Genomic DNA, 230,686 nt, shown 5'->3' with positions numbered 1-230,686 from the left:
TCTGCGCCAATAATTATCTGGGACTCGCGAATCATCCGGCCATTGTCCAGGCTACGAAGACAGGGCTGGACACACACGGCTATGGCATGGCCTCGGTGCGGTTTATTTGCGGCACGCAAGATCTGCACCAACAACTGGAACAAGCTATCAGTACATTTCTCGGTACCGAGGACACAATCCTCTACAGCTCCTGCTTTGATGCAAACGGAGGACTGTTTGAAGTGTTGCTGGATGAGCGCGATGCCGTCATCAGCGATGCGTTGAACCATGCGAGTCTGATCGACGGCATCCGGCTCTGCAAAGCCAAACGATTTCGGTACGCCCATTCCGACATGACGGATCTCGAGGCGCGGCTGCAGGAAGCTGCTGGGTGTCGTCTCCGATTAATTGTCACGGACGGTGTCTTCTCGATGGATGGTGACCTGGCCAAGCTTGATCGAATTACCGGACTGGCGGAACGATACGACGCGGCCGTCATTGTCGATGACAGCCATGCCACCGGGGTGCTTGGTCCGCAGGGGAGGGGCACCCCGGCTCACTTTGGTGTGGCCGACCGCATCGAGATCGTGACGAGTACCCTGGGAAAGACACTCGGGGGTGCGACGGGTGGATTCACATCTGGCAGGACGGAGATTGTCGAGTTGCTGCGCCAACGGTCGCGGCCCTATCTGTTTTCCAACTCCCTTCCTCCGCCGATTGCGGCCGGGGCATTCTGTGCACTCGGTCTCGTGGCGCAGGGCGATCATCTTCGGCAACAGCTTCGTGCCAATGCTGCCTTCTTCAGAGATGAGCTGATGAAGCTTGGGTTTCGGCTCGTTCCGGGCGAGCATCCCATCATTCCGGTGATGTTGGGTGACGCCGCCCTCGCCACTTCGATGGCGGAGGCTTTACTCAAAGAAGGAGTCTACGTCGTCGGATTCAGCTATCCAGTCGTTCCGCAGGGGCAGGCAAGGATTCGGACCCAAATGTCGGCGGCCCATACCCCTGCTCAGTTACAACGGGCTGTGACGGCGTTTGCCAAGGTGGGTCGCGCTCTCGGGGTCATTCCATAGGCGTCCTCACTCGTATCCATCCGAATTGACATTTCGCAGCCAGCTCAGTATTCTCTGGGACTTTATTATGTGAAGGAGTAGGGCTATGAAAGTTATTCTTCAAGAAACCCTGGAAGGGGTAGGTCATCTCGGCGATCTCATCAACGTTGCCGATGGATTTGCGAGAAACTACTTGCTGCCTCGGCGGAAGGCCGTCGAAGCCGACAGTCGGAGCATCAAGGCTTTCGAGCATGCCAAACGAGTAGCGGCTGAGAAGGCCAAGAAAGAAAAGCTGGAAATCGAGGTCCATGCCAAGAAAGTCTCGGCGGTGTCGCTGACGATCGAGATGCAGGCGGGCAAGGACGATAAGCTGTTCGGCTCCGTCACCACGAAAGACATCGCAGAAGGCTTGGCGGCGCAGGGTGTCACGGTGGATCGGCGAAAGATTCAATTGGCACAGCCGATCAAAGAACTCGGTACGGTGGTTGTTCCGATCAAGATGCCGAGGGATGTGGTGGCCACGGTGAAAGTTCATGTGGTGAAGAAGCAAGACGCACAAGAAGCTGAAGCGCCGACCACATCAGCATAGGGATTCGACGATGGATACGATGAACAGCTATGCACTCGGTTCCTGGGATGCCCTGAAGTCAGCAGATCCTGAGGTTTGTTCGGCGATTGAGGCTGAGGAAATTCGGCAACGCGAAAAGTTGTTGCTGATTGCTTCGGAGAACTTCGCCAGTCCTGCGGTCTTGGCGGCGCAAGGCTCGTTGCTCACCAACAAGTATGCCGAAGGCTATCCTGGGAAGCGGTACTACGGTGGGTGTCAGCATGCGGATGAAGTTGAGGATTTGGCCATCCAGCGCTGTAAGCAAATCTTTGGGGCTGAGCATGTCAATGTACAGCCGCACTCCGGCTCGCAGGCCAACATGGCGGCGTATCTGTCCGTCCTTAAAGCAGGCGATACGATTTTGGGGATGGATCTTGCTCAGGGTGGCCACCTCACGCACGGAAGCAAAGTCAATTTCTCCGGAATTCTCTTCCGTGTCTTTTCCTATGGAGTCGATCGCCAGACCGAGACCATTGATTACGATGCCGTTCAGAAGGTTGCGGAAGAGTGCCGTCCACGTATGATCGTGGTCGGAGCCAGTGCCTATGCCAGGATCTTGGATTTCCCTCGCTTCCAGCAGATCGCCAAATCCGTCGGGGCCTATTTGTTGGTGGATATCGCCCACATTGCCGGGCTCATTGCTGCGGGACTTCATCCGAACCCGGTTCCCTATGCAGACTTCGTGACGACGACGACTCATAAGACGCTGCGTGGGCCTCGTGGCGGGGTGACGATGTGTCGAGCAGAATATGCCAAGGCCGTCGACAAATTGGTGTTTCCGGGGCTGCAGGGTGGCCCGTTGATGCATGTCATCGCGGCCAAGGCTGTGGCCTTCAAGGAGGCCTTGTCCCCGGGGTTCAAGCGTTATCAACAACAAGTTTTAGCCAATGCGAAAGTGTTGGCACAGGGATTCGTAGATCGCGGCTATAAGATCGTTTCGGGTGGCACCGATACCCATCTCATGCTGCTGAATCTCTCGAACAAGGAGATTACCGGGAAAGAGGCGGACGCGGCGCTCGATGCTGCAGGAATTATCGTCAACAAGAATGCCGTGCCGTACGATGAAAAACCGCCGGCGGTGGCGAGCGGTATCCGCTTAGGGTCGCCCATCGTATCGACACGCGGGATGCGTGAGCCGGAGATGAAACAGATTGTCGGCTTAGTCGACCGTGTCCTCCAGCACCGACAGGACCAGACGATCTTGGAAGAGGTTCGTGAGCAGGCCAAAGTTTTGTGCGGCCGGTTCCCAATCTTTCATCCCTACTAGTCAGCCGATAGCCAGAGAGCAGGTCGCCCGCAGTGAAATGTCCCTTCTGCGATGAACTTGAAGACAAGGTAGTCGATTCCCGCATGGCCAAAGAAGGCGAGGTCATCCGTCGCCGTCGCGAATGCCTTGGGTGTAAACGCCGCTATACGACCTACGAGCGTGTCGAAGAGATTCTCCCGGTTGTCGTGAAAAAGGACGGCCGGCGTGAATCGTTCGATCGCAATAAGATTCTCGTGGGCTTAAAAAAAGCCTGCGAAAAACGGCCGATCAGTATCAGCACTATTGAGGCTGTGACCGACCGCATTGAAAAACATATTCAAGAGATGGGCGAGACGGAGATCGAAAGCCGGATCGTGGGGGAAGAAGTGATGAAGGAACTGCATCAACTGGACCAGGTCGCCTATGTCCGATTTGCGTCGGTGTATCGGGAATTCAAGGACATTGACCAATTCATGGACGAGTTGAAGACCTTGGCGCAGGAACGTAGCGAGCCTTGACCCTCGATCACTGTTGCCCCATCTCTCCTCTCAACATGGTTCTGTCTAGGGTATTCATATCCTGCATGGTGGTCAGGCCAGCGATTTGAGTATGAGCAGGATAGTGAGCATGTCCTCCCGAATTGTTCAGGCCACCCTTTTAGAATCTCCATGCCGATGATCAAGCCGCTGTCTCAGCGTGGGAAGCGAAACCAATCGACCTCTGCGGCAACCAGCGTCGCTATCATTGGTGCCGGTCGCGGCGGCACCGCACTGATTGAGATCTTTGCGAACGACCCGTTGGTGCAGATCGTCGGCGTCGCGGAGATCAATCCTGAGGCACCGGGACTTGCATTGGCCAAACAATTGAAAATCCCGGTGACCCAAGACTATCAGCACTTACTCACGATGGAGCGTGTCGACCTGATCATTGATGTGTCGGGGGACCCAGATGTGTGGCAATTTCTCCAAGATTTTCACCGGATGGGTGTGACTGTCATTGGAGGAGTCAGTGCAAAATTCATGTGGGAGCTGATCGAAGCCAGAATTCGGGCGACGGCGGAGATCGAGAAAACCCTGAACAAGTATCAATCCCTCTATCGATTGTATGTGAAGGAAACCGGTGCAGCGGTGACGGATGAACGGACCAGAATTGCCTGCGAGATTCATGATGGATTCGTGCAGATCTTGGCAGGGGTCAACTTCAAGCTCGATCTATGCCAGCAGCTGCTTCGAAAGAATCCACGCGCAAGTTTGGCTACCCTCAAGGAGAGCAAGGCTCAGCTGAAACTGGCGATTCAGGAGGCCCGTCAGGTCATCTTCAATTTGCGTCCCCTGCACTATGACAAGATGGAATTGATTCCGGCGCTGACCAACTATTTCAAGTCCTATCAAACTCAGACGCATATCACCACCAAGTTTGCCTTCTCCGGGGACGAGCAAATTCTGTTTCCTCGGACGAAGATGTTTCTCTTTCGCATCATCCAAGAAGCGTTGGGCAATGTTGAAAAACATGCCAAGGCAGACCGTGTGACGATCAAGTTGGATATCGACATCGATCTCTTGCGGGTGACGATCACCGATAACGGAATTGGATTCGATATGGACACCGTATTGCGGGACCCTGAAAAGTGGGACCATTTTGGGATTAAGGGGATTTTGGAACGATCGCGATTGGTCGGAGGGGAGGGGCGAGTCGAATCCAAACCGGGGAAAGGCACACGTATCGTCGTTGAAGTGCCGTTGGGTCAGAAGGAGGAACGACAGCATGGAAAAGATTAAGGTCCTCATCGCCGACGATCATCGGGTCGTCCGAGAAGGGTTGGCTGCCATCCTGAAAACGAAGGAAGACATTCATGTTATCGGGGAGGCGCAGGATGGGATGGAAGCGGTGGAGAAAGCTCGAGCATTGCTTCCGGACGTCATCCTGATGGACGTGAGTATGCCGCGGATGGGTGGCGTCGAGGCGACCAGACAGATCAAGCGCGAGTTCCCGCACATCGGTGTCGTTGCGTTGACCATGTATGAGGAGCAGCAATACATCTTTGATCTGGTCCGCGCAGGTGCGACGGGATACTTGCTGAAAGATTCCGAATCGTCGCAGATTGTGGCGGCCATTCGTGCGATCTATCGCGGAGAATCGTTGATCCACCCGTCGGTCGCCAGCAAGATTCTGGCGGAGTTTTCGCTCATGGCCCAGAAAAAGGGGAAAAAGCCGGCATGGGCCGAACATGATTTAACGGAACGAGAGATTACCGTGTTGCGGTTGGTTGCCGATGGAAAGACCAATAAGGAAATCGCCAACAGCCTGGATTTGAGTGAAAAGACGGTAAAGAATCATGTCCGGAACATCTTTCACAAACTGCAAGTCTATGACCGTACACAGGCGGCCATTCTCGCCATCCGCAAAGGTCTGATCGAGCTGGATCCGAAGCGGTAGATTTCGGCGGATACGGCTCGCTTGCCTGTCACCAGAGGCGTGTGTGCTTCCGTTGAGAGGTGGGAGCAGGGGTGAGTCGCAAGCGAGACCGGAGATAGGCTCCAAGTCCTGAGTGAGGAAGGGGCTAGAAACGTCTTGAGCGAGATGACCTGCTAGAACAGCCCTCGAACTACGGTAATTGTGTACGTGGAGCTGTTGACTCCATCCTCTGCCCTCACATCAATGTTGACGGGTGTCCCGATCCCAAACCCCGGTGTGACAGTCACCTGGCCGGTTGGGGTACCGGGTGAGGCGATCACCGAACCGAGCGCAGACATTGTGGCGTTTGGATCGGATTTTGTCGCCGTGAGGGTGACGCTGCCGATGAGGAGTCCGACCTTCACTTCATAGTTCTTCCTGTCCGGAGTAAAGATCGGTGGATCGAAGGATCCGGCATTTGTCGTCAAGGCGGCCAGACTCGCATTGTTTGAAGGGAGTGGTCGTTTGACGATGAGACGGTATTCTCGTGGAACGACACTAGGGTCCGGCGCGGCGACGGTAATGGCCAGAGGTAGCTCTGATCCTGGTGCCCCTAACTGGAAAGTCCCGGTACCAGTCTCGAGCCCCGCACCAGCTGTTATGTTCCCAGACATTGCTGCAAGCCGATCAGACTTGGTGGCCGTGACGGTCACCTGTTCAGCCGTGGTCGGTGCTGTCACGGTGTAGGCTGTGGTTGCTGGATCAAACGGACGATCGAAGGTGCCTGGTATGACGGACAACTCCCTTAGCGTATTGTTGCCAGATAGTCGGGTGACGGTGATCTGGTAAGTTTTCTTGCTGCCGTTTGGTGCGGTCAGCTCGAGCGACACGAGGGTGGACGTTCCTGGCCCACCAAGTGTGATCGGCAATTGTCCTGGATTGATCCCTGGTCCGATGGTCACGGAGCTCAGCCCTGAACTCATCAGCATCGTAGCATTCTGGTCGGATTTGGTTGCCTCGACTGTGACCTGCTCAATGGTGTTGGAAACATTGGCTGTGTAGTCAAGGGTATTCGCATCAATTCCCGGTGCCAACGGTTGAGCGACGTTGTTGGCTGTTACCTTCAAGGCCGATACGCTATTGTCGTTCGATAGTCGTGTGACCGCGACACGGTACTTGCTTTCGATCCCATTTTGCGAGGAAGCGACTACCTCGATGGGTGTGGTCGACCCTGGCTGGCCAAGTGACACAGGGTGACCTTGTCCTGCAGGGGTACTCGTTCCGTTAATGAGGATCGTTGTTGTGGTGTCTTTGGGACTGGCCGTCACTGTAATACTGGTCACAACGGTGGGCACGATGGCGGTATAGCTCGTGATATTGCTGGAAAACGCCGGTTGGAGCGTACCGGGAGGGGTGATCACCAAGCTAGAAAGAGGAACTTCTACTGTGTTCTCTGAAGTCGATACGCTGTCTCTGCAACCAGAAGCGCTAAGGCAGAGGGTAACGAGAAAGACAGCAGTGATCTGGTAGCGTGCGGAAACGAGCAGGTTTCTCATGGACACATGGTCACTTTCTCAGCACCCGAGAAGATGGTCTGTCTGATTTTGACGAATAGAGCAAGTGTATAGAGATGCTATGGGCTGATTGAGGATCTGCATGCCATTACCAAGCATGCGTGCCAATATATGACACCTATAGCGAATCTACGTGGTCGGGTCAATCGAGAGGGCCGACGAATTTCACGTTTTCATCATAGAGGCCGGCTTCTAAAAGAGTCCTCGGATCGCAGTAATCGAATAGGTCGTTGTGTTGATTCCGTCCTGCGCGATCACAGTCATGTCTACTTTTGTGCCAACCCCAAATCCCGGAGAGACCGTCACCTGACCGGTTGGGGTACCGGGTGAGGCGATCACCGAGCCAAGCGCAGACATCGTGGCACTTGGATCAGTCTTGGTCGCTGTGATGGTGACGCTGCCGACGAGAAGGCCGACCGTCACGGTATAGGTCAGGCTGTTGGAGACGAAGGGAGGATCCAATGAGCCGGCACTCGCGTTTAAGGCCGACAGACTACTGTCGTTCGAGGGGCGTCGGTTGACAGTGATGGAATAGGTTTTGGAAGTGCCACTGGGCGCAGTGACGGTAAGTGACACCTGTGTCGGAGACCCTGGGCTACTGAGTGAAATGGGTGCATGTCCTGTGGCAACACCCGTTCCGGTTGATACCGAACCAGACATCACGGCATCCGGGTCGGCTTTGGTCGCAGAGACGTCGACACTGGTGACATGGGTCGCCACATCGACGGTATAGGTCAACTGTTCGGAGGTGAAGGCGGGATTCAGAGTACCGGGTGCCACGCCGAGAGCTGACAAGTTGTTGTTGCTTGAAGGGGCGGCTCGTTTGACCGTGATGGTGTAAGTTTTTACGCTGCCATCTTGAGCCGCCACATGAATGGAGACATCTTTTTGTGTTCCCTGTCCATCCAGTTGGATGGTAGCCCGTCCTTCATTGGGAACGTCACCCGAAATCACGGCGTTCGAATCCGCCTTGGTTGCCACGATGGCGACATTGGTCACCTTGGTACCCACCTCCACCTTGTAGGCCAACGTCCCTGCAGCAAAGGAGGGACTCAAGGAGCCTGGCGTCACGCTCAAGGCCGACAAACTGTTGTTGCTCGATGCCGCGCGGTTGATGGTAATGCGGTAGGTCTTGTTGGTTTGATTTGGAGCCGTCACGGTGATGGCAATAGTCTTACTGGTTCCAGGTCCATCGAGTTGGATGGTGGCCGTTCCCTCGTTGGTCAGATTGCCTGAGATTACGGCCTCAGGATCAGACTTGTTTGCGGTAACAGTGACACTGGTTACAGTGGTGGCCACATCGACGGTATAGGTCGAATGGTCTGACTTGAAGGCTGGGCTCAGTGGGCCTGGCGTGACGGTCAATGTCTTGAGGTTGTGATCACTTGAGAGCAGTCGTGTCACATGGACTGCATAGGTACTCTCCGAGCCGGTCTGTGTTGTCAAAACGATGGGGATCGTTTTAGTCGACCCAGGCTGATCGAGGGCAATGGAACGCTGTGTGGTGACGGCCCCATCGATTGATACCGTCACTGTGCTGTCCGCTGGAGTAGCTGTGACCATGATGCTGGTAGCGGCTGTTGGGGCCTCAGCCGTGTAGTTCGTGGTATCGCTTGAAAACGCTGGCTGGAGGGTTGCAGGCGTGATGCTGAGACTGGCGAGTGGGACAGCGGGTTTATCCGAAACCGACGACGAGTCTTTACAACCGTAAGGAGTCAAACAGAGCCCAATGAGGTAAAGGGCAATCCAATCGGCTCTCGCTATAGTCAAAATGTCTTTCATGTTGGTTCCAGAGATGGTCTGTTGCTGCACGAAGTAATGGATTCATCTGTTCTGGTCAGCGCAGACCGTCAGAGGCGAAACATACCGAAGAGTTCAGCCTGGTTCTCACGATTTTTGCAACTCGAACAGCGAATGATAGTTGATATAGCGGATCTGACTGGTCGGGTCAATGGACTGACTAGGAGGGAGGAGTGGCTTGGTGTGTACGAACCTCAGCTCAGTGATTCAGACGCATCGTTGCATATAAGCCGGCTATGGACGATGGGCTCCGTGCCAGCTTCCACTGTCTATCTGCGAGACCTGATGACGGTGATGGTGTAGGACTGTGTTGTCATACCATCCTGTGCGGTGACGGTCAGGTCCACCTCAGTACGTCTTGCAGTTAGTGGGATAGAGATGTGTCCCGTCGGGGTCCCTGTCGCCGCGATCACGGAGCCAAGAGCGGACATCATAGCATTGGGATCGGATTTTGTCGCAGAGATGGTCACGCTGTCCACGTCATTAGGTACGGTTACTCGGTAGCTCAGGATGTTCAAAGCGAAATCAGGATCCAAGGAGCCAGGACTGACCGTCAAGGCAGAGAGAGTATCATCACTGGACGTCAGGGCTCGGTTGACGGTGACAGTGTAGGTTTTTGAGATTCCATTCGATGCCGTGACGACAATCGAGACAATCTTGGTTGTTCCTGGCCCGTCTAGTTTGATCGTTGCGTGCCCTTCGTTCGGCACATCACCCGAGATCACGGCATTGGGATCAGACTTGGTTGCCGAGACAGTGACTTCGGCGGTAGTGCCGGCCACGTTTACCGTGTAGGCTTGAGTGCCTGCAGAAAAGGTAGGAGATAAGGTTCCTGGTGACAGGGTCAAACTCTTGAGGCTGTTGTCTCCACCGCGGGTGCTTATCCTGAGGGTAATGGTGTAGATCTTGGCTCGTCCATCGGAGGACGTGACGGTCAAGGAGACGTCTTTGCTTGATCCGGGACTGGGGGCTTGAATCGTGGTTTGGCCAGTGGCTTGCCCTGCCGGGGCAGTGATGGCACCGGACAACACATCCTTCGGTTCAGACTTGGTTGCCAAGATGGTGACGTCAGGCTGGTCGCTGGGAAGATCGACGCTGTAGCCGGTTGTTTCGCTTGCGAACGGAGGTTGAAGTGATGCGCCGGAAACGGAGAGGCTGGCCAGCTCGGGCCCCGGATCAATCCCCCCTGTGTCTTTGCAGCCGTAGACACCGAATCCGATGGCGCCTAAGAGAAGAGTGAGAACAAGATATTGTGCTGGGCCGGTGAAGCGATGTTTCATAATAGACCCACAGTATTTGCCGTGATTCGCCGTGCTGGAAATTCTGTTGGGCTCAGCTACCCATGTGAATCAAGATGGGAGGTGCAGATATTACGGAAGGGTTTCCTGGACGGTCTATCCCTACTTGTGTATGGACAAACAGGGTACGTGAAGAGGCGTCCCGAACTGGTGGGGCAACGCTTCAAGCAGGAGCATGCTGATAGGGGATGCCTGTAATTATGGCCAAGCGGATAATCATTGATAGGCCTTCACGAGCTGATTGATTGACGTGGTTTCCTGATATTCCAGGCGTTGCTTGAGCACGGCGAAGTCGTGCTCGAGGGAGTTGAGGTCTGGGGAATACGGTGGCAACAACAGCGTGGCCCCGGTGTGCTGGATGAGCTCCGCCGTTTCCGGGGGTTTGTGAAAGGCCGCGTAGTCCCTGATGACCAGGTGCACGCAGGTCAGACGTGGGCACAGCCGTACCTTGAGCCAGGCGTTGAACATCTCGGCATCGCACGTGCCGTCGAAGAGGACCGGTTCTGCAAGCTCTGGCCCGATGCGCGCGGCAATGAGCGAGGTGCGAGGTCTTCTAGGCCCGGACGTCAGGCCGTACACGCGGTGTCCCTTGTGGGCATACCCCTAGCGGCGTGTGACGGAAGGCGCGAAGCCGCACTCATCGACAGGCACGAGCTGCAGGCCGCGACGTCGGTCCCGCTCCCGAAGACGCAGCAACGTTCTTCGTTGCAGCGGGCTGCGCTCTGTGTAGCCGGTCGGTTTTCCCCGGGTCCCCCCATCTTGTGGAGGGCGGTCCAGATGCAATGGCGTGAGCCCCCGACATGCCGAGCCGCTTGCGCCTGTGTCAGGTCGGCATGCGTGGTGACATGACGCCGCAAGGCCTCCCCATCCAGTGCGTGAGCGGTTTTAGGCCCAGGGCGCTGGTGTGTCAGCCCACCGTGGTTGAGCCACCGGCACACGCTGGCCTCGCCCACTTTGAACCGCCGAGCCGCCTCCACCTTGCTGTCACCACTCCGGACAACATCCACCACTCGTTGGCGCAAATCTCCTGAGCATCTCATGCGCACTCTATGTCTATCAGTACCTGTGGGCTTCGCTATAAACTGGAAGAAAAACATCTGGACCGGGCTGATGGGTTTACCTTCTTTCAACTCGTTCGGACCGTTCTCAGCGAGCCGACGTGCGGCCTCAGGTGAAGAAAGTCCGGAGACTGTGGAGCCGAGTTGGGCCAATATGTCCTCAGCCGATCGGCTATGCCAGGCGTTGCCTTTCGGTTGTTCAACAGTGGAAGGTGTTGTGGTCATCAATGGGGGCTTCTTTCGAATCGTGTCATTGTCAGCAGATACCACGGAATCGTTGCCTTATTGCATCGCGTGTGTTCCTATGCTGGCGCCCGATGAGACGATGGTTATCTGAGTTCAGCCCGACTAGCGCAGCCTTATGCTTCCTTCTTTTCAGGTCTTTCGGCTGAAATCTTCGCTGCTGCCTGCGCGCTGCTGAACCGTGTCTGAAACTGGGTCCGGCCCATGCGAGAAGCGGGCTGGTTGCCCTTCCGCCGAACCTCAGCTAGAAAGCATCGTGTTTCCCATCATGGAATGACTGGTTTCTGTTCTCGATGTAGCTTGGCGAGAGTCTCCGCTTCTTCGGCGGCTTTCATGTAATAGTGCATAAAGTCGCGGCAATGAGCGATCAGATCTACTCTGGTTTCTTTTGGAGTAAGATGTGGAGCAGAAAATGCGGCATACCGGTCAATCATCTGTTGCATCTCCTCTGCTTTCCCTTTCAGACGTAGACTCTCCTGCTCATACCACGCCGCCAATCCACTGTGATCGTTGCGGTCAATCAGTTCGCGGGGTGGAGCAGTCGAACAGGCGGTGAAGACCACGCTGAACAACAATACGATCCATGCCAAGTGCCGTGAGATCTTCATGGATTTCTCCTTCTTCTTAATGTTGGATGTTCGCGCGCACGAGACGTCAATGAGTGTTGCAGATGATGGTCATCTTTCAGAAATTCGCGTTCGCAGGGTAACTGTTCCCTACATTTCTTGCCCGGTCTTCCTCGCATATCCGTTCCTGCTCTCGCTCCACCACCGCCACATGACATAGACCGGAGGAATCACGAACAGCGTCAGAATCATGGCCGAGAAGACGCCGCCGACTTGTGGCGCGGCAATCCGCTTCATCACATCTGCTCCGGTCCCCGTGGCCCACATGACCGGGATCAACCCGATGACGTCGACCAAGCCGATCATCGCCATGGGCCTGATACGTTCGACCGCCCCAAGCTGGACGGTGTCGATCAGATCTTGTAACGTCGTGAGGCCGCCGACCGCTTTGCGTCTGGCACAGGCCTCATCCAAATAGGCCAGCATGACTGCGCTGGTTTCCGCCGCGGTCCCCACGACGGTGATCAGTCCCATCCACACGGCAATACTCATGTTGTAGTCGAGGATCGACAGGTACCAGACAGCCCCGACCAACGAGAGCGGCACCCCGACCATCACCATGAAGGTCTTCGCCACCGACTCGAATGAGAAGTAGAATGTGACGAAGATGATCACGAGCGTCAGCGGGAGAACCAACTTCAGCCGTTCCTTGACCCGCTGCATGAACTCATACTGACCGGACCAGACGATGGTATAACCGGACGGCAACTGGATCTTGTCCGCCACGGCCTTCTTAAGTTCCTCCACATAGCTCCCGACATCACGGCCCGTCATATCAAGGAAGACGTAGCCGGCGAGCAGGCCGTTTTCATCACGGATCATGGGAGGGCCGTTGACGAATCGCAGCGTCGCGAGTTGGGCCAGCGGTACTTGGGCGCCCGTCGGTGTGTCCACGATGACTCGTTGGAGCTTCTGAGGATCGTCCCGCAATTCCCGAAGATAGCGCACGTTGATCGGATAGCGCTCACGCCCTTCGATCGTCGTCGCGATGTTTTCACCACCGATGGCCGATTCGATGATCCGGCCAACATCCATGAGTTTGAGTCCGTAGCGGGCGATCTCCTCACGGTTGATTTCGAAATCGAGGAAATAGCCGCCGGATACCCGTTCCGCATAGGCGCTCCTGGTGCCGGGAACATCTTTCAAGACCATCTCCAAATGTTTCCCGATCTCCTCGATCTGCTTCAGGTCCGGCCCGAAGATTTTGATCCCCACGGGAGTGCGGACGCCGGTCGTGAGCATATCGATCCGCGATTTGATCGGCATGGTCCAGGCATTTGTCACTCCGGGGAATTGCATGGCCCGGTCCATTTCATCCACCAAGCTTTCATAACTGAGCCTCGGCCGCCATCGGTCTTTCGGTTTCAGTTCGACGACGACTTCCATCATGCTGAAGGGCGCGGGATCGGTGGAGGTTTCTGCTCGTCCGGCTTTACCGAACACATGGTCCACTTCGGGGAAGGAACGGAGTTTCTGGTCCATGATCTGCAACATGCGCCCGGCTTCCGTGATGGAGAGGCCCGGCAAGGTCGTCGGCATGTAGAGAATCGTCCCTTCGTAGAGCGGCGGCATGAATTCCGAGCCCATCTTCTGATACAGCGGGACGATGCTGCCCATCAGCGCGAGCGCTCCGATGACGACGGTCTTCCGGTAACAGAGGGCCAGGCGTAGGACGGGTGCGTAGAGCCATTGCAGAGAACGACTGACGGGATGTTTCTGTTCCGGAAAGATCTTGCCGCGAATAAAGGTCGGCAGACAGGCCGGGACCAATGTGATGGCCAAGACCGCGCACATAGCGATGGCCAGGTTATTGGTCCAGGCCAGCGGTTTGAACATCCGGCCTTCTTGCGCTTCCAGCACGAAGACCGGAATGAAGGAGATGGCAATGACCAACACCGACGCGAAAATCGGCGGCCCCACCTCCTTGGCCGAATCGATGAGGATTTGAAGCCGCTCACTGACTCGTCCGTCCCGCTCCCACTCCTCCAGGCGCTTATGGGCATTATCGACCATGACAATCGCCGCATCCACCATGTCGCCGATGGCAACGATGATGCCGCCGAGCGACATGATGTTGATGCCGATTTCCATGAGATACATAGGGATGAAGGCCAACAGCACGGCGATGGGTAGAGTAAGGATGGGGACGACAGCGGAGCGGACATGAAGTAAGAACGCAATAATCAACACCCCGGTCACGAGCAATTCTTCCAGGAGACTTTCGTTAGCCGTGGCGATAGATTCGTGGATCAAGTCGCTGCGATCATAGACAGGGACGATCTTGACGCCTTTCGGCAGAGAGGGCTCGAGTTCCTTGAGCTTGGCTTTCACCCGCTCGATGACCGTGAGCGCGTTCTCTCCGAAGCGCATGATCACGATGCCACCTGCCACTTCACCTTGGCCGTTCAATTCCACGAGGCCTCGCCGCATATCAGGCCCCAGCCGGACGGTCGCGACATCGCGCAAGAGAATCGGCGTCCCGTTTTCGTTGACGCCGACTGCGATCTTTTCGATGTCTTCCGCCTTCTTGAGATAGCCACGTCCTCGGATGACATATTCGATGCCGGAAAATTCCACGATGCGCCCACCGACATCGTTGTTGCTTTCGCGAATCGTTTCGACGATGGAAGGAAGGGACAACCGATAGGCCAGGACTTTGGTCGGATCGAGATTGACCTGGTATTGCCGGACAAAGCCTCCGATGCTTGCCACTTCGGCGACACCTTCGACGGATCGTAACCAATACTGAAGATACCAGTCCTGGAAGCTGCGCAGCGAGGCGAGGTCTTGCTGCCCTGATTCATCAACCAAGGCATATTGAAAGATCCAGCCTACGCCGGTCGCGTCCGGGCCGAGTTGCGGTGCCACACCCTCGGGCATCCGCCCCGACAGTTGATTAAGACGCTCGAGAACCCGCGAGCGCGCCCAATAGATGTCCGTGCCGTCCTTGAACAAAATGTAGACATAGGAATAGCCGAAGTCCGAGAAGCCACGGACGACTGTGACGTTGGGAGCCGACAGGAGCGCTGTGACAATCGGATAGGTAATTTGGTCTTCGACGAGATCAGGCGAACGGCCTTGCCAGGTCGTATAGACGATGACTTGTGTGTCGGAGATATCGGGCAGTGCGTCGATCGGCGTCTGCCACATGGCCCAGAGCCCCACGGCGGACAGCGAGAAGACTAAGAGGAAGACGATGAAGCGGTTTCTTGCACTGTAGTCGATAATCCGTTCAACCATGATCGGTCACTCGCTCATCTTCATGCCCGGCATTCCGCCCATGCCCTCGATGACCGATTTCAGACGGCTTTCGCTGTCGATCAGGAAGTTGGCCGAGGTGACGATGTGCTCGCCTTCGTTCAGGCCCGTCAGCACTTCAGACCACTCGCCGGTCTTCACTCCGGTTTTGATCAGGCGCGGCTCGAGCTTCCCGCCGCCCAGATGGAGAAAGACGACTTGCTTTTGGCCGGATTCGATGATGGCTTCTTGCGGGATCGCCAGACGAGTGCCCAAATTCACCCGCAACTCCACGTTGGCATACATGTCCGGTTTGAGTTTCTCCTTCGGATTGGCTAATTCGAACCGCACCTTGGCCGTGCGGGTCTTCGGGTCCAATGTCGGATAAATGAAACCCAACTGTCCGGTCAGGACCGTGCTCGGATCATAGGAGAGAGTGACGGCGGCTTTTTGCCCGGCCTTCACGAAGGAGAGTTCGTATTCATAGATGTCCGCGAGGATCCAGATGCGGGACAGATCGACGATGGTGTACAGTTCTTGGCCCGGTTCAACATGGGTGCCTTGCACGACTTCCTTACGAATGACGGTCCCGGCAATCGGTGAATGAATCGGTAAGGTCTTCCTCACCTGCTTCGTCCGTTCCAAGTCGCGGATGTGTTCCTCGGAAATATCCCAGAGGTGCAAGCGATGCCGCGTGGCTTCCAGCAGTTCTTGGGAGCTGCCGGCCACTTCCGGGAATTCGCTCTCGCCGAGCTGCTTCCGGCTTTGAAGCGCCAGTAAATATTCTTCCTGGGTTGCGACTAAATCGGGGCTGTAGATCGTAAACAGCCTCTGTCCCTTCTTCACATGGTCCCCGAGCGCGCTGACGAACAGCTCCTCGATCCACCCGTGAAACTTGATGGTGACCTTGGCAAGCCGGCGCTCATCCACGGCCACGCGTCCCACGGTTCGGATCGTTTTCTCTAAGGGACGGCGGGTTACTTGCCCGTACTTCACGCCGATCGTTTGCAGCCGTTCCGGCGGAATGGTGATCGTACCAGCTTCGGGCGTGAGGCGTGAGGCGTCAGGGGTACGGGACTGTTCCATCCCCGGCATGTCCATCCCAGCCATCTCGTCTTGTTTGGATTCCGCCGGTAGGAGCATCGCGGGGTGTGATATCGGCCATGCCAAACCGACTATCGTGAGGATCAGGAGTGAACCCTTTCCGATATGCCGACGGCGACTCATGATTTCGGTTTCCTTTCCGATCCATCCAACGGTCCGCCGGTGACGGCTTCAAGGCGGGCCAGCGCTTTTTCGTGATTGACCATCTCGCTGTGCAATTCGAGCTGGCTGTCCTGCAACGTCAAGAGACTGTTGAGCAGCGTGAGAAAGTCCACTTTGCCCACGGCATAGCCCGCTTGAGCCGCCTGCAAGCCCAGCGTGGCCTGGGGAATAATGGCATCGCGCAGAATCGTGATCAGCCGTTCAGCTCGCTGCGCTTGGACGAAGCCGTCCTTGACTTGAAACAACAGATCCTGTCTGGCGGCGGCAAAGTCTTCGCGGGCACTTTCGAGATTCGCGACGGCCTCGCGCACGCCTTGCTTCTGTTTCGTTCCATAAAACAGGGGGATCTTGATGCCCACCATGATCTGATACCCGTTGTCATTGATCTTGTCGTTGCGGATACCGAGCGCCGTCACGTCAAAATCAGGGTAGAACTGTCGCCTCGCCAGCGAGACAGCCTGTTCAGAACGATCAATGCCTTTTGCCGTCGCGAGCAGGGCAGGTGAGAATTCATTCGCCCGCCTGTTGAGTTCTTGGAGCGGGAGTGTCAGCAGGGTACTGTGTACTTCTTCCGGAGTGCCCAGAGGGCCGTCCGGTGGACGATTCAGGAGCCGATTGATCGCTGCATGAAGGCTCTCCTTCTGCTGATCGAGGACGGCCAGCCGATCCAGGACGCGTGAAATTTCGACCTGGGCTCGGAACACATCCTGTTGGGCGGCTTGTCCTACGCTGTATCGAGCCTTCGCCGTCTTCTCAAATTGCGTCAGCAGCGCCTTGTTTCTTTCCACGATATCGATGCTTTTATGGATGAAGTGCAGGTCGTAATAGACTTGCTTGAGCGCGGCAACGAGCCTCAGGCGGGTCGCGTTGTATTCCTGCTCCAACCGTTCGGCGTCACGTTGCGCCACTTCACCCTTCAGCTTGAGTTTGCCTGGGAAAGGGATCTCTTGACCGACCCCATACATCACTCCTTCCACCACGGGAGGTACCATCGGCATGCGTTGATAGCCGAGTTGGAGACGAGGATCCGGTAAGGTCTGTACTTGCGGCACGACCGCCTGGCCTGCTTCCCAGCGCTCTTGCGCCGCCTTGAGCTCCGGACTGTGGGCAGCTAGCTCCTCGATAAGGACAGAGAGGGAGAGTTGGCTTTCGTCTGCCAGAGCGGAGCCCGTGGCGCTCAGCAGAAGGGAAGCAAGGCTCAAAAACGAAGCAGTCAGGATACGGCGCAGCCTTTCAGAAAATTGGCGGAATGATGGGTTCACGATGACACCTCCAGATGATGTCGAATGAATGGATCACTGCCGCCTCCGCACACATGCGGAGTGGCAGTGAACGAACTGGAGGCGTAAAATTAAATTCGACGAACCGACGAGGAGGCTATGGAGATGGGGACAATGGAAGAAGCACTGCTCCAAGACCACGGCCTCGAGATGGAGACAGCGATGACAACTGCTGTAGAGCCGATCGATACCAGTGTCTGGTCCGGGTCGCTGGTTGCCGCATGTTTGAGTTGTCGTGCCGGCGACGAGCTAGCGGATGGTGGACACATGATCGTGCCGTCCATCGGGCAGGTCATGTGACTCATCTCTTCAGCCAGCTTCGCGACGTCGTCCGCCAGCGTCAGATCCGGCACCGCACACATGGTTCCGATGACCTGGCAGAACGCAAAGAACAGCAGGAGAGCTATTCCACGCACTCTAGTCTGGTGCATCATAACAAGTGCTCGCTGGCGTTGACTTTGTCGTATCCGTGGGGCGTTAGTCAAGCTCTTTGATCTCACTACAACAGAAAGCATTTACCATACCAAATAAACAGTACTGCAAATTCAGTGATATACGTAATCCTTCACATCTTGTGGGAGCATGTAACGACCGGTGTCGCTCTTCTTCCGATTACAGCACAATTGGAGGTCAGGGAGTGCTCACGGTTCGAGCAACCGTTGGACGCACAGTCAGGCCGAATATCGCCAGCCCACAGAAAACCGCGCCGGCGTAGAAGGTGACCGACGCCCCCAGTCGATCCCACAGAAGCCCCGCCAGAATGCTGGCGACGAGCATAGCAAGTCCGCTCGCGAGGTTGAACAATCCGTATGCAGTTCCACGCAGATCAACCGGAGCTGTGTCGGCGATCATCGTGGAGAGTAAGCCCTGTGTGATACCCATGTGCAGGCCCCACAGGCATACACCCAGCAGAACGACACCCCAATGATCGGGCATGGCCAACACCAGGTCAGCCCCGATCAAGACGATCAGCCCAAGCACGAGCAATTTCTTGTGGCACATGCGGTCAGCAAGTTTGCCGAATGGGTAGGCCGCGCCGGCATAGATGATATTCATCGCGACCATGATGAGCGGGGTCAATGCGAGGGGGATACCTACCTGGTGGGCACGAAGTACAAGAAAGGCTTCACTGAATCGGGCAAGGGTGAAGACGGTTCCAATCCCAACCACCCACCAATAGGCAGCTCCTAAGCGGGATAGATTCTCCCATCGGATTGGATTCACGCGGTTGTGATCCTGTTGAGTTGTGGGCTCCTGAACACCGTAGAGCAAGAGCGCGACCGACAAGAGACCGGGAAGTATTGCAACCCAGAAGACCGCCCGAAAGTCATCAATCCAGAGCACCATCAACCCGGCGGCCAATAGTGGGCCAAGGAAGGCTCCGACCGTGTCCAGCGCTTGTCGCAGACCAAAGGCCGCACCGCGAAGATGAAGAGGCGTAATATCGGTGAGCAACGCGTCTCGTGGCGCGCCACGGACACCCTTACCGATCCGGTCTAGGAGACGGGCTGTCAGGACGAGGTCAAGGCTGGAGGCCAGGGCAAACAGCGGCTTCGTCATGGCTCCTAAGGCATAGCCAAAGACGGCCAGTACCTTTCTTTTTCCGAGATAGTCACTGAGGGTGCCGGAAAAGACTTTCACGATCAGCGCCAGGGACTCGGCCGAGCCTTCGACGATGCCCACGGCGGTGGCACTTGTCCCGAGGACTGTGACCATGAACAGAGGGAGCAGGCTATGGATCATCTCTGACGAGACGTCCATCAAGAGACTGACGAATCCGAGGACCCAGATTTCAGTCGGGAGGTGTTGGTTGGTTCGGTCCGGCGACAGAGGAGGAGGCATGCGGTTTCTCCTAAAAGGGTAGCTGGAGACATTACCTCGAATGTGTCGGACAAGCAAAAGCTCCTCAATTGATGGTCACGGACAACTGTGCTAGCCTTAATAGAGAATGAAATCGAATAGTCCATTACTCAGTGGTTTTCGCAAAGCCGTCCTGATCTGGGTGTCCCTGTGGATGCTGGTGGTTCCCTTGTTCCATGTGCATCCAGACGCCGACCATCTTCATGGACAAGCTGGTCATCTCCATGGCGGCACAGTGCATACGGTCATGTCGCCAGATCTCGAGTGCGAGACCGAGAGGCATTCATCGTTTGCAACCGATTCGCACGATGCCGGCGAGGCTGTGGCCGGATTGGGTCATCGGCATATCGAGATCGATTTCTCACTGCTGACTGATTCAGATCGTAAGTCGTTCAATCCTTTCTTGAGCCAGACCCATACTCTCGTGTCTGCCGTGACATTGACTCTTGAGCCCGGCGTTTTGCAAGAGTCAGAGGCCGTCGCTCTGTTTTCTCCTGCACAGTTACTTCACGATCATTCCTTCCGTGGTCCGCCTCCTCTTTCCGTGTAGCGCTCCGGTCCGTTCATATTACCTTGCGATAGTTTCGAGCGCCCCTTGGACAACACGTCATCGGCGACAGGAGAATGGTTATGATCTCTTCCTGGAAGTCTCTCACACCAGGATATACAGCACGTCTCGTCGTATCTTTTGCGGCGGTTCTCTCGGCTGTGTCCTGTCAACCATCACAAGATGAGGCACAGAAACGACCTCCTCACGCAACACAGTCAGCAGCTCAAGCCGGTATGATCGAGTTGCCGGATGGGAGTTCAATGCTCTCACAGATTCAGACGGAGCGGGTGGGGTACCGTTCCATGCGAATGTCGCTGAAGGCGCAGGGAGGAAAGATTTTGCCCAATGAGAACCGGCTGGCCCATCTGGGCCCACGAGTGCCGGGGCGCATCGTGGCTGTCTATGCCAATCTTGGCGATCGAGTGGAATCTAGTCAGCGGCTACTGTTGCTCGATAGTCCGGCGTTTGGTGAGGCTCAGCTGGAGTATCGCAAGAGACGCACGGCCATGAGGGTGTCGGAAAAGGCTTTTGAACGGGCCAAGGCGCTTTCCGCCGAAGGTGCGATCGGGATCAGCGAATATCAGCGTCGTGAAGCCGAGTATGAAAATGCCAAGGCCGAACTCTACGAAGCGGAAGAGAAGCTCCATCTACTCGGGATGGCGGAACGGGAAATTCAGCGGCTGTCTACCGAACAGTTGCCGCATGCCGAGGTGGCCCAGGTGTTTTTGCGAGCTCCCTTTTCCGGAGAAATCATCGAGAGGAATGCGACGGTCGGCGAAGTCGTTGACTCAAGTAAGACGCTCTTCACCGTGGCGGATCTCTCCACTGTATGGGTCAGGGCGGACTTTCCGGAACAGCAAATCGGGATGCTGAAAACAGGCCTGGTCGTGGAGGTGCGGGTCTCGGCCTATCCGGAGACGGTATTTCAGGGCACCATTACCTATATCGGTGCCATGATCGATCCGGCCACCAGGACGATTACGGCCCGATCGCAGATTCCCAACTCAGATCGACGGTTACGCCCAGAAATGTTCGCCGAGGTGACGGTACGGACTCAGGAACAATCGCTCTTGGCCGTACCGCGTGCCGCCCTGCAGCAGGTCGGCAACCGCACCATGGTATTCGTCACACGAGGCTTGCGACGGTTTGAATGGCTCGAAGTAACAACCGGGGAGTCGTCGAACGAATACGTCCAGATCAAGGCCGGGTTGAAGGAAGGCGAAGAGATCGTCACGGAAGGTAGTTACGCACTGAAGTCCGAAGCGCTTCGCGGGCAGATGTCGATGGGAGGTCCGCTGTGATCGAATGGCTGATCCGCACATCGCTGGAGCAGCGGGTCATCGTGCTGCTGGTGACGCTCGGACTGAGTATCGGCGGAGTGGTCGCGTTCCGTTATGTGCCGATCGATGCCTTCCCAGATGTGACGCCGGTTCAAGTTCAAGTGATTACTCGTGCGCCTGCTCTGGCGCCTCCGGAAATTGAGCGTCTCGTGACGTTTCCGCTTGAGATTGAGTTGATCAACTTGCCTGGAAAAACGGAACTACGATCGGTCTCGCGGTTCGGGATTTCAGTGATTACCGTGGTATTTGAGGATACGGTCGATAACTATTTCGCACGGCAGCTGGTTTTAGAGCGGCTGGTTCAGGTCCGCTCACAGTTGCCGTCGGGGGCCGAGCCGGTCCTCGGGCCTGTGAGCACGGGACTCAGCGAGGTCTTCATGTATCTTGTGGACGGTCCATCACAAAGTCTTCATGAGCTCCGGACGCTCCATGATTGGGTGATTCGTCCGATGCTGCGGGCCGTACCAGGGCTGGCGGATGTCGATACCTTGGGGGGATTGTCGAAGCAGTACCATGTGCTTGTAGACCCCAATCGATTGACCAGCTTGGGTCTCACCCTGCGGCAAGTTCAATCGGCAGTGACGGAGAATAATCAGAATGCCGGCGGCAGTTACATCGAACGAGGCGGCGATAAGTTGGTGATCTATGGCCAGGGTTTGGCCCGTTCCGCCGAAGATTTGGCCCGCATTGTCGTGACGGCACGTCAAGGAACACCGATCTATCTACGGGATGTGGCGGAGGTGCGGCAGGGGCATGCCGTTCGATTGGGAGGCGTCACACGGGATGGAACCGGCGAAGTCATGGAAGGCATTGCCGTCATGCTCCGTGGTGGGAACAGCCGACAGATTGTTTCCGCCGTGAAGGAGAAAGTGGGCGTGATTAATCGGCTGTTGCCGGATGGCGTCACAATCACGGCGTTCTATGACCGGATTGAACTCGTGACCAGGGCGCTTGAAACCGTTGAGCGGGCCTTGCTGGAGGGCGCCGTCGTTGTGGTTCTCGTGCTCTATCTGTTCCTGAGAAATCTACGCGGTGCCTTGGTCGTCGCCCTGACGTTACCGCTCGCCACGCTGACCACATTTTTGATCATGCAGCGGGTCGGGCTCTCGGCGAATCTCATGTCGTTGGGAGGATTGGCCATTTCTCTAGGAATGATCGTCGACGCCGCAATCGTGCAGGTGGAAAATGTCGAGCGGCATTTGAGCGAACGGTTCGAAGGCGGGACCTCCTCCACCACTGTATCGGAGCGGCTTCCTCTGGTTCTTCGTGCCGTATTGGAGGTCAGACGGCCGAGCCTGTTCGGAGAGTTGATCATCGCACTCACCTTCGTTCCCTTGCTCACGCTTCAAGGGATCGAAGGGAAGATGTTTATCCCGCTGGCCCTGACGGTGGTGATTGTCCTCCTCAGCTCACTGGCGCTCTCAATGACGGTCATCCCGGTGTTGGCGGTCTTACTCATGAAGCCTCGATCCTCAGGGGAAGAAGGAACGGCCTTGGCGACAGGGCGGAGGCTGTATCGGCAACTTCTGGAGAGGAGCATTCGTCGGACGTCCGTGGTGGTGACGGCGGCGGCGATGGTGTTGGTCGGAGGCATCGCGCTCGTTCCTTTGATCGGACGGGAGTTCGTGCCGATCATGGACGAAGGATCGATTGTGGTGAATTTGGTGCGGCTGCCGAGCATTGGTCTCACTGAATCACTCAAGATCTCCGGACAGGTCGAACGACTGTTGTTGGAGCTCCCGGATGTGCGTTCGGTGGTGACCCGCACCGGTGCCAATGAGTTAGGGACGGATCCGATGGGAATGGAACTCAGCGACATGTATGTCTTGCTCAAGCCAGAATCCGAGTGGAAGGCACATAGCAAACATGAAATTGAAGAGCAGGTCCGTCAGCGATTGAGGCAGGTGCCAGGCATTGCCTTCGGGTTATCGCAGCCGATCGCGATGCGTGTGGATGAGCTGGTATCTGGAGTCCGTTCACAGGTGGCGGTCAAGCTTTTCGGAGACGACCTCGACATCTTGCGGACAAAGGCAGAGGAGATCGCACGTCTGCTGCAACAGGTGAAGGGTATTTCTGATCTTCGCGTCGAGCAAGTCTCGGGGTTGTATTACTTGAAACTTGATGTCGATCGATCCAAGGTGGCACGTCATGGAATCAATGTGTCCAACATCACGGAAGTGATCGAGGCCGTCGGTGCCGGGATTCGTGCAGGGGACGTCTTTGAAGGGCAACGGCGATTTCCGATCGTGGTGCGGTTTCCGGACGACCGACGGGGCGATATCGAGTCGATCAAGGCCCTTTGGGTGACAGCGCAGGACGGCGCTCGCATTCCTCTGCGGGAACTTGCTGATATCCAAATCGTGGAAGGTCCGGCACAGATCAGTCGGGAACAGGCCAGCCGGCGAGTGGTCATCGAGGCGAACGTGGTTGGGAGAGATCTGGTCGGGGCCGTGGAGGAGGCTCAGGGGGCCGTGGCCGGTCTGGTGCGATTGCCGCCTGGCTATTATGTCACCTGGGGAGGGCAATTCGAAAATCAGCAACGGGCGATGGCTCGCCTGGCAATCGTGGTTCCGGTGGTCATCGGCCTAATTTTTCTGCTCTTGTTCCTGACATTCGGGAATCTCAGGCAGGCGACGTTGATTCTCTTGGCAATCCCCTTTGCGATGGTCGGGGGTCTTGTCGCGTTGTTGATCGGGGGGCTCTATCTGTCAGTGCCGGCCTCTGTCGGGTTCATTGCACTGTTCGGTGTCGCGGTACTCAACGGAGTGGTGAAGATCGCCTATATCAACCAATTGCGACAGCAGGGTCAGCCTTTGGATGAGGCGGTGGTGACCGGAATGGTCTTACGGCTTCGTCCGATCTTGATGACGGCCCTGGTGGCGGCGCTGGGGCTGATGCCACTGTTGTTGGCAAGCGGGCCTGGATCGGAAATTCAACGACCGCTGGCGACGGTGGTGATCGGCGGATTGATTTCATCGACCCTGTTGACGTTGATTGTCTTGCCGGTGTTGTATCGGTGGATCGAGGAACGTGTCGAGAAAAAGGTTCGAGGTGCCACCCCTTCATGATGCCCGACAGGGCTTGTTTGTGGATATAAACACTGATGGCGAAGGAGATAGCTGTGTCTCTTCCTATGTCACTCGGGCTTTTTGTCCTTGCTGGTTTGTGTGAAATCGGGGGCGGGTATTTGATATGGCTTGCGATCAGAGAGCACCGGCACTGGATGTATGGGCTTGTGGGCGCGATGCTGCTGATTGGCTACGGACTGATTCCAACCTTACAGCCGGCTCACTTTGGTCGTGTCTATGCGGCATACGGCGGCATGTTTATCCTGTTGTCCTTACTCTGGGGATGGGGCATCGACGGAGTTCGACCGGACCGCTACGACCTAGTAGGCGCCGGGTTTTGTTTAGTTGGAATGCTTATCATTATGTATGCTCCTCGCGCATGAAGTCACTCAGGGCATTGTAGACACCATATCGAATTGTGAATGCTTGTGCCCATCGTGCGTGATAAGCTGGCGCTCGATATTTTGACGACAGTAGAACACTGGACTGCATAGAAGGCCTATCGGTGAAAAGAAGCCTGAGAAGTGTCGTGCATGGCGTAGTGTACGGAATCCTTGTCGGTCTGGCGGTTCCGGGTTTGGGACAGGCTGGGACGCAACAGATCCCTGCAACGAGCGGTCACGACCTACAAGGGCAAGTCAAGGCGACCGCGAATAAGGTGATCCCCGCCGTAGTCAGCATTGCCTCCACCGTCATGGTGCGTGATCAGTCGTTCAGCGACGAGGCGCTACCGTTCGGTCTCTTCAAGGAGCCCACGGCACGCCGGCAGTACGGGCAAGGGTCGGGCGTGATCGTGTCGCCGGATGGCTACATTGTGACGAACAACCACGTCGTGGCCGACGCCGTCGATGTCGAAGTGATTTTAGCGGATCGTCGCCAATACAAGGGGAAGGTCGTTGCAACGGACCCGAAGACCGACGTGGCGGTGGTGAAGATCCATGCGTCGAATCTGCCGACTGCAGCATGGGGAGATTCGAGCCAACTGGCCGTCGGCGACTTTGTGCTTGCGATCGGGAATCCATTGGGATTGAGCCGTACCGTTACCTTTGGCATTGTGAGTGCGGTCGGGCGGGCCGACGTCGGTGTGGCGGATTTTGAGGACTTTATCCAGACGGATGCGCCGATCAACCCGGGCAATTCAGGCGGAGCTCTGGTCAATACGCATGGTGAGCTTGTCGGTATCAATACGGCGATTGCGAGTCCTACCGGCGGCAGCGTCGGCGTCGGGTTTGCGATCCCCAGCAACATGGCTCGTGCTGCCATGCAGAGCCTCATCAAAACGGGCCGCGTGGTGCGAGGGTTTCTGGGCGCGTCGACACAGGATGTGAGCTCTCCGTTAGGAAAGATCTTTCGCCTCCCGGACGTCAAGGGAGCGATCGTGACGGATGTGCAAGCCAAGGGATCTGCCGAACGAGCCGGTTTGAAACGCGGCGATGTCGTGGTGCGTTTTGACGGACGAGAAGTTATGGATAGCGGCCAGTTACGGAACCTGGTGGCGCAGGCGCCGATCGGGAGCAAGCATCGATTAGATCTCATTCGGGAAGGAAAGCAGTATCAAGCTGATTTAGTCATTCAGGAAGCCCCACGTGAACGGCCAAAGAAGAGTCAGACAGCGTCCGCCACAGCTTCGACCGTGCACCCGCTTGCTGGGGTGGTCTTTGATGATGTGACGCCGCCCCTGGCACGCCAAATGGATTTGCCGGTAAACAATGGCGTCGTTGTGACAGACATCGAAGAAGGGAGCCTCGCCGAAGCCTCAGGTCTACAACCCGGTGACGTGGTGGTGGAGCTAAACCGACAGCATGTCACTACTTTTTCGGCACTGCAACGATTTGCTGAGCCCTTAAAGCCCACCGACTTGGCGCTCCTCCTCGTCAACCGCCAGGGCAATGTGATGTACGTCCCGATTCAGGGAGAGTAGGGGAAGACCATCCGGTTCGTACCTTCCGGGTTTCAGCCAAGCATTTCATTCTGTGGAGAGGAGCTGATGAGCATGAGGCAGCCGTCGTCGGAAGACGTGTCGGATGTTCCGTGCCGGCCTCAGTGCGATGATCGTCTCCCGCAGCCAACTCCTGGCCGCTGCAGAACCACCCGCCTTCCAAAACATAGAGCCCTTCCGGTCCGGCGTGTCGATGGGGAGCATAGATCAAACCCGGGACCATCCGCACGAGTGCCGTGCTCGGCGAGAAACAGGGGCAAAGTGCAAAATCTTAGCCGTCACGCTGCCGCCAGACCTGGACGTAGATGCCCAGCGTCACTTCTTCCGCTGCTTCGCGATTTCTCAGAATCTTAACGATGAGGCCGTACACCCGTTGGGCTTGGGCAGTCATAGAGCGTGGCGAGGGAGAATCAGGGGAACCTGAACCGACTGCCGGGAGAACGGAGGTCGCGAGACTTGAATCCTCTACAGACTTGGAGAAATCCTTTAAAGACTGCCTGCCCAGCTGTTCCTGAGAAGTGCGAGTCGTCAGTGATCCACTGCTGCAAGGCATTGGAATCTTAATTGAAGGCAGCGGATGTTACGAGTAATGATCAATCGCATACGTGGCAAGCACCGACAAAGTTGTGCGGTCATCCGACGGAGTGATGCACTCTAGCGCCTGAAGTCCGGCTGACAGGTAGCGGTTCTGAGTGACCTTGATACGGTCCCAAATACCCTCTGCCTTTAGTAAGGCGGCCAATTGTCCCAGCCTACCGGCGTCTGTTCGTAGAATCCGACGATATTCCAAACGAGCGGTCAGGGAGCCGTACTGCTCAAGGTAAATCAAGGGCAAGAGGAGTTGCTTCCGGATTAACCCCGACTAAAGCCTCATCACCGTTCGAAGGCGCTCGTTGTCGCTTGTGCTCATGGTTGGGCGACCGCCGCTCTGAGGATCGTGCGTAACTGGTGCCGGGCTCGATGCGCGCGTACTTTGACGTTGATCACACTCCACCCCAACAACCCTGCCGCTTCGCGGACAGAATAGCCGTCGAGATGCACCAAGGTCACGACCATGCGATTTTCCGGTGTGAGTTGGGCCAACGCCAACTGTAAGACCTCCCTGGCTTCCTCCTGGCGAGCTCGTTCGGCAAAACCCTCGTATGACTGAGCCGCCCGTACCTGGTCGATCCAGCGTTGATGCTCGGTCGTAAGCGCGCTCACCGGTACGTCCGCTGCCCGCTGTGCCCGCCAAAAGTCATAGCAGGTGCGGACGGCGATCGTGGTCAGCCAGTGAGAAAAGGGTTCTTCAAACCGATACGTTCCGAGTCCGGTATAGGCCTTCACAAAGATCTCGTGCGTAAGCTCCGCTACTTTCTCGGGCGGGACATGCCCACACACAATTCGGCAGACATGATCCCGATGGCGGAGCATCAAGTTTTCGAAGCATTCGGTTTCACCTGCGACGACGCGTTTGACTAGGTCTGCATCCTCGCCGTCAGATTGAGCCCATACATCTCTTGGCCATACCCCAATAACCCTGCCTCGCGCGGGGGAGAGGTGAGTGGCCGTTTGCGCCACCAAATTGAGTGTCATTCTTGCCGCAACAGCCATGTCGTGCTTCCCTTCTTTTCACTGTTACCGGCTCGTCGCTTCACTGCGCGACTGTTCCAAATATATCGATGATCAAGAAGACCTGATATGACGTAAGGTCGGCACATCGTACTACCGCCTTATCCATTACAGCCTTCGGAGAACGGATGATGATCACCGGCTCCCGATGACAGGTGTCGGACCGTAGCGGTGTCGCTCATCCATGAACCGGGGCACCGCTGTATCCAACTCCACATATTGTGCAGGCCGTGTACCACGTCCATGATGCAGAGCAGATTCTCCGCAGGAGGGGCACGTGGTGGTCAGTTATGAGCAGAGAAGGAGAATCGCTGGTATTGCCCCTCTATCTCTGTCTGGATATGGAACATCGCGACAATTCAGCTCGAATCGAGGTGGAGACATGGGACCAGCTGGGCTGGAGCAGGAGAGACGAGGAATACTTTCCTGAGCCAGGTTCTATACCGAGGGCAGTTCTGAGAAGAATACCGTGGAAGATGTATGGTGTAATCGTGTGAAATCGCACGGCATCACCGTGCGAAACCGTGATCATTTCTTGCATCCCGTTCGAGTGCGGTCAGCTGTGCTTCTTTCACGCGGATCATTCCAACTGAGGCTGACGGCTGATGTCTCGACAGGCGATGAATCTCTTGCATCACGCTCTTGGCCCACCCCACGTCCCACAGCGGCGCACGTCGAACCCGGTGGGCCTCAAGAAGAGCTTGTTCCAATTTCCGGAGATGCTCATCGCCCGAGGTACTCATCGTGTCGGTACTTCCTCCATCAGGATTGTGCGCAGGAGCTCCGGGGGCCGATGCGCATGCACTCTGACGCTGATGACACTTCCGCGAGTGGGGAGGCTCTGTCCATGTCTTAAGACGGGGGTGCTGGTTGAAAGGTTACAGGTCTTTCTTCAGGAACATCAGACTTTTCCCGATGACCTCCATCAGCGAAGACCCGTGGTTGTAACCTTTTTATCGTCCACGCCGTCATATTATATGAGGTAGAGCAAAAGAGAGGCGTCGATGAGTAGAGAACACAAGGACGCTGGCTCTATCGCCGAGAAGGAGTGGGGTTGGAGGCCGGGATTTCACTCCGTACTGTCAAGATATTTGGCTGACCGTTGACCGGGAGGGAATCTTACGGACATGGATGAAGCAACGTGAGAGCGCACGGAGGGTGCCTTTGAACAGGACGGTATTATTGGGTGGATGGATCACAGCAGTCGGCGCTGCTCTTGGATGATGACCGAATGGGGACGACAGGATATGACGTAACAGCCGACTAGATCGGATTACGTTGAGGGTCATGGCCTGAGCCTTGAACCTTCCGGCTCGGACCAGAGGGTGGGGTACCCTCCTATCACCTCCACCCCGCCATCCCATTGCGGTCCTTCGTAGTGTGGCTGACGAAGGGAGAGCAGGATGACGGTACATCGCACATGTGTGTTAGTCGTCGATGATGAGGAGACGGTGCGCCGTCTCATTGGTGAGTATCTTGAACAGCACGCGATTACCGTGGTGGCAGTGGAGGATGGATTGCAAGCCTTGAGGGTACTCCACGAACGTTCGTTCGATGCCGTGATTACAGATCTCTATGTGCCGTACCTTGATGGCTTTGATCTCCTCTGCCAATGTCGTCTTGTATGGCCTCAACTGCCCGTCATTCTTATGCTCGGTAGCCTCGTCGATGAGATCGTTCAGCTGGCGCTGATTGAAGGAGCTGCCGCCTGTCTACCTAAACCAATCAACACGAGGAAGCTGATCGAGGTCCTGCGTGAGGTTATCATGCGCCCCGGCTCTCTCGTGGAGACGACAAGGATGATCTGATCGTTAGATGAACGGTCTCGAACTACGATCGCCTCCAAGACCTCTCTCCCATCTCTTGGAGAAAGGAGCGTTACCCATGCGTATCACTGAATTGATCGTGCTAGGTGTGTGGTTGGGGGCATGCTCAGCCACCCCGATGTTTCCTCCCGCGGTGACGAAAGACGTCGAAGCCAATACGTTTGACGCCAAGGCTTGGGAGCAAGAGGCCTATCAGCTCTCGCGCACTACCTTTGTCCCGCACAAGGTGGAGTTGGCCGGTGAGATCATACGAGTCATACATCAATCGGAGCGTCTGGTCATTCTGGCCGAAGAGAGACCTCTGGATACTCGACTTGCGTCGAGCCCAACGAGCGACCAACAGGACGGCGCACCCTGGTTCGCCGTCACCTTCCAGGGGCCTGTGGAGCCAAGAATGTTGCAGGCAGGGAATCGGCTCTTTGTGATCGGCACCACGTACCAAGCCGGCCCAGAAATGTTCGGCGGCGCGCCACGGATGTTGCCCCATCTGAGAGCGCAATGCCTTCACATTTGGGATACTGAAGGAGTGAAGAACAAGTATTGGATTTCCAGTTCAGGCTCGGTCCAATACCCTCCGGAAGAACGCACCATCTGTCTTGAGGCCAAGCCGTCCGGGTCATCGCCCGTGGGGAGTGACGATGAGAAGACGGTCTCTGGTGGCTCGTAGCAAAGGCTGGTTTTGATGCGACAACTGGAAGGCATATACGCAACTAGGAGAACGTATGCACAGGGGCTCACCGCGTTGCAGCAACAGGGAATGCGATATCGTCTGGACGAGATAGAGCGGCTCTGTCCGGATCCGACGTGCACTCAGGTACTTCTCGCAGTCGATTACCTTGTCCGAAGTGATCAGGCATGTCTGACGTTGGATTCCAACAGGACGTACTGGGTAAACGTGTAGCCCTGAGGGGGGGGGTATAGTTATTTTGTCGGCTGATGTGCAGAGTCAGGAGCGAGCAACGTGACTTCCACCGGTTCCCCGGTTACGATTTAGGAAATGAGACAGTAACGAGTCTTGCCGGATGATGTCATGCAGAATACACCCATCGGGAAGGACACCTATGGGGCCATCGCCGGTTCTTCCGCGATGGGTGAATTTCCTAACCCATCGTCTGCATCGTCCCATGACGGTCTCTCGGTGACGACGGAGGTGACGTTATGAGGCACCCAGCATTCCGTTCCCTCATGCTTCTCGTCATCCTTCCCCTTCTGCTGAGTTGCACTGGCGCACCCATGGTTCCGTTGGAGATGACGACGCTCAATCCAGGTGACGATCACGAGACGATTGCGCACCACTACCGCCATGAGGCGGTGCGTGCACGTCAGCAAGCCGACGAACTGGCCAATCAGGCCGTGGTGTATGAACAACTGTTTGGACCAGAGTCCGATTGGGTATCGGGCGCCAGACTCTTAGTCAAGTTTTATGAAGAAGTTGCACGAGAACAAGCTCGACTCGCCGAGCAACACCTCAAGCTCGGCAGAGGGCGTTCTTCAGAGCAACCTGCACCATCGCGAGATCACTAACCCGCCACAGCTGGCGTGGTTGCATCAGGAGGCACCTATGATACGGATCACCATGAGGAGTTTCGCCGTCGCACTATTGTTGCTGACGACGGCCTGCGGAACCACCATCCAGCCTGGCCAACGGGGACTGTTCTGGCATCCACTCACCCAAGGGCTTTCCCAAGAGCCTCTGAAAGACGGCTATTACTGGCGTGCACCATGGAATGACGTGTTTGTCTATGACGTTCGATGGCAAAGCCACACCGAGGAGATCGATGCCTTGAGCGCGGATGATCTGCAGGTGCTCATCAAGGCGGCGATCATTCTTCGGCCCATCGCGGACGAGCTGTATTTTCTCAACCAAGAAGTGGGTGCTGATTACTATGTCCGTGTTGTGAGACCGCAGTTCATGGCCGCCGTGAGGAGCGTTGTTTCCGGCTATAACATGGTATCGGTACCGGAAAAGAGCACGGAGATCGCCGGCAAAGTTCGAGCGGTCGTGGTGGAAAACCTCAAAGGTCGGCACTTAGAAGTTCAGAACATTGCCTTGTCCGATGTCGATTTTCCACAACTCGTGTTGCGGGCCATTGAGCAGAAACAAGCGAAGGAACAGGAGAAAGAACAAAAAGAGTTTGAGCTCACCATCGCTGCGAAGGATGCCGAGATCGCGCGTACCAGAGCGAAAGGTGAGGGGGATGCGATCCGGATCCGAGCCGACGGTGAGGCCGAGGGACTCCGAATTCGGGCTGTGGGCCAGGCTCAGGCGCAGGAGACCATTACTAAAACCCTGACGCCGGCCTATCTCCAGTACAAATTGTATGACAGCTCGAATGCCAAGGTCATCATCTTGCCGGAGCATATGAAGACGCCGCTGATCATCAATCCGGGAGAGGCCACGATGTCGGGGAGATGAGTTCTTGCTGTTGGGCGTATGCTGGAAGTCTTTAGTTTGGAGCGGCATTTCTAAGCACGAGGGGTATGCCGATCATAGTAATAACTGCGAAGTGGATCTGCAGAGGGCCTTGTGGGATGGAGAAGGCGGAAAGGCCGCATCTGGCTTATCCGTTGAACCAGCTTCCTACGCGGTATTCCCCGACCCCAATCTGTATTAACTGAGGGGATATGTCCAAGGACAAGCCACGTGTCGTAATTCTCGGGGGAGGGTTTGGTGGGATGTATGCCGCGTTGGAATTGGAACAAGCGCTGGATCGAGGATCCAACTTGGATGTGACTCTCGTCAACCACGACAACTTTTTTCTCTTCACCCCGATGCTCCATGAGGTTGCAGCAAGTGACCTCGATATCACCAACATCGTGAGCCCGATCCGCAAGTTGCTGCGGAGGGTCACATTCTTTCATGGCGAGGTCGAAGCCATCGACCTCGTGCAGCAACGAGTGGGAGTGTCGCATGGACATGAGAGCCATTGCCATGTACTGCCTTACGATCACCTGGTATTGGCACTTGGGTCCACGACGAACTTCTTTGAGATCCCCGGCTTAGCCGAGCGTGCCTTCACCATGAAGTCACTGAGTGACGCAATCGTGTTGCGTAACCATCTCATTGCGAACCTGGAAGAAGCCGATTTTGAGTGCGGGGCCTCCCTCAGGGCAGGCCTCCTGAATTTCGTGGTGGCCGGCAGCGGCTTTGCGGGAGTCGAAACCGTTGCGGCCATGAACGACTTTCTCCGGGAGGCGATCCGTTTCTTTCCTCATCTGCGGGAAGACATGCTGCGCATCATTCTGGTCAGTTCGGGGCGGATCATTTTGCCAGAACTGGGAGAGAAGCTTGGGACCTATGCCCAGCGCAAACTGATCGAGCAGCGGGTCGAAATCCACACCAACTGTAAAGTCACGGCGGTGACGGATCACGACATTACCCTCAGCGATGGGACGACGGTGACGACTAATACACTGGTCTGGACTGCTGGTATCAAGCCGCATACCCTCTTGAACACCCTACCTTGTCAACGGGAGAAAGGCCGAGTGCTCGTGAACGAATATCTGGAAGTTCCCGGGTGGCCGGGTGTCTGGGCCTTGGGCGATTGTGCTCTTGTACCGGATCGTCGGACCGGCGCATTCCATCCTTCGACTGCGCAACACGCGCTGCGTGAAGGACGGATCGCGGCGCAGAATATTCTCGCCACTGTGCGAAAGGGGTGGAAGAAGCCGTTTGTCTACTCCACGATCGGGCTCTTGGCCCCGATTGGGAAACGCACCGGCGTCGCGAACATCCTCGGCGTGAACTTTTCCGGTTTCATCGCTTGGTGGCTCTGGCGCACGATCTACTTGCTGAAACTCCCTCGTTTCGAGAAGAAAGTCCTTGTTGCCCTGGACTGGACCCTTGATGTCCTCTTTTCCAAAGATCTGGTTCACTTCAGAACGACTCGCCCCTTATCACCACGATCGGCAGCAGACGTGAAGAAACCGGCATGAATTCTGCGCCACTCGCTGAGAGTGAACTGTCGTTCTAAAGTCTCCACGAGACTCTCTATGAATCGCTCAACATGCTGGGCAGTATTTATGGTAGTCAGGTGCAATGCTGCTAGAGAGGAAACAACTGAATGTCGAAGGCCCGCGCGGTGAACCAGACGAGGGCGATAGCGATTACCGCGAGCGAGCCGCCGGTGAGGACCAGTCGAGGATAGGACCAGGAATGGCGGATCAGATAGGCCAAGGGTAAGAACGCCGCGACGATGGCGAGTTGACCGACTTCCACGCCGACGTTAAAGCTCACTAGACTGAGTAACAATGAATCCTGAGGTAATCCGAGATCAGTGAGCACTGCCGCAAACCCGAATCCGTGGATCAGCCCAAAGCCGAAGGCAATCATCCAGCGGCGAGTCGTCATCGCAGGATATAAGTTGCCAAGTCCTGCGAGCACAACCGAGGCGGCGATTGTTGATTCTACCAGACGTGACGGCAACCGGACGACGTCAAGCGCGGCTAGGCTCAACGTCAGAGAATGGGCTAGGGTGAATGCGGTGACGATACTCGCGACGTTCCAGCAGACTGATGGGAAATTACCTGCTGCTTGCCAGCGGCTGTTGGCTCGAACCATGACTGCGGGAAGCAAGAGGGCAAGCAAGAAGAGGACATGGTCAAACCCCATCCAGATATGCCAGATGCCTTCGCGAATGAACTGAACACCGTCGTTCCAATGTGAGCGCTCGGCCACAGAGAATTCTTGAGAAGGGGATTCACGGCTGAAAATGGCGCTGCTGGTCTGTCCGCCTTGGGTCAGACGTAAGAGTCCCCTGTGTTGAGCGTCGATATCGAACAGGAGTTGGTAATCCACCGCAAGCCGTTCGATCGGTTCGCTGCAATCGGAACGGAAACGCAGAACTGCGTAGGCTCCATCCGTGTGATGGTCGATCAGGTGTTCCAGCTCTTGCGTCGAACAGGCGTGCTTGCCCGCTGATAGGGCAAGACGAGCAAGTGCGTAGGCTCTGATCTCGTCATGCTTGGTACGAACTTCTCCCCAGGTCAGTTGACCATCCCCATCACGGTCCAATCCAATCGCATTGTCGAGATCACGCAAGGCGATATCCCACTGGCCTACAACGTGATGGTTCCGGACAATCAGTGAAAGATAGCTGTCGCTGGGCTTGTGGGCCCAGGCAGGGAGACTGAACAACAGACAGGAGATGATGACGAGGATATGCACTAGAAGGTCGCCTCCTGTATCTGCTTTGCGAGTTGCCGGAGACGGAAATCCTCCACATGGTTTGTTTGTAACCAATCAAGCACCGGTTGGGCAGCGCGACGGTTCCCGGCGGCGAGCGCGCTGTTAAGGAGAATCCTGGCATCAGCCGGTTCCCGTTGGACGGTCCAATTTGCGAGAGCCAATGACAGAGCCCGTTGAGCATCGTGTTGCAACGTGAGTGTGAACCGCGCTTCTTCTCTAATATGAACGATCGTTCCTCGTTCCCGAGCTGCATGAAAGCGGGCTGCGAGCTCGGCCGCATGGCTTTGGAAGGTGGGCAGCTTCAACACCTGTTCCGCGAGGGCCAAGCGCAATAGCAGTCCATCGGCTCTGGTCTCCGATCGAAGCAGAGAAACGACGTCAGATGCACGGTCTTGATCCAATAGAAAATCTGCATAGGCACCGAGCACGTAGTGATCTTTGATGCCGACCTTGACGGCTTCAGCGAAAGATTTTTCTGCCTCTTGAATGGCTTCCGTGCGGGAGGCCGTTTCAGCCAGGATGGTCGCAATCCAAATCCGCTCACGACCTGAGAGGGCAGAATCCGAAAGGGCTTGCCGGAGTACCTCTTTGCTCTTGGCCGATTGTCCGGTCATGCCGGCGATATCGCTCAAACATCCAACGAGCACGTGGGAAGCCACCAGCCGGGCAAGTTTCTGACAGGCTCGTCGTGCCTCGTCATAGCGAGCCTGTACTTGGAGAATTGAGGCCTTGGTGAGCCAGGCCTGAGCATTGGTCGGGTCGACTTCCAGTACGTGCTCCAGGTCAGCGAGGGCCTCGTTGAACTCATGGGCGCTCTGGCGGATGGTGGCACGCAGGAGGAGTGTGGCTGGTGGAGGTGTCGGCCCAGTCCACCACGGAGTCAGGATCGCTTGCGCCTGTCCCAAGAAACGGGGATCACCTTCCGATCGCCCCTGTTCAATATACCGAGTTGCCAGCTTCACGGCCGTTCCAAGATTCCGGGGATTGTGCTGAAGATCGTCGCGCAAGCTTCGAATTTCTCGTGCTCCGGGATCGGACGATTTAAAACTGAGCCGTTCAAGTACCTGACTGTCGTCGGTGGGGCGGTGAGGCTCGGCCGAGGCAAATGTGCACAAAGAGATGGCAAGCCAGTACCCTATCAGTGCCAATGTGAGTCGTGTCTTATCCATCGTTAATCTCGCGAATAGGAAATAGGGATGCGCATGATGATTTGTTGACGATTCAACGTACGATCGAACTGCATCGGGAAGGCCCGTTGGACAAGGGCCCTCGCCTCTTGATCAATGCGGTCGAGACCAGAGCTCTTCACCACTACGGAGTCCAATAACGCCCCTTCCTTTGATACTACGGCTTTGACCACGACCTTGAAGGGTTGTGATTGATCCAGGAACGGGCGGGATGACAGCTTGAGTTCTTCCAGCCGCTGGAAAATTGCATGCTGAAGCCAGCCGTAATCGGGATTGCTTGTTGAGGCGGAGGATTCGGTTGGCATGGCTAGAGGTGTCGTATTAGATGCCGCAGTGTGCTCGTGATCAGTGGCAACGTTGGCCGCTGTTTCTGACGGTGGCGGCGCTGTGGTGGCTGATCCCGTCAATTCCTCTATCTGGTGCATCGGGGGAGTTTCTACCTGTGCAGGGTTAGCTGTCGACTTTTCAACAACCGACGCTGTGGATGACTCTCTTGATGAGAAAGTGGATGGCGTAGTGCTTGGTTGAGGTGTTGGCATAACTGGTTCTGCAGTCTGCGGTTTGATTGGTACGATAGGGTCAGCCGATGAAACGGCACGATGGATGGGGCGACCTGCGCGAGCTTGTCGAGGCGTTCGCTCTGTTGGCCTCGATATGGTCGGTTCGGGAGCGCTGGAGTTTTGAGCCGGCTTGTCGGCAAGGGGGGTCGACTGCACGAGTGCGATGTCCCAGTGAAACAGTTTCTTGGGTACGGCTAGCGGTGAGAGGCGAAAGAGTGGGAATACTGCGAGAAGCAAGAGACTGTGGAGAACGAGAGAGCTGAACCACCCGTGTAGCTGTTGTCTCCTCAACTCAGATGTCATCGACTCCTGATACACAACCTTGTCTCCGATGATGCGGGTGCCGCATAGGCTGCGGCACCCGATTATGATGATTAGAATGCTTCTTTTGAGTCGATATGCCGACGATCTCGGCCATCATGTGGGGTCGGAAGAAATGGAAATTCCATCGCAATCCCGTTGGGCGTCTTCTGATTGCCGACCGCTCCCACGTTGAAGTTGACGCCGTCTCCAAGATTCGGCACCGCTGGGTTGGTGAGTATGCCTGCTACAACGCGGAGCGCCACATCGGTGACATCGTCGTTCGGTCTCCGGCCGTTCGGCCAGCCCGCTTTGTCCGGTGTGGCGTTACCGCTCACGTCATGCGCGAGTGGGCCCAGTCGTCGCTGTCCACCGGCTGGAGTTGGTGGGATATCCAAATCGACTCGTAAGAGGTCGGCAAGCGCTTCGGTAGTTTTGTTGGCTCCACATACAGATGGCCCTTTGCTATAGCGAAGCAAGGCATTCACAAGATCCTCGCGAGTTGTTGTCGGGAAACTGGTCCCAAAGACCGTGTTGAGTGCCGTTGCCAGGGCGGAGTTGCAGTAGAACAGGACGAACTCATTTTCGTCCTCCGCATCCGTGGCATTCCACTTGTCCTTCATGTTCGTCGCAATGATCAACTCATTCACGAGGGGATTGCCCATACGTGCCACTTGAACGAAACGGGTGCTGTTGTCGCGATCTCCATTCTTCTTGATGACCGTGACTTTGGGCCGGCTTGTGCTGGCATAGGCGCCGAGCATTTTGTTGCCGTTCGGTCCGATCAGTTCACTGACCGGAATCTCCAACGCGATGGTGTTGACGTTAAAACCACTGAACGTATCGGCGTTCCCGGCTCCCGGCGCACCAATGATGATTCCATCATTGGCATCATCGGCATCGGAGAGGATCGGCGAAATGTGCAGATTCAGCGTGTCGAACGTTCCTCCTAGGTCGATATAGAAGGTCTCGTCTCGTTGGCCAGCGAAGACCCTCCCGCCATTTTTCAGTGGATAGATACCCTTCTCCGCGAGGTCTTCATAGTTCGGCATTGTGCGAGGGCCGACATTCGAGGGAACGGCGTACATGACGCCAGTTCCCAGGTCTCGCGGCCGCTGACCATAGCGAACTTCCGTTACCGTATAGCTCTGTCGAAGTAGGAGTCCTTCCGACCCGTTCCCTGAGAGAGCTGTGACCGGTGGCAGGGCCACATAAGACAAAGGAAAGACATTGCCGGGTTGTCGGATCTCTGTTTTAAATCTGATCTGGTAGACGATATTTGCGGCAATATTGTTTTTATTGTTGTCGATGTGGATTTCATACAGCACATCATCGGCAAAGTTGAAGTAATTGGGCCCGGAGCCCGGCTCCTGACTCGGGATGACATTCATGATGAGGACGGCATTGTCGGGATTCTGCCAACTCCGGAAAAAATAGAAATCCGTGATGTCAGCCGTCGGGTCATTGGCAATCAACGGAGCTTCACGATGGCTGGCTGCCAGAACTGGGGTCGTCATGAGTATTATGAAAGCCATAGTCATAAGTGGTCGAAGTCGAGCCAACATAGATTCCTCCTTAATAAACGGGTCCGCCTTGTGGCGGGTTGGATTACAGGTCCGGCAGTACAGCCCGGACTGGTTCTGATTCCGCTTGGCTGATCAGTGCGGCCTCTTCCGATGTCAGGGCTTCTGATCGAGGAACGTGCTGTTCCTCCGCGGCGGCGGTTGGCCCGCTTGGCGTGATGATGGGGACGCTGTCGTTTCCGCTGCAGCCGGACAAGAATCCGACCGTACATGCGACCCCTAGGGCCCAAAGCTTGGGTTGTTTCATGTTCCTCTCTCCTCTCCATAGTGGAATGCTGTGATGAATCTGTCTTGCCCCTTTGAACCTGCCGGCGGTCTGTTCTTCACTACGAGAAGATTCGGCGATTGGATTTCTGACGGGAAGAGTTGCTTGTTGGGGTAGTTGCCTGATGTTATAGTCCCTCACCATCGAAGGTGCAGATGGAGCTACCAATCAGCAATCCGATCTTCCCTATCGGCTCGTATAGTTTCAAGGGGAAGACTGTATGTCGATCATGACCACGGAACCGACCAAGCTCGCCCAAGACCGAGAGTGGGCCCAACTCATTGCGCTCGCCGCCCAGGGAGATCAGGGTGCTCTCGCCAGGTTCTATGATCGTACGAGTCCTCAGGTCTACGGCCTGATTTTCAAGATCCTCGGGAATCGAGAAGCTGCGGAAGAAGTGACGTTGGACGTGTACACGCAGGTGTGGCGCCAAGCCCATACATACGACCACATCCGAGGTGCCCCCGGTGCATGGTTGATGACGTTGGCTAGAACAAGGGCAATCGATCGGTTCCGTGCCGGGGCGGCTGAATATGGGCGTCTCGAATCACTAGATACCATCGATCTCTTTGCCAGCAAGGACGATACGCCGGAACAAGATGTGGAGAGCCAAGAGCGACGACGATATGTCCAAGAAGCCTTGGCGGAGCTGACGGCGGAGCAGCGGCAAGCGATCGCGTTGGCGTATTTCTATGGTTTGAGCCAGAGCGAGATTGCCGAAAAGCTACAGGTGCCACTTGGTACGGTAAAGACTCGAATGAGATTGGGCATGATCAAATTGAGGGAAGCCCTCGCACCTTATGAAGAGGGGTTACACCCGTGACCGAAACGAATTTGCCCGATGAATTTGAAGAACAGGCGTTGTTCTATGCTCTGGGAATCTTGAGTCCGGAGGGGCAGCAGGCCTTTATGCGCGGTCTTCAGGGAGAATCTGTGCTCTTGCAGCAGACCGTGAATGCCTATTGCGCAATCACTGGCACGCTGACCGATACCGTGACTCCTGTGGCGCCTCCGGTGGCCTTGCGCCAACGGTTGGTCGACGCCATTGCGTTGGAAGCAAGTCGTGAAGCCGAACAGTTTGAGCGTATTGTGAATACACTGGCCATAGACTCTGTCCCGGTGAAGCCTCGAGATTCGGTGCGGGAGCGGCTTCTCTCACGAGTCGATGGGCATTCGAATGTTCACATTGATGTGGAAGCTCCGACGACTACTTTCAGCGACCTCCCCACAAGAGTGTCCGGGAGTGAAGGTCTAGAGCAGAGGAATCGTCTTTCTCCGCAGACAGGCGAGCAGTCTGGTTGGTTGGAATCTTGCTGGAAGGCCGTTTCGACCTTTCTACGAACGCTTCTGATTCGCTCCATAATCCCTCGGCCGTCTTCGAATGGGCTCACATTCGTGAAGGCATCGGAGGGAACCTGGCGGAGAATCGCACAGGGCGTGCAGGCCAAATTGCTCTCCTTTGATCCGATCTCACGACGGACTACCACGCTTCTCCGTTTTGCACCCGGCACCAGGTATGCTCCGCATCGTCATGCTGCCGTAGAAGAGCTCTATGTCCTTGAGGGTGGGTGCTTTATCGCTGGCCGTGAGATGACGATCGGTGATTATCACCGTGCCGAAGCGGGAACGGTGCACCATGACACGTCGACCGACGAGGGGTGTCTCCTTCTCGCGATCTCCTCTCCCCAAAACGAGATGGTGTAGTAACCTACTTGCTGACACTGCGTCAGTCATTCTATGAATCCAAACAACCTGGTCATCACGTAAAGCCGGTAGGGAACGAATATTTCGGTTGAGATCGTTGTCTTAGTCGTGCTACGAAAATAAAGTTCGTGCTACTGCTGGGAGGGAGAGGTATGGATGATGTCATTCGGTTCGGTGTGTCATTGGATCGACGATTGCTTGCTGAGTTCGATCGTCATATTCGACGACGGCGGTACACGAATAGGTCCGAGGCGCTTCGTGATCTAATTCGTGACAACTTGGTAGGAGAGGAATGGGACGAAAATAAGGAAACGGTCGGGACGATCACGTTTGTGTATGACCACCACGTACGCGATCTCACCGGCAAGTTGACAGATATTCAGCATGATCACCATGGGCAAATCCTTTCCAGCATGCATGTGCATCTGGATCACAATCATTGTCTTGAAGTGTTGGTAGTAAAGGGGAAAGGGGCGGACATCAAGAAGCTGGCTGATGTATTAGTTTCGGTCAAAGGTGTAAAGCACGGTAAGTTGACCATGACGACAACGGGGAAATCCATCCGCTAGCTGCTCGCCTTATGAGACTTCTTCTGAATACACGTTCAGCTTTCGTTGCACAGTGGGTGTGTCTTGTCATGACGCTCTGTTGGAGTAGCGTGGTATTGGGGCATGATCCGGATGAACCGGAATTGGAAGTGCCGGAAATTGCCGTCGTCGGGGAAAAACCGGTAGCGGCTTCTTCTCAGCAGTTCATCCCAGATAAAGAAATTGTGCTTCAACCTCAAGGCCGTCCGGCTCAAGTGTTACGTCTGATTCCAGGGTTTGTCGCAGTGGAACATTCAGGGGGGGCGGGAAAGGCAGATCAATATTTTCTGCGCGGATTTGATGCCGATCATGGAACGGATATCGCGTTCTTTACGGATGGTATGCCGATCAATCTCCGAACACATGCGCATGGGCAGGGGTATGCCGATCTCAATTTCATCATTCCCGAGACGATCGAAGGCATCGATGTCTCGAAGGGGGCGTATCTCCCGGAAATCGGGGATTTTGGGACAGCGGGGGCGATTAATTTCAAGACGAGGCAACTGGTGCAAGAAGGCATCGCGCAGGTCACTGGCGGCCAGTTCGATACGCAGCGGTATCTGCTCATGTTTTCGCCGACAAAGGAGAAAGTTCGCACGCTGTTCGCCTTTGAAAATTACTACACGAACGGGCCCTTCGAAAACGACAATCGGTATCTGCGTACCAATGTGCTTGGGAAACTGACCACCAGCTTCGTCGGCAGAGACGAATTCAGCCTCAAAGGAACCTTTCAGAAATCCAAATGGAATGCTTCGGGGGAAATTCCCTTGCGGGCCGTGGATGCCGGCATGCTTGATCGTTTTGGGGCGATCGATCCGACGGAGGGCGGATCGACACTCAGGGCGACCGGTGTGATGAACTACCACTATGATACGACGACCGAGGGCCAGTTCTTTGCCAATGCCTACGGCCAGTATTATCGACTGGATCTATATACGAACTTCACCTTTGCATTGAACGATCCCGTGAATGGCGATGGGATTCAGCAAGCGGATCGACGCGTCATGTATGGGGGGGATATCGGGTACAAGCAACGCTGGGACTTGTGGGGAATCCCGACCAGCGGGACGATCGGTGTTCAAGCGAGAGTGGATGATATTCGTCCTAGGCTGGGCACACAAACGAAACGAGCATCGACTAGTACGACGACGTACAGCGACGTGCTTTCTGCTTCGTATGCCCCGTTCATCAAGGGAGAGATTCAACCGGCGTCGTGGGGGCGCTTGGTAGGAGGGCTGCGCTGGGAAACGCTGACCTTCGATGTGCATAATCTGTGTGCGACCTGTACGTTGCGACCGGATGGACGCACCGGTTCAGGGGTCCTCTTACCCAAGATGAGCATGATCCTGGGCCCTTGGGGCAATACAGAGTTTTTTGTCAATTATGGAGAGGGTTTCCATAGCAACGATGCGAGATCGACGGTGCAGGTAGGAAGTGCTCCACTTGCTCGGTCCAGGAACTATGAGGTCGGTTTTCGGTCAAGACCCTGGGGAACGGAGGGGCTCGAGTTGACCGTTACGGCGTGGAGAATCGATCTTCAGTCGGAGCTTGTCTTTGTGGGGGACGAAGGAACGACGGAGATTCGCGGGCCGAGCAGGCGACAGGGATTTGAAGTCGCTGCCCGGGGTCAGCTCTGGGGACCGCTGTATGTGAACGGAAGCTTTACATGGGCGCAGGCCAAATTTCGCAGCGGCGATGCGATCCCATTAGCGCCTGAATTCACCGCCTATGGTGCGGCCATCTTGAAGTGGCCGGAAGGGCTGACTTCTCAACTGCAGGCGACGTATCTTGGGGTCAGGCCTCTGATCGAGGATCGGAGCATCAAGTCTCCTTCGTGGATCGTCTTCGACTGGTCTCAGCGCTATCACGTGCCGATCAAGTTGCCGCATGGTCGCCTGGAAGCGTTCTATTTTGTTCAGAATCTGTTCAATACGGACTGGGAGCAAGCAATCTTTGCGTTCGGGTCGAGGCTGCAGACCGAATCGGTCGGGGTCAATGGCATTCATTTCGTGCCCGGAAACCCACGCACATTCATGGGAGGAGTGGCGTGGCATTTTTAGCTGCTTCGGCGGCTGGGGGATGACGAGTGTTGAACGAAGAATTGGAAGATCCGGCCACCCGAACTTAACATTCATACGCCATCTCATCGTATGCCACTGATTCTTACGCCAGACTACTTCAATCGTCCAACCTTGACGGTTGCTCGTTCTCTCATTGGAAAGCATTTGGTCCGTGAGATGAAACAGGGAGCGGTCGTTGGAAAAATCATCGAAGTAGAGGCCTATGTCGGTACGGAAGACAAGGCCTGTCATGCATCGAAGGGGCGGACGGCAAGGACAGAGATCCTCTTCGGTCCCCCGGGGATATCGTATGTCTATTTGATCTACGGTATGTATCACATGCTGAATGTTGTGACGGAACAGGTAGACTTTCCCGCCGCTGTGCTGATCCGAGCGATTGAGGTCGACGGGAAATTGATCGATGGTCCCGGCAAGCTCTGCCGCGAGTTGGGCATTGACCGGTCATTGCATCAGATCGATATGACAGAGGGACGATCCATCTGGTTTGAAGATCGAGGATCAAGGGTCACCAGCAAGAAGATCGGAACGTTTCCACGAATCGGTGTGGACTATGCAGGAGTGTGGGCGAAAAAACCTTGGCGGTTCCGATTAATCGAGGATGGTCGTGTGACAAATCGTTGCGGTAGAAAAGACAAAGAAGAGGGGAAGTCCCTCCAAAGGACTTCCCCCAGCTCTATCTCATCTTCGAACACTGGTTAATCGATTTTTCGATCGCCGGTGATCTTGGTCGCGGAGGTTACCGGTGGGGCAATCGTGATTTGCGGTCCCTCCACATGTGGAAGTCTGCCGGCTCCCTGTCCCTCGGTGATTCGCGCATTGTCGGTTTTTGTCAATTTCTGCTCAGCGTTCTTTACTGAGTCCGCGGACTTCAACAGTGTGGAGGACCCATGTGCATCCAACTGCCCGGGATCGTTGGCCGTCGGCTGGCCGTTCACGGGACTTCCCGAGTTTTTCATCGGATAGCCTTCATGTTTGGGGAGCAGCGCTGGGTTGGCTGAAGCCATGGAAAGACCGAACAGGACTGCGGAGGCTGTGGCAACTACAGCAGTGACAAGTTTCATACCCGTTCTCCCTTTAAGATAGAAGAGTGAATGACGTTCACAACCTGACTGAGTCTCATCGAACGCAACGATACCGGTTGAATCATAGCGATGGTTGGCTAATTCTGTCAAACACACCAAGTCTGTTCAAACCGTCCGTTTCGCATCGTCGGGGTATCAAGAGCCGCTCAAGGGTGAATCGGGGTGAATGGTACGGGTCAACCTGGACGGCGGGGAGGCCGCCGACCTCGTCCACGGTGGCGGAATGCTGGACCACGACTGACACCAGGAAGGCGGATCGTGACGGTGGTGCCTTCACCGGGAGCACTCCCGATCGCAATCGTTCCATGGTGTTCCTCGATGATTTTCTTGACGCTGGGCAATCCTAATCCGATGCCAGAACGTTTGGTCGTAAAAAATGGTTCGAAGACTTTATCCACGATTTCAGCCGGGATTGGTACCCCGTTATTCTTGATCAGAATCTGCACCTCGAATCCTCGCCCGGCCCGATGTTGTGTGACGGCAATGGTGAGGTGGCCACCCGGAGACATGGCCTCACAGGCGTTGCGGAAAATGCTCAAGAAGGCTTGCTGGAGCTTCGCTTCATCTCCACGCACTGGGGCGATGACATTGGCGTACTCTTTCGCCACTTGAATGCGGGTCGCTTCAAGGTCGGTGCCGACCACCACCAACGCGCTCTCGAGCACTTCCGGAATTCGGCAGAGATGTCGATTCAGCTCGAGCGGCTTGGCAAAGTCCAGAATCTCGTTGAGGATCGCTTCGATCCGAATCAAGTCGCGCATGGCGTTTTCCACCCGCGTTTGGGGATCGAAATCGAGGATCCCTTCGCCGGTCACTTCTTCCAATTGCGAGCGAATAGACGCCAAGGGTTCTCGGATCTCCGTCGCCAAGAACGCGCTGAACTCCCCGATTGCCGATTGGCGTTCTTGCTTTCTGATACTCGGCTCCGACGGTACCGACGAAACTAGTTGAGGACTTGGCTCCCCAACCTCAGCGGGCGGCATCGGGGCAGGAGCTTGAGGTGTCGGTGTCTGCAAGAGGTCAGCAAGTTTGACGATCGTGGGCTCCAGCGTGCGGGCATCCGTCGTTTGATAGCGTTCGGATTCCTTGGCCCCCAGTGTTAATGTGCCACCGACTTGTCCCTTGACGAAAAATGGAATGACGAGGGAGGACTGAAATCGGTCCTTATAGAGGTGTTTATGATCAAGAAAACGACCTTGGGTGGAAGCCAGATCATGATCCACACGGGGTTTCCGATGGCGTACGGCCCATCCGGCTGCAGAGCTGTCCAGTGTCAGGCGTTGGCCGGGCTTGAGATCTTTCTTCGTGTCGCGTTGATCAGGTTTTCCATCACTGACGACGCCCAAGACCTCCACATTCCCGGCCAGCGGGTCGTAGTAGCAGGCCCAAGCCCGGTCGTAGGCCACGGATTGGTTGGCTTCCACGAGGATGGCCTCAACCTTGGCTTGGAGCTCAGGCGAGAAGTGTTTAATCAGGGGCGGAAACAAGTCGCCTCCGGTCGGTTGGGGAGGAGCTGCTTCCTGTGTCACGTAGGGACGGCTGAGGACCACGGCGGTGTTGAACAGTCCTTCGCGATCCAAGGCCTTGGTCATCCCCTCACACATCTGTTCCAACTGCGCTCGGTCTTTTTTGGAAAAGGCAGCCCCTTCTTTCCTGCCGATCACGAGACACCCGTAGACACGATTGAGATGGCGCAGCGAAATGACGAGCAAGGACTTGGCGCCGGGGGTAATCAGCCGCAGGCGAACGGTGCGTCCACTGTCGGGCTCGGCTGTGTTTGGGGTCAGGGCTGCGACACGTTGTGTAGACAGTGTACGAAGAATGGCCTGAACATCCCGAGGTGTAAATCCACGTGAGGCATGCTCGACGAGCGGGCCGTTTTCCTGATGGAAGATCGCCGCCAGGACAGAGTCTGTGCCAAGCTCATTCAGCGCGGCATTCAGCGTCCGTTGAAGAAGCGTTTCCGGTGCTGGTTTCGGTTGAGGAGTCGCCGTGGTCATACGTCCTAGTGTAAGCGAGGGCATTGTAGCCGGATCGGAGGCGAATAGCTACTCTCCGTCATGATCTTGGGCAGTTGTGACACGTGAGGTCTTGTGTGGGCATAGGCACAAAGCAACACCCCAACTGTAAGAGGAGAAATATCAGGGGGACGGTTACATCGGGAGGGGTGCTTCTGTACATCAATCTTCGATAAGGAACACATGATTCGCGGTGATCGGTTTCTCCTTCCGGCAACCTTCCATTGATCGTCTCCATAGTACCTTAAGCGTTCTAACCAAGAAAGAAGTGCTCCAGGTTGGAGGAGTGCTCTTAATGGGAGTTCTCTTCGGCATGTTCATTTTTCTTTCAGAGCGACTGTTATATAGGTCTATGACAAACTGTTCGTACTTTCTGTCGTCAAAGCGACTATGATATTTGGCTAATTCAGGCAGTGCATCCAGTCGATAAATTCCCTCCAAGTCAATCAGGCTCGGCTGGTTTTTGTACCGCATCACATGGTAAGGGCTGAATTGGTAAGTGAAATATCCAGTCTTTAGGCTTTTCCCCTGAATTAAACTGTAGAAGCGATGCTCCCATGGTCTTCTCCAGTAGCGAGTACAATGACTTGTCGCATAACCGCGACATATTCCTTTATGAAAAATGAGCCCAGTTAAGGCTGGAGTAGTTTGCTCATCATAAAATCCGACGTCAAGTCCTGTCAGAATATTGTCTCTCCTGATGTAGGTCGTATTCCACACTTTCAAGTACATTGACCCGGATGTGGAGCCAATCGATTTTGCCGGAGTCTTTAGTACCCATCGGCAATGATCTTGTCCATCCAGCCATAAGATCGTCTCTTTCACTACCTCAAGACTTCTTATGTCAAAATCGGTCAGCTGAAGAACCTTGCAGTTCATTAGTGTCCAGCATGGGTAGTGCCAAACCGTGCGTCTAACCTGAAAATTATACGACGGGTTATGAATTCTGAAGCCGTTCTCTTCAGTGCAAGCAGACGAGATGTAAAGGGGGGAGCGCTACTCTCAACTGGTGATAGAAACTTAATTGACTGCACCGTACAACTTCCGGCTCGGAGCATGTGCTTCGACACGCTGGTCATATCCACAGTGGCAATTGGGACAATTTAAGGCAAAGGCGTCTCGAGCTGCACGATGATGCTCAGGTGTAAACAGCAACTCAGCGAGCCGTTTCTCATGGAGATTGCCGAGTCTAAACGTCACATAGCACATTTGCACGGTTCCATCAGCCCCTATCCATATGAGCCGATATTTCGTGCAGGGCACTTTCATCTCTGATTTCTTGAGCAGCCAATCCGGAATCGAACGAAGCGCCAAAACAGACTGAATAATCATCTCGGGCCGAACGCACTTAAGTCGCACAAGTTCCTGGGTGATTGTTTCAATTTCGGACCGGTTCGCGCTATCAAACTGGAGTTCGCAATTTGGTCCCTCATTGAAATAAGGGAGCGAGTAGTGAATCAAGTTGACCCCGATCGGCGTGATATGGCGTTCCGCAAATTTCCAAACCTCTTCTAATGCTGCAAGATTGCAAGTTGGTCTCATCAATAACCAACTAGTGGCCAAGTTGAGGCTCATGCCATAGCGGTCGCGGGCATAGGTCACACCAGCTTCTACCTGCATGAAACTACCTTTTCTTTGGACATAGGCGTCGTAATGTTTCCCTGCCCCATAGAACCCCAAGCTCATATCCCTCAACCCTGCAGCATACAATTCATCTATATGCTTTTTGAGTAAAAGGCCGTTCGTTGTCACCCAAGGTTTCAGTCCCAACTTCAACGAGTACTCGACGATGCGAGGGAGATCTGGATGGAGGAGTGGTTCGCCGCCATAGAGCCTTATGCTCCAGATTCCCAGTTTTTTTGCATCATCCAAAAGATTCTTTACGATTGGCCATGATAGGCTTTGTCCACGCATGAAATCGCGGCCATAATTGCACCCGGTACATCGCAGATTGCACCCTGCAGTTAATGTGACAAATATCGACTGTGGATCAGCTCGAATAATGTGCGGTACCACTTGTGCGACCGAATGGCGCAACTGATCAGCCTTTTTGTCGGTATCAAGGAGCCATGCACGCATTTGGGGAGAATGTTTGAAGATTGGGGCAGCTAAGTTTCTGAGGTGGCTCCTGAACGTCATTCAATGCCTCAGCACAATAATCTGCGGCTGCCGGGAAAATTGATTCACTCTAGCGTAGGTTTCTGAGCTTCCTCGATCATTGTCATTTTCCAGATTCGGTGGACTGTGCTGCAATCAGCGTATGAAGTGGATCGCATTCGGTAGCTCCCCACCGTCCGTTACATGGTGAAGAATCTATATCTGGCCGAAGTGAGAGCTGAGGATTGCTCGTGAGAAGATGAGCCATCAACTCAACAGCGAGACGGATACTTATGCGGATCAATATACTCTTATGCTGGAGCATGGTACAACACAGTGCGAGAGGGGGCGCGACGATCGCGGCGGACTGAGCCGCCGCTCTTTTCGACTAGGGATCGGTTTCTGTGCTCTAGAAAAGGTCTGACCAATCTTAGATCGTGATTAAGCAGTGTACAAGACCATGAAGATTGTGACGGGTCTCAAATTGATGTGCTGAAGTATCTAGCCCTTGCCGACCTGCATGAGTGTTCCGTAATAAAAATGATAAACCCCAGCGATGGCATTTCGGCCGAGCCGATCTCATCAGTTGCCAACGCCTTCGGCTCAGTCCCGTGGCATTTTGTCGGGGTCGAGCTCAACCAACCGTAAGCGGCCGTTGCCGATATGGTCGGTCTTATAAATACGCGAACCGATCTGGATGGTCCCAATCAGAAGATTGCCGGTGATCACAAATGTAAAGTCGCCGTGTACGGGCGGTCTGAAGGTTCCACGGATAACAGAGGTGTCGTTGATCCGAGAGACCGTGGAGGAGACGTCAAGCTCGGGGCTTGCATTGTCAAAGAGTTCAATGGTGATTCGGGGAAGGGGTCTGGCTCCTGCATCTTTGAGAATTTTGAGGAGAGAAAGGTCGAGCTCAATTTCTCGATCGCGGAGCATCCACGGCTTTCTCGATATCGGAGGCTGGGCAATAGGGGGAGGATTCAGAGCCGTGTGCCACAAGCCCTTTGGGCCGGACTGCTCACCGGCCCATACCATCTGGCCGACCAGGCAACTCAACGCGACGGCAAGGGGAAGAAGTCGGAATCCTCGAACCGCTGAACGTTTTCTCGAGTCATGCATTGTGAGGCTTTACCTCAGGATCAATCGATGATGTCAGTTGGCATCAAGACAGAGAGGACCAGTGTTTGATCCTCCCTGTCTCCTATTCAATTATGGAGTCGGTACACGAAGTTTTCCACGAGATTTTCCCTGAGAGTCTTTTTTGGGTTTGTCTCGCGAATCGTCATCCTCATCCGAGTCAGCGTCTGCATCGTCATCGAGGTCATCTTGAAAATCAGGGCGAGCATCTCCCGATCCACTCGGTAATGTGGTGGAGGAGGTTGTGGTGCCTGTGCGCCATGCTGCAACGACGTTACGGACCTCGTTCATGGAGCGAGCATTGTCCGCGGAATTTGTTGGGTTGACTGCATAATCAATTCCAGCTGGCCGGCCGTTGATCGAGATTTTCGGGTTTGAAAAATACTTCACGCGAGGGCACGATACCGTCGGACAAGGATAGGCCATGATGGTCCGGAATTTTCCAATTGGGTCTCGATAGCCATATGAATAGGGAAAAACACCGGTGCCGCCGCTCGCACGATCATGTGCGTCGCCCATGTTATGTCCCATTTCGTGGGTCAGGGTACTATTCGATACGCAATCGCGATCGGTCACGCTGAATGCGTACGGGGCAAAACTCGCCCGTGGGCCGTTGGCCATGACATAGGCGATTCCGCAGTAACTGCCTCCGTTGTCCACGATCAGTGCGACGAGATCGGCTTTATATTGGTTCCGCAATGTGTGGGCCTGATCCATGAATCCATCATTTGTCCTCTGTAAACGCGAGAGGTCGGTGCCGATGTTGCCCGTTTCCGTATAGGCGATCTCGGCAGCGCGGACCAGCCGGAGTCGCATGGCAATTTTGCTGTTCGCATAGGCCTGATTGGCCAAATCGACGCCCATCGCAATCAGCGCATTCATGGCGGCTTGCCCACCCTGCTTGGCTCGTGCCGTTGAGGTATATACCACTAATAAGTCGACGATCGTGTTCGTGGTTGCAGCTGCCGTAGTCACACTGCCTGTTGCCGCTGCCGTACCGGGCTGCTGGAGCTCAGGCTCGGGAGCAGGAGGATCTGCAGGGGTTCCATCATCGGGGACCACAAGCGGATGATGGTCTGGTGGCATGCTGTCCTCATCGACTTCAACGAGGCGATGACGGTTGTCCTCGGTCGGCTCAATTTTGTAGAGCCGTTGCCCAGAGACAATCGTCCCAGCCATTTTGTTTCCGCGTACGGCCAAGGTGACATCACTGTCCTGGTCACCTCGCACCCGTCCACGCCAGACCCTCGCCTTGTTGCCGTGGACTTCCGGCTCGTCGAGCTCCAACGTTCGTGTGCCGGTATCGAACAGGTCGAGTGAGACATCTTGTTTCGATTCTTTGCGGGCGAGCTTCATGGCTTCCAACGCAACCGGATTGAGCCCCATCGTCCGGTGCCGGCGCACCCATCGCTTCGAGAGCTGAGGTGACGGGAATGCCTGATCGATCGCCGCAGGGATATCGCTCGGAGTTTCAAGAAAGAGTGGGACCGGCGAGGCTGGTGTTGCGCAGAGTCCAGCGGTGGGGATGCTGAGGGTTGCGGCAAAGAGACCGAGGACCATCGTACGTGGAGCCCAAGACAATCGGCGAAACGGTCGAAGGTCTCTCGATGATGGTTGTTGCACTGTCAGAATCCACCCCATGTAACCTCCCATGTGTGTAAGTGGGTTTAGTTATGGGCCTTGTGGAGCAAGGCGCATGCCGATTTGCGAGATCACGGGCCTGAAACGTGTGCGAGTGCGGAACTTCTTCAGTATTAAGAAAGTTCCGTGCTGATAGGGAGAGAGTTCGTTGCAAAGGTGGAGCGACAAAATATTGCGGAGGCTGTAAGAGGCGCAGGGTGTCACCTACATGATGATCAACATTGTTATGGGAGAACTGTTTCACTTTGAAACAGAAAGTTCTTGTTATGTTGCTGAAGACGAGAGAAGAGTCAGAGCTGGTTTTTCACGTGCAGGGAGAATAGGGTTATCCGGTTGAGCAAGATCCGCCGGACATGTTTTTGTCGTCGGCCTGTCTGAAGGTCGCATCGGGTATGAGGACGATGATGTGGGGCTCAACATTTTCGATTTGTGCCATTTATACAATCCACTGAATGTGACCTTGTCTATGTTGGGTTGGGCATTGAGCTGATCGGGGTACTATGGTCCATTCCGTTCTGCCTGCCATTAGGACACCTTCCAAATATCTTCGTATCGAAATAGATACAGCTTTCTGTATCCATCAGATTCACTCAGTGACCCCTTCAGCGCTGTAGCAAGACTCAGGCACATTTCTGATCGGTGGTTTTCATCTTTTTTAATCGTTTAGGGGCGGCGGACAACCATAATTGGCGAGAGAGTCTCCGGCACACATGTTGCCGTATGACAAGAAGTAGGAGTCATAAGATCAGAGGCGCCTCCGGCTCTTAAATATAGAGACAAACAATTCTAGCCATAAGGCGGAAAGGAAAGGGACGCTATGTTTAGGGATGTCGCGTTGATAACAATCGTAGTCTCGATCGATATGGCAATCATGATGCTGGGGCTGTTCGTATATTACATCGGCAGATCGGGGCAGGCTAGGAAGTACTGAGTGCACGCCGCGTATAAGCATAAAAGAGAATGAAGTGCTGATCTGCACGAGAGTGTAAGCAAACTGATCACTCGTTCTTTTCTCAAGGGTGCGGCGCGCCGACGATGTGTCTCAGTGTGCCGTCATGCTTCTACGGCTGGTTGCAGGAGAAGCGAAGCCTCATTCAATCCTAGAGGGTTTCCCTCCGCGAAGAGACGGTGTCTGTCACCCGGCCTGTCGGTGAGCCTGGTCACTGATCAGCTCTTCGCAGTTTTCCCGCCGTACGTTTCTTCTGGTCAGAAGTTGTGAGGGCTCAATCTGGATTGATGATCTTGGGTGGTCGACGTGGTTCTTCGTACGGATCAGCAGGGAGTCGGCGATCGACGGTCCAGCTATTGAGTACGGTCGTCACGAGGCTGATCACCAGCGAGCCGCCGACTGACGGCCAAAACCCAGAAACCGTAAACCCCTTTACGAGATATGCCGTCAGGTCGAGCAACAGCGCGTTTAACACCACCAGAAAGAGTCCGAGCGTAAAAACGATCAGCGGCAATGTGAGGAGAAACAGGATGGGGCGAAGGATGAGGTTCAAGAAGGTCAAGACCAGCACGGCTGCCAGACCGGCACCGAAACTGCTGGTTTCCAACCCCGGAACAATGGCAATAGCCAGAAATACGGCGATGCCGGTGATGAATACCCGCATAAAGGCCTGGCGTAGGCCTCCATGGAAGGGTGATTCATGGACCGCTCTTGCAAAACGAATGGTCGGCATTGCTTATCGTGGAGGTGGAGAAATGTTCCCCGGTGAATAATGTACGACCGTTGCTGTGACTTTCTTGCTCTTTTCATCCCGTGACGCTTCAATGATGACGCGATCTCCGACGGCGGGCGGGTCGAGCGATTTTGGGTTGTTCTTGTTCTTGTATTTCACCTGCTTGGTCAGCAGGACTGATACGACCTGGCCTTTCACTGTCTTCACGTCAACGTGCTTCTCATCGATGGAGGTTACGATACCAAGCACGTGCAGCAGTTCAGGCACGGGAGCTGAGGCCATCAGGCAGAGCGACAAGATCGTAAGTGCCACGATCTTGTTTGCGGGAGAACGATCGGAGCGTAGTGCCATGGCATGAGAGAAAACGGTAGACCTATGCTGTGGTTGGGTTGGGTTGCTTGGGTGCGAGTAGCTGCCCGTATTCATGTTCAATGGTCCTTCTTGGCGCAAGGGTCGTCTGACTATACAAATTCTTTGGAGTGAATGTCACCTTACTCTTGGATGTGGTGGACTTGTCGGCGAGCAAAAAGGCGAGTGACCAAGATAGCAAGGACTGGGAGATGCATCAGCAAGCCACTCATGCCCATGAATGTTTCGCCGATCCAAAACGTCATGCCGAGGTTGAAGGCTAAGACTCCGTAATATAAGCCGATTCCGAGCAGGAGCCGTTGAGTGATCGATGGGAGTGGCACGAGTGAAGGGAGTCTCCGGTCCAGTGGAAAATACATGGCCAGAGAAATCAACCCGACGACCGCCCAGCCGACGTAGTTCGCAAATGGGACACCGAAGTGCCAGCCTGGATCAGGGTAGTAGTAGATTTTCCCCAAGAACCAACGGTCACCACGCAGGGCCACCGGATCGATCACCATATCGATAAAGGCAAATAGAAAGGCGGTTAGGCCACAGACCGCCCAGCTTGTGCGGCTCTTCACGTCGAAACGTAACGGTTGCAGTGGCGAGTGCGTCAGAATTGGAGACGGATCAACGGGCAACAGGAGGCCGAGCGCGACACCGTAAGCAGCGAAGAGGAGAAAACTAAATGAAAGAGAATCCATGAATGGTACATCGAAAAAATAGAGTTCCTGCCCAACCGTTGAACCATTATAGAAGTACCAGCCGAAGGGAATGCCGGTTCTGGTCGACGAGAATTCACAGACAAAGGCAGTGGCCCAGCTAATCAGCCAAAACCGCCAGGTTCGTGACCAGCCGATCAGCTTGATGGCGGAAACGAGAAAGGCGGCAAGAAAAAGAAAGACATAAGGCCGGAGGACGATCGTCTTGAAAAGGAGGACGGCGGGTTCCATTCAATAGGAGTTCGAGGCGGCTGTCATGCGTATCCGTGGGATTTGAACCACCGGACGGCTTTGCCCAACGCAACCTCTGGTGGATGCTGCGGCAGCCCCAGTTCTCGGATGGCCTTGCTGCAATCATAGTGCATTTTGTACTTGGCCATCTTCACACCTTCCAACGGAATGCGTGGAGGGAGGCCGGTTACATTGGCAAACCAGTGATTGAGGTAGGCGAGCGGAAGCACGGCACCCCGTGGGAGTTTCAGGGCCGGGGCCTTGAGACCGGTCAACCGGCTGAGGATTTCAAACACTTCGCGCAGTAATAGATTGGTAGAGCCGAGAATATATCGTTCACCCTGGCGGCCTTTCTCCATGGCGAGCAGATGGCCGGTTGCGACATCATCGACATCGATGATGTTCATCCCGGTTTCGATATAGGCCGGCATTCGCCCCTTCATGAAATCGACAATGATCTGGCCTGTGGGCGTCGGTTTGACGTCGCCCTCTCCGACCGGGGCGCTGGGATTGACGATGACAACCGGCAATCCTTCCTTGGCCAGCTTGTGCACCTCTTGCTCCGCCAGGTACTTCGACCGTTTATAGTGGCCAGCCATTTGCTCGAGGGAGACCGGCGTCTCTTCCGTTCCGAGCCCCCCACCAGGTGGCAAGCCGATGGCGCCGATGGTGCTGCAATAGACCGTCCGTTCCACGCCTGCCTCGCGTGCGGCCTCCAACAGATTTCTGGTGCCGGCCACGTTGACGTCATAAAAGATGGAAGGGTTCTTGGCCCAGAGGGCGTAGTGTGCTGCAACATGGTAAAGGTGGCGACAGTTGCTGAGCGCGACACGAAGTGATGAGGGATCGCGCAAATCCCCTGCGACTCGTTCAACCGGAAGGCCGTTTAGGTTTGTGAGATCGGCGTCAGGGCGAGCCAAGACACGAACGTCGATTCCGGTTCGTACAAGGGCCCGCGCGACCGCTGCTCCGACAAACCCGGTTGCACCTGTGACGAGAGCTTTCATGATGAAGACGTGAAGCGCGAAACGTGAAACGTGACGTGCGTGAAACGAGGATGACTGCTCAACTGTGCGCTTGTGGATTTCACGAAATACGCTTCACGAACGACGTCAGTTCTTGCGCGCGGTGATATATCGCGCGATCTCGCGCAGGGGATCGGCGGAGGGGCCGAAGGACGATAAGCGGTTGATAGCACGGGTGACACAATCGTCGGCCAGTTTCTTTGCTCCATCAACCCCGTAGAACGTTGGATAGGTTTTCTTCCCACGTTCTGCATCGGTGTTAGGATTCTTCCCAAGTTCTTCACGTGTGCCGGTGACGTTCAATACGTCATCGGCGATCTGAAATGCCAGGCCGATGTCTTCGGCATAGCCGGTCATATCATCGAGTTGGCGGTCGTTGGCTCCAGCGGCAATGGCCCCCATGCGGACCGCAGCGCGCATCAGCATACCGGTCTTGTGCTTGTGAATGTTCTGAAGGGTTGGGAGGTCGATGTCCTTATTTTCGGCTTGGATGTCGAATACCTGGCCGCCCACCATCCCCACGTTCCCGGAGCCAACAGCCAACTCTTGAATGATGCGGACTTGCCGTATCGGATCGCAGCCCTTCATCAGATCAGGTCTGCTGATCACGTCAAACGCCATCGTGAGCAGCGCATCGCCCGCGAGAATGGCCATGGCCTCGCCATAGACCTTGTGGTTCGTCGGTTTCCCGCGGCGAAAGTCGTCGTTGTCCATCGACGGCAGGTCGTCGTGGATCAGCGAATAGGTATGGATCAGTTCCAACGAGCAGGCCACGGCCATGAGGCCTGGTGGTGTTTGGCCCAGCGCTTCCGCAGCCGCGATCGTCAAAATCGGCCGGACTCGTTTCCCGCCTGCCATCAGGCTGTAGCGAAGACTCTCATGCAACGTCGTCGGAGGGGTCACGGACGGAGGCGCAATCAGATCAAGGTATTGATCCACGTCGACCCGCTTCCGTTCAAGATAGTCGGCGATGTTCATGATGTTCGTCTTTCTAGCTGATCGGCCAATTCGCGCGGAGAGTAGCAAACGATCTGAAGGGTGTCAAACCTATGAGGGTGGGTCCCTGGCTTGACCGAGAACGGGCTGTGCATCATCATCGTCTGGCAGAAGGTTAATTGTTCCGCATATCGAAGTTCCTACCGACGGTGGCATGGTCCAGCTTCTTGCCATGTCCAGGCGTGGCGACCGCCTCATCTTTGCGTCGTTTGAGGCTGGGCAAGTCGGCATGCTGGATATCAGTGATGTCGAGCATTTTACCAAAAAATCAGTCGTGACCCTTGGTAGGAATACGGGTCCTCACAGCGTTCATCTCACTCAGGATGACTCTCGTCTGGTCGTCACCGACTATTTTCTCAATGAAGATGGTTTCGGCAAAATCCATTTTGAGGGGGATCATAAGGTCCATGTGATGAAGGTCACCTCTGAGACTCTGACACTCGACACCCGTTTTAATTTGGACTTCAATACGGCGTTTGCATTCCTTGCGAGACCGCATGGGGTGGCGATGAAGTAGGTCGGTCTAAAATGAGAGCCGTTACCCTTGTGACCGTTTTTCAACCATTCATGAGGTGTCAGCGATGCAGATGTACCCTCGCTACCGTGCGCTTACGATAGTAGCCATAGTCTCCACGCTTGCCTCTTTGCCCGCCAGTAATAGCCTCGCGGATGATACGATTCAACAGGGTCAGTGGCGAACCAAAGAAGAAGTCCTAGAGATGGTCAACCCTCTGCTCGCCCCTGAAATGGTCGAGAAGCGTAAGTCGACTCCCATGACCGTAGAGTTTTGCGTGAGATCCAATAGTCTTGAGACTTTATTGGGCGTCGGCAAAGATAAGCATGGGCTGTGCGAAGGCCCCATCGACATTGGCATGGGGAAAATCTCGATCCAAAGAACGTGCGCGACGGGCCTCGGCAAGAGTATCCAGAAAATTGATGGGACCTATACCTCAACGAGAATAGAGAGGATTCGAGATGATACGACGGACACCCCAAAGGGGAAAATTCATATGAAAACCAAAGCGGTGATCGAACGGATCGGCGGCGAGTGTAAGCCCTAGCCAAAACTCTCTCTGGGCGCTTCTCCTGCAACCGCTGAGCTGTCTCCACCGCAGGCATGGCCACGTTAAAGCCGTCGGTCAAGAACTCCTCTACCGCGGCGGGGCCAAATGTTTCGGTACGAACAAGCGGGGTTTAGCTGGTTGGCTCGCCCGGTACGACCTCACCAGAGTGTTTCAAGTAAACTGCAATCTCTCAAGACTCCATGTTCCTATCTCGCAACGCGACTTCGCAAGGTCGTGACAAACGGCCAGGGGTGATGTGAGCTGTGGCGTCCCTCCAGAAAAGCTGTCTTCTCGAGGCTCGTTCTGCTGAATCGAAATGGATACACATGGAGGATCTCTTTCGATCCACCCCGTGGTGGTCTTCAGGGATGGTATGATACGTATCGTTCGGTATGTCGAACCTATCTTGTTGATAGTACGTATAATCGTACTGTAACCTTAGATCTTCAGCCTTTTGTGTCAGGATGGCATGGTGTTTGCTGATTGTACGGATGTGGTTCTGGTACAGAGTATGTGGTCAGGAGTAAGGTTGTGGCCTTGTCTGCTGACTTAGTAATTCAGGAGTGACCGCTCCTTATCCGGCGTGCGGGAGACAGATTGTCGGCACGGGCAGGAGATGAAAGGAGGACGTGTGTCGAGGAGTGCAGTGAACGCAGGAGCAAACAGTGAACGGGTTCTTCTCATTATGAGGGCGGATGAGACAGACGTCCGGGCTGTCCCCCCCTTCCCTCTAACTGGCCTGAATGAAGCAGGCAGGTGAGATTCACACAACAACTAAACGAAGGAGATGGATATGGCCATCAAGAACGGCACACCGGGGAACGACATCATTATCGGCACCCCGTTCGACGATACGCTCAATGGACGGGCGGGGAACGATTTCTTACTCGGGTTGGGGGGCAATGACATTCTCAATGGCGACGACCCGAGCGGGCCGTATGGAAGGGACCAGCTGTACGGCGGGGCCGGGAATGATACGCTCAACGGCCGCGGCGGCGATGATTGGCTCATCGGTGGCCTGGGCAATGACATACTGAACGGTGGGGCAGGGACCGACACCGCCGATTATAGCAGCCGGAGCATTCAAGGGATCGGCTACGTCGGGGCGAACGCCGCTGTCCACGTCGACCTCAATATCGGGGGCCAGCAGAATACAGGCGGCGGTGGCTTCGACACCCTGTCCAGCATTGAGAATGTCAGCGGGACGGCCCTCAACGACACGCTCATCGGCAACGGTGCCAACAACGTGCTCGCGGGCTTAGTCGGCAACGATTTCATCGACGGGAGAGGCGGCAACGATCGGCTAGAGGGCTATGAGGGAAACGACACCATCTATGGCGGTGATGGCAATGACGCTGTCAACGGTGGCCTTGGCAACGACACCCTCTACGGTGGCAATGGCAACGACAGAATGGTTGGCGGGTCCGGCGCCGATACGCTGACTAGCGGATTGGGTCAGAACGTTTTCGTTTATAATGCCGTCAGTGACAGCCCAGCCGGTGGTGGGAGGGATACGATCACAGATTTTGCTAGTTTTTACGACGATATCGATTTAAGAGGAGTCGATGCTGATGCCACTCAGGCAGGGAACCAAGCGTTCACGTTCATTGGCAGCCTGCCATTCATCTCTTTCAGTCCCGGAGAGCTCCGGTATTCTGGTGGAGTCCTGCAGGGCAATACCGATAACGACGCAGCAGCGGAGTTCGAGGTTGTGCTCAACGGTGCTCCGAGTCTGTCTGTCACCGACCTCTTGCTATAAACCTCACGGCCTCGTGCGGGGCCTCTAGACAAGGGGCCCCGCTTCAGTTCGGCAAGTTCGTCGCTCTCCCTCTTGTGGAACCACCAGGTGATAAACTCGGTGGCCTCCCTCAGGAGGACGTGTCTTCCCAAGACTCATGCTGCTGAATCGAATTGGATACAGTGAATCTATTTGGATCCACCTCGTGCTGTCCTTCATAGATGGTGAGATACCTACCGTTTGGTATCGCTGGCTCATCCTGTTGACCATACGTACAGTTACAAGACTTCCTCAGGTATTCGGCTATTGATATCGGAACGGCACGGCGTTTGCTGAGTATACAGAGGTCGCTTGAGCACCGGGTGCATGGACAAGACCGGCGCGATGCCCTGACGTGATCGATGGAGCAAGATGGGGGCTGGAACGGTTTGCGTATGGGCTGTCTTCGTCATTCTACTGAACCAGGACGAGCCAGATTGGTGAGACTTACCAACAAAGGAGCTACGCATGGCGATTATTAATGGCACAGCTGGGAATGACATCCGTGTGGGCACGGCCGGCGCGGATACGATCAATGGGTTAGGTGGAAATGATACCTTGAATGGGTTAGCGGGGAATGACACTCTCAACGGCGATGCCGTGACGGGGCCACAGGGAAATGACGTGCTCATCGGGGGCTTTGGGAATGACACGCTTAAGGGTCGGGGTGGAAACGATTGGCTCGTCGGCGGCACAGGCAATGATTTCCTAAATGGAGGGGCGGGGATCGACACCGCTGATTACAGCAGCAGGAGCATCAACGGGCAGAGTTACCTCGGGGCGACAGCCGACGTGACGGTGAATCTCAATCTCGTGGGTGCACAGAACACTGGAGGTGCAGGCACCGATACCCTTGTCAGCATTGAGAACGTCACCGGCACCAACTTCAGCGATACCCTTATCGGCAATGGGACCAGTAACGTGCTTGCGGGGCTAGGTGGAAACGACCGGCTTATCGGCGGGGCCGGCAACGACACGCTCAGAGGAGGAATTGGCAATGATACGCTAAATGGTGGTAGTGGAAACGACTTGCTGGATGGAGGGGTGGGAATCGACACGGCTTCCTACAGCACAGCGTCCGCTGGCGTCGATGTCAGCCTTGATACGACCGACTCACAGAATACGGGGGGAGCGGGCCTCGACACTCTGGTGAGCATCGAGAACCTGATCGGCTCGAATTTCGACGACATACTGGGAGCTTTGGACTGGAGTGACACCAGGCTTGACGGTGGGGCTGGCAACGACGCACTCTATGCCGGTAGAGGGGGCTACAACGAGCTGAATGGCGGGACCGGCAACGACCTTCTCAATTGCGGTATTCTAAGCACGGATGTGCTGAATGGAGGAGCTGGTGCCGACTTTATAAATATCATAGCTCATGCGGGCGAGGTTCGCATTGATTACAATTCCGTCAGCGACAGCCCTGCCGGTGATGGCCTCAGGGATGTCATCAGCGGCTTTGTCAGTGATTTTGGTCATCAGATTGATCTCCGCGATATCGATGCCAATGCCTTAGTGAGCGGCAATCAGGCCTTCATCTGGGGCGGTTCTTTTACGGCAGGCCATCTGCGGTATGTCGGCGGAGTGCTGCAAGGTAACACCGATGGGGATGCGGCAGCGGAGTTTGAGATTCAGCTCGTCGGCGCGCCGACGCTGACGGTCGGAGGAGCCGGCACCGACATCCTGCTGTAAACCGTATGCCATGGTACTTCTTTCCGGGAAGGCTGCGCCCCGGCTTGCTGATCCGAGAGGTGGTCAGATGCCGCAGCGAGGAACACTCAAGACGCAAGTAAGAATATGAGTCTGGCTCGCGACAGAGGAAAGCCGTCATGAGAGCGTGACGGCCCATCATCTGCTGGCTGGAATGATCCAGTGAGCGGATAACCGACAACCTTACGGAGGAGGCGGCGATGGCCACCATTTTTGGGGATAACACGAATAACGTCCGCGTGGGGACGAGCAGTGCGGACACGATCGTTGGGCGGGCGGGCAACGATCAATTATCGGGCCTAGGGGACAACGACCGGCTGAACGGGGGGCTCGGCAACGACGTGCTGAACGGGGGCGTGGGGGTGGGCGACATTGCGGACTACAGCAACGGCAGTATCAATGGGCAGAGCTACATCGGGGCGACGGCGGGGGTGACGGTCAACCTGAATCTCACGGGGGCGCAGAATACAGGAGGGGCCGGGGTTGATACGCTGGTAGGAATGGAACACGTGATTGGTACGGCCTTCAACGATGTGCTTACGGGAAATAGTGTGCGGAATGCCCTCTGGGGCTTGGCTGGCCACGATGTGCTCAATGGTGGATTGGGCGATGACGTGTTGAACGGCGGCTTGGGCAACGACGTGCTGAATGGGGGAGCGGGCAACGACACTGCAGACTATAGTTCCCTCGTTATCCCGGGGCTCACGGCCACGGGGGCGACAGGGGGCGTGACCGTCAACTTGAATCTCACGGGTGCACAGAACACGGGCGGGGCCGGGCGCGACACCCTGGTGGGGATTGAGCAGGTGATTGGCACGGACTTCAATGACAATCTGACCGGCAATAGCGGCAATAACCTGCTGTCGGGCCGAGGGGGCAACGATACGGTGAATGGCGGGAGTGGCGACGATCAGCTCAGTGGGGGGCTTGGCGCTGATGTGCTCAATGGGGGCATTGGCAACGATATGCTCAATGGCTTCAGCGGAAACGATGTGCTGAATGGAGGGGATGGGGTTGATACGGCCTCGTACCTTGGGGAGACAGCCGGGGTCACAGCCGATCTGAATAAGACCGGGCCGCAGAACACGGGAGGCAGCGGCTTCGACACCCTCGTGAGCATTGAACACGTCATTGGCTCGAATTTCAGCGACACGCTGACGGGGGCTGATGGCGATTTTGTAAGCGGAATCTTTGCCGGCAATATACTCGATGGCGGGCTCGGTAACGACATCCTCTACGCTGGTGAGTACAACGACAATGTGCTGAATGGGGGCGCCGGTAACGACACGCTCTATAGCGGTGATTATGGCAGCAGTGTGCTGAATGGGGGGACCGGTGACGACAAGCTCTACGGCGGTGACGGCGGCGATACCCTCAACGGTGGTGATGGCAACGACATCCTCTCCAGCGGCGGGTATGGTGGCACCGCGATGAACGGTGGGGCTGGCAACGACATGCTTTACTGTAGCGAGGGCGGCCTCAATCGGGTGAATGGAGGGACTGGTGCCGATACTCTGTATGCCAACATCGCGGGTGGGAGTGATGATATTTTCGATTACAATTCCGTTAGTGACAGCCCATCCGGTACTGGAAGAGATGTCATTCATAATTTTAATGCAGAAGACGATGTTGGACACGACCAGATCGACCTGAGGGACATCGATGCCAATAGCCTCGTGAACGGCAATCAGGCTTTCATCTGGGGCGGCTCGTTTACGGCCGGCCATCTCCGGTATGTCGGTGGGCTGCTACAAGGCAACACCGATGGCGATGCGGCGGCGGAGTTTGAGATCCAGTTAGTCGGCGCGCCGACGCTGACGGTCGGAGGAGCCGGGACCGACATCCTTTTATAAGGTGCATCTCCAGGCATGGCGCCGCAATCCAATGGCGCCATGCCTGGAGGATTACAGGATAGTGAAGGTCCCCTTGGTGGTGGCTGAGGTTATTTCATAACTTGTTCTGTGTATGGGAGGAAGCGAGGGCTGAAACAAAGGGTCTGCTTCGTGGGTCTCGGAAGCCTTCCGTGTCTACTCTTGGTGCCTTTCTCTTGCTTGTTTTTCAGCCGGTTGCCCCGCTATACTGCCGCCCCATGAGTATTCGAAAGGCTGGCGGTGACTGGGAGCCCATGACGCTTCCCGTTCAGGCACGTCTGTGCCGAGTGTGCCGAGAAGATCTCTATCGAGACAAGACCATGCTTCGAGGAGGGTGGTCTCGGTGTACGGTTTGTGACGAATTCGTCCATTACAGTTGTCTTGCCAGTGGGAAAGTCTCTTTTTTGAAAGCACGGCCACGGGTGTGCAAGACCTGTCGCTCGGTTCAGGAGGGGAGTGCCGTTCCTTCTCCGAATAAAGACGGGTCGCCTGCGGCAGCCATGCCCTGAGTGCTGGGTCTCTTCAGCTCTTGTTCGATTTTCATATGCAGCTAAACATTGGTGATGAGGCGCGCTGTTGCCTCGCTGTTGATTGAGAGCATCATGGCCCAGGTCATTCACAGTGGCGCATTTCTTCAGCAGTGCTGGTCGGTACATCCTCTCTGTGTGACGGTGAAGCGAATGACAGAGGAGAACGTAGTGGTGCTCCTCTGCAGCTCCTGCAAGTCTGCCCATCATCTGAGTATTGCGACAGTCACATCAATCACCTCATCGGTACAGCAGGTGGCTGGAGAAGCCGCTCTCCGCGATGAACCGCCTGGGGAATATCTCAAGGCTTGTGCTGCCGCTCACGCGGTTTCGCTGACCCTTCGGGAGATGGATGTGTTTCAGGATCTGGTACGACTGCGTTGTGCCGACTGCCGGCGTCTGTACGAACTGACGGTCTCGGCGTTTGAAACCAGGTACAAATAGCGCACGATTTCCGGCACGACCCAAGCCTTTTTATCCGAAAACTGTCATGACCCAGCCTGTTGCGTTCACAGACGTTGAGACCTCGTTACTGGCCGATGCGCAGTTGTTTCGCAAAAAAGCTGCGATTACGGCGAAGATCCGATGCTTGCTCGAAGAGACCCACCGGGCGTTGCAAGCGGACCTCGATGCCGTCACGCTCCTCACACCTGCCGATTTCAACTCGAAGATCCATCAGTTGGTGAAGGGCGAGCATCTGGAAGATTTCCCCTATCAGTATCTCGACTATCCTAAACACTTCCAGGGCGGGAATACGTTTACGTTCCGAACGTTGGTCTGGTGGGGGCATTATGTAGTATGCGCGATGCTGTTGGAAGGCGTGGAACTTCGACGCTATAAGCAGCAGCTTCTTGGACGGTTTCACCAGGTGGCGGGAACGGGGTTGGAATTGTCGTTGGCCCCCTCGCTCTGGGAATGGAAACGCGGAGAGGGTTATACTTTTCCGATCACCCATGACCGCAAGGCTCAGATTGCCGCCATTGTGGCCGAGCGATCACTGATCAAGGTGTTACGGTGTTTTTCTTTTAAGGACGTGAACGTTCAAAACGGGCAACTACCTCACATCGCCTGCGAAGCCTTTCGAGCGATGTTCCCCATCATCACGCCGTAACCATGTAATCCTAATTGTCTCCGCGGCCCAACTTGGGTAGACTGTGCCCACTACTATGTCCCAACTTTGACAGGGAGGCGCCTGTGAAGCCATCGTCGTTGCGAGTTCTGGGCTGTGCCATCATGGTGGCGACTATGTTGGCCGGTTGTCGGGGAACGGGAGAGGTGCGGACTCTCGACTTACGTGAGAAGCTGCCAATGGTGCAGGTGTCCGACATCGAACCCGTCAAGATCGTCATTGAACCCTTTGAGGATCGACGGACGGACAAAAGCCGTGTCGGGACACGCACACATCTTTGGGGTGGAACGACGTTTTTCAATGTGCCGGGTGATCGGCTTGCCGAGATGATCACACAGCGGCTTGCCGACCGATTGAAAACCCGAGGGTGGAACGATCGTGTCTGGAACGTACGTGTCGCTCCGGCCGGTGCGGTACCTGATGCGGACATCGTCATCACCGGACAGGTTCAAGATTTCTCGGCGAGCGCCAAGAGCCGTGTCTTTTCGACAGTCATTGAAACCAGCAGTCGCTTCCATGTGCAGGCACAAAATCAGTCGGATCACAGCACGACGATCCGAAGGGTGGAAGGGGCCCGTACGCGAACCGTCTTTTGGTTCAACAATGACGATGTGCAGGAGCAACTCTCCGCCACCTTGCGGGATGGAATTGAACGGCTCTTGGGGGATACGATGATCGAGCGCAAGGCGTTGAGGTCGATCCGACAGAAATGAGCGGGTGGGGCTTCCCTCGAATTCGAGTAAGGACATGCGCGGCTTGATGTGCTTCTCGTCCTGCTTCTGATCTCGGGGCGAGATAAAGGAAGTGATCCGTGCGAGAGCGGCGGTGGGAAACGACGACGCCATTGGATTTTCAGCAAGCTCTCGCGGTCGGGGAACGGCTGGCGACCCTGGGGGTGAAACCGGTCTCGCCCGCTCAGGATGTCATCTGCTACGTTGAGGAATGGGCGGTTCCTGCTCTCGACGCCTTCGATCAACTTGATCCGTGGGCGACTGAAGACGCGACGTTGATTCATGTGCGGGAGGGGTGGCGCGGCGATTTCTTTCTCCTCTCCGGTGCCTATCATACGGTCTACCAGCGGCATCAGGACATCGGGACCTATTGTTCCATTAGCCATCCTTGGCGCATCCGGGAACGCCTGCGATTGCACGACCAGCGCGCGATGTGCTGGATCGGATTTCGGCATGCCCATTCGTTCATTCGAGTCCGGCTTCAAACGAACCACGTTATTGCTCCAGGGGAAACGCGGGGTGATGCGGATCGGCTACGATGGCTGGATGAGCGACGTGCAGCCTTTCTGGAAGCGATCGCCGTTTTGGACCTTCCGATTGAAACCTGCGTGGAGAAAGAGGCGGTGGTCTTGCGGCCCGTTGACACTTCGCTCCCGTTCTTTTGTTCCTGGCCTGATGCGTTTGGTCCCTGCCAATTCGAGTACAACACCTCCGATGCGTTTGAGTTTCTTGTTCCGTCCAGTAAGCTCACAGAGACGTTTCATCCTGAGCCGGCAGGGGTTCGCGCCTATCTGACTGGGTTTTCTGAAGCAGCGTTGGCGGAATTTCACGCCATTGAGCCGAGCCCGCGACTCACCTATCGATGCTCGGTCCACTGCCCACTGGATGATCTCCCTGAGGTGCTGACCGCAATCCGGCCAGATGGGGTTCTCTACGCCACGCTCTGTGAGTTTCAAACACAGACGCTTCTGCCTGGCCGTGACGATGCCGCCGCAATCATCGGTATTGTTGGGGGGCATGGACACTTTAAGATCGAAGCGCGTCTCAATCAGGCACCTCTTCCAGAGGATGAGATGGCGTCATGGTTGGAACGATTAATTGGGCACCAGGTTGCGTATGCCCCGCTGCCTGCCTTTGTGTGACAGGATGCTGAAAAGGGCCTTCAACTTAGTTCTTGCCTCGAAAACAATCTTCAATATACATCGGAGAGTACGCCTCCGGTATTTTTCTCGTCTGCGGCCTTGCCTGGTGCAAGGCGCGTTTCGGCGCGCTGGGGTTGAGTGGGTGGGATGATGACCGTTTTGAGCATCCTGAGAGGATGCCTCTGAGACGATGTGGGTTGCCACGCGAATCGGTATTTGCCGTGAAGAATCGGACGAGAGTTGCACCGTAACGCATGAGTCCTCTTAGCAAGATCCAGTCTCTTTTAACCAAACCGTTCATGCCGGCCGTATTTTTTCTATCCGGGGTGATCTACGACACCATCACGCTTACGCGGATCGACCGGCTTCAGGATAACTTGATCCTCCTGCTGTATCTCGCCCTCCTCGGGGCATTGATCGTCCTGACAGGACGGGTTGGGATGGCGTCTCCACCGGATCCGGAACAACTTGCCGCATCCTCTCCCTTCATGCGTTGGGTATTGGAGCGCCGTCCGTATTATCCCATGGCGAGCCAGTTTCTATTGGGTAGCCTCTTCAGTGCTTATACAATCTTCTACTCGCGAAGCGCCACGTTCTCCGGTACCGCGGTATTCTTTGCCCTGCTGATCATGCTCTTGGTGGCCAATGAGTTTTTGCGTGACCGGCTTTCAAATATTCGATTGCTGATCTGCCTCTATGCGGTTGTCTGCTTTGCGTTCTTCACCTTCTTCTTGCCCGTGATCACGGGCTACATGAATGCGGCAATCTTTACGGTCGGGGCGATTCTGAGCGTCGTGGTGATTTTGCGTGTGGCCCAGTTGATCTATCGGGACCATCCGGACCGCTCACGGGAGGAAGGAATCGGCGTGACCGTTCCTGCCGCGGCACTGATCGGGATTCTGGTCGGGTTCTATTTTCTGAATTGGATCCCACCCGTGCCGCTCTCGCTGAAGTTTGGTGGGATCTATCACGATGTGAAGCGACCCGGAGATCAGTTCGAATTGGCGTTTGAAAAGCGGTGGTATGAGTTCTGGAAACGCTCAGATACGATGTTTCCCTCCAATACGCCGATCTATTGCTTCACCGCCGTGTTTGCCCCGGTCGATCTCAACACCACGATCTATCATCACTGGTACTATCGCGCCAATAGTAGCCGGTCCTTTACACACGCAGACAGGATTCCACTCAAGATTTCCGGTGGTCGCGAGGGGGGCTATCGGGCCTATAGCTTTAAGCAACGCCTTGATCCGGGTGACTGGCGAGTGGATGTCGAGGCGGGAGACGGGCGCATTCTTGGGCGGGTATCCGTCTCGGTGCTGGAACAGGGGGAGACGCAACCGACGCTGACGACTGTGTCCTACTGAGGCTGTGTCCTGAAACGACTCGGCGGTCCGAAGTTGCTCGAAGAGCGAGAAGGGGAGGGGCGAGAGGCCCAACGAGGTGACCACGTCATCTATGACGCTCGTACTGTTCTGAATCAAGGCGAGGAGGCAGGATGCAGGAGGCGCAGATCAGGTATCTGCCGGAGGAAATGATTCGAGTCGTCGACAACGCCACTTTGGTTGACCACACAACCAGGCTCAGTAGCCGCCAGATGGTGGTTGACGTGGAACATGCGCTGATGGGTATGAAAGTCGGCGGCTACTGGAAGATTCGCATCAGCCCGCATCTAGCCTATCGGAACAAAGGCGTTCCTGGGTCTATTTCGGCTGATGCATCCATGGTGGTCGAAGTCTGGTTGCGAGCAATAGTGGGAGAGGGTAAAGTGGCACCTCTATGAGCCAACGAACCTTATCGGCTTGCCCCTCCAGCCCCAATTGTGTCTCGACCCAGGCGAGTGATGAGAGCCATGCGATTGCGCCATTTCTGTATAAGAAGTCTCGTGCTGAAGCCAAGGAAGCGTTGAAGGCGATTGTTGCGAGCTTGCCTCGTGCCAAACTCATTGAGGAAGATGAGTCGTACCTCCATTATGAGTTCACCAGTCTTCTGCTTCGGTTTATCGACGACGTGGAGTTTGTTCTCGATGAGACGGCCAAGACTGTTCATTTCCGTTCGGCGTCCCGGACCGGGTATAGCGATCTTGGGGTCAACCGTCGACGTATGGAGCAGGTACGGACATTGGTGTCGGGAAAACTATAGGAATTTCAAGAATTCCTTGGACTGGTGTCGTGCTCTTGTTATGGTGACGGAACAGGAGGCGCTGTCATGGGATTTAAGCGCAAGTCGTCACGTGTTGATGTTGGCCGGAGCGGGCGGTTACGACGTGGGGGGCTTACGGCACCATGTACGGTGCTGGATGTGAGTGAGTCCGGCGTTCGCGTGGAGAGCCGCCTTTATGCGAAGAGCGGTGACGCGCTGCAACTCACAATGGAGTTGCAGCCAGGGAAATCCGTAACCTGTGAGCTGGAAGTTGTTCATGTCCGCTCACCGAAACTGGGTGCAAAGATTGTTTCTATGAGCCCTGAGGATCGGGAGCAGTTGGCCCACGCGCTTGATGACCAGGTCCAACGTAACTTTTCTCGCCATTAACCTTTCACACCCTCCCTTGCGAACCTGGGGCTCGAGAGTTGTTCCACTGATCCAATTGGCTCTGCTAACGGTCTACTAACAAAGGCCATCAGCGCTGTTCTCGCATCGCTCAGAGGCCCAACGTACACCACTCTGTACGCCTTGATGGACGGCCTTTTTGATCAGTCCCCAGGCTGATCTGGATCGGGGCCTTCTCTCTACGCATCTGGAATCCGGGCTTGGATAGCGTTCTCACCATTGAGTAACAGGGCTGGCCGGCTCTAGCGAGAGTTCGGCATGATGGGCTTCAAGCGGATTTGGATTGTCCGGAGCGAGTCTGCATGACAGGCAGTTATCAGCCGGGAGACGAAGCAAGCAGGGTTCTGTGAGTGAATGCCGGTGGTGACTTCGGTGACGCAGTAAAGTGGGAGCGGTAGACATTAAAGCTGAAAATGACAAGTAAAGTCATATGGTTACGACTTCGGTGCCAATCGTCGTGTGTGCTGAAAAATGCACTTGGGACAGGTGTAATGGATGAACTGCTTTCCCCCAACCAGTCGCTTGGTCATGGGCACCTTGCACCACGTGCAGAGGCGATCGGGCAACTCGATTCGAGGTACGTCTGAAGTAGAGACCATGATGCCTATTCTTCCTGAGCGATGAGACCTTGTCAACTCATCGATGACGACCTTCTTGCCGGGGCCAAAATATTCTTGATCATCCCATACGATCGAAAAAAAACATGGTATAGTTCACGCATGACAGGTCCTGTCTCTTCAACCTTCTTACAGAAAGGGAACCCCCCTCTATGAGTACCTCGGCTAGTTCCGAGTCCACGATCTTACCATCCACTGCCCCTGAGGCTGCTGCCCGTCCTATCCAGGATATGGTGGGAAGCGGCAAGGCTTGGGGACTCTGCACCGCTGTTGACCTCCACGATTGCAATCCTGAACTTATTCGAGATGCTGAATATATCAAGCGCTATGTAGTCGAGCTCTGCGAGCTCATCGAAATGAAACGCTTCGGCGAATGTCAGGTCGTCGATTTCGGCGACGGACCTGTGGCTGGGTATTCGATGGTACAGCTGATTTCCACGTCCTTAATCAGCGGTCATTTTGCCAATGCCACCAACCATGCCTACCTCGACATTTTCAGCTGCAAAGGGTATGATCCGGCAGTTGTCGAGTCGTTTTCAAAGGAATTTTTCGGTGCCCGTCGTAGCGTTGCGACGGCCACGCTTCGCTACTAGACTCTTCATCTACGGTGATGATCGCCTCGGGGGCGCACAGTTGGCGCCCCCGACGTGTTTTATGAATCTTCTCATCATGAGTGATATTCAGCTATGAAGGTCACGACCATCCAAGAGGTGCTCCGTTCCTTGCCCGCCAAGTTTGATAGGGAGGCGGCAGAAAATCTCGATGCGGTCTATCAGTTCGATCTCCAGGGAGATCAAGGCGGACAGTATCATTTGGTGGTACAGAATGGGACCTGTGTGGTGAAAGACGGGGCTCATGCTGATCCTCACGTGACATTGTCTATGACCGGGGAAGACTGCATCAAGGTCTTGAACGGACAAGTGAGCGGGATGATGATGGCCATGTCAGGACGGTTACAGGTCACCGGGGATATTGGACTGGCCATGCAGCTGAAGTCCTTGTTTCCCAATATCACCGCAGAGTGATGCCCCTACTCGGCAGCCGCAACGGTATTGGGCGCCGCTGGTGTGGAATGGTGTCGCTCTTCCTCCAGATTTCTTGGGATCCATCCTTCTAAGATCATATACATCGTTGGGATGAGAAACACAGTGAGTAGGGTAGAGACACTCAGGCCTCCCACCACGGCTCGTGCAAGTGGCGCATTCGTTTCTCCACCTGTCCCCAGTCCGATTGCCATGGGCAGGAGCCCAAAGATCGTTGCCAGTGAGGTCATAAGAATTGGCCGCAGCCTGATGCGTGCAGCGGTGATCACAGCACTCTGAAGGGGGGTGCCTCGGCGTCGCAAGACGTTGGTGTAATCGACCAGCAAAACCCCGTTCGAAACCACTATCCCAAACATCATGATGATGCCCATCAGCGACGCGGTCGATAGGGTCGTATTTGTGAGGAACAGGATCAGGACAACACCGGGGAAGCCCATCGGCACCGAAAACATGATGATGAACGGATCGATGAGCGATTTGAACTGGGCAGCCATTACCATATAGACTAGTAAAAGCGCCAATATAATTGCGAACTGCATCCCATGAAAGGTTTCCCGCTGTTGCTGAATTTGCCCGGCGAGTTTGATGCTGAATCCTGCCGGCAGCTGAAGTGCGGCAAAGGCTGACTCCAGATCGTCAGCAATCTCGCCGAGTGTGCGAGTGGTGGGATTGGCAGTCAGGTGAATCACGCGCTGGAAATATTTCCGATCGATTTTGACCGGGCCCGCATTCAGTTTGAGCGACGCCACATTCTTCAGTAAGACCGGCTCACCGGTCTTGGTCGTGAGGAGGATATTGTCCAGATCGGTGAGAGCGTCTCGATGTTCCTCAGCTAGCCAGGCGCTGATGAAGTACTCGTTCCCGTTGTGCGGGTCGGTGTAGATGATGGGGTCGGTTTGGCCGTTTCCGTTTAATGAGAAGAGGACGGTATTGGCGACATCCGCTTCGCTGATACCAAGCAGTGCGGCTTTTTCTCGATCGACCGTGATATTGATTTCCGGGTAGTTTTCTTCCCGACTGGGCTCGATGTCGGCCAGACCGGGAGTCTGCTCCATGATCTCCCTGACCTGTGCGATAACCTCCCGTGCCTTGTCAAAATCGTAACCATAAATTTCGACATCGACGGCCTTTTGTGACCCGAAGCTGGTGACGCGTTTGACGATCCCTCCAGGGTCGAAATACATCGAGACACCGGGGAACAGCCTCAAGATCCTCGGACGGACATCGTTCATGATGTCGACTTGGTTCCTGGTCCGTTTCTCTGGTGAGACCAGATACACTTGAATCGATGAGGTATGCGGGCCGGTATTGGGGTTGAACAGTGATGCCCGGCCTTGGGACAGGATGCCCGTGCTGGAGACAATGGTTTCCAGTTCATTCGCAGGGATCACCGTACGAAGAACACGCTCGACTTCGATAACTTGTTGTTCGGTCTTTTCAACTCGTTGGCCGACTGGGGCCCTGAGGACAATGCGAAACTGACTCTCATCGGACACAGGCAGGAATTCTGTTCCAATTCGAGGGATCAAGGTGAGTGATCCCAGGAAGATCAGCAGGACCGCACTGATGAAGAGACGACGATGACAAAGAACCCACCGTAAGGAATCTTCATAACTCCTATCGAGCGAGTCATAGCGGCGGCGACTCCATTCCATGAGTGTGGCCAGCCAGCGTGGCATTGCCCGATGGGCTTCTTGTTCAGGTCGGAGGAATTTGTAACAGAGGGCAGGTGTGACAGTGCGAGAGACCAAGAAGGATGTAAAGAGCGCGATCGCGATGGTGACTGTCAACGGAATCAGCAACAAGCGCGCGATACCAACGACAAAAAACATGGGTAGGAAGACCACCACCGTCGTCACGGTCGATGCCAAAATCGGCATGGCTACTTCTCGGGCGGCATTGAGGATGCTGTCCCAACGGCTCGGATTGGTATTGAGGTGCCGTTGGATGTTTTCTAATTCCACGATGGAATCATCAACCAGCCGACCGATGCCGAGTGCCAGCCCTCCAAGCGTGAAGACGTTCAGGGTTTGCCCGGTGAAATAGAGGACGACAAAGGTGACGAGCATGGAGAGCGGAATAGCAACGGAGACGATCACGGTGCTCGTCAGGTTACGCAGGAAAATGAAAATCACTGCTGCGGCCAGTAACGAGCCGTGAAGGGCCTGTTCGACGAGATTTTGGATGGATTGGCGTATGTAGAGCGATTGGTCGAACGAAATACTGAGACTCACTCCTTCAGGAACGCCAAGCATTTTGGGGATGGCTGCACGGAGGGCATCCACGACCTCGACTGTGTTGGCGATGGGTTGTTTGTTCACGCGAAGGAACACGGATCTGGCGCCGTCGGCATGGACGATATTAGTTTGGATGTCTGATGAATCGGTCACGGTTCCCACGTCGCGCACGCGGACCGGGTTGCCTTGCGGATTTACCTTGATGATGACGTCCTGAATCGGCTCAACGGTGCGAAATTGATTGTTGGTAAACACGTTGTAGTCGAGGTTGCCAGCTTTCACGTCACCGGAGGGGAGAATGACGTTGGCGGCCTTGACGGAGTTCACGACATCAAGAATGGAAAGCCCGCGTGCACTCAGCAGCGCTGGGTCGAGATTAATATTGATTTGGCGGATTTTTCCGCCTTCGACCGTGGCTGCCGCGACATTTGCGATCTGCTCGATCTGTGGGGCAATGGTGTTGTACGCCAGATCATACAGGGCTCGTTCGTCCAGCTCGTCACTTGAAACCGACACGATGGAGACGGGGATATTGGATACGTCAAATTTAACGATAAAGGGTTGCAGAATGCCTGGCGGGAGACTATTCAAAATTTGGGTAATGCGCTGCATCACCTCCATCTGGCCAACGTTGATATCGGCTCCCCAGTTGAACCAGATTTGCACCGCTCCAAGACCCTGCTTGCTGAATGATTCCACGTGATCAACGTTGGACGCAGAGCTGACCGCTTTCTCAATCGGGTACACCACGCTTTGTTCAATGTCGAGCGGAGGGGCCCCTTTATAGATGACACCGACAAAGGCAACAGGGACCTGGATTTGCGGAAAAAGGTCCACGGGCAAGCGTTGGAGGGCTGTGAGCCCCAGCACGACCATCGCAAGCGAGAGCATGAGGATTCCGATGCGATTGCGCAATGCAATGAGGGTCAGCCACATATAAGTTGGTGAAAGGTGAGGGGTAAAAGGTGAAAGGTGAAGCGGAAACCATTCGTGAGGGCGTCGTCAAGGGGCCATAGAAATCGTGTCGCTCCTTTGTGTTTCATGTCTTACGTCTCATGTTTCACAGCATTGAGCGGCTGAGTTTGGATCGGTCTCCCGTCGTGGACTAGGTCTTTCCCGGATACGATGACCGATTCATCACCTCTCAGTCCCTTGATGACCTCAATGCGGTTGTTGCTACGAGCTCCGACCTCAACCTCGACGCGTCGGGCTTTCCCGTCTCGAGCAACATAGACATACTGAGTGTCTTCCAGTCGGCTCACGGCATCGATCGGGATCTGTAGGGCTTGGTGATGCGTTCCCACCAGGACTTCGACTCTTGCGAACATTCCTCCCTTGAGCCGGCGGTCACTGTTTGGGAGGTCGACCTCTACCGTCATAGTACGGGTTGCGCGATTCAAGGCTTGAACGATGCGTGTGACTGTTCCTTCGAATATGTGGTCGGGGTACGCTTCGGCACGAAGCTCTGCCTTTTGTCCTACCGTTACGAGGGGAATATCCCGCTCAACGACTTCGAACAATACGCGAACGGTATTGATGTCATGGAGACTCATGATGCCCCGCGACATGGTTGATGTGCTCGCAGTGGCACTGCTGACATATGCGCCGGTATCGAGGTTCCGCTCCGCGATGTAGCCTGCAAACGGAGCGCGGATATATGAGTAGGCCAAGTTCGTCTGCGACTGGGCCAGTGCCACCTCCATCTGTTTGACTTGGGCTTGGAGAGAATCCTGTGCCGCTCTGGCGGCATCAAGGTTGACCTGAGCATTATCCAGATCCTGCTGAGACACGAATTGATCTTTGATGAGGGTCTGCATACGATCGAACGTCAGTGTGGCGTTACGAACGACGGCATCCTGTTGGGCGACTTTTGCCTTGGCTGCCGAAAGGTTGGCTTTTGCTTGATTTACGGCATGAAGATAGTCCGTATGGTCGATTTCAACGAGTAACTGGTTGGGTTTTACAAAATCGCCCTTATCGACGTGAAGCTTGGCGATGTACCCATCGACACGGGAGAAAATGTTGACGACTTGGTAAGGGGAGATATCGGCCGTATAACCTAAGCGAATGTCAAGATCTTGCCGGATCGGTGACGCAATCCCTACCGTGATCACGCGTGTCTTCACGGAGTCTGTTTTGGCACCGGTGCTTAGACGAAAGGCCACAAGCCCGATGACCACAAGAAAAACAATCATTCCAACGACGAGGATTGGATGGCGAGTAAGCCGGCTCATATCAATAGTGGATGAGAGTGTGAGTCATTGCCGAATGAGTCCATTGAGGAACAATGCAACATATTCCTCTACGGTAGCTTCGTGAGTTCGGTGCATGGGTAAGCCCAGGATGTCATGAAGTAACCGATGGTGGAGGATGATGCCGAAGAAGGCTCTCGCTGCCAACAATGGATCCAGAGGACGATAGGCCCCATCATCAATGCGTTGTCTGATATAGCCGGCAAGGAGATCATGAAACACCCGATATTGCTGGCGAAAAAACATATCGGACATCTCATGGCCTTCTAGTGCGCTGAATAGGAGTAGACGAAATAATAGTGGGTCTGCTCCTTTTCTGATTCGGTAGCTGGCCAGTAACATGAAGAGCTGCTTATCCTCTCGCTTCACTACGGCCTCTTCAACCGCTTCCTGGAGTCCAGAGTAATCAGCCTTCTCAGATAGGATGGCTGTGTACAGGGCTCGCTTGGTCGGGAAGTGCTTGAAAAGCAGCGCTTCACTGACACCTGCGGCCAATGCAATTTGTTTCGTTGTGGTCCCTCGAAAACCGTTCGTTGCGAACAGGGTTGCCGCTGCGCTGATCAGGCTCGCTTGCCGTTGGTGACGTGACGCCCTGGTTAGCCGCTGGCTAGGCTGTTTTGCTCTCTTGTTCATGGAAGGTGAGTGAGCACTCACCAAGGTAGCATGGCCTTTGATTGAAAGACAAGATTGCATCAGTTCTTGGCATTCCAAGGGTACAAAGGGCAGCGATCTACAGGCAATCAAACTAGTCGTGATACGATGCGACCGTTGGCAGGTGAATGAGAGAGAAATGAAAAACATATCTATCCACAATGCCCATCCCGTTAACGGGATGGGCATTGCAGGTGGCTGAAGGCAATGTGGAGTAAAGGAACGACTACGCTTGGCCGACTGATTGAGTGTGAAGAAATGATCGCAGCCTCTCTCCGTCAGGGAGGCTAAGGTCCCTGAACGTCACACCAAATAGAGAACCGGCGCTCCAAACGACCGTCGACTCCAGAATGGATAAGGGCTCATCCCGGTCTGGCAGATATAAGAACAAGGTTAATTCCATGCCAATCTGGACAGGAATATCCCCTCGAAGACCTAGGCCACCTTCGGAAAGGTCTACAACTGTAGCGTCCCCTATCAGAACATCCTCACCGGATATCCCCGAGTACATGAGTCCGAAAGAAACACTCGTTCTTGGTAATCTGCGGCGCTCAATCGAACGATGGGATTGATGTGGCTCCAGTCGAACCGTTCCCCTTGTCTGTCTCATGGATGTCCCTCCTGCTTGATTCAATAACTCAGGTCCATAAGGTTGCTCAGCTTCTTGCGAGGCTTCTCTTCGATCCTGTTCCTCCTTTCTCTGCGTGCAATCCAGGGTTCCTTCAAGTCGTCCTCTTGGCTTTCAGATGGAATGTTCCCAAGCACATTGTCATTTAGAAGACATCATCTGTGTGAAGGCTAGCGCGGTAGGGCGTTTTTGCCCTTCTTCTTATGTGGGGGAATAAACTATCCAGAGGTTGGGGGGATCAGGGATGTGACAACTGGTGAGGTGTATCAATTGGTTACAGGGTGGACCGGGCGTGGAACGATCTTAGTTGAGGGCAGACTGAAGGGAACGTCACCCGAATCGAAGGAATACGACGCGAGGGAAATAGTTGGCTACAGCAGTCAGGGGAGATTAGACCAGCCGGAAGCGCGTCCGTTGGTCGCTCACAGTATTGTGGGAAATGCTCTTCCAGATAAAGGCTTGAATCCGCTTTCGATGATCGTGGCTGAGATCCAGAAACCGAACTGAAAACTGGTTGCCAGATGCCCAGACAACGAGCGCGGATTCTAATGATAATTGAGGCAATCCGTCTGGAAGTGCAATGGTAAGCGTCAGGAGTGTTCCTCGCGTGGCGGGGCGATCACTGATGACGTGGCAGCCGGAGACCGAGATGTTTTTTGTAAGCCCTTCCCCTTGATGAGGCTGAGTCGGGACCTCACCTTTATAGCGTACGCGACAGGTAATGGCGACACGCTCGGAGCATCGCTTGTCGAGAGGGCTGTACTGCTTTCGGCCATTCATGATTGATTCGGCGATCATAACGTCAATGAGGTGGTTTGCAAAATGAATTCAAGAATAGTGGAATAGCTTAAAGGGCAAGACAGCCCAGGAGAGCTGGTAGACGGATAGGCAGTCATGTGTGGGAGAATCTGAATGGTTGGGGGGATTGTTCTGATGAGGCGTACACTGTTTCCGTTGGAGCTCGACTCAGATTTTTCATAAGGTTCGTCAACGGTGAAATTGCTAGAAGGCCGTGGATGAGGTCTCATCTTTCAATTTTTCAGGAAGGGTTCGGCTCTCAAAAAATATAATGCCGCGTTCGAGCCCGCTTTCGAATCGCAATGTCACTTCCGTGTACATCCCGTGCCAGGTGTACACCTTGATTGGGCCGGCGGCAATTTGACCTGGGGTACGATCAAGGGGGCCGTACAGGGACTCGAGATAGGTCAGGATTTTGGCGTGGCTCGCATGACCGGTATATCGTACTGTTACTCGACCGAACTTCTTCTCAAAAGTTGTAAACCTGAGGGAGTCTACTGGGATGGCTCCGAGCAAGGGAGGTTGGCCAGTCAATTCGTAGGTTTGCAGGCGGCCTGCCTCATCGATTTTTGTGAAAGCTCCCATTTCCGTCAGAATTGATCCCCACGGAATAGACTCAAACCCATTGGGGTCATGTGCGATAGGGATCGCTGACGACAAACGGATCGGTACCAACAAGGCCAGCATCGATACCGTCACAAGGAGAGCCGATCGCTCGAACGGATACGTTGCCATAGCCTACTCTGCAGAGTCAGTGATGTAGTCGTTGAATCGTGGGGCAAGGGTTCGGTTATCGAAGAAAATGTAGCCTCGTTCTGTTCCGGCTTGGTAGGTCAGGTTGATCTCCGTATCGGATCCGCGCCAGGTGTATTGCTGTGTGAGGCCTCGTGCCATTTGCCCTGGCACGCGATCTAATCGGCCGAAACGGGTTTCGAGGAAGTTCAGGACCTGTTTGTGGACGTGACTGCCTTGGTAGCGGATCGTCACTCGTGCAAACTGGTCATCGACGGAGAGATAGAGAATACTGGTCATCTCAGTATCCGCAAACGAGAGCGGATCGATCTTGGGGAGGTATTCAACAATGTGTGCGCTGGCGCGAATCATTTCCATGTCTTGGCGGGAGGACAGCGTCGTTCCCCAGGGAAGATCTTGAAATCCCCTTGGATCGTCTGTCATGGACACGGCCCATGCGGCATCGAGGCCAATCATCATGAGGAGCATGAGTGCAGTGCTCCAGGTACGAGGCGCCAGAAAGGGGATTGGGGTCATCGTTCTCAGTGGAGTCGAGTGTATGGACGAGTTTCTCACGCTATCATGGCAGTGCGGTGAACACAACTGCGCAATCTTTCTTGAGAACCCGCAAGGGGCTATCTTATAATGCGCCCGCTTTGATGCGCGCTCATGAATAATGCAGGCTTAGGAGTGCAGGAAGTTTCTTGTGATTGACAGCGACGTGTTTGTTCAGTCTCTGCAGGATTTGGGGGTGAATTTTTTCACCGGGGTTCCAGATTCCATCCTTGGTGGCATTATCGCCGAACTCATGATTCGGGGGATCTACATCCCGGCCGTTCGCGAGGACGAAGCGGTTAGTATGGCGGCAGGCGCATACATGGCGGGAAGAATCCCCGCCGTTCTGATGCAGAATTCTGGCCTCGGGATTTGTTTGAATACGCTCATGTCCCTCAATCTGATCTATCGCCAGCCGTGCTTGTTGATTGTGTCATGGCGGGGGCAAGGCGGCAGTGATGCACCGGAGCATCGTGTGATGGGTGAAGTCATGCCGCAACTGCTTGATGTGGCGAGGATCCCCCATCGGACATTGACCGAAAAAACAGCCGTCGCAGATTGTCGATGGGTCGTCGAGACCTTGATGAACAGGCAAATCCCCGTTGTGCTGAGCCTCACGAAAGGCGTGGTAAAGGGATTACACCCATGAGGCCCGAAGAGGGGACCCTGATCAGCCGTGCCCAGGCGATCGTGACCTTGTTGGAATTATTGACCGATCAACCCGTCGTGATCTGTAATGGCTTTCCCTCGCGGGAGGTGTACAAGATTGCCGATCGGCCCACACATTTCTACATGATCGGATCGATGGGGAATGCTGCTGCGATTGCACTTGGCGTCGCGTTGACAAAGCCGAACAAACAGGTGGTGACGTTCGATGGGGACGGGAACGTGCTCATGGGAATGGGAACGCTTGCAACGGTCGGCGCGTTACGACCGAAGAATTTTATTCATGTGGTCTTTGACAATGAAGTGTATGGGACGACTGGGAATCAGCCGACGATTTCCAATGTGGTGCCGCTGGACAAGGTGGCCAAATCGGCGGGCTACGTCAATGTGGAGCGTGTGCTCGATCGTGAGGATTTAGTCTACGAGTTCAAGGATATGCTGAAGAAGGATGGTCCCAGTCTGTTACTCATCAAGATCAATGAGTTCGTGGAAGATGCCGGACGCATCGGGCCTGATCCCCCAGTCCTCACTCAGCGGTTCATGAAAGCGATCGAGGGATAGCTGGGGGTAAGTCCGCCCTTGTGCAGGACCCTCAATCATCATAGCTGAAGGAGAAAAACATGGTTCTCCTGAATCCAGGTCCCGTCAACGTTTCAGAGCGTGTCCGCCAAGCGCTTGTGAAACCAGATATCTGTCACCGGGAAGACGAGTTCGCTGAACTGCTCCATCGTATTCAAGCGAAACTGCTAAAGGCATTTGTGCCGGGTGCCGAGTCTGACTACGTCGCCGTCGTCATGACAGGCTCAGGAACCGCAGCCGTCGAGGCCGCCTTGATGTCGTCGCTTCCTCACGGCAAGCGCATGCTCATCCTCAACAACGGGGTCTATGGTGAGCGGATGTCTCAGATCATCGGGCTGCATCGCCTGGGAGTGAGCGAGCTGAAGTATGAGTGGACAGTTCGCCCCGACCCTGAGCGGCTGCTCCTTGCCCTGCGGCAGCATCAGGAAGTGCATGTCGTCGGTATGGTGCATCATGAGACGACGACCGGGCTTCTCAATCCTGTCCATGAAATTGCCGAGATCGTCGATGATCAGAATCGCGTGTTTGTGCTCGATGCCGTCAGCGCATTGGCTGGAGAGATGCTCGATATCGCGAAGTCGCACATCTACATGGTGGCCGGCACGGCAGGGAAGTGTATTCAGGGATTTCCCGGGGTCTCGTTTGTACTGGTTCGAAAAGGATTTGTTGAAAAGATGCGCGCATACCCAAAGCGCTCATGGTATCTCCATCTGACCCATTACATCGACAATGAAGGGCGCGGTATGATTCCGTTCACGCCGGCCGTGCAAGTCTACTACGCGTTCGATGAGGCGCTGAACGAGCTGCTCGAAGAAGGGGTGTCGAATCGCATTCAACGGTACAAGAAGATGGCGACGATGATCCGTGAGCGAATGGCCAAGTTCGGAGTGAAAGCGCTTCTCCCGGTGGAGCGGCAATCGAATACCATCACGGCATATCATCTGCCGGAAGGTGTGTCCTACCAGATGTTGCATGACCGCCTGAAACAGCAGGGTTATGTGATCTATGCGGGGCAAGGCAACTTGGAAAACAAGATTTTCCGTGTTGCCAATATGGGGGCCTTGTCCGAGGCACAGTTCGGTGGATTTCTCGATGCTTTCGAACAAGCGTGTCGTCCTACATGAAGGCGATCATTCTCGCAGCGGGAGTCGGGAAACGGCTCTGGGACATCACGCAACATCGTCCCAAGTGCTTGATCGAGATTGGGGGGCGATCGCTCTTGCACCGTTACTTAGAGTCATTGGCTGCGGTCGGGATTCGCCGAGCAGATATCGTCGTGGGGTATAAGCAGGAGATGATTCGGGCGGCCGTGGCAGCGGAGTCCTGTGGTGTCGGTGTCACGTTTCTAGTGAATGAGGAGTTTCATCGGGGCAGTATTTCCTCCCTGTGGATCGCACGCTCTGCTTTTGATGACGACACCATTGTGATGGATGCCGATGTGCTCTTTCATAGAGAGATCCTGGGGCGACTCGTCTCGTCGCCCTTTGAGAACGCGTTGTTGATGGATGAAACCGTCAAGCAAACCGGTGAAGAATGTATGGTAGTCGTAGCCGGGGGCAGGGTGATCGCCCTCACGAAGAAGATGCCGGACCACTATGACTATGCCGGTGAAGGGGTAGGGTTTCTTCGGGTACGGCACGCCGACACACCTCGGGTCGTCTCGTCCCTTCGCGGATACATCGAGAAAAACATGTGGCATATGGAATATGAGGATGCGCTGTTCGAATATTTCCATGATGTGCGGGTGGGACATGAGAAGATCGGAGGATTGCCCTGGACCGAGATCGACTTTGTCGAAGATATAAAAAAAGCTGAATTGGAAGTTTTGCCGAGATTGTGAGAAAGTGACTCATGTGACCGGGATTCCGATACAGCACTGCCAGTGAGACCATGAGTAAGAGTACCCTTCAAAAAAGAGTCGAGATCCAGGGATTGGCGACGGCGATTTTGCTCCCGTCGGTCGGCGTCTTTGGAGGGCCAATCGGGACAGAGGTTGGCGAGCTGGGGCCTCTCACCAGTGTCGTGGGGATCGGTCTTTTCCAACGTACCGTCCTCACGTTGCAGCGGGCTGGGATTCGGCAATTAATTGTTCTCTCTGGACCTGATGAGGAGCAGCTCAAGCATTCTCTGGCAAAAGGGCCGCGGGTTACCATTCCTGTTCGTTGGATGCCGGTCCGAGAATTTCCCCTTGATGATCCTCGGACATGGGAGGCCTTAGCGGCAGAGGTCCGTGGATTTGCACTTATTGCGAGCGTCAACAGTGTGTTCTCGCGTGGGTTGATCGAGCAGTTACGCCAAGATGTGCGCGATGGTCAAGCCATCGTGGTGGCCCAGTCGAGGCCACAGCAGGGCGAGCGACCTACGAATACAAGCGTGCGGGTGACGATCCCAGCTCCTGGTCGGGCGACCATGGCCTCTGCTCGTTTCGATGAGTCTACGCTGCAGGCTGCCGAGCTGCTTGTTATTCCAGCTAGCCTCATGAACACTGTAAACATAAGCGCACAAGATAGAGGCAGCACACCGGTCCGTCAGTGGATCGAGCAGGTGGCCGGTGATGGCCGATTGCAGGTGGTGACGGCTGAGGAAAAGAGGGGTCTGTGGTATCAGCCGGTACGGACGCCGGATGACGTAGAGAGGGCTGAAAAGAAGTTGTTCAACTCTCTCAAGGGAGAGTTTGAAGGGTTCGTCGATCGATATTTCAATCGTAAAGTCTCTCGTGGGTTCACACGCTTATTCCTTGAGCTCGGTCTCTCCCCTAATTCCATCACGATCTTAGCTGGGCTCATCGGGCTGGTGGCGGCAGCCGGGTTTAGCCTGGGAACATACAGCGCCGGTATTGTGGCCGCACTGCTGTTTCAGCTGGCCGCGGTGATTGATTGCTGCGACGGAGAAGTCGCTCGATTGACCTTCACCGAATCGCCGTTAGGGGCCTGGCTTGATATCGCTCTGGACAATCTCGTGCACATGGCAATTTTCGCAGGGATCGCCGTCGGGCTCTATTCAACGCAGATGGGGCAGGAAGATGCCTGGGTATCGCTCACACTCGGTGGGGCAGCCGTGCTGGGGAACGGCCTCTCGTTCCTGCTCGTCGACAAGGCTCAAAAAATCAAAACGGCCGTCGGATGGAAGACCCCGGCCCACGCGGCCTGGGCCAATGTCATGTTAAAAAACGTTGCCAGCCGTGATTTTTCGGTCTCTTTGATCGGGTTCGCCATCTTTGACCAACTCTTTTGGTTTCTTCTTTTTGCGGCGATCGGGTCTCTTCTGTTCGCCGGTGCTATGGTCTGGGTGATCAGGCCGTCTGCAGTTGCATTACCTCGGCCATAACTACCACGTTCGCCATCCGATTCACGTGTTGCGTTATATCCTACTTGCCGTTGGCCTTATTTTTCTGAGTCTGCTGGTCTGGAATATCGGACCTCGCAATGTCTATGAGGCGGCGTCTACGCTCGGGCCCGCCGCGCTGCTTGCTGTGTTGATTCCCTCCGTCATCATGTATGTGATCGAGGCGTATGGGTGGAAGCTGGTGCTGGGGCCATCGGCAAGCGCCGTACCGTTCTGGCGCCTCCTGACAATCCGTACGGCCGGCGAAGTGGTGAACATGACCACTCCCACGGCCTATTTGGGTGGTGAACCACTGAAGGCGTACCTGTTGAAGCAACACCATGTTCCGATTACGGAGGGAGCCGCGTCCGTGATAATTGCTAAGACAACCCTGACGATTGCTGAAGTCTTCTATATCCTCATCGGGATTGCCGTTGGGTTTTTGATCTTGGGTACCGGCGGTTCGGTGGGACAGACCATTACTGCTGCAGTCGTCAGTGTGACGGTATTGGTTTGTTCGATTGCTGGGTTTGTCTTTATCCAGCAACGCGGGCTCTTTGCTTCGATGTTGTCGATAGTCAAGAAGCTGGGATTACGGGTTCAGGTGCTTGAGACGCAAGAGGAACACTTGCGTTCGATCGACCAGACGATTCTGAGTTTCTATCGACACCACCGTGAGGCGTTCGCGCTGTCGACCGGAGTCTGCTTGTTCGGCTGGTTGGCCGAGTCGCTCGAGGTTTTTGTCATCATCTCTTGCCTCGGTGATACCGCCAGCCTGGGGTCCGTCATCTCAATCGGTGCCTTGGCTGCCCTGATTAAAGGCGGGACCTGTTTTATCCCGGGTAGTCTTGGGGCGCAGGATGCCGGTAACCTTCTCTTATTACAGGCCTTCGGCTACAGCGATGTGACGGGTATGACCTTCGCGCTGTTACGACGTTTCCGTGAAGTTGTCTGGATCGGTATTGGGTTGGTGTGTCTTGCCCTGGTGGGGAAACGGAGACCGAGCGAAGATCACCGAGCCGAGAGCCCATCCTGAACGATTGTCTGAAATCGCTCAATCATGCGATCCCATACGAAGCCGTGAAGCCGAAAGTCTGCGGCACGGTCAACTCTGTGGAACTGAATTCCCATGCGATTCCCCTGGACCCACCGAACCTCCGCCTCCTCCACCGGTAACGACTGCGCCTGGTCTGGGAGGATTAATCGCATCCGCAGCGTGGTTCCCTGTTGCAGAGCATCTATGGATTCAATGGTGCAGCCGAATACCGTGAGGTTCATGACTTTCCCTTCGGCAATCGTGTCGGTCGCAGAAAACATCACGGGGTATTGCACGACAAGGGGGACGCGATAGTGCTGGCGTGAATAGGTGCGGGTGAATTCCACGGTAAGGCAGTCTAGTCGACCGTTCCGCACAAGGGAATCCCTCATTGGTGGGGACAAGGCGCGGATATTCAACGGAGTCTTGAATGTGCGGGTAGGTCGTTTCTGCCAGGTGTCAGGCGGAATAGTGCTTGCTGAGATGTTCGCGTTGCAGATGGAGAATCGTTCTGACCAAGAATTCGCGTTCTTGTGCACTCATCCGGATGAAACGACCATGAAGACGAAACGTGTGTTGCGGGTTGTGAATGGGATCAACCCGCAGCACTTCCACGTAGGCTTTAAAAGGTGCCTGGTCAGCCAGTAACAAGGTGCATAAGAGAATGTCGCTCGCTTGAAAGGCTGTGTTAATCGTCACACCGATTCCTCCTGCACTGAGATTCACAGATATCTGTGAAAATGGGCCTTCGGAAGTGTCTGCCTCAGCCTGAAGGCGAATGGAGAGAGTGCTGGTAATACGGTAAAACTCACGGCGATCTCTCGGAGAAGATTGCGGGGGAGACGAATCTGATGCCATGGTAATCGGAAGTATATCCAAAACCGGGGCGCCGATCCATCAATCGGGTATTGGTGCGAGCGTTGAGTGGAGGGCACAATGCTCAAAACGAACGATTGGCTGGCCGAATCCAGAGGGTATGCTAAGCGATGCAAAGACGTCGAAGCGAACGCATGTTCGGGCGCCTCGGCTTCATGTTCAATGGTCAGATGTGCTGTGGCATCGAGAAGGACCGCCTCATGGTTCGCGTCCTGCCGGATCGTTACGACGCGCTCCTCAAAAAACCGCGCGCCTGCGAGATGGATTGCACCGGCAAGTCACTCAAGGAATGTTTATGGATGGCAACTCGCCCTCCCCTAAACTTTTTCCGACATCAGTGGGTTAGAATAGGAAAGTGTGGTTGAGGGTGAGCTATTTTCGTTTCCCGTTGCTCTTGCCGAATCCTGTGAAATCTTGAGATTCTATGAGAATCTCATCACTCTTTTCTCCTAATCAGGTTAGGTGGCATCAGTCCAGTTATTGCGGGGGGATCTTATGGCTTACTTGGATACGAACAGATTTGACTCGTTGGTTCTCGATTCCTCCAACTCGTGCCTCTGGGACGAGTCTTTTGGGTGGATGGATCCCTCGCGAGCTGTTGATCTATTCAATCTGTACTTCCCTGCAATACTTCCAGCGTCGTGCTCAATCATCAATCGCTCTATCGGTTTGAACGCAAATAGGGGGTCCCTCTTGATTTACAAGCGTCTGGCAGGTTGTTAGGATGCGCCGCATGAAAGTGGCTCTGACGTTGCTTTGGCTGTTGCTCTCCATCCTCGGCGCGTTGGCTCTGGCCCACGTGGTCGGTGTCGTCAATCCCAATGAAAAGGTAAATGGCCTCTGGCTGGTTGTGGCGGCGGCCTGCATCTATGTGCTGGCCTATCGATTCTATGGCCGCTGGTTGGCTAGGCAGGTTGTTGGACTGAACAATCAGCACGTCACGCCGGCGGTGCGGCTCAACGACGGCGTGAATTTTCACCCGACCAACAAGGTCGTGCTATTTGGCCATCACTTTGCGGCCATTGCGGGGGCTGGGCCATTGCTCGGGCCAGTACTGGCGGCACAGTTTGGATTCATGCCGGGGTTTCTCTGGCTGGTGATTGGCGCCGTGCTCGGCGGCGCGGTGCAGGACTTCATCATCCTGGTTGCTTCGATGCGACGCAACGGGCGTTCGCTGCCTGAGATTGCCCACGATGAACTTGGTTCTATCACCGGGACAGCGACAGCAGTCGCCGTGCTCTTTATTGTGGTGGTCGCGCTGGCGGGATTAGGATTTGCTGTGGTCAATGCGCTCTACCACAATGCCTGGGGGACGTTCACGATTGCGATGACGATCCCCATCGGCCTGATTATGGGCTTCTATCTTCAGAAGTTTCGCGCTGGCGCAGTGGCTGAAGTGTCGATCCTCGGTATCGTCTTACTGATCACTGCAGTACTGTTTGGTCGTGTGGTCGCACAGTCGTCTTATGCATGGTTCTTTGAGTTCGATAAACCAGCGCTGGTCTGGCTGCTGGCCGGCTACGGCTTTCTCGCCTCGGTGTTGCCGGGTTGGATGTTGCTGGTGCCTCGTGGGTATCTCTCAACCTTCATGAAGCTCGGCGTGGTCTTTCTGCTCGGGTTCGGCGTCATTCTGATGGCGCCGACGATCGAGATGCCGCGAGTTACGTCATTTGCTTCCGGTGGCGGGCCAATTATCCCCGGCACCCTCTTTCCGTTTCTCTTCATCACGATTGCTTGCGGGGCAATCTCAGGCTTTCACTCGTTGGTTTCGTCCGGAACCACGCCGAAGATGATCGAGCAGGAGTCTCAGGCGGTGGTAGGCTATGCGGCCATGTTGTTGGAAAGTTTCGTCGGTGTCATGGCGCTGATCGCAGCATCGGTATTGATTCCTGGCGACTATCTGGCGATCAATACGACGCTGGGTGCGGATGCTCTCACTGCCATGGGTTTTGCCCCGTCGCGAATTGCTGAACTGTCTCAGATGGTTGAAGTGGACGTGGCTGGACGTCCTGGCGGCGCTGTGTCCCTCGCGGTCGGTATGGCGTCGATCTTCTCGGCTTTACCTGGGATGTCGGGTCTGATGGCGTATTGGTATCAATTCGCACTGGTATTTGAAGCACTCTTCATCCTGACCACGATCGACACGGGCACGCGCGTGGCGCGGTACCTCATCCAGGAAATGGCCGGGCGAGTTTACGCCCCCTTTCGTCAGATGAACTGGCTTCCCGGTGTGATGCTTAGCAGCGCGTTGGTAGTGGGAGCCTGGGCCTATTTGATTGGAACTGGTAGCATTTCCACGATTTGGCCGATGTTCGGCGCGGCGAATCAGTTGCTGGGAACGCTGGCGCTTTGCATAGGGACGACGGTGTTGATCAAAATGTGGAAGTCGCCTTATCTCTGGGTGACGGCGCTTCCAATGCTCTTCGTCGGCGCAATTACGCTGACTGGGTCGTATGAGATGTTTTGGATGTTCCTGAAGAAAGCTGGAACATTGGCCGCTGGCCAGGCGTTTGCTCTCTATCTCGATGCGGTGTTGGTGGCGCTGGTCGCTGTGCTCGGTTTGATTGTCTTGAGCGACAGCCTGCGGCAGTGGTATGGCTATGTTGTTTTGAAGAAGCCGTTTACGTCGAGCGAAGTTGTGGTGATGGCGGGTGGAGGGTCGGCAGGGCGGATACAAACGGCGATTCATTGTGATGATGAGAAGAGGTTTAGGCTGCCGCATGGGACTGGGTGCTGTTAAAGGCAGCATGACTAATCTTTCCTGCTCGTGTTGTCTCGCGCACACCCAATCTTTCGCATGACAAAGTTATGGGTGTGTTCGGTGCATGTGCGCAGTGAAAGATCAACCATGCCGCCCTTCCTAGATTAGTGAAAAGAAGGAGGAGATTGTGGCTGATCAGTTTTCATTCGATGTGGTATCGGAAGTGAATATGCAGGAGCTGAAGAATGCGCTGGATCAGGCGACGAAGGAGATTAAGCAGCGATTCGACTTCAAGGACTCAAAGACGGAGATCACGCTGAAGGAAAAGGAGAAGGAGCTGGTCGTCGTGTCGGATGATGACTACAAGCTCAAGGCTGTACAGGAGATCGTCAAGGCCAAGTGTGTGAAGCGAGGGGTGTCGCTGAAAGCATTTGATTACGGGACAGTTGAACCCGCCCTCAGTGGGACTGTCCGGCAAGTAGCGAAGATTCAAAGTGGTTTGGCGTCAGACAAGGCGAAAGAGATCACGAAGGCAATCAAAGACTCGAAATTGAAAGTCCAAGGGCAGATTCAAGGTGAACAGGTTCGGGTGTTGAGTAAGAGTAAGGATGAACTCCAATCGGCCATCGCCTTTTTGAAGGGCAAAGATTTTGGAATCGATTTGCAGTTTACAAACTATAGGTAAACGGTGTGGCGCTTGTGTCAACCTCATGAACATTCTGCTCGCTTTCCTTTTTCTTGCGACCTCTCTCGCAGGCTGCAATCGTAGCGATCCCATCGTTCTCATCCAGCTCCATCCGAAGAACCCTGACATCATTTATGTCGCGACCAATGATTACATCTATAAGACTCGTGACGGTGGTCAGGCTTGGTCAAACCTCTCACAAGGGATGAGTCACTCGCGAGTGATCGCCATGGCAGTTGATCCCGCATATCCTGCAACGGTCTATGCGGGCACAAAGGGTGATGCGGTTTATAAGAGTCACGATGGGGGGCAACGGTGGGCCTCGATGCGTGCAGGGCTTGATGATGCGACGATCAGCTCTGTCGTGAATCAGTTTCTCTTTGACCCCATTGACGCGCAGCATATCTTCATTGCCACTACAATGGGTGTGTTCGAAACAAAAAATGGTGGTGAGCAGTGGGTCAAAAAAATGGAGGGGATGAAAGAAGTGTTGATGGTGGTGACACTCGGGATGGATCCCACTCGTCCGTCGATTCTCTACGCAGGAACAAGTGGTGGTGTCTATAAGTCCATTGATCAAGCCGGCCATTGGGAAAAGGTGAACAATGGGCTTGTTCCACTGGACATGGTAAAAACGTCACGGGCCTTGAATGTGACGTCGATACTCGTCGATCCCTATGAACCTGATACTGTGTATGCGGCCACCTTGGCAGGGATGTATAAGACCACGGATGGAGCCCAGTCCTGGAGGCGGATCGGGGAATCACTAGCGGATCAAATGATTGTGGGGATGGTGCTGGATCGAACGCGCCGAGGTGTGCTCTATATCACAGGGCGTGATGGGGTGCATCGAAGTGATGATGGTGGGGCAACCTGGGAGGCAATGAACAGGGGATTTTCTACCACCAATGTCAGGGCCATTGCTCAAAGCGATGTCAATCCGAAGGTGTTCTATGCCGGCACCAACGGAAGCGGCCTCTATCGGAGTCAGGATGCAGGTGAGACGTGGGAGTCCATGCCGCGGGTAGGGGGTGGGTAATGGGAGACCGATTATCGGCGTTGGCTGTTTAAATCGGAATCGCCGATTGCGGCTCCGACTCCCCGTCGAGGAAGGGTCGAAGATCCTTCACGATTTTGTGAACGATCAACTTCAAAGCCTGTGCTGCTCGACATGGTGGTATCGTGGATATCTGTTCCCGGTCGATAGGGGAGCTGGCTGTCATGGACAGTATCCCCTCTCCGAGGGTGGAGGGATTCGTTGACATTACTGTAAGGAGAAACCGAGGCACCGATGTCTGCTCCGAAGTTGGCGTTTAATCTGGTGTCTTCAATATCTCCGCCGATTCGTGAACGCAAGGTTGTGTCCTGAATATTCATTCCTGTTGGTGCGGAGGAAGGTGGCTTTTTAGTCTGGAACTCCCTCTTGATCGCTTCCTCCTCATCCTGAACCCGTAATCTGGCGCGCCCGCTGTTTTCATAGTTAACTTCTTCGAGGTTCCGTTGAGCTTCGTTCAACCTCTCCAGGCGATCATAGAGACGAAGAAGGTCCTCACGGGCACGCGCGACAGTTCCAACGATTTCGCTGAGAGTGAATTGCCGCGCAAACGTCCCAAGTTTTGGGGCAACCCCTGGTCCCCCGCCTAGGCCGCCATTTCCCGTACCATTTCCAGCGTCTGCGGCGGTGGCTCCCTGTCCTTTCCCAAATCCGGCTGAATTGTAGATACCTTTTTGCTGGACTGCTTTGAGGATGTGGGCAGCCTCATCAATGAGGTCCACAATGTTTGCGGGTGCATCATCATCGGTGAGACAGCATGATACAAACGTTCGATAACGATCGGAAAATTTTGAAGCAGCATTTTGTAAGTCAACGATTTTGATCGGGTCACGGTCTGGGATGTCAAACCCTCGTTTTCTCGCCGACTCTTGGAATGATTCAACGGCTTGCTGGTCGTAGAGGGGTTTGCAGCCGGGGCTCTTGCCGGTCGAAATCTGTTGATCAGGTGTCTTGTCCGGACACCAAGAAACCGGCGCCGGTTGATTGAGTGGGTTGTCCGGGTTGAAGTCTTTCGCCATAGTGTGCGCCACGATGAGAAATATGGTGACGATCAAGGGGGAAAGACCTGTAAGGAAATAATTTCGGGTAGTTTTCCTCATGAATGCATTCTCTAATTCAAGCTTGCAGAAGTCAATGAAACTCAAAAAGTTGGATGATTTGGGCAGGCGGGGTGAATTAGAAAAAGGCAAATGATATGGCCACTTAGACCTAGAAGAGCAGAAGAATTAGCCTCTCATGGCGAGTGCCACCTTGTACGTTATCTACAGGTACAACAAGCTGTAAGTAGCTGAAATGCAGTTGACAACCAGAAATGCGAGAGTATACTCCCTCGAGTGGTGGGTGAAAGTGGTGGTTAGTGGGTGAAAAAGATCGTTGGCCAATTCGCAGCACATATCAGTGTTTGGAAAGGAGGTCTGCGAATGGCTCGTTTCCCATCAGCCAATCACCATTTTGGATTGTACGGTGGGATACGGTGGGCATGCCGAACTGCTCTTGGAGGCTGGGCAACCCGGAACGAAGGTTGTCGGGTTAGATTGCGATCCTGAAGCGATTGAGTTCTGTCGACAGCGGTTAAGTCGATTTGGAGATCACATTGTGTTGTGCCAGGGGAATCATAGAGATTTAAAACGGCATCTCGCAGACGTGGGTATCTCGACAGTGGGGGGGGTACTCTTTGATTTTGGGGTTTCCTCTCCTCAACTCGATAATGCTGCAAGAGGCTTCAGCTTTCTACAGAATGGCCCTCTTGATATGCGTATGGATCAGTCGATCGGTCCTACTGCCACTGATGTGGTGAATGCCAGTTCAGAGTCTATGCTTGCGGACATCATTTATCAGTTTGGAGAAGAGCGGTATGCACGGCGGATTGCACGGGCCATTGTGCGCGAACGGCAGAGCGGTCGGATTGAGACAACCGGAGCGTTAGCTACAATTATCGCTCGTGCAGTACCGGCGTCCTATCGACACGGACGGATTCATTATGCGACACGGACGTTTCAGGCGATTCGCATTGCTGTGAACCAAGAGCTTGAGAGCATTGCATCTGCACTTCGAGATGCGACGGAAGTTCTATCGGAGGGGGGAAGAATTTGCGCAATCTCGTTTCATTCCCTTGAAGACCGCATCGTCAAACATACGTTTCGGTCTCTCTTGCAGGAGCCTCATGCACAACTTTCATTGTGCACGAAGAAGCCTGTCGTTCCATCCAGAGAAGAGTGTGAGGTGAACCCACGGTCACGAAGCGCCAAATTACGTGTTGCAGAGCGTCAACCGAAGTAGGAGCTGTCATGAAAATCTTGGCTGTTCTTCTTGGGCTGTGTCTGGTGTTTGTATTCGTGTGGGAGCGAGTCGATATGGTTCGGGTTGGCTATCAGATCGAACGGCTCAAGCGTGATAAGACCGCCTTGGAACGGCAACGTGATGAATTGAGGGTGCAGTTTTCGACACTGAGTGCGTCCGGTCGGATCGCTCGGGTGGCGACCAAAGAGTTAGGAATGAATCTGCCTCAGCAAGGGCAGGTCATCTTAGTTCAATTCGGACCGGGTAGTATTCAGCCTGTGGCAGTTGCGGATGCTGCGCCAGTAGACGTTCGAGTCGCGAAGCATGATCTTCTGGCCAGGAGGTACTAGTGGCCGGTTTTGTACCAAATGGTCGGCAGTATGTCCTGTTACTCCTCTTGCTGTGCGGATTTGGAGTGGTTCTGTTCCGCCTGGTGACGCTGCAAGTCTGGCAAGCCGCTGAACTGTCAGTCAAAGCAGATCGACAACATCGGAAGACGGTCTCGCTAGAGGGAGCACGCGGTACGATAGTCGATAGGCACGGTAAGGTTCTGGCAATGAATGTCGAAGTGCCGTCTGCTTTTGGGGTTCCGACTACCTTAGATAGTCCGACGAAAACTGCTCGGATGCTTGCTCCCGTCTTACATGTTCGGAGCGAGGAGTTAGAGCGTAAGCTTCGACAGGAGCGGAGTTTTGTGTGGTTGGCTCGAAAGTTAGATCCTGAACAGGGGCGACGCCTGGAACGATTGTCCATTGACGGAGTAGGAGTTGTGATGGAGGGGCGTCGGTTTTATCCAAAGGGTCCATTTCTATCACATGTCTTGGGCTTTGCTGGAATGGATGGTGAAGGGCTGGAGGGTATTGAACATCGGTATGAATCGTACTTGCGTGGCGAAAAGCGGATGATGGTTCTCCAACGTGATGCTCTGGGGCGTTCGGTGTTCCCAACCGATCTGACGGAACGAAGTCCCACGCCTGGGCATAACCTGGCGCTCACGATTGATGAGGTTATTCAGTACATCACGGAAAGGGAGCTTGAGGATGCCGTGACTCGCGCTCAGGCAAAGTCAGGTACGATGATCGTATTGGATCCACGGACGGGAGCGGTGTTGGCCATGGCGGTTAGCCCACGCTTTGATCCAAATGTCGTTTCTAATTTGAGTCCTGATCGATGGCGAAACAAGGCTCTCACGGATGCGTATGAGCCGGGATCAACGCTAAAGGCTGTGATGGCGGCCGCCGCCATTGAAGAGCGGGTGGTGAAGCCGAATACGATGGTCTTTGGAGAACTTGGTCGTATGACCATTGCTAACACGGTAATTCATGATCATGAAAAGTTGGGCTGGGTCTCCTTTGCACAGGTCATACAGAAGTCCAGCAATATTGGTGCGGCGAAGATCGGCATGGCATTGGGAGAGCAGCGGCTTCATCGATATCTTCAGGCGTTCGGATTTGGGCAGAAGACGGAGATCGATCTTCCTGGAGAAGGAGCAGGATTGGTCAAGAGTTTGAAGGATTGGGGGCGACGTTCGGTTGCCTCGATTTCAATGGGACAGGAAATAGGCGTGACGCCGATTCAGATGGTCTCCGCGATAGCGGCCTTGGCAAACGAAGGGGTATTGATGAAGCCGTACGTGGTTTCAGAGATTCAAAGCTCCGAAGGACAGCTTTTGAAGAGAGTGTCTCCCCAGGTGAGGCGACGGGCCGTTTCTCCTGAGACTGCCCATGCGATGACGAAAGTTTTAGAAGGAGTCGTCACGGACGGGACGGGAGCTAAGGCAGCCATTCCGGGGTTTCGTGTGGCGGGAAAAACGGGCACGGCCCAGAAGATTGATCCTCGAACGGGTAGTTACTCCGCTTCTCGATTTGTGACATCGTTCGCGGGGTATGTCCCTGCGGAAAACCCACGGCTGGCCATGATCGTGGTGATCGATGAACCTCAGGGCGATGCGTGGGGTGGGACGGTGGCGGCTCCCGTGTTTAGCCGTGTTGGTGAGCAGGTGTTGAGCTACTTAGGTGTGGGATCTCAGGAACCTGTTACGCTGGCAATGGCACTGTAGTAATCCTGATTATACTAGGAAACGTCGATGACCTTTGTCACCATGCTTCAGGCACTTGAGGGGCGTGTGCCAATTCTTGAGCGCCGTGGTGATCTTAATGTTGCTGTGAAGGGAATCACTGACGACTCCCGTGCGGTATCAGCCGGGAGCCTCTTTGTGGCGGTGAAAGGTGAGCGGGTGGATGGGCATCAATTTATCCCAACGGCGGTGAGCGGGGGCGCCGGGGGCGTGGTTGGGCAACAACCAATGAAGACAGGAACGGTTCCCTTTGTCTGTGTTGAGGACTCCCGAAAAGCGCTGGGTCTTCTGGGGAGCCATTTCTACGGAAATCCATCATCACGGTTGCGGATGGTTGGTGTGACCGGAACGAACGGGAAGACCACGACGACGTACGTGTGTAAAGCGTTCCTAGAAGCTGTGGGTGCGCGAGTGGGGGTGATCGGTACGGTTGCCTATCAAGTTGGGGATACCATGCTTCCTGCGGCTCATACCACTCCTGGAGCGCTTGCACTCCAGCAGTTGCTCACCACGATGGTGAACCACGGGTGCACAACGGCGGTTATGGAAGTTTCCTCACATGCCCTGAGCCAGGATCGTACCAGTGGGTGTGAATATGATGTGGCAGTTTTTTCGAATCTGACACAGGATCATCTCGATTTTCACGGGACGATGGAGGCCTACTTTCAGGCAAAGTTGCGGCTCTTTACCGGATTAGCTGGAGGAGCTAAGCCGAATAAACGGGCGATCGTCAACGTTGATGATCCCTATGGGCTACGCATCGTCGAACGATGTCCTGTGCCAGTGTGGACCTATGCGGTCAAGGCCAAGGCCGATCTCCGAGCCGAAGATGTGAGGCTTTCTCTTCAGGGAACGGTCTTTACCGCTGCGACCCCGCTAGGGAATTTTCGGATCGAGAGCCATCTTGTGGGCGAACACAATGTCTACAATCTGTTAGCGGCCATTGGGGTTGCGCTCCATGAAGGGGCAACGCCCGATCAGATTCATCACGCCGTCACTCGGGTCACGAATGTGCCGGGGCGGTTCGAACGAGTGATGGCAGGCCAGCCCTTCACGGTTGTCATCGACTACGCTCACACCGAGGATGCCTTGAATCGGCTGCTGATGGCGGCCGCGGTAGTGAAGACGGGGCGGATCATCACGGTATTTGGCTGTGGGGGCGATCGTGATCGAGGGAAGCGGCCAAAGATGGGGGAAGCAGCCGTGCGTTCTAGCGATGTGGTGATCCTCACCTCGGACAATCCAAGAACGGAAGATCCGCATGCGATTCTGGATCAAGTGGAACAGGGTGTGGTGAGAGCATTGCGGCAACGGCCTCACGTGCAATATCACAAGATAGCTGATCGGCGGGAAGCGATTGAAACTGCCATACGAGAAGCTCAAGAAGCGGATATCGTGTTGATCGCCGGGAAGGGGCACGAGGATTATCAGATTATCGGGACAACGAAACATCACTTCGACGATCGCGAAGTGGCCCACAAAGCGATTGAAAGACTGCGGTTCCACGCCTAGCGCAGGGCGGTAGACATTGGTTGGTGCAGGGACGTACGGCCATGACACTCTTTTCCGTCGAAGAGGTGCGGGAGGTGATCGGTGGTCGAGTCTTAAGTGGAGACAGGGCTGACTGGATCAAACAACGTGTCCGCCGCATCTGTCTCGATACTCGGTCCCTCTACCCAGGGGATCTCTTTGTCGCAATACGAGGCGAACGATTCGATGGACATGATTTTGTCAAAACGGCGCTTGTGCAGGGTGCCGTTGGGGCGATTGTGCTCGATTCATATGACGTCTCATTGTGTGCTGGAAAGCTTCTCTCCAAACGAATTAGGCCGGTGATTCTCGGTGTTCCTGATCCCCTCTATGCCTATCAACAGCTGGCCGCGTATTTTCGACGTCGCTTCACCGTTCCAGTGGTCGCGGTTACGGGCAGTAATGGGAAGACGACGACGAAGGAAATGGTGGCGAGTGTCATGGCGCATCGTTGGAAGATCCTCAAGACCGAGGGGAATCTCAATAATCAATTAGGGGTTCCCCAAACCCTGTTCCGCCTCCAGGGACGACATCAAGGGGCGGTCATCGAGATGGGAGTCGATAATATCGGACAGACGACCAGGTTATGTGAGATAGCCGCCCCTACGATTGGCATTATTACGAACATCGGATCGGATCATCTGGAGTTTTTTGGATCCATGGACGTCTCTGCTCAAGCGAAAGCGGAATTGCTTGATTGTCTCCCGGATAATGGAACGGCGATCCTCAATGCCGATGATTCCTACTATGACTATCTTTCAGGGCGAGCCCGATGTCGCGTGGTCTCCTTTGGGCTGTCAGCGAAGGCCGATGTCCGTGCAACGAATGTCACATCGGACGAACGCAATGGAACCCTCTTTCACCTGCAGCTCCCAGGAAGCGTGCGCCGGACCACAGTTCGCATTCGAGTCCAAGGGGAACACAATGTCTCCAATGCATTAGCGGCGGCAGCGGTCGGTACGGTCCTTGGACTCTCGGGGTCGGCAATCGCTCAGGGACTCTCGACATTTCGACCGGCTGCCATGAGATCGCAGGTTTTGGTATGTCATGGTCTCAAGCTGATTATCGACTGCTACAATGCCAATCCGGCGTCGATGACGGCGGCAGTGCAGCTTTTATCCCAGGTCAAGGCTAAGGGAAAGAAGATTGCGGTGTTGGGAGATATGTTGGAACTCGGGTCGAGCGCCGTTCAGATGCATGAGGAGGTGGGTGCTTTTGTCGCACGGCAAGGGATTGATCGACTGGTCGCCTGTGGACCGTTGGGGCGAAGCTTTGCCGACGGTGCAAGGGAGGCCGGACAAGATCCGACGCATATTGTTGAAGCCAAGGATGCTCACACGGCAGCCGAGGCGGCGAAAGTTATTACCAAACCTGGTGATGTAGTGTTGATCAAAGCATCACGCGGTATGAAACTAGAACTTGTGGCTGATGCACTTCGGAAACTCAAGAGTGCGCAGAGGAAGGTCTCATAGGTTTCGTCTCCACCATGCTGTATATCTGGCTCTACCCATTTCACACACAATTCTCCTTTCTGAACGTCTTTCGCTACCAGAGTTTTCGTATCATTTATGCGGCGGTCACGGCTTTCCTGATCGCCTTTGTACTAGCCCCATGGGTGATCAGAAAACTCCAAGAAATCAAGTTGGGTCAACAGGTGCGGGATGATGGACCGAAACGGCATCTTGCCAAAAGCGGGACCCCGACCATGGGCGGCATCTTGATCATCTTTGCGGTGACGCTATCTACGTTGCTGTGGGCGGACATCTCACGCCCACACATCTGGTTGGTGCTTGGCGCAACCCTCGGGTTTTGTGCCATTGGGTTTGCCGACGATTATCTCAAATTTATCAAAGCGCGATCGAAGGGACTCTCGGCATCGCAAAAGTTTACCGCGCAAATTGCGGTGGCGCTTATCGTTGCGGTGGTACTCTATTGCTTGCCAGAGTACAACACGAAGCTGAGTGTGCCGTTCTTTAAAAGTTTCACGCCGGACTTAGGCTGGTTTTATATCGTATTTGCCATCATCGTCATCGTCGGCAGTTCCAATGCTGTGAATCTTACGGACGGTCTCGATGGATTGGCCATTGGGCCGATTATGATCACGGCATTGGCCTACACTGTCGTAGCGTATGTGACTGGCCACCGGTTGATGTCGGAGTATCTTCTGATTCCTCATATCGAAGGGGCTGGAGAGTTGGCAGTGTTCACTGCGTCGATCTTAGGGTCGAGCCTGGGTTTTCTTTGGTTCAATACCTACCCTGCTTCAGTATTTATGGGAGACGTTGGGTCTCTTCCGCTTGGGGCGGCACTTGGCACGGTAGCGGTGATCAGTAAGCATGAGTTGCTCCTCCTAATGGTCGGTGGGGTCTTTGTCATTGAGGCGGTGTCGGTCATTTTTCAAGTCCTCTCGTTCAAGTCTCGAGGCAAGCGAATCTTCCTCATGGCACCAATTCACCATCACTTTGAGATGAAAGGCTGGGAAGAACCCAAGGTGGTTGTCCGTCTATGGATTATCGCGATCTTGCTGGCACTGTTGAGCCTGAGCACGCTCAAGTTAAGGTAGTTCGACATGACAGTACTGGACACGAAACAGCTTGAAGGGAAGCGGGTGACCGTCGTCGGACTGGCACGGAGCGGGGTGGCTGCTGTTCATCTCCTGCAGGCAGCCGGCGCGCTCGTGACTGTGGCCGATCGGAAAGAGCGAGGGGAGCTACTTGAGGTACTGAATTCCGTTGAGGAATCGGCAATCGATGTAGTGTTGGGAAATGGCTATGAAACGACCCTGACGACGGCCGAGCTGGTAGTTATTAGTCCGGGAGTACCCTATCGAATGGAAGCGTTGGAACGTGTCCGTCGTCGCGGCGTGAAGGTGATCAGCGAGCTCGATCTTGCGTCAAGATTCATACCCGCTCCGATTCTGGCGCTGACCGGCACCAATGGGAAAAGCACGACGGTCACGTTGATTGGGAAAATGTTACAGGCCAGCGGGAAGCAGGTGTTTATCGGCGGCAATCTCGGGACTGCCTTCAGTGAAGCGGCTATCCAGTCGTTACGGGCGATGCAGGAAGGACGGTCCTGTCCGTACGATGCGGCGGTGGTGGAGGTCTCCAGCTTTCAACTCGAGACGATAGAACAGTTTCATCCTTGGATGGCAGCCATCCTCAATGTGACGGTGGATCATCAGGATCGATATGAGTCCATTGCAGAATACATCGACGCCAAGAAGAGGATTTTTGAGAATCAAACATCATCGGATATGGCTCTGTTTAATCTCGATGATCCACAAGTCGGTGCGCTACGACATAGTGTGAAAGCCAGAACCTTTGGATTTACGAGGCAGCCACCATTGCCATCGGATCTGGCAGGAGGCACCTACCTTGAGCATGGTCGTATCATGATCGCCTTTGCTGGCCAGACGCAGGAGATCTGTCGTCGTCATGAACTCAAGATCATTGGAGATCATAATGTTGAGAATGCCATGGCTGCGGCCACCTATGCGATCTTGAGTGGGTGTCCTCTGGAAGCGGTGCGTCGAGTTCTCAGGGAATTCCCAGGTCTGGAGCATGCCCTGGAGGTTGTCCGTGACCGCCGCGGGGTGCGTTTTATCAACGACTCGAAAGGCACCAACGTCGACGCAACACTGAAGGCCCTAAACAGTATTGATCAGCCGATTTGGCTGATCGCCGGTGGACGGGACAAAGGTGGAGATTTCTCGCGGTTGGCTCCTACGATCCATCAGCGAGTGAAGCGGCTCATTGTCATCGGAGAAGCCGCGCCGTTGATCGTTGATGCGATGCAGAACTATCGAGCCATTGAACGGGTTGCGAGCTTGCGGGAGGCAGTGGAGTTGGCGGCGTCAGGAGCGTGTGCGGGTGACGTCGTGCTGATGTCACCGGCCTGCGCGAGTTTCGATATGTTTGCTGACTACCAAGACCGTGGGAGACAATTTAAGCGTGTGGTGCACTCTTTGCCGGCCTGACGGTCGACAATACAGAGGAGCATTGATACTGAACGATGTCGCAGAAAGTGGCTGGGACCTTGGCACTACCTTGGGGGACGAAAGGCTCGCGGGTTCCGCCGCAGGTCGGAATGGATCAGGTCTTGTTGTGGGTGACGGTGATGCTGACAGTCGTCGGCCTGGTCATGGTCTTCAGTGCGAGTGCGGTCCTGGCCGGGAATCGCTATCACGATTCCTGGTACTACCTCAAGCGACAATGTGTCTGGTTGGTGGTAGGGCTGAGCCTTCTGCATATGTTGTCCCGTATGGACTATGTCTGGTGGAAACGGTTATCCCTCCCGTTGCTCGGAGGCATGGCGACGCTCTTGGTCATGGTCCTGATTCCCTCTCTGGGTACAGCGGCCAATGGAGCCAGACGGTGGTTGGGGGTTGGGCCGGTGTCGATTCAGCCGGCCGAGATGTTGAAGCTGGGGGTAGTGATTTACCTCGCTGCATATCTGACAAGGAAGGAAGACCAAATCCAAGAGTTTCGGGCGGGGCTTCTTCCTGTGTTGCTCGTCGTTGGCCTCCTCAGCGGATTAGTTCTGATGGAGCCGGATTTGGGGACGGTTGTGGTGTTGGCGTTGGTCACGGGCAGTCTTCTGTTTGTGGGGGGGGCGCGCCTACCTCATCTGTCAACGCTGGTGCTCTGTGCGGTGCCGATTGGGCTGGCACTTGTTTTGTCTACCGAGTATCGTCGCCAACGGCTCATGGCATTCTTGGAGCCATGGAGCGATGCGTCCGATACAGGATTTCAGATTACCCAATCATTTCTGGCGTTCGGCAGCGGCGGCCTCTTTGGCATAGGGTTGGGAGAAGGAAAGCAGAAATTGTTTTTCCTTCCCGAGGCACACACGGATTTTGTCCTGGCGCTCATCGGCGAAGAGCTGGGATTCGTCGGTACTGGTGTTATCATTCTGTTGTTTGTGGTGTTCATGATCCGTGGATTTCAGATTTCGACTCGTGCACGAGTTCCATTTGGGCGGTATCTGGGAATCGGTATCACGACACTGATTGGGGTTCAGGCGCTAGTCAACGCCTGCGTCGTGACCGGGCTCGTGCCGACAAAAGGGCTCACGTTACCGTTTGTCAGTTATGGAGGATCCTCTCTCGTCGTCAGCTTAGCAGGAGTGGGAATGTTGTTGAGTATTTCTCGAGATCGCCATGCCGGACGAGAGGAGTTGAAACATCAGAGTGGGCAGGGGTGGGCAAAACCACGATGACGATTGTTGTCGCCGCAGGAGGTACGGGAGGCCATCTCTATCCGGCCATCGCCTTGGTGCGAGAGTTTTTAAGCCGAGACCCTTCAACGAAGATCCTCTTTGTTGGGACGACGCGAGGTATTGAATCTCGTGTGCTTGGACATGAAGGATTCGAGCTGGTCCTGATCGCTGCCAGGCCGGTAATGGGGAAGGGATTGCTGGATGTTCTTCGGGCTGTATTGTCGGTTCCAGTCGGAATCTGGGAGTCCTGGCGGCTCCTGGAACAGAGGCAGGCTGATCTCGTGATTGGGGTTGGTGGGTATACGAGCCCAGCGGTGTTGGTAGCAGCGGCATTGCGGGGGATTCCGCGAGTGATTTTGGAGCCAAATGCATACCCAGGCTTGGCCAACAAAGTGGTGGGTCCGCTGGCGCAACGGATCTTTCTGGCGTTTGAATCGGCGTCAATGTTCTTTGAGAGACAGAAGGTGCAAGTTGTTGGAATGCCTATCCGGCAGGAGTTCCTGGAGCAGGAACAAGGGAGCCAGAAGCCGATCAAGCGAAATGGGCGACACCTGCTGGTCTTTGGTGGAAGTCAAGGAGCCAAGGCGATCAATAGCGCAGTGTTGGAGGGCTTGCCGTTGCTCAATTCACGTGTGCCCACCCTGACGATCACACACCAAACGGGTGAGGGGGATTATGAGCGGGTCAGGGAGGGTTACAGGGCTTCGGGGATTGCAGCCACCGTTGTTCCGTTTCTGTACGACATGCCGGCTGTGTTACGGACGGCGGATGTGGTGGTGGCCCGTGCCGGAGCCATGACGATCGCTGAGCTGACAGCTTGTGGAAAACCTGCAATCCTGATCCCGTTACCTACAGCCATTTATGATCATCAGATGAAGAATGCTCGAGCTATGGAAGCGGCGGGTGGTGCCGTGGTGTTACCGCAGGCAGATCTGACAGGGGTAACATTGAGCGAGAGGGTGGACGCGATCGTGTCGGACCCGCAACGATGGGAGAGGATGCACCAAGGGAGTTTGGCGATGCGCCGAATTGACGCTGGCGAGCGTATCGTCGGTGAATGTTACGCGATGATGGGAGTGACACATGACACCAACCAATCTTTTAGAAAGGCCGGAGGGTAGGACGCTTGGAGGAGGAGCACTCGGGACGAGTGCTCCTACCGGACGGCAACGGGTGAGTCGTATGGGAATGTTTCGCAAGATCGAACAAATTCATCTTGTTGGAATCGGCGGTGCCGGTATGAGCGGTATCGCAGAGGTACTGCTCACGATGGGCTATACCGTGACCGGCTCTGATCTACACGCTTCGGAGACCACAAGGCGTCTGGAAGAGCTTGGCGGGAGAATCTTCATCGGCCATCAGGAGTCGAATGTGGGTGCGGCACAAGTCGTGGTTATTTCATCAGCTGTGGCCGGAAGTAATCCTGAGGTGGTCAAAGCAAAAGCGATGCAGATACCCGTGATCCCACGGGCAGAAATGCTGGCAGAGCTTATGCGACTAAAGTTCGGAGTGGCCATTGCCGGAGCTCACGGTAAGACAACTACGACGTCGATGGTCGCGACGGTACTCGCACAGGGTGGTCTTGATCCAACGATGGTAATCGGCGGCAAGGTGAACGCGCTGGGAAGTCATGCTCGGCTTGGCCGCGGCGATCTCCTTGTGGCGGAGGCGGATGAAAGTGACGGGTCTTTTCTGCGTCTTCCTCCCACCATCGTCGCAGTGACGAATTTGGACCGTGAGCATCTGGATCATTATGGATCGATGGAACGAATCAACGAAAGTTTCCTTGAATTTATCAATAAGATTCCCTTCTATGGGTTGGCGGTGTTATGTGCAGATGACGACCGCCTTGCCGCGCTCTTTCCTCGCCTCGTCAAACGCTACCATACGTATGGGCTTCGCGAACGGGAGGGTATGGCGCCGGACTTTCTCGCGACGGATATCAGTCTCAAACAATGGGGTGCTGACTTCCGTGTACACTTTCGAGGGAAGAACCTCGGCCCGTTCCGGCTGACCGTGCCAGGGATTCACAATGTCTCGAACGCACTCGTCGCGATTGCGATCGGGATGGAGCTGGATGTTCCGGCGGATTTGATTCGTAAAGGATTAGCGGCGTTTACGGGTGTTGAACGGCGGTTCCATTTACGAGGCGAGGCTGGTGGAATCATGGTGGTCGATGACTATGGTCATCATCCTACAGAGGTCAAAGCCACGCTGGCTGCGGCTAAACAGGGCTGGGATCGTCGGCTGGTCGTCCTCTTTCAACCCCATCGCTATAGCCGAACGCGTGATTGTCTCGGAGAGTTTGCCCACGCGTTTGATCACGCCGATGTCCTGTTTATGACCGATATTTATCCGGCCGGCGAGCAGCCTATCCCGGGCGTGACGGGGGCCGCGCTTGCTGAGACAGTGAGGGAGGCAGGCCATCCTGCTGTGACGTTCATTGAGCACAAGGAGACCATTCCAGATCAGGTTTTGTCTCAGCTTCAGGCAGGGGATCTCGTCTTGACCTTGGGCGCAGGCGACATTTGGAAGGCAGGGACCGGAATTCTTGCGCGACTTGAGTCCGCGTGATGACCCATGAAACGTACATCTCACAGGCGTGGAGCGATCGCATCACACACGAGGATGCAGCGAAGGGTCCAGTCCGCGGTGGCTGGTATTCAGGGGAGGGTTCGCTTCAACGCACCGTTGAGCGAGTACACCTCTTTTCGGATCGGCGGTCCGGCCGATGTGTTGGTGGAACCGGCCGATGTGGAGGATGTCATTCGTTTGGTCAAACAAACGCATGAACAGAGACTCCCAATCTTTGTATTGGGAGGGACCAATCTTCTGGTTCGAGACAAAGGTATTCGAGGTGTCGTGGTCAGTCTGGCGAAGCTACGTGCGATCCAAGAGGAAGCTGGGTCGGTGCTCTACGCCGAGGGAGGGGTTGGCATGCCGACATTGATCGGCTATGCCGTCCGCCGCTCGTTGGCAGGATTGGAATGGGCGGCCGGGATTCCTGGGACGGTGGCAGGGTGTGTCGTGATGAATGCTGGCACGAAGCTTGGCGAAATGAAAGATACCGTCAAAGCCGTTCGAGTTGTACGAGCACACGGCGAAGTTCTGGACTGTCCAGCGGAATCCATCACATTCGAGTATCGGCGAGCGTCATTGCCGTCGGGAATCGTCGTCGGAGTATGGCTTCAACTGAAGCCGGGAGTTCGGTCCGTCGTTGAGAAGGTCGTGAAGGACTATCTGCGCTATCGGCGAGAGACTCAACCCCTGACGCTTCCCAGCGCCGGGTGTGTGTTCAAGAATCCCGCTAATGATTCCGCGGGACGAGTCGTGGAGGCGGCAGGACTCAAGGGGGTCTCAGTCGGCGATGCCTGTGTTTCGACAAAACATGCCAACTTTATCGTGAATCAGGGGCGGGCCAGTGCTGCCGATGTGCTTGCTCTTATCAAAAAAGTTCGAGCCCAGGTCATTCGGAAGACCGGGGTAAAATTAGCGCTGGAGTTGAAATTGGTGGGCCAGGCGTAACCAGGAGACATATTAGTATCCATGGGGAGAATAACGGATAGACGCATCGCCGTACTGATGGGAGGGTGGTCCTCGGAACGGGAGATTTCTCTGAAGACCGGCCAAGCGGTTCATCAAGCACTGCTCCGTCGTGGGTATGATGCGGTGGCCATCGATGTCGGGGATCAGTTGTATCAAGACTTGAAAGAACAGGAAGTCGCCATTGCGTTTCTTTCGCTTCATGGGCCTGGAGGGGAAGACGGGTTGATCCAGGGATTTCTTGAGACTTTGGGGATTCCATACACGGGGTCCGGCGTTCGGGCTAGTGCTGTGGGTATGCACAAGGTGATGACGAAGACACTATTGGCTGCGCATGGCGTCCCGGTTCCTCCAGGAACGGTTATCAGGCGGGGGGATCGGCCATCGCTGGCAAAGATTCTGAAAGAGTGCAAGCTTCAGTTGCCGATTGTCGTCAAGCCGGTCTCGCAGGGTTCTACGATCGGGGTCACGGTTGTGCGCCGCGCTGCCCAGTGGAAGGAGGCACTGGCGTTGGCTCATCGCTATGATCCGGAAGCGATGGTGGAGGGGTATATTCCCGGGCACGAAGCGACCGTCTCGATCCTTGGGACGGCTATGAATGGGGCGAAGGTCCTTCCGGCCATAGAAATTGTGGCTCCGGAAGGGTTCTATGATTTCTCGGCGAAATACCAGAAGGGGAAGACACAATATCTCTGTCCGGCTCCTCTTCCGACGAAAGTACTGCAGAGAATAGGGGACTTGGCCTACCGTAGCTACGATGTACTTGGTTGTGAGGGGGCCGTACGCGTGGATTTTCGCATCACACCACGAGGGCAACCCTATGTGTTGGAAATCAATACGGTCCCTGGCATGACAGCCACGAGCCTGCTGCCCATGGCTGCAGCACAGGTCGGTCTCGGGTACGATGACTTGGTCGAGCGGATCTTGCAGTCGGCCTTGGATCGTGCAGCCCGCTGTGCTCAGCATGCCAAGGTGGAGTCTGTGTGATGCGATTCTCGCTCAGAACACGTCGAACTGAGCCTACTGCCCCACGCATGAACCGATGGAAAGATCCACAAGGGGAACGGGCGGTGAAGCAAGCTGGGCGGACGCGGACAACCAGGCGAAAGGTCGTGGGTCGCCTCGCTGTAGTCTTAACCGCCGTGACGATTTTAGGATGGCTGATCACGATAACCGTCACGTACTCCAGTCGCATGGTTCGTGAGTTGCTGGAGATCCATACGATCACGGTTGAAGGTGTCCATCATCTTGATAAGCAGAAGGTGATTGAGCTGGCGCAGGTCAAACAAGGGATGCCGCTCCATCAGGTCGTTCCCGCTACCGTCGAAGAGCAGATCGAATCTCACCCATGGATCAAGGAGGCTCAAGTCTCGCGAGTCCCCTTCCATGAGTTGAGGATAGCTGTGGTTGAACGAAAGCCTGCCGCCATCGTCCGGGCGGCGTCGCAGAACTTTCTGAGTGATGAAGAAGGACATGTCCTGAGTAAGCTTGGGCAGGCTGATGATGACACATTTCCGCTTGTAACAGGCATTGACCTCGATGGATTGCTGAAGGGGACTGATGTGGTACGCCGGTCAATTATGTCTGGCATCGAACTCGCAAGAGTCATTGGGCAAACCTTCGAGGGGCGGTTGCGAGTGCAGGCTGAAAACCAGACAAATCTTGTGGCGTTCATCCAGGGCGTTCGATTTCGATTTGGGGAGGAGTCGGTTGAGGAACAGTGGGAGCGGTTCCAACGCGTCAAACCGACGTTGAAATCACTGAATTTTGACGGAGCAGGGCGCGGTGTCAGTGAAGTGGATCTCCGGTACGATAATCGAATCATCGTACGGGAAGGGGGAGGGTGATTGCGGTGCCGAAGCGAGATCAAATCCTAGTCGGGCTCGACATCGGGACCACGAAGATCTGCGCGATCGTTGCAGAGATGACTGATACAGGCGGTCTCAACATCATTGGCGTCGGCATGAGTCCCTCCCGTGGTTTGCGTAAAGGGGTCGTGGTGGATATTGAGAGCACCGTTGAATCCATCAAAAAGGCGGTCGAAGAAGCAGAGCTGATGGCGGCGGTCCAGATCAATTCCGTCTACACTGGCATTGCCGGGAGCCATATCGCGGCCGAAAACTGCAAAGGTGTCGTGGCGCTAAAACGAGCGGAGGTCACTCGAGAGGATATCCACCGAGCCATTGAAAGTGCGCGCACGCTCGCAGTAATCCCCCAAGAGCGGAGGATCCTCCACGTATTACCTCGGGAATTCATGGTGGATGGTCAGGAGGGAGTGCGGGAACCGTTGGGTCTGTCCGGGAATCGCTTGGAAGTCAACGTGCACGTCATTACTGGAGCCGTGACGTCGGCGCAAAATATCGTGAAGAGTGTGAATCGGGCTGGACTGGATGTGGTCGACATCATTCTTCAACCGCTTGCATCCAGTGAGGCGGTCTTGAGCCAAGAAGAGCGTGAACTCGGTGTCGTGATGGTGGATTTGGGGGGGGGAACCACCGATCTTGCCATTTTTTTAGACGGGAGTATCCGTCACTCAGCGGTTCTTCCGATCGGGGGACAGAATTTGACCAAGGACCTGGCCATTGGTCTCTTGACGTCGCAAACCGAGGCTGAGAGGATCAAAACCCAACATGGCATTGCGAGAACGGAGTTAGTGATTGGTCATCAAGTGGTCCAAGTGCCTTCGGTGGGGGACCGTCCACCTCGAACCTTTTCCAGGCGAGATATCGCGGAGATCTTGGAGCCGCGCGTCGACGAGATGTTCGAACTGGTTCGGAGAGAAATTACACGTGCCGGATACGAGGGCATGTTGGGGGCTGGTGTCGTGATCACCGGAGGCACCTCGCTGCTGGACGGGATGCCGGATGCGGCTGAGAAAGTCTTGAACCTGCCGGCCCGTCGGGGGGTGCCATCAGGGGTGGGCGGCCTTCGAGATATCGTTGGCCATCCGAGTCATTCAACGGGTGTTGGTCTCTTGCTGCATGCCCGGCGACATGTCGATGAATTGGAGACAACGGGGCTTCGAAACGGTGGAACCTGGGCCAAAATGTTTAGTTGGACGAAACGGGTGTTGGAGGTCTTTTAACCTTTTAAAACCCTTGCGGGCGGCAGGCGCTCGATGCGCGGGTGATGCGAGGAGGTGCTCTCATGTTTTCATTTCAGGAGGATATGTTGTCACCGGTCCGGATTAAAGTGATCGGCATCGGCGGAGCCGGGTGCAATGCGATCAACACGATGATCACCTCTGGACTCGCTCGTGTCGACTTTATCGCCAGCAACACCGACCTTCAAGCACTGGATCGATCCCTGGCCCCTTACAAAATCCAACTTGGCCCCGAACGGACCCGCGGCTTAGGTGCCGGCGCGAAGCCAGAAATCGGACGAGATGCCGCGCTTGAAAGTAAAGAGCATATCCGTGAATGCCTGGAAGGAGCGGATATGGTGTTTGTCACGGCCGGTATGGGGGGAGGAACTGGGACCGGAGCCGCTCCCATTGTTGCCAGCATCGCACGAGAAATGGGGATATTGACGGTGGGCGTGGTGACGAAACCATTTCAGTATGAAGGTCAACGGAGAAACAAGCATGCCGAAGAGGGGATCCGCGATATGCGGCGTCATGTCGATACGTTGCTCGTTATCCCCAATCAGCGGCTTTTGGGAATCGTCGATAAATCAACCCCACTATTAGAGGCCTTCAAGGTAGCCGATGACGTACTGCGGCAGGCCATCCAAGGCATTGCCGATGTGATCACAACGACAGGACATGTGAATGTCGATTTTGCCGACGTCCGCACGGTGATGTCCCATACCGGTCGTGCCGTCATGGGAATGGGCGTCTCACGCGGTCCAAACCGGGCGATTGAAGCTGCTCAGAAAGCGATGTGTAGCCCACTTCTTGAGGAGGGAAGTGTGGAAGGGGCACGAGGAGTTCTTCTCAATATCACTGGGGGCCCCAGTTTATCACTGCATGAAGTTGAGGAGGCGGCCAGCATTATCCAGCAGACGGCGGATTCGGAGGCCAACATCATTGTTGGGCAAGTTATCAATCCTGATATGGGTGAAGATCTCATTATCACGGTGATCGCAACTGGGTTTGAGCGAGAAGAAGATCAGACGACGGCGTCCCTGGCCGGTGAGCGAGGAGTGAACCGTCCTACGAAGCCGATTCAACCGCTTCTGGCAGGGATGGTTGCCTCCCTTGCCGCGGATCGACCAGTGAAAGATCTGGATCGGCCAACATTTTTGCGGCGTATGACGGACATGCGTGATTCAACGGATCGTGCGGCGATGGCGGCTGAGGACGAATGGGATGTCCCAACCTTTCTTCGCAAGCAAGCGGATTAGCCCGGGATCCTTCAGCGTAGGAGATCAGGTAAGCATTGAGATGGCAAAAGTATCGGTGATAACGGTCCCGGCATTTGCGGATACCAGGGGTTCGGTGCATCACTTCTTTGGAACCCGACAACACACGATGGCGCATGACCTGGGAATCGGCATTCCTTCGCGAGGTATTCAAGGGGCCGCACCCTCAGCATGGACGTTGTCCGTCAAGCAAGTCCATGGGACCGAGGCTCTGGTGGTGGATCGTCCGCTCTCATCAGCGGACCGCTTTATGGGCGGTTGGGACGCTTTGGTGACCAATCAGCCCGGGGTTATGGTGGCAGTAAGGACCGCCGATTGTGTTCCGATTCTCATGCATGACCCTGTCCAGGGAGTTGTGGCAGCGATCCATGCAGGATGGCGAGGAGCTGTCGGAGCAATCGTGCCAAAGACACTTGCATTGTTGGCAGAGCGGTTTGGTTCTCATCCAAAACAGATACGGTTCAGTATTGGTCCATCTGCCGGTGATTGCTGTTACGAAGTGGATGAGCCGGTCCTTGAACGTGTTCGTCAGGGGGTGCCAAGTTGGGAGAAGGTCGTTCGAATAGGGAATGGGGGAAAAGCCAAGCTGAATTTGAAGGGACTCATTCAAGAACAGGCCTTAGCCTATGGAGCGACATCGCAGGCCATCACGATTGTCAACCTGTGTACGATTTGCCATGAGGATCTATTTTTCTCCTATCGGCGAGAAGGAAAAGTCAACGGGACCATGATCAGTGCCATTGGGTTACCACTAAAGCGACGATAAACCAGTCCCTGCCAATTCTCAGTCTAATCCGATAGAATGTGGGCGGCGTGCCGAATGGTGCGCTATGACTCGTGAGTATGTATATGGAATCGCTCGTCCAAGACACAATTGCAATCCGGGTCCAATCAGTGCTCGCAAAGATTCGATCGGCTGCAGAAAAGACCGGTCGTCCAGCCCACAGTATTCGTCTTGTGGCAGCGACCAAGACTGTTTCGATCCAGCAGATCGAAGAAGGGGTGCAGGCGGGTCTGTCGATCTTGGGAGAAAATCGAGTTCAAGAGGCGCTGACTAAGATTCCAGCCTTCAATCATAGTTCGGTTCACTGGCATTTTATCGGTAATTTGCAGCGAAGGAAGGTACGATCCGTGATCGGTCTGTTCGATCTGATCCATTCGGTCGATAGCCTGGAGCTAGTGAAAGAGATCGATCGGCGTGGAGGAGAGGCGGGCTGCAAGCAAGATGTCTTGCTGGAGGTTAACATCGGCAACGAGCCAACAAAAGCAGGGTTTCGTCCAGATGACATGCGACAGATCGTGTCAGACATGGCCTGTCTCTCCCATGTCTGTATCAAAGGATTGATGGCTATTCCGCCGCCCACTGTTGATCCTGAGTCGGCCCGGCCCTATTTTAGAAAACTCAACGAGTTAGCGAAGATGATTGATGCCCAACATTTCTCATCGGTGAGGATGGACGAGCTTTCTATGGGAATGTCGAATGATTATGAAGTTGCCATAGAGGAAGGGGCGACGCTCGTTCGCGTTGGCAGTGCCATTTTTGGAGCACGGCATGTTTAAGCCCTCTCCGATAAGCACCATTGGGTTTGTCGGTGGTGGGCGTATGGCCGAAGCTCTGATCAGTGGTGTGCTCGCTGCCAAGCAGTATGGGCCTGACAAGATTCGAGTGGCTGATCCGGATGGCACAAGACAGGGTTACCTGAAACAACAATACGGGATTCAGGTTTGTCCCACGAATGATGAGGTGGTCAGCGCCAGCGAGGTCGTCGTGCTGGCCGTTAAGCCTCAGATCATCGCCGAAGTGCTGAAAGGAGTGAGGGAGGTTATCAGCGATCGGCTTGTCGTTTCAGTGGCGGCAGGATTCCCAATTCGTCGGATCCAGGAACTCCTTGATGGTCCGGCAGCGATTGTGCGTGCGATGCCGAACACACCAGCGATGGTTGGTGCGGGGATGACGGCCTTAGCGGTCGGTCCAGGTGTTGGACCTGAAGGGGTTGCCTGCGTGCGGCAGATGTTTGAATCGGTGGGCAAGGTTGTCCAGGTTGACGAGCGTCTCATGGATGCCGTGACCGGCTTGAGCGGAAGCGGCCCTGCATATATTTTCCTAGCCATTGAGGCGATGGCAGATGGTGGGGTAAAAATGGGTTTACCTCGAGAGACAGCGAATGTGTTGTCTGCACAGACCGTTCTGGGCGCGGCCCGGATGGTCCTAGAGTCTGGCCAGCATCCTGCACGGCTTAAGGACCAAGTTGCTTCTCCGGGAGGAACAACGATTGCGGGTTTACATCGGTTGGAGCAAGGTGGCCTGCGGGCTGTCTTGATGGATGCAGTTGAGGCTGCAACAAAACGATCCCAGGAGCTTGGAAACTAATGTTTGTGGTTGGAAATACCTTGTTAGGGGTGGCAACGGTGCTAGACTATCTCTTGTCCTTTTATAGTTGGATCATCATTGCCCGGGCGCTTATTTCGTGGGTTAACCCTGATCCGTGGAATCCGATCGTGCAATTTCTCACCCGCGCAACGGAGCCAATATTAGCTCCGATTCGGCGGAGGGTTGGCTTGGGGATGGGCATAGACCTTTCTCCGTTGATTGTCATTGCGGCGATTTGGTTTTTGCAAATCGCGGTTGTCCAGTCAATCAAGGACATGGCAGTACGGATGAATTGACTCAACCAAATGGGGGATGGCATGAAGATCACGCCGATTGACATTCAACAGATGGTGTTTCAAGTCAAACTTCGTGGCTATGATCGCGAAGAGGTCAACCGCTTTTTGGAGGAGATCGCACAGACGGTGGAGTACCTGAATCGAGACAATACCACCTTGCGCGAGCGAATCTACTCCCTTGAACAACAGGTAACGGACTTGAAACGGACCGAGACGACCTTGTCCAATACCCTTGTGTCGGCGCAGTCGTTGGCGGAGGATGTCAAGCGTAGCGCACAGCGGGATGCTGAGCTGATTGTGAAGGAAGCAGAATTGAAGGCCAGCGAACTCTTTCGGCAAGCCAGGGTTGAGTTGGGGAATACCCAGCGAGATTTGTCTGTGCTGAAGAAACAGCGGCTACTGATGGTGGAGCGTATGCGAGCCACACTCAGCACCTTCGAACGAATGCTGGATGTTGAGGCCAGCGAAGTCTATCAAGACCATAGCATTGTGCCGGACGAAAAAATGGAAGGAGAGTCTAGCCCTACGCGATGAGCGGCTGAATCTCCTCGCCTATCCGAAGGCCTATCTGGTACGCGGTTCCCGTTTTTTACCTCAATTTCTCACCATGTCCGAACCCTCTGCTATTCAGGCCGCACTTGATCGAGCGGTTGCGAATGGCGTCTTCCCAGGAGCCGTATTAGCCGTGCGGTGCGGGGACAGGCCGATCACTCGTTTTTACGCCGGACAGCTGTCTACGGACCCGCTAGGGGCTTCTGTTCTTGCGTCCACCATCTATGACCTGGCTTCCTTAACGAAACCCCTAGCAACCGTGACGTCTCTCGTCCTGCTGATCCAGGACGGCAAGTGTCGGTTTGATGCTGACCTTGCTGAGTATCTTGAGGAATATACTGAGAGTCCAATTGGGTCTGCGACCCTTAGAGATTTGTTGACCCATCAATCGGGATTGCCTGGATGGCGAGGCTATTATGAACGGCTCAGCCCGGATGGAGTCATTCCTTCATCGAGGGAAGATCGATTGAGGGCAAAGCAAAAGCTGTTGAACCTTATCCGATCAGAAGGCATGGTCTATGAGCGAGGTGCTCGCAGCCTTTATAGTGATCTAGGGTTTATGCTATTAGGACTCGTCGTCGAACGAATCAGCGGGCGACCACTCAATGAGTTTTTCTCTGATTGCATTGTGCGTCGGTTGGGGAAACCCCGAATTCAATTTGTCCTCTCTGAGGAGCTCCACACATTTCTTGACAGCGTGCGTGAAGTGAATGGCGGGGTCGCTCCGACTGAGGTTGATCCCTGGCGGGGCCGGCTGCTATGCGGAGAAGTGCATGATCAAAATGCCGGTGCAATGGGTGGCGAGGCCGGTCATGCTGGGCTATTTGGGAATGTTGATGCCGTCATGGCAATTACAGATGAGTGGCTGCGGACGTACCACGGACAATCAGCGATGCTTGATCGTGATCTTGTTCGGGAATTTACCAGGCGGCAAGCAAAAGGGGGGGCATCCAGTTGGGCACTAGGATGGGATACCCCCTCGAATCCGTCATCGGCTGGACGGCACTTTTCAGCCCAGTCTTTTGGTCATCTTGGCTATACCGGGACTTCAATTTGGGTAGACCCTGTACCACGGCTGGAAGTCGTGTTGCTTTCCAATCGCGTCCATCCCTCAAGTCGGAATGAAGCCATTCGGGAGTTCCGTCCCATGATCCACGACCTTGTCTATGAGGAATTTCTCAGCTAACGTCAAGAACGGTCTGGATAATCGACCCAGGTTTCCTTTTCCGCGAGATAGCGGTTACCCTTAAAATTGGGGCGAGTTCTCAGGCGAGTGAACCCGAAGTCCTGGAGCTTTTCAATCAATTCCTTTACAGCAGCGAGAATGGTCGAGTGTGAGCGGCTCTCAACGATCAACGCTTCATACATTACTTTTGTCGCGTAGCCTGCCGAGGTTCTATTGACAAGGATGGCTCGATTAAAATAGCGGTCGCTCGGATCCACTCCCTCGACTTGATGTTTTTCAACCAATCCTTCTTTCTTGAATAGTAGCGGTAACGTGCTCATACTTGCCATTCCCTTCGCCGTCAGTTGAGATAGAAGACCTCTTTTTTGATTATAGGAGGTGTCCCCCCATGCCTGCAACTCGTTGACAAGCTGACCGTCCGTTACTATGATGCCTCCCCTCGTTCAATCTCAGAGGCGTATCCAAGCTCCATTCCATGAATATCCCCAATAGTCTCACCATTCTTCGTATCCTTTTAATCCCTGTATTCATTGGGTTCATGACCTATGGTTCTTATGGACTTGCCCTGCTGACGCTGCTCCTTGCCGGGCTCACGGATGCGGTTGATGGCCACCTGGCACGCAAACTCAATCAACGGACACGATTAGGGACGTTACTCGATCCGTTGGCAGACAAACTTCTGTTGACATCAAGCTTTATCGCGCTTGCAACGCTCCATCTTGTCCCCTCGTGGCTTGTCATTCTGGTTGTGAGTCGGGATCTGATGCTCTTACTTGGGACTGTGGTTGCCCATGTGACCAGCACGCCGATTGATGTGACGCCGACGTTCCTGGGAAAGGGAACCACGTTTTTTCAGTTGAGCTATGTTCTGTTGACGGTGTTTCTGACATGGCGCGGCATCGACCGCTCAGCGATCACCCCGCTTGTTGTCCTCTTGGTTGGTTTTACCCTTGCCTCAGGATTCCACTATCTGTATCGAGGGTACCGAAATGCAAATGCGATCCCCCCACTGACCTAAGGAAAGTCTGCCTTATTCTATTTTTCATCATCCAACTCTCGGACTGGGGATTTGACTGATTTCTATCCAAAACCGAGAATTAACCAGACCTTCCAGAATCCCCATTATTCGATCTGACGCTCGCCGGACTATTCAGGCAAATAATGTAATTGTTTTTGACAGGGGTTGGAGTCACCAGTAGACTCGCTTCGTAGTCCTCATATTGTCTATATAGCCGGCTGTGAGAGCCGTAACAGATCGAGACCCTATGGCCACATTTGCTTATGTCGGGCGCAGTAAATCCGGAGCAGTGAAAAAGGGCGAGCTCGTTGCCAAGTCGCGAGATGAGGCCGTCGAGCAGTTGCGCCGGCAACACCTTGTCGTCACGAGCCTTGAAGAAAAATCGGCCAAAGAGGGGTTCAGGTTTAAGTTGGGCAGCGGGGTAAAGGAGAAAGACTTAGTCGTGTTTACGAGACAATTCGGGACGATGATTAATGCGGGATTGCCCTTGATTCAATGTCTCGAAATCTTATCAACCCAGTCGGAGAATGCGGCATTGAGGAAGGCTGTCGGTGAGATCAAGGGACAGGTCGAAGGAGGATCGACGTTTTCGGACGCACTCCGCAGGCACCACAAAATTTTCGATGATCTGTACGTCAATATGGTCCATGCTGGAGAAGTCGGGGGATTGCTCGATACCATTCTTGGACGGCTATCGAAACATATCGAAAAGGCAATGAAGCTCAAAGGGCAGATCAAGAGCGCCATGGTCTATCCCGCCGCTATTCTTGGCATCGCGGCGATCGTGATTACGGTCTTAATGATTTGGGTCATCCCGGTGTTCGAGAAAATGTTCCAGGAAATGTCCGGTGGGAAAATGGGACTTCCAGCACCGACCCAGCTCGTGATCGACATGAGTAATTTCGCGCAAGGGAACTGGTATATCATTCTGGGTGTGATCGTCGGGGCCGTGACGGGCATCAAAAAGTACTATGCAACGACACAGGGGAGGTTGGCCATCGACAAGTTCCTGCTGAAGCTGCCCGTGTTTGGGGATTTGATTCGAAAGGCTTCGGTGGCCAAGTTTACCAGGACATTGGGGACATTGTTGGCCAGTGGCGTGCCATTACTGGAGGCGTTAACAATTTGTGCCAAGACGGCTGGTAACAAGGTTGTCGAAGGGGCACTGCTTGATGCAAAGGTCAGTATCAGCGGAGGTAAGACGATTTCGGAACCGCTTGCAAAAAGCGGCACCTTCCCGAAGATGGTCACGCACATGATTTCGGTCGGAGAGTCAACCGGTGCGCTGGACACTATGCTCGGGAAGATCGCCGATTTCTATGAAGACGAAGTGGATGAGGCCGTCGGGAATCTCACGGCACTCTTGGAACCGATGATGATGGTGTTTCTGGGAACTACAGTCGGCTTCATCGTCGTCGCGATGTACCTGCCGATCTTCACAATGGCGTCTGCGATCGGGTAACGAGTACGTTGAGGTGGAGCTTCTTCCGTCACCCATTGAGAATCAAGCTAGTCGGACGTTCGTCCATCCCTATTGTGGCAAGCGCTAGCGGTATTCTTCTCGCCTACAGGTCTCTCAGCTGATCGGTCCGTAGCAGTCGATCAGCCCTCCCGACGGAGCGCAATGGCTTGACAATGAGGTGAGCACTGCGTGGACGAAATCAAAACCAGAATCTATTGGCTGATGGGGTGGCGGGTTGTTCTCGTCACGTTGCTGTTGGGATTGTCCCTTGCCTTCCAGGTGACGAAAGGCGAGCGCGTCGAAACGTTCTATGCCTTGATCATATTCACCTATGCAGCCACGATTCTCTACGCCATCATCCTTCAACACCTTGATCGTCCCGAAGTCCTGGTGTCGTTTGCATGGGGTCAGATCGCTGTCGATTTTGTCGTTGAGTCTGTGCTGATTGCACGAACCGGCGGGATTGAAAGTCCCTTTGCCGTTCTGTACGTCATCAGCGTGACGGTAGCAAGCCTGGTTCCACGTCGCCGGGTCGGCTTATTGACCGCCAGTATCTGCATCATTCTGTTCGGACTCCTGACCAATTTGCAGTTGTATGGTCTCGCGGGGACATGGGGCTGGCTCCCACATACTCGGTTGACTGCCGCGGAAACGCTCCAGGCGTTCGGCGTCTATGCGCTCGCGTTTCTGGTCGTCGGGTTCTTGAGTGGGGCGCTCGCGGATCAATTGCGGACGTCTGATCAATCGCTCCGAGAAAAAGAGCAGGGGCTCCATCGTCTTCAAGCGTTCCATGAAAATATCGTGAACAGCATCAGTAGCGGGGTGTTTACAGCCGACGCGCATGGCCGGATCACATCATTCAACCCTGCAGCTGAGGAAGCGACTGGCTATAGCAGCGCACAGGTTCAAGGGCGCCCTTGGCGAGAAGTATTTAATTGCCGGCCAGAGGAAATGGAGAATGAGGCTGCTGAGAGTGTGTCACATAATCTTCGCTTTGAGGTCGAGTGCAAACGAGCGGACGGGAATCGACTGATTCTTGGGATGACCCTTGGGCCGTTACACGAGCAAGGCGAGACAACCGGCTTGGTGGGTGTCTGCAAGGATCTCACGCAGATCCGGGACTTAGAGGAGGAGATGCGGCGCAAGGAGTGGCTGGCCAGCCTTGGAGAAATGTCGGCGGGGATGGCGCATGAAATCCGAAACCCGCTCGGTGCTCTTGCCGGTGCTATGCAAATGCTGCGGAAAGATTTTCAGGCCGACGAAACGAGCCAACGGTTGGTAGGGATCGCAGTTCGGGAAGCGACTCGGTTGAATGCCATCATTACTGAGTTTTTGCAGTACGCCAGGCCTCCTGCCCTGAATCTCATCGAGTGCGATTTAAACAAAGTCCTTGCTGAGACGTTTGATCTAGTACAACATGAAGCACGAACGAGAGCGAATATCACCGTTGTGACCGCCCCCTGTTCCGACACGCTGCCTGCGCAAGTGGATCAGGATCAGATGAAACAAGTATTTTGGAATTTGGCCGTGAACGCGTTTGATGCGATGCCAATGGGTGGTCAGCTGACGGTATCAACAGGATGTCGAAAGGTGGATGTGGTGGGTCGGAAGGCTGAGGTCATTGAGGTGTCGTTCCATGATACGGGAGCAGGCATTCCAAAGAAGAACCTCGATAAAATCTTTCTCCCGTTCTTTACCACCAAGAAGAGTGGGTCCGGATTAGGATTGGCGGCGGTCCATCGCATCGTGGATCTTCATGGTGGGTGGATCAAAGTGGAGAGTGAGGAAGGGCTGGGGACGCGATTCGGGGTCTGTTTGCCTCGTGCCGCGGATTCAGGGATCAGACTCTGGTATGAGGGAAGAGAGCCGTGGAAAAGATCTTAGTCGTCGATGACGAACAAAGCTTGCGCGAGGTGTTGAGCATCATGCTCAAGCGGGCGGGGTACGCTGTGACGAGTGCCGCTGACGGTGAGGAGGCGGTTGAACTCCTGCAGAAGGAGATCTTTGACCTGGTCATCACCGACCTGCGCATGCCCAAGGTCGACGGCATGGAGGTTCTCAAAGCGGTCAAATCAGCCTCTCCAGAAACAGTGGTGTTGATCATTACGGCGTTTGCGAGTGCAGATTCAGCCGTGGAGGCAATGAAACAGGGTGCCTATGATTATCTGACGAAACCCTTCCAAGTTGATGAAGTGCAGTTGATCATCCGGAATGCATTGGAAAAGCGGCGCCTCACGACTGAAAACATGCTCCTCAAGCGCGAGATGGCGAGTCAGTCGTCATTCGCGCAATTAGTCGGTCAGAGTGAGGCGATGCAAAAAGTTTTTGAAGTCGTACGAAAAGTCGCGGACTCGAAAAGCAACGTGCTTATTTGCGGAGAAAGTGGAACAGGAAAGGAATTAGTGGCCCGTGCGATTCACTATAACAGTGCAAGGAGCGCCTTGCCGTTTGTGGCCGTGAACTGTAGTGCCGTACCAGAGACCTTGTTGGAAAGCGAGCTGTTCGGCCATATGAAGGGATCATTTACTGGCGCGATTGCGAATAAAGCTGGGTTGTTCGAGATCGCGAACGGCGGAACGATCTTTCTTGACGAAATCGGAGACACGACTCCGACGATTCAGGTGAAACTGCTTCGAGTGATTCAAGAGCGAGAATTTCGTCGAGTGGGGGGCAGTCAGGATATTAAAGTCGATGTGCGTGTGGTGGCGGCCACCAACAAAGATCTTGAGAAAGCCGTGGCGGACGGTTCGTTCCGGGAAGATCTCTATTACCGCCTGGATGTGATCCCCATCCGGCTTCCACCGCTGCGGATGAGAACAGGTGATATCCCGCTACTCGTCCATCACTTTCTGGAACGGTTTGCGAAAGAAAGTGGGAAGCCCAAGCCGGTGCTCAGTTCCGATGCGATGCACGTCCTCTTAGGGCATGAATGGCGCGGGAACGTTCGTGAACTGGAGAATCTGATTGAGCGGGTCGTGGCGTTTTCTGTGGACGGACCGGTGACAGATGCCGATGTGCGTGGATGGCTTCATCGGCCCACGGTGCCGATCCCAGTACAGGGGATGCCGCTGGACTTAACCGATGAGGGCGTGGATCTTGAGGGGTTGATCAATGGAATCGAAAAGGATCTGCTGCTGAAGGCGCTGGAACGGTCCAAATGGGTCAAGAAGAAAGCTGCACGGATGCTCCGTCTGAACACGAGATCATTTCGGTATCGGTTGGAGAAGTATGCTATAAAAGGAGGTCGTGACTAACCTTTCTCCCGCATCGACCTCCGCTCCGTCCTCCATTCGTGTTCTCGCACCTGCCAAGGTCAATCTTGTGCTCCGCATTCTGGATCGTCGCCCTGACGGCTATCATAATCTTTGGTCGTTGATGCAGACGGTCAAGGTGGAGGATGAGATCACCATTGGGCTGAGTGGCAGCCATTCCATGATCACGTTGCGCTGTGACGATCCATCGTTGAAAACCGATGATTCCAATTTGGTCTATCGGGCGGCCGTGGCGGTCATGGAGCAGAGTGGCAGAATAGAAGGAGTGGATATCACCCTTGCAAAGCGGATTCCAATGGGGGCTGGGTTGGGAGGTGGGAGTAGCGATGCGGCTGCGACGATTATCGGTCTGAACCGGTTACTCAATCTGGGATGGTCGGAGGAAAAGATGGCGCACATCGGCCAAACGCTTGGAAGCGATGTGCCGTTCTTTTTCTTCGCGCCCTCTGCAACCGTGGCAGGGCGTGGCGAGCACGTTGCTCCGGTTCGAATCAAGGGGACTCGATGGGTCGTCTTGGTCAATCCTGGCTTCCCTGTCGAAACGAAGTGGGCGTATCAGCAACTATCCGTGAATCGATCTGGAGTGCTTCCACTAGCCCAGTCTCATGCCATGCTGGAACAAACCTCGGAGTTGGTATGGGAACAGGTACTGGAAGTAGCAGAAAACGACTTTGAAGTACCGGTGTTTAGGGCCTATCCCATGCTGGGCGAGATCAAGCATCGACTGCTGGCCCTTAAGGCTGAGGCGGCGCTTCTCTCCGGAAGCGGCGCGACCGTGTTTGGGGTCTTCCGTGATGAAGCGAAGGCTTGTCAGGCACAAGCCATATTCATGAATGAGCCCCAGTTCAAGGTGTTTGTTGCACAGACCTCGTGTCCCTCGTAGGTGACCGATTTCAACCTTCCCTCGATCGTTTATTGACAGAGACCGGAGATTTCTTATAAAGTTTCACCCTTTGATGGGTTTCCTCAGTCGTGTGTGCTGCGACGAGTGTTGCCAGGCTGATAACGGTCAGCATTGCGTGCCGCACAAGAACCACTAGAGAATCCAGCACGTTAGACTAAAGACGAGACGGTCAGTTAGGAACGTTCGATGAACAGAGAATTGAAAATTTTCTCTGGCAACGCCAATCTTGCGCTTGCGCATGAGATCTGTGCCTACCTTGGGCAGAAGTTGGGTGAAGCAACGGTCTCTTCGTTTAGCGATGGAGAGATCCGAGTCAAGATCGACGAAAATGTTCGGGGTGCCGATGTCTTTGTGGCGCAGTCCTGTTGTCAGCCGGTCAATGATTCCTTGATGGAGTTGTTGATCATCATTGATGCGCTGAAACGCTCATCGGCGAATCGTATCACGGCGGTGATCCCGTATTTTGGGTATGCCCGTCAAGATCGTAAGGATCAACCCCGTGTTCCCATTACCGCCAAATTGGTTGCGGACTTGATGACCACGGCGGGAGCCGACCGCGTGCTCTCGATGGACCTTCATGCCGGACAGATTCAAGGATTTTTTAACGTGCCAGTCGACCACCTCTATGCGCTCCCGGTCTTGCTGGACTACATCATCAAAAAACAAATGCCCGACCTGGTCGTAGTTTCGCCCGATGCCGGTGGGGTGGAGCGAGCCAGGGCATTTGCGAAACGGCTCCAGGCGAATCTGGCGATCATTGATAAACGCCGAGAAGGTCCCAATCAAGCCCAAATCATGAACATCATCGGGGATGTGCAGGGGAAACGAGTCCTCCTCCTTGATGACATGATTGATACGGCTGGTACGATCGTTCAGGGCGCACAGGCTTGTCTCGATCATGGTGCGCGAGAGGTGATCACGGCTTGTACCCATGCCGTCTTGTCTGGGCCGGCGCTGGAACGATTACAGTCTTCGTGTCTTTCCCAAGTGGTGATTACCAACACTATTCCGTTGCGAGGGAAAGAGTTGATCTGTCCGAAGTTGCATCAATTGTCGGTGGCGCCGCTCTTAGGTGAGGCGATCAGGCGCATTCATGAAGATGAGTCGGTGAGTTCATTATTTGCCTAGCCCGGTTTGGGCGGGGCGTTGTGCTGGAAGCTGGGGAGGCGGAGGAGAATCATGAAATTTGATTTGACAGTGTCAGTCAGGGAACAAGCGGGTAAAGGAGCTGCGCGGTCGATGCGGCGGGCAGGGAAAATTCCGGCGGTGTTGTACGGCCAGGGTGAATGTCTCTCGCTGATCGCCAACCCCGACGACCTGGTCAAGATTCTGAAGTCCCACGCGGGCAGTACTGCGTTGATTTCACTGACGGTCAGTGGGGCCAAGTCTAAGCCGAGCCGTACCGCACTCTTGCGAGACTATCAAGTAGATCCGGTGACGGGAGCGGTGTTGCATGCCGATCTCTTTGAAATTTCCATGAGTAAACCGATTCGGGTCAAGGTGCCGGTCAAGGTCATTGGCAGCATTCCAGCTGGTGTGAAGGAAGGTGGTGTGTTGCACCACAACATGCGCGACATGAATGTCGAATGTTTGCCCGCGGTATTGCCTGATCACATCGAAGTGGATGCGTCAGCCTTGACCATTGGGAGCGGCATCCATGTGAAAGAAATTGGCGCGCGTGACGGAGTCCGTTTCTTGGATGAACCTGACCAGATGGTGGTGAGTGTTGCGGCCCCGATGTCGGATGCGAAACTGGAGGCCTTGCTGACCAGTGGTGTAGGTGCTGCAGGCGAACCGGAAGTCCTGGCAAAGGGCAAGGAAGCTGGGGCTGAGGGAGCCGCGGGCGAACCGGCCAAAGCTGGTGCCGCAGCGCCTGCCGGTGACGCCAAGGGCGGAGAGAAGAAAGACGCGGCTGCCGCGCCCAAGGCTGAGAAGAAAGAAGCTGAAAAGAAGAAGTAACGGTGCGTCTGCTAGTTGGACTGGGCAATCCGGGGAAGGCCTATGCCCAGACCCGTCACAATGTCGGGATGTGGACCATCGAGCGGGCTGCCGCTCGATGGTCGATCCGGCTCTCACCGCGCGGAACCGCACAGCGAGGTTCCGGACGACTTGGGCGAGAAGTGATCGAGTTGGCCGGTCTCCTCGACTGGATGAACTGTTCCGGTCCTCCCGTGAAAGGCCTTCTGCGAGAGTATTCCCTTACTCCCAACGAGCTCATCGTAGTCCATGACGATCTCGATTTAGAACCGGGTCGGCTGCGGATCAAGCTTTCCGGAGGCTACGGGGGGCATAATGGGATCAAATCCCTCATCGAAGCGCTGGGGACCCCACAATTTATCAGATTAAAGATCGGAGTCGGCCGGCCTGCACCAAGCCAAGATTCAGCGGACTATGTGTTAGAACCAGTCACGAAAGACGAACTGGCGGTCTTTGAACCGTGTTTGGAGCGAGCTGTTGATGCGCTGGAGTGTCTGATCCATCGAGGGCCAGAAGTGGCGATGACTCAGTTCAATGTCAGAGAGCGAGAAACGACCAAAGAATAGTGCGGACTAGACAGCCTCGGTCCTACACTCAGCACTCAGAAATTTTATCTCAGCACCGTCAGGAGATCTATGGGACTCTGTTGCGGCATGATCGGTCTTCCGAACGTTGGTAAAACAACAGTCTTCAATGCACTCACCGGTGGTGGGGCACTCGCGGCGAACTATCCGTTTGCCACGGTGGATCCCAATACCGGTGTGGCACTGGTGCCGGATCCTCGGCTTGTCAAATTGACGGAGATCTTCGCTTCGAAAAAGACCACCTACAGCACGCTGGAAGTGCGGGACATTGCCGGGCTGGTCGAAGGGGCCAGTAAAGGTGAAGGATTGGGGAATCAATTCCTTGGCCACATTCGCGAAGTCGATGCGTTGCTGCACGTGGTGCGGTGTTTTCAGGGGACCGATGTGGTCCATGTCAGCGGTGGGGTCGATCCCCTCCGTGACATTGGAGTGATTGAGACCGAGCTCATGCTGTCTGATCTGGAGACGCTTGATCGGCGAAAGCAGAAGACCGAAAAGAAGGTTCGGGCCGGTGACAAGAAGGCAGCCTTTGAAGTGGAGTTTCTGACCAAGTTGATTGGTATGCTCGACAAGGGGGAGTGGTTGGGCAATCGGGAATATCCGGCAGAGGAACGGACAATCCTCACCGAATGTCAGTTGCTTTCGGCAAAGCCGGTGCTGTTTGTCGCCAACGTTTCTGAAGGAAAGAATGCCGACGAAGCAATGGTCCAGGCGGTAAGAGATTTTGCAGCCAAGCGCGGGGCCCGGGTTGTGACCATTTGTGGGCAACTGGAAGCGGAGCTCTCGTCGTTACCCGAAAGTGAACGAACGGATTTCCTGAGTGAAATGGGATTGACCGAATCAGGGCTAGTCCGGTTGACGCGTGAGGCCTATAGCTTGCTGGATTTGGTGACGTTTTTCACCGCCGGTGAGATTGAATCTCGGGCCTGGCCGATCCCCCGAAACACCAAAGCTCCGCAAGCGGCGGGCAAGATCCACTCCGATATGGAACGTGGATTCATCCGCGCCGAGGTCTACCATTACGACGATCTGTTGGCCTGTGGGTCTGAAGCGAAGGTGAAGGAAAAGGGGTTATTTCGTCTCGAAGGCAAAGACTACGTCATTAAAGAAGCAGATATTGTGTATTTTAGGTTCAATGTGTAGCCGCTTCTGTCGTTGAATGCCAAGGGTTCGCGATGAGCTGGCGCCTATCTCCCCCACACGTAGTGCTTCGACCAACCATTTATGATCCTGGAACGAGCCCGGTTATTCTGTTTGTCCTAGGCCGCTTTTGTACGTCCTTTCTCTGTGGGCTTTGATCTCGGGGGCTTGCGGGAATTTGCCCATAAACTTGGCATAGCGAACAAGGGACACCAGCATATGATTCAACTTCTTATTTAAAGAGGAGGGAGCCAAGGCAACCAATGTTGCCCCCCATAGGAAGGGTGGAGGGAGTCCTCTGCCGACTTGACCAGCGCCTTCACGATGCGCGATCCTCCTGCCTCGACACTTCTGTTTGTCACACTAAAACATGTTTCGTAAGTGGTAACAATGGTTGACTGGCTAGCCAATTTCATTTCACTTGAGTGGCTGGCCATTTATTGGGGAATCGGCCTGCTCTTTTTCGCGGTGGAGTATTGGTGGCCGTCGCGTCCGCTTCATTACCGACAGGTGTTTCTACAGGATGTGACGGCCTTCACGATCTACCAGATCTTCTTTATCTTTGCCGCACAGGTGACGAATCGAATCCCGTTTCCTCACTACTCCTACTGGCGCTGGCAGGCGCTGCCATTCGGGTTTAAGCTGGTGGTCTTCTTGTTCGTCCTGGATGGATTGGCCTACTGGATGCATCGGCTCTGGCATATGCCGTGGGTCTGGCCGATCCATCGCTGGCACCATGCACCAACGGAGCTGTACTGGCTGGCCGGTATCCGGGCAAGTTTTCCGCAGATCGTCCTGGCCAGCATTCCATATTTTCTGGCGTTTCCGCTCCTCAAACCGGTGCCGTCACTCTTTTTCTCGCTCTATTCCTATATGCTAATCCTGACGAATAACTGGATGCACATGAATGTGACCTGGCAATCGAGAAAGCTAGAATGGTTCTTTGTCACACCACGTTACCATCGTGTACATCACCTGAAACAGATCGGAAGGGGCGGAGCAAACTTCGGGGTCTTGTTTACAGTGTGGGATCGACTGTTCGGTACGTATGCGGATCCTGAGCAGGTGGAATCAACCGGGCCTTACGGAATTCAGGAAACCGTCCATCCAGTCCGTTTGGCTATCGGAGTGTAATAGAAAATATTCTCCCCCCTCTTCTTTTTTTAACCCAGTCATTTATTCAATCGCCAGACATGTTCCGTTGCGGGGCACTTCCCTTTGAGCCCGCCAGGGACATCTAGACGGGTCAGCGGTGTGAGGGTGTAGCTGTCGCTGTAATGGCGATGGAGCTCATCGGGGGTGACGGAAAACGGAGGCCCTGGCACGATGGTCTGGTCGTACTCATAACCTATGACCAGTTGGGGCGCCGATGCCGTAAGCGATTTGAGATGGGTAGTGTACTGGACCCGCAGGATCTCCGGTAGTGCGACTAACGCAGCCCGGTCATAGACCGCATCGACAGGACGAAGTACTTCACGAGACAGATCGAAGAGATTGCCTACGAAGATGTCGATCTTCTCTCCGCGAAAGAGTTTGTGTTTTCCGACTTCTGATATGGTTGTTTCCATTCCCAGCTCGGCAAAGAGCTGCGTCACAGCCAGCTCACTCAGTTCCGCCCCGGCGACCGCATAGCCACGAGACAGGAACCAGCCAAGATCAAGTGACATGCCGCAGAGCGGCACAAACACACGCCCGCCAGGAGGGACATTGAGGGAGGGGAAGTGAGCGATCAGCAGTGGGTTGACGTCGCGCTCATGCCATCCAGTCTGATTCGTCTGCCATCGGTTGTGCCAAAAACTTGGTTCCATGTGTATCTCTTAGTGGCCGGACAGTCAGTCGTGTACGAGCGCCATCCTAAAGGGCGGAGAGAAGAGAGACAAGATGAAAGGGGAATGGCTTGGGGGATGTCTCAATGGACGAAGCTTAGCTGCTCGCCACTAACAATAAATACCTGCCTATGTCTGCAACCGGCGGATGTCCCAAGCACAATACAAGATCAGCCCCCACTTCTGTCTAATAGCACTGTTGCCTGATCTCGATCCTCACCTGCTCGCAGGGAATTCTCAGCTGGCAGGGGCTTAGGCCATTCTACTTGAGTTTGTTCGGTTCCGTCGAGAGTCAAACCGGCCTCGAGACGCACAATACAAGATTCGAACCCAGAGTTTTGCTTCGCAAAAAGTCACGGGAGTATTTATCTGGATGCATCGCGCAGGGCAAGTGCTAAGGATTCAAAAGTGTTTGCCATTGTGAATACCTAATGATAGGTAGTGGTTGATGGGCCATATGCGTATAGATGTATTGCGAAGAAGTGTGGATGCATGGCGCGGTGGTGTGCTGCGCTGCGCCTAAATGCCATGAATGGATAAGTATAGATGGGGAGAGGCGTGTGTATTGACTTAGGTGAAACATAATAAGTTTCGCGCGTAACGATGATGCGTAAGGATGGTCGATAAGAGGGTTTGCAGATGCCGTGATGGGGGCAGTGGGCAGTCATAACCAAATAGGAGGCGATCATGCAGATGACGAAAGGAATTCTAGCGATTGGGTTTGCAGTGGGGTTGGGTGTACTCAGCCCAAATGCCAATGCGATGACGTTATATACCGGACCACACTGGGCAGACAGTGGTGCTTCGTATCATGCCTGCAATGTGGTGAATGTCGGCCTCACCGCCATCACCGATCTACAAGTTGTGCTCCACAAGTTTGATGGCTCCGTGGCGGCCACCTCGGGGGTGATCACACTGAACCCTGGTCAGACGCTGGAAGTCGTTGCTTCGCCGAGTTATGGTGGTTTCGCGCGTTGTCGCTTCTATAGCCCAACGGCTGTGGGGTCACAGCTTCGTGGGAATATTGCTGTGTTTCGATGGGCGGGGACGTACTATGAGACTCTCGCTACAGAAGTAGCGCGATAGATATCACATTCATTCAGTAGGAATGGTCTGGGGGCCTCCTATCGTGTATAGATGGGAGGCGGCCCCCAGTCTAGCCGTTCACTGATACACGTGATTGTAACGTCTGAGGTGTGATGTGGTTGAGAGAGTCACAGACATTGGCCATACGGGTTTCCTCACATAGGCAGATGAGGTCCACATCCATGCGGATCTTGTCCACGCCAATGAGGTGTTCATATCTCATAGTACTCATGGCGTTCTCCATGCAAGCCTGTGGGAGTCCAGGAGAGGAGATTTCGAAGCCTGGGCTTAGCTCTGCTACCACAATGATGGTGACGGCAACAGCGGGGCTTGTGTCTATTGAGGCTCAGAATGCCCCATTGGGCGCGGTGCTGACGGAGTTTGGCCGGCGCACACAGATTGCCTTTCTTATACCTGAGGCAATGAAGTCTGAATCAGTGACACTCTCGTTTCAGCGGCGTCCAGTTGAAGACGTGCTGCAGCAAGTGCTCATTGGAAAGTTTTATGCAGTAGAGTATCGCCAGGATGGGGCCAAGAAGGTGATTGCCAGGGTCGATCTCTCGGTCCCTCAAGGGCCGATGGTCAGTCGGGCATCCGCCGGATCGCCATTCTCCAGTGTTCCCACGGCGAATGGAAGCTCCGTACGTTCCGCACCCACCAGCATTGGGAATCTTGGAACCGCCAGAACAGATCTCGAGCTCGCCCAACTAGAGCAATCTCTGAGAGAGTCTCAGGAGCCGGCCGCTCGGATTGCGGCGTTGAACGGGATTGCGCATCGAGAAACCAGCGAAGCCGTGAATCCAATTATCGCGCAGGCCCTGTCAGATCGCGCACCAGAGGTTCGCGAGGCCGCGCTGGATGTGCTCAAGTACTCACTGGATCCTGTGCCGATTCCAGCGCTTGCGGCGATGGCTTCGAAGGACGCCAATCCTGCGTTTCGAGTCGAGGCTATGATGTTACTGATGGATCAGTTGGCAAAAGACGAGCCCTCGCAGGAGGATCGGGATACCGTTCTTTCCCTGTTGAATCGAGGGCTGACCGATCCGGATCCTGCAGTACGAGAGTTTGCCACCATGCAGTTGGTGGACAAGTAGATTCCTGCCTGTTCCGTCACCCCCTTTGTCAGTGAAATGACCAGATGTGGTGAGGCCTGTCGTTTCAAGAGCGATAGCGGCGGGATCCGCAGAGCGTTTGCGATGGATGAGCTACCCCTGCTGGTATCCAGTTGCCAGATATGTTTCGTGGCAAGACATTGCCCCTTGAACACGACAGAACGGGTAATGTTGGTCTCATTCTCCGGCTAAGTTGGGCAGAGCGTGAGGATGTGGCTTCGCGCCAGGGGCAAGAGAGCTTTCAGCGTGGTCCTTGAGAGACATAAACAGGGTTCGGCGAACATGCGGAAGGACCTTCATAATTGTGTTGAACACTAGAAACTGCAGCACCTTCGGTCTCGCCTTCAACAAATCTTCGGGTAAGGCTACGCGCTTCAGTGTACTCAGGAGATGATCAGTCAGCACGGTGAGCCGAACCAGTCGGTGTTGGTCCCAACCTTCCCACTTCGCAGGGCCACGGTCACCAACTGGTTCTTCAGGACATGCTGAGCATGCTCGACGGTGCCCGTTTCTCCCGATGCTGGCGAATTAGCATAAGACCATCCCCCTCCCGATTAGTCACGATCGCGAAATGCATGACCGTGCTGCCAACCTCAAATAACTTGCCTCGGCGCCCGTGAACCTGCACTGAAAACTAGGGTTGGATCTTGTATCGTGCGTCGCTAGCTTGATCTGCCTGCACCAACAAAAATAGGCAGATGAATGTAAATATTATGGTTTAGTCGATGGACTATCGATGCTTGGGCCGGTGCGGCTACGGATATTCAACGAGCTTTCGTGTCCCAACCGAGCGCCTGCTTCGGCCAGTTGATTGAGGTCGGAGTCTGTGGTTGCACGCGATGGCGTGGGAGCTGACATCTAGTGGAGGCGGGGTTGCAGCGCCCGCGTCTGGTTCCGATTGGGAGTGGGGAGTCGCCCTGAATCGCCGGGCCTGTTCTCGGTTGAAGTGACGATGAATCAGGACTTTGCGCCAAGACCGCAGTGGCGACGATGACAATCGTAAAAATTAGAGTGCGTTGGACAAGGAATTGTCTCATCCAGTTCAAGCATAACAGGTGTTGGACCGGCGTCAATTTATTGCCGGAGAACAGATTGCTTACATTGATAACGCGATACAGTCTGCAGAGGCCGTGGATCGGACTTTAGCGCAATAGGTTCCCACGTCTGTACAGACGTGGGAACCTATTTGAAAGTTCTCGAATCAACACCCTGGGCGTATGCACCGGTGTCATAACGACCGGTCTATTCCGCAGTACGCTGTCAGCAGACTGGACCGCCATGATCTGAAAAGAGGGAATGTGGAGACAGGCAATGTGGCGGTCCGTGATAAATTTAACTGGTAACCAATGGTTATGTTTCGAGGGTTTTCTGTCAATGCGGGGAAGTCTGTATGAAATCAGCAATCAAGTTGTGTAACCACGGCTCTGCGCTCTTCGTGGGTGCCATTGATGGAAGCGTCAGGTTCTGCAATTCATTGACAGTCTAAGAATCCCTATGTTACCGTCCTCCGTTCATTGTGCCAGATAGGCACCCTACACCTCGCTCCCGACTGGTTCGGGGGCCTTTGTCCAGGAGGATTGCTGCATGGAGCTCTACGAGTCTCTGTTTATTATTCGTCCGTCCCTTTCCGATGAGGATACGAAAGCGCTCATCGACAAGATGAAAAGTGTCGCCGATAAGACCGGCGCGCAATTCATCAAAGCCGAAAATTTAGGGAAGAAAAAACTCGCCTACGAGGTGCGTCGTGAGCGAAAGGGGACCTATGGCTATTTTTACTTTAAGGCACCGAACAACACCGTCGGCGAGCTGGAACGGGCCTATCGGTTGGAAGACGATATCATCAAGTTTCTGACGGTTCATCATGAGAAGCCATTAGTGGAGCGGCGCCCGGTGGAAGCGGCGGCACAGGAGTCAGACGGTGGCCGGATTTAACAAAGTCATCTTAATGGGAAACCTCACTCGGAATCCCGAGCTCCGGTATACGCCGAGTGGGACGCCAGTGGCGAGTTTTGGTTTGGCGGTCAGTCGCCGGTTTAAACAGGGCGACGATTTGAAGGAAGAAGTGTGTTTTGTCGATATTGTGGTCTTTGGTAAACAAGCCGAACATTGCGGGCAGTATCTCAGCAAGGGGAACGGCGTGATTGTTGAGGGGCGGTTGCAGCAGCGCCGATGGGAAACCGAAGATGGTCAAAAGCGCAGCAAGCATGAAGTGGTCGCCCAGACCGTGACGTTTATGCCCAAGCGCCAAGACGGCGGCCAAGGTGCCGAACCTCCGATGCATGATGAACCCGGCTATGAGACAGGCGATGAAGGTTAATGACAGGAGTATGAGGAGGCAGTGATGGATCGAAGTGAAAACGAGCGTGGAGGTGGTGGAGGAGGACGGCTGTTCCAACGGAGACGTCCCTGCCGATTTTGTCTGGATAAAGCACCGATTGATTTTAAGGATGCCGGACTCCTTCGGAACTTTTTGACAGAGCGAGGGCGTATCGTTCCACGCCGAATCTCTGGCAATTGCATGCGGCATCAACGTGAACTGACGGTGGCGGTCAAGCGGGCTCGGCATATCGCCATCATCAGCTTTGCTGAGGAGCGATAACGAACGTGATCGGTGAGATTGGGGCCTCAGGCTGGGGCGCGGGGATATCGTCGAGGGGACTCATGGGTGTCTTAACGCCGAAGATCGCGGATATCACGGCTGAGGGTCTTTCGTTGTCCGGAGACCTGACGGGTGACGAGCTGGGACTGACGGATTCGGATGTCTCCATTCGCGGAACAATGTCGGTCGGATTGGAGCTTCGTGCGATTGAACGGACCATCTATGTGACCGGTGTGGTGGAAGGGGCCGCCAGTCGGCAATGCGTCCGTTGTCTGAAGGACTTTGACGAGCCGGTGGCGTTTTCCTTGCGCGTCGCCTACGAGCGGGAAGTCAAATCCACGGGGCCTACCGGAAAACGGGACGGTGTGAGAAAGAAAAAAACGGCGACGCCTCCTACGGTTGAAGAGGAAGAACAGAATGACGATCTCTATTACTTTACGGGTGATCATCTTGATCTCGCACCGATGTTGCGCGAGCAGATGATCCTGGCATCCCCGATGCACCCGTTATGTACCAGCGATTGTCGTGGTCTCTGTGCCCGTTGTGGGCATGATTTGAATGGAGGCCCTTGTCGTTGCGGTGCAGAACCGTCGGGAGGTCCATTTGATGTGCTGCGCACGATGAAAGAAAAACTGAGGGACGCCGGACAGCGCTGAATAGCGATCCGAATCGAGGGGAAGAAGGAGTCACCATGCCGAATCCAAAACATAAACATTCACGGGCAAGACGCGATAAGCGTCGCACTCAAAAACTGCGTATGACCCCGCCGGGGATGGCTGTGTGCCCACAGTGCCATGAGTTAAAATTGCCGCATTACACCTGTTTGAATTGCGGGACGTATAAGGGCAAGGCCGTCATTCAAGTCGAAGAAGCCTAAGCTGACTGCCAGTTGATGGTTGACGCCCCACAGCGGCAGGTGTTTAGGCGTATCTTCAATGTTTTTATGGTGCGGATGCTTCAAGCAATGCCAGCCGTCATACTTGGAGGGCCGTAACATGTTCGAGCTGGTCTGTGGCGAAAAGGGGTCAGTGCGGTAGAGCTGATCCCAGGGGGCGACTCGTGTTTAGCCTGTCTTTCCAACGCCATTCGTGAGTACACCAAGCCGTATGAAGATCGCGCTCGACGCGGTAGGGGGGGATCATGGCCCAGCACCTTGTGTAGAGGGTGCTCTACAAGCCGTGAAAGAGTGTGACGTCGAGGTTATTCTTGTCGGCGACGAAGCCATCCTAAAACAAGAATGCCAGCGTCAATCCGGTCACGACCCTCGCCTGTCCATCAGGCACGCGTCTCAGGTCGTTGAGATGCATGAGTCCCCTGCAGCGGTGGCCAGGAAGAAGCGGGATTCGTCGATTTGGGTTGCGACGGAGTTGGTGAAAAGCGGCGAAGCCGGAGCGGTGGTGAGCCCGGGGAACACAGGGGCGAGCATGGTGGCGTCCTTCTTTATCCTGGGATTGATCAAGGGGGTTGAACGGCCGGCGATTGCCACGAGTCTTCCAACATTGAGCGGAGAGGCGATCATGCTCGATGTCGGAGCCAATGTAGACTGCACCGCCACCCATCTTGAGCAATTTGCCTTGATGGGGAATGAATATGGCAAGCATCTGCTTGGTAAGCCGAATCCACGTGTGGGGCTGTTGAGCATCGGTGAAGAAGACAGCAAGGGGAATGAGGTCACGAAAGAAGCGTTTAAGCTGCTCAAGGCCAGCTCGATGAATTTTGTGGGGAATGTTGAAGGGCGTGATGTCTACAGCGGGATCGCCGATATTGTCGTTTGTGATGGGTTTATCGGAAACGTTGCGTTGAAGATCTCTGAAGGGGTGGCCGAGATGATCAAGCGGTTGCTCCTGAGGGAAATTTCAGGACACTTCTTCGGTCGACTTGCCTATCCTCTGATTGCCGGGCCACTGGCAAATCTCAAGCGGAAAATTGACTATGCCGAATTCGGAGGGGCCCCGCTTCTGGGCGTGAACGGGGTGACGATGATCTGCCATGGACGGTCGTCGGCGAAAGCGATCAAGAACGCGATTCGCCGAGCCAAGGGGATGGCCGAGGGCGGAGTACGAGAGCTCATTCAGCGCGACATTGAGGAAAGTCATTCCCGTCCGACGATGGAATCCGAGCGATGAAGGCCTACATTTCTGGCACCGGCTCATATGCACCTGCCAAAGTGCTGACGAATGCGGATCTTGAACAGATGGTCGCGACGTCCGATGAATGGATTCGCGAGCGAACCGGCATCCGTGAACGGCGTCTTGCGGCGACGGGAGAAGCATGCTCGGATCTTGCGGTTCAGGCTGGGAAGCGGGCCTTGGATTCGGCCGGGTTGGCGGCAACCGATCTCGACATGATTTTGGTTGCCACCTGTACGGGTGATTACCCGCTTCCGGCCACGGCCTGCCTCGTTCAGCATCAGCTTGGAGCGACGAAAGCTGCGGCCTGCGATCTTTCGGCTGCGTGTTGTGGGTTCGTCTACGCGCTTTCTGTGGCGGATGCCTATGTAAAGAGTGGACTGCGCCATGTTTTGGTGATCGGTGCTGAAGTCATGTCCGCGATCACGGATTGGACCGACCGTAATACCTGTGTGTTGTTTGGAGATGGAGCCGGGGCGGTAGTCGTCAGTGCGAGTGATGGGGACCACGGAATCCTCTCCACACATCTTCGTTCTGACGGAACATTGTGCGAGCTGATCATGGTGCCTGGTGGTGGTTCACGGACGCCCCTGTCCGAAAAGGTGGTTGAGGAGCGCCTCCAGTACATCAAGATGAAAGGGAACGAAACGTTCAAAGTCGCAGTCAGAACGTTGGAGGAGATTGCTCGGACGACCTTGTCCGTCCATAATCTTCGGGTGGAGGATGTGGATCTCTATGTACCGCACCAGGCCAATATCCGCATTCTCAAGGCCGTGATCGAACGGCTGGGCTTTCCGATCGAGAAGGTGCTTCTGAACGTGGATCGATATGGCAATACATCGGCGGCATCGATCCCCATTGCTCTCGATGAAGCAGTTCGTGAGGGGCGTGTGCAGGCTGGTTCCTTGGTGATGCTCGGTGCCTTTGGAGCAGGACTCACGTGGGCCTCGGCCGTCATCAGGTGGTAGGTGAAGATCTGCCGAGGGTCAAGAGGAGTTCTGAGTCGATTTCGTCTGGATGCGAGCAGGCGGTCTGTAAAACTTTTCCCGTTGACTTTGCACGGGATTTCTAAGATATCTAACGCCCCATGACGCAAAAAATCGGTGTGGTGTTCCCTGGGCAAGGGTCTCAATCGGTCGGGATGGGGAAGGCGCTCTATGATGCCTACCCCTCATTGAAAACTGTGTACGATGAGGCTTCCTCGGTTCTGGGGTATGACGTGGCAGAGTTGTGCTTTGCTGGACCGGCTGAACGGCTCAATCTGACCGAATTCACTCAGCCGGCGTTGCTTGTCAGTAGTATCGCTGCCTGGAGGCTTCTTGAACCGGTTGGGATCAAGCCCATCGCAGTCGCAGGCCATAGTTTGGGGGAATACTCCGCGTTGGTTGCGGTCGGTGGTGTTGCCTTTCGTGATGCCATTGGCCTGGTTCAGAAACGTGGGCGCTACATGTCCGAAGCCGTTGCGCCTGGAACCGGCCTTGTCGCGGCTCTCTTGGGATTGACCGCCGAAGTGGTGAAAGAAGTCTGTCGTGCGGCCTCGTCAGTCGGAGTGGTAGCCGCCGCGAATTTCAACTCACCCGGTCAGGTCGTCATTGCCGGTGAGAAGGCAGCGGTGGAGCGAGCTATCGCGTTGGCGAAGGAACAAGGCTGCAAAAAGGCTATTCCGTTGCCCGTCAGTGTACCGGTTCATACGCCATTGATGCAGCAAGCAGCTGATCGGTTAGCCAAGGACCTGGGTGCTGTTCGATGGGCGGAGCTCTGTGCACCGCTCGTGAATAACGCAGAGGCAAGGGCGATCAGTCGGGCAGAGGAGATTCAGATATCGTTGATTCGCCAGTTGCCTTCTTCCGTCTTATGGGAAGATACGGTGCATGCGATGGGAAACATGGGTGTGACGACCTTTGTTGAAGTCGGCCCCGGCACGGTGTTGACCGGTTTGATCAAGCGGATTCTGCCCGGCGTGAATGTTTTGAATGTCAACGATCAGAAATCCTTGAATGCGACACTCAAGGCGGTGAGCTGATTGGAGACTATCCTGACGAGAAATCAAGTGATGAACCGTTTTTTCGCCTGTTAACGCATTATCTGAAAGGTCCGCGATGTCACTACAAGGGAGAACCGCTATTGTAACTGGTGCCGCTCAGGGCATCGGGCGTGCGATTGCCGAAGCGCTGGCTCAGGCGGGAGCGGATATTGCCGTCGCCGATCTCGATCCGAGCCGTTCTGCGGAAACTGTGACTGCAGTGGAAAAACTCGGGCGAAAGGCGTTGAACCTCAAAGTCAACGTGGCAGATACCGGTGAAACCAAGTCGATGGTCGAACAAGTGCTCAAGGCTTGGGGAAAGGTGGACATCCTGGTCAATAATGCCGGGATCACTCGTGACGGCTTATTGTTACGGATGAAAGACGAAGATTGGAACCTGGTCCTTCAGATCAATTTGAACGGCACCTTTAACTGTACCAGGGCGGTCTTGCAGCCGATGACCAAGCAGCGGTATGGTCGTATCGTCAACATTGCCTCGATTGTTGGGGTGATTGGAAACGCGGGGCAGGCGAATTACTCGGCTTCGAAGGCAGCCGTCATCGGGTTTACGAAGACAGTCGGGCGGGAATATGCTAGCCGTAATGTGACGGTGAATGCGGTGGCGCCGGGTTTCATCGATACGGCGATGACTCATGGGCTTTCCGCCGATGTCAAAGATACATTACTAAAGCAGATTCCTCTGGGCCGCTTGGGGACGCCGGCCGACATTGCCGCAGCTGTGCGTTTCTTGGTATCCGAGGAAGCAGCCTACATCACGGGTCATGTTTTGCACGTAAACGGCGGTATGTTGATGGTGTAAAGATAGCGCGTCTCTTGGGTGGATGGTCGTCACAGATCCCCGTGTGGCGGCCCAGGTGAGAGTATACCGGGGAAGGAGGTAGTGAGATCGATGGCCACTGTAGATGAACGAGTCAAAAAAATTATTGCCGAACAGCTGGGCGTGGAAGAAGACGAGGTCACACCGGAGGCCTCTTTCGTTGAAGACTTGGGAGCGGATTCGCTCGATACGGTCGAGCTGGTGATGGCACTCGAGGAAGAATTTTCGATCGAAATCCCCGATGAGGATGCCGAGAAAATTCTGACGGTCGGGAAAGCATTGGATTACATCAAAGAAAAGTCTTGAACTATGGGTGCAGGTGAATCAGATCAGCCAGCTCGGCGCGTCGTTGTCACCGGTCTTGGGTTGGTGACTCCGTTGGGTACTGGCGTTGAGAAGACGTGGAAGGCCGTTTGTGCCGGCGAGTCAGGGATTGGCAGGATCACGAGATTTGATCCAACCGGGTATGATGCTCAAATTGCGGGTGAGGTGAAGGATTTCGATCCGGCTCGGTTTATTGAAAAAAAAGAGATCAAGAAGATGGATACGTTCATCCACTACGCTGTCGGTGCGGCGCAGCTGGCTGTGGACGATGCAGGATTAAAGATCTCGCCGGAAGAGGCCACGCGGGTCGGGGTGTATATCGGCTCCGGGATTGGCGGTCTCGGGTCGATTGAACATTATCATGATGTGCTCAGGGCTAAGGGGCCGGGACGAGTCTCACCGTTTTTCATCCCGATGACCATTATCAATCTGGCCTCTGGACAAGTGGCGATTCGGATAGGAGCCAAGGGGCCCAATTCTTGTGCGGTGACGGCTTGCGCTACGGGCAATCATTGCATTGGAGACGCGTACCGCCTGATTCAACGAGGTGAGGCTGATGTCATGGTGGCCGGCGGTGCCGAAGCGGCGGTCACTCCGCTGGGTGTCGCGGGATTCGCAGCGGCTAAGGCATTGTCATTCCGGAATGATGAACCGACAAAGGCAAGTCGTCCGTTCGACAAGGATCGTGATGGATTCGTATTGGGCGAAGGGGCAGGAGTCGTCGTGATTGAGGAACGTGAGCATGCCATCCGGCGTGGGGTCAGAATGTATGGAGAGATCATCGGGTATGGAATGAACAGCGATGCGTATCACATTACGGCTCCACCGGAAGAAGGCGAAGGAGCTGTGCGGTGTATGGAACTTGCGCTGAAGGATGCGGGAATCTCACGTGATCAGATCGGTTATATCAATGCGCATGGGACATCGACGATGGCCGATGCGATTGAGACCCGGGCAATAAAACAAGTGTTCGGTGAGCAGGCCCATCGTATTCCCGTCAGCTCGACCAAGTCCATGACGGGGCATTTGCTCGGTGCGGCTGGCGGAATCGAAGCTGTCTTCAGCATCTTGGCGTTGTTCCATGGGATGCTTCCCCCCACGATCAATCTGGATACTCCCGATCCTGCCTGTGACTTGGACTACGTTCCCAATAAGGCTCGGTCTGCCGCGATTCAGGTGGCCTTATCTAATTCTTTCGGATTCGGCGGCGTGAACGCCTGTTTGATTTTCAAGCGACTGGATACGTAGCACGTATGCCTTGATGATGCCTGCCTTTTCTGCCGACTCCTCACGTGCCTTCTTGAAATATCGATTCACGGATGACAATCTTTTAGAAGAGGCGCTCACGCATAAGTCGTACGTGAATGAGCGTCGGGAGTCTAGCCATACACACAATGAACGGCTTGAGTTTTTGGGAGATGCCGTTTTATCGCTGATCATCAGCGATTATCTGGCGAGACGATATCCAGAACTGAGCGAAGGCGCTCTCTCCAAACTCAAGGCAAAGCTGGTGAGCGAGGCGCCGTTGGCGAATGCCGCTCGGCGGCTCGACCTTGGGCGCTATCTGAGGCTTGGTCGAGGGGAGGAACGGTCCAACGGAAGGGACAAAACGTCATTGTTGGCTGACGCGCTGGAAGCCATCATTGCTGCGGTCTATCTGGATGGAGGTTTTGAGGCTAGCCGTGATTTCACGATCGATATTCTAGCCGATGAGCTGCATCAACTTGATGCTGTTCATGAACAGCCAGGAGGCGACGATTACAAAACGCGCTTTCAGGAATGGTGTCAAAAGCGGTATGAGATGTTGCCGCAGTATCTGGTGGTGGGTGAAACTGGACCGGACCATCAGAAGCTCTTTGAGGTGGAAGTACAAGTGAATCACCGAGTCGTTGGGATTGGGCGAGGAAACAGCAAGAAGGAAGCGGAGCAGGAAGCTGCGCGCCGCGCGCTGGAGGAGATGGAGTGTTGAGTTCGCACTCTGTTTGAAATAGAAGGGTGTTACAATAGGGGGTCATTGTAACGGGAATGGTATGGGAGGTCGGTGATGTTCAAGCAAACAAGATGGCGTATGCTGGCGGGGGGGCTGATCGGTCTACTGTTGTTGGTCACAGAAATTGGGTTGCTTCCTGCTGCTGATAACACGACGAATTCAAAGGCGGACGTTCCGAAGAGCCTCCGGGCGATTATCAAAACGAAATTAGGGGATATCGAAATCAAATTCTACCCGGATGTCGCGCCCAAGCATGTGGAGAACTTTGTCAAATTAGCCAAGGATGGTTTCTATAATGGTACGATTTTCCATCGTGTCATTCCTGGGTTTATGATCCAAGGAGGAGATCCGAATACGAAGGATTCTCTCAAAAAGGACACCTATGGTCAGGGTGGTCCCGGTCATTCGGTCAAGGCGGAGTTCAGTGACATCCCGCACAAGCGAGGTGTCGTCTCGATGGCCCGGGCTTCAGATCCAGATTCTGCAGGGTCGCAGTTTTTTATTGTGGTGGAGGATTCTCGATTCCTGGATCGAAAGTACTCTGTGTTTGGTGAGGTGACCAAAGGTATTGGTGTGGCTGATAAGATCGTGAATCTTTCACGTGACGAGCGTGACAATCCACGTGAGCGTGTGGAAATGACAGTGACCATAGTGGAGTAGTATTGCGTCTTGTGGTGAGTCCTAAAATGTGTGTTTGAACTACCAGTTGTGTCGGTATGGCTATCTCTGCCTTTCATGCGCGGAATCATGTCATATGTGTCTACCTGACGTTTCCGCCTTCTGAGGGAGAACTTTCGTAGGATTCCCCCCATCTGGTTTAGCAGGTACCCTCACTCCTGGTTCATCGACTCGTCAATGGAGGGGGTATGCATTCCATCGGGACGCGCCGGATGTATCGTCGTATCGAGGCAGACTACCCCAGCTGTTATCTAACGAGTCATTCTGTGAGACTCGCGGCTGTTCGGGATATCTCGTTAAATGGGTTTCGGGTGAGATGCCTCTCTGCTCCTCCAGACCAAACCATCCTGAAGCTTCATCTCTGGCTGCCTGGCCAGAAGGATGGTATGACGATCGATCAGGCAGTCGTGCGATGGGCGGAACAAGATGAATTCGGTGTGCAGATCGTCTCTCTCTCAAATGGTGTGGATTGTCGGTTGGCCGAGCATATCGAACAGCTCTTGCGCCAGCGATCGTCGGGTGAGTCTGCAGAAGATGCTCTAGCCAATGCGAGTGGGCTATACCAGTTTGCTCGACAGTAGATTATCGTTTCAATTGAACTTCTGAAATTTTCATATTCATACACATCATTATTGATCCAGTTGTTACGGCCTGCTCGCAGGATTCTGGAGGGCTGTGTCCAACCCGCCAATCGTCGAGACTCTCGGTGTGCTGAACTATATCTAAACATAATCTACTGTTCTCTGAGGTCTTTCTCAACGGGGAAGGTGACGAAGAGTGCGTTCGTTGGTCCGGTGCGTCTGCGAGCGAACCAAGGCAAAGTCAGGTAGATGGTTTAGGGATGGTGTCTGCACTCAGGGCCGTGGGTGTGTCCTTCCGGGGCTGGTGAAGGCAGGAAAGATTGTCCAGGAAGAATAATATGCCCTGGTTCGTGCTTCCGCTTGAGGTGATCGGCGATTTCAGGATGGTGCGTTTTGACATAGCCGATCAGCCCTCCTAGAAACCGGCTGGACTGAAAATCCTTTCCCGAAAACGTAGAAACGAATTTGTCGATTCGGTCCAAGACGGCTGGAGCGTCAGATGGATCCGCGATCTGATCAGGGTTCTGCTTTTTGAAGCTGTCGTATTCCTTCCGAAGGTGTTCGGCAAACACCGGCATGGGGGCGGCCGGTACATGGAGGGGGCTGAGTGTGCGTCGGAGGGCTTGAAGAGCCGTGATAACCTCAGCATCCTGTCCGTCTCGGCGTCCTTCAAAATAGCTAAACGTGATGACTTCAATCAGATTAAAGAGAGCAACGGCCTTTTGTCCCCCCGTTTCGTCTAATTCGCGATAGAAGTCTCGGCGAAGTGGTAAGAATTGCTCACTGAGTCGTTTTTGTTGGTAATCGCTTCCGGCGTCGAGATAGACACAATCAGCCGGGCAGGAGATGCGGGTGAGGCGATGCTCGCCGCAGCAGAGGCTGCAGATCGAACCTCCGAGCGCGGGACATGGGCGCTTTCCTTTGCGGTCATGGCAGTACAGGCATGTACTCATTTCTTCGGTCCTTCCGAGGGTGACTTAGGAGGGGGAGGAATGAATCCGTAGTCAGCGAGTGTACGTTTCTCGCTTTTAGACTTGGCTGATGATGGGGTTTCCAGCCCGTTCATTTCAGCTGCATGGACATAGTAGTAGGGAACCAAGATGAGATTATTTGCGCGGTCGATACTGATGTCGGCCGGAGCGGGGAGATACTCAGCAATGACTTGGAATCGATGATCTCTGGTCATCCGCCAAATCTTGCCTTTTGTGAGGTCTGATACATACATATTACCCCACTGATCGAAATCAACTCCGCTCAGGTTTTGGAAACGACTGGTAAAAAACCCATTGGCCTCCAGTTCGGTCAACTGTCCCTCAGGGGTGATCTCCAGAATTTTCCCCTTGTCCCAGCTCACCACGATGAGGTGGTTTGTTTTTGGGTGGACAGTGAGTCCTGCGGGGCCTGCGAGTCGTTCGTCGTGGATCAGGAGGTCCACCCGATGGTTGTCTGATGGATTGATCCGGTAGATAGAATTGGCGGTTTGATCGGACGCGTAGAGGAGGCCAGTTTGTGAGGTAGTCACATCGGTCAGGGAGACCTGCGATCGGGACGGCGAGGAAAAGGAGACTGTGATGAGCAATTTCCCGGTTGTCTTGTCAAAGCCTTTCAGTTGATCAAGGTCAGCGACGTAAAGAATAGACCCGATTAAGGCCATGCCCTTGGGCGCGTGTAGAGTGATGTCAGTCACACCGCCTTGGATGAACTTGAGGTTGGTGACTTTCCCCTCAGTATTCAACTTCGTAATGAAGCCGTTATTATCACGGGCCTCGGGTTCTCCATTGATATTAGAAATAAAATATTCCTTCCCGGACGGATCACCGACAAAACTATTGGGCGTCTCCAGCCCGGTGATCTGTACGGCCTCACAGGGTAAGGCAAAGCCCACCATCAGTGCTGCAACGAGGAAGGAGTGCTGATAGGAAGATAAGGGCAACGGAGAGACATCCCTGAATGAGATAAAATACCATCGTACCCAGGGGGTAGAGAGACTGTCAAGAAATGACGGTGAGGGTCAAAGAGGCGATGAGTGTCGAAATGGTACTTACCGGACCTTTCAGGGTTTGCTCTTAACCCGCGTACAGCGTTGACTTGCATAAAATTTCCCTGCTAAGTTGCCGAAAATATTACTGACTCAATTGCGAGAGGGAGGGAGATTGTGGCTGCACAATTGATCGACGGCAAAGCGCTGGCGCAACAGGTTCGTGATCGACTGGCACAAGAATCGGCTGAGCTATTGGCGAAAAAAGGGGTCATCCCTGGTCTGGCTACCATCTTGGTCGGTGATGATCCCGCTTCGCATGTCTATGTGAAGAATAAACAGAAGGCCTGCGAGATGGCCGGCATCTATGTCGATGACCACAAGCTTCCAGTCAATACGAGTCAGACCGAATTGCTGATGCTTATTGAAAAAAAGAATGTGGATCCCAAGATTCATGGCATTCTGGTTCAGCTGCCCTTGCCCAAACATATCGATAGCAAAGTGATTCTTGAGGCTGTTTCTCCGTTGAAGGATGCGGATGGGTTTCATCCCTATAACTTCGGCCGATTGGTAGAAGGGCATCCGGTGTTTGAAGCCTGTACTCCCAAAGGCGTGATCAAGATGATTGAATCGGCCGGTGTGACCATCGAGGGGAAACGAGCCGTCGTTGTCGGACGAAGTAACATTGTGGGGAAACCGCTGGCGCTGATGTTGCTGCAGCGCAACGCCACCGTCACGATTTGTCATTCAAAAACGAAGGATCTTCCGGCGGTCTGCCGTGAAGCAGACTTGTTGCTTGTCGCAATCGGGAAAGCGAAGTTCGTCACGGCGGATATGGTGCGCGAAGGGGCGGTGGTGATTGATGTAGGAACGAATAAGACGCCTGAGGGGAAGTTGTGCGGTGATGTGGATTTTGAGCCAGTGAGACAGAAGGCCGGCTGGATCAGTCCCGTTCCTGGCGGTGTGGGTCCCATGACGATTGCCATGTTGCTGGAGAATACAGTCGAGTCCGCCAAACGAGCCGCAGGAATGAAATGAGAGGCCGGTCATGAGCCGAGAGCCGCAGCGGTTGGTCGATGTCTTGAATCGCGGGACATTCGCCGTTACCGTCGAATATAACCCTCCAAAAGGGACGAATATTTCTGCTGTCTTGGAGAATGCCAAACAGCTGGTGGGGCGTGTCCACGGTGTGAATATCACTGACAATACCGCCGCTGTGGTACGTGCCGGGTCGCTTCCGGTCTGTCGCCTGTTGTATGAACTGGGGCATGACCCGGTGATGCAGCTGACCTGCCGTGACCGCAATCGGATCGCGATGCAATCGGATCTGATGGGCGCGCACATGCTTGGGATCAGGAATATTTTGTGTCTTACTGGTGACTATCCAACGGTGGGTGACCACAAAGAAGCCAAGCCGGTCTATGATCTCGACTCCGTTCAAGTCATGCAACTGGTGCGGGGCTTGAATGACGGTAAGGATATGATGGGCAACAAACTGGACGGGGCTACGGCATTTACCATCGGGGCAGCCGTGACACCCGAGGCCGATCTCGTCGGGCCGGTATTGGCAAAGTTTGAAGTGAAAGTGAAAGCCGGCGCCCAGTTTTTCCAGACTCAAGCGGTCTACAACCCCAATGTCTTCGCCAGCTTTATGAAACAGGTGCAGCCGTTCAAGGTGAAGGTGTTGGCCGGGATTCTTATCTTGCGCAATCACAAGATGGCGGAATTCATGAACGCCAATATCCCCGGCATGTCCGTGCCGAAAGAGATGATTGATGAGCTGAAGGCTGCCGGGGACCGAGCGGAAGATGTAGGTGTCGACATTGCGGTGAGGACCATCAAGGCCGTGCGGCCTCACTGTGACGGTGTCCATATCATGGCGATCAAGGCCACGCATCGATTGGCCGAGATCATTACCAAGGCAGAATTGGGCTGATGACGATCCTTGACTTCCAACAAGCCAAACGAGACAAGAAGAAGCTGGTCGTCGTCACGGCCTACGATGCGCTCTTCACTCGCATCGTCGAGCAAGCAGGAATCCAAGCGATATTGGTCGGTGATTCGTTGGGTGTTGTCGTGCAAGGCAAGTCGAACACGTTGGCCGTGACAATGGAGGAGATGCTGTACCACACCAAGCTGGTTGCATCGGCTGCGCAGCGCGCCTTGGTGATCGCTGATATGCCGTTCATGTCCTACCAGGCCAGTACGGAAGAAGCCGTCCGCAACGCGGGCCGTTTTCTCCAAGCTGGAGCGACGGCCGTGAAGCTGGAAGGTGGGGGGGGCATGGCGGATCGTGTCAGGGCCATGACAAGCATCGGCATTCCCGTCATGGGACATCTTGGCATGACCCCGCAATCGGTGCATGTGCTGGGTGGGTACAAAGTGCAGGGGAAAATGAAAGATCGAGCCGCTGTGCTGCTGGACGATGCCAAAGCGCTTGAGGCGGCCGGCGCATTCGGGTTGGTATTAGAGGCCATGCCGATCAGTGTGGCCAAAGACATCACGGAGGCGATTTCCATTCCCACCATCGGTATCGGGGCCGGCCCCTGCTGTGACGGACAGGTCCTGGTGCTCTATGACCTCCTCGGCCTCTTCGACGACTTCGTTCCAAAATTCGTCAAGCCCTATGCGCATCTCAAGACGGACGCACTCCAAGCGGTCCGTCGATATAAGGAAGAGGTCGAGCAGGGGAAGTTCCCCAGCGACTCGGAAAGCTACCACTGATCAGTATTTAGTCTGGGTCGGTCATCCCGTCACATGGCACCTGGAAAAGTCGCTTGTTCTCTAGGCATAGGGCCGTAAGCTCTCTCCCCCACACGCAGCCGCTATCGATCGCCAAGAGGCGATCTTCGCAATGGAGTCCCAACGCGGCCCAGTGGCCACAGACGATCGTCGTCTTCCCATGGCGTCGGCCCGGAATCTTGAACCAGGGGAAGTATCCTGAGGGAATTCGGTCTGGATGACCGTTGTAGGAGGACTCCATCCGGCCGTCCGGTGAGCAGGCACGAAGTCTCGTCAAGACCTTGAGGACGGTGGCGAGCCGAGTGGAGCCCGTTAGAGTTGGAGACCATTGGAGATGCTTGCTGGGATACAACGCGCGAAGTGTGTCTCGGTAGGAAGGACCTTGCAGACTTATCTCGACTTCACGGGCCAGCTCTTCTGCCTCATCGATCGACCATTGCGGGAGCAAGCCTGCGTGGACCATGGCAAGAGAGCCTTCACGATAGAACAGGGGCTGGCACCGTAGCCATGTGAGGAGCTCGTCGCGATCGGGTGCGGTAAGGATTGGCTGCAGGGTGTCTTCGGGGCGAAGGGGTACGATGTTTTCGGCCACAGACAAAAGGAATAGATCGTGATTGCCTAAGACGACCGTAGCTCGGTCTTTCAGGTTCTTGATGTAGCGGAGGACCCTTAGCGAATCAGGGCCACGGTTCACGAGATCGCCGACGAACCAAAGTCGATCTGTCGTTGGGTCAAAGCGAATGCGCTGGATGAGACGTTGAAGGGGTTCGTAGCATCCTTGCACGTCCCCGATCGCGTAGGTGGCCATGTGTAGACTTGAAAGTACCGCGATGTATCTGAGGGTGCAAGCACTTCGTTGTACAATTGCGGTCGGTCGCAGCCATGAAGCGGCATCGATGCGAGGTTGTAGTGCTTCGATGTGCACTCGTTCTTTTCAGGCCGCCTTTTCTAACCACGGTGCCAATGCGTGATGCAGCTGATCAAAAGTGAAGGGTTTAGTGAGGTACCCGTCCATCCCGGCCGCCAAGCATTGCTCTCGATCGCCTTCCATTGCACTGGCTGTGAGCGCGAGAATCGGAAGACGGCGGCGATATGGATGGTGTCTTTCTTGTTCACGAATCAAGCGAGAGGCTTCCAATCCATCGAGGTTGGGCATCTGGCAATCCATGAGGATCAAGTCGTAGGATTGGGCGTCGATTGCTGCCAACGCTTCCTGTCCGTCTTCGGCAATATCTACCGTACATCCCAGCAACTCCAGCATCGCCACGGCGATTTCACGATTCACGACGTTGTCTTCAGCGAGCAAGACTTTTCCGTGGAGAGTGGCTGGAGTGTGTTGAGGCGGTGCTGGGATAGATGACATCTCGTTGTCCGTACGAACCTCCAGTGGAACGGTAAATCCGAACGTTGAGCCGCGACCTGGTATGCTTTCAAGATCAACGGTCCCTCCCATCAAGTGAACCAGCTGTTTGACGATCGTAAGGCCGAGGCCCGTACCCCCAAACTTGCGTGTCGTCGATCCGTCGGCCTGGGCAAATGCATCGAAAACGCGGGCCTGGGATTCGGGCGGAATACCGATGCCTGTATCACGAACCGTGATACGAAGCAGAATCTGGTCCGGATCGCGCTTGAGGCAGTCCGTGTTCACGGTGATCGATCCGGTGGCGGTGAATTTGATGGCGTTTCCGATCAGATTCAGGAGGATTTGTCTCAATCGCGTCGGATCTCCCCGGAGTGCAGAGGGCATACTCGGCGCTATTGCGATGGATAGGGAAAGTCCCTTTTGGCGGGCAGCTTCAGAAAACAACTTGACTGCATCATTAAGGAGGTGGGAGAGGTCAATATCGGTGTGCTCGAGTTGGAGCTTCCCTGCCTCAATCTTTGAGTAATCAAGGATGTCGTTGATGATCGTGAGTAGTGAGGCAGCAGATTGTCGTACAGTATGGGCCATATGCCGCTGTTTATCGGTGAGAGGAGTCGCCAGGAGCAGTTCGGTCATGCCGAGAACTCCGTTCATCGGTGTGCGAATTTCATGGCTCATATTGGCCAGAAATTGAGACTTTGCGACACTGGCCGCTTCGGCGGCATCTTTCGCGAGCGTCAATTCTCGTTGAACAACTTTGAGCGTCGTTATGTCCGATGCGACACCAAGGAAACTCGTGATCGTTCCCTCCGGATTGCGTAGAGCCGTGATCGTCAGGAGGACGGCGAGTCGACCCCCGTCCTTTCTCATGTAGGTCCATTCATGGGTATTGGGAAGGCCACGACGAGATTTTTCGACGAAGACGTCAAAGCCGGGCTGCAGGTCGATCCCAAGCTCAGCGGAAAAGATCTGGGCGCGTGCCGCCACTTCTTGGGGATCGTGAAAAATTGCGGGTGTCTCTTTCCCAACCAATTCGTCGGCCGAATAGCCTAAGAGCAGTTCAGCGGCCGGATTGAACACACGGATGATTCCATCCGGGGTCGCCGATATGATGGCGTGCCCGGCATTGTCTAGGATCGCCTTCTGAAACTCAGACACGTCACGAAGTGCTTGTTCGGCACGCTTCTGTTCGCTGATGTTTCGCACAGTCGCTTGCAAACCGGTCTTTCCTTGGAGCGTAATCCGTGTCAGGAGCACGGTGGCAGGAAAAGTTGGGCCGTTGATACGCCGATGGATCCATTCAAAATAGTGCGACCCCTCTTGCATGGCTTGCTGAATTACCTTGGGTGCTTTGCTGGTAGAGAGTTCGCCGTTTGATTGAAAAAGCGGGGAAACGTCCCAGGGGCCTAACGAGGTGAAGTGCTCTGCACTTTCTGCTCCAAAGAGGGCAACGGTTGCGGGATTACAGGCTGTGAATTTCCACTCCGGTGGAAATAAGAGCATGATGGCATCCCGTGATGATTCAAAAATCCCACGATATTTCGTTTCATTCTCGCGGAGGGTCAACTCCGCTTGGGCTCGCTCTGCGGTTTCTCGTTTTAGATCGTCGATGGCATCGTTTAGTTGCGCCGTTCGACTTGTGAAGGCATCCTCAAGCCAAGAGGTGGATGTCTGTATCAAGTGAATCTGCTTGGTTAAAAGCCCAAGGGTATGGTTGATGAGTGCGACCGTTCGCTCGATTTCTCCGCATTGAGATGGAATGATGAACGCGGAACCTGTTGCAGATCCTTCGGTCGGTGATTCCAGGTCAGGGAATCGCTGGTTGAGCGATGTCAATGTCGTCTGCAATCGGTCGGCTGTATCGCGAGAGAGGACGGAAATGCGATGCATGCTGATCAAGACGATGAGTATGCTCGATCCGATCAAGAGGACGCCGAGCAGAATTGATTCCCGTGTCGCGCGAGCCATCTGCTGACGCATCTTAGTGAGGGGAAACTCGATGCGAACCCAGCCTGCAATCAGCTTTCCGTCCCAAAGCGGCTCTACAGCCACGAGGAATTGGGATTCATGGGATGTCTCATCGTATCCAATGATTTTGCTTCCACGTTCCCATGCCTGGGTCGTGTGGGAATCAGTTACGGTGCGCCCGACCCGTTCCGGTTCGGTGGAGGCCATGATCCTCCGGTCAGTGCCTAAGAGATCCACACGGGCAATGTCTGGATCATCGTGATAGCTATCCAAGGCTGCTTGAATCCGGTGGAGATTCTCGTTAGGAGCGGCGGCTTCCAGTATGGTGAACGTGAGTCCGATGGCGTAGGCGCGAGTTTGTGTGGATTCTTCGAGCGAGGTCTTGATCTCACCCAATCGCCACGTGGTGGCGATGAGCAAAATGATTCCTAAGAGCAACGAAAGCGTAACTGTCGTGCGCAGACGAAGGTCTTGTCGCCAGATGGCGCGAAAGTGACTGAATAACGACATGGCCGGTCGCTAACTGAGAAGTCTAGTCAAAGCTCTACATGGTTGGAACTGGAGTTCCCTTCCGCCCACGCGAACGACGTGTGGGACCCACTCATGAAATGAGACACCATCTCTTGAAGAAATGCGAGTGTTTTTCAATATGTCAAGCAAGTCAAAGGTGCCCGATTATGCGGCTCTGAAACGCATGCTGCATCGCATCGGGGTGTAGGCGTGGACCAGCCTGTTTACTAGCGACAGATGTTTCCTACTACTCATACTCGGGGAAGACGATATGAAGATGTGGCCGGCATGGTTCTACGCTAAGCCAGCGATGACCTGAAGGATGTCTGCAGCGAACAATGAGGGGAGTCTTTGAAGAGCTATGCTTTTAGAGTCCGCGGATATCGGGCTTCAATCTTGCTGGAAAGCCCCCCCCGTGCGGTAAATGTGCCGGTCACTGTCGCCCACACAGGGCGGCAGGCGTGGACGACATCGTGGAGGATTCGGTTCACGGCGTTCTCGTAAAAGATGCCAAGGTTACGGTAGGCATGGATGTACATTTTGAGGGCCTTGAGTTCGAGGCATGCGTTGTCAGGCATGTAATGCAGGGTGATGGTGCCAAAGTCCGGCAAATTTGTCTTGGGGCAGATTGCGGTGTACTCGGGAATGTCGATCGTAATTTCATATCCCTTATACTGATTTGGAAAGGTTTCAATCTCCGGCAGACGAGCATGGATGCCGCTTTTTGCATGTCGTTCGTTGTAGCCGAGTTTTGTTGTTCGCAAGCTCTTGCGTAGCTCTTTACCTTTCACTCCTTACCCCTCTCACTGTTTAGACTTGTTTCATCCATTCCGTCTGACCGATTTTTTCAAGTTCTAAGTAGAGCGAGACCCAGGGGCATTTCATCTCAGGGTATACCTCGCAGAGTCCTCCTTTGCGAACCCCTCCACAGGGACCATGTGCCATAAATTTTGGACACTCAGCCTTGAGGGTGTTATCTGGAATCGGTGGACGCTTATGCACTCCACCCACATGGGTTCCTGCCTCATCCTCACCAGGAATCAGTACGCGCAGCGACATACACTGCAGTGTAAACAGATTGTCGTAGATCAGCAATCTCTAAACATGAATTGCCATCGATGATCCTCTTAATTCATAAGGGGCCGGTTCTCTAGGTTGGGGCGAATGGCCTACATCAAACCGCCAGGCCTAGGCCTTCTTTGGGAACCCCTGGGTCCTCTTTAAAGTTGCGTTGATTTTCACGGCGCTATACTATCTTGCGCAACGTTGACTAGCCTATGCTTGGGTGGAGTAGGCTTCCGAACAGAGAAAAGACTGAGCAAAGATTGACAGCCTTTTTTCGGCTTTGCTAGGATGCCAAGGGTACCGTTGTTTTGTATTGTGTGGTCCCAGGGCTCAAGTCTGCAAACCCTCACGTTTTCTTCGATGCATGTCGGTGGAGAGAGGTGAAAACTAGGTGCAGCGGCCCGCCGTTGCCAACGATATAAGGGAGGTGTCTGATGAGTCTCGATTATGTCAAGTTCTCCAATGGGTTTGAGAAGTTTATGCCGAAGGAATATCGGGATCTAGTGGAGCACGGACCGTTTGGAAAGAAGGTCACGGTTTCACAAGTGGGAAGCTTTAAGGAAGTGTTGGAAGAACATCCCATGTGTGCCGGTTGTGCCATGACCCTCTTCATTCGCTTGGCCATGGTCGCCTTCCCCAATCCAGAAGATACGATTACCGTTGGGACGGCCGGTTGCGGTCGGCTTGCCATTTCTCAGGCGGCGATTCCCTTCGTCTACGGCAACTACGGTGACCAAAATGGAGTAGCGAGTGGGCTCTCGCGTGGTCTCCGGCTGCGTTTTGGTGACAAGCCCAAAGACGTGGTTGTGATGGCTGGCGACGGTGGAACGGCCGACATCGGTTTCCAGCAGGTGCTCCACTCCTGGTTCCGTAAAGAACGGTTTACGACCATCATGTTGGATAACGAAGTGTATGGGAATACCGGTGGGCAAGAAAGTGGGATGACCAATCGCGGCGCGGTGTTGAAAATGGCTCCCCTTGGTAAGAAGTTTGAAAAGATGGACATGTTGCAGATGGCAAAGGTGGCTGGTTGTGCGTATGTTGCCACGGTCGTGCCGAATAATCCGCGCCGAGTGGAAAGCGTGATCAAGAAAGCGGTTCTGATTGCGCGCGAAGTTGGGTCGACCTACATTCAGGCGTATACGTCCTGTAATATCGAGTACGCCATTCCAACTGACAAGGTCATGGAAGACGCGAAGACCGTTGAGAACGATCGCTATCAGTTCACGGAGTATGTCAGCGAAGAGGCCAAGCAGTACCTTGCGGAGCGCTATGGCTATAAGGAGTTCCTCCCTAAGCCGGCTGCCGCAATTCCTAACAAGGCCTAAGCGAGCGAAGGAGATTCCACGATGGCAAAGCGCTTTAATATTCGAATGGCCGGTGTCGGCGGACAGGGTGTCGTGACCGGGTCTCACATTCTGAGTACGGCCGTCATTAATGCCGGCGGCGAAAGTACGATCGTGCCATTCTATGGCTCTGAAAAGCGGATGGCGCCGGTCGAAAGCTATGTTCGAGTGTCGGATGAGCCGATTTATGAGATTGGCGAAATCACCTTCCCGCACATCATTATCATCTTCCATCCGCAAGTCATTACGCACGGCAAGTCCTACACGATGCCGTTCTATTTTGGCCTGAAAGAAGATGGGGTTGCCCTGATCAATAATGATGGGCCGATGAATCTTCATCGAGACCAGGCGGCTGAGTTGCAGAAGCTTCGAGCCAAGCTGTATTACTTTCCAGCGACCAAAATCTCATTGGAAGTCGCAGGGATGGACCTCGCTACCAATATGGCGCTGATGGGCTGTATCGGCGCAATTACAGGACTGACAAGTATGGCGGGCTTAGACCAAGCCGTAAAGGACCGGTTCCTCGGTAAAGGCTTTGTAGTGTCCGGTGGTACGGCCGCCCTCGACAGTGTCGTCGAGCGGAAGTTCAAAAAGAAGCAAGAACTGATCGAGAAGAACGTCGCCGTTATGCGGGCGGGATGGAACTATGCCGTCGATCATGGGTGGGCTGCGGCTAATGTGAAGCGGGTTGAAGAGCCTGTCGCAGCAGTCACCGCGTAACCGGTTATAAAGGAGACTTCATGTACCTCGTAGCCGATATAAGTGTTGAAATTTGTGCCGCGAAGAGTTGCAAGCTCTGTACGCAGTACTGTCCAGAAGCCAACACGATTCTCTACAGCGATGAGATGGGCAAGGATCAAGGATTTAAGTACGGCTCCGCGTACGTTGCAGTCGATCGTTGTAAGGGATGTGCTCAGTGCGTGTGGGTTTGCGACAATATGGCGAAGAATAATGCCATCAAGATGATCATGATCGATCAATTGCCGAAGGCGGCGTTGACGGACAATATTACGTATGGAGAGAAGAGCACCACGGCGGTTTTAGCAAGTCCTGTTGTCGGGTAAGGAAAGGGAATCAGGCGTGGCAATCACACAAGATACGAGAGAGCGAATCATCGTGCCGGGTCCGGCTGGCTTCCATCCGCCGTCTGCGGCTCAATTAGGTGTCGACCTGCCAGATCCGGGGCAGGGGCTGTACTATGGTCTTCTTGAGCCAAACGAGGAAGTTGTCATTGAAGAAATGGCTCGCAAAATGTTGACGAGCCCGAATGCGACGATTTTCCCGGGTCCCCTGCTTTTGTGGGCCTGGAACGATCACGCGGTAGAAAAAGCAAAGGCAACATTGGAAATTGCCGCACAGATTCCGGAAGTCATGATTATTCCGATGCCGGACTATCGTCCAAAGTATCCGAAGATCGATCCTGAAGAGGTGATCAATCCGAATCATCCGAATTTGACGATCTGGGGGAATAAGATCGAAGCTTGTATCTTCATCGGCGTGCATTGCCATTATGCCAATCTCACCCTCAAAATGATCCGGGCGGGAACCAATTGCTGCACTATGGCGATTTGTGCGGAGCAGGGCCATGAAGATGCGATGCTCACGATCCGGGATTCCGATACGCTGAAAATCAAGCGCGTCGCGCAGATTTTCAAGCGTGTCCGGGAAGAGCTGGGAATCAAATTACCTGAGGGTGGAGAAAATGTCCGTTTTACCGGTACCCAGTCGAAGGTGCATGGCGGTAAGACCCATACCAATCCGATGGCGTTTGCTCCGACTCCCGGTGGAGCGGGCAGCGCAGCGATGTTTGGCCATTCTGCAGAACAGATGAAGCGAGAAGGGTAGGCTGAGCGAGCAGCTCACCGTCCATATAGAGAGGTGCGAATATGAGCGAAACCGAAGTGAAGACCAATCCTCAGGGCGATCCCATCACCAGCGTGGCAGCTCCGCCAAGCGCTTCAAAAAAAGATCCACATGGCGAAGCAAAACGACAGAAAGTTGTGACTCCTGAATATATGTTTCATGAGGCGCCTCGGACGAAGGAGTTCATCACCGGTAGCGAGGCCGCAAAGGAAGCGATTCGTCGTTCGAATGTGGATTTGGCTATTGCCTATCCCATCACGCCACAGAGTGAAACCATGCAGCTCGTTGGGGTGCTCTATGGTGAAGGCTATGTGAAAGAATACTATCGTGGCGAGGAAGAGGTCGGTGTGATGGCGGCTATCGCCGGAGGTTCTCGCGCAGGCGTTCGATGCTATACGGCCACGGCCGGACCCGGTACGTTGCGTGGTTTGGAAGGTATTGCGTCATGGCCCGGCCACCGTCTTCCGGTGGTTGCCATGTTTACCTGTCGAGTCGTCAACGCACCACTCGCCATTCAGCCGGACAATATCGAAGTCGCCTACTTACTGAATTGCGGAATGATCGTGTTCCATGCCGAGAATCAACAGGACATGTTCGATTTTACGATGGCTGGGTTCACGATCAGCGAGAAGAACGATGTGACCTTGCCCGTTGGGGTATGTTGCGACGGCTTCTTCGTGACCCATGCCCGTGGCTATGTGCGGATGCAGGATCGTGGGATCAAGTTGCCCCCGCGTGAAGCGTGGCGCGGCGCAGTGCCAGTGCTCGATGCGGAAAATCCTCCCGCTCGTCTCTCTCGTGATGCCCCGGTTCAGAAGTCGAACTTCATGGCGTACAACATTCACGCCGTCTGGCAGCAGGAAGTGTGGGCAGCCGTCGAACGGTCTCGTAAGTACATCAATAAGTACATGGGTGGCTTACTTACGGCGGAAAACGTCGAAGGCGCGGACGCCATCATCATTGCGTCCGGCAGTGCTGCGGCCCAGTCGCGCGAAGCTGTGCGTCTCTGCAAGGACAAGGGGCTCAACGTCGGCCTCATCAAGGTTCGTTCGCTTCGCCCATTCCCGACGAAGGAACTGCGTGAATTGTGCGGAAAGACCAAATTGATCGTCGTGCCGGAATTCAACTACGTTGGGTGGCTGGCGAAAGAAGTGGCCACTGCGATCTATGGGTACTCCAAGGCCAAGATCATCGGCGGTCCGCGCGTGTATGGCGGTCAGTCTATGCCGGTGGAGTTGATCCTGGATGAAGTCGAGTCCGGTCTGACGGGCAAGAAGTCGACGAACGTCGCGATGTCACAGGTCATGGGTGGTACCGTCAATCCAGACGAAGTTGCCCAGTTTATGCGAAGCATCTAAAACACCAAGAAACGGTAAAACGAGAGCCCGTGCGGCATGTTGCCGGACGGGCTCTTTCATTTTTGGGTCTATCTGATTGACCGGACAGACCAGAGAAACCAGATAGACCCAACAAACTGTTCACTACCCCTGAATCTCGTCCTCCACCATTTCCTCGCTGGCCGGCATCCCATAGGCTACATATTTGGCATAGGATAGATAGATCCCTGCACTATCTGTCATAGCTTTGGACCCGGCCGTCAGCCGAACGACTTTGTCGGAGCCGGGTGGTTCAATGTTTTGGAGCATGGTGACGTGGTCGTGCAGGAGTCGGATATAGCGTTCCACTGCTGCTTCCACGTCTTTATAGGCCTTCAGAATATCATCCGTCATGGTTGTCCTCCATAATAGCATGAGCATACACTACGTTCATGGGACGCCTCAACGCCACGGTATCACCAGAGATTCTTGATGCCATCCACGTCAATGTTGAGCGGGTAGGCCTTTCGAACAGGGAGCTTGCTCAGGCTGTAGTCGAACTGTCCCGCATGTTCACCAAAGACCGAGATGGTCTCAATGGGTCGTACCTCAATGACAGATTCTTGGGCACGGCCTATCTCCAGTATTTCCTGCCAGTGAATCTAGCCAAGATTCAGGTGTTGCTGGATGAAATGCCTACTCCTGAAGTAAATAAGGGTTTCTCAGTCTTGGATCTTGGTGCAGGCCCTGGTACTGGAGCGTTGGCGGTCCTCGATTGGTGGCATCAGCGAAAGCTGCCGTATGCCTTGTCTGTTACCGCGATTGATGGCTCAGCAGAAGCTCTCAGACAAGCCAGGCAGTTGTGGGATCGATACTGCCAGGCGGCTAGTGTTGGAGCAGCGAGCTTGCAGGCCTATGGAGGAGATCTTGAGCGACGAGTCTGGTTGGAGCAGGTTAAACCACGGGCGCCCTTTGATCTTATTATTCTCGCTAACTGCTTGAATGAGGTCTGTACAGATGCGCATGATCCAACCGCCATGCGCACTGGCCTGATAGTGGAATCCTTATCGCTCCTCGCACCGCACGGCACAGTGATGATCGTCGAGCCGGCTCTACGTGGAACCTCCCGAGGATTGTTTCACGTGCGTGACCGACTCCTCCAAGAAAGGAGCTGCACCGTTTATAGCCCTTGCCTCCATGAGTTAAGTTGTCCAGCCTTGGTGAAGCCTGATGATTGGTGTCACGAAGAGCGAGCTTGGGAACCGCCTGTAATAATTCAGGAGATTGGTGAGTCAGTTGGGTTCATCAAAGACGCGCTGAAGTTTTCCTATTTGTTACTCAGGAAGGATGGACGAACGATCGTGGAGCGGCAACCTGACGTATATCGAGTTGTGAGCGAGCTGCGAGTTATGAAGGGGGAGAAGCGAGCCTGGCTCTGTAATGAACAAGGCCGACAAGAAGTCGGCCGGCAGGATCGTCTCGCATCGTCAAAAAACGAAGCATTCGACCAATGGCATCGTGGCGCGATCGTGCAGATTGATCGGATTGCGCGTAAGGAACGGAGAGGGAAGGTTTCGTCGCTAGGTCGGATCGAACAAGACGGAGCGGTAATCGTCATTCGTTCGGTCTAGCTGTGGCTAGGTGATGAACCCTGTGCGCGTTCGAATTCAGCATTGACAGGTAGCTCAAGCTCACTTACTTTTCATGACTTGATTCTGGTGGGTAATTCAAATAAGAAGCCCATGAGCTTATACAGGATTGAATAATAGATCTTCCAAATAAAGAGCAAGTCATTCGTGTTTCCAAGCTGGCTGTTTAGGATCAAAGCATGGCTGGAAGGTTCGAAGGCTCTACAGAGGAGATGACCAAGGTGTTGCAAGATCTGCCGGAGACGGTTTCCCGTTGAGTAGGGCGACGCAGGTCACGAATCACCGGTCATAGGAGGAGCAGCACGATGGACGAGAGCATGGGACGGCTTCTGGATCATACGGACGGCATGGGGCAGGCCAAGATGTTCTCAAAGGCCTGGTACAACGAATACTTCAAGCGCGCCTATACGAGCCGGACTCATGCCCAGTTTTGCGAAGCGGTGTACGGGCGTGACCTCTGTCAGCACGGTATGATGGATGTGGAGGAAATGGATTTTTTGGCTTCGTTGCTCAAGCCCGGCGAGCAGGTTCTTGAAATCGGCTGTGCCAACGGCCGCATCACCGAATATCTGGCCGAAAAAACCAGTTGTTCGATTCTTGGGATCGATTACTCGGACGTGGCCATCTCTCAGGCTCAAGACCGCACTCAGTCCAAAACAGGAAGGCTGAGTTTTCGATGCGTAGATCTGATCGCCGACGACATCCCCGGTGAGGGGTATGACACCATCATCGCCGTGGACTGTGTCTATTTCATGGGCAACTACGATGTGACGATCAGAAAGCTGAATAATAAGCTGAAACCAGGCGGCCGGATGATCGTGGCGGCGTTCCAAGCCAAGGAGGAGGGTGATCCGGAAGACGTTTTAGAGCCCGGACGTACCCGTATGGCTCGGGTCCTGCAGACGTTGGGGCTGGTGTACCGGCAGTATAATTTCACGCCGAATATTCGAAACCATTGGGTGAAGAACTACGAAGTCTCTCGAGCGATGTATCGAGAATTTGCTGCCGAGGGGAATGAGTTTCTCGCCGATGCGCGCATTGCCGAGAACGGATGGTTCAAGGATCATGCGGAACGTGGAACGCTGGTGCGGTTCTTATACGTCATCAATCATAATCCCGATGTGGCATAGCCGATACGGATTCGGCTATGGGCGACACATTCGGCTGAGAAGCCGCCGTGGGTCTCATCAATTTGGAATCCTTAAGTTGGAAGGCTCTTCAGCTTAATCCGCTTCCGGCTCTGAACTGCCGTGCTGGTGAGACACCTTGTCTTCCTCGAAGAGGTCCGCCATTTCTTCTGCCATGACGGCAGCATCGTCCTGAACGGCGAACACGGGAATCTCTTTTCTCACCTTGGGTTTTTCTTCCGGCGAGGGGTCGGGTTGTTTTGGCGTGTCACTCATAGTCTCAGTATACACCAACGTTGGGAACAGTTATTCAAAGGCCTCGAGTGAAGATTTCTCGACAAATTGTCGCTGACAGCCCTGACAGGTCACGAAGTAGTAGGCATCCCGCACGGACAGGGTGGCTCGAAGGTCGAGGCTGACCCCCCGATGATTGCAGGCTGTGCAGGAGATCTCCTTGAGTCTGAGCGGCACATCAGGCTGTGTTCGCAGATAGAACTCCATATCAGCATAGACTGGAAACGTATAAAAGCACTTCTTGCAGAGCCCCCTCCAGTCGCCATCGGCCCCCATGAACCGCTCATCAATGGCAAAGCTGGATTGTTTGCAGATGGCGCATGGGACCGTGTTCAGGCGTCGTTCCACTTCTTGCTGAGTGAGTGTAACCATATTGAGAGTATAACGGGCGAGGAAAAGAAATCGCAACTCCGGTTCGGAGAATGATGAATGCCTTGACGGTTTGAGGGGCAGGTTTATACTCAACTTACGATGCATATGATCACGGACCGGCTATTGGTGGGGAACATTGACGATGCGAAGCAGCCAACGACGGCTATAGGTACACTGCTGCTGGTAGCCGAAGAGTTGACCGTTACTCCTGCCGCCTGGGTGGATTACCAGCACATTCCGTTTCGAGAGTTTGCCAAGGCCGACCACGCAAAACTGGCTCAAGCCGTTGAGTGGCTTGAACCGCGAGTGCCGAAGGGGCGGACACTGGTCTGTTGCCGAGCTGGGATGGGCCGGTCCGTATCGGTGGTCATGGCCTATCTTTGCTGCGTGGAGGGCCAAACATATGATGAAGTGTTGAAGCTAATCATGACTCGCCGTCCGAGTGCGATGCCGCTCCCGAATCTACAAGTTGCGATCGAACAGGTCCGACAGCGTCGGCGTGCCGCGTAGGACGATTCACCTCCTCTCCATCCTGGCCCTGTCGGTTCTCTAGCAAGGCTATCTTGCCTTTCGTGAAGGTCCATGGCGTAATGCGACCAGTCTGAAGCTCTGTCGTTCAATCGTATTATGCCAGAACTCCCGGAAGCCGAAGTCGTGACTCGACAAATCCGTGCCCGCCTCCTGGGAGCACGGCTGACCGAGGTATGGATCGGACGAGAAGATATTGTTCGAGAGGGGTATGCCGCCGCATCGTGGTATCGAGGTGCTACCTTGCAATCGGTCAACCGATACGGCAAGAGCGTGGCCTTAGCATTTGTGAACAGCCACGATTGTCGCTATGTCGTGGCGGAGCTGGGGATGACCGGGCTCCTTCTGTTCCCATCCGTACAGGTGAAACATCCGCAACATGTTCATGTGAGGCTGTTGTTTGAAGGTGGCTGCGAGCCTGAACTGCGGTACTGGAATCCGCGCAGATTTGGACGGCTGTCGTTTTTAGATAAAGCCGGACTTGACCAGTATTGCACTCGCCGATTCGGGCTGGATCCATTGTCGGCGTCTCAGCAAGATGTTCTCAAACTCTTGCGGGAGCGCCGTGGGCGGCTCAAGGCACTCTTGATGCATCAACAAGCTATTGCCGGTATTGGGAATATCTATGCGAATGAAATTCTCTTCCGCGCCGGCCTTCACCCGAACAGCCAAGTCAGTCGCCTGTCGGCAAGCAAGGCCGACAGGCTCCATGCGATCATGCGAGCGGTTTTGGATGAGGCCATTAGGCATGGGGGATCGAGTGTCCGAGACTTTTTTGCCCCTGATGGGACCGAAGGACAATACAAACGCCAGCATCTAGTCTATGGGAAAGCAGGGCAACCTTGTCCGAATCGTTGCGGTGGGGTGATTCAGCGACTCCGAGGAGAGCGAAGCTCCTATTTTTGTCCTCGCTGTCAACCAGTACGTCGGAAGCGATGATGGTCAATCTTGAAAAGTCTTTATCTTTTAATGTGTTATGTGTCGGTTCCAGTGAAGACTCTATCGCTAGGCCTTTTGATCCCTCTTGATTTAGTCCCTCTGGTGTCTTGAGTCATCCTGCTGAGTTCCGTTAGAATCCGGATCCCCTATTTGCCTGAGTTACTACGAAGGAGAATTCGCAATGGCTAAGGTGTTGGAAGGCCCTGGTATGGGGCTGATGAAGAAGTGGGGGATTCACGTCCCCAACCATGTCGTCGTCACGTCTGCCGACGAACTGACCAAACTCGGACAAGCCAATGATTGGATGAAGACCTCGAAGCTGGTAGCGAAGGCGCACGAGGCGCTCGGGTCACGCTTTAAGCTCGGTCTGGTTAAGGTTGGCCTTGATCTCAATGCGGCAGTGGCGGCGACCAAGGAAATGATCGGTCGTCAGGTCGGCAGTATTACCGTCTCGCAGGTCATTATTTCTGAGATGGTCCCACATAAGGAAGAATACTATTGCGCGGTGAAGTCCACTCGCGAAGGCAGTGAGATTCTCGTGGCCAATTGCGGTGGGATCGAGGTCGAGTCGAATTGGGACCGTGTGAAACGTCTGTGTCTGGAGGTTGGGCAAAGTCCTTCGGCTGCTCAACTAGAAAAGCTCTCGAAAGATGCGGGATTTACCGGTTCACTTGCGAAGAAGGTAGCCGACTTTGCCGGCAAGATGTTCACCTGCTTTGACAGTGAAGATGCCCAGTATCTCGAAGTGAACCCCGTCGTCACGCGTGAGAGCGATGGGGAGTTGGTCGCGCTGGATGCGGTGACGTTGCTGGACGGCGATGCCAAATTCCGGCACCCGGACTGGAACTTTACCTTTGCCGCGGAATTCGGCCGGTCCTACAGTAAGGACGAAGTGGAAGTCATGGCGGTCGACAGCAAGATCAAGGGCTCAGTGAAGTTCATCGAGATTCCGGGCGGTGACACGGCCATGCTGCCGGCCGGTGGTGGCGCCAGTGTCTACTATTCTGATGCGGTTGTGGCGCGCGGCGGCAAGCTGGCGAACTATGCTGAGTATTCCGGTGATCCGCCGGATTGGGCTGTGGAAGTGCTGACGGAGAAGGTCTGTTCATTGCCTGGCATCAAGAACATCATTGTCGGTGGCGCTATTGCGAATTTCACCGATGTGAAAAAGACCTTCGGGGGCATCATTAATGGGTTTCGCAAGGCGAAGGGTGACGGCAAGTTGAAGGGCGTGAAGATCTGGGTGCGTCGCGGCGGACCTCGTGAGAAGGAAGGTCTCGATGCGATGCGCGCACTGAAAGACGAGGGCTTCGACATCAACGTCTTCGACCGCAATACCCCACTGACGGACATCGTCGACAAAGCGTTACAAAAGTAACGAGCTATTAGCCATGAGCTGTCGGCTGAATGTCTGACTGCAGACAGCTTCACTGTTGGAGGATTTTCGATGAGTATTCTGGCCAATAAAGACACCCGCGTGGTGATTCAAGGTGGTGCCGCCGGTGTCAATGCAGCCCGCCGCATGGCGGAGTTCTGTTACCTGATTAAGCGCCCCCTCACGGTCGAGGCGTTTGTCTATCCGCCCGACGCCGGCAAGACGAATGAAGTGCCGTATGGCAGTGGGCTGATTGCGATCCCTATCTACAAGACAATCGAGGAAGCCACGAAACATCATCCAGCGATCAACACCAGCCTTGTCTACATCGGTGCCGACCGCGCCATGAAAGGTGGCATGGAGGCCTTGGATGATCCACATATTAAAGTCGTCTCCATGATCACCGAGGGTGTTCCGGAGAAGGATGCCAAGTTACTTGGAGCCCATGCCAGAAAGCTGGGGAAGGTCTTCAATGGCCCATCTTCAATCGGTATCATCTCGGCCGGGGCTTGCCGGTTGGGTGTCATCGGTGGTGCGTTCGACAATCTGGTCCTCTCAAAGTTATATCGTGAAGGTTCTTTCGGTGTCATTACGAAGTCAGGTGGTCTCTCGAATGAAATTATCTGGATTTGCTCGCAATTTGCCGATGGCATCACGACGGCTATCGGTATCGGTGGCGATGCCTATCCTGGTACCGACTATGTGAGCTATCTCGAAATGTTCGAAAACGATCCGCAAACCAAGGCGGTCGTCATCGTCGGTGAAATGGGCGGCGATCTTGAGGAGCGAGCGGCGGAGTGGTATGGCGCTAAGAAGCGTCGTGTGAAGTTGATCGGTGTGGTCTCCGGGTTCTGCCAGGAGAGCTTGCCGAAGGGCATGAAGTTCGGCCATGCCGGCGCCAAAGAAGGCATGAAGGGCGAGGGGTCGGCTCGATCAAAGTCCGATGCGCTCAAGAAAGCCGGCGCCGTTGTCCCACCGACGTTTGGTGCCCTTGGTCCGGTGATCAAGGAAACCTATCAGGATCTGCTCAAATCTGGCCAGGTGAAAGAGCCGGTGGAGCCAGCTGTCCTGCCTAAGTTGCCAAAGTCAATTGAAGAGGCGATGAAGGCAGACGAAGTGATGGTGGCTCCGTTGATCAGGACCACGATCAGCGACGACCGTGGCGATGAGCCTTGCTACGACGGGTATCCGGCCTCGGAGCTCATCAATAAGGGCTACGAGATTCCCCACGTCATCGGCTTACTTTGGGACAAGCGCCTCATCTCGAAGCAGGAAGCGGAAATCATCAAGCGCATCATGATGCTGTCGGCGGATCACGGGCCTTGCGTCAGTGGTGCCTACGCGACGATCCTTGCGGCCTGCGCTGGAATCGGTCTGTCTCAAGCAGTTGCGGCAGGTCTCATCATGATTGGTCCGCGTTTCGGCGGTGCCGTGACGGACGCTGGTCGCTGGTTTAAGTATGCCGTTGATAACAAGATGACGGTCGAGGACTTCTTGGCCTACATGAAGAAGAATGTCGGTCCGGTGCCGGGCATCGGTCATCGAGTGAAGAGCTTGCGCAATCCGGACAAGCGGGTGAAGGAGCTTGTGGGCTACGTGAAGAGCTTACACATCAAAACGCCATGCCTCGATTTTGCCTTGGCGGTGGAGCAGGTCACGGCAGTGAAGAAGGATAACTTGATTCTGAATGTGGACGGCACGATGGCGGCCGTGTTGGTCGACTTGGGATTCCCGGTCGATAGTTTGAACGGATTCTTCATCTTGTCGCGCACGATCGGATTGATCGGCCACTGGGTCGATCAGAAGCGCCAGGACAGCCGCTTGATCCGGTTGTTCGATTACCTGGTGAATTACGCGGCACCCAAACGGAGAGAAGTGCCTCCGCTCAAGTAGAAGCGATTAGACTATGGCCGTCAGGCTTCAGTAGCTGAGCGTTGAAACTGATTGCTGATACCCCTGTAAGGAGATAAGTCATGTCCATGGATCTCGCCAAAAATCTCTATGCCAAGATGCCGGAGGTCTTCGAAAAGGCTCGAAAGAAGTTCGGCCGACCGTTGACGCTGGCAGATAAGATTCTTGTTTCACACGCCGACAACTTCGATACCCAGAATTGGGAGCGTGGCAAGGCCATGTTGGCGCTGCGTCCTGATCGTGTGGCGATGCAGGATGCTACGGCCCAGATGGCCGTGCTGCAGTTCATGCAGGCGAACAAGAAGAAGGCTGCGGTGCCGAGCACCATCCACTGCGACCACTTGATCCGTGCTGAAATGGGGTCGGAGAAGGACTTGATGCGTGCCTTGGATGAGAACAGGGAGGTTTATAACTTTCTGGCTTCAGCGGCCAAGAAATATGGTATCGGTTTTTGGAAACCAGGTGCAGGGATCATCCACCAGGTGGTCTTAGAAAACTATGCGTTCCCCGGCTGCTTGATCATCGGGACCGATTCGCATACACCGAACGGCGGGGGGTTGGGAGGCTTGGCGATCGGTGTCGGTGGAGCGGATGCCGGCGAAGTGATGGCCGGTTTGCCTTGGGAAGTGCTCCATCCGAAATTGATCGGGGTGAAGCTCACCGGTAAGTTAAGTGGGTGGGCGTCTGCAAAAGATGTGATCCTCTATCTCTGTGGCCTGCTCACGGTGAAAGGGGGGACGAATAAGATTGTCGAATACTTTGGTCCTGGTGCCGAAACGATCAGTGCGACTGGGAAGGGCACAATTTGCAACATGGGTGCTGAGCTTGGTGCTACCACATCGGTCTTCCCCTTCGATCAAAAGATGGTCGACTATATGACCATTACAGATCGGGCGGATTTGGCGAAATTGGCCCAGGCGAATAAGGCCTTGCTTGTCGCGGATCCTGAAGTGATGCAGGCTCCGGAGAAGTATTACGATCAGATCGTTGAAATCGATCTCTCGAAACTGGAGCCGCATGTGGTCGGACCTCATACGCCGGATCTTGCAAGGCCGATTTCGAAGCTGAAAGCGGAGGCGCAGGAGAAGGGGTATCCGGTCGAATTGAAAGCGGCCTTGATCGGGAGCTGTACCAATTCATCCTACGAAGACATCAGCCGCTCGGCACATGTGGCACAGCAGGCGTTGAAGGCAGGTTTGAAGGCGAAGGCTTCGTTTCTGATTTCTCCCGGGTCAGAGCGCATCTACCACACGATGAAACGTGACGGATTTCTTGAGACGTTCGAGAAGCTCGGCGGCACCGTGCTGTCAAATTCCTGCGGCCCCTGCATCGGTCAGTGGAAGCGTGCGGATGGAGTGAAGGGCAAGGCGGATTCGATCGTCAGTTCTTTCAACCGGAACTTTCCCGGCAGGAACGATGGTATCAGCGAAACACTTTCGTTCCTCGCAAGCCCGGAAGTCGTGACGGCTTATGCAATCACCGGCGATCTTGGATTCGATCCAGTCAATCAGGCGGTGAAGGGCGCCGACGGCAAGGAATTCAAACTCCAAGCCCCGGTCGGTGAAGAGTTGCCGGCTAAGGGATTTGCGAAGGGCGAGGAAGGCTACGTGGCCCCAGCGGAAGACGGCTCAGGCTTGAGGGTCGACATTCCGCCGACCAGCGAACGGTTACAAGTGTTGCAGCCGTTCCCGAAGTGGGACGGCAAAGATTTCGACAAGCTCCCGCTCTTGATCAAGACCAAGGGTAAGACCACGACCGACCATATTTCGCCTGCCGGTCCTTGGCTCAAGTTCCGTGGTCATTTAGATAAGATCAGTGACAACATGTTCCTTGGCGCCAACAGCGCCTATGCGGCAGAGCCGGGGAAGGGTACGAATGTCCTCACCGGAGAATCGAACCTTACGATCGCGCAGATCGCTCGGGCCTACAAGTCGAAGGGCATTGGATCAATTGTAGTCGGCGATGAGAACTATGGTGAGGGCAGCAGCCGAGAGCATGCGGCGATGTCCCCACGGTTCTTGAACGTGCGCGCAGTCATCACCAAGAGCTTCGCGCGCATCCATGAGACCAATCTCAAGAAGCAGGGAATTTTGCCGTTGACCTTTGCTGATCCGAAGGATTACGACAAGATTGACATGAACGATCGATTGAGCGTCGTGGACTTGCCGAATCTGGCGCCGGGTAAGCCGGTGACGGTCATTATTCACAAGACGAGCGGCGATGTGAAGATCCAAGCAAACCACAGTATGACGGCACAACAAATCACATGGTTTAAGGCCGGTTCTGCGTTGAATGCGCTGAACTAACCAAATATATCGAGGAGGGGAAACGTGGCGAAAGCAGATAAAATCATCTATACAAAGACCGATGAGGCGCCGATGCTGGCGACCTATTCGTTTCTGCCGATCATCAACGCCTTTTCAAAAGCGGCTGGTGTCACGGTTGAACTACGGGACATTTCGCTCGCGGGCCGTGTGATCGCGGTGTTTCCGGAATATCTGACCCCGGCGCAGAAGCAGCATGACGCCTTGGCCGAGCTGGGCGAGTTGGCGAAGACGCCGGAAGCCAACATCATCAAATTACCCAACATCAGCGCGTCGATTCCTCAGCTGGTTGCGACCATCAAGGAATTGCAGAAGCAGGGCTATAAGTTACCCGACTATCCCGAGAATCCGAAAGACGATAAAGAAAAGGATATCAAGACTCGCTACGACAAGGTGAAGGGCAGTGCCGTCAATCCAGTGTTACGCGAAGGCAACTCAGATCGGCGTGCCCCCTTGTCCGTGAAAGCCTATGCGCGGAAGCATCCGCATAAGATGGGAGCCTGGCCGTCTGATTCCAAGACTCACGTGGTTCATATGAAGGGCGGCGACTTCTTCTCAAATGAAAAGTCATGTACGATTCCGGCTGCAACGACTGCGAAGATTGAATTCGTGGGAGCCGATGGGAAAACCACGGTTCTGAAGGAGAAAGTCGCATTGCAGGCCGGGGAAGTGTTGGATGCCACCTTCATGAGCGTGAAAGCTCTGCGGAAGTTCTTGGAAGAGCAGATCGAGGATGCCAAAACCAAAGGCGTCTTGTGGTCGCTCCATATGAAGGCTACCATGATGAAGGTCTCAGACCCAAAGATCTTCGGCCATGGCGTGACCGTCTATTACAAAGACGTGTTTGAGAAGCACGGCGAAACGTTTAAGAAGCTCGGAATCGATCCAGACAACGGCCTTGGCGACGTGTACGCCAAGATTAAGTCACTGCCGGATGAGCAACGGAAGGCGATCGAAGCGGACATTCAAGCCGTCTACCAGAGGCGTCCGCCGATGGCGATGGTGAACAGCGATAAGGGTATTACCAATCTCCATGTGCCGAGCGATATCATTATCGATGCCTCGATGCCTCCGGTGATCCGCGATTCCGGTAAGATGTGGAATCCACAAGGCCAGTTGCAGGACGTGAAGTGCGTGATCCCCGACGCCAGCTATGCGCCGGTGTATCACGAGGTCGTCGAGTTCTGTAAGCAAAAGGGCCAGTTCGACCCCCGCACGATGGGGACGATTCCGAACGTTGGGCTGATGGCTCAGGCGGCGGAAGAGTACGGCTCCCATGACAAGACCTTCAAGGCACCGGCCAACGGCACGATCCGCATCGTCGATGTCAACGGCACGGTCTTGCACCAGCATCAGGTGGAAGAGGGCGATATCTGGCGTGCCTGCCAGGTCAAGGATGCGCCGATTCAGGATTGGGTCAAGCTGGCTGTCACGCGTGCGCGTGCGACCGGTGCGCCGGCGGTGTTTTGGTTGAACAAGGACCGTGCGCATGATGCCGAATTGATCAAGAAAGTGAACGCCTATTTGTCGAAGCACGATACAACTGGTCTTGAGATCAAGGTCATGGCTCCGGCCGATGCCTGCCGTTTTTCAATCGAGCGGATGAAGGAAGGCAAGGATACGATCTCCTGTACCGGCAACGTGCTTCGTGACTATCTCACCGACCTGTTCCCAATTCTCGAAATTGGAACCAGCGCCAAGATGCTCTCGATCGTCCCCTTGCTGAACGGCGGTGGGTTGTTCGAGACCGGTGCGGGAGGATCGGCGCCGAAGCATGTGCAGCAGTTTGAGCAAGAGGGCTACCTGCGTTGGGATTCGCTCGGCGAGTTCTTGGCGCTGGCTGCTTCGTTGGAGCATTTGGCGAAAGCGGGGAACAATCCGGTGGCGAAGATCCTGGCGGATACGCTGGATCAGGCCAACGCAAAGTTTCTCGAGAGCAACAAGTCACCTGCCCGTAAAGTCGGCGAGATCGACAACCGCGGCAGCCATTTCTACCTGGCTCTCTACTGGGCGCAGGCCTTGGCCGCACAGACCGCGGACAAGAGGATTGCGGAGAAGTTCGCGAAGATCGCCAAGGATTTGAGCGACAACGAGAAGACGATCGACGGCGAGTTGTTGTCCGCGCAGGGCAAGCCGCAGGATGTCGGCGGGTACTATCACCCGGACGATGCCAAGGCGTACAAGGCGATGCGACCGAGTGCGACGTTGAACAAGATCATCGATTCGTTCGCATAAGATAGAGAGGACAGTGCGTAGTTGTCAGCAATCAGATCAGAAAGATTCTGCGGCTGAAAGCTGAGAGCTGTCAGGGGATTTTGGTCATGGCTACAGAAACCACAGACACTCAGAATGTGATCGATCAACCCGAGGTCATGAAGCCTCGGATGGTCACGATTGAGATCGCCGGCAAGAAGGTTGAGGTTCCGGAAGGGATCACGGTTGTTCGTGCCATGTGGTACGCGGGTATCGATGTCGTGCGGGGCGTGGGCTGTCTGGGCGGGTTCTGTGGGGCCTGTGCGACGTACTATCGGACCAAGGATGATCCCAAAGTCCGGACCTGCCTCGCGTGCCAAATGGCAGTGCAGGACGGCATGTCCTTTACGATGATGCCCCCTTTCCCAGCTCGCAAGGCGACCTACGAGATTCAAACGCTCCAAGATCCGAAGCAAGACCTCTTCAATCTCTATCCTGAAGCCCCGCTGTGCAGGAATTGCAACGCGTGCACCGAGGCCTGCCCACAGAAGATCGATGTCCGCGAGGGCGTGTGGAAGGCCGTCTTCGGAGACTTCAAGAGCGTCTCCGAGATGTTTATGGATTGCGTCATGTGCGGGATGTGTACGCCGGTTTGCATTGCCGACATTGCCCCGAATCTCGTGGCACTGTATGTCAGTCGTGCGCAGGGCGCGCATTTCACCGACAAACCGGTGGGGCTTGATACCCGGATCAAAGAGATTCAAGACGGTACCTATAACGGCGAATGGGCCAGGATTCTGAAGATGAATGAGAAGGAACTGGCCGAACACTGTGCGACGGTGAAATAGCCGCGAAGCAATCAGCCGTCAGCTCTCAGCTTCTGAGAGGCGGTTGCTGGATGCTCGCGGCTGAAAGCGACACATGGACATTCACGCGCTCCAACAGATCGTACACAAAACTCGGGATGTCCGTCGTAAGCAGACTATCCCAAAGTTTTCTCCTGCCGACCGGGATCAGTTGATTCACAAGTATCATCCTGACTTTCGTGCCAGCGCGTACCGACCGATCCGGTTCGGTCCCAATGAAGGTGAGAAAACGGTCGTCGAGTTGGCCACGTTGCTGGAAGGCGACAGCTCGATTCAAGCCGATCTGGATCTGGCTCCCCAGTACACGACCGATGTCTTAGTCATCGGCGGTGGTGGAGCTGGTTGCGCAGCCGCCCTGCATGCACATGGGGCCGGTGCGAAGACCATTCTGGCGACGAAGCTTCGTTTAGGCGATTCCAATAGTGTGATGGCGCAGGGGGGGATGCAGATTTCGGTCGCACCGGAAGATTCACCCGTGACGCACTTTCTCGATACCCTTAAGGGTGGGCACATGGAGAACGACCATGCCCTGCTCAAGGTGATGGTTGAGGAGGGGCCGGCGATTGCGAAGTGGTTGATCCAGCTTGGTGTGCTCTTCGATCGACAGGCAGATGGTAACCTGCACGTCAAGAAAGGTGGCGGAAGTTCAAAGCCCCGCCTAGTCACCTGCTCCGACTATACCGGCCTTGAGATCATGCGAGTGCTTAAGGACGAGGTGATCAATCAAAAGATTCAACTGCTGGAATTCGCGGCGGCGATCGAACTGCTCAGTGACAATGACGGAAATTGTACCGGCGCCATCTTTAAAGATCTCGACAATCAGCGGCATATCGTCGTGGCAGCCAAGTCGGTTATTCTTGCAACGGGTGGGATTGGGCGGCTCCACATTCAGGGGTTTCCAACGAGCAACCATTATGGGGCCACGGGTGACGGACTGTGTTTGGCCTATCGGATGGGTGCCAAGCTGGCGCATGTCGACACGTTCCAGTACCATCCGTCAGGCGCGGTGTACCCCGAACAGCTGATCGGCGCATTAGTCACCGAAGGCATTCGTTCCGAGGGCGGGCACCTCGTCAATGCCAAGGGCGAACGGTTTGTCAACGAGCTGGATACGCGAGATGTGGTGTCCTCATCGATTATTCGTGAATGCGAGGAAGGCCGTGGGATCAGAACGATGTCGGGCCGCGTTGGAGTCTGGTTGGATACCCCACTCCTCGATGCCGAACATGGGCCGGGTACGGTCGAAAAGCATTTCCCGGCTATGATGATGCAGTTTGAGCGGTTTGGTATCGATATCAGCAAGGATCCGGTCTTGATTTATCCGACGCTGCACTATCAGAACGGTGGTGTGAAGATCGATACAAATTCCGAAACCAACGTGAAGAATCTCTTCGTGGCAGGCGAAGCATCTGGTGGTCTCCACGGCCGGAATCGGTTGATGGGCAATTCCCTGTTGGACCTGATGGTCTATGGGAAACGCTCTGGTTTAACGGCAGCAAGTCGAATCGGGTCGATGAAGCAGGGCAAGCTCACCGTGAACCATCTCCAGCGGTTTCGGGCTGAAGCGAAGAGGCACGGCAATGCCAGTGGCGTTATTTCGCCGATGATCCTGCCGGCGTATACAAGGAAAGTGGGGTGAGGACGGCGACGGAGCATTTCTCGTGCTCACTCACCGCACACCCAGAATCAAATCAGATTGTTTGGACATTGGTCGGTGTTCGGTGAATGCGCGTAGTGAGAAACGCCCCGCCACCGTCCTCAGGAATGAAGAGGTAAAGAATGAACGTTCATGAGTTTCAAGCCAAGCAACTCTTTGCCCAGTTTGGTGTGCCCGTGCCGCGAGGAAAGGAAATTACGTCTCCTGAAGCGGCGACCACCTGGGCCAACGAGCTGAATACTCCCGTCTTTGTCGTGAAGGCGCAGATCCATGCCGGTGGGCGAGGAAAAGCCGGTGGCGTCAAGATCACGAAAGACAAAGGCGCCGTGGCTGGTTTTGCTAAAGAGTTAATCGGAAAAACCTTAGTGACCCATCAAACAGGACCGAAGGGGCGGCAGGTTCACCGTCTGTTGATGGAAGAAGGGGCGAACATCGCTAAGGAACTGTATCTTTCGATCCTTGTCGATCGGGATACCGGTTGGCCCACGTTCATTGCCAGCACCGAAGGCGGGATGGAGATCGAAGAAGTGGCCGCCAAGACCCCTGAAAAGATCATCAAGGAATCGATTGATCCGGCCGTGGGATTTCAAGGATACAACGGGCGGAACATCGCCTTTGCGCTCGGGCTCCAGAACATCGAGCCGACGGCCATGAATCCATTCATTAAAATGCTGGGAAATCTGTACCGCCTGTTCATGGAGAAGAACTGCGCCCTGGTCGAAATCAATCCGCTCATCATCACGAAAGAAAAGACCGTCGTGGCGTTGGACGGTAAAGTCTCGTTCGATGATAACGGCCTCTTCAAGCATGAAGATGTACAAAAGATGCGTGACCTGAATGAGGAAGAGCCGTTGGAAATTGAAGCGACGGCGAATAATCTGAACTATGTGAAGCTGGACGGCAATATCGGCTGCATGGTGAACGGTGCGGGCCTGGCCATGGCCACCATGGACGTCATCAAATTGGCCGGCAGCGAACCGGCGAACTTCTTGGATGTCGGTGGTGGCGCGACGAAGGAGACGGTCGCAGCCGGGTTCCGAATTCTGCTGAAAGATCCGAACGTGAAAGGCATTTTCATCAACATCTTCGGCGGCATCGTGCGCTGTGAACGCATCGCCCATGGGGTGATTGAAGCAGCAAAGGAAGTGAAGATTAATGTACCGCTGGTCGTTCGGTTGCAGGGGACGAATGCCGAAGAGGGGCGCAAGCTGTTGGCAGAGTCCGGATTGAAGCTCGATGTGGCGAACGACTTGTGGGAAGCCGCCCAAAAAATAGTGAAACTGACAGGAAAAGCAGCGTGAGAATTGCGAGGCAGCCGAGACGCCCTTGTGCTCGCGCAACGCGCACCGGGATGGTTCTCAGTATCCTTGCAATGGACGGTGCTCGTTGCATGCGCGCAGTTACGGACGTGCTCGACCACCTCGCTTGTGTGAGGGAATAGGGAAAAGGAGTCGTATCGTGAGTATTCTCGTCAATAAAAATACGCGAGTCGTGGTGCAGGGGATTACGGGGAAAGAAGGTTCATTCCACGCGACGCAGTGCAAAGCGTACGGGACGAAGGTGGTTGCTGGGGTGACACCGGGGAAGGCCGGTCAGGAGGTCGAAGGCATTCCGGTGTTTAATACGGTGGCCGATGCGGTGAAAAAAACAGAGGTCGATACGTCGCTGATCTTCGTGCCGCCGCCTTTCTGTGCCGATGCAATTTTGGAAGCGGCCGATGCCGGAATCAAGCTCGTGATCTGCATTACCGAGGGGATTCCGGTGAATGATATGGTGAAAGTGAAACGGGCCCTTTGTGGCCGGGATGTGAGGCTGATCGGTCCGAATTGCCCGGGGGTGATTACGGTGGATGAGGCCAAGATCGGCATTATGCCGGGTTTCATCCATAAAAAAGGTGTCGTCGGTGTCGTCTCTCGCAGCGGAACCCTCACATATGAAGCCGTTCATCAGCTGTCGACATTGGGATTAGGCGAGACGACCTGTGTCGGTATCGGCGGGGATCCGGTGAACGGAACCGGGTTCGTGGATGTCCTGCCGTTGTTCGAAAAAGACCCGGAGACTCAGGCCATCGTCATGATCGGCGAGATCGGCGGCGATGCAGAGGAAAAAGCGGCTGAGTTCATCAAGAAGAACGTGAAGAAACCGGTGGTCAGCTTCATTGCCGGCATTACAGCACCTCCTGGTCGTCGCATGGGCCATGCCGGCGCCATTATCTCCGGCGGCAAGGGGACCGCAGCTGAAAAGATGAAAACCCTGGAAGCGGCTGGGGTCAAAGTCGTCAAGAATCCGGCTGAGATCGGTGCGGCGGTCAAACAAGCGTTGGGACGGTAGTACTCCTAGGCTGCTCTTCCGGTTGGCATCCTCCTCTGTCACACCTTCATCGATGTCATCTCGATGGGATGTCCCTCGTCGCTGCTCCGTGACGAGGGTGTCACGATGGTCATATTTTTCACTGAGTTATTCGATGATGTTCCGGAGTCATAGTAAGAGCGGTTCGTGAGAGAGATTGCCGAAGGTTCCAGCCATAGCCAAGTATTCCATCACTACGGCCCTGTCCGATCCGGTATTGGATTTACCGATAGCTCCAATCCGTTTTATCTATTTTCAAAACTGAATGTGGGGTTGCTACTGTGGGCGCCGTTCGCCCCGACGATGCGAGAAGAGTATCCCCTTCTGATCGCTCGGAAGAGGCGGATCGGTGGAGGCTTATGTCAAGAACTGCAACCGCCGAACAGAGGGTTGAGCTGGGTTGCACGAAGACCGGCTCTTCTCGTTTCACTGCACTGACTATCGACGATCGACCAACGGATTTCTGATTGCGCAATCTAAATTCGTCGCAGAACATAGCTGCTTTACTGTGGGAGGACGCTGAATGAACGCGAGAATTTCGGCGGTGATGTGTCTCCTCTGTGCCTTCGGCTATGCGGATCTCACCAGGGCGGAAGATCCGTACAGCCAACGGGTCGCCGATCCCTATGCGATATCCCCTGATCCTCCAACTATGTCCTCCGGGACGGTCGAACCCTATCTTTCCTTTATGGCGGGTATAGGAATTCCTCGCAGTACGGATGCCACGTTTTTGGACGGGACTACGCCGTCGGTGGTCGAGAATATCGACTATAAGACGAAATTTTCACTCGGTGGCAATCTGGGGGTCTGGTTTCCCACCAGAAACAAGTTGTGGGGGTTCGATCTTGGCGTTGAGCTTACCGGCTTTCTTTGGTATCCGGATGTGCATTGCTGTCGGGACAATTATAATCGTGATCCCGCAACGGGTAATGGCACCGCGACGGAGATCCAAGGCCTCTATATCGGCCCCAATTTCCTAATTCGTTACCCCATGGGTATTTCCGAGGCCTATCCCAACGGGCGGTGGCATCCGTACGTCGGGATCGGCGTCGGCATGCATCAGATGGCGATGAGGCCAGGTGGGGCTAGGGGACTGAGTGCCTGTTGTGTGCCGGGAGGTAATCTCGATACAAATCCCATTCCCGACCAACGGGATACGACGGTCGGGTTTATGGGCGTGGGCGGCATCAAGGCACATCTCTTCAAGTACCTGGCTTTTTTTGTGGAGGCGAAGTATCTCCATGCCCACCACGACGGGCTGTTGACGGATCGGTTTGGGCAGTCCGCGCCCATCGTCTGCTGTGTCTCGGGTCCAGGGGGACTGAACCCTCCAGTTTATAATCCCTATTCATCCACGATCGACACGATCTTGGTACATGGGGGCCTGTCACTGCACTTTGATTGGAAGCCGTAGGCGAGTACGAGAATAGTGACCGCCCATCCCACTAAATGAAAATGGGGTGGGCGGTTGCCGGCCACGTGTGAACGTTCCACCTTTTTTCTAAGTCTCCTTCCAATATCCGAATGCAAAACTTTGGTGAGCCAATGTTCCATCCTGAGCTCATTGAATTAGTGTGACCAGAAATGGGAAAGGGAGGGCTGATGGGGTTGGAAGGAGAATTTTCTCTAGCCACATGATTCATGAGGGTTTCTGCTGCAACTGCCAAGACGCAATTGCGGCCAGCACGTTGCCTGATCCTGAGTTCAAGGTTTCATATTCAAGGCTGTAGACTCCTGGCTTTTGGAAAGCCTGAAACATAACACTCGAAACTGTTAGCCGAGACACTTCATGCACGCCCCTTCACGAGGTGTGTTGGAGAGAGTCAACTCATCGAGTGCCACCGCCCTGTCTGCACGTCAGATGCAGTATTGGATTAACCGATAGCTTCAATCCGTTTTATCTATTTTCAAAACTGAACGCGGGGTTGCTACTGTGGGCGCCGTTCGCCCCGACGATGCGAGAAGAGTATCCCCTTCTGATCGCTCGGAGAGGCGGATCCGTGGAGGCTTATGCCAAGAGCTGTAACAGCCCTAACTGGGCGTCAAGTTGAGTGGTACGAAGACACGCTGGTCTCACTTCACCCTACTGACCATCGACATCGACTGACGGGTTTCAGATTGCGCAACCCCAATTCGTTACAGAACATGGGTGCTTTACCGTGGGAGGACGCTGAATGAACGCGAGAATTTCGGCGATGATGTGTCTCCTCTGTGTCCTCGGCTTTTCGGATCTCACCAGGGCGGAAGATCCGTACAGCCAACGGGTCGCCGATCCCTATGCTCTCTCGCCTGGTCTCCCGGGCATGTCTTCCGGGACGCTCGAACCCTATTTTTCCGTGATGGCAGGTGTGGCGATTCCGTTCAGTCAGGACGCCACGTTTCAGGATGGGACCTTGCCGACCGTGGTTCCGAAGGTCGACTATCAGATGAAACACTCATGGGGGGCCAGCGCGGGAATTTGGTTTCCTACCAGAAGCAAGTTGGCGGGATTCGATCTCGGCGTGGAGCTCACCGGCTATGTGTGGTATCCGGACGTCGCCTGCTGTCGAGACTTTTTTAATAATGACCCCACAGGGGCCAATAATGGGGGATTCCCCAATCGCGGCACCACGACGGAAATATCAGGCGTCTATATTGGCCCCAATTTTCTGATTCGCTACCCGATGGCGATTTCCGAGGCCTATCCCAACGGCCGGTGGCATCCGTACGTCGGGGTCGGCGTGGGCGCGCATCAGTTGGGGATGAAGCCTGGTGGATTTCGAGGAGGGACCCTTATGAATGCCGATACCACCCAACGGGATACGACGATCGGGTTTCAGGGCGTGGGCGGCATCAAGGCGCATCTCTTCAAGTACGTAGCGGCGTTTGTGGAGGCGAAGTACCTCCATGCCCATCACAATGGGCTGTCGTCGGATCGGTTCGCCCAGTCCCCCGATGGCGGTCTACTGATTGGTACACCAGGTCCTTTTGTGAATCCCTATTCATCTACGATCAATACGGTCTTTGTGCATGCGGGCTTGGCGATTCACTTTGATTGGAAGCCGTAGGGTTGTGGGTCGAGTTGAGTCATGAGAAGACGTCCTCGTCTTGCTTCACTGACCTTCGACGATCGACTGATGGCTCTCAGATTGCGCAACCCACAGTCGTCGCAGAACATGGGTGCTTTACCTTCTTGGGAGGACGCTGAATGAACGCGAGAATTTCGGCGGTGATGTGTCTCCTCTGTGTCCTCGGCTCTGCGGATCTCACTCGAGCGGAAGGTCCGGACAGCCAACGGGTCGCCGATCCCTATGCGGTCTCGGCTGCGCTCCCCACCATGTCATCCGGGACGATCGAGCCCTATCTGTCCTTTATGGCGGGTATTGCAGTTCCGCGGAGTGCGGACGCCACATTTACGGATGGAACCACGCCGACGATAGTCCAAAATGTCGACTATCAGACGAAACACTCATTCGGGGGGAACGCGGGGATCTGGTTTCCCACCAGAAACAAGTTGTGGGGATTTGATCTCGGCGTGGAAATCACCGGCATGCTGTGGTATGCGGATGTGGCCTGCTGTAAGGACAATTATAATCGTGATCCCGCAACAGGGGCCGGTACCACGACGGAAATCAATGGTATCTACGTCGGCTCAAATTTCTTGGTTCGCTACCCGATGGCGATTTCCGAGGCCTATCCCAATGGGCGGTGGTTTCCGTACGTTGGGATCGGCGTGGGCGCGCATCAGATCGCGACGAAGCCAGGCGGACAAGCGGGGACAGGTTTTTTCCGCGCCATTACCGAGGAGCGGGATACAACGGTCGGGTTTATGGGGGTAGGAGGTATCAAGGCGCATCTCTTCAAGTATGTGGCTGTGTTTGCGGAGGCGAAGTATATCCGTGCCCATCATGACGGGCTGACATCGGATCGATTCGGGCAGTCAGGCCCGGCCTTTCTAGGAGCGGTGCAAGGGGACCTTGTTATGAATCGCTATGAATCCACGATGGATACGATCCTGGCGCATGCAGGCGTGTCGATTCACTTTGACATCAAGCCATAGACCTCTCCGAGAGTATCGCCTGCCCACCCCACTACGCAAAGGTGGGGTGGGCAGTTGCCAGGAGGGATTTGGTTTTTCCCCCTTCCTCTCCGAAATTCCTATCCGCCATCAGAATTCACAGTTAGGGTGAGATTCTGTTCCCTCCCAACTCATCGGGTTGGTGTGAACAGAGATGGGCTAGAGCGGGCTTAGGCGGGTACTGCAGGAAGCTCTACGTTTAGGGCCGACTCTTGTGCCATGACTCGATCCAATCGATGACGCGTCAGTGTCGGGATGCGGATAAATTCGACACCAAAGCCATGTTCCTTGACCCAGCGGACCTTCCCGAGTTCGATGAACAGGGAAGAGGTGGGATCCGGTAACAGGACGCTTAGTTTTATATAGCTGCCCCTCAAGACTGCCCGGTCGCAGTTCACGGAACAACCTGTCAGGGAAAGATCTGAGACCGTTCCTTCTCCAACAAACGGTGCTCCTCCAAAGATGACAGGATAGGCGACGGAAAGCCGACGATGGATTCGCCAGTTCACAATTGGGTCAGCCATTGGTCGGTCCTCCTGGTCTGTCATTGGTCGTGATGCAGCATAGTCAGGCGGAGAACCAGGGACCATTCCTCTGAGGAGGGGTTACGTGGCCTGACGGTACCGGGAATGTGTTGGGCATTATCTCGTGAAGCGTCTCGTCCTGCGGCTTCAACCTAAACCTGTCCATGAAACGTTAAATATGAAACCTGAAACTCATGATCGAGCGACGCACGGTACCGCCGCCGCTTCTTGCTGGTTGGAGTCGATACGTTCAGGAAAATACGGACTAGGGCCTGCTCGGCTTATCAGTCGGGGAGGTGTACGGGACTATTAAAGGCGGTTCAAGGCGTTCGAGTATATCCTGTTTAAGTCTGGTCGGCTCCTCGATCCGGTTCTCTCGCTGTAAGGTATTGACATCTCTGAGTTTTCTCGCATTGAGCTCGGCCATGTCCGCATCATCTCGAACCAAGTGTGGAGTCAGAAACACAAGAAGATTCAACTTCTCGGTTTGGCGATTTTGCGATTTGAACAGCCATCCTAGCCAGGGAATATCTCCCAAAAGCGGAAGCTTCCTTTCGCTCAGCGTGACGTTATCGCGCACTAATCCCCCTACCACGAGTGTTTGTTGATCCTGGGCGACTGTCGTCGTCTCCATCGATCTCTTTGTCGTGGTGGGGCCGACGGGGATACTGGCCGAACCAGAGCCGATAGTCTGGGCCACGTTTTCCGCAATGGCCGTAATCTCTTGTTTGATTTCGAGGCGTATCAGGTCATCTTCAAGCACTTGCGGTGTGAGCTCCAACGTCACGCCGACGTCTTTCCGTTCGATCGTCACCAGGGTTCCGCCCGTGATGCCTTGCGCCTGTCCGGTAGGGAACGGTCGATTTTCACCGACGACGATTTTGGCTTTCTGGTTGTCCGCGGCAAGGACTTGAGGGGTCGACAGGATATTCGTATCGGTGAGGTTCATCAATAAGTTCAGGAATGCACGGACATTGACTGTATTCAGGAGAGGTGTAATACCACCAGTGGCTGCTCCCGCAGCACCAGTTGTTAGGGCTTGAGCGATCGTCGTCAGCTCCGGTGGGGTGTTATTAAACCCACCGATCCCTGTGAAAGATCCTTTATTTGCGGCACCAAGAATTTCGGTCGGATTAGTTCCTAACTGTCTGAGACGATCGACTTGAACCTCAAGAATAACCGCTTCCACAAACACTTGCTTACGCCTGATATCGAGATCACGAATCACAGTATGAATATGAGTCCATGCGTTTTTGGTCGAGCTGACGATGATGGAGTTTGTGGCCTTGTCTGCAAACACTTGGACGGGGGCCTCAAATTCCGTCAGTGGCCTGATCGGGGGACGAACCCCGGGTGTCATTTGAGCCACGGTTTGTGAGCGGGCCACCAGATTGGTCAGAACCGCCGCGAGATCTGTGGCATTGGCGTGTTTAAGCTTGTAGACAAACACCCCTCGCTCTGGCGGGAGATCACCCATCGGCACAATTTGATAGAGATTTCCGTCCTTCTTCACGACCGCGATGCGAGCGGCTTCGAGTGCCGCCACAAACATGTTGAACGCTTGGTCCGGCGAAACCTTAGTCGGGGAAAACGCGGAGATTTTCCCGCCTTGTTTTTTAATCGTTTCGTCCAGCACGAAGTTCTTGCCGGTGATCTCACCGATGAACCTGGCAAAGACCGGGATGTCGATTTCGTTGAAATCAAGAGACACCTTGGCCGGTTGTGAGCCGGTTCCTTGCGCAAACAGGTTGGGCGGAACGAGTGCCGACCAGCAGAGCAGTCCCCATAGCAGGTAGGTGCATACCTGTCTGCCTGTGGATAATGAAGGTGTGAGGTCTGACTGAATTTGCACGATGGAGCTAGGAGTTCCGTGGTTCTTCTGTAACTTGATAGCTGGATTTGACCGTATCATAGGCGGATCCAATGACACAACCAGGATTACGCTTTGCGCCAACTCGACGCTGTTTACCGGGTGCTTATCCGCCTGCGATCAGTCCTTGAAGCTCATTCAGGATCCTCAATGGGTCACTCACAGAGGGAGCGCCCTCCGGAGTCGCTCCTTTCCCTCCTAAGCTAATGAATTTCATGAAAAAGCCGATAATACATGGAGAAGGGAATGTATGTGGGCTGCCTCAGGAAACCGTCTTCTCAGCCGATCAACTATATGAAGGAATGAGCATCCACTGGTTAAGGGAGCCCATGTAAGCGCTAGGGATTGCAAGCCGATATAGTAAACAGACCAATCTGTTAGGCACCGACTATCAATGACTTGTACCACTGCACCTGATGGTCTAGTGCTCTGGAAGGCACGCCCATCAGAGTCAGTAAGGCCTTTGAGCAGAAGGGTGCCCCCTGATATGGGCGAAGGAGTCCATAGGGGCTTGTGGATCCTAGGGATCTGCTAAGGTTAATCCGTGCGCTGGAATAAGAAACCCTCAACAAAATCAGAGAAAACGGAGACAATCCGTACGCCGAAGCGCGGGGTGGTCGGCTACAGCAGGAAGAGTGCTCTGCTGGAGGAGGCCATTACCCAAATGAACGCCGGGAAATATGGGCGTTCATCCGCGGCGCTCAAGGAACTCCTGGCTCTCGATCCCGTGAATATGGAGGCGCGACGGCTCTTCGCGACCCTCCACCTTCGACTGGGAAGCCTCATTCCGGCACGAGAGGCCTTCGACGCGCTTATTGCAGAAGCGTTCCAGCGTCAGGACTATTGGCTCGCGGAATCATTGCTCCGTGAATACCTCGCCGCCGGCCCGCGCTGTGTACCCTACCTCGAAAAACTGGGGACGATCTATCAAGAAAAGGGGAATGCCCTTGAGGCTGTTGAGGAGTATGGGAAGGCCGTCGATATTTTGATCGAAGATCCGGATCCCGAGCGTCCGGATCACGCCGGTCGACTCTATGCCAAAATACGTGAGTTAGCTCCGGCTAGCCCGGTTGCCTTCCGGTTGGCTTCCTCCTTTGATGCGCAAACCGGCGAATTAGTGCCGCGTCATCCGAGTGCTCTCGAGACCACCACGCTACATCCGGAGGACTCTGAGGAGGAGGGAGGAAGGGAGCAGCTCGGTCATCCGGCAGTCGGTGGAGCGATGCCATGGGACATGCAAGTCCCGTCGGAAGGGTTGGGGGCGACGGCTGAGACGTCTCAGCCAGCTGAACGTGCACAGCCACCGGTGCAGTTGGAAAATAGTGCGGATGCCCTGCAAGCAGTACAGTCTTCTGATCAGGATCTGGTTCTGTCGGAGAAAGCTGCAGCTGCTCAGACAGAACACAGTGGCATCGATGCTCAAACTGATAGACTGGCAGAACGCTCGACTCGTGAGACCGGAGAGGTCTCATCTGTCGAGGAGACTTCACCGCTTGTTGAGCAGAGATTGGTGGAGGATATCCCTCCTTCTCCAGGACCCATAGATTCTGTAGCAAAGATTCCCGTGGTGCCGTTGGAAGTTGAGTTAGATGTGGTCGCCGTTGATTCTGGCTCGCCCCAAACACCGAAACAGGAATCGGTTGAAGCTCCAGAGACAGCATCTCTATTAGTAGAGGGGCATCCCGCATCCGGGGCGATGAAGTTCGACTCGGATCAGCCAGCAGACGCGTCGGTCAGTTTTTCGGCTGAGTTTGCAGAACTTCGTCTAGCTCATCCGCCTCAGTCTGACGAAGAGCCACCTTCCCTCTCTCTGAAGTCCGATCCATCGCCTTCAGAGTCGATCGTGGTGCCACACAAAGAAGAAGTCTCTCTTCAGACTGACACGGTCGAGACGCTGCACGCAGAAGAGCCATCCAACCCGACTGATTCGCCAATAGCTCCGGCACAAGTCTCAGCCGACGAGATCGCGCAGCCCTGGAAACAGCCGGGGTTCTCCTGGAAATCCATCTTTGATACCGCCTGGAAACTCGGTGAGCAATCTCCTGCAAAGGATGCGTCAACGTCCCCGGTGTCGAGCCGCGAAAATGAGACGGTGACAGAGACGCTTCCTGTCCCATCTTCTCAATCCCGCTTGGTCGAGGACCTCGCCAGAGAAACACTGAAATCAGAGGGAGAGACCAGGAAAAGAGATGAAGCGGCGTCGAGATCGCCGGTTACCTCAATACCATCGGACTACGTGCAGGAATCGGTGCGCTCGATCCCTTCCGCCCAGACGAATTCGTCGATCGCGGAATCGATTGAACCGTCTGAGGATTCGCCGCAGGATCGAGATCGCACCTCACACACTGTTGACGGCCAACTGCCGACTTCGCCATTGGCCAATGATTCTGATATAGAACCGGACTCGTTTGTGCTCGCACAAGAGGCTCCAATCATGCCTTCGGAGGAACGGCATGATGCCGTCGAGGTGACGAGCGCCCCGTCCATGACGGCAGAAAACACTGATCAGGTAGCGGAGTCAAAACCTGAATTTTCCTTCGTAAAATCATCGCCGGCCGAGGAAGCGTTCTCTCTTACGTCACCGGCCCCTGAGTCTCAGCCGAGTACGCAGGAACCAATTATCGGCTCTCTTGTGGATCACGTAGAAGATCGCGGTGAGCCTACCGAGGTCCTCATCGAGCGAGAGCAGGTTCGCACGGATGCAGCCACGGAGGAGGTTGGGCAGAGTTCTAAGGCTGAATTCCAGTCGCATCACTTGCAACCTGTCGACGAAGTCATAGTCGAGAAGGCCGAGACCGTTCCATCTTTCGAAACTGTTGCTGTTGAACAAAGCACGACAGCGTCAATCGTAAACGATCGTGGGCTCTTGTCTGAACGTCTGGAAACCTCCCAGGCGTTACGTGGCGAAGATCAGCCAACAGAAGAGGTGAACGTTCATACAAGCTCGCCGATTACCGAATCTGTGGCTCCTCCCAAAGAGCGGACGGAGTCCAGTGTATCGACGCGAGCGAGTTGGGACTACTCTGCTCCTTGCGCCACACCAGCCGAACTGGCGATCCCTGAACAGCAGGACGTCAGCCAGCCGCTGCCGGCGGCTCACGCTGCTGATGCAGCATTCAGTGAAACGTCACGGCTCAGGAGGGTATCTGAGACGAGCATCCGTGTCGACGAGGCGAGGCAGAGACAAGCCTCGCGCGCGGTTCTGAGTGGATTAGGAACCGCGATCACAGGCTTTCTAAGTACGTGTTTTTCAACCACCCAAGCCATCGTGAGGACCATTTTCGGACTGGTGGTGCTTGTGGGATTATGTGTTGTGCTCGGTATGGGGGCGCTTGCAGTGACATGGATGATCATGGAAGAACCACCATCACCGACGTTTCAGAGTTTTACAACGACGCCGCAACAGACGCTCTCCGGGGCTCAAAAGAATGCCTACACCGTGTTGTTCGGGATCGATGCACCGGTCGGGCAAGACCCTCTCCGCGCCGGGATTGAGAGACAACCTGTCGTTGGAAACAGCGCAACCGCGTTGGATTGCGCTGGAAATCCAGGGGCTGAATCTGGTGATCGTTTGAGTGCATCCGCGAATACCATGCGTGGGTGGGTCCGAGGATCGGATCCGATCGGCCAATTCAAATCGAATCAGGACGCGATCCAGGGGTGGGGTCGTCAACAGCAGGTGGCACTCGAACGATATCATCAGTGGCAAACGCTTCCGTTCGAAGATTGGGGCTATGGTCAGCCGGTCAGTCCACCTTGTGGAGCGATGGTCTTCGCCCACCAATTGCATGTCGCGGATGGATTTGGGCAAGGTGCGGATGTCGCCGTCGATCGACTGGAGACCGACATGGACGCGTGGCGCGTTGTCCTGGGCCAAGCGCGGACGCTTCCTGTGAAAATGCTAGCGCTGCAAGCGATCAACGACGACATCGCCGTCGCATCAGGTTTGCTGGTCCGCTCTGACCTCGATACTAAGTATTTAGGGCGCATCACGAAGTTGGTGCGCCCTCTTGATCAAGGTGAGCTGTCGTTGCGGTGGCCCATGCAAAGCGAACTGGTCTCGGCGGTGAAGACCTACGAGAGCCAGTTAAAAGCGGCGAGAGCTGAAGGTCAATCAATGTCTGCCATGGTGGTGTCGGCCCTGCCCTTGCCCAAACAGCGTCGGCTCAACGACTATGCCAAATACTACGAAACATCGTACCAAGCGACCGGCGAAAAGCAGTATGGCTCCCTTCCGAAGCGGAAAGACCATGTGCGTTTCCCCGCAGCCGGCGTGACGGATTACCTCACGAACCCGATTGAAAACCTTGTCGGAGTCGAACCGCTGCCGGCCTGGGATGTATATAACGGAATGATCGTCGATACGGACGCCCATCTCAGGCTTGCAAGTCTACAGGCCTGGCTGCGACGCGGGTCTTCAGACGGCGATCTTCTTAGCAAGATTGCCAAGGCAGGACAAGATTTTTACGATCCGTACACCGGGCTCCCGATGTTGGTGAACCAGAAGAAGGGTCTGCTCTACAGTGTCGGTCACGATGGGAAAGATCAGGACGCCGATTCGCAAGCAGACGTGGTTGTCGAGATCCCCTTCGCGTCCACCTCCGCCAGCCAGACGAAATCTTCCGTCTCTTCGTCAAAGTCGAGATAGGTCTTACTCGGGTGCATCGCGTACCGTGTTCGCGAGCGCTTTCGCTGCTCCCATCTGCGTTGTTCGTTTCTTTGCTCCAGGGTTTCAGGTTCAACGTTTCACATTGTGCGGAAACCAACAACGTCAAGTCTGAAACATGAAACTGCTGGCAGAGACGTTCCATCCTTGACGCGAACAAGGTGGGCTCGGTAATGCTCGCTTGACAGCGTGTTGAGTATTTCACACAATCAACGGTCCGCATATAGTGAAGGGACGGTCATGGAGTACATCTCAATCCCAGGTTCGGCGGTCGCATCATGAAGAAGGGCCTGACTTGCCCAACGCGGATTCCAACGAGGATCGTCTCGAATGAGGAGTTCCGCCCCATTCCCCAGACGAGACGGCAGCAGCGTGTTGAGCGAGTGGCCGAAGACCTCATGGAACGAGCAGTGACGCGCAGCGGAATGACCAGGCGAGCATTCTTGAGCGCAACGGGTGGGATGGCTGCGGCGCTGTTGGCCATGAATGCCGCGTTCGGTAAGTTTTTCAATATTGGAGACATCGAGCTCTTCGAAACCGCCGCGTTCGCCGAGCAACAGGGCGCCCCGTACTTTATCTTCGATGTGCAAACCCACTACGTCGGATCCGGTTATGATCCCGCCGATGCCGAAGCCGTTCGCAAAGGCGCGGTGTCCAAGCAAGCGCTGTTGTCGCTGCGGCGGTCCATTCGTGAGTCCGGACTCAATCCACGATTGGCCGGTGATCGGGGCACCATCGATGACTTGTCCTGGAAAAATTTCGTCAAGGAAGTTTTCTTTGACAGTGAAACCGCGATCGGCCTAATCAGTACGCCGCCAGGTCCTTATCCACAAGAGGCCGTGGTCCCGCCAAAAGAAATGGCCCATATCCGAGATGAGATCAACCGGTTAGCCGGCTCACAGCGGATGTTGGCCCATGGTTTGGTGACTCCTCAGCTAGGTGCGGCAGATTTGGACTTCATGGCCATGCAGGCCGAGATGCTCAAGGTTGATGCCTGGAAGTGTTATACCGGGTCCTGTCCGAAGGGATTCGACCGAGGCTGGCGGATGGATGACGAACGGATCGCCTATCCCATGTTGGAGCAAGCGAGAAAACTGCGGGTCAAGCGGATCTGTGTTCACAAGGGGCTCCCGCTGGGGCCTGTCCCCGACTACAACCATCCGAGAGACCTGATGAAGGCGGCCAAGGACTTTCCAGACCTCGACTTTTTGGTCTATCACTCGGGGTTCCGAGGCGTGGCGTCAGTCGATCAAGTTTTTGCAAAGACCGGCGAAATCCCGTGGACTACCGAATTCTGCCGGATGAAGGAGCATGAGCCGGGGATCTCCAACATCTATGTGGAGCTGGGGTCGACGTTTGCGCAATTGGTGACTACCTATCCGCTGATCTGCGCGCATCTGCTGGGGCGGCTCATTCGTGCGTTCGGTGTCGATCATGTCTTGTGGGGGACGGATTCGATCTGGTATGGAACACCGCAATGGCAAATCGAAGCCTTCCGGCGATTTCAGATTCCAGAGGCATTGATCCAAGAACACCACTATCAACCGTTGACGAGACAGGTCAAGGAACGCATCTTTGGTCTCAATGCGGCGAAGGTGTTTGGGATAGACGTGGAGGCCAAACGCCATGAGGTGCCACGTGATGCCCTGGGGCGGCTCCGCATGAGCTATCTGGAGGAGGGGCCGGAGCCGAGCCGTCGGGTTTATGGGTGGATAGCGGGGTGAGTTGGGCAAGGCTGGCTCATGTCTTCTGCTCGCGCACCGCGCACGCAAGAAGGATGTGGATCGCTGAGAGAGGGGAGGTGCTCGGTGCATGCGCGCAATCAAGACATGGACCAGCCTCGCCCATGATGGGTGAAGGAAAAATAAAGAGGAGATGAGAGAATGAAGAGTGAAATCCTATATCCCGGTGCATTTCCGATGGTGCGTATTGAATTGGCGGAAGGAGAAAAGATCAAGGCGGAGTCTGGTGCGATGGTCGCCTGTTCTCCGACCATTGATATCGAAAGCAAAATGGAAGGCGGGTTTCTCGGCGCCTTGTCACGGAAATTTCTGACGGGGGAGAAGTTTTTCTTTCAGACTCTTCGTGCAAGTCGGGGGGCCGGTGAGGTGTTGCTGGCGTCGACGGTGCCCGGAGAGACGGTGATTCTTGAACTCGATGGCGTGAACGAATACATGGTGCAGAAAGACGGATTTCTTGCCGGTGCAGACGGAGTCGTCATCGATAGTCAAATGCAGAGTATGACTCGCGGATTGTTGGGCGGGGAAGGGTTCTTTCTTCTCAAGATGAGCGGGAAAGGCATGCTGGTGCTGAACAGCTTCGGCGCCATTCACAAGATCGAATTGAAACCTGGTCAGGAATATATTGTCGACAATAGTCATCTGGTGGCTTGGTCCTCCACCACATCGTACAGCATCGAAAAAGCCACCTCCGGATGGGTGGCCAGCTTTACGTCGGGCGAAGGCTTTGTGTGCCGATTCCGCGGGCCAGGTGTCGTCTACATTCAGAGCCGGAATCCCGGCGGATTCGGGGCATGGGTGCGACAGTTCATCCCCGTAGCGGAGTAATGATGAGTCGATGGTCATTTGTCATTCGTCATCAAAAGGATTGGGAGACTCAAACGCAAGGTAACGACCGTTCTTTACCAATGACAGTTGACCAATGACTATGTCTCCTAATGCGCTCTGCTTCGGCGACGAATTTCCTGCGACAGGCGTGCCGTGTCTTGTCCAGATTGAAGCTCATGGACTCACGGTAACCCATGCTCCTGAACAGGATGGAGCTGGCAACCGTTCAGAGTCTGTGTGCTTTTCAGATGTATCCGTTTCAGCGGGCGGATTGGACCATGATCAGCTGGTGCTGCATTGGGGAGGAGCAGCGGGCCAGAGAACGCTGTATTTGAAGAATCCTGATGTGATTCGGGCCTTTCGACGCATGGCGCCGGATCACATGAGTCGTCCACTTGAACAGGCGGCAGAACAGGTCCGTCAAGTTCGGCAACGTCATCGGGTCGTGTGGGGGCTCGTCAGCGGAACGGTCCTTGTGCTGGTACTGGGATTGTGGTTCGGCAGTGATCTGTTGGTCGAACTTGCCGTTAATCGCATTCCGGTCGAGTGGGAACAGAAGTTGGGTGAATCAGCCTACCGTGAGTTTCTTGCGGGGCAGGATGTGACGAAAGACGGGCCCGCAGTGGCTGCGGTCAAGGAGATGACACAGCGCCTAGCCAGTCAGGTGCCCAACAACCCCTATCGCTTCGAGGTCACTGTCGTGAAGAGCGACGTGGTGAATGCCTTTGCGCTGCCCGGTGGGTATGTCGTCGTATTCACGGGGTTGATGAAAAAGGCGGAGAGTCCGGAAGAAGTGGCGGGGGTTTTGGCTCATGAGTTGAACCATGTGCTCCAGCGGCATGGACTTGAACGGATCATCAAACAGCTGGGATTTGTGGCCGTCGTGTCGATCGTCCTGGGCAATCCACCGGGGCTGGGCGGGGTTATGAAACAGCTCGGGGTGGAATTGATGACGCTGAAGTTCGGCCGAGCTCAGGAGACCGAAGCGGATACCACCGGCCTTGATTTGCTGTATCGTGCAAAAATTAACCCCGAAGGGATGATCACGTTCTTCGAGCGACTGGCTGAGAAAGACGAAGGACGGGTCGAGTGGCTCTCCACCCATCCGATGAGCAGCGCCAGGGCCGATCATCTCAAAGCACGACTCGCGGCAATGCCGAAGCAGAAGACTGAGCCGTTCTCCTTTGAGTGGCCGAAGGTCCGAGAAGGATTGGGCGTGTCCTCGGGCTCTGCTCCGTGAGCCGATCACGGCTCTTCCGTATCGGAGTCATCGCCGACACGCATGGCCTGTTCGACCCGGCAATCCAGCAGCATTTCCAACATGTCGATCATATCGTGCATGCCGGTGATATCGGCAAGCCCACCGTCATCGATCACCTGAAGGACATCGCTCCAGTGACGGCGGTTTCCGGCAACGTAGACGAGTACGAGAAGAGCGGTTTTCCGACCGAGGCGTTGCTGAACTTGAATGGGTTCCGTATTGCGATTCGGCATGTCGTGTTTGAAGCAGGGAAGCTGAGCAAAGAAGGGAGAGCGTTTCTCGATCGTATGCGACCAGACATTTGTATCTTTGGTCATACTCACCAACCAAAGAACGAATGGCTCGGCGACACGCTGCTCTTCAACTCCGGCTCAGCTGGGCCGAAGCGATTTAAGCTGCCGAGGATGCTAGGAGTGATCACGATCGGGGCGCAGCTGTCGGCGAGACACATTCGCTTGAAAGATCGGATTGCATGATTTGCGATTTCTGATGAGACGAGATAGTGCCGAAATCTTGGATTGTGTTAGATGAGGACTTGCACGACGAATGAGACAACACGATTATTTTGATGAAAGGGGAAAAATCATGGGCAGATTGGGTCAACGAACTATTGCTGCGATGGTGTTGCTGAGTGTGATGATCATGAGTACTGCATGCTATGGTCCGTTCAATCTCACGAAGAATGTCTATCGCTGGAACAGTAATGTCAAAGGCAACGGTCAAGTCAACGACAAATGGATGAAGGAAATCGTATTCTTCGGCATGTTGATTGTCCCGGCCTATATGTTCTCCGCGTTACTGGATACCTTCATCTTCAATTCGATGCATTTTTGGACGGGTGAAAGCCCCATCAAGGAGTCCGATCTGGGTAGCGATGATACGAGGGTGGCCACGTTAGGAGAGACCACCATTCGATGGACTGCTTCAAGCGATGGTGCAGTTGTGACCTACGAGCGTCATGGCATCGTCGAACGCCGTGCCACGATCGTCGCCAGTGCGACGGGCTATCGCCTGATTGACGAACATGGGAATCTTCTCTCGGAAGCGGAGTATGCGGCCGATGGGAGTGTGCGTCTGCTGAACGGTGAATGCCAGGTTGTGAAGGAATTGAGTCAGGAGCAGCTGAGAACAATCGCCGGGGATCGGGTTGCACTGTTTGCTGAAGTAAGAAGGTAACGTCTTGTTGGTGTCAGTCTGATGCCGGTTAGACCGGCATCAGACTGACGCGGAGCTTTAAAAGCGTAGGCCAACCCCAAGTAGTCCATAGTGAGTGCGAAAATCGGCAGCCAGTCCTTCCCAGTGATAGTTTGACGACAGATACCGGTACTCACCGAATAAAAAGAACGCCATATCTCGCTGCTTATTGAACAGAGTGAGTTGTGGTTTCAGCATGACTTGTACTCCACCGAGAAACTGATGCGTGAAGGTGCGGGCTGAGTCAAAATCCTTATCGTCGCGTCCTGCGATGTTGGGATTGAGGAGCGTCCCGTGAGACCATCCGATGCCGGCACCGACGTATGGGCGAAACCGTTCTCCCGGATAGCGGAGGATCAGGTTGAACGTTGTATTGATCATCAGCATGTCCGAACGTCCCGTTTGATTCGTGCGTCCATTCGCAATGTTGGGAAAGGACAGGGCTGTGCCATGAATGTTGGAGTCCATCTCTAGGCCCACGATTCGTTTCAGAACGGCTGGAAAGACTCCGATCTTGAACCCCGCGCCAAAGCCCTGCTGAGCTGAGGCAGAAACGCTTGTTCCCTGGTTGAATAGATCCTGATTTCCGGGCAACGTGCCCAGTGCGTATCCACTCAATTCAATATCTCCAAATTCGGCTGGGAACGCGACGTCGGTAAGGCTTGGATAGCAAGACAGTAAACTCAGTAGCGCAGCAGATCGTACCAGGGAATCGAGTCCCATGGTTCACAAGAGCCTGAAGGCAAGAAAATGAAAGGGCCTTCCGGACATCATCCTGAAGGCCCTTTCTTCTATTCGGGTACTGCAGTCGCCTAGTTGCCGCGAACGATCGTGCACCACTCACCGATAACGCCAAGAATGTTCTTGGCTGAGTGGTCGACAACCGCAACGGTGGTGATACCACCAGCCGCTTTTGCTGCTGAGACGCTTGCATCACCGGTAGCAACCCAACCGAGGATCGACTGGCCGCAGGCCTTACCCTCTTTGGAGGCTCCTGATGCGTCGGTGGCTGTATCGCCGTACTTCGCTTCGGTGTAAATCGTGCCTAACATCGGAGACGCAACAATCATACAACCCGACGTGCTGAGTCCGATGAGGACTGCAAGAGTAAGTAGAAGGCTCGTCCGCTTCATGAATCCTCCTTGTGGATGAAGTTTTATAAACCCCTGTGATCTGCCTAGGTACTCTAAGCGTTCACCGAGTCGGAGTATAGTCAAATGCGTGAGAGCCGTCAATGTGAAACTTGATCCGGACGGTGTTGTGTCGTGCATGGAGAGGAAAGCGAATATAATTATTTGTACTCATTGTGCGAGGTGGATTTGCTCGCACGTCACCGACATGATATGAGTGGGAAAGCGAAAGTGAGGGTGTCGATGCTATTACAAATCGGTTTTATTCAGAAGTGTTCTCGGATACTCGCGATCCTTGTCTGTGCGGCCTATCTGTCAGGATGTTCTTTTTTCGGCGGGTCATCGCAGAACTTCGCGGTCAGTTCAGATCCGATGGGTGCTACGGTGCGGATCAATGGTCAACAGGTTGGTGTCACGCCGCTCCAATATCAAGTTTCTCGAAGAGGGGATCTGTTGATTGAAGTAGAAAAAACAGGTTACAGGAGCCAATTTCGACAAACCTCGAGAAAGCTGAGTTCTTTAGGAATTGCAGATGTCATAGGCGGAGCCTTTCTTTTGCTTCCGCTTATTGGTCTTGTCGCGCCAGGGGCATGGGAGCAGGACCCTGCTGCGATGGGGTTCTCTCTCGAACCTGCCGCAGCATCGTCGACTTCCACACCCGCTCCCTGAAGCTGGCGGGATGTGTGATCCTTTTACCGGAGAATTTACGGCATGCCCGCAAGGTGCAATCCGGTAAATTCATAGTAGAGGCCTTTGTGCATCTGCCGGTTCATCGCTCAGATTTTCACTCTGAGCTTGGGTGGGGTATTTTGCTATTACGTCACCCACCCTTCGCATGCTCTGCAGAGAGCAGAAAAATCGTCAAGCTGATCCTCGATTACTCACGATCAAGACTCCTTGGTCACTCTGTGTGGGTGAACGCTGTAAGTGAAAATTTTTTGTAAACATTGGAGTCGAACTCAGCTATACTCTGCGGTGTTTCGACGATGGTGCGGGTACTTAACCACTTTCTAACTACCGGAGGAGGACTTATGTCGAAGAAAGTACTCTTATTGGCTGTTGCGATCCTGTTTGGTAGCCAGGCGGGGTTGGCAATGGCAGCAAATCCAGACACTGGTCCGGGCTGTGGGTTGGGGAAATTGGCTTGGAGTGATTACAAGGGCCAGAAGGAGATTGCGCCACAGGTGATGATGGCTACCACGAACGGAACATTCGGCAGTCAGACATTCGGTATCAGCACCGGCACTTCCGGGTGTACAAACGATGGCAAGATCTTGGGTGAGCACAAGACAACGATGTTTGCATCGTTGAATTTCGATGCCCTCACGGCTGAAATGGCTCAAGGACAGGGAGAACACCTGGCCTCGCTGGCAACGCTGATGGGTGTGCCGGCAGAGCGTCATGCAGAGTTCTTTGCCATGACCCAGGAACGGTATACGTCTCTCGTTCAGGCTGGCGAAGCGTCTCCAGTCGCGCTCGTGAAGTCCCTCAACGATGCAATCGCGGGCCATCCGGTCCTCGCACAGGCATCGGTACGTTAAGCTAGTACAAGGGCCCTGGCAGAAATGCCGGGGCCCTTATTGCCTCTGTTTGCACCGTGTTGGTTCTACTCGTTGCGTTTCTAGCCTGTCTGTCCGCTCCTCTTTCCTCTGAGGCACAGGAAGCTGATCAAGAGCTTTATTCCAAACAGCTCATCCACCAGGCCGAACGAGCCAGGCTCGCAGACCATCGTGAATGGCAGCTGTTATTGCACTATCGGAAGAATCTCTTTGGTGGCTATGAGAGCGAGCAGGACGATCCTGGTTTTTTCTTATCGCCCAAAGGAAAGACGGATCCTGCTGCTGAGCTTGCAGCGACACTTGCGCAATTCTTTTCTGCTGATCTGGTTGGTCGCTCACAGCAGCCTGCGCAATGCGCGTTCGTTGCGCGGTACCACTGGCTCAGGGAACAATTGCGGTTTGACCCGGCTCGACTTCCACCGATGGCTTGTGAGCGGTTTGATCGGTGGTATGAGGATTTTGACGCCCAATCGATCTCGCTGATCTTTCCCGCAGCTTTTCTGAACAACCCGGCGTCTATGTTCGGCCATACCTTGTTCCGAGTGGATCAGAAGGGGCAGACCGAACAGACCAGAATTCTCGCTTATACGATCAACTACGCGGCCGAGGTGCCTCCCCACGCCGGTCTTGCTTACCCGATACGAGGCATCTTGGGAAGCTATAAGGGGTATTTTTCGACGATTCCGTACTATCTGAAGGTTCAGCAGTATCGAGATATCGAAAACCGAGATATTTGGGAATATCGCCTGAACCTCACGGGAAACCAGCTACGGCGATTCTTAATGCATACCTGGGAACTAGGGAATGCCTACTTCGACTATTTTTTCTTCAAGGAGAATTGTTCGTATCATATTCTCGCGCTCTTGGACTATGCCGACCCTGAATTACACCTGACCGATGAGTTCATGGGGTGGACTGTTCCGGCCGATACGATTCGATTGGTCGTGTCAAAACCTGGCCTGGTGTCTGATATCACCTATCGTCCCTCCCGCAGTACGGTCATCAAGCGCAAGCGAGAAGCATTGCCGGCGGAGGAGCGGGATTTAGCACATCGGATGACACAAGACGTTGGGGAAATGACCTCTACGGCATTCACCCGATTAGTGCCCGCTAAGCAGGCATTTTTACTGGATCTCGCATCGGATTATCTGCGCTACCGAATTGAGACGACCGATGACCCCAAACCGGAATGGAAGGCCCAAAATAGAGAAATTCTGGCCACTCGCAGTCAGCTCCGCATCCCATCCAAGGAGTTCCTGGTGCGCCCTTTTGCGAAGCAGCCTGAACTTGGACATAAGATGCACCGAGTTTCGATCGGAGGAGGTTGGCGTAATAACGACACCTTTGAAGAAGCGACCTTTCGCGGCGGTTATCATGACTTGCTCGATCCGGAGGTTGGGTATACGCCGGACGCGCAGATTGAACTGGCTTCGATTACGGTGCGGCACTACAATCGAGTAGATCAGACCAGGGTAGAACGGGCGACGTTGCTCAACCTTCTCTCCCTTTCCCCGATCGATTCCGTTTTTCACGCCCCCTCCTGGAAGCTCAACCTTGGGATGAATACCATCCGGCATAACGAGTGTCGGCTCTGCAGCAACGGCATCTTCAGCGGCGGGATCGGAGGGGCAAAAGAATTGCGATTGCTCAATCGTGAAGTCTTGTTTGCTTTTGCGGAAACCGAAGTAAGCGTCAGCAAGGCCTATGATGAAATGCATCGAATCGGCGGAGGCGGAACAGTCGGCATACTGGCTGATATGACCGAGCGTTGGAAAATTATGGCAACGGGGTCATATCTAAAATTTCCCTTGGGTGACAAGTCAGACGATTTTCGGTGGTACGTCGGATCACGATTCACGCTGGTGCAGAATTGGGCGGTCAGGCTGGAATACAACCATCGTGATCGGGATAATGATGTCCTCTTCAGCGTCCAGGCCTATTTTTGAGTGCGAGATGGTCCTGCGGGGGAACTAGTACTTGATTCGCTTGAGGTGGAATCGAGAGAAGGCGTCTGACTCGAGCGTGGGGTGGGGTGTTTTCGTCCTTGGCTGGTTAAAATCAACGTCGATCTCCTCTTTGCTCGCTCCAAGCTTGATGTGCTCGAAATCCGCTTCCTTATTCCCAACCATGGCCATCATGACCGAGCACCCAGAGAGAGTCAGCAGCACATACAGGGTCAGCAGCACAAACAGTCCACAGAGTAGGCTGGAAAAGGCTTTGAGCATCTCACATCCTCCACGGAGCGGGGTACGTTGCAAGCCCTTTGTCGAATGAGCTATAGCGCGGTTTAGAAAATGAGACAAGCAAACCGTCATTTTTTTCATGCGTTGGAGGTAGCTGGCCCTGGTGGGTCTAGTGCTTCCTTCTCTGCGTCGGTTCCGGTATCCTGCCTCCGTGGGCTTCCTCGATCAATTCTTTGTCTACTATCCTGAACCCTGGCAAAACCGAGACTGGGCAAGAGTCAGTGGATTGCCTCTGGAAGAGGTCTGGTTTCAGGCTGCTGATGGAGTTCGTTTGTTCGGATGGTATGTCGAAGCAGCGGCGGATCGTCCCGTCATGCTCTGGTGCCATGGCAATGCGGGAAACATCAGTCACCGCCTTGAAAATCTGAAACTGCTGTTCCAGCTCGGGTTATCCGTATTCTTGTTCGATTATCGAGGGTATGGAAGGAGCCAGGCGGTCAGACCAAGTGAGAGGGGACTCTACGACGATGCCTATGGGGCCTATGACTATCTTACGCGCACGAGAAACATTCGCCCAGAACGGATTGTGCTCTTCGGCCGATCTCTTGGAACAACAGTAGCCGGTGAATTGGCCGTGCAACGACCGTCCTCAGCGCTGATCCTTGAATCGTGTTTCCCCTCCATCGAAGCGGTGGCCAAATTTCACTACGGTGGGTTGCCTATCCACTGGCTTCTTGGAGCGGAACATCGATTGATCGACCGCCTCCCTCAGCTGTCCCTCCCCAAGCTGGTCATCCATGGGGACAAGGACGAGCTCATTCCGATCCAACTAGGACGCCAGGTCTTCGACGCAGCCAAACCGCCAAAGGAATGGTATGTGATTCAGGGTGCCGACCATAACAATACCTATCTAGTCGGCGGCGGAGCCTATTTCCGACGGATGGGAGAATTTATCAAAAAAGCGGTTGCGAAATGAGCCTGAATCAGTTTTGACAGACTAATACCAGACCTTTGTTCCGGCTCGGCATTCAAATGTTTGTGGAAGCCGAGTTACCTTATGAGCCAGTTTGATAGATGACTGGTCGATAACGCGGTTTAGGGATGGGCTTGCCGGACGCACGAGCGGCTTCCAGCCAGACTTTCTTGGCCAGTTGAGCTTGTTTCAAGGCATCGACCGGAGTTTTTCCGTAGGCAGAACAGGCTTCGAGATCAGGAATATCCGCGATGTAGCCTTTGTCTGCTTCACTATAGAAGATATTGATGTGATAGTCCTTCATGGCTCCTGCTCGCTATTAAGTTGTAGATTATACCTCTCTACCAAATCAAGCAACTGTCGGACTTGGTAAGGTTTGGCCTTGCCGCTGACTTCCTGAAGATTGACCAATTCATGCAGGGCTGGGTGGATAAAGACGTGGTGACCACCCCGTACTCGTGAGAGTCGAAATCAAAAGGCTTCTGCCAGTCGTACCGCTTCAGTGAATCGAAGGTTCTTGGAGCCGGTGAGGGCTTTCACAAGGAGTTTTCGTTTGTTCATCCGTTTCAGTCCGATGACAGCCTGTAAGAGTATAGGCTTTGCGAGAGTCAAAGAGATTATAAGACCTAGTCTCTTTCTCGGGATAAAGAGCAAAACCAACTAGCGTGTTAGTCCTCACCGCTTCGCTTCCGGTGGGGGCCAGTTCATTTCGGTGTGCCGGCCGCAGTAATAACACTGGAGACGATACCGAGCCTTACGTCGGGGATTCGGCAAGGAGACGAAGGTAATGGGTGTGTCGTCGTACGGACAGGTCGGTTGATCGTGGAGCAGATGTGTTTCGGCCATCAGTGTAATAGAGGCGACATCCCAGGACGGATGATGCTCTTCCTTGCCGGTGATCTTTTCCACGATGTGACAACGTTCACAGGTGGCTTCGTAGGATTTGATGCGGGCGCTATGTGGAGAGTGATCAGCCACGTCCATGGCTCCACCGCAGCCCGGCTGCACGCAGGTGACGTGCTCATGCTGAAGGGCTTGGACGAATCGCCGATGGGCTTCGCGTTCCTGCTCTGATTTCATCAATGACCCTCCATTTCTGAATCTTCCTTCCCTTTCCAAAACGCGTCGAGTATTTGAGTCGTTCGCACTACCGCATTGACCGATTCCGTCTTCCCCTCGCCCTTTTCAGGAACGGCATTCAGGTTGGTTCCCCTGCATAGATGGATCAGTTTCTCAATACTACCTTCCCTCCTCCTCTTTGCGAGGGAGCGTCGGGTTGGTTTCATACTGCGCGCATTGACCGCACACCGCCTCTATTTTGAATATGATCGAAATTCTTGGTGGGCGGGCAGCGAGCACTGAAACTAACCTGATGCTCGCCTCGCTTCCTATATCCCCCACGCTCCGCTGATTTGAATGTTGGCGCCGTTGACGTATCGAGCGTCATCGCTGAGGAGATATCGGACGGCTGCGACCGTATCGTCGATCGTTCCGATATAGCCGGCAGGAATACGTTTGATCATAGCCGCGAGTTCTTGCGGCGGCGCGCTGCCCGAGTCGATGAAGCCTGGGGAAACGGCATTGACAGTGACGCCGTAGGGCGCCAGCAACTTCGCCAATGTCCGCGTCAAGATGAGGACGCCGGCCTTGGCAATATAGTGGCCGGTCACGTCCGGCTGGGCCTCCATTTGATCGGCGTTGGCCATGCTGAAGCTGATGATACGGCCGGATTTGCGTGCTTTCATACCAGGTGCCACAGCCTGGGCCAAATAAAAGATGGGGTGAAGGTTACCCGAAAACATCTCGTTCCAGCCCTCGACGGTTTCATCGAACAGATTGATGCGATGATAAGGGCCGGCCCCATTGATCAGGACATCGATCCGTCCCCACTTCTGTTCTACCTGCGAAACCAGATTCTTGGCTGCAATTGGATCAGAAACATCGCAGCGGAGAGCCAGCGCCTCTCCCCCTCGTGCCGTAATCTCTTGGGTGGTCCGCTGTGCCTCTGCCTCGCTCGTTCGATAACAGATCGCAATCTTCCACTGTTTCGCCGCGAGATCAAGGGCGATTCCTCGCCCGATGCCTTTTGCTCCTCCGGTGATAAGCGCGACTTGTTGATCCATATGATCCTCAACGTTAGAGAGTTACGGAGGTATTATGCCTTCGAACCAAGTCGTTTGGCGAGCAATTGCAGCACACCGGCAGTCCGGTTCGAAAATACCCGATCATTTTTAGGGTTTTTGGTGTCGGCGACATTTGCTTCAATGAGTGCTTGCAAATCGCCGACCGTATCCACATCCCGCCAAGGATCAAGCAGCGCAGTCTTCAGTCCAAGCGTTGCCGCTTTCTCTTTCGTCAAAGCGAGGACCTGCTCGGTGGACCATGGAATGTCGGTGAAGAGCTCTGGGACTAGATGTTTGAGACCGATGAGGTAGTAGCCTCCGTCTAGAGCGGGACCAAGAACCAGATCATGGCCTTGGAACAGAGCGAGGGCTTGTTTAAATCGATCGAGAGGAAGAGTCGGAACATCGGTTCCAACGATCAGGACACGCTGGTATCCGCGGGCGAACATCTGCTCAAATGCACGAGCCATTCTTGTTCCCAGGTCATCGCCGACTTGGTCAAAGATCTTTATGCCGTGCCGCTCTTCCATGATCTTGAAGAACACATGCCTGGCGGACGGTGCACAAGCCAAGTGCCGCTCGACCGGTAATTTGAGTGTTGTCGCGGCGAGTTTGGTTCGCTCCAATGTGTCGAGGACAAAACTGCCATGGAGCGTCGCGGCTTCGTCCGGTGTCAAAGGTGGGCAGAGACGCGTCTTCACCTGGCCCGGTATCGGCGCTTTGGCGAAGATCACAAGGGCAGTGCTGGATGCGGAATGCTGAGGGCGAGGAGTCGGCACGTGTCACCTCACGGTATGGTAGAAGCGTGTAAGCTGATGTGGATTAACGCCTGCCCAATAGAGGAATCGTAGGGTCCACATCAGGAGGATGGTCCGAAGTGGGCCTTGCTGTTCCCATCGTCGGAATGAGGTGGTGACTGTTTGGCGAAGTGCCGCAGTCGATCCGGTCTGTTTGAGTCTTCGGCTGAACTCAATATCTTCCATCAGTGGGATGTCCGCAAAGCCTCCAAGTTGCTCAAAGATGTGGCGACGGACAAAGATCCCTTGATCTCCCGTGGCGATGCCGCTCGTACGTGAGCGCCAGTTCATGAGCGCGCTGATGATACGGCCCCAACCGGAGTCAGTGTCGAATCGGACATCGAATCGGCCTCCCACGATAGCCGGGTCCTGGAGGGCAGATTCAATGATCCGAGAGGCATCATCTGGCACCTGTGTGTCGGCATGCAAGAACAGGAGAATGTCTCCACGGCTGATCTTTGCTCCCTCGTTCATCTGTCGGGCTCGTCCGGTCGACGTTCCTACGATGTGAGCGTTGGACGTTTCAGTGCAAAAGGCACTCGCAATCGGAAGAGTGCGATCGCTGCTCCCTCCATCAACAATGATGGTTTCAAGAGCGAGAGACGATGGAAGGCTGGCCAGTGTCTGCCCAAGGGCCTGTTCTTCGTTCAGCGTCGGAATGATGACGGAGATCGTCATCCTGCAGGGTGCATCACGCTCAGGTGGTCGGCTTCTTGGGTTCGACGAACATGAAATACATGACGATGATGATGGTGGTCCAAAACAGCACTTGTTTGTGCCAAAACAGCACTTCACCATATTGAAAGAGCCCTAAGGCCAATGTGACGGCCAGCGCCATGACACCATATCGGATGGCCGGTGTTTCGATAGCGGCATTGGCCCAGACTGCGAGGCCGCCGAAATAGATAAGAAACGGGACGATATTGATCTCAAACCCGCCGCTGATGGAAAGAAAGATATTGAGAAACCCGATAAACATCAGCGCGGTGCCGACCATCAGTCCGATGACGTGAACTTGGTGTTCGGAACTTCCACGCGACTCTTCCGGTTCGGACGGAGGCGACGGACGAGCGGGTTCGTGAGGATGGGACGGCAAATCAGATGGAGCCATAGTTAGATCTTAAAATGTTTGCTGAGCGTGAGGGTCTGTCGTTGATAGGATGAGCCCAAGCCGGATCCATAGAGCTGTGTCGGGTTGGCCATCATGGTTTCATACAACACTTTGAAAAACGTTTGTCCGTCGTGGATCAAGAACGGCACATCGTGCGGGCGAACTTCTAAGACGACCTGCGTGCCTTTAATCTCGCCCCTGGCCCCATACCCGAAGCCCGGGTCAAAAAACCCTGCATAGTGTGTCCTAAGCTCGCCACAGGCCGCTTCGTACGCCACCATTTCGGCGGCATAGCCGGGGGGCACCCGAATGCGTTCCTTTGAGACAAGGATATAAAACTCTTCCGGCTCCAATAGCAAGCTGTCGTGGCGATGGCGGTAGAGCGGCTCCCAGAAGTCAGCCGCAGCATAGTGGCCGACTTTCTCGAGGTCGATGACATGGCTGTTTTTCTTGGCGCGGTATCCAATCACGCGGGAATCTCGCTGATCCCCTCCGGTGAGGTCAATGCGAAGGAACAGGCCACGCTCCGCGCGAACGTCTTGGCTGCCGATGCGCTTGGTGGGCGCGACGTTGTGGTACAACAGCGGAGTCGCCCGATGGAGGGCGTGCAGTGATCGATCTGAAACCGTGGCCTCGCCGCGCACGAACCGGACTTGGTTCAGCGACTGTCCGGTGCGGACTTTGATGGCAAACGAACGGGGAACCACCTCGAGGAAGAGCTGTCCCCGATAGCCGGCTCGGATTTCGTCGAACCCCGATGTGAGGTCCGTCACCACGCGGGTGAATACATCCAGGCGCCCGGTCGTGCTCTTCGGATTCGCCCGTGCGCGGATTGTTGCGGGGAGTGCCAATTCTTCCAGCAAGGGGACAAGGTAGACGTGGCCTTTTTCTAGAATGGCACCATCGCTCAGATCCATTTCGTACATCACGAGATCCGACTGGTAGAAATCCATGACGTTCAGGCGGGACGAGATCGCCGACAGTTCCGGCAAGAAGCTGCTGATCAGTCGGTAGGCTTTGCGGCCGAGCCGGAGGTCGAGACTGGCCGGTTGGATCTGTCGGTCTTCAATCGCCGGAGCGGCGGTGATGGCGCCGCCGGAGATCAACCGTCTGATGTCCTGATAGGGGGAAATCCCGGATCGGGGTGAATGAGTCGTCACAGTTCGTCCGCATCTCCGCCGCAGCTGTTTCCCCACATGGCGTAGCCGTCGCGATCCGGGTAGCTGTCCCCGCAAGCCGCATAAGCTTCTTCTGTCTCGCCGACAGCGGAGCCCACACCGACCATCGGAAGTTCTCGTCGACCGTCTGTCTTTGGTTGGGGGTAATGGAAGGTTTTGTTCTCGTAGTTGCGGAGAACGGCCCCGTCCTCATTCAGATGGACCAGGTAATTGTCGGGCAGCAGCGGGATCTTGCCGCCTCCACCCGGCGCATCGATCACAAAATGAGGGACGGCCATGCCGCTGGTATGGCCCTGGAGCGCTTTGATGATCTTCAGGCCCGTTTCAACGGTTGTCCTGAAATGATTTGTTCCTTTGGTCAAGTCAGCTTGATAGAGGTAATAGGGCTTCACTCGCGCAAGGAGGAGTTGATGGACGAGCCGTTTCATGATTTCCGGATCGTCGTTCACTCCTTTGAGCAGAACGGTTTGGGCCCCGAGTGGAACGCCGGCATCCGCCAGACGACCGCACGCAGCCTTCACCTCCGGGGTCAGCTCATCGGGGTGATTGAAATGCAGGTTCATGTAGATGGGGTGGTACTGTTTTACCAGGTCACAGAGCTTCTGTGTGATCCGCTGAGGCAAACTTCCAGGGACGCGTGACCCGATACGGATAAGTTCCAGATGCGGAATCGTTCGAAGCGCTTTGAGTATCCGTTCGAGGAGATGGTCGGGCAGCAACAGCGGGTCTCCTCCGGACAGGATGACATCGCGCACCTCATGGTGCTCACGCAGATACTGGATGGCTCGGTCCAGCTCACCTTTCTTCAGAAATCCCGGTTTCCCGACCAGTCGCTTTCTGGTGCAGAACCGGCAGTAGATCGGACATTGGTTGGTGACCATGAGCAGCACCCGGTCCGGGTAACGATGCACGAGGTGAGGCACGGGGCTCATGAGGTCTTCTTCGAGCGGATCGTCGTCCGCCGCAATGTCATCCAATTCTGCCGTATCGGGGACCACCTGTTTCCAGATCGCATCATCCTTTGACCGGATCGTCTCAAGGACGGTCGGGGTAATGCGCATGGGGTAGGGACCGACAATGGCTTCGACTTCTTGTTCATCGAGGCCGAACCGCTTGGCGAGGTCTTTGGGCTTCACGATACTTTTAGCGAGGACTTGCTGCCAGTCTTCCATAGGTTGACCTTCGTCGATTACTTAAGCCGACAAGAGGGATGTTCGTCGTCTGGGTGTGGTGCCTCTGGTGTGGTACGGGCTTGAGACTGAAACTGGGTAGTTGTCGGAGTGCCCGCGGTGCCTGCTTGGGCACGCTCGTCCAAATAGGCCAGAATATCTTCAGTTTCCGTTAGAACCAGATCGCCGTCCTTGAGGACTGGTACATAATACTGACCGGAGACGTCATATACTTGTGTGCGCATGCGCCGGCTGTCCGGCACAATGACGGGGTCATAGGGTAGTCCCAAGTCGGCCAGCTTGCGCAGAACCACAATGCAGTCCGGGCACCAGTCGACATGATAGAGGGTCATGGCCATCGTCGTCTAAGGCTACCAGGAAAAGTGAGAAAGTGAAACGCCCAATTTGGCAGGATGGTGAAAACGTCCTCCAGCTTCATTCTCGTTTCGCCTCAGAGGCTCAACGTACGAAAAAAGTGCGCCTCGCCTCCTCGTTCGCTGCGGTCTTGCTGGAATGACATGTTGACCATCCTACCGACTCCTCATTGTTGTATGGATAGGGGGCTTTGAGAAGAGCCGGCGGATCGCACGGCACAGGGAACCATGATGGCGTCCTTCATTCCGTGAAGAATCTTCTTGTCCGCCGGACAGACGGTGGCCAGAATTCCGGCGAGCTCGACGGTTCCCTCGGATACGAAGTAATAGGGAGACAGGCGTGCGCGACCGGACATGCGAATCAGAGTTCGGCGGTCGTCGTCCATGAAATCCATCTCAAACAAGCGTCCCTTATGGAACTCCTGCAGGATATAGGGCGTCGTCGGGAAGGCGGCGAGTGCGGTGCGAAGCGCCTGGCTCCATTCAGCCTGAGACAGATCATGTCCGATCGAGACACCTCGGCTTCCCCACGCAAGTTCGGAAAATCCCGACGGCTTGATGACGAGCTGGCGTTCCTTTTGGGTCGCCCCTTCGAGAGCCGTCCATTGTGCCACGGCGTGCCCTCCCACGTGCAGGTTGGGGATCGTGGCAATGGCCGGAAGCGGAGCGGGGTCGAGCAGCCAGGTCTTGGGCATGATCGTTCTGAGATGCCGCAAGCAGTCGGGCCCCAGTGATTGTTCCCAGAATCGGCTCAGGATGGGATGATGGAGGAGGGCAAAGGCGGATTTCTCCTCAAGCGCCGGCTTATAGGGAGGGGTCAGGGCGACCCGATCTTTTTTTCCGGCATACTGGATAAGCTCGGCCTTGGGAATATTCAACAGGTCGAACAGTTCATAAAACCGATAGACGACAGCAATGGGGTATTCCTTCCCGTCGGTGCGCAACCGAAGGCCTTCTTCCGTGAAGATCACCTCGCGCGGCTCGATGCACCAAGCGGCGATGCCTTCCTGTCGGAGCTGAGCGGCCAGCCACGACATTTCCGGACGATAGTCCTTGGACTCTTCCGAAACGAGGATGGCAATGCATCCTTCGTGCTGCTGTTGAATGGCTCGCAGCATACGAGCAAACCCACGGACCATCCCCTCTCGTCCTCCGACAAGGCCGGCATGGGTACCCTCAAGATCATCATAGATCTGAGTCAGGCAGGCAGTGAGCCCAATCCCACCAGGAACGGAGTCCAGCTCGGTGATCACCATGCCGTCTTCCGTGGGGATGACATCAGGACGGATGACGGCGGGCAGTGCGTCACGAAACCGTTTCATCCGACCGTACTGTACCAGGGCTTCCGGCTTTCCTTGATCGAGCGAGGCCGCCACCCAGGCCGGTTGTCTCCCTTTGACGCTCTCGCTATAGAGTTGGTTCAGGGCCCGATAGAAGGAGAGCAGCTGTGGTCCCAATGCGGTGAAGAATTGCAGCTGATCAGCAGACAAATAAAACGGGCAGGGGCTTACCCGCCACGTCGTGGTGGCCTGCGGCGTCGTCGCCTTGTGCGACCCGGGGTCAGCGGAGGGAGATCCAAAGAGGTTGGCTTGCGACAACTGCGTGCGAATGGCGACACAGCGATCACGTGCTGCTTCGGTCGTGAGTTCGGCGCAGGGAGAGGCAGTCGGTAGCAATTGAACGAGTCCTACTGGTTGCCCTTCGATCAAGAGCGCAGGAGAGATCTTCCTCGCTCCAACGGGCCAGATGCTACCATGCACAACGCAGGTCGACAAGTGGCCGGTCTATCCGGGGTCTATGGATGCGATGAGAAAAGGCAGCTCACTGGTCGGATGGGAACCGTTCTTGCTACCTTTCAGCATGCGTCGTATGATTGGGACCCGATGGATCTTGTTGCAGCGGGTTCCAAACAAATGGTAAGGGCTCTGCCGCAAGTCGTGCCGGGATCGGCCTGTTTCCGCTGCGACGTCTGTTGCCGCTTCCCGGAGGCCGATAGTTTTCTTCGCCCTTACTTTACGGATCACGAAATCACCCAAGCGGTCGCGCATGGCCTCCCGTCTGCATGGTTCCCAAACAAGTCCGGTTCGCAGATCAATCTCGTTAAAAGCTCAGACGGCGAAGGATATCTCTGCCCCGCGTTTGATGCGCAGTCAGGTCGATGCGGCATGTATGAGCAACGGCCGCTGGATTGTCGGCTGTACCCATTGGCCTTGATGTGGGACGAATCCGGCCAGGACGTGCTTCTTGGGTGGGATACGAAATGTCCCTTCATGAGAGACGAGCCGTCTCGTTCGGTTCGGATTTATGCCGAGCAAGTCGAGCAGTGGTTGAGGAGCGAGGCGATCGTCGAACAACTTGTTGCGCATCCGCGGCTGATCGGTCGTTTCCAAGATGATGTGATTGTTCTCAGCAAGCTTCCCCATCTGACGACTCGATTGATGCAACAGCGAACCGATCCTCGACTCCATCCACTCACTCCGGCGGATGCGCCGGCATTTGCCGCTGCCGTGGAACGTGCTCACGTGCTTGATGCGGATAGGCCGGCAGCATTTGCATTCCCCTACCACTACATGTGGACCTCGGTTCTCTCCTATTGGTGGATGGAATTGGACGGCACCTGGTTCCTGTTTGCTCAGTCGCCGGATGGATGGTTCATGCCCCTTCCACCGCTCGGTCCAGGTTCGTTGGATCAGGCGGTGGACCAGGCGTTTACGTTGATGCAGCGGTGGAACGGTCCCTCACCGGTGAGCCGCATCGAACAGGTGATGGATTCACAAAAATCGAACATGCGTGTTGAGGGGATCCAATTCCGTTCGAAAGAAGGGGATTACCTGTATTCCGCTGCGGCGCTGGCAACCTTGGCTGGGGATCCGTACAAGTCTCAGAGGGCGCTCTGTAATCGTGCGGCAAGGGAGCAGGCGATCCTGATCGAACCCTATCGTACATCGGATCAGGCCGACTGTGAGGCGCTCTATCGACGATGGGCGGCGCAGAAGTGTCAGCATAATCTGGATCAGCTGGGAACACTGTTGCTGGAGGATGCCGAACCGGCCCATCGACTGGTGTTTCAGGAGCATGATCGGATTGCGGTGTCCGGTACGGTGTTCAGAGTCAACAACGAGGTCCTCGCTTATACCTTCGGCTATTGGCTGACTCCCCAGACGTGGTGTGTTCTCTTGGAGGTTGCGGATCGATCCGTTCCCGGTCTCGCCCAGTGGGTCTTCCGCGAAACCTGTCGTGTAGTAAGGGCGCAAGGGGCGGTTTGGATCAACGCCATGGATGATGTCGGGCTTCCAGGCTTGCGTGCGGCGAAGTTGGCCTATCACCCGACCACAGTCTTGACGACCTGGATCGCAACAAGGACGACCACATGACGCATTCGGAAGAGCGAACAACCTCAACGGCTCGACGGTATGAGTGGATCACCTTTGTGATGGTCCTTCTCACGTTGGCCACGCTTGGAGTGGGAACCTTCATGCTCGCTCGTGTGGAACGGAGTATCGTTGCCGCCGTCTGGCTTCCCCTCTTGATGCTGCTACTCTGGTCGACCAGCCGATTGCGCGCAGAATATCGGCAAGCGCAGCAGGAAAGCGCATGGGCGCGTGCCGCTGAAGCGGCGTTGCTCCAGAGCCAGGAACGGAATCGGGCGATCGTCGACACGGCTCTTGATGGGGTGATTACGATCGATGCGGCCGGCATCGTGACGGAGTGGAATGCGCAGGCCACGGCCATCTTTGGATGGGCGAGGGAGGAGGCGATGGGGAGGCCGCTCTCAGAGACCATTATTCCGGAACGTGACCGGGAGGCCCACGCGAGCGGGGTTCGCGAATATCTGAAGACCGGAGTCGGTCCGGTGTTGAATCGGCGGATCGAAATTGCAGCGCGGCATCGGGATGGTCATGAGTTTCCGGTGGAGCTTGCCGTCTCACCGGCGCGGATCGGAGAAACCTACATCTTCAGCGCGTTCGTGCGCGATATCACGGATCGTCGTCGAGCCGAGCGGCGTCTGGCTTCCCAATATGCCGTGACACGGGTGCTCTCCGAATCGATCACCCTGGAGCAAGCGGTTCCCAAAATTATTCAGGCAGTCGGCGAGAGTCTCGAATGGGATCTCGGGGTATTTTGGAGACTGGAGAAGCAGTCAGGCACGTTGCGCTGCCTCAACCATTGGCAGGTGGCAACGGGTACGACCGATGAATTCATCACCGAGGTGCAGTCCCAGGTCTTTAAGTCAGGGGTGGGATTACCCGGCAAGATTTTAGAAAGCGGAAGTCCTGTTTGGATCAGAGACGTATCGATGGATCCCACCTTTATTCGTGCCGATTTGGCTGCCAAGACGGGGGTTCGGAGCGCCTTTGGGTTTCCGATCCGGATCGGCGGGGACATCGAGGGGGTGATCGAGTTTTTCAGTCATCAGGTTCGCGAATCGGATCCTGAGTTGATCAGTATGATCGCCGATGTTGGGTTGAAGATCGGGCAATTCGGGGAGCGGACGAGAGCCGAGGAGGCATTACGCCAGACAGAGGCGCAACTCCGGCAGTCCCAAAAAATGGAGGCGGTCGGACGGCTTGCCGGCGGCGTGGCCCATGATTTTAACAATTTGCTGACGGTCATTCGCGGCTATAGCGAATTGATTCTGAGTCGTTTGGCGCCCGGAGATCCTGCCCGGCGGGAGATGGACGAAGTGAAGAAGGCCGCCGATCGGGCGGCAGGTTTAACCAGCCAACTCTTGGCGTTCAGCCGGCGACAGTTTGTGGCGGCCAAGGTCCTGGATTTGAATGCGCTGGTCATGAATATGGACGGGATGCTGCGGCGGCTGTTAGGCGAGGATGTCGTGGAGCTCTCCGCGGATCTCGATCAGAAGCTCTGGGCCATCAAGGCGGATCCCGGACAGATTGAGCAGGTGATCATGAATCTGGCCGTGAATGCACGGGATGCCATGCCGACGGGTGGGAAGCTGACGATTCAGACTCGAAACGTCACCATCGGGAAGGGATCCCGACGTCAGACGGTGATGCTTGAGCCTGGTGCCTACGTGTTGCTCGAGGTGAAGGATACCGGGCATGGCATGAGTGAAGAAACGCAAGCCCATCTATTTGAGCCGTTTTTTACCACGAAAGAAAAGGGGAAAGGGACGGGGCTTGGGTTGTCGACGGTCTACGGGATCGTCAAGCAAAGCGGCGGAACGATCGCGATTGAGAGCAAGATGGGGCAGGGAACCGTCTGCAAGATCTATTTCCCGAAAGTGAACGAGGCCGTCCACGCGGCCCCAAGCGTCAGTGGATTGATCAGTCGAGCGATCGGTCGAGAGACCATTCTGGTCGTCGAGGATGATCCCTCGGTTCGCGGTCTTGTGCAAGAGACCCTCCGCCTCAGCGGCTATGAGGTGTTGGTTGCTCGTCACGGTATCGAGGCGCTGCTGACAGGTGCCAAATTTTTGGGGCCGATCCATCTTCTCTTGACCGACGTGGCGATGCCACAGATGAGTGGGCCGGAGGTGGCGGAGAAGTTGACGGTGGTGCGGCCGGAGCTCAAGGTGCTGTACATGTCCGGATACCCCGACCATCCGGTGTTCGACCAGGGAGGGGGCAAGCGGGACACGGCCTTTCTCCATAAACCGTTTACGCCGAATGTCCTCACCCAAAAAGTCCGAGACGTGCTCGACGGGAAGAAGGTCGCATAGCGAGTCGACCCTGACGCCTCATCGCTTGATATCGGCACTTTGTTCCGTTTATGGTGATGGGCCATTGACCACAGGTAATCGGGTGATTCCTGGTTGTCATCCCAAATCGAAGGTCGTGAAGTGATGCAGCAGGTACGCGAAATTGATGTGGCGCAGTATCGGATTGTGCAGGAGCCGTTTTATGCCGAGGTCTGTGGGGAGGTCGGTCTGTTTTCCATCGCAGCTGAGCAAAAACTGCCGGTGATGCTCAAGGGGCCGACCGGCTGCGGGAAGACCCGGTTTGTGCAGTACATGGCCTATAAGCTCGGTCGACCGTTGATCACGGTGGCTTGTCATGAAGATCTGACGGCTTCGGACTTGGTCGGTCGGTATCTTCTCAAGGGACAGGAGACGGTCTGGATGGATGGGCCATTGACCGTCGGCGTGAAGCATGGGGCTATCGTGTATCTCGACGAAGTGGTTGAAGCGAGGAAGGATACGACCGTTATCATTCACCCCCTCAGCGATGACCGCCGCGTGCTCCCGATCGAGAAGAAGGGGCAGATTGTGGAAGCTGCCGACGAGTTTATGCTGGTGATCTCCTACAACCCTGGGTATCAAAGTGTGCTCAAAGATCTGAAGCAAAGCACGAAGCAGCGATTCATGGCGATCGAATTCGATTACCCGGCTCCGGACATTGAAGCTCGGGTGATTCAGCGTGAAGCCGGGGTGGAGCCGACGATTGCGGGAAATCTCGTCAAGCTCGGCCAAAAAGTCCGGAATCTCAGAAATCATGGTCTCGAGGAAGGAGTCAGTACCAGACTCTTGATCTATGCCGGGACCTTGATCAAGCAGGGGGTTCCACCGGCGAGAGCCTGCGATGTCGCCGTTGCCCGTCCGATTACCGATGATGCGGATATGCAGCGGGCGATACTCGAATTTGTCAAAGCCATCTTCTAGCCCGCATGATTCATGAGCACTTCTGCTGCAATCGCCGATCCGCTGCTGTGACAGGCCTTCGGTCGGCGGGTTCGCCCTTCGGACCTGCAACGTCCTGCACGAGGACGCCTCAGGTTCTCAGGGCTTCGCACGCCGCTCTCGCCACGCGGCTCTGCGATTTCGCCATGAACCGCCATGAATAATGCGGGCTAAGTCATCACGTCATGTGGACGTCCAGCCTGGCACGAGACAGTGAGTGCGGTGTGCTCCTGACCGTGCATGTTCAACCCAACGCGTCACGAACAGAATGTGTCGGAATACACGGAGATGCGATCAAGATCCGTGTCGCGGCTCGCCCGATTCAGGGTGCCGCCAATGAAGAGCTGATCCGCTTCATCGCCGACCGGTGTTCCCTTGTTCGAACGCAAATTCAGATTCACGGCGGAGCGGAGACTCGACGGAAGCGATTGTGCGTCCAGGGAGTCACAGCAGAGGTGTTGATGGCTCGATTGCTGCCACAGGACTCGAAAGGAACGGTGAGGAAATGAAGGGGGTCACGCTGAGCGCCGTCTTTGTCGTGCTGACGCTTTCGGCTTGTTCCGGTGCACGTCCGGTGTTGTATCCAAACGCACATTTGCAATCGATAGGAAAAGAAGCTGCCGAGCAGGATATCGAAGCGTGCAAGGCCATGGCAGAGTCGGCCGGTGCGGAGGAGAGCCGCGGCAAGGCTGGGCGCGTGGCGACGAATACGGCCGTCGGTGCCGGCGCCGGTGCTGCAAGCGGAGCGTTGGGCGCGGTGATTTCCGGCGCATCAGCCGGTTTAGGGTCGATGGTCGGGGCAGCCAGCGGCGCGGTCTGGGGTCTCTTAACCGGACTCTTTTATGCGGTCGCCGGGCCTTCTCAGCCCAATCAGGCGTATACGAGCTTCGTCGACCGCTGTTTGCAAGAGAAGGGATATGACGTGACGGGATGGCAGTGAGGGGGGAGTGTGGAAGCATCTCGGCGGATGCTCCTTGCTCGCTGCCCGCCCACGCAAAGTACTATTTAGAAGGGCGATTATGGGCGGTGGTCGGTCAATGCACGCAGTGGACCATCCACCGAGGCGCTTCCGTGTGATGACGAGCGGAGTGAGGATTCGATGATGCGCGCGATGGAAACAACCTCGATGCCAGATCTGGTAGAGAGAGGAATATAGGAAAACGTGTGCTCGGACAATGCGGCAGGTGAGTGTCCACTCATCCGGTCTCTGCGGATGAGAACAAGAATGGGAGGAGTCACACCTGCATGCCGGACCGTGGAGGACGCATGGTTCCAGGATTCTGAAAAGATTTCCCGGGCTGTGCACAATTGAAAAATTCTCGACATTTTTCTTGAAGGGTGAGAAGTGAGGAGCTGGCTGGAACACCCTCGGAGGATTTGTCGTGATCAATCGGGCCTGGAAATGGCTAATGGTGTGTATGCTCCTCATCAGCCTCATTGCCTGTACCGGACCGCAGCCTCTCTTACGATCCAATAAGCAACTGCACATGTACGGCAGGCAGGTGGCTCAACAGGAGATCGACTCCTGTCAGCAGCGTGCCGCACAAGCTGGATTGCGGCATGGAACCAACCAAAGCACCAATGCAGCAACCGGGGCGGTGCTGGGGCTCACATTGGGTGGCGCGGTCGGTGCATCGGCTGGAGTGGTCGGAGGATTCGCCGGAATTGCGATCGGAGCTGCCGCCGGCAGTACAATCGGATTCACCGTTGGACTCCTCGGCGGAACGTTCAAACCGCTGGAGCCGGATCCTCCCTATGCCGACGCCGTGACGAAGTGTTTGAAGGACAAAGGCTACGAAGTCAGCGGGTGGGAGTAGGCACACAAACCGTTGAGATCCTAACCTCACTCATCATCCTCGATCGCATTCTCGCCAGGCAGCTTCCGATACCTAGAGTTCACATGAGCATGGCATGTCCCAGGCCTAACGGGTAGGTATTCCCATATTGGTCTGGTAAGAGGTCTTTACCACTGAGAGCACAAACTGACAGTTCTAGCGTGGCTGGACATGTGGAGGCGATTGAGTTGACTGCTCCGTGGGGCACAAGTAGACTAATGTTAGTCCGCATGGGGGAGCTGATGAAATCTACGACGAAGACCGTCAATATTCATGAGGCCAAGACCCATTTTTCAAAACTCTTGGCTGCTGTAGCGAAAGGTCAGCGGATCACGATTTGCAAAGACGGGACACCTGTGGCGCAGCTTGGACCGCTTGATCCGCCTGTTCCTGTCCGTCGTCCCGGTCTCTTAAAAGGGCGTGTCACTATTGCGGACGATTTTGATGAGCCGTTACCAGCGGAGGTGCTGGCTGCCTTCGAGCATGAGGTATGAATCTCCTGTTAGATACCCATATCTACTTGTGGTTTGTGGTGCAGTCCCCACGACTTCCGAAAGGCATCTATCACCAGATCGAAACCACGCCGATCGTCTATGTCAGTGCCGCCTCACTCTGGGAGATGGTCATTAAGATTCAAGTGAAGAAGCTTGTTGCCGATCCAGACGAACTCGCCGCCAAAATCACGGCGAGTGGTTTTCAAGAATTGCCGGTGTCTGTGCCGCACACGCTGGCTCTGGAGCGGTTGCCACTCCATCATCGTGACCCCTTTGACCGCATCTTGTTGGCGCAAGCTCACGTCGAACATTTACGTTTACTCACGGCCGATTCAGGGCTAAAGCCGTATGGCCCGGTGTGTCAGGTGATCGCAAAGGCCAACTGATTACGTATCTCCTAGCAGTGTGGCCCCGATGACATGGCGGTGAGCCGGAGGCGTATGGAGGAGAATGGGCATTCAATGTATGACGACGGGAAATTCGCTCATAAGAAAAGGTTCTAAACGATGTTTGGGTTGATGAGTGAAGTAAAACGGTTCTATGATCGATCCTACTACTCTAGGCGGATTTGCCATGGCGACAACCACGATTTCATCTAAGTTTCAGGTTGTGATACCGAAAGCGGTGCGAGACAAGCTTCATCTGGTGCCAAGACAACGCTTGCTGGTTGTTGAAAAGGGAGGCGTCATTACGCTTGTTCCGGAAGTGCCTCTCAAATCGCTGAAAGGTGCGCTCAGAGGAATGACGACGACTCATGTGAGAGAGAAGCAGGATCGTGAATGAAAATCCTTCTGGATTCCAGTGGTTGGATTGAATTCTTTAGGGATGGCCCCAGGGCCAACCGGTATGCCGCCTATCTCACTTCCCGATACCGTCTTATTACACCAACGATTGTGCTGTATGAGGTCTACAAGAAAATTAAACGAGAGCTGGGAGAGGAACGGCCTTGCAGTTTGCCGGATGTCTCCACGCGACTCATGTGATTGCATTGACGGAGTCGATTGCCTTGCTCGCTGCCGATCTGAGTCTCCAGCATGGACTTGCGATGGCTGATGCGATTGTCTATGCCACCGGGCGAGATCAGGAAGCGGAGGTGGTGACCGGTGACGCAGATCTCAAGGGGCTGCCAGGAGTCATGTACATTGTGTAGAGGATTCTCAAGACCTCTGCGGATGTGACCATCGTGCGATGACTATTTGTTGCAGATGCCATGTGTCCTCATCGCCACAGCTGAATCCCACCTTGCATCGAACTCCCCCTCCTGATACGTTTGCTGCCCTACGTAACCTCCTGGGAGGGTGGCGTGCCGGACGGGTCGGGGCAGACCTACGATGTCTTCGTCAGCTATGCCCATGCGGATAACGAGAAACCGCTCGGCTCCGTTACACAGTACGGGTGGGTGACGACGCTCGCCCACAACCTGAACACCGGTCCAGGCCATTTACGCAAGAACCTCTTCATCGATCATCAACTCAAGCCGGGTGATGTCTTCAGCGACGACCTTGTTGCGAAGGTCAAGGGTAGTATCCTCCTTCTGCTGCTTCTCTCCCAGAACTACATAGAGTCTGAGTGGTGCGGGAAGGAACTGGACCATTTGTTGAAGTCTTCAACAATGGGAGTTCTGCGATGGCCACAGTGAATTTTAGTGTCCCGTCGGATGTGAAGGATGCGTTTGACAAGGCGTTTCGACGGCAGAATAAGAGTGCGGTGTTGACCGAGCTCATGCGGCAAGCTGTGGAAGAGCGCCGGAGACTTCAGCGTCGAGCCAAGGTGGTTGATCAGCTCTTGTCATTACGAAAGCAGACGCGGCGGGTGACTGAGAAGGCTATTCAAGCTGCGAGGAGACGCAAGCGACCGTGACGACGGTCGTGCTTGATGTCAGTGTGATTGTGAAGTGAGTCTTTGTTGATCGTGCCGCAGAGTGCCCTTCGTTTTAGGCCCTCCAGATTCTCCAGTTGATCAAAGAGGGTTGGCTCGCTGTCGTGCAACCACCGCACTGGTTGGCTGAGGTGGCTGCGGTCATTGCACGTTTGGATCCTGGCGGGCACGCCGAGCCGTTTCCCTTCTGGACGCGCTTGAGTTGCCGGTCATAACGGACAGTGAGGTCTATCAGAAGGCCTGTGATCTCTCTGCCTCACTCGCACCGCATGTCTTCGATACGCTGTATCACGCCGTGGCATTGTACGAACCTGGAACGGTGCTGATCACCGCCGATGAACGGTATTATCGGCAAGCTCATACAATCGGTCGGATTGTGAGATTGCACGACTTCGTTCCGTCGGCAAGGTAACTAGGTTCTCACTGAGTCGTGCGAGACGCAACGCTTACTCCCGCGCCGGGGCGATAAAACGGATCGTGGCCTCTACGGGTAAGCCAAGCGTGCTCAGGGCGGTTGGGATACTGATCAGCACCAACAGATCGATCTGTTGACCGGCCTGCAGCATCGGTGCTTTCAGCTGCCCTATGTTCTGGCCGCAGGCTCCACGTTCAATGAGTTCGATCTGTCCACTGTCATCTTCAACGGTCAGGGTGGTGCTTTCGTGCGCAAAGCCGCAGATCATCCGATTCGTGATGATCTCGGTCTGAACGGCTGTGATCGTACCTCTCAACCGAATCTCTCTCATCTGATATCGATCAGGGTGGGCGAGGAGCGTCCCGATCGGAATCCGTTCGTAAGAGGTGAGGAGGCCACGGAATGGTCCACTATGAGCGGATCGGGGGAGATCGTCTGCTGCCATTCCAGGTTGTAGGAAAGGCGACCATGTTATGGCTACAGTGATCAACAGGCAGGTCAGAAAACGAATAGTTGCCATGACTCCAATCGTAGCAGAGGGTCGATAGGTCGGCGCCGATCATTCGGCACAGTGCCGCTTGGTCGACACCGGACTAAAAGGGTTTGCTTTCCAACCGGCGACATCAATTCATCGAATCTCCACATATTCCAACAACATAGCGCGCATCACGTCGGAGAGATCCAGTTGGAACGCAAGTTGCCCATGTGTGAGGGAGTGAGAGTGACGCGGCGTGTCGGGACACAGGTTACAAGTGATGACACCGTCGCCATCATGTAGCAGTGAATGCTGGGTATAGCGAGTTTCAATAAGCAAAGGAGGATCATCATGTTTGTAGTCATCGGGGCGACAGGGAATACGGGATCTGCGGTTGTGGACACCTTGCTGAGTAAGAAACAGCCGGTGCGGGTCGTTGTCCGCTCGGCTGACAAAGGAGCCGCGTGGAAGGCGAAAGGCGCGGAAGTCGCGGTCGCGTCGTTGGATGATGGCTCCGCTTTGATCAAGGCCTTCGAAGGAGCGAAAGGCGTCTATTTGTTGGTGCCACCGAATTATGGTGCCGAGGCCTGGTTGGCGGATCAACGAGCGCGGATGGATCGTGCGGCAGAAGCTGTTAAGAAGAGCGGAGTGCAACATGTTGTCTTTCTGTCGTCGGTCGGCGGACATATTGCCGGAGGGACGGGCCCGATCCGAGCCGCGAGCTATGGCGAACAGGCGCTTGGCCGTACTGCCAAGCGGCTGACCATTCTTCGTCCCTCCTATTTCATGGAGAACTGGGCGCCGGTGATCGGCGCGGCGAAAGCAGAAGGAGTTCTCCCGACGTTCATTGCGCCTCAAGCAAAGATTCCCATGACTTCAACCAAGGATATCGGTCGGATCGGGGCGGAACATCTGATGGCTGGTGGATCGGCCAAACAGATCGTGGAAATGGCAGGTCCGGAAGACTATAGCCCCAATCATGTGGCCGCTGCGCTGGGTCAGCTGCTGGGCAAGCCGGTCACGGCGCAACATGCACCCCTGAGCGCTGTGGTGCCGACATTTAAGTCGTTTGGGTTTTCCGATGAGGCGGCGAAACTGTTCGAAGAGATGTATACCTCGTTCTCGACCGGAGCAATCGGGTATGAGACGCCTGATAAGCTGGTGCGCGGGACGGTCACTCTCTCAGAAGCATTACGGGGGATGGTGTAGCCTGTGCCGATTCGGAGTGACATATCCGCGGGTGCAGGAGAAACATTCATGAATAATGCGGAGCCAGGAGGACATCATGACGGCCAGCACGCTGATTCCTAAAGAGGTGCTCGGAGTCTATCGACCGGGATCGGCCCATATGGTAGGAGACGGATTTCCTGTACGCAATCTGTTTCCCAGCAACGATCTGGACCAGGCCGTCGATCCGTTTCTCTTACTCGACTATGCAGGGCCACAGGCTTTTGAGCCGACCGACCAGCCACGCGGTGTCGGTGAACATCCTCATCGGGGATTTGAAACGGTCACGATCATGTACCAGGGATCTGTGGTCCATCGAGATTCTGCCGGCAATGCCGGGGTGATCGGCCCCGGCGATGTCCAATGGATGACGGCAGCCTCCGGGGTCGTGCACGAAGAGCTGCATGAAGCTGTTTGGGCGAAGAAAGGCGGGATGTTCCGGGCCATCCAACTTTGGGTGAACCTCCCGCGGTTCAAGAAAATGTCGGCACCAGGCTATCAAACGATTCTGAACGCTGATATTCCGAATGTCCCGCTTGATGGTGGAGTGGGTCGCCTCCGTGTCATTGCCGGCGCATTCCAGGGGCACAAGGGACCGGCCCGTACGGTTACACCGATTGAACTGTATGACTTGGCACTGGGAGCCGGCGGACGCGCGGAGTTGCCTCTGCCCGATGGGCACAATACCTCGGTCTTCGTGCTGCAAGGACTGGTGTCCGTAAATGGCGCTGGTGAAGCAGGAGAGGCGGAATTAATCGTGTGCAAACGGAACGGGTCATCGGTGGTCATCGAGGCTCGTGCAGACAGCCGGCTCTTGATCTTGAGCGGTCAACCGATCGGAGAGCCGATTGCACGCTACGGTCCGTTTGTCATGAACACCAAACTTGAACTCGTCCAGGCGGTCGAGGACTACAAGGCGGGCAAGATGGGGCATCTGTCGTGAGTGAACGGACGGTGAACATCGATGTTTATTCGGATGTCATCTGCCCGTGGTGCTATGTGGGCAAGCGGCGATTGGAACGGGCGCTGAAGCAAATGGGAGACAAGGTGAACGCTGAAGTGACATGGCGACCCTTTCAGCTGAATCCGACGATGCCGCAACAAGGGATGAATCGCACAGTCTACTTGGAAACCAAGTTCGGCAATCTACAGGTCTTCCAAGACATGGAAGCACATCTCTTGGAAGCGGGAAGGGGCGAACAGATTTCCTTTGCGTTCGGGAAGATCGACAGGACTCCGAATACCTTTCTGGCCCATCGGTTGATTTGGTATGCCGGCACACAAGGTCGTCAAGATGAGGTGGTGAACCAGTTGTTTCACGGCTATTTCGAAGAAGGCCTGGATATCGGTTCTGTCTCTGTGCTCATTGAGGTATCCGATCGTGCGGGTTTGAACGCGGAACGGTTTCTCAAGGGTGAAGAGGGAACCGCAGAGGTCAAGGCCGAAGAATCGGTCGGTCGCCGGTTAGGGATAAGCGGAGTCCCGTATTTTGTCATTGAGAACACCTATGCCATCTCCGGCGCGCAGCCTGTCGATGTGTTCCTGGGAGGCATTGAGAAGGTTCGGTTCGGCCTTTCTGCCGCCGCCGATTCTTGACCAGTAGGAGGTGAGGGATGGCAGTCCAAGTCTATGGATGTAACCATGTTGCGATCGAAGTCACGGATGCCAAGAAGGCCGCGAGGTTCTATCAAGACGTGTTCGATCTGAAGATGCTGCGCGGGGGTGAGGGAGCGGTCTGGTGCAAGCTCGGTGAGCATCAGTTCTTGGCGATTTTTGAAGTCGAGACATTGCAGCCGGATCGCACGAAACACTTTGGGCTGATGGTCCGCGATGCAGAGCAGATCAAAGAGATTCGGCGCAAGCTGACGAAGAAGTACAAGTTGAAGCTCCATCCTGATTTCCGCTGTGACTTTCGCGATCCGTGGGGCAATCGCGTTCAGGTGGGAGATTTGAGTGATGAATCATTGGTATGGCTTCTTCCTTATCGAGAAGTGCAAAAGGCCGGGGTTGTCCTCGCATATAAGAGGAAATGACCATGATGGATTCATGCGTGCAGCGTTTCCAGTCTTACGCGAGAGCGATGCATCGAGTATTCCGCTCACTTGACGGAGAAGGCCGCGCTAGCCCAAGATTCGCCGGAAGATCTTTGCCGGGTTACCCCTCAGGGATGAGTGAGCAGGTAGAGGAACGTCGTGATGGCTGACATGGTTTCGAGGAGCGTCGTCAAGGGTGCGTGTGTTGTCGTCGGAATGCTCGGGTTATTCGGTTGTACAGGAGAAGCGAGTGCCCCCCCGCCCCGCCCGACCCCGGAAGTTCAAATCGTCGAGGTCATGTCTCAGACTGTGCCGGATGAACCGGAGTTTATCGGGCAAGCCGAGGCGTCGAGCATCGTCGAGATCCGTTCGCAAGTCACCGGCATCATCAAACAACGGTTCTTCTCCGAGGGACGTGATATCAAGCAAGGCGATCGTCTCTACGAAATCGACCCTGTGCCCTTCAAGGCGGCCTTTGCGAGCGCCAAGGGGCGAGTGGCGCAAGCGGAGGCAAGGCTTGTTCAGGCCAAGCAGAATCTGGCGCGCGTCAAGCCGTTGCTCGTCGAGGATGCCGTCAGCCAGAAGGATGTCGATGATGCCATAGCGGAAGATCTTGCGGCCAGGGCATCGCTGGAGGCGGCGAATGGGGATTTGGTCAAAGCCAAGTTCGATTTGAATAATACCATCATCGTCGCTCCGGTCGACGGATTGATCGAGCGCACGCGTTTCTATCAGGGTCGATTGGTGACCGCTCAGACGGATTTGCTGACGGTCATTCATCAAGTGGATCCCATGTATGTCATCGTGAGCGCGCCGGAGAGCTTTCTGCTCAAACGGAGACGGGACACGATTTCAAAGCGGATTCAGCACCCGGGTATCTACAGCTTGACGGGCACCATCATCTTTGTGGACGGCACGAGTTACGCTCATGAGGGTGTCTTGGATTTTGCGGATGTCGGATTACGGACCGAGACGGGTTCTCGGCAGGCGCGCGTGGTGTTTCCCAATCCGGATCGATTGCTCATGCCCGGGCAATTCGTGACCGTACGCTTTCACGGCGTGTCGAAGCCGCAGGCCATTCTCATTCCGCAGCGGGCGGTCCAGCAGGGGCCTAAGGGGGCCGTCGTCTACGTCGTCGGTCAAGGCGAGCAGGTGGAGGTTCGAGACGTGAAGGCCACGGACTGGCAGGGCAATCAGTGGCTCATTGAAGAAGGACTTCATGCGGGAGAGCGAGTGATGGTGGATGGATTTCAGCGAGTCCTCCCCGGCGCTCAGGTCAAACCCATCACCGTGTCTGCAGCGACACTCACCACACCTCCGTCATCGGTCGCCGACGGTACGGACAAGCCGAAATGAACCTCAGCGTTTTTATCGATCGTCCGATCTTTGCGTCGGTCCTCTCCATCGTCATCGTCGTCGTGGGGCTGGTGGCCATGCAGGCCTTACCCATCGCCCAATTTCCGGAGATCACTCCTCCGGTGGTGCAAATCGAGGCCGACTATCCCGGTGCGAGCGCGGAAGTGGTGGCGGAATCGGTGGCACGCCCCATCGAGCTGCAACTGCCGGGTATCGATCGTCTCTTGTATTTTGACTCCACGAGTACGAACGACGGTCACATGACCATCAAGCTTACGTTCGAAATCGGGACGAACGTCGACATTGCGCAGGTCCAAACCCAGAACCGGCAGAAACTCGCTGAACCACAGCTGCCGCCCGAAGTGGTTCGCCAGGGCGTCACCGTCAAGAAAATGTCGCCGGACTTGCTGACGGTCATGGTGCTGAACTCCGAGGATCCGCAGCAAGATGCGCTCTTTCTCTCAAATTTTGCGATCTTGCGCATTCTCGACAATATCAAGCGGTTGCCTGGTGTCGGGGATGCGCTTGTCTTCGGGCAGCAGAATTACAGCATGCGGCTCGTGCTCGACCCCGTGCGCATGGCGCAGCTGGATCTGACGCCGACCGATATCGTGAATGTCGTGCGCGAGCAGAATCGCGACTTCCCGGCCGGAACCGTCGGGCGGGAACCCATGCCGATCGACACGGAACTCACGCTTCCGCTCATCACCGACGGGCGGATGTCCGACGTGCGGGAGTTCGAGGAGATGATCGTCCGTGCCATGCCGAATGGGTCGATGGTCCGTCTGAGAGACGTCGCGCGCGTCGAGCTCGGAGCGCAATCGTACGTGCTCGAAGGCCGGTACAATCGGAAGCCGACCGCGCTCCTTCTGACCTTTCTGTCCCCCGGTGCGAATGCCCTCGATACGGTCAAGCGCATTCGCGGCGAAATGGATCGGTTGAGCAAAGTTTTTCCACCCGGCGTTACCTACGATATCCCGTACGACACTACCCGCTTCGTCGACGTCTCCATCAAGGAGGTCGTGAAGACCTTGGGGGAGGCCATGGTGTTGGTCATACTCGTGGTGTATCTCTTCCTCCAAAGTTGGCGTGCGACGTTGATTCCGGTCATGGCGGTTCCGGTGTCGTTGATCGGCACCTTTGCGGGGATGGCGGCCCTTGGATTCTCGATCAATACGCTGACTCTGTTTGGGTTGGTATTGGCGATCGGGATCGTGGTCGACGACGCCATCGTGGTGGTGGAGAACGTGGAACGCCATATGGCGGATGGGCTCTTGCCCAACGCCGCGGCAAAAAAGGCCATGGGGGAGGTCGCCGGTCCGGTGATCGCCATTGTCCTGGTACTCTGCGCGGTATTCGTGCCAGTCGGGTTTCTCGGTGGAATCACCGGTCAGTTGTACAAACAGTTTGCGATCACGATCGCGGTATCTGTCGCTATTTCTGGGTTCGTTGCCCTGACGTTGAGCCCGGCTCTCTGTGCCCTGGTGCTGAAGCCGAGCCATGGACCACGCGGAGGTTTCTTCGGGCTGTTCAACCGAATATTCGATTGGGCCCAAATACGATACGTGCAGGGTGTGGCGCTCACCTTGAGACACATGGTGATCTCGTTGGCGCTGTGCGGCATCGTCATCGGCATCACCGCAAGCTTGTTTAAGGCCATCCCCGTTGCGTTTTTGCCGGAGGAAGACCAGGGGTACTTCATCACGATCGTGCAGTTGCCGGATGGGGCCTCGAAGAGACGGACGGATGTTGTCCTCGATCGGATTGAGCAGTATTATCATACCCTGCCCGCGGTCTATGGAACGCAAGCCCTCTCGGGACAAAACTTTGTGTTCAATACGAGGGGCACTAACACGGCCACCCTCTTTGCGCCTCTCAAACATTGGGATGAGCGGAAGGGACCACAAGACCATGCCAAGGCCTTGATCGGCGGGGCGTTCCGAGAGTTTGCAAAAATTCCCGGCGCGCTGGTTTTGGCGTTCAATGCTCCCTCGATTCGCGGCCTCGGCGCGACCGGCGGATTTTCCGTGCAGCTTCAGGACCCGACCGGCGGGGATTTTAAACAGTTCGGCGCGGTCGCTCAGGAATTCGTCGAAAAGGCCAGGCAGAATCCTGCCATCGGGGCGATCAGTACCAGCTTTCGTGTCAGTGCTCCCAGGGTCCAGGCCAAGATCAATCGAGAGAGAGCCAAAGCGCTCGGTGTGCCGATTTCCGAAGTGTTCGATACGCTTCAAGCCTATTTCGGCAATCTGTACATCAACGATTTCGTCAAGTTCGGACGTGTCTATCGAGTACAAACCGAAGCGGAACCTCAGTATCGATCCCGCCCGGCCGATATCGGCAAGATCTATGTCCGAGCCAAGAATGGGAACACTCCGGCGATGATTCCGCTCGACACGGTGGTCGCCACGAGTTATTCCAGCGGGCCCGATCCCGTCACGCACTTCAATGGATTCAATACCGCCCTCGTCTTGGGATCAGCGGCACCCGGGTACAGTTCAGGTCAGGCACTCGATGCGCTGGAACGGGCGGCACAAGAAGTTTTAACTCCTCAAGGATTCGATCTTGATTGGAGTGGTATTTCATACCAGGAACGCAAAGCAGGCAGTCAGTCGATCGTGGCCTTCGGGTTCGGTCTGCTCATGGTTTTTCTGGTGCTGGCCGCACAGTATGAGAGTTGGACGGTACCGTTTGCGGTGCTCCTTGCCGTGCCGTTCGGGGTGTTCGGTGCGTTGTCGGCGGTGTGGCTGTCGGGTATGGCAAACGATATCTATTTCCAGATCGGGTTGGTGACGCTTATCGGACTTGCAGCGAAGAACGCCATTCTCATCGTGGAATTCGCCAATCAGCGGTACATGCAGGGTTTTTCGTTGAAGGATGCGGCGCTGGAAGCGGCACGACTCCGATTCCGACCGATTTTGATGACGTCGCTCGCGTTCATCCTTGGCGTGGTGCCGCTGGTGATCGCGAGCGGAGCCGGTGCAGCCAGTCGGCATTCGATCGGGACCGGTGTGTTCGGCGGCATGATTGCCGCGACCATTTTGGCGGTGGTGTTCGTGCCCTTGTTTTTTGTGCTGATCCGAAGGTTCGGCAAAGCCGTTCCTGAGTCGGTCTCAAGAGGACAACGTGAAAACAGCCATCCCAACCTCGGGTCGGCATCGGCGCCGGGAGGGCAGTGAGGTGGTGCGTATTCTCGCAGTGATCGGTCTTGCCGGTGCGTTCTGTTCCTGCGCGGTCGGGCCCGACTATTCCCGCCCCGATGTTCCCCGCCCCGATACATTTCGCATGGCCAACGAAGGTGCTGATCTGCCGGCGCTCGCCAATATGTCGTGGTGGGAGCTCTACCAGGATCAGGAACTCCAAAAACTCATCCGCATTGCGCTGGAAGAAAATAAGGATCTTGAACGTGTTGTCGCAACCGTCGATGAATATGCGGCTCGCTTGTTTATCGCACGGACCGACTTTATCCCTCAGATGACGGCCACGACCAATCTGCCGTTCGCCAGGTTGGGTGGAGTGCGTTTCCCTGGCTTTCCCAGTCCATTCAGCTACTACTTGCAAGGGAACCTTGCCTGGGAAATCGATGTCTGGGGACGGATCCGTCGGTCAAACGAAGCAGCCCGCGGTGATCTATTGGCTCGGGAAGAAAACCGACGGGCGATCATTTTGCAGTTGGTCGGCGGAGTGGCGCAGGCGTATTTTGAACTTCGGCAATTCGATCTGCAGTTGGAGATTGCCGAGCGCACCTTGGGGGCATGGGATGAATCTGTCCGGATCAGCAAGGCTCGGCATAGACAAGGGTTGATTCATGGACTCGATCTCCAACAATTTCAAGCCGAGCGGGAAAGCGCGGCGGCGCGCATTGCCGACTTGAAACGACAAATCATCCAGAAAGAAAACGAGTTGAGTTTGATCCTGGGCAGAAATCCAGGACAAATTCCCAGAGGGTCTTCGTTGACCGAGCAGGTGATGCCGCCGGTCGTACCGGCTGGGCTTCCATCCGAGCTGCTCCAACGTCGTCCGGACATCGTCCAAGCCGAGCAACAGCTGGCCGCGGCGACAGCCAGGATCGGAGCCGCAAAGGCAGAACGCTTCCCTAAATTTTCACTCACCGGTCTCTTGGGCCTCGCCAACCCTAGTCTATCCAAACTCTTCACGACCGGCGGAGAGTTCGGTGCCGTCGGTCCGACGATCACCGGCCCAATACTGAATGCCCATAGTCTCGGGTTTCAACAACGTGCCGCGGAGGCCCAAGCGAGGCAGGCCAACGCCCAGTACAAGCAGGCGATCCTCGTGGCATTCAAAGAAGTTGAGGATGCGCTGGTGGGCGTTGCCATGGCGCACGAGCAGGCCGGTGCACAGGAGAGGCAAGTCAAAGCGTTGAAGACTGCCTTGCGTCTCGCAAATCTCCGCTATAAGGGCGGTCTCGCGAATTATTTAGATGTGCTGATCGCCCAGCGCAATCTGTTCGATGCGGAATTGGCGCTGGCGACGACCCGGAGCTCACACCTGACTTCGGTGGTGCAACTCTACAAAGCACTTGGTGGGGGGTGGTTGCCCGACCAGCAAGGGCAGGAATCGACGGTCGCAGCGGTAGACAAACAGAAAAATAACTAATGCGATGATGCGATACTGCTGGTGCTCATGCCTCGCGTCTTTAGCACTTGTCGGTCTGTCTTTACGCGTGATGGGCACTGCGTGCGGAATGTAAGAGGTCTTGGACGTGATGAATGTTCGGCCCTGAGGAGGACGGCAGAATCATGAAGTTGAAAGACAAAGTGATGCTGATCACCGGCGGATCAGGTGCGTTGGGTCAAACGGTGGTGCCGACGTTCACGGCTGAAGGCGCGCGGGTGTTTATGACGGCCCGTCAGACGGAAGTGGCCCCGCCCGAGGTGTCGATCATACAAGCAAACGTGACAGATGAAACGGAGGTACAGCAGGTAGTGACTGAAGTGCTCTCAAAAACCGGTCGTATCGACGGGCTGATCAATCTCGTCGGAGCCTTTGCTTCCGGTCCTGCCGCTGACACCTCCTTGTCGGTTTGGGAGAGAATGCTGAGCCTCAATGTCACCACGGCCTTTGTACTCTCCAAGGCAGTGGCCCCTCATATGCGGGCACGAGGAGTCGGTCGGATTCTCCACGTGGCGGCTTGGGCGGCGGTCGTCCCCTTTCCAGGTGCGGCGGCCTATATTGTGGCCAAGTCCAGTTTATTGACGCTGGTCAGGGTGTTGGCGGTGGAATTGGGCGGGAGCGGCGTCACGGTCAACGCGGTGCTTCCGACGACCATCGATACGCCGAGCAATCGAACTAATATGCCTCACGCGGACAGGTCCACTTGGGCGAGCCCGGAATCCATCGCCGCCACGTTGAGCTTTCTGGCATCGGATGGTGCGTGTCAAATCAACGGCGCTGCTATTCCGATCGGGACGTAAGGCCGGACAACGTTGGAAGGCACGACCCAGAAAGGAATCACCAGCATGTCCGTCCAGAATCCATCGCGTGCGCACCTGACGGAACTCTTTCAAGCGCTACTCCGGTTACATAAGTCGCTATTGGATGCGGAACGCGTCTCATACGAGCGAGTGCATGGCCGCATCGAGTCCAATGGGGCATTCCTCCAATTGACGTTGACCGATGCATGGTTTGCCTGGTTGCGACCGCTGTCTCAAACAATTTCCAGACTCGACGAACTGTCCGAAGAAGACCCCTCCGTATCCGGTGATAGAATCACGGCGCTGCTTGCTTCGATACGCAGTCTGCTGACTCCGTCTGAAATGGGAGAGGGATTCGGGAGACATTACTACAACGCATTGCAGCAGGTGCCCGAAGCGGGGTTGGCCCATGCGCAGGTGAAGGCATTGCTTGGTTCATAAGAAACACGCGGAGGGAGGAAGTACAATGAGCACGGATTTTGAGAAGCTCACACTGTTGGCGAAGGATCTCCGAAAGACGTACCCACGCAGCCCTCGAGAAACACTCGCCGGGTATGTCATCGCAGCGCGGTGCGTCGACAAATGTCGGGCATCGCTTCTGAACATGAACGGTGAGTACAGCTATTGGCCTTGTTCGTTGGCCAGCCAATGGTTTTCGTTTACCGGGATCACGCCCGAGCAACTTAAGGATGTTGTTGCCGCTGGCGCGGACGACGAGACCGTCGCCCGATGGATCACCGAACAGTCCAAGGTGAAGGATCCGGACGAGGTGCTGAAATGGAACAACCGGTTGCGTGACATGAGACTGAGCGAGATGAGCCTCCAGGCGCAGCAGTACCTGGAAGCGTATATCCCGAAGTTTGTGCCGAACCACCGTCCGGTCTACGTGTGGTTCGATGTGTATGACTTGGAGGAACAACGGTTCTAGGGGAAGGCCCCTTCACGTAGGACAGCTAATTGGCGGAATGCATGGGTTCCAATCCAACATCTTTGGTGGAAAGAAGGAAGTGTGTTCGAGCACCTGAGCGAGAGGCAGGAGCTTGGCGCCCCTGACCTCGACCGTCCCGAGCAATCTCTTTGTCCTTGGTCATGCCGGCAACCGCGTTCCGCCTATAGGCTGATTGATCGAGCGGAAACGCGACGGATCATGGTGGCGTGTTACGTTACACGGATCCATCAAAGGTATCCTCAACCGAATCGTACCGTGCCGCAAGAATATCGCTGTACTATCCGCAATGAAAGGAAAGCAGGCAATGGCTATGAAACCGAACATTGTGCTGGTGCATGGGGCTTGGGGTGACGGTTCACATTGGCGCCATGTCATTCCACTTCTTTATGACCAGGGTTTTAAAGTTCTGGCGGTCCAGAGCCCCTTGACCTCGCTTGCTGATGATATCGACCGCACCAGCAAGCTTGCAGCAGGGCAAGATGGTCCGACCCTATTGGTGGGGCATTCCTATGGTGGTGCAGTGATTACTGGCGCAGGGCACGTGCCGAATGTTGTTGGGCTTGTATACATTGCTGCCTTTGCGCCGGACGAAGGGGATAGCTTAAGCAGTATCTTTGCCAGGCGGGAACAGCCGTCCGGGGCACGCAGCATTCGGCCCGACAAATATGGATTCTTATGGATCGCTCAGGAGTCCTTTCGGAAAAGCTTTGGCCAAGACCTCGACGAGAAGGAGGCACTGGTGATGGCGGTCTCCCAAAAGCCGATTGTCGGGCGGTGCTTCGAGGACAAATCGGGCGCACCGGCGTGGAAGAGCAAACCAAGCTGGTATCAAGTCTCAGCGAATGACCGCATGATTCCACCGGAGACGGAAGCATGGATGGCAGAGCGTATCAAGCCCAAGAAGACGATGACCTTGGAGGCGAGTCACGCATCTATGGCCTCGCACCCGGGCGACGTCGCGGCTTTGATTGCTGAGGCCGCCGGACTTTTCGTATAAGGCTTGTAAAGCAAGACCGCTCTCAATTCATGCACGCCGATGCCGTGTGTCAGGATGATGGTATTCAAGCGTCGGCCACCTCATGTTGGGGAGATCCGTATGACGATCGATTACTCTCAACCCAGTATTCTTGCAGCCCTGCCGGTGCTCGGACGGTCGCTCACGTTTCGGATTGCACCGTATGCCGATCCACGCTCCGCATTGAGACGGCTGCGCGACGGTTTTGCACTTGATTGGGGCGTCATTGGCGTGGGTGAGCCTGTGGCACGCGCGCTTGGTCAAGAAGTGGAAGGGCTCCGTGTGTTTCCTGGGCTTGCCGGGCCTGCTTGCAGCGTTCCATCCACACAGCAGGGGCTGTGGTGTTTCCTTCGAGGGCAAGATCGTGGTGGTCTTGTCGATGTCACTGAGCAGATCCAGTCCTTTCTCGATGAGGCGTTTATCCTTGATGACATAATGGATACCTTTCTCTATGCCGATGGCAGAGATCTTACCGGTTACGAGGACGGGACGGAGAACCCCCGTGGTGACGCCGCTCATGACGTGGCTGTCGTTCCTGCCGGGAGCGACTTGATGGGATCGAGTTTTGTCGCCGTCCAACGATGGGAGCATGACTTGGGTCGTTTTCGGTCGTTTTCATCGGATCAGCGCGATGCGATCATGGGCCGTCGTGTCGATACGAATGCCGAGATTGAAGACGCGCCGGTGTCCGCACATGTAAAACGGAGCGCACAGGAACGTTATGATCCACCGGCATTCATGGTGCGGCGTTCCATGCCTTGGGCGACCGCTCATCAGCAGGGGTTAGAGTTCATCGCCTACGGGGAGTCTCTTGACCGCTTTGAGCGCGTGTTGCGCCGTATGGTCGGTCTTGATGACGGGATCGTCGATGCGCTCTTTACATTCACCAGACCGTTGACTGGCGGTTATTACTGGTGCCCACCAATTAGCGGAACCCGGCTTAACCTTTCTCGTCTTGGAGTCTGACGATGTCACATGTGATATCGTCATGGTCGGATCGAATATCTTTTTTCGCCAAAGAGGTCGGCAATCATCTAAACACCGACGACAAGATCATCGCGCATCTAACCTCGCCACTCGCTATTGGCGGTGATGAGTCGCGGCAAGTGGCGCAATGCGGCTACATGCCTGGGGTTACGAGATCGAGAGCGGCAACGTGATGACCGGCGAAGATCTGAGATCACACACAATGAGGTGGAGCCATGGAGAAAAAAATACTCGTCGTATTGACCAGCGTTGAAAAGTACCCCAACCTGAACCGAGCCACCGGTTTATGGTTGGGCGAGGCCGTGCATTTTGTGAAGAAGGTCGAGGCAGCGGGTTTCCGGGTGGATTATGTGAGCCCTCAAGGGGGCTATACGCCGATCGACCCACATAGCTTGGCGATGGCCGAGCCGACTGATTGGGATTGGTACCACAAGAAGGAATTCATGAACCGGCTCGGCACGACGCTTAAACCCAGTGAGGTCAATCCGAATGATTACGCAGCGATCTACTTTACCGGCGGCCATGGTGTGATATGGGATTTTCCTGATAATAAAGCCCTTCAGACGATTAGTCGGAAAATTTATGAGAACGGCGGGTATGTGTCATCGGTTTGCCATGGAGCCGCAGGCCTACTGAATATCAAATTGTCCAATGGAGTACTGCTGATCAAGGATAAACACGTCACCGGTTTCTCAAACGAAGAGGAGAAGTTGGCAGAGCTCGACAAGTTCGTGCCGTACCTCACGGAAACGGAACTCGCTGCTCGAGGAGCGGTCTACAAAAAGGCGGAGAAGCCCTGGGCACCGTTTGCCGTTGAAGACAGTCGATTGATTAGCGGGCAAAATCCGGCATCGGGCGGGGCGGTGGCCGAATTGTTGATTGCGGCGATCAAGAAACAAAGTGCATCGGAGGGGTAACTGAAATCGAGGAGGAATACACAATGAACAATCATACATTGAAGGGAAAGGTTGCCATCGTCGGCGCGGGCTCCAAGAATTTGGGCGGCCTCATTAGTCGAGAGCTCGCCAAAGGCGGTGCCAAAGTCGTGGTGCATTATCATAGCGATGCGACCAAACCGGATGCTGAATCCACTGTCAAAGCGATCACGTCTTTGGGTGCCGAGGCATACCCTGCACAGGGCGATCTGACAAAGCCGAGCGCAGTTGCTGCATTGTTTGAGCAAGCCAAGAAACGCTTCGGCGGTATCGATATCGCTGTCAACACCGCGGGGAAGGTGCTGCGCAAGCCCATCGTTGACACCACGGAAGAGGAGTATGACTCGATGTTCGATATCAATGCCAAAGCCGCCTACTTCTTCATCAAGGAAGCTGGCAAGCATCTCAATGACAATGGGAAGCTCATTACCATTGTGACGTCGCTGTTAGCTGCCTTCACGGATGGTTATTCCACCTATGCGGGCGCCAAGTCGCCGGTCGAACACTTCACCCGTGCTGCGGCCAAAGAATTTGGGCCGCGCGGTATTTCTGTGACCGCGGTCGGACCTGGTCCGATGGATACCCCGTTCTTCTATGGGCAGGAAACGCCCCAACGTGTGGCCTACCACAAGTCGCAGGCTTTGAACGGTAACCTCACCAAGATTGAGGACATTGTGCCTATCGTGACATTTTTGGCCACCGAAGGCTGGTGGATTACCGGGCAAACGATATTCGCGAATGGCGGGTACACGACTCGATGACATGGCCCATCAATCGTATGATGCGTCAAAATTACGGCTGTGACAGTCGAACCGCGTGAAACGGGAGACGTTCTCGACATGGGTTGCCGTCGTCCAAATGAGCGTCAATCATCGATATGGATGAATGACAGCCGGCCCAGATTCGTTGATACGGTGCATGTTGCGAGCGGGAGGATCGGATCATCAAAAGAATCAGTGATGCGTGATTGAGATATGGAGGGAGAATATCATGGACTACGCACATGGAAGTCGGCCGCTCGATTCAGATATCGGTAATCGCTCTAAACGGTGCGGCATCATTCGCGCTCTCGTGATGGCTCTGTTGCTCGGGCTGGGGTCATTGGGAACCGGCGTGAACGGTTGGACGGCCGACGATGACGGCAGTCGACTCACGATCGTGAGTCCGGCACAGGGCGCAGTGATCAAGGGAGATTCGGTCGACGTGCAGTATCAGCTGTCGAAGGGTGTTCAGGCCACGCATGTCCATTGTTATCTGGATGGAGAGTATCAAAGGGGGTTCAAGGGTGTGCTCAAGGGACTAGCGAGAGGTCCACACGAGATCAAGATCGTGGCCGCGAATCACGATCATAGCGGATTGGTTGCCGAAGCGACAGTCACGATCGAAGTAGAATGAGACATGTGGATCACGATGGAGTTCGAGGGAAGCGACAGATCCGAGAGGCGTTTGATCTGACCCGTCCACCGATCGATCCGGACATTTCTTGGCGGGAGAAAGCAACGGAGCGATGAGTTACCAGCCGATCCAAAATTACGGCATCATCGGCAACATGCGCACGGCGGCATTGGTCGGCTTGAACGGATCGATCGACTGGCTGTGTTTCCCCCATTTCGATTCTCCCAGTGTGTTTGCAGCCATTCTCGACGATGAAAAGGGAGGCCGATTCGAAATTACCGCCGTCGGCGCCGACATTTCTCTCAAACAACTTTACTGGCCTGATACCAACGTGCTCGTGACGCGCTTTCATGCCACGAACGGCATCGCCGAGATCCTGGATTTTATGCCGGTCGGTCTTCCTGCGGATTCCCCGTGGCATCATCAACTCATTCGCCGAGTTCGTGTGATGCAAGGGAGTATGGAGTTTCAGGTCCGCTGCCATCCGGCCTTCAACTACGCGCGTACACCGCATCACACACGCGTGACCAAACAAGGCGCCAGTTTTCATTCGGCGGATCTCAACCTAGGGTTGGCGACGGATATCACGCTCACCCCAGACGATCGAGGAGTCCGCTCGATTTTTGCTCTGCAAGAAGGACAATCGGCGGTGTTCGTCCTTCGGTCTCTTGAAGCGGATGAACACTGTGGGGCGTGGCCGTCCTCGGGTGAAGCCGATGAATTGTTTGAGCGTACCGTGACATATTGGCGGCACTGGCTCTCTCGATGCACGTATACCGGTCGATGGCGGGAGATGGTGCATCGCTCTGCGCTCTGTTTGAAGCTTTTGACGTTTGAGCCGACGGGCGCCATTGTCGCTGCGCCGACCTGTAGTTTGCCGGAAACCCCAGAAGGCGTCCGCAATTGGGACTATCGATATACCTGGATTCGCGATGCGGCCTTCACTGTCTATGGGTTCCTGAAAATCGGATTCACGGAGGAAGCGGACCAATTTTTGAAATGGTTGGCGGCGCGTGCCAAGGAGGTAGAGGCCGGCGGCTCGCTGCAGGTCATGTACGGAATCGACGGACGTCACGAGTTGACGGAACAGACACTCGATCATCTGGAAGGATACCGTGGCGCGAAGCCGGTACGTATCGGGAACGGCGCCTATAACCAGGTACAACTGGATATCTACGGCGAATTGCTGGATGCGGTCTACCTGTACAACAAGCATGTGATGCCGATCAGCCACGACACGTGGACGAGAATCAGGCATCGGCTCGACTGGTTGTGCGATCACTGGCAGCAGCCGGATGAGGGAATCTGGGAAACCAGAGGCGGCCGTCGGCAGTTCGTCTATTCCAAGTTGATGTGCTGGGTGGCGATGGATCGTGGGCTTCGCTTGGCCGACAAGCGGTCATTTCCTGCTGATCGTACGCGGTGGGTGCGTGTGCGCGATCAGATTTACGATGAGATCATGCAACGAGGATGGAACGAGAAGCGTCGAGCCTTCGTTCAGCATTACGAGAGTGATTCATTGGATGCCGCGAGTCTGATCATGCCGCTCGTGTTTTTTATTTCTCCGAACGATCCGCGGATGCTCGAGACGTTGGCGGCCATTACTCGCTCGCCGAGGTCCGGGGGGCTGATGTCCGATGGGTTGGTGTATCGGTATGACAGCGAAACAGGAGAAGACGGCCTGCATGGGAAAGAGGGCACGTTCAACATGTGCACATTCTGGTTGGTGGAGGCCCTTGCCCGGGCAGGACGCGTTGATCGTGCAAAACTTGAAGAGGCGCGTTTCCTGTTCGAGCGGATGTTGGGGTATGCCAATCATGTCGGGCTGTACGCTGAAGAGATCGGAACCAGCGGGGAAGCCCTCGGCAATTTCCCTCAAGCGTTCACTCACTTGGCATTGATCAGCGCCGCCTTCAATCTCGACCGGACATTGAATGCCGGATCAGCCGGAGGAAGTCGATAGGGGAGAATGGATCGGCGCACGCTCGAACGGGTAGAGACTATGGAATTCAGACGGGCAAAGCCTGAGGATATCCCCGCCATTCTCGATGTGCAGGCGGCGAACTTCGTCGGTAACCTGGATGATGTGGAACGCCGGGATGGATTTTTGTCGGTGGAGTTTACACGCCGGCAACTCGATGAGATCGCAAGCCAGGTCGGGATCATCGTCGCCGTCAGCGAAGGCCGCCTGGCCGGTTACCTCTGCGCCTCTTGCTGTGAATTCAATCGACCATTTCCCCTCCTTGCCGCCATGATGCGGCGGTTCGATGCGATCGACCATCGTGGACGAATCCTCGCGGCCTCCCGTGTCTTCATTTATGGGCCAGTTTGCATCGATCGGTCTTACCGCGGGCGGGGAATTCTCCGTGGACTGTATGAAACACTGCAGCAGGAAGTCGTCGGACGGTATGACATCGGGGTCGCCTTCGTCGCCGATGATAACCCACATTCTCTCCGTGTCCACGTGGATGGACTTGGAATGGCGCATGTCGGGGAATTTACTTTTTCAGGGAAGCCGTATCACATTCTGGCGTTTGATGTGAGATCCGGGGATGAACATGGGGCAGCAAGTAAGCCGGCTGTCGAAAAGACGTGAGCGAGCATCGCCAAGAGCTATGGCTGATCCGGCACGGCGAAACGGAATGGAGTACCGCCAAGCGGCATACGGGTCGAACCGACGCCCCGCTGACTCCGACGGGTGAGGGACAGGCTATTGCCGTCGGTCGATCGTTGGCCGGGCGGCAGTTTGCCCTGGTGCTCTGCAGCCCGCTGCGCCGCGCTCGTGAGACGTGCCGACTGGCCGGTTACGGAGATGCGGCGAACCTGACCGATGATCTCCTCGAATGGGATTACGGTATCTACGAAGGAAAGACGACACCGGACATCCGGTTGGAACATCCTGACTGGTCGATCTGGACGGCGTCGGTTGTAAACGGCGAGTCGATCGAGCAAGTCGGTCGTCGCGCCCAACGAGTCATCGAGCGGGCATTGACGGTCGGCGGTGATGTGGCGCTGTTCGGGCATGCGCATCTTCTGAGGATTTTGACTGCCTGTTGGCTTGGTCTTCCGCCGGAAGCTGGGAGGCTGTTTGTTCTCGGGACTGCTTCAATGAGTGTGCTTGGGTATGAACGAGAAACACGGGTCATCAGCAGGTGGAATGTTTCTCATGAGGTACGGACATGAAAACCTTCTATCTCGAAGACCATATGGCCAAGCGGACATTGGCGCTTTGACCTGTCTCCATTAACTATAAGACCGTGACATGGACAGCCTCCACCAGCTTGAACTTATCATTCTGCTGCTTGCAGTCGTGTTGGCACTCACGACTGTGGCACACAGAATCTTGATCCCCTATCCGATTCTGCTCGTCATCGGCGGGCTTGTGTTGGGTATGGTGCCGGGTTTGCCGACCGTCACGTTGAATCCTGATTTGGTCTTTTTGGTTTTCCTGCCGCCGATCTTGTGGGCAGCCGCCTACTTTACCTCGCTACGCGACTTTCGGGACAACCTGCGCCCGATCTCATTGTTGGCCGTGGGGCTCGTCCTCGTCACGACCGCCGCCGTCGCGACGACGGCGCATGCCTTCCTGGGGTTCGGATGGGCGGAAGCCATCGTGCTTGGTGCCATTGTTTCTCCTCCCGATGCCGTGTCGGCGACGGCCATCGGCAAACGACTCAGCATGCCGCGGCGGATCGTGACGATTTTGGAAGGTGAAAGCCTTGTCAATGACGCGACGGCCTTAGTCCTCTATCGAGCCGCCGTGGCCGCGGTGGTCAGCGGCAGCTTTGCATTGGGCGAGACCGTGGTTCAGTTTGTCTACGCCATTGTGGTGGGCGTTGCCATCGGGATTTTGGTTGGGTGGCTGACGCGATGGGCACTCCATGTGATTGGCGAGAGTTTCACCGAAATCGCGGTAACATTGCTGGCTCCTTATGTGGCGTGGGTCACAGGAGAATCGTTGCATGCTTCGGCCGTCCTCTCATGTGTGGCGGGTGGTCTGTATCTGCGACAGCATTTCAGCAGCGTGGTGGCACCCACGACCAGGATCCAGGGGCGCGCCGTATGGGATTTAGTCGTGTTTCTTTTAAACGGCGTGATTTTCATCCTCATCGGTTTGCAGTTGGGAGCGCTGCAGGCTGCCATTCCTCCGGACCATGTTGGGTCGCTCCTTGTGGGGGGAGTATTGATCAGCGTGACGGCTATTCTCGTGCGGTTGGGCTGGGTACCAATGGCCGCCGTGATCTCCCGCTGCTTCAGCCCCGCGCTTCGTGCGCGGGATCCACGACCGTCCTGGCGGCATCTTTTTTTGGTGGGGTGGACCGGCATGCGTGGGATTGTCACGTTAGCTGGTGCCATGGCTCTGCCGGTGACGACCCACGCCGGCCATCCCTTTCCCTTTCGCGAAGAAATTATCCTGCTCAGTTTTGCGGTGATTTGTGCCACGTTGGTGTTGCAGGGGTTGACCCTGGCCCCGTTGATACAGATCCTGGGCGTACGTGGAGGGTCGGAGGGAGAGCGGGAAGAGATGCAGGCCCGCGAACACGCAGCGAGGGCGGCGTTGAATCGGTTGGGCGAGCTGCGTGCAGAGGCATGGCCCAAACTAGATCATGTCGAGCAATTGCACACACACTATGATCGGCGCCGGCGGCGCTTCGCGTCGGACACCGACGTTGATCCTGACTGTAAGCAGGAAACGGGTGAGGCTCTTCTTCGGCTCAGAGAAGAGACCTTGGCAGCCGAACGGTCGGCGTTGATCCGACTCCGTGATGATGGCACGATCAGCGACGAGGTTCTGCACCGATTGGAACATGAGTTGGACGTCGAGGCCTTGCGCCTTGGACTTGGTGAACGACGGATGCGTTCTCATTCGTGAGTTGTCGGCCGAATCTCCAAGAGATGCCTCGTCATGACACTGGAGCACCGTGAATGGAATCACATCACGGGAGAAGAAGAGTGAGTCACT

227 protein-coding genes and 2 pseudogenes (2 of these 229 running past the window's edge) are annotated in these 230,686 nt (G+C 55.0%); 163 read left to right on the top strand and 66 right to left on the bottom strand.

Annotation, left to right across the window (positions count from 1 at the left end):
• The 6 genes from ACYX34_RS03350 to ACYX34_RS03325 form a co-directional block, all read left to right on the top strand.
• Window positions 1-1,052: the 3' portion of a glycine C-acetyltransferase gene (locus ACYX34_RS03350; RefSeq protein WP_462075140.1), read on the top strand. 139 nt of this gene lie to the left of the window's left edge; only the last 1,052 of its 1,191 coding nucleotides appear in the window; its start codon lies beyond the left edge, outside the window; the stop codon is at window positions 1,050-1,052.
• An 85-nt stretch (window positions 1,053-1,137) separates the two neighbouring features.
• A complete protein-coding gene (rplI, locus tag ACYX34_RS03345; protein WP_462075139.1) occupies window positions 1,138-1,620 on the top strand; it encodes a 50S ribosomal protein L9 in 483 nt (160 codons plus the stop codon).
• 19 nt (window positions 1,621-1,639) lie between these two features.
• A complete protein-coding gene (locus ACYX34_RS03340) occupies window positions 1,640-2,905 on the top strand; it encodes a serine hydroxymethyltransferase (protein WP_462075188.1) in 1,266 nt (421 codons plus the stop codon).
• 32 nt (window positions 2,906-2,937) lie between these two features.
• Window positions 2,938-3,402 (top strand): transcriptional regulator NrdR, encoded by a 465-nt coding sequence (nrdR, locus tag ACYX34_RS03335; RefSeq protein WP_462075138.1) that lies wholly within the window; start codon window positions 2,938-2,940, stop codon window positions 3,400-3,402.
• Window positions 3,403-3,552: 150 nt separating this feature from the next.
• On the top strand, window positions 3,553-4,662 hold the full coding sequence (locus ACYX34_RS03330; RefSeq protein ID WP_462075137.1) for a sensor histidine kinase: 1,110 nt from the start codon (window positions 3,553-3,555) through the stop codon (window positions 4,660-4,662).
• On the top strand, window positions 4,649-5,320 hold the full coding sequence (locus tag ACYX34_RS03325) for a response regulator transcription factor (protein WP_462075136.1): 672 nt from the start codon (window positions 4,649-4,651) through the stop codon (window positions 5,318-5,320). Before ACYX34_RS03330 ends, ACYX34_RS03325 begins: the two co-directional genes overlap by 14 nt.
• Before the next feature lie 152 nt (window positions 5,321-5,472).
• Here the strand turns inward: ACYX34_RS03325 and ACYX34_RS03320 are convergent, their stop codons facing one another.
• The 10 genes and pseudogenes from ACYX34_RS03320 to ACYX34_RS03275 form a co-directional block, all read right to left on the bottom strand.
• Entirely contained in the window at window positions 5,473-6,699 is a 1,227-nt protein-coding gene (locus ACYX34_RS03320) for a cadherin-like beta sandwich domain-containing protein (RefSeq protein ID WP_462075135.1), read from the bottom strand.
• A gap of 345 nt (window positions 6,700-7,044) precedes the next feature.
• A complete protein-coding gene (locus ACYX34_RS03315) occupies window positions 7,045-8,634 on the bottom strand; it encodes a cadherin-like beta sandwich domain-containing protein (RefSeq protein ID WP_462075134.1) in 1,590 nt (529 codons plus the stop codon).
• Between the two features lie 287 nt (window positions 8,635-8,921).
• On the bottom strand, window positions 8,922-9,932 hold the full coding sequence (locus ACYX34_RS03310; protein WP_462075133.1) for a cadherin-like beta sandwich domain-containing protein: 1,011 nt from the start codon (window positions 9,930-9,932) through the stop codon (window positions 8,922-8,924).
• A gap of 234 nt (window positions 9,933-10,166) precedes the next feature.
• The gene (locus ACYX34_RS03305) at window positions 10,167-10,529 is read right to left on the bottom strand and encodes a transposase (protein ID WP_462075132.1); all 363 of its coding nucleotides are present in this window, start codon (window positions 10,527-10,529) and stop codon (window positions 10,167-10,169) included.
• Entirely contained in the window at window positions 10,517-10,990 is a 474-nt protein-coding gene (locus ACYX34_RS03300; RefSeq protein ID WP_462075187.1) for an IS630 transposase-related protein, read from the bottom strand. The genes ACYX34_RS03305 and ACYX34_RS03300 overlap by 13 nt, the downstream gene beginning before the upstream one ends.
• A 51-nt stretch (window positions 10,991-11,041) precedes the next feature.
• Window positions 11,042-11,233, bottom strand: a pseudogene (locus tag ACYX34_RS03295) (cation-transporting P-type ATPase); the annotation flags it as partial.
• Between the two features lie 284 nt (window positions 11,234-11,517).
• Window positions 11,518-11,859: a hypothetical protein gene (locus ACYX34_RS03290; protein ID WP_462075131.1), complete on the bottom strand. Its 342-nt coding sequence runs from the start codon at window positions 11,857-11,859 to the stop codon at window positions 11,518-11,520.
• Window positions 11,860-11,967: 108 nt separating this feature from the next.
• Complete coding sequence (locus tag ACYX34_RS03285) at window positions 11,968-15,117, bottom strand: efflux RND transporter permease subunit (RefSeq protein WP_462075130.1); 3,150 nt, start codon at window positions 15,115-15,117, stop codon at window positions 11,968-11,970.
• Between the two features lie 6 nt (window positions 15,118-15,123).
• Entirely contained in the window at window positions 15,124-16,341 is a 1,218-nt protein-coding gene (locus ACYX34_RS03280) for an efflux RND transporter periplasmic adaptor subunit (RefSeq protein WP_462075129.1), read from the bottom strand.
• Window positions 16,338-17,642: a TolC family protein gene (locus ACYX34_RS03275; protein WP_462075128.1), complete on the bottom strand. Its 1,305-nt coding sequence runs from the start codon at window positions 17,640-17,642 to the stop codon at window positions 16,338-16,340. The genes ACYX34_RS03280 and ACYX34_RS03275 overlap by 4 nt, the downstream gene beginning before the upstream one ends.
• A gap of 123 nt (window positions 17,643-17,765) precedes the next feature.
• Between ACYX34_RS03275 and ACYX34_RS03270 the strand changes: the two genes are divergently transcribed.
• Window positions 17,766-17,960, top strand: a complete 195-nt coding sequence (locus ACYX34_RS03270) for a hypothetical protein (RefSeq protein ID WP_462075127.1) — start codon at window positions 17,766-17,768, stop codon at window positions 17,958-17,960.
• A gap of 330 nt (window positions 17,961-18,290) precedes the next feature.
• Here ACYX34_RS03270 and ACYX34_RS03265 read toward each other — a convergent pair whose 3' ends face one another.
• Window positions 18,291-19,502 (bottom strand): MFS transporter, encoded by a 1,212-nt coding sequence (locus tag ACYX34_RS03265; RefSeq protein WP_462075126.1) that lies wholly within the window; start codon window positions 19,500-19,502, stop codon window positions 18,291-18,293.
• A 106-nt stretch (window positions 19,503-19,608) separates the two neighbouring features.
• Between ACYX34_RS03265 and ACYX34_RS03260 the strand changes: the two genes are divergently transcribed.
• The 5 genes from ACYX34_RS03260 to ACYX34_RS03240 all read left to right on the top strand — a co-directional run bounded on the left by ACYX34_RS03260 (window position 19,609) and on the right by ACYX34_RS03240 (window position 26,399).
• A complete protein-coding gene (locus ACYX34_RS03260) occupies window positions 19,609-20,070 on the top strand; it encodes a hypothetical protein (RefSeq protein WP_462075125.1) in 462 nt (153 codons plus the stop codon).
• Window positions 20,071-20,150: 80 nt separating this feature from the next.
• A complete protein-coding gene (locus ACYX34_RS03255) occupies window positions 20,151-21,371 on the top strand; it encodes an efflux RND transporter periplasmic adaptor subunit (protein WP_462075124.1) in 1,221 nt (406 codons plus the stop codon).
• On the top strand, window positions 21,368-24,478 hold the full coding sequence (locus ACYX34_RS03250) for an efflux RND transporter permease subunit (protein ID WP_462075123.1): 3,111 nt from the start codon (window positions 21,368-21,370) through the stop codon (window positions 24,476-24,478). The genes ACYX34_RS03255 and ACYX34_RS03250 overlap by 4 nt, the downstream gene beginning before the upstream one ends.
• A 53-nt stretch (window positions 24,479-24,531) precedes the next feature.
• On the top strand, window positions 24,532-24,861 hold the full coding sequence (locus ACYX34_RS03245) for a YnfA family protein (protein WP_462075122.1): 330 nt from the start codon (window positions 24,532-24,534) through the stop codon (window positions 24,859-24,861).
• 122 nt (window positions 24,862-24,983) lie between these two features.
• A complete protein-coding gene (locus ACYX34_RS03240) occupies window positions 24,984-26,399 on the top strand; it encodes a Do family serine endopeptidase (RefSeq protein ID WP_462075121.1) in 1,416 nt (471 codons plus the stop codon).
• On the opposite strand, the gene ACYX34_RS03235 is transcribed toward ACYX34_RS03240, so the two are convergent.
• The 3 genes from ACYX34_RS03235 to ACYX34_RS03225 form a co-directional block, all read right to left on the bottom strand.
• On the bottom strand, window positions 26,353-26,646 hold the full coding sequence (locus ACYX34_RS03235; RefSeq protein ID WP_462075120.1) for a cupin domain-containing protein: 294 nt from the start codon (window positions 26,644-26,646) through the stop codon (window positions 26,353-26,355). The two genes, ACYX34_RS03240 and ACYX34_RS03235, sit on opposite strands and share 47 nt — an antisense overlap.
• A gap of 677 nt (window positions 26,647-27,323) precedes the next feature.
• A complete protein-coding gene (locus ACYX34_RS03230) occupies window positions 27,324-27,992 on the bottom strand; it encodes an RNA polymerase sigma factor (RefSeq protein ID WP_462075119.1) in 669 nt (222 codons plus the stop codon).
• A gap of 545 nt (window positions 27,993-28,537) precedes the next feature.
• On the bottom strand, window positions 28,538-28,771 hold the full coding sequence (locus ACYX34_RS03225) for a hypothetical protein (RefSeq protein ID WP_462075118.1): 234 nt from the start codon (window positions 28,769-28,771) through the stop codon (window positions 28,538-28,540).
• 660 nt (window positions 28,772-29,431) lie between these two features.
• Here ACYX34_RS03225 and ACYX34_RS03220 point away from each other — a divergent pair.
• The 6 genes from ACYX34_RS03220 to ACYX34_RS03195 all read left to right on the top strand — a co-directional run bounded on the left by ACYX34_RS03220 (window position 29,432) and on the right by ACYX34_RS03195 (window position 33,790).
• A complete protein-coding gene (locus tag ACYX34_RS03220) occupies window positions 29,432-29,836 on the top strand; it encodes a response regulator (RefSeq protein ID WP_462075117.1) in 405 nt (134 codons plus the stop codon).
• A 76-nt stretch (window positions 29,837-29,912) separates the two neighbouring features.
• Complete coding sequence (locus tag ACYX34_RS03215) at window positions 29,913-30,521, top strand: Slp family lipoprotein (RefSeq protein ID WP_462075116.1); 609 nt, start codon at window positions 29,913-29,915, stop codon at window positions 30,519-30,521.
• Window positions 30,522-30,884: 363 nt separating this feature from the next.
• Window positions 30,885-31,016 (top strand): hypothetical protein, encoded by a 132-nt coding sequence (locus ACYX34_RS03210; RefSeq protein ID WP_462075115.1) that lies wholly within the window; start codon window positions 30,885-30,887, stop codon window positions 31,014-31,016.
• Window positions 31,013-31,378, top strand: a complete 366-nt coding sequence (locus ACYX34_RS03205) for a hypothetical protein (protein ID WP_462075114.1) — start codon at window positions 31,013-31,015, stop codon at window positions 31,376-31,378. Before ACYX34_RS03210 ends, ACYX34_RS03205 begins: the two co-directional genes overlap by 4 nt.
• Window positions 31,379-31,415: 37 nt before the next feature.
• Window positions 31,416-32,270 (top strand): prohibitin family protein, encoded by an 855-nt coding sequence (locus ACYX34_RS03200; protein WP_462075113.1) that lies wholly within the window; start codon window positions 31,416-31,418, stop codon window positions 32,268-32,270.
• A gap of 209 nt (window positions 32,271-32,479) precedes the next feature.
• The gene (locus ACYX34_RS03195; RefSeq protein WP_462075112.1) at window positions 32,480-33,790 is read left to right on the top strand and encodes an NAD(P)/FAD-dependent oxidoreductase; all 1,311 of its coding nucleotides are present in this window, start codon (window positions 32,480-32,482) and stop codon (window positions 33,788-33,790) included.
• Between the two features lie 109 nt (window positions 33,791-33,899).
• On the opposite strand, the gene ACYX34_RS03190 is transcribed toward ACYX34_RS03195, so the two are convergent.
• From ACYX34_RS03190 to ACYX34_RS03170, 5 genes are all read right to left on the bottom strand, one after another.
• Window positions 33,900-35,021 carry a HupE/UreJ family protein gene (locus tag ACYX34_RS03190; protein ID WP_462075111.1) on the bottom strand — a complete coding sequence of 374 codons (1,122 nt, stop codon included), beginning with the start codon at window positions 35,019-35,021 and terminating at the stop codon, window positions 33,900-33,902.
• Window positions 35,021-36,211 carry a tetratricopeptide repeat protein gene (locus tag ACYX34_RS03185; RefSeq protein ID WP_462075110.1) on the bottom strand — a complete coding sequence of 397 codons (1,191 nt, stop codon included), beginning with the start codon at window positions 36,209-36,211 and terminating at the stop codon, window positions 35,021-35,023. The genes ACYX34_RS03190 and ACYX34_RS03185 overlap by 1 nt, the downstream gene beginning before the upstream one ends.
• 2 nt (window positions 36,212-36,213) lie before the next feature.
• Complete coding sequence (locus tag ACYX34_RS03180; RefSeq protein ID WP_462075109.1) at window positions 36,214-36,654, bottom strand: energy transducer TonB; 441 nt, start codon at window positions 36,652-36,654, stop codon at window positions 36,214-36,216.
• A 509-nt stretch (window positions 36,655-37,163) separates the two neighbouring features.
• A complete protein-coding gene (locus ACYX34_RS03175; protein WP_462075108.1) occupies window positions 37,164-38,606 on the bottom strand; it encodes a DUF4331 domain-containing protein in 1,443 nt (480 codons plus the stop codon).
• A 91-nt stretch (window positions 38,607-38,697) separates the two neighbouring features.
• Window positions 38,698-38,919 carry a hypothetical protein gene (locus ACYX34_RS03170; RefSeq protein ID WP_462075107.1) on the bottom strand — a complete coding sequence of 74 codons (222 nt, stop codon included), beginning with the start codon at window positions 38,917-38,919 and terminating at the stop codon, window positions 38,698-38,700.
• Window positions 38,920-39,157: 238 nt separating this feature from the next.
• Here ACYX34_RS03170 and ACYX34_RS03165 point away from each other — a divergent pair, with 238 nt between their 5' ends.
• From ACYX34_RS03165 to ACYX34_RS03145, 5 genes are all read left to right on the top strand, one after another.
• Entirely contained in the window at window positions 39,158-39,760 is a 603-nt protein-coding gene (locus tag ACYX34_RS03165; protein WP_462075106.1) for a sigma-70 family RNA polymerase sigma factor, read from the top strand.
• A complete protein-coding gene (locus ACYX34_RS03160) occupies window positions 39,757-40,641 on the top strand; it encodes a cupin domain-containing protein (protein WP_462075105.1) in 885 nt (294 codons plus the stop codon). Before ACYX34_RS03165 ends, ACYX34_RS03160 begins: the two co-directional genes overlap by 4 nt.
• Before the next feature lie 152 nt (window positions 40,642-40,793).
• The gene (gene nikR, locus ACYX34_RS03155; protein ID WP_462075104.1) at window positions 40,794-41,210 is read left to right on the top strand and encodes a nickel-responsive transcriptional regulator NikR; all 417 of its coding nucleotides are present in this window, start codon (window positions 40,794-40,796) and stop codon (window positions 41,208-41,210) included.
• 68 nt (window positions 41,211-41,278) lie between these two features.
• Entirely contained in the window at window positions 41,279-43,288 is a 2,010-nt protein-coding gene (locus tag ACYX34_RS03150) for a TonB-dependent receptor (RefSeq protein ID WP_462075103.1), read from the top strand.
• A gap of 90 nt (window positions 43,289-43,378) precedes the next feature.
• Window positions 43,379-44,008 (top strand): DNA-3-methyladenine glycosylase, encoded by a 630-nt coding sequence (locus ACYX34_RS03145; protein WP_462075102.1) that lies wholly within the window; start codon window positions 43,379-43,381, stop codon window positions 44,006-44,008.
• Here the strand turns inward: ACYX34_RS03145 and ACYX34_RS03140 are convergent.
• From ACYX34_RS03140 to ACYX34_RS03095, 10 genes are all read right to left on the bottom strand, one after another.
• Complete coding sequence (locus ACYX34_RS03140; protein WP_462075101.1) at window positions 44,005-44,370, bottom strand: hypothetical protein; 366 nt, start codon at window positions 44,368-44,370, stop codon at window positions 44,005-44,007. The genes ACYX34_RS03145 and ACYX34_RS03140 overlap by 4 nt on opposite strands.
• Window positions 44,371-44,567: 197 nt before the next feature.
• Window positions 44,568-46,391 (bottom strand): ATP-binding protein, encoded by a 1,824-nt coding sequence (locus ACYX34_RS03135; RefSeq protein WP_462075100.1) that lies wholly within the window; start codon window positions 46,389-46,391, stop codon window positions 44,568-44,570.
• A 1,038-nt stretch (window positions 46,392-47,429) separates the two neighbouring features.
• Window positions 47,430-48,488 (bottom strand): radical SAM protein, encoded by a 1,059-nt coding sequence (locus ACYX34_RS03130; protein WP_462075099.1) that lies wholly within the window; start codon window positions 48,486-48,488, stop codon window positions 47,430-47,432.
• A gap of 621 nt (window positions 48,489-49,109) precedes the next feature.
• Complete coding sequence (locus tag ACYX34_RS03125) at window positions 49,110-49,625, bottom strand: hypothetical protein (protein WP_462075098.1); 516 nt, start codon at window positions 49,623-49,625, stop codon at window positions 49,110-49,112.
• Window positions 49,626-49,715: 90 nt separating this feature from the next.
• Entirely contained in the window at window positions 49,716-51,284 is a 1,569-nt protein-coding gene (locus tag ACYX34_RS03120) for a zinc-dependent metalloprotease (protein WP_462075097.1), read from the bottom strand.
• 1,223 nt (window positions 51,285-52,507) lie between these two features.
• Window positions 52,508-52,966 carry a phage holin family protein gene (locus ACYX34_RS03115; protein WP_462075096.1) on the bottom strand — a complete coding sequence of 153 codons (459 nt, stop codon included), beginning with the start codon at window positions 52,964-52,966 and terminating at the stop codon, window positions 52,508-52,510.
• Window positions 52,967-52,969: 3 nt separating this feature from the next.
• A complete protein-coding gene (locus tag ACYX34_RS03110; protein ID WP_462075095.1) occupies window positions 52,970-53,317 on the bottom strand; it encodes a hypothetical protein in 348 nt (115 codons plus the stop codon).
• A gap of 140 nt (window positions 53,318-53,457) precedes the next feature.
• Window positions 53,458-54,270 (bottom strand): carotenoid biosynthesis protein, encoded by an 813-nt coding sequence (locus ACYX34_RS03105; RefSeq protein ID WP_462075094.1) that lies wholly within the window; start codon window positions 54,268-54,270, stop codon window positions 53,458-53,460.
• Between the two features lie 23 nt (window positions 54,271-54,293).
• The gene (hpnA, locus tag ACYX34_RS03100; RefSeq protein ID WP_462075093.1) at window positions 54,294-55,277 is read right to left on the bottom strand and encodes a hopanoid-associated sugar epimerase; all 984 of its coding nucleotides are present in this window, start codon (window positions 55,275-55,277) and stop codon (window positions 54,294-54,296) included.
• 105 nt (window positions 55,278-55,382) lie between these two features.
• The gene (locus ACYX34_RS03095) at window positions 55,383-56,273 is read right to left on the bottom strand and encodes a polyprenyl synthetase family protein (protein WP_462075092.1); all 891 of its coding nucleotides are present in this window, start codon (window positions 56,271-56,273) and stop codon (window positions 55,383-55,385) included.
• Between the two features lie 172 nt (window positions 56,274-56,445).
• Here ACYX34_RS03095 and ACYX34_RS03090 point away from each other — a divergent pair, with 172 nt between their 5' ends.
• The 16 genes and pseudogenes from ACYX34_RS03090 to ACYX34_RS03015 all read left to right on the top strand — a co-directional run bounded on the left by ACYX34_RS03090 (window position 56,446) and on the right by ACYX34_RS03015 (window position 70,431).
• Window positions 56,446-56,808: a hypothetical protein gene (locus ACYX34_RS03090; RefSeq protein WP_462075091.1), complete on the top strand. Its 363-nt coding sequence runs from the start codon at window positions 56,446-56,448 to the stop codon at window positions 56,806-56,808.
• A gap of 64 nt (window positions 56,809-56,872) precedes the next feature.
• Window positions 56,873-57,352 carry a DUF3617 family protein gene (locus ACYX34_RS03085; RefSeq protein WP_462075090.1) on the top strand — a complete coding sequence of 160 codons (480 nt, stop codon included), beginning with the start codon at window positions 56,873-56,875 and terminating at the stop codon, window positions 57,350-57,352.
• Between the two features lie 796 nt (window positions 57,353-58,148).
• Window positions 58,149-59,114 (top strand): calcium-binding protein, encoded by a 966-nt coding sequence (locus ACYX34_RS03080; protein WP_462075089.1) that lies wholly within the window; start codon window positions 58,149-58,151, stop codon window positions 59,112-59,114.
• Window positions 59,115-59,600: 486 nt separating this feature from the next.
• Entirely contained in the window at window positions 59,601-60,824 is a 1,224-nt protein-coding gene (locus tag ACYX34_RS03075) for a calcium-binding protein (protein WP_462075088.1), read from the top strand.
• A gap of 218 nt (window positions 60,825-61,042) precedes the next feature.
• Window positions 61,043-62,695, top strand: coding sequence for a calcium-binding protein (locus ACYX34_RS03070; RefSeq protein ID WP_462075087.1), 1,653 nt, complete (start codon window positions 61,043-61,045; stop codon window positions 62,693-62,695).
• A gap of 236 nt (window positions 62,696-62,931) precedes the next feature.
• Window positions 62,932-63,222 (top strand): hypothetical protein, encoded by a 291-nt coding sequence (locus ACYX34_RS03065; protein ID WP_462075086.1) that lies wholly within the window; start codon window positions 62,932-62,934, stop codon window positions 63,220-63,222.
• Window positions 63,223-63,315: 93 nt separating this feature from the next.
• A complete protein-coding gene (locus tag ACYX34_RS03060) occupies window positions 63,316-63,684 on the top strand; it encodes a hypothetical protein (RefSeq protein WP_462075085.1) in 369 nt (122 codons plus the stop codon).
• A 46-nt stretch (window positions 63,685-63,730) separates the two neighbouring features.
• Window positions 63,731-64,351: a hypothetical protein gene (locus ACYX34_RS03055; protein WP_462075084.1), complete on the top strand. Its 621-nt coding sequence runs from the start codon at window positions 63,731-63,733 to the stop codon at window positions 64,349-64,351.
• Between the two features lie 83 nt (window positions 64,352-64,434).
• On the top strand, window positions 64,435-65,082 hold the full coding sequence (locus ACYX34_RS03050) for a YajG family lipoprotein (protein WP_462075083.1): 648 nt from the start codon (window positions 64,435-64,437) through the stop codon (window positions 65,080-65,082).
• A 98-nt stretch (window positions 65,083-65,180) separates the two neighbouring features.
• The gene (locus ACYX34_RS03045; protein WP_462075082.1) at window positions 65,181-66,242 is read left to right on the top strand and encodes a hypothetical protein; all 1,062 of its coding nucleotides are present in this window, start codon (window positions 65,181-65,183) and stop codon (window positions 66,240-66,242) included.
• 254 nt (window positions 66,243-66,496) lie between these two features.
• On the top strand, window positions 66,497-67,606 hold the full coding sequence (locus ACYX34_RS03040; protein WP_462075081.1) for a DUF2914 domain-containing protein: 1,110 nt from the start codon (window positions 66,497-66,499) through the stop codon (window positions 67,604-67,606).
• A 131-nt stretch (window positions 67,607-67,737) separates the two neighbouring features.
• Window positions 67,738-68,022: an FKBP-type peptidyl-prolyl cis-trans isomerase gene (locus ACYX34_RS03035; protein ID WP_462075080.1), complete on the top strand. Its 285-nt coding sequence runs from the start codon at window positions 67,738-67,740 to the stop codon at window positions 68,020-68,022.
• Window positions 68,019-68,381 (top strand): DUF1499 domain-containing protein, encoded by a 363-nt coding sequence (locus tag ACYX34_RS03030; RefSeq protein WP_462075079.1) that lies wholly within the window; start codon window positions 68,019-68,021, stop codon window positions 68,379-68,381. The genes ACYX34_RS03035 and ACYX34_RS03030 overlap by 4 nt, the downstream gene beginning before the upstream one ends.
• A 66-nt stretch (window positions 68,382-68,447) precedes the next feature.
• Window positions 68,448-68,771 carry a PilZ domain-containing protein gene (locus tag ACYX34_RS03025; RefSeq protein WP_462075078.1) on the top strand — a complete coding sequence of 108 codons (324 nt, stop codon included), beginning with the start codon at window positions 68,448-68,450 and terminating at the stop codon, window positions 68,769-68,771.
• A gap of 883 nt (window positions 68,772-69,654) precedes the next feature.
• A pseudogene (gene speD, locus ACYX34_RS03020) lies at window positions 69,655-69,999 on the top strand (S-adenosylmethionine decarboxylase); the annotation flags it as partial.
• Between the two features lie 93 nt (window positions 70,000-70,092).
• Entirely contained in the window at window positions 70,093-70,431 is a 339-nt protein-coding gene (locus ACYX34_RS03015; RefSeq protein WP_462075077.1) for an SCP2 sterol-binding domain-containing protein, read from the top strand.
• 5 nt (window positions 70,432-70,436) lie between these two features.
• Here the strand turns inward: ACYX34_RS03015 and ACYX34_RS03010 are convergent, their stop codons facing one another.
• The 7 genes from ACYX34_RS03010 to ACYX34_RS02980 all read right to left on the bottom strand — a co-directional run bounded on the left by ACYX34_RS03010 (window position 70,437) and on the right by ACYX34_RS02980 (window position 78,236).
• Complete coding sequence (locus tag ACYX34_RS03010) at window positions 70,437-73,622, bottom strand: efflux RND transporter permease subunit (protein WP_462075076.1); 3,186 nt, start codon at window positions 73,620-73,622, stop codon at window positions 70,437-70,439.
• 110 nt (window positions 73,623-73,732) lie between these two features.
• On the bottom strand, window positions 73,733-74,920 hold the full coding sequence (locus ACYX34_RS03005) for an efflux RND transporter periplasmic adaptor subunit (RefSeq protein ID WP_462075075.1): 1,188 nt from the start codon (window positions 74,918-74,920) through the stop codon (window positions 73,733-73,735).
• 24 nt (window positions 74,921-74,944) lie between these two features.
• Entirely contained in the window at window positions 74,945-75,571 is a 627-nt protein-coding gene (locus ACYX34_RS03000) for a TetR/AcrR family transcriptional regulator (protein ID WP_462075074.1), read from the bottom strand.
• 244 nt (window positions 75,572-75,815) lie between these two features.
• Window positions 75,816-76,199 (bottom strand): PilZ domain-containing protein, encoded by a 384-nt coding sequence (locus tag ACYX34_RS02995; protein WP_462075073.1) that lies wholly within the window; start codon window positions 76,197-76,199, stop codon window positions 75,816-75,818.
• A 408-nt stretch (window positions 76,200-76,607) separates the two neighbouring features.
• A complete protein-coding gene (locus ACYX34_RS02990) occupies window positions 76,608-76,997 on the bottom strand; it encodes a PilZ domain-containing protein (RefSeq protein ID WP_462075072.1) in 390 nt (129 codons plus the stop codon).
• A 222-nt stretch (window positions 76,998-77,219) separates the two neighbouring features.
• Window positions 77,220-77,750 carry a hypothetical protein gene (locus ACYX34_RS02985; RefSeq protein ID WP_462075071.1) on the bottom strand — a complete coding sequence of 177 codons (531 nt, stop codon included), beginning with the start codon at window positions 77,748-77,750 and terminating at the stop codon, window positions 77,220-77,222.
• 3 nt (window positions 77,751-77,753) lie between these two features.
• A complete protein-coding gene (locus ACYX34_RS02980; RefSeq protein WP_462075070.1) occupies window positions 77,754-78,236 on the bottom strand; it encodes a hypothetical protein in 483 nt (160 codons plus the stop codon).
• A gap of 217 nt (window positions 78,237-78,453) precedes the next feature.
• Between ACYX34_RS02980 and ACYX34_RS02975 the strand changes: the two genes are divergently transcribed.
• The 6 genes from ACYX34_RS02975 to ACYX34_RS02950 are packed head-to-tail and all read left to right on the top strand — an operon-like array spanning window position 78,454 to window position 83,907.
• On the top strand, window positions 78,454-78,951 hold the full coding sequence (locus ACYX34_RS02975; protein ID WP_462075069.1) for a thiamine pyrophosphate-binding protein: 498 nt from the start codon (window positions 78,454-78,456) through the stop codon (window positions 78,949-78,951).
• Window positions 78,948-79,529 carry a thiamine pyrophosphate-dependent enzyme gene (locus tag ACYX34_RS02970; protein ID WP_462075068.1) on the top strand — a complete coding sequence of 194 codons (582 nt, stop codon included), beginning with the start codon at window positions 78,948-78,950 and terminating at the stop codon, window positions 79,527-79,529. The genes ACYX34_RS02975 and ACYX34_RS02970 overlap by 4 nt, the downstream gene beginning before the upstream one ends.
• 59 nt (window positions 79,530-79,588) lie before the next feature.
• Entirely contained in the window at window positions 79,589-80,671 is a 1,083-nt protein-coding gene (locus ACYX34_RS02965) for a pyridoxal-phosphate-dependent aminotransferase family protein (protein ID WP_462075067.1), read from the top strand.
• Window positions 80,668-81,387: a phosphocholine cytidylyltransferase family protein gene (locus ACYX34_RS02960; RefSeq protein WP_462075066.1), complete on the top strand. Its 720-nt coding sequence runs from the start codon at window positions 80,668-80,670 to the stop codon at window positions 81,385-81,387. The genes ACYX34_RS02965 and ACYX34_RS02960 overlap by 4 nt, the downstream gene beginning before the upstream one ends.
• A gap of 50 nt (window positions 81,388-81,437) precedes the next feature.
• Window positions 81,438-82,874: a CDP-alcohol phosphatidyltransferase family protein gene (locus tag ACYX34_RS02955; protein ID WP_462075065.1), complete on the top strand. Its 1,437-nt coding sequence runs from the start codon at window positions 81,438-81,440 to the stop codon at window positions 82,872-82,874.
• A gap of 25 nt (window positions 82,875-82,899) precedes the next feature.
• Entirely contained in the window at window positions 82,900-83,907 is a 1,008-nt protein-coding gene (locus ACYX34_RS02950) for a lysylphosphatidylglycerol synthase transmembrane domain-containing protein (RefSeq protein WP_462075064.1), read from the top strand.
• On the opposite strand, the gene ACYX34_RS02945 is transcribed toward ACYX34_RS02950, so the two are convergent.
• Entirely contained in the window at window positions 83,883-84,284 is a 402-nt protein-coding gene (locus ACYX34_RS02945) for a PilZ domain-containing protein (RefSeq protein ID WP_462075063.1), read from the bottom strand. The genes ACYX34_RS02950 and ACYX34_RS02945 overlap by 25 nt on opposite strands.
• Window positions 84,285-84,366: 82 nt before the next feature.
• Window positions 84,367-84,765 (bottom strand): PilZ domain-containing protein, encoded by a 399-nt coding sequence (locus tag ACYX34_RS02940; RefSeq protein ID WP_462075062.1) that lies wholly within the window; start codon window positions 84,763-84,765, stop codon window positions 84,367-84,369.
• 128 nt (window positions 84,766-84,893) lie between these two features.
• On the opposite strand from ACYX34_RS02940, the gene ACYX34_RS02935 reads away from it, so the two are divergent.
• The 4 genes from ACYX34_RS02935 to ACYX34_RS02920 all read left to right on the top strand — a co-directional run bounded on the left by ACYX34_RS02935 (window position 84,894) and on the right by ACYX34_RS02920 (window position 89,208).
• Entirely contained in the window at window positions 84,894-85,148 is a 255-nt protein-coding gene (locus ACYX34_RS02935; protein ID WP_462075061.1) for a TfoX/Sxy family protein, read from the top strand.
• Between the two features lie 368 nt (window positions 85,149-85,516).
• Window positions 85,517-87,523, top strand: coding sequence for a carbon starvation CstA family protein (locus ACYX34_RS02930; RefSeq protein ID WP_462075060.1), 2,007 nt, complete (start codon window positions 85,517-85,519; stop codon window positions 87,521-87,523).
• Between the two features lie 148 nt (window positions 87,524-87,671).
• Window positions 87,672-88,169, top strand: coding sequence for a YajQ family cyclic di-GMP-binding protein (locus ACYX34_RS02925; protein WP_462075059.1), 498 nt, complete (start codon window positions 87,672-87,674; stop codon window positions 88,167-88,169).
• A 25-nt stretch (window positions 88,170-88,194) separates the two neighbouring features.
• Complete coding sequence (locus ACYX34_RS02920; protein ID WP_462075058.1) at window positions 88,195-89,208, top strand: WD40/YVTN/BNR-like repeat-containing protein; 1,014 nt, start codon at window positions 88,195-88,197, stop codon at window positions 89,206-89,208.
• 11 nt (window positions 89,209-89,219) lie between these two features.
• Here ACYX34_RS02920 and ACYX34_RS02915 read toward each other — a convergent pair whose 3' ends face one another.
• Window positions 89,220-90,323, bottom strand: coding sequence for a hypothetical protein (locus ACYX34_RS02915; protein ID WP_462075057.1), 1,104 nt, complete (start codon window positions 90,321-90,323; stop codon window positions 89,220-89,222).
• 274 nt (window positions 90,324-90,597) lie between these two features.
• Between ACYX34_RS02915 and rsmH the strand changes: the two genes are divergently transcribed.
• The 21 genes from rsmH (at window position 90,598) to ACYX34_RS02810 (ending at window position 112,640) form a co-directional block, all read left to right on the top strand.
• Complete coding sequence (rsmH, locus tag ACYX34_RS02910; protein ID WP_462075056.1) at window positions 90,598-91,503, top strand: 16S rRNA (cytosine(1402)-N(4))-methyltransferase RsmH; 906 nt, start codon at window positions 90,598-90,600, stop codon at window positions 91,501-91,503.
• 8 nt (window positions 91,504-91,511) lie between these two features.
• Window positions 91,512-91,853, top strand: coding sequence for a cell division protein FtsL (ftsL, locus tag ACYX34_RS02905; RefSeq protein WP_462075055.1), 342 nt, complete (start codon window positions 91,512-91,514; stop codon window positions 91,851-91,853).
• Window positions 91,853-93,562 carry a peptidoglycan D,D-transpeptidase FtsI family protein gene (locus ACYX34_RS02900; RefSeq protein WP_462075054.1) on the top strand — a complete coding sequence of 570 codons (1,710 nt, stop codon included), beginning with the start codon at window positions 91,853-91,855 and terminating at the stop codon, window positions 93,560-93,562. The genes ftsL and ACYX34_RS02900 overlap by 1 nt, the downstream gene beginning before the upstream one ends.
• 27 nt (window positions 93,563-93,589) lie before the next feature.
• Window positions 93,590-95,092: a UDP-N-acetylmuramoyl-L-alanyl-D-glutamate--2,6-diaminopimelate ligase gene (locus ACYX34_RS02895; protein WP_462075053.1), complete on the top strand. Its 1,503-nt coding sequence runs from the start codon at window positions 93,590-93,592 to the stop codon at window positions 95,090-95,092.
• A gap of 41 nt (window positions 95,093-95,133) precedes the next feature.
• Window positions 95,134-96,582: a UDP-N-acetylmuramoyl-tripeptide--D-alanyl-D-alanine ligase gene (locus ACYX34_RS02890; protein ID WP_462075052.1), complete on the top strand. Its 1,449-nt coding sequence runs from the start codon at window positions 95,134-95,136 to the stop codon at window positions 96,580-96,582.
• A 14-nt stretch (window positions 96,583-96,596) separates the two neighbouring features.
• Window positions 96,597-97,673, top strand: coding sequence for a phospho-N-acetylmuramoyl-pentapeptide-transferase (mraY, locus tag ACYX34_RS02885; RefSeq protein WP_462075051.1), 1,077 nt, complete (start codon window positions 96,597-96,599; stop codon window positions 97,671-97,673).
• A gap of 6 nt (window positions 97,674-97,679) precedes the next feature.
• Window positions 97,680-99,089, top strand: a complete 1,410-nt coding sequence (murD, locus tag ACYX34_RS02880) for a UDP-N-acetylmuramoyl-L-alanine--D-glutamate ligase (protein WP_462075050.1) — start codon at window positions 97,680-97,682, stop codon at window positions 99,087-99,089.
• A gap of 35 nt (window positions 99,090-99,124) precedes the next feature.
• Window positions 99,125-100,330: a putative lipid II flippase FtsW gene (gene ftsW / locus ACYX34_RS02875; RefSeq protein WP_462075049.1), complete on the top strand. Its 1,206-nt coding sequence runs from the start codon at window positions 99,125-99,127 to the stop codon at window positions 100,328-100,330.
• Window positions 100,327-101,451 (top strand): undecaprenyldiphospho-muramoylpentapeptide beta-N-acetylglucosaminyltransferase, encoded by a 1,125-nt coding sequence (murG, locus tag ACYX34_RS02870; protein WP_462075048.1) that lies wholly within the window; start codon window positions 100,327-100,329, stop codon window positions 101,449-101,451. Before ftsW ends, murG begins: the two co-directional genes overlap by 4 nt.
• Before the next feature lie 67 nt (window positions 101,452-101,518).
• Window positions 101,519-102,904: a UDP-N-acetylmuramate--L-alanine ligase gene (gene murC / locus ACYX34_RS02865; RefSeq protein WP_462075186.1), complete on the top strand. Its 1,386-nt coding sequence runs from the start codon at window positions 101,519-101,521 to the stop codon at window positions 102,902-102,904.
• A gap of 54 nt (window positions 102,905-102,958) precedes the next feature.
• Complete coding sequence (murB, locus tag ACYX34_RS02860; protein WP_462075047.1) at window positions 102,959-103,855, top strand: UDP-N-acetylmuramate dehydrogenase; 897 nt, start codon at window positions 102,959-102,961, stop codon at window positions 103,853-103,855.
• Between the two features lie 21 nt (window positions 103,856-103,876).
• Window positions 103,877-104,860: a D-alanine--D-alanine ligase gene (locus ACYX34_RS02855; protein ID WP_462075046.1), complete on the top strand. Its 984-nt coding sequence runs from the start codon at window positions 103,877-103,879 to the stop codon at window positions 104,858-104,860.
• A 47-nt stretch (window positions 104,861-104,907) separates the two neighbouring features.
• Window positions 104,908-105,720 carry a cell division protein FtsQ/DivIB gene (locus ACYX34_RS02850; RefSeq protein ID WP_462075045.1) on the top strand — a complete coding sequence of 271 codons (813 nt, stop codon included), beginning with the start codon at window positions 104,908-104,910 and terminating at the stop codon, window positions 105,718-105,720.
• A 5-nt stretch (window positions 105,721-105,725) separates the two neighbouring features.
• Window positions 105,726-106,958, top strand: coding sequence for a cell division protein FtsA (gene ftsA / locus ACYX34_RS02845; protein WP_462075044.1), 1,233 nt, complete (start codon window positions 105,726-105,728; stop codon window positions 106,956-106,958).
• 62 nt (window positions 106,959-107,020) lie between these two features.
• Window positions 107,021-108,217 (top strand): cell division protein FtsZ, encoded by a 1,197-nt coding sequence (gene ftsZ / locus ACYX34_RS02840; protein ID WP_462075043.1) that lies wholly within the window; start codon window positions 107,021-107,023, stop codon window positions 108,215-108,217.
• A gap of 40 nt (window positions 108,218-108,257) precedes the next feature.
• Window positions 108,258-109,001, top strand: a complete 744-nt coding sequence (pgeF, locus tag ACYX34_RS02835; RefSeq protein WP_462075042.1) for a peptidoglycan editing factor PgeF — start codon at window positions 108,258-108,260, stop codon at window positions 108,999-109,001.
• Between the two features lie 83 nt (window positions 109,002-109,084).
• Window positions 109,085-109,795, top strand: coding sequence for a YggS family pyridoxal phosphate-dependent enzyme (locus tag ACYX34_RS02830; protein ID WP_462075041.1), 711 nt, complete (start codon window positions 109,085-109,087; stop codon window positions 109,793-109,795).
• On the top strand, window positions 109,788-110,606 hold the full coding sequence (gene proC, locus ACYX34_RS02825) for a pyrroline-5-carboxylate reductase (RefSeq protein WP_462075040.1): 819 nt from the start codon (window positions 109,788-109,790) through the stop codon (window positions 110,604-110,606). The genes ACYX34_RS02830 and proC overlap by 8 nt, the downstream gene beginning before the upstream one ends.
• Window positions 110,606-110,902: a YggT family protein gene (locus ACYX34_RS02820; protein ID WP_462075039.1), complete on the top strand. Its 297-nt coding sequence runs from the start codon at window positions 110,606-110,608 to the stop codon at window positions 110,900-110,902. Before proC ends, ACYX34_RS02820 begins: the two co-directional genes overlap by 1 nt.
• Before the next feature lie 21 nt (window positions 110,903-110,923).
• Window positions 110,924-111,436, top strand: coding sequence for a DivIVA domain-containing protein (locus tag ACYX34_RS02815; RefSeq protein ID WP_462075038.1), 513 nt, complete (start codon window positions 110,924-110,926; stop codon window positions 111,434-111,436).
• Window positions 111,354-112,640: a serine hydrolase domain-containing protein gene (locus ACYX34_RS02810; protein WP_462075037.1), complete on the top strand. Its 1,287-nt coding sequence runs from the start codon at window positions 111,354-111,356 to the stop codon at window positions 112,638-112,640. The genes ACYX34_RS02815 and ACYX34_RS02810 overlap by 83 nt, the downstream gene beginning before the upstream one ends.
• Before the next feature lie 2 nt (window positions 112,641-112,642).
• Here the strand turns inward: ACYX34_RS02810 and ACYX34_RS02805 are convergent, their stop codons facing one another.
• Window positions 112,643-112,960, bottom strand: a complete 318-nt coding sequence (locus ACYX34_RS02805) for a hypothetical protein (RefSeq protein WP_462075036.1) — start codon at window positions 112,958-112,960, stop codon at window positions 112,643-112,645.
• A gap of 155 nt (window positions 112,961-113,115) precedes the next feature.
• Between ACYX34_RS02805 and ACYX34_RS02800 the strand changes: the two genes are divergently transcribed.
• The 10 genes from ACYX34_RS02800 (at window position 113,116) to ACYX34_RS02755 (ending at window position 124,131) form a co-directional block, all read left to right on the top strand.
• A complete protein-coding gene (locus ACYX34_RS02800; RefSeq protein ID WP_462075035.1) occupies window positions 113,116-113,658 on the top strand; it encodes a CDP-alcohol phosphatidyltransferase family protein in 543 nt (180 codons plus the stop codon).
• Between the two features lie 247 nt (window positions 113,659-113,905).
• Window positions 113,906-115,120, top strand: coding sequence for a type II secretion system F family protein (locus ACYX34_RS02795; protein ID WP_462075034.1), 1,215 nt, complete (start codon window positions 113,906-113,908; stop codon window positions 115,118-115,120).
• Between the two features lie 189 nt (window positions 115,121-115,309).
• Entirely contained in the window at window positions 115,310-117,004 is a 1,695-nt protein-coding gene (locus ACYX34_RS02790; RefSeq protein WP_462075033.1) for a two-component system sensor histidine kinase NtrB, read from the top strand.
• The gene (locus tag ACYX34_RS02785) at window positions 116,989-118,374 is read left to right on the top strand and encodes a sigma-54-dependent transcriptional regulator (RefSeq protein ID WP_462075032.1); all 1,386 of its coding nucleotides are present in this window, start codon (window positions 116,989-116,991) and stop codon (window positions 118,372-118,374) included. The genes ACYX34_RS02790 and ACYX34_RS02785 overlap by 16 nt, the downstream gene beginning before the upstream one ends.
• Entirely contained in the window at window positions 118,367-119,275 is a 909-nt protein-coding gene (gene ispE / locus ACYX34_RS02780; protein ID WP_462075031.1) for a 4-(cytidine 5'-diphospho)-2-C-methyl-D-erythritol kinase, read from the top strand. The genes ACYX34_RS02785 and ispE overlap by 8 nt, the downstream gene beginning before the upstream one ends.
• 207 nt (window positions 119,276-119,482) lie before the next feature.
• A complete protein-coding gene (locus ACYX34_RS02775; protein WP_462075030.1) occupies window positions 119,483-120,424 on the top strand; it encodes a ribose-phosphate diphosphokinase in 942 nt (313 codons plus the stop codon).
• A gap of 51 nt (window positions 120,425-120,475) precedes the next feature.
• Entirely contained in the window at window positions 120,476-121,255 is a 780-nt protein-coding gene (locus ACYX34_RS02770) for a 50S ribosomal protein L25 (protein WP_462075029.1), read from the top strand.
• 2 nt (window positions 121,256-121,257) lie between these two features.
• Window positions 121,258-121,839: an aminoacyl-tRNA hydrolase gene (pth, locus tag ACYX34_RS02765; RefSeq protein ID WP_462075028.1), complete on the top strand. Its 582-nt coding sequence runs from the start codon at window positions 121,258-121,260 to the stop codon at window positions 121,837-121,839.
• 69 nt (window positions 121,840-121,908) lie between these two features.
• Window positions 121,909-123,000: a redox-regulated ATPase YchF gene (ychF, locus tag ACYX34_RS02760; RefSeq protein ID WP_462075027.1), complete on the top strand. Its 1,092-nt coding sequence runs from the start codon at window positions 121,909-121,911 to the stop codon at window positions 122,998-123,000.
• Between the two features lie 387 nt (window positions 123,001-123,387).
• Window positions 123,388-124,131 (top strand): sterol desaturase family protein, encoded by a 744-nt coding sequence (locus ACYX34_RS02755; protein WP_462075026.1) that lies wholly within the window; start codon window positions 123,388-123,390, stop codon window positions 124,129-124,131.
• Between the two features lie 38 nt (window positions 124,132-124,169).
• Here the strand turns inward: ACYX34_RS02755 and tmpT are convergent, their stop codons facing one another.
• The gene (tmpT, locus tag ACYX34_RS02750; protein WP_462075025.1) at window positions 124,170-124,805 is read right to left on the bottom strand and encodes a thiopurine S-methyltransferase; all 636 of its coding nucleotides are present in this window, start codon (window positions 124,803-124,805) and stop codon (window positions 124,170-124,172) included.
• Window positions 124,806-125,510: 705 nt separating this feature from the next.
• On the opposite strand from tmpT, the gene ACYX34_RS02745 reads away from it, so the two are divergent.
• From ACYX34_RS02745 to ACYX34_RS02670, 16 genes are all read left to right on the top strand, one after another.
• Window positions 125,511-125,909, top strand: coding sequence for a hypothetical protein (locus ACYX34_RS02745; protein ID WP_462075024.1), 399 nt, complete (start codon window positions 125,511-125,513; stop codon window positions 125,907-125,909).
• Between the two features lie 230 nt (window positions 125,910-126,139).
• Window positions 126,140-127,003, top strand: a complete 864-nt coding sequence (locus ACYX34_RS02740) for a HEAT repeat domain-containing protein (RefSeq protein WP_462075023.1) — start codon at window positions 126,140-126,142, stop codon at window positions 127,001-127,003.
• A 1,602-nt stretch (window positions 127,004-128,605) separates the two neighbouring features.
• Complete coding sequence (rpsF, locus tag ACYX34_RS02735) at window positions 128,606-128,953, top strand: 30S ribosomal protein S6 (protein ID WP_462075022.1); 348 nt, start codon at window positions 128,606-128,608, stop codon at window positions 128,951-128,953.
• Window positions 128,940-129,338 (top strand): single-stranded DNA-binding protein, encoded by a 399-nt coding sequence (locus tag ACYX34_RS02730; protein ID WP_462075021.1) that lies wholly within the window; start codon window positions 128,940-128,942, stop codon window positions 129,336-129,338. The genes rpsF and ACYX34_RS02730 overlap by 14 nt, the downstream gene beginning before the upstream one ends.
• Before the next feature lie 24 nt (window positions 129,339-129,362).
• Entirely contained in the window at window positions 129,363-129,620 is a 258-nt protein-coding gene (gene rpsR / locus ACYX34_RS02725) for a 30S ribosomal protein S18 (protein ID WP_462075020.1), read from the top strand.
• A 5-nt stretch (window positions 129,621-129,625) separates the two neighbouring features.
• Window positions 129,626-130,276 (top strand): YceD family protein, encoded by a 651-nt coding sequence (locus tag ACYX34_RS02720; RefSeq protein ID WP_462075019.1) that lies wholly within the window; start codon window positions 129,626-129,628, stop codon window positions 130,274-130,276.
• A 35-nt stretch (window positions 130,277-130,311) separates the two neighbouring features.
• A complete protein-coding gene (gene rpmF / locus ACYX34_RS02715) occupies window positions 130,312-130,497 on the top strand; it encodes a 50S ribosomal protein L32 (RefSeq protein WP_086418096.1) in 186 nt (61 codons plus the stop codon).
• A gap of 229 nt (window positions 130,498-130,726) precedes the next feature.
• A complete protein-coding gene (gene plsX, locus ACYX34_RS02710; RefSeq protein ID WP_462075018.1) occupies window positions 130,727-131,746 on the top strand; it encodes a phosphate acyltransferase PlsX in 1,020 nt (339 codons plus the stop codon).
• Window positions 131,743-132,717: a beta-ketoacyl-ACP synthase III gene (locus tag ACYX34_RS02705; RefSeq protein ID WP_462075017.1), complete on the top strand. Its 975-nt coding sequence runs from the start codon at window positions 131,743-131,745 to the stop codon at window positions 132,715-132,717. Before plsX ends, ACYX34_RS02705 begins: the two co-directional genes overlap by 4 nt.
• Before the next feature lie 119 nt (window positions 132,718-132,836).
• Window positions 132,837-133,772 carry an ACP S-malonyltransferase gene (fabD, locus tag ACYX34_RS02700; protein WP_462075016.1) on the top strand — a complete coding sequence of 312 codons (936 nt, stop codon included), beginning with the start codon at window positions 132,837-132,839 and terminating at the stop codon, window positions 133,770-133,772.
• A 76-nt stretch (window positions 133,773-133,848) separates the two neighbouring features.
• Window positions 133,849-134,592 carry a 3-oxoacyl-[acyl-carrier-protein] reductase gene (gene fabG / locus ACYX34_RS02695; RefSeq protein ID WP_462075015.1) on the top strand — a complete coding sequence of 248 codons (744 nt, stop codon included), beginning with the start codon at window positions 133,849-133,851 and terminating at the stop codon, window positions 134,590-134,592.
• A 90-nt stretch (window positions 134,593-134,682) separates the two neighbouring features.
• A complete protein-coding gene (gene acpP, locus ACYX34_RS02690) occupies window positions 134,683-134,916 on the top strand; it encodes an acyl carrier protein (protein WP_090895437.1) in 234 nt (77 codons plus the stop codon).
• 3 nt (window positions 134,917-134,919) lie between these two features.
• Window positions 134,920-136,182, top strand: a complete 1,263-nt coding sequence (gene fabF / locus ACYX34_RS02685; RefSeq protein WP_462075014.1) for a beta-ketoacyl-ACP synthase II — start codon at window positions 134,920-134,922, stop codon at window positions 136,180-136,182.
• A gap of 13 nt (window positions 136,183-136,195) precedes the next feature.
• Window positions 136,196-136,903 (top strand): ribonuclease III, encoded by a 708-nt coding sequence (rnc, locus tag ACYX34_RS02680; RefSeq protein ID WP_462075013.1) that lies wholly within the window; start codon window positions 136,196-136,198, stop codon window positions 136,901-136,903.
• 117 nt (window positions 136,904-137,020) lie between these two features.
• Complete coding sequence (locus ACYX34_RS02675) at window positions 137,021-137,584, top strand: peptidylprolyl isomerase (RefSeq protein WP_462075185.1); 564 nt, start codon at window positions 137,021-137,023, stop codon at window positions 137,582-137,584.
• Between the two features lie 206 nt (window positions 137,585-137,790).
• Entirely contained in the window at window positions 137,791-138,183 is a 393-nt protein-coding gene (locus ACYX34_RS02670; protein WP_462075012.1) for a PilZ domain-containing protein, read from the top strand.
• 254 nt (window positions 138,184-138,437) lie between these two features.
• Here the strand turns inward: ACYX34_RS02670 and ACYX34_RS02665 are convergent, their stop codons facing one another.
• Window positions 138,438-139,136, bottom strand: coding sequence for a hypothetical protein (locus ACYX34_RS02665; RefSeq protein ID WP_462075011.1), 699 nt, complete (start codon window positions 139,134-139,136; stop codon window positions 138,438-138,440).
• Window positions 139,133-140,116, bottom strand: a complete 984-nt coding sequence (locus ACYX34_RS02660; protein WP_462075010.1) for an NHL repeat-containing protein — start codon at window positions 140,114-140,116, stop codon at window positions 139,133-139,135. Before ACYX34_RS02660 ends, ACYX34_RS02665 begins: the two co-directional genes overlap by 4 nt.
• Window positions 140,117-140,338: 222 nt before the next feature.
• Between ACYX34_RS02660 and folD the strand changes: the two genes are divergently transcribed.
• From folD to panB, 3 genes are read left to right on the top strand one after another with little or no spacing between them, the layout of a single operon-like run.
• Entirely contained in the window at window positions 140,339-141,199 is an 861-nt protein-coding gene (gene folD, locus ACYX34_RS02655) for a bifunctional methylenetetrahydrofolate dehydrogenase/methenyltetrahydrofolate cyclohydrolase FolD (protein WP_462075009.1), read from the top strand.
• A gap of 10 nt (window positions 141,200-141,209) precedes the next feature.
• Window positions 141,210-142,097 (top strand): methylenetetrahydrofolate reductase, encoded by an 888-nt coding sequence (locus tag ACYX34_RS02650; protein ID WP_462075008.1) that lies wholly within the window; start codon window positions 141,210-141,212, stop codon window positions 142,095-142,097.
• Window positions 142,097-142,885: a 3-methyl-2-oxobutanoate hydroxymethyltransferase gene (gene panB / locus ACYX34_RS02645; RefSeq protein WP_462075007.1), complete on the top strand. Its 789-nt coding sequence runs from the start codon at window positions 142,097-142,099 to the stop codon at window positions 142,883-142,885. Before ACYX34_RS02650 ends, panB begins: the two co-directional genes overlap by 1 nt.
• 7 nt (window positions 142,886-142,892) lie before the next feature.
• Here panB and ACYX34_RS02640 read toward each other — a convergent pair whose 3' ends face one another.
• The 4 genes from ACYX34_RS02640 to ACYX34_RS02625 all read right to left on the bottom strand — a co-directional run bounded on the left by ACYX34_RS02640 (window position 142,893) and on the right by ACYX34_RS02625 (window position 147,803).
• Entirely contained in the window at window positions 142,893-143,711 is an 819-nt protein-coding gene (locus tag ACYX34_RS02640) for a symmetrical bis(5'-nucleosyl)-tetraphosphatase (RefSeq protein ID WP_462075006.1), read from the bottom strand.
• Between the two features lie 126 nt (window positions 143,712-143,837).
• Window positions 143,838-146,744 (bottom strand): ATP-binding protein, encoded by a 2,907-nt coding sequence (locus tag ACYX34_RS02635; protein ID WP_462075005.1) that lies wholly within the window; start codon window positions 146,742-146,744, stop codon window positions 143,838-143,840.
• A 359-nt stretch (window positions 146,745-147,103) separates the two neighbouring features.
• Window positions 147,104-147,535 carry a preQ(1) synthase gene (queF, locus tag ACYX34_RS02630; RefSeq protein WP_462075004.1) on the bottom strand — a complete coding sequence of 144 codons (432 nt, stop codon included), beginning with the start codon at window positions 147,533-147,535 and terminating at the stop codon, window positions 147,104-147,106.
• 19 nt (window positions 147,536-147,554) lie between these two features.
• Window positions 147,555-147,803 carry a methylenetetrahydrofolate reductase C-terminal domain-containing protein gene (locus ACYX34_RS02625; protein ID WP_462075003.1) on the bottom strand — a complete coding sequence of 83 codons (249 nt, stop codon included), beginning with the start codon at window positions 147,801-147,803 and terminating at the stop codon, window positions 147,555-147,557.
• Between the two features lie 440 nt (window positions 147,804-148,243).
• Between ACYX34_RS02625 and ACYX34_RS02620 the strand changes: the two genes are divergently transcribed.
• Genes ACYX34_RS02620 through ACYX34_RS02600 form a run of 5 tightly spaced genes read left to right on the top strand, consistent with a single transcriptional unit; the run spans window position 148,244 to window position 152,376 of the window.
• Entirely contained in the window at window positions 148,244-149,137 is an 894-nt protein-coding gene (locus ACYX34_RS02620; RefSeq protein WP_462075002.1) for a thiamine pyrophosphate-dependent enzyme, read from the top strand.
• Between the two features lie 21 nt (window positions 149,138-149,158).
• Entirely contained in the window at window positions 149,159-149,875 is a 717-nt protein-coding gene (locus ACYX34_RS02615) for a 2-oxoacid:acceptor oxidoreductase family protein (protein ID WP_462075001.1), read from the top strand.
• 20 nt (window positions 149,876-149,895) lie between these two features.
• Window positions 149,896-150,219 (top strand): pyruvate ferredoxin oxidoreductase, encoded by a 324-nt coding sequence (locus ACYX34_RS02610; RefSeq protein WP_462075000.1) that lies wholly within the window; start codon window positions 149,896-149,898, stop codon window positions 150,217-150,219.
• Window positions 150,220-150,235: 16 nt separating this feature from the next.
• Window positions 150,236-151,000 carry a carbon monoxide dehydrogenase beta subunit family protein gene (locus ACYX34_RS02605; protein ID WP_462074999.1) on the top strand — a complete coding sequence of 255 codons (765 nt, stop codon included), beginning with the start codon at window positions 150,236-150,238 and terminating at the stop codon, window positions 150,998-151,000.
• Between the two features lie 41 nt (window positions 151,001-151,041).
• The gene (locus ACYX34_RS02600; protein WP_462074998.1) at window positions 151,042-152,376 is read left to right on the top strand and encodes a transketolase C-terminal domain-containing protein; all 1,335 of its coding nucleotides are present in this window, start codon (window positions 151,042-151,044) and stop codon (window positions 152,374-152,376) included.
• Window positions 152,377-152,499: 123 nt separating this feature from the next.
• On the opposite strand, the gene ACYX34_RS02595 is transcribed toward ACYX34_RS02600, so the two are convergent.
• Window positions 152,500-152,748 carry a hypothetical protein gene (locus tag ACYX34_RS02595; protein ID WP_462074997.1) on the bottom strand — a complete coding sequence of 83 codons (249 nt, stop codon included), beginning with the start codon at window positions 152,746-152,748 and terminating at the stop codon, window positions 152,500-152,502.
• A 38-nt stretch (window positions 152,749-152,786) separates the two neighbouring features.
• Between ACYX34_RS02595 and ACYX34_RS02590 the strand changes: the two genes are divergently transcribed.
• Both ACYX34_RS02590 and ACYX34_RS02585 read left to right on the top strand, forming a co-directional pair.
• Entirely contained in the window at window positions 152,787-153,965 is a 1,179-nt protein-coding gene (locus tag ACYX34_RS02590; protein ID WP_462074996.1) for a small ribosomal subunit Rsm22 family protein, read from the top strand.
• A 323-nt stretch (window positions 153,966-154,288) separates the two neighbouring features.
• Window positions 154,289-155,113, top strand: coding sequence for a class I SAM-dependent methyltransferase (locus tag ACYX34_RS02585; protein WP_462074995.1), 825 nt, complete (start codon window positions 154,289-154,291; stop codon window positions 155,111-155,113).
• A gap of 93 nt (window positions 155,114-155,206) precedes the next feature.
• Here ACYX34_RS02585 and ACYX34_RS02580 read toward each other — a convergent pair whose 3' ends face one another.
• Both ACYX34_RS02580 and ACYX34_RS02575 read right to left on the bottom strand, forming a co-directional pair.
• Window positions 155,207-155,386 (bottom strand): hypothetical protein, encoded by a 180-nt coding sequence (locus ACYX34_RS02580; protein WP_462074994.1) that lies wholly within the window; start codon window positions 155,384-155,386, stop codon window positions 155,207-155,209.
• Window positions 155,387-155,416: 30 nt separating this feature from the next.
• Complete coding sequence (locus ACYX34_RS02575) at window positions 155,417-155,776, bottom strand: hypothetical protein (RefSeq protein WP_462074993.1); 360 nt, start codon at window positions 155,774-155,776, stop codon at window positions 155,417-155,419.
• Window positions 155,777-155,875: 99 nt separating this feature from the next.
• Here ACYX34_RS02575 and ACYX34_RS02570 point away from each other — a divergent pair, with 99 nt between their 5' ends.
• The 13 genes from ACYX34_RS02570 (at window position 155,876) to ACYX34_RS02510 (ending at window position 173,957) form a co-directional block, all read left to right on the top strand.
• Entirely contained in the window at window positions 155,876-156,286 is a 411-nt protein-coding gene (locus ACYX34_RS02570; protein WP_462074992.1) for a dual specificity protein phosphatase family protein, read from the top strand.
• A 117-nt stretch (window positions 156,287-156,403) separates the two neighbouring features.
• On the top strand, window positions 156,404-157,243 hold the full coding sequence (mutM, locus tag ACYX34_RS02565) for a bifunctional DNA-formamidopyrimidine glycosylase/DNA-(apurinic or apyrimidinic site) lyase (RefSeq protein ID WP_462074991.1): 840 nt from the start codon (window positions 156,404-156,406) through the stop codon (window positions 157,241-157,243).
• A gap of 181 nt (window positions 157,244-157,424) precedes the next feature.
• Complete coding sequence (locus tag ACYX34_RS02560; protein WP_462074990.1) at window positions 157,425-158,621, top strand: ATP citrate lyase citrate-binding domain-containing protein; 1,197 nt, start codon at window positions 157,425-157,427, stop codon at window positions 158,619-158,621.
• Window positions 158,622-158,690: 69 nt separating this feature from the next.
• Window positions 158,691-160,511 (top strand): citrate/2-methylcitrate synthase, encoded by a 1,821-nt coding sequence (locus tag ACYX34_RS02555; protein ID WP_462074989.1) that lies wholly within the window; start codon window positions 158,691-158,693, stop codon window positions 160,509-160,511.
• An 80-nt stretch (window positions 160,512-160,591) separates the two neighbouring features.
• Window positions 160,592-162,835, top strand: coding sequence for an aconitate hydratase (locus ACYX34_RS02550; RefSeq protein ID WP_462074988.1), 2,244 nt, complete (start codon window positions 160,592-160,594; stop codon window positions 162,833-162,835).
• A 24-nt stretch (window positions 162,836-162,859) separates the two neighbouring features.
• A complete protein-coding gene (locus tag ACYX34_RS02545) occupies window positions 162,860-165,088 on the top strand; it encodes an NADP-dependent isocitrate dehydrogenase (RefSeq protein WP_462074987.1) in 2,229 nt (742 codons plus the stop codon).
• An 86-nt stretch (window positions 165,089-165,174) separates the two neighbouring features.
• Window positions 165,175-165,894 carry a 2Fe-2S iron-sulfur cluster-binding protein gene (locus tag ACYX34_RS02540; protein WP_462074986.1) on the top strand — a complete coding sequence of 240 codons (720 nt, stop codon included), beginning with the start codon at window positions 165,175-165,177 and terminating at the stop codon, window positions 165,892-165,894.
• Between the two features lie 73 nt (window positions 165,895-165,967).
• A complete protein-coding gene (locus tag ACYX34_RS02535; protein WP_462074985.1) occupies window positions 165,968-167,551 on the top strand; it encodes an FAD-binding protein in 1,584 nt (527 codons plus the stop codon).
• A 140-nt stretch (window positions 167,552-167,691) separates the two neighbouring features.
• On the top strand, window positions 167,692-168,870 hold the full coding sequence (gene sucC / locus ACYX34_RS02530) for an ADP-forming succinate--CoA ligase subunit beta (protein WP_462074984.1): 1,179 nt from the start codon (window positions 167,692-167,694) through the stop codon (window positions 168,868-168,870).
• 157 nt (window positions 168,871-169,027) lie between these two features.
• On the top strand, window positions 169,028-169,900 hold the full coding sequence (gene sucD / locus ACYX34_RS02525) for a succinate--CoA ligase subunit alpha (protein ID WP_462074983.1): 873 nt from the start codon (window positions 169,028-169,030) through the stop codon (window positions 169,898-169,900).
• 541 nt (window positions 169,901-170,441) lie between these two features.
• Window positions 170,442-171,332 (top strand): hypothetical protein, encoded by an 891-nt coding sequence (locus ACYX34_RS02520; protein ID WP_462074982.1) that lies wholly within the window; start codon window positions 170,442-170,444, stop codon window positions 171,330-171,332.
• A gap of 760 nt (window positions 171,333-172,092) precedes the next feature.
• Window positions 172,093-172,965: a hypothetical protein gene (locus tag ACYX34_RS02515; RefSeq protein WP_462074981.1), complete on the top strand. Its 873-nt coding sequence runs from the start codon at window positions 172,093-172,095 to the stop codon at window positions 172,963-172,965.
• Between the two features lie 140 nt (window positions 172,966-173,105).
• A complete protein-coding gene (locus ACYX34_RS02510; protein ID WP_462074980.1) occupies window positions 173,106-173,957 on the top strand; it encodes a hypothetical protein in 852 nt (283 codons plus the stop codon).
• A 188-nt stretch (window positions 173,958-174,145) separates the two neighbouring features.
• Here ACYX34_RS02510 and ACYX34_RS02505 read toward each other — a convergent pair whose 3' ends face one another.
• On the bottom strand, window positions 174,146-174,499 hold the full coding sequence (locus ACYX34_RS02505; protein ID WP_462074979.1) for a PilZ domain-containing protein: 354 nt from the start codon (window positions 174,497-174,499) through the stop codon (window positions 174,146-174,148).
• A 265-nt stretch (window positions 174,500-174,764) separates the two neighbouring features.
• Window positions 174,765-176,411 (bottom strand): secretin N-terminal domain-containing protein, encoded by a 1,647-nt coding sequence (locus ACYX34_RS02500; protein ID WP_462074978.1) that lies wholly within the window; start codon window positions 176,409-176,411, stop codon window positions 174,765-174,767.
• Between the two features lie 502 nt (window positions 176,412-176,913).
• Between ACYX34_RS02500 and ACYX34_RS02495 the strand changes: the two genes are divergently transcribed.
• The 6 genes from ACYX34_RS02495 (at window position 176,914) to ACYX34_RS02470 (ending at window position 186,039) form a co-directional block, all read left to right on the top strand.
• Entirely contained in the window at window positions 176,914-181,017 is a 4,104-nt protein-coding gene (locus ACYX34_RS02495) for a tetratricopeptide repeat protein (protein ID WP_462074977.1), read from the top strand.
• Window positions 181,018-181,313: 296 nt separating this feature from the next.
• Entirely contained in the window at window positions 181,314-182,759 is a 1,446-nt protein-coding gene (locus ACYX34_RS02490; RefSeq protein WP_462074976.1) for an amidohydrolase family protein, read from the top strand.
• A gap of 159 nt (window positions 182,760-182,918) precedes the next feature.
• A complete protein-coding gene (locus ACYX34_RS02485) occupies window positions 182,919-183,602 on the top strand; it encodes a TIGR00266 family protein (protein WP_462074975.1) in 684 nt (227 codons plus the stop codon).
• Between the two features lie 100 nt (window positions 183,603-183,702).
• Window positions 183,703-184,842, top strand: coding sequence for a M48 family metallopeptidase (locus ACYX34_RS02480; protein ID WP_462074974.1), 1,140 nt, complete (start codon window positions 183,703-183,705; stop codon window positions 184,840-184,842).
• Window positions 184,839-185,339: a metallophosphoesterase family protein gene (locus ACYX34_RS02475; protein WP_462074973.1), complete on the top strand. Its 501-nt coding sequence runs from the start codon at window positions 184,839-184,841 to the stop codon at window positions 185,337-185,339. Before ACYX34_RS02480 ends, ACYX34_RS02475 begins: the two co-directional genes overlap by 4 nt.
• Before the next feature lie 109 nt (window positions 185,340-185,448).
• The gene (locus ACYX34_RS02470) at window positions 185,449-186,039 is read left to right on the top strand and encodes a DUF3332 family protein (protein ID WP_462074972.1); all 591 of its coding nucleotides are present in this window, start codon (window positions 185,449-185,451) and stop codon (window positions 186,037-186,039) included.
• A gap of 57 nt (window positions 186,040-186,096) precedes the next feature.
• Here the strand turns inward: ACYX34_RS02470 and ACYX34_RS02465 are convergent, their stop codons facing one another.
• Both ACYX34_RS02465 and ACYX34_RS02460 read right to left on the bottom strand, forming a co-directional pair.
• The gene (locus ACYX34_RS02465) at window positions 186,097-186,780 is read right to left on the bottom strand and encodes an outer membrane protein (RefSeq protein ID WP_462074971.1); all 684 of its coding nucleotides are present in this window, start codon (window positions 186,778-186,780) and stop codon (window positions 186,097-186,099) included.
• An 89-nt stretch (window positions 186,781-186,869) separates the two neighbouring features.
• Complete coding sequence (locus ACYX34_RS02460; RefSeq protein WP_462074970.1) at window positions 186,870-187,190, bottom strand: TRL-like family protein; 321 nt, start codon at window positions 187,188-187,190, stop codon at window positions 186,870-186,872.
• A 240-nt stretch (window positions 187,191-187,430) separates the two neighbouring features.
• Between ACYX34_RS02460 and ACYX34_RS02455 the strand changes: the two genes are divergently transcribed.
• The 3 genes from ACYX34_RS02455 (at window position 187,431) to ACYX34_RS02445 (ending at window position 190,692) form a co-directional block, all read left to right on the top strand.
• Entirely contained in the window at window positions 187,431-187,856 is a 426-nt protein-coding gene (locus ACYX34_RS02455) for a PEGA domain-containing protein (protein ID WP_462074969.1), read from the top strand.
• Between the two features lie 362 nt (window positions 187,857-188,218).
• Window positions 188,219-188,728, top strand: a complete 510-nt coding sequence (locus tag ACYX34_RS02450; RefSeq protein WP_462074968.1) for a DUF3015 domain-containing protein — start codon at window positions 188,219-188,221, stop codon at window positions 188,726-188,728.
• A gap of 56 nt (window positions 188,729-188,784) precedes the next feature.
• Window positions 188,785-190,692 (top strand): Lnb N-terminal periplasmic domain-containing protein, encoded by a 1,908-nt coding sequence (locus ACYX34_RS02445; protein WP_462074967.1) that lies wholly within the window; start codon window positions 188,785-188,787, stop codon window positions 190,690-190,692.
• A 24-nt stretch (window positions 190,693-190,716) separates the two neighbouring features.
• On the opposite strand, the gene ACYX34_RS02440 is transcribed toward ACYX34_RS02445, so the two are convergent.
• Entirely contained in the window at window positions 190,717-190,971 is a 255-nt protein-coding gene (locus ACYX34_RS02440) for a hypothetical protein (RefSeq protein ID WP_462074966.1), read from the bottom strand.
• Between the two features lie 121 nt (window positions 190,972-191,092).
• On the opposite strand from ACYX34_RS02440, the gene ACYX34_RS02435 reads away from it, so the two are divergent.
• The gene (locus ACYX34_RS02435) at window positions 191,093-191,905 is read left to right on the top strand and encodes an alpha/beta hydrolase (RefSeq protein WP_462074965.1); all 813 of its coding nucleotides are present in this window, start codon (window positions 191,093-191,095) and stop codon (window positions 191,903-191,905) included.
• A gap of 79 nt (window positions 191,906-191,984) precedes the next feature.
• Here the strand turns inward: ACYX34_RS02435 and ACYX34_RS02430 are convergent, their stop codons facing one another.
• From ACYX34_RS02430 to ACYX34_RS02385, 10 genes are all read right to left on the bottom strand, one after another.
• Window positions 191,985-192,206 carry a type II toxin-antitoxin system HicB family antitoxin gene (locus ACYX34_RS02430; RefSeq protein WP_462074964.1) on the bottom strand — a complete coding sequence of 74 codons (222 nt, stop codon included), beginning with the start codon at window positions 192,204-192,206 and terminating at the stop codon, window positions 191,985-191,987.
• Between the two features lie 371 nt (window positions 192,207-192,577).
• On the bottom strand, window positions 192,578-192,982 hold the full coding sequence (locus ACYX34_RS02425) for a hypothetical protein (RefSeq protein ID WP_462074963.1): 405 nt from the start codon (window positions 192,980-192,982) through the stop codon (window positions 192,578-192,580).
• A 308-nt stretch (window positions 192,983-193,290) separates the two neighbouring features.
• The gene (locus tag ACYX34_RS02420) at window positions 193,291-194,025 is read right to left on the bottom strand and encodes an SDR family NAD(P)-dependent oxidoreductase (RefSeq protein WP_462074962.1); all 735 of its coding nucleotides are present in this window, start codon (window positions 194,023-194,025) and stop codon (window positions 193,291-193,293) included.
• 32 nt (window positions 194,026-194,057) lie between these two features.
• The gene (locus ACYX34_RS02415) at window positions 194,058-194,804 is read right to left on the bottom strand and encodes a TIGR04282 family arsenosugar biosynthesis glycosyltransferase (RefSeq protein ID WP_462074961.1); all 747 of its coding nucleotides are present in this window, start codon (window positions 194,802-194,804) and stop codon (window positions 194,058-194,060) included.
• 3 nt (window positions 194,805-194,807) lie between these two features.
• Window positions 194,808-195,500, bottom strand: a complete 693-nt coding sequence (locus ACYX34_RS02410) for a TIGR04283 family arsenosugar biosynthesis glycosyltransferase (RefSeq protein ID WP_462074960.1) — start codon at window positions 195,498-195,500, stop codon at window positions 194,808-194,810.
• Window positions 195,501-195,519: 19 nt separating this feature from the next.
• Window positions 195,520-195,933, bottom strand: coding sequence for a hypothetical protein (locus ACYX34_RS02405; protein WP_462074959.1), 414 nt, complete (start codon window positions 195,931-195,933; stop codon window positions 195,520-195,522).
• Window positions 195,934-195,935: 2 nt separating this feature from the next.
• Entirely contained in the window at window positions 195,936-197,093 is a 1,158-nt protein-coding gene (locus ACYX34_RS02400; protein ID WP_462074958.1) for a 2'-deoxycytidine 5'-triphosphate deaminase, read from the bottom strand.
• Entirely contained in the window at window positions 197,090-198,283 is a 1,194-nt protein-coding gene (locus ACYX34_RS02395) for a KamA family radical SAM protein (RefSeq protein WP_462074957.1), read from the bottom strand. The genes ACYX34_RS02400 and ACYX34_RS02395 overlap by 4 nt, the downstream gene beginning before the upstream one ends.
• Window positions 198,284-198,300: 17 nt before the next feature.
• Window positions 198,301-198,633: a glutathione S-transferase N-terminal domain-containing protein gene (locus ACYX34_RS02390; RefSeq protein ID WP_462074956.1), complete on the bottom strand. Its 333-nt coding sequence runs from the start codon at window positions 198,631-198,633 to the stop codon at window positions 198,301-198,303.
• A 188-nt stretch (window positions 198,634-198,821) separates the two neighbouring features.
• Window positions 198,822-200,414 carry a hypothetical protein gene (locus ACYX34_RS02385; protein WP_462074955.1) on the bottom strand — a complete coding sequence of 531 codons (1,593 nt, stop codon included), beginning with the start codon at window positions 200,412-200,414 and terminating at the stop codon, window positions 198,822-198,824.
• Between ACYX34_RS02385 and ACYX34_RS02380 the strand changes: the two genes are divergently transcribed.
• The 14 genes from ACYX34_RS02380 to ACYX34_RS02315 all read left to right on the top strand — a co-directional run bounded on the left by ACYX34_RS02380 (window position 200,409) and on the right by ACYX34_RS02315 (window position 209,913).
• On the top strand, window positions 200,409-202,028 hold the full coding sequence (locus ACYX34_RS02380) for a phosphatidylglycerol lysyltransferase domain-containing protein (protein ID WP_462074954.1): 1,620 nt from the start codon (window positions 200,409-200,411) through the stop codon (window positions 202,026-202,028). The genes ACYX34_RS02385 and ACYX34_RS02380 overlap by 6 nt on opposite strands.
• Window positions 202,025-204,337 carry a PAS domain S-box protein gene (locus ACYX34_RS02375; protein ID WP_462074953.1) on the top strand — a complete coding sequence of 771 codons (2,313 nt, stop codon included), beginning with the start codon at window positions 202,025-202,027 and terminating at the stop codon, window positions 204,335-204,337. Before ACYX34_RS02380 ends, ACYX34_RS02375 begins: the two co-directional genes overlap by 4 nt.
• Window positions 204,338-204,460: 123 nt before the next feature.
• Entirely contained in the window at window positions 204,461-205,276 is an 816-nt protein-coding gene (locus ACYX34_RS02370; RefSeq protein WP_462074952.1) for an AAA family ATPase, read from the top strand.
• Between the two features lie 203 nt (window positions 205,277-205,479).
• A complete protein-coding gene (locus ACYX34_RS02365) occupies window positions 205,480-205,803 on the top strand; it encodes a DUF167 domain-containing protein (protein WP_462074951.1) in 324 nt (107 codons plus the stop codon).
• Complete coding sequence (locus ACYX34_RS02360; RefSeq protein WP_462074950.1) at window positions 205,800-206,234, top strand: hypothetical protein; 435 nt, start codon at window positions 205,800-205,802, stop codon at window positions 206,232-206,234. The genes ACYX34_RS02365 and ACYX34_RS02360 overlap by 4 nt, the downstream gene beginning before the upstream one ends.
• Window positions 206,235-206,676: 442 nt before the next feature.
• On the top strand, window positions 206,677-207,111 hold the full coding sequence (locus tag ACYX34_RS02355) for a hypothetical protein (RefSeq protein ID WP_462074949.1): 435 nt from the start codon (window positions 206,677-206,679) through the stop codon (window positions 207,109-207,111).
• 260 nt (window positions 207,112-207,371) lie between these two features.
• Window positions 207,372-207,623 (top strand): type II toxin-antitoxin system Phd/YefM family antitoxin, encoded by a 252-nt coding sequence (locus ACYX34_RS02350; RefSeq protein WP_462074948.1) that lies wholly within the window; start codon window positions 207,372-207,374, stop codon window positions 207,621-207,623.
• On the top strand, window positions 207,620-208,009 hold the full coding sequence (locus ACYX34_RS02345; RefSeq protein ID WP_462074947.1) for a type II toxin-antitoxin system VapC family toxin: 390 nt from the start codon (window positions 207,620-207,622) through the stop codon (window positions 208,007-208,009). Before ACYX34_RS02350 ends, ACYX34_RS02345 begins: the two co-directional genes overlap by 4 nt.
• A gap of 154 nt (window positions 208,010-208,163) precedes the next feature.
• Window positions 208,164-208,406, top strand: coding sequence for an AbrB/MazE/SpoVT family DNA-binding domain-containing protein (locus ACYX34_RS02340; RefSeq protein ID WP_462074946.1), 243 nt, complete (start codon window positions 208,164-208,166; stop codon window positions 208,404-208,406).
• Window positions 208,403-208,606, top strand: a complete 204-nt coding sequence (locus tag ACYX34_RS02335; protein WP_462074945.1) for a PIN domain-containing protein — start codon at window positions 208,403-208,405, stop codon at window positions 208,604-208,606. Before ACYX34_RS02340 ends, ACYX34_RS02335 begins: the two co-directional genes overlap by 4 nt.
• Window positions 208,603-208,773 (top strand): PIN domain-containing protein, encoded by a 171-nt coding sequence (locus tag ACYX34_RS02330; RefSeq protein WP_462074944.1) that lies wholly within the window; start codon window positions 208,603-208,605, stop codon window positions 208,771-208,773. The genes ACYX34_RS02335 and ACYX34_RS02330 overlap by 4 nt, the downstream gene beginning before the upstream one ends.
• A 153-nt stretch (window positions 208,774-208,926) precedes the next feature.
• Window positions 208,927-209,262 (top strand): toll/interleukin-1 receptor domain-containing protein, encoded by a 336-nt coding sequence (locus ACYX34_RS02325; protein ID WP_462074943.1) that lies wholly within the window; start codon window positions 208,927-208,929, stop codon window positions 209,260-209,262.
• Entirely contained in the window at window positions 209,250-209,483 is a 234-nt protein-coding gene (locus ACYX34_RS02320; protein WP_462074942.1) for a hypothetical protein, read from the top strand. Before ACYX34_RS02325 ends, ACYX34_RS02320 begins: the two co-directional genes overlap by 13 nt.
• A gap of 220 nt (window positions 209,484-209,703) precedes the next feature.
• Window positions 209,704-209,913 (top strand): PIN domain-containing protein, encoded by a 210-nt coding sequence (locus ACYX34_RS02315; protein WP_462074941.1) that lies wholly within the window; start codon window positions 209,704-209,706, stop codon window positions 209,911-209,913.
• Window positions 209,914-209,947: 34 nt separating this feature from the next.
• Here the strand turns inward: ACYX34_RS02315 and ACYX34_RS02310 are convergent, their stop codons facing one another.
• On the bottom strand, window positions 209,948-210,436 hold the full coding sequence (locus tag ACYX34_RS02310) for a hypothetical protein (protein ID WP_462074940.1): 489 nt from the start codon (window positions 210,434-210,436) through the stop codon (window positions 209,948-209,950).
• 306 nt (window positions 210,437-210,742) lie between these two features.
• On the opposite strand from ACYX34_RS02310, the gene ACYX34_RS02305 reads away from it, so the two are divergent.
• The 20 genes from ACYX34_RS02305 to ACYX34_RS02210 form a co-directional block, all read left to right on the top strand.
• Entirely contained in the window at window positions 210,743-211,600 is an 858-nt protein-coding gene (locus ACYX34_RS02305) for an NmrA family NAD(P)-binding protein (protein ID WP_462074939.1), read from the top strand.
• 76 nt (window positions 211,601-211,676) lie between these two features.
• The gene (locus ACYX34_RS02300; RefSeq protein WP_462074938.1) at window positions 211,677-212,561 is read left to right on the top strand and encodes a pirin family protein; all 885 of its coding nucleotides are present in this window, start codon (window positions 211,677-211,679) and stop codon (window positions 212,559-212,561) included.
• Complete coding sequence (locus ACYX34_RS02295; protein WP_462074937.1) at window positions 212,558-213,214, top strand: DsbA family oxidoreductase; 657 nt, start codon at window positions 212,558-212,560, stop codon at window positions 213,212-213,214. The genes ACYX34_RS02300 and ACYX34_RS02295 overlap by 4 nt, the downstream gene beginning before the upstream one ends.
• Window positions 213,215-213,231: 17 nt before the next feature.
• Window positions 213,232-213,651 (top strand): VOC family protein, encoded by a 420-nt coding sequence (locus ACYX34_RS02290; RefSeq protein WP_462074936.1) that lies wholly within the window; start codon window positions 213,232-213,234, stop codon window positions 213,649-213,651.
• 162 nt (window positions 213,652-213,813) lie between these two features.
• Complete coding sequence (locus tag ACYX34_RS02285) at window positions 213,814-215,007, top strand: efflux RND transporter periplasmic adaptor subunit (protein WP_462074935.1); 1,194 nt, start codon at window positions 213,814-213,816, stop codon at window positions 215,005-215,007.
• Window positions 215,004-218,186 carry a multidrug efflux RND transporter permease subunit gene (locus ACYX34_RS02280; RefSeq protein WP_462074934.1) on the top strand — a complete coding sequence of 1,061 codons (3,183 nt, stop codon included), beginning with the start codon at window positions 215,004-215,006 and terminating at the stop codon, window positions 218,184-218,186. The genes ACYX34_RS02285 and ACYX34_RS02280 overlap by 4 nt, the downstream gene beginning before the upstream one ends.
• Window positions 218,134-219,624, top strand: a complete 1,491-nt coding sequence (locus ACYX34_RS02275; protein WP_462074933.1) for an efflux transporter outer membrane subunit — start codon at window positions 218,134-218,136, stop codon at window positions 219,622-219,624. Before ACYX34_RS02280 ends, ACYX34_RS02275 begins: the two co-directional genes overlap by 53 nt.
• Before the next feature lie 143 nt (window positions 219,625-219,767).
• Entirely contained in the window at window positions 219,768-220,442 is a 675-nt protein-coding gene (locus ACYX34_RS02270) for an SDR family NAD(P)-dependent oxidoreductase (protein ID WP_462074932.1), read from the top strand.
• A gap of 45 nt (window positions 220,443-220,487) precedes the next feature.
• A complete protein-coding gene (locus tag ACYX34_RS02265; protein ID WP_462074931.1) occupies window positions 220,488-220,883 on the top strand; it encodes a hypothetical protein in 396 nt (131 codons plus the stop codon).
• Window positions 220,884-220,908: 25 nt separating this feature from the next.
• On the top strand, window positions 220,909-221,370 hold the full coding sequence (locus tag ACYX34_RS02260) for a DUF5069 domain-containing protein (RefSeq protein WP_462074930.1): 462 nt from the start codon (window positions 220,909-220,911) through the stop codon (window positions 221,368-221,370).
• Window positions 221,371-221,695: 325 nt separating this feature from the next.
• On the top strand, window positions 221,696-222,388 hold the full coding sequence (locus ACYX34_RS02255) for an alpha/beta hydrolase (RefSeq protein ID WP_462074929.1): 693 nt from the start codon (window positions 221,696-221,698) through the stop codon (window positions 222,386-222,388).
• 99 nt (window positions 222,389-222,487) lie between these two features.
• On the top strand, window positions 222,488-223,372 hold the full coding sequence (locus ACYX34_RS02250) for a Dyp-type peroxidase (protein ID WP_462074928.1): 885 nt from the start codon (window positions 222,488-222,490) through the stop codon (window positions 223,370-223,372).
• 236 nt (window positions 223,373-223,608) lie between these two features.
• Window positions 223,609-224,310, top strand: a complete 702-nt coding sequence (locus ACYX34_RS02245; RefSeq protein ID WP_462074927.1) for a type 1 glutamine amidotransferase domain-containing protein — start codon at window positions 223,609-223,611, stop codon at window positions 224,308-224,310.
• A 23-nt stretch (window positions 224,311-224,333) separates the two neighbouring features.
• A complete protein-coding gene (locus tag ACYX34_RS02240; RefSeq protein ID WP_462074926.1) occupies window positions 224,334-225,089 on the top strand; it encodes an SDR family oxidoreductase in 756 nt (251 codons plus the stop codon).
• A gap of 229 nt (window positions 225,090-225,318) precedes the next feature.
• Window positions 225,319-225,723, top strand: a complete 405-nt coding sequence (locus ACYX34_RS02235; RefSeq protein WP_462074925.1) for a hypothetical protein — start codon at window positions 225,319-225,321, stop codon at window positions 225,721-225,723.
• Window positions 225,724-225,835: 112 nt separating this feature from the next.
• Complete coding sequence (locus ACYX34_RS02230) at window positions 225,836-227,686, top strand: glycoside hydrolase family 15 protein (RefSeq protein WP_462074924.1); 1,851 nt, start codon at window positions 225,836-225,838, stop codon at window positions 227,684-227,686.
• Window positions 227,687-227,692: 6 nt separating this feature from the next.
• Complete coding sequence (locus tag ACYX34_RS02225; RefSeq protein WP_462074923.1) at window positions 227,693-228,319, top strand: N-acetyltransferase family protein; 627 nt, start codon at window positions 227,693-227,695, stop codon at window positions 228,317-228,319.
• The gene (locus tag ACYX34_RS02220) at window positions 228,316-228,906 is read left to right on the top strand and encodes a histidine phosphatase family protein (protein WP_462074922.1); all 591 of its coding nucleotides are present in this window, start codon (window positions 228,316-228,318) and stop codon (window positions 228,904-228,906) included. Before ACYX34_RS02225 ends, ACYX34_RS02220 begins: the two co-directional genes overlap by 4 nt.
• A 79-nt stretch (window positions 228,907-228,985) precedes the next feature.
• A complete protein-coding gene (locus ACYX34_RS02215) occupies window positions 228,986-230,596 on the top strand; it encodes a Na+/H+ antiporter (RefSeq protein ID WP_462074921.1) in 1,611 nt (536 codons plus the stop codon).
• 80 nt (window positions 230,597-230,676) lie between these two features.
• A protein-coding gene (locus tag ACYX34_RS02210; protein ID WP_462074920.1) for a hypothetical protein crosses the window boundary here: on the top strand, window positions 230,677-230,686 show its beginning. Its footprint extends 344 nt past the window's final position; 10 of the gene's 354 nt are visible here — the first part of the coding sequence; the start codon lies at window positions 230,677-230,679; its stop codon lies off the right edge, out of view.

The organism is Nitrospira sp. CMX1, assembly GCF_054902215.1.
This window is presented reverse-complemented; position numbering and strand designations above follow the sequence as displayed.

Excerpts from the sequence above, each read along its gene's own strand:
- rplI (WP_462075139.1), top strand. The coding sequence starts at position 1,138 with ATGAAAGTTATTCTTCAAGAAACCCTGGAAGGGGTAGGTCATCTCGGC.
- ACYX34_RS03340 (WP_462075188.1), top strand. The coding sequence starts at position 1,640 with ATGAACAGCTATGCACTCGGTTCCTGGGATGCCCTGAAGTCAGCAGAT.
- ACYX34_RS03330 (WP_462075137.1), top strand. The coding sequence starts at position 3,553 with ATGCCGATGATCAAGCCGCTGTCTCAGCGTGGGAAGCGAAACCAATCG.
- ACYX34_RS03325 (WP_462075136.1), top strand. The coding sequence starts at position 4,649 with ATGGAAAAGATTAAGGTCCTCATCGCCGACGATCATCGGGTCGTCCGA.
- ACYX34_RS03315 (WP_462075134.1), bottom strand. The coding sequence starts at position 8,634 with ATGAAAGACATTTTGACTATAGCGAGAGCCGATTGGATTGCCCTTTAC.
- ACYX34_RS03310 (WP_462075133.1), bottom strand. The coding sequence starts at position 9,932 with ATGAAACATCGCTTCACCGGCCCAGCACAATATCTTGTTCTCACTCTT.
- ACYX34_RS03300 (WP_462075187.1), bottom strand. The coding sequence starts at position 10,990 with ATGAGATGCTCAGGAGATTTGCGCCAACGAGTGGTGGATGTTGTCCGG.
- ACYX34_RS03290 (WP_462075131.1), bottom strand. The coding sequence starts at position 11,859 with ATGAAGATCTCACGGCACTTGGCATGGATCGTATTGTTGTTCAGCGTG.
- ACYX34_RS03285 (WP_462075130.1), bottom strand. The coding sequence starts at position 15,117 with ATGGTTGAACGGATTATCGACTACAGTGCAAGAAACCGCTTCATCGTC.
- ACYX34_RS03280 (WP_462075129.1), bottom strand. The coding sequence starts at position 16,341 with ATGAGTCGCCGTCGGCATATCGGAAAGGGTTCACTCCTGATCCTCACG.
- ACYX34_RS03270 (WP_462075127.1), top strand. The coding sequence starts at position 17,766 with ATGGGGACAATGGAAGAAGCACTGCTCCAAGACCACGGCCTCGAGATG.
- ACYX34_RS03265 (WP_462075126.1), bottom strand. The coding sequence starts at position 19,502 with ATGCCTCCTCCTCTGTCGCCGGACCGAACCAACCAACACCTCCCGACT.
- ACYX34_RS03260 (WP_462075125.1), top strand. The coding sequence starts at position 19,609 with ATGAAATCGAATAGTCCATTACTCAGTGGTTTTCGCAAAGCCGTCCTG.
- ACYX34_RS03255 (WP_462075124.1), top strand. The coding sequence starts at position 20,151 with ATGATCTCTTCCTGGAAGTCTCTCACACCAGGATATACAGCACGTCTC.
- ACYX34_RS03230 (WP_462075119.1), bottom strand. The coding sequence starts at position 27,992 with ATGACACTCAATTTGGTGGCGCAAACGGCCACTCACCTCTCCCCCGCG.
- ACYX34_RS03225 (WP_462075118.1), bottom strand. The coding sequence starts at position 28,771 with ATGAGTACCTCGGGCGATGAGCATCTCCGGAAATTGGAACAAGCTCTT.
- ACYX34_RS03220 (WP_462075117.1), top strand. The coding sequence starts at position 29,432 with ATGACGGTACATCGCACATGTGTGTTAGTCGTCGATGATGAGGAGACG.
- ACYX34_RS03215 (WP_462075116.1), top strand. The coding sequence starts at position 29,913 with ATGCGTATCACTGAATTGATCGTGCTAGGTGTGTGGTTGGGGGCATGC.
- ACYX34_RS03210 (WP_462075115.1), top strand. The coding sequence starts at position 30,885 with ATGCAGAATACACCCATCGGGAAGGACACCTATGGGGCCATCGCCGGT.
- ACYX34_RS03205 (WP_462075114.1), top strand. The coding sequence starts at position 31,013 with ATGAGGCACCCAGCATTCCGTTCCCTCATGCTTCTCGTCATCCTTCCC.
- ACYX34_RS03200 (WP_462075113.1), top strand. The coding sequence starts at position 31,416 with ATGATACGGATCACCATGAGGAGTTTCGCCGTCGCACTATTGTTGCTG.
- ACYX34_RS03195 (WP_462075112.1), top strand. The coding sequence starts at position 32,480 with ATGTCCAAGGACAAGCCACGTGTCGTAATTCTCGGGGGAGGGTTTGGT.
- ACYX34_RS03185 (WP_462075110.1), bottom strand. The coding sequence starts at position 36,211 with ATGGATAAGACACGACTCACATTGGCACTGATAGGGTACTGGCTTGCC.
- ACYX34_RS03180 (WP_462075109.1), bottom strand. The coding sequence starts at position 36,654 with ATGCACCAGATAGAGGAATTGACGGGATCAGCCACCACAGCGCCGCCA.
- ACYX34_RS03175 (WP_462075108.1), bottom strand. The coding sequence starts at position 38,606 with ATGACGACCCCAGTTCTGGCAGCCAGCCATCGTGAAGCTCCGTTGATT.
- ACYX34_RS03170 (WP_462075107.1), bottom strand. The coding sequence starts at position 38,919 with ATGAAACAACCCAAGCTTTGGGCCCTAGGGGTCGCATGTACGGTCGGA.
- ACYX34_RS03165 (WP_462075106.1), top strand. The coding sequence starts at position 39,158 with ATGTCGATCATGACCACGGAACCGACCAAGCTCGCCCAAGACCGAGAG.
- nikR (WP_462075104.1), top strand. The coding sequence starts at position 40,794 with ATGGATGATGTCATTCGGTTCGGTGTGTCATTGGATCGACGATTGCTT.
- ACYX34_RS03150 (WP_462075103.1), top strand. The coding sequence starts at position 41,279 with ATGACGCTCTGTTGGAGTAGCGTGGTATTGGGGCATGATCCGGATGAA.
- ACYX34_RS03145 (WP_462075102.1), top strand. The coding sequence starts at position 43,379 with ATGCCACTGATTCTTACGCCAGACTACTTCAATCGTCCAACCTTGACG.
- ACYX34_RS03140 (WP_462075101.1), bottom strand. The coding sequence starts at position 44,370 with ATGAAACTTGTCACTGCTGTAGTTGCCACAGCCTCCGCAGTCCTGTTC.
- ACYX34_RS03135 (WP_462075100.1), bottom strand. The coding sequence starts at position 46,391 with ATGACCACGGCGACTCCTCAACCGAAACCAGCACCGGAAACGCTTCTT.
- ACYX34_RS03130 (WP_462075099.1), bottom strand. The coding sequence starts at position 48,488 with ATGCGTGCATGGCTCCTTGATACCGACAAAAAGGCTGATCAGTTGCGC.
- ACYX34_RS03125 (WP_462075098.1), bottom strand. The coding sequence starts at position 49,625 with ATGCATGACTCGAGAAAACGTTCAGCGGTTCGAGGATTCCGACTTCTT.
- ACYX34_RS03120 (WP_462075097.1), bottom strand. The coding sequence starts at position 51,284 with ATGGGGTGGATTCTGACAGTGCAACAACCATCATCGAGAGACCTTCGA.
- ACYX34_RS03115 (WP_462075096.1), bottom strand. The coding sequence starts at position 52,966 with ATGCCGACCATTCGTTTTGCAAGAGCGGTCCATGAATCACCCTTCCAT.
- ACYX34_RS03110 (WP_462075095.1), bottom strand. The coding sequence starts at position 53,317 with ATGGCACTACGCTCCGATCGTTCTCCCGCAAACAAGATCGTGGCACTT.
- ACYX34_RS03105 (WP_462075094.1), bottom strand. The coding sequence starts at position 54,270 with ATGGAACCCGCCGTCCTCCTTTTCAAGACGATCGTCCTCCGGCCTTAT.
- hpnA (WP_462075093.1), bottom strand. The coding sequence starts at position 55,277 with ATGAAAGCTCTCGTCACAGGTGCAACCGGGTTTGTCGGAGCAGCGGTC.
- ACYX34_RS03095 (WP_462075092.1), bottom strand. The coding sequence starts at position 56,273 with ATGAACATCGCCGACTATCTTGAACGGAAGCGGGTCGACGTGGATCAA.
- ACYX34_RS03090 (WP_462075091.1), top strand. The coding sequence starts at position 56,446 with ATGGTCCAGCTTCTTGCCATGTCCAGGCGTGGCGACCGCCTCATCTTT.
- ACYX34_RS03085 (WP_462075090.1), top strand. The coding sequence starts at position 56,873 with ATGCAGATGTACCCTCGCTACCGTGCGCTTACGATAGTAGCCATAGTC.
- ACYX34_RS03080 (WP_462075089.1), top strand. The coding sequence starts at position 58,149 with ATGGCCATCAAGAACGGCACACCGGGGAACGACATCATTATCGGCACC.
- ACYX34_RS03075 (WP_462075088.1), top strand. The coding sequence starts at position 59,601 with ATGGCGATTATTAATGGCACAGCTGGGAATGACATCCGTGTGGGCACG.
- ACYX34_RS03070 (WP_462075087.1), top strand. The coding sequence starts at position 61,043 with ATGGCCACCATTTTTGGGGATAACACGAATAACGTCCGCGTGGGGACG.
- ACYX34_RS03065 (WP_462075086.1), top strand. The coding sequence starts at position 62,932 with ATGAGTATTCGAAAGGCTGGCGGTGACTGGGAGCCCATGACGCTTCCC.
- ACYX34_RS03060 (WP_462075085.1), top strand. The coding sequence starts at position 63,316 with ATGGCCCAGGTCATTCACAGTGGCGCATTTCTTCAGCAGTGCTGGTCG.
- ACYX34_RS03055 (WP_462075084.1), top strand. The coding sequence starts at position 63,731 with ATGACCCAGCCTGTTGCGTTCACAGACGTTGAGACCTCGTTACTGGCC.
- ACYX34_RS03040 (WP_462075081.1), top strand. The coding sequence starts at position 66,497 with ATGAGTCCTCTTAGCAAGATCCAGTCTCTTTTAACCAAACCGTTCATG.
- ACYX34_RS03035 (WP_462075080.1), top strand. The coding sequence starts at position 67,738 with ATGCAGGAGGCGCAGATCAGGTATCTGCCGGAGGAAATGATTCGAGTC.
- ACYX34_RS03030 (WP_462075079.1), top strand. The coding sequence starts at position 68,019 with ATGAGCCAACGAACCTTATCGGCTTGCCCCTCCAGCCCCAATTGTGTC.
- ACYX34_RS03025 (WP_462075078.1), top strand. The coding sequence starts at position 68,448 with ATGGGATTTAAGCGCAAGTCGTCACGTGTTGATGTTGGCCGGAGCGGG.
- ACYX34_RS03015 (WP_462075077.1), top strand. The coding sequence starts at position 70,093 with ATGAAGGTCACGACCATCCAAGAGGTGCTCCGTTCCTTGCCCGCCAAG.
- ACYX34_RS03010 (WP_462075076.1), bottom strand. The coding sequence starts at position 73,622 with ATGTGGCTGACCCTCATTGCATTGCGCAATCGCATCGGAATCCTCATG.
- ACYX34_RS03005 (WP_462075075.1), bottom strand. The coding sequence starts at position 74,920 with ATGAGCCGGCTTACTCGCCATCCAATCCTCGTCGTTGGAATGATTGTT.
- ACYX34_RS03000 (WP_462075074.1), bottom strand. The coding sequence starts at position 75,571 with ATGAACAAGAGAGCAAAACAGCCTAGCCAGCGGCTAACCAGGGCGTCA.
- ACYX34_RS02995 (WP_462075073.1), bottom strand. The coding sequence starts at position 76,199 with ATGAGACAGACAAGGGGAACGGTTCGACTGGAGCCACATCAATCCCAT.
- ACYX34_RS02990 (WP_462075072.1), bottom strand. The coding sequence starts at position 76,997 with ATGAATGGCCGAAAGCAGTACAGCCCTCTCGACAAGCGATGCTCCGAG.
- ACYX34_RS02985 (WP_462075071.1), bottom strand. The coding sequence starts at position 77,750 with ATGGCAACGTATCCGTTCGAGCGATCGGCTCTCCTTGTGACGGTATCG.
- ACYX34_RS02980 (WP_462075070.1), bottom strand. The coding sequence starts at position 78,236 with ATGCTCCTCATGATGATTGGCCTCGATGCCGCATGGGCCGTGTCCATG.
- ACYX34_RS02970 (WP_462075068.1), top strand. The coding sequence starts at position 78,948 with ATGAGGCCCGAAGAGGGGACCCTGATCAGCCGTGCCCAGGCGATCGTG.
- ACYX34_RS02965 (WP_462075067.1), top strand. The coding sequence starts at position 79,589 with ATGGTTCTCCTGAATCCAGGTCCCGTCAACGTTTCAGAGCGTGTCCGC.
- ACYX34_RS02960 (WP_462075066.1), top strand. The coding sequence starts at position 80,668 with ATGAAGGCGATCATTCTCGCAGCGGGAGTCGGGAAACGGCTCTGGGAC.
- ACYX34_RS02955 (WP_462075065.1), top strand. The coding sequence starts at position 81,438 with ATGAGTAAGAGTACCCTTCAAAAAAGAGTCGAGATCCAGGGATTGGCG.
- ACYX34_RS02940 (WP_462075062.1), bottom strand. The coding sequence starts at position 84,765 with ATGGCATCAGATTCGTCTCCCCCGCAATCTTCTCCGAGAGATCGCCGT.
- ACYX34_RS02935 (WP_462075061.1), top strand. The coding sequence starts at position 84,894 with ATGCAAAGACGTCGAAGCGAACGCATGTTCGGGCGCCTCGGCTTCATG.
- ACYX34_RS02930 (WP_462075060.1), top strand. The coding sequence starts at position 85,517 with ATGAAAGTGGCTCTGACGTTGCTTTGGCTGTTGCTCTCCATCCTCGGC.
- ACYX34_RS02920 (WP_462075058.1), top strand. The coding sequence starts at position 88,195 with ATGAACATTCTGCTCGCTTTCCTTTTTCTTGCGACCTCTCTCGCAGGC.
- ACYX34_RS02915 (WP_462075057.1), bottom strand. The coding sequence starts at position 90,323 with ATGAGGAAAACTACCCGAAATTATTTCCTTACAGGTCTTTCCCCCTTG.
- ftsL (WP_462075055.1), top strand. The coding sequence starts at position 91,512 with ATGAAAATCTTGGCTGTTCTTCTTGGGCTGTGTCTGGTGTTTGTATTC.
- ACYX34_RS02895 (WP_462075053.1), top strand. The coding sequence starts at position 93,590 with ATGACCTTTGTCACCATGCTTCAGGCACTTGAGGGGCGTGTGCCAATT.
- ACYX34_RS02890 (WP_462075052.1), top strand. The coding sequence starts at position 95,134 with ATGACACTCTTTTCCGTCGAAGAGGTGCGGGAGGTGATCGGTGGTCGA.
- mraY (WP_462075051.1), top strand. The coding sequence starts at position 96,597 with ATGCTGTATATCTGGCTCTACCCATTTCACACACAATTCTCCTTTCTG.
- murD (WP_462075050.1), top strand. The coding sequence starts at position 97,680 with ATGACAGTACTGGACACGAAACAGCTTGAAGGGAAGCGGGTGACCGTC.
- ftsW (WP_462075049.1), top strand. The coding sequence starts at position 99,125 with ATGTCGCAGAAAGTGGCTGGGACCTTGGCACTACCTTGGGGGACGAAA.
- murG (WP_462075048.1), top strand. The coding sequence starts at position 100,327 with ATGACGATTGTTGTCGCCGCAGGAGGTACGGGAGGCCATCTCTATCCG.
- murC (WP_462075186.1), top strand. The coding sequence starts at position 101,519 with ATGTTTCGCAAGATCGAACAAATTCATCTTGTTGGAATCGGCGGTGCC.
- murB (WP_462075047.1), top strand. The coding sequence starts at position 102,959 with ATGCAGCGAAGGGTCCAGTCCGCGGTGGCTGGTATTCAGGGGAGGGTT.
- ACYX34_RS02855 (WP_462075046.1), top strand. The coding sequence starts at position 103,877 with ATGGGGAGAATAACGGATAGACGCATCGCCGTACTGATGGGAGGGTGG.
- ACYX34_RS02850 (WP_462075045.1), top strand. The coding sequence starts at position 104,908 with ATGAACCGATGGAAAGATCCACAAGGGGAACGGGCGGTGAAGCAAGCT.
- ftsZ (WP_462075043.1), top strand. The coding sequence starts at position 107,021 with ATGTTTTCATTTCAGGAGGATATGTTGTCACCGGTCCGGATTAAAGTG.
- pgeF (WP_462075042.1), top strand. The coding sequence starts at position 108,258 with ATGGCAAAAGTATCGGTGATAACGGTCCCGGCATTTGCGGATACCAGG.
- ACYX34_RS02830 (WP_462075041.1), top strand. The coding sequence starts at position 109,085 with ATGGAATCGCTCGTCCAAGACACAATTGCAATCCGGGTCCAATCAGTG.
- proC (WP_462075040.1), top strand. The coding sequence starts at position 109,788 with ATGTTTAAGCCCTCTCCGATAAGCACCATTGGGTTTGTCGGTGGTGGG.
- ACYX34_RS02820 (WP_462075039.1), top strand. The coding sequence starts at position 110,606 with ATGTTTGTGGTTGGAAATACCTTGTTAGGGGTGGCAACGGTGCTAGAC.
- ACYX34_RS02815 (WP_462075038.1), top strand. The coding sequence starts at position 110,924 with ATGAAGATCACGCCGATTGACATTCAACAGATGGTGTTTCAAGTCAAA.
- ACYX34_RS02810 (WP_462075037.1), top strand. The coding sequence starts at position 111,354 with ATGTTGAGGCCAGCGAAGTCTATCAAGACCATAGCATTGTGCCGGACG.
- ACYX34_RS02805 (WP_462075036.1), bottom strand. The coding sequence starts at position 112,960 with ATGAGCACGTTACCGCTACTATTCAAGAAAGAAGGATTGGTTGAAAAA.
- ACYX34_RS02800 (WP_462075035.1), top strand. The coding sequence starts at position 113,116 with ATGAATATCCCCAATAGTCTCACCATTCTTCGTATCCTTTTAATCCCT.
- ACYX34_RS02795 (WP_462075034.1), top strand. The coding sequence starts at position 113,906 with ATGGCCACATTTGCTTATGTCGGGCGCAGTAAATCCGGAGCAGTGAAA.
- ACYX34_RS02775 (WP_462075030.1), top strand. The coding sequence starts at position 119,483 with ATGAACAGAGAATTGAAAATTTTCTCTGGCAACGCCAATCTTGCGCTT.
- ACYX34_RS02770 (WP_462075029.1), top strand. The coding sequence starts at position 120,476 with ATGAAATTTGATTTGACAGTGTCAGTCAGGGAACAAGCGGGTAAAGGA.
- ychF (WP_462075027.1), top strand. The coding sequence starts at position 121,909 with ATGGGACTCTGTTGCGGCATGATCGGTCTTCCGAACGTTGGTAAAACA.
- ACYX34_RS02755 (WP_462075026.1), top strand. The coding sequence starts at position 123,388 with ATGGTTGACTGGCTAGCCAATTTCATTTCACTTGAGTGGCTGGCCATT.
- tmpT (WP_462075025.1), bottom strand. The coding sequence starts at position 124,805 with ATGGAACCAAGTTTTTGGCACAACCGATGGCAGACGAATCAGACTGGA.
- ACYX34_RS02745 (WP_462075024.1), top strand. The coding sequence starts at position 125,511 with ATGCAGATGACGAAAGGAATTCTAGCGATTGGGTTTGCAGTGGGGTTG.
- ACYX34_RS02740 (WP_462075023.1), top strand. The coding sequence starts at position 126,140 with ATGGCGTTCTCCATGCAAGCCTGTGGGAGTCCAGGAGAGGAGATTTCG.
- rpsF (WP_462075022.1), top strand. The coding sequence starts at position 128,606 with ATGGAGCTCTACGAGTCTCTGTTTATTATTCGTCCGTCCCTTTCCGAT.
- rpsR (WP_462075020.1), top strand. The coding sequence starts at position 129,363 with ATGGATCGAAGTGAAAACGAGCGTGGAGGTGGTGGAGGAGGACGGCTG.
- rpmF (WP_086418096.1), top strand. The coding sequence starts at position 130,312 with ATGCCGAATCCAAAACATAAACATTCACGGGCAAGACGCGATAAGCGT.
- plsX (WP_462075018.1), top strand. The coding sequence starts at position 130,727 with ATGAAGATCGCGCTCGACGCGGTAGGGGGGGATCATGGCCCAGCACCT.
- ACYX34_RS02705 (WP_462075017.1), top strand. The coding sequence starts at position 131,743 with ATGAAGGCCTACATTTCTGGCACCGGCTCATATGCACCTGCCAAAGTG.
- fabD (WP_462075016.1), top strand. The coding sequence starts at position 132,837 with ATGACGCAAAAAATCGGTGTGGTGTTCCCTGGGCAAGGGTCTCAATCG.
- fabG (WP_462075015.1), top strand. The coding sequence starts at position 133,849 with ATGTCACTACAAGGGAGAACCGCTATTGTAACTGGTGCCGCTCAGGGC.
- acpP (WP_090895437.1), top strand. The coding sequence starts at position 134,683 with ATGGCCACTGTAGATGAACGAGTCAAAAAAATTATTGCCGAACAGCTG.
- fabF (WP_462075014.1), top strand. The coding sequence starts at position 134,920 with ATGGGTGCAGGTGAATCAGATCAGCCAGCTCGGCGCGTCGTTGTCACC.
- rnc (WP_462075013.1), top strand. The coding sequence starts at position 136,196 with ATGATGCCTGCCTTTTCTGCCGACTCCTCACGTGCCTTCTTGAAATAT.
- ACYX34_RS02670 (WP_462075012.1), top strand. The coding sequence starts at position 137,791 with ATGCATTCCATCGGGACGCGCCGGATGTATCGTCGTATCGAGGCAGAC.
- ACYX34_RS02665 (WP_462075011.1), bottom strand. The coding sequence starts at position 139,136 with ATGAGTACATGCCTGTACTGCCATGACCGCAAAGGAAAGCGCCCATGT.
- ACYX34_RS02650 (WP_462075008.1), top strand. The coding sequence starts at position 141,210 with ATGAGCCGAGAGCCGCAGCGGTTGGTCGATGTCTTGAATCGCGGGACA.
- panB (WP_462075007.1), top strand. The coding sequence starts at position 142,097 with ATGACGATCCTTGACTTCCAACAAGCCAAACGAGACAAGAAGAAGCTG.
- ACYX34_RS02640 (WP_462075006.1), bottom strand. The coding sequence starts at position 143,711 with ATGGCCACCTACGCGATCGGGGACGTGCAAGGATGCTACGAACCCCTT.
- ACYX34_RS02635 (WP_462075005.1), bottom strand. The coding sequence starts at position 146,744 with ATGTCGTTATTCAGTCACTTTCGCGCCATCTGGCGACAAGACCTTCGT.
- ACYX34_RS02625 (WP_462075003.1), bottom strand. The coding sequence starts at position 147,803 with ATGTCGCTGCGCGTACTGATTCCTGGTGAGGATGAGGCAGGAACCCAT.
- ACYX34_RS02620 (WP_462075002.1), top strand. The coding sequence starts at position 148,244 with ATGAGTCTCGATTATGTCAAGTTCTCCAATGGGTTTGAGAAGTTTATG.
- ACYX34_RS02615 (WP_462075001.1), top strand. The coding sequence starts at position 149,159 with ATGGCAAAGCGCTTTAATATTCGAATGGCCGGTGTCGGCGGACAGGGT.
- ACYX34_RS02610 (WP_462075000.1), top strand. The coding sequence starts at position 149,896 with ATGTACCTCGTAGCCGATATAAGTGTTGAAATTTGTGCCGCGAAGAGT.
- ACYX34_RS02600 (WP_462074998.1), top strand. The coding sequence starts at position 151,042 with ATGAGCGAAACCGAAGTGAAGACCAATCCTCAGGGCGATCCCATCACC.
- ACYX34_RS02595 (WP_462074997.1), bottom strand. The coding sequence starts at position 152,748 with ATGACGGATGATATTCTGAAGGCCTATAAAGACGTGGAAGCAGCAGTG.
- ACYX34_RS02590 (WP_462074996.1), top strand. The coding sequence starts at position 152,787 with ATGGGACGCCTCAACGCCACGGTATCACCAGAGATTCTTGATGCCATC.
- ACYX34_RS02585 (WP_462074995.1), top strand. The coding sequence starts at position 154,289 with ATGGACGAGAGCATGGGACGGCTTCTGGATCATACGGACGGCATGGGG.
- ACYX34_RS02580 (WP_462074994.1), bottom strand. The coding sequence starts at position 155,386 with ATGAGTGACACGCCAAAACAACCCGACCCCTCGCCGGAAGAAAAACCC.
- ACYX34_RS02575 (WP_462074993.1), bottom strand. The coding sequence starts at position 155,776 with ATGGTTACACTCACTCAGCAAGAAGTGGAACGACGCCTGAACACGGTC.
- ACYX34_RS02570 (WP_462074992.1), top strand. The coding sequence starts at position 155,876 with ATGCATATGATCACGGACCGGCTATTGGTGGGGAACATTGACGATGCG.
- mutM (WP_462074991.1), top strand. The coding sequence starts at position 156,404 with ATGCCAGAACTCCCGGAAGCCGAAGTCGTGACTCGACAAATCCGTGCC.
- ACYX34_RS02560 (WP_462074990.1), top strand. The coding sequence starts at position 157,425 with ATGGCTAAGGTGTTGGAAGGCCCTGGTATGGGGCTGATGAAGAAGTGG.
- ACYX34_RS02555 (WP_462074989.1), top strand. The coding sequence starts at position 158,691 with ATGAGTATTCTGGCCAATAAAGACACCCGCGTGGTGATTCAAGGTGGT.
- ACYX34_RS02550 (WP_462074988.1), top strand. The coding sequence starts at position 160,592 with ATGTCCATGGATCTCGCCAAAAATCTCTATGCCAAGATGCCGGAGGTC.
- ACYX34_RS02540 (WP_462074986.1), top strand. The coding sequence starts at position 165,175 with ATGGCTACAGAAACCACAGACACTCAGAATGTGATCGATCAACCCGAG.
- ACYX34_RS02535 (WP_462074985.1), top strand. The coding sequence starts at position 165,968 with ATGGACATTCACGCGCTCCAACAGATCGTACACAAAACTCGGGATGTC.
- sucC (WP_462074984.1), top strand. The coding sequence starts at position 167,692 with ATGAACGTTCATGAGTTTCAAGCCAAGCAACTCTTTGCCCAGTTTGGT.
- ACYX34_RS02520 (WP_462074982.1), top strand. The coding sequence starts at position 170,442 with ATGAACGCGAGAATTTCGGCGGTGATGTGTCTCCTCTGTGCCTTCGGC.
- ACYX34_RS02515 (WP_462074981.1), top strand. The coding sequence starts at position 172,093 with ATGAACGCGAGAATTTCGGCGATGATGTGTCTCCTCTGTGTCCTCGGC.
- ACYX34_RS02510 (WP_462074980.1), top strand. The coding sequence starts at position 173,106 with ATGAACGCGAGAATTTCGGCGGTGATGTGTCTCCTCTGTGTCCTCGGC.
- ACYX34_RS02505 (WP_462074979.1), bottom strand. The coding sequence starts at position 174,499 with ATGGCTGACCCAATTGTGAACTGGCGAATCCATCGTCGGCTTTCCGTC.
- ACYX34_RS02500 (WP_462074978.1), bottom strand. The coding sequence starts at position 176,411 with ATGATACGGTCAAATCCAGCTATCAAGTTACAGAAGAACCACGGAACT.
- ACYX34_RS02490 (WP_462074976.1), top strand. The coding sequence starts at position 181,314 with ATGAAGAAGGGCCTGACTTGCCCAACGCGGATTCCAACGAGGATCGTC.
- ACYX34_RS02485 (WP_462074975.1), top strand. The coding sequence starts at position 182,919 with ATGAAGAGTGAAATCCTATATCCCGGTGCATTTCCGATGGTGCGTATT.
- ACYX34_RS02480 (WP_462074974.1), top strand. The coding sequence starts at position 183,703 with ATGTCTCCTAATGCGCTCTGCTTCGGCGACGAATTTCCTGCGACAGGC.
- ACYX34_RS02470 (WP_462074972.1), top strand. The coding sequence starts at position 185,449 with ATGGGCAGATTGGGTCAACGAACTATTGCTGCGATGGTGTTGCTGAGT.
- ACYX34_RS02465 (WP_462074971.1), bottom strand. The coding sequence starts at position 186,780 with ATGGGACTCGATTCCCTGGTACGATCTGCTGCGCTACTGAGTTTACTG.
- ACYX34_RS02460 (WP_462074970.1), bottom strand. The coding sequence starts at position 187,190 with ATGAAGCGGACGAGCCTTCTACTTACTCTTGCAGTCCTCATCGGACTC.
- ACYX34_RS02455 (WP_462074969.1), top strand. The coding sequence starts at position 187,431 with ATGCTATTACAAATCGGTTTTATTCAGAAGTGTTCTCGGATACTCGCG.
- ACYX34_RS02450 (WP_462074968.1), top strand. The coding sequence starts at position 188,219 with ATGTCGAAGAAAGTACTCTTATTGGCTGTTGCGATCCTGTTTGGTAGC.
- ACYX34_RS02440 (WP_462074966.1), bottom strand. The coding sequence starts at position 190,971 with ATGCTCAAAGCCTTTTCCAGCCTACTCTGTGGACTGTTTGTGCTGCTG.
- ACYX34_RS02430 (WP_462074964.1), bottom strand. The coding sequence starts at position 192,206 with ATGAAGGACTATCACATCAATATCTTCTATAGTGAAGCAGACAAAGGC.
- ACYX34_RS02425 (WP_462074963.1), bottom strand. The coding sequence starts at position 192,982 with ATGAAATCAGAGCAGGAACGCGAAGCCCATCGGCGATTCGTCCAAGCC.
- ACYX34_RS02420 (WP_462074962.1), bottom strand. The coding sequence starts at position 194,025 with ATGGATCAACAAGTCGCGCTTATCACCGGAGGAGCAAAAGGCATCGGG.
- ACYX34_RS02410 (WP_462074960.1), bottom strand. The coding sequence starts at position 195,500 with ATGACGATCTCCGTCATCATTCCGACGCTGAACGAAGAACAGGCCCTT.
- ACYX34_RS02405 (WP_462074959.1), bottom strand. The coding sequence starts at position 195,933 with ATGGCTCCATCTGATTTGCCGTCCCATCCTCACGAACCCGCTCGTCCG.
- ACYX34_RS02395 (WP_462074957.1), bottom strand. The coding sequence starts at position 198,283 with ATGGAAGACTGGCAGCAAGTCCTCGCTAAAAGTATCGTGAAGCCCAAA.
- ACYX34_RS02390 (WP_462074956.1), bottom strand. The coding sequence starts at position 198,633 with ATGACCCTCTATCATGTCGACTGGTGCCCGGACTGCATTGTGGTTCTG.
- ACYX34_RS02380 (WP_462074954.1), top strand. The coding sequence starts at position 200,409 with ATGCACAACGCAGGTCGACAAGTGGCCGGTCTATCCGGGGTCTATGGA.
- ACYX34_RS02375 (WP_462074953.1), top strand. The coding sequence starts at position 202,025 with ATGACGCATTCGGAAGAGCGAACAACCTCAACGGCTCGACGGTATGAG.
- ACYX34_RS02370 (WP_462074952.1), top strand. The coding sequence starts at position 204,461 with ATGCAGCAGGTACGCGAAATTGATGTGGCGCAGTATCGGATTGTGCAG.
- ACYX34_RS02365 (WP_462074951.1), top strand. The coding sequence starts at position 205,480 with ATGTGGACGTCCAGCCTGGCACGAGACAGTGAGTGCGGTGTGCTCCTG.
- ACYX34_RS02360 (WP_462074950.1), top strand. The coding sequence starts at position 205,800 with ATGAAGGGGGTCACGCTGAGCGCCGTCTTTGTCGTGCTGACGCTTTCG.
- ACYX34_RS02350 (WP_462074948.1), top strand. The coding sequence starts at position 207,372 with ATGAAATCTACGACGAAGACCGTCAATATTCATGAGGCCAAGACCCAT.
- ACYX34_RS02345 (WP_462074947.1), top strand. The coding sequence starts at position 207,620 with ATGAATCTCCTGTTAGATACCCATATCTACTTGTGGTTTGTGGTGCAG.
- ACYX34_RS02340 (WP_462074946.1), top strand. The coding sequence starts at position 208,164 with ATGATCGATCCTACTACTCTAGGCGGATTTGCCATGGCGACAACCACG.
- ACYX34_RS02335 (WP_462074945.1), top strand. The coding sequence starts at position 208,403 with ATGAAAATCCTTCTGGATTCCAGTGGTTGGATTGAATTCTTTAGGGAT.
- ACYX34_RS02320 (WP_462074942.1), top strand. The coding sequence starts at position 209,250 with ATGGCCACAGTGAATTTTAGTGTCCCGTCGGATGTGAAGGATGCGTTT.
- ACYX34_RS02310 (WP_462074940.1), bottom strand. The coding sequence starts at position 210,436 with ATGGCAACTATTCGTTTTCTGACCTGCCTGTTGATCACTGTAGCCATA.
- ACYX34_RS02305 (WP_462074939.1), top strand. The coding sequence starts at position 210,743 with ATGTTTGTAGTCATCGGGGCGACAGGGAATACGGGATCTGCGGTTGTG.
- ACYX34_RS02300 (WP_462074938.1), top strand. The coding sequence starts at position 211,677 with ATGACGGCCAGCACGCTGATTCCTAAAGAGGTGCTCGGAGTCTATCGA.
- ACYX34_RS02290 (WP_462074936.1), top strand. The coding sequence starts at position 213,232 with ATGGCAGTCCAAGTCTATGGATGTAACCATGTTGCGATCGAAGTCACG.
- ACYX34_RS02285 (WP_462074935.1), top strand. The coding sequence starts at position 213,814 with ATGGCTGACATGGTTTCGAGGAGCGTCGTCAAGGGTGCGTGTGTTGTC.
- ACYX34_RS02280 (WP_462074934.1), top strand. The coding sequence starts at position 215,004 with ATGAACCTCAGCGTTTTTATCGATCGTCCGATCTTTGCGTCGGTCCTC.
- ACYX34_RS02270 (WP_462074932.1), top strand. The coding sequence starts at position 219,768 with ATGAAGTTGAAAGACAAAGTGATGCTGATCACCGGCGGATCAGGTGCG.
- ACYX34_RS02265 (WP_462074931.1), top strand. The coding sequence starts at position 220,488 with ATGTCCGTCCAGAATCCATCGCGTGCGCACCTGACGGAACTCTTTCAA.
- ACYX34_RS02260 (WP_462074930.1), top strand. The coding sequence starts at position 220,909 with ATGAGCACGGATTTTGAGAAGCTCACACTGTTGGCGAAGGATCTCCGA.
- ACYX34_RS02255 (WP_462074929.1), top strand. The coding sequence starts at position 221,696 with ATGGCTATGAAACCGAACATTGTGCTGGTGCATGGGGCTTGGGGTGAC.
- ACYX34_RS02250 (WP_462074928.1), top strand. The coding sequence starts at position 222,488 with ATGACGATCGATTACTCTCAACCCAGTATTCTTGCAGCCCTGCCGGTG.
- ACYX34_RS02245 (WP_462074927.1), top strand. The coding sequence starts at position 223,609 with ATGGAGAAAAAAATACTCGTCGTATTGACCAGCGTTGAAAAGTACCCC.
- ACYX34_RS02240 (WP_462074926.1), top strand. The coding sequence starts at position 224,334 with ATGAACAATCATACATTGAAGGGAAAGGTTGCCATCGTCGGCGCGGGC.
- ACYX34_RS02235 (WP_462074925.1), top strand. The coding sequence starts at position 225,319 with ATGGACTACGCACATGGAAGTCGGCCGCTCGATTCAGATATCGGTAAT.
- ACYX34_RS02230 (WP_462074924.1), top strand. The coding sequence starts at position 225,836 with ATGAGTTACCAGCCGATCCAAAATTACGGCATCATCGGCAACATGCGC.
- ACYX34_RS02225 (WP_462074923.1), top strand. The coding sequence starts at position 227,693 with ATGGATCGGCGCACGCTCGAACGGGTAGAGACTATGGAATTCAGACGG.
- ACYX34_RS02215 (WP_462074921.1), top strand. The coding sequence starts at position 228,986 with ATGGACAGCCTCCACCAGCTTGAACTTATCATTCTGCTGCTTGCAGTC.